A 229,207-nucleotide genomic window follows, 5' to 3' on the forward strand; every position below is an offset into this window, starting at 1 on the left:
AACCGGTTGATATTCCGGTACCCGCTTTGAAACGCCCAATACTGAATCAGGCGATGCTAAGTCCGTGAAGCCGGCCCGATCTCTTCGGAGTTGAGGGTAGTGGTGGAGCCGACGAACCAGACTTGTAGTAGGTAAGCGATGGGGTGACGCAGGAAGGTAGTCCAGCCCGGGCGGTGGTTGTCCCGGGGTAAGGGTGTAGGACGCACGGTAGGCAAATCCGTCGTGCATGTAAGTCTGAGACCTGATGCCGAGCCGATTGTGGTGAAGTGGATGATCCTATGCTGTCGAGAAAAGCCTCTAGCGAGTTTCATGGCGGCCCGTACCCTAAACCGACTCAGGTGGTCAGGTAGAGAATACCGAGGCGTTCGGGTGAACTATGGTTAAGGAACTCGGCAAAATGCCCCCGTAACTTCGGGAGAAGGGGGGCCATCACTGGTGATCCGATTTACTCGGTGAGCTGGGGGTGGCCGCAGAGACCAGCGAGAAGCGACTGTTTACTAAAAACACAGGTCCGTGCGAAGCCGTAAGGCGATGTATACGGACTGACGCCTGCCCGGTGCTGGAACGTTAAGGGGACCGGTTAGCTGCTCTTCGGGGTGGCGAAGCTGAGAACTTAAGCGCCAGTAAACGGCGGTGGTAACTATAACCATCCTAAGGTAGCGAAATTCCTTGTCGGGTAAGTTCCGACCTGCACGAATGGCGTAACGACTTCTCGACTGTCTCAACCATAGGCCCGGTGAAATTGCACTACGAGTAAAGATGCTCGTTTCGCGCAGCAGGACGGAAAGACCCCGGGACCTTTACTATAGTTTGATATTGGTGTTCGGTTCGGCTTGTGTAGGATAGGTGGGAGACTTTGAAGCGGCCACGCCAGTGGTTGTGGAGTCGTCGTTGAAATACCACTCTGGTCGTGCTGGATGTCTAACCTGGGTCCGTGATCCGGATCAGGGACAGTGTCTGATGGGTAGTTTAACTGGGGCGGTTGCCTCCTAAAGAGTAACGGAGGCGCCCAAAGGTTCCCTCAGCCTGGTTGGCAATCAGGTGTTGAGTGTAAGTGCACAAGGGAGCTTGACTGTGAGACCGACGGGTCGAGCAGGGACGAAAGTCGGGACTAGTGATCCGGCAGTGGCTTGTGGAAGCGCTGTCGCTCAACGGATAAAAGGTACCCCGGGGATAACAGGCTGATCTTCCCCAAGAGTCCATATCGACGGGATGGTTTGGCACCTCGATGTCGGCTCGTCGCATCCTGGGGCTGGAGTCGGTCCCAAGGGTTGGGCTGTTCGCCCATTAAAGCGGTACGCGAGCTGGGTTTAGAACGTCGTGAGACAGTTCGGTCCCTATCCGCTGTGCGCGTAGGAATATTGAGAAGGGCTGTCCCTAGTACGAGAGGACCGGGACGGACGAACCTCTGGTGTGCCAGTTGTTCTGCCAAGGGCATGGCTGGTTGGCTACGTTCGGAAAGGATAACCGCTGAAAGCATCTAAGCGGGAAGCCTGCTTCGAGATGAGTATTCCCACCCTCTTGAAGGGTTAAGGCTCCCAGTAGACGACTGGGTTGATAGGCCAGATGTGGAAGCCCGGTAACGGGTGGAGCTGACTGGTACTAATAGGCCGAGGGCTTGTCCTCAGTTGCTCGCGTCCACTGTGTTAGTTCTGAAATAACGAACAGCCGTGTTGTTGCCCGGTGTTCAAATTTCATAGTGTTTCGGTGGTCATTGCGTTAGGGAAACGCCCGGTTACATTTCGAACCCGGAAGCTAAGCCTTTCAGCGCCGATGGTACTGCAGGGGGGACCCTGTGGGAGAGTAGGACGCCGCCGAACTCCTTTTAGGAAGAGCCCCGTGCCCTTGTGGCACGGGGCTCTTTCGCGTTCTCCGGGACCTTTCTGCTGGGCCGGTGCCCAGCAGTTTCGTTCCCTACAGGCGCCCCGCTGCCTTGAGGGCCAGGTAGGCGTCGGCAAGAGCGGGCGCGAGGGTGTCCGGCGGTGCGTCGACGACGACCACGCCGTACCTTTTGAGCTTGTCCGCAGTCCGGCGTCGCTGGGCCTCGGCTTCAGCGCCGGCAGCAGCCTCGTAAATCGCGTCCACTGTGCCCCGCGCGTCGGCCATGCCCGCGACCTGCGGATCGCTCACCGCCGCCAGCAACACTGTGTGTCGCTGAGTCAGTTGGGGGAGTACGGGGAGCAGGCCTTCCTCTACAGGGGCTGCGTCGAGGCTTGTCAGGAGGACGATCAGCGAACGTCGCGGTGCGTGCGCGAGTGCTGCTGCGACGAGCCCTCGTGCGTCGGTCTCCACGAGTTCGGGTTCGAGCGGCGTGAGCGCGTCGACCACGGCAGCCAGGACTTCGCCGGTTGCCCGGCCCTGCACGCGTGCCCTGACACGACGGCTGTACGCGAGCAGGCCAACGCGGTCACCGGCGCGAGCGGCGAGTGCGGTGAGGAGCAAGGTTGCGTCCATCGCGGCGTCGAGGCGGGGGACGTCGCCGAGGCGGCCCGCCGAAGTGCGTCCCGTATCGAGGACGACGAGGACATGCCGATCCCGTTCGGGGCGCCAAGTTCTCACAGCTACTGCGGACTGGCGGGCGGTCGCCCGCCAGTCGATCGAGCGGACGTCGTCCCCGGGGACGTAGGCGCGCAGGCTGTCGAACTCTGTGCCCTCGCCGCGCGTGAGGAGGCTTGTGCGGCCGTCGAGCTCGCGCAGCCTCGCGAGACGCGAGGGGAGGTGCTTGCGGCTCGTGAAGGGCGGGAGTACCCGGACCGTCCACGGCACCCGGTGACTGCCCTGGCGTGCGGCCAGGCCCAGAGGCCCGTACGAACGGACGGTGACTTGTTCAGCCTTGCGGTCACCCCGGCGGGTGGGGCGCAGGACGGTGCTGAGACGCCTTCGCTCGCCGGGCGGGACAGTCAATTCGTGACGGGAGGAGGCGTGTTCGGTTCCAGGCAGCCAACTGCTCGGAGGCCATGCGTCGCGAAGGTGTGCCCGCAGACGCCTGCGGGAAGGATTGACTACGCTGAGTTGCACTTCCGCTTGGTCGCCGAGCCGAACGGTTGTGTCACCGGATCGAGTGAACTGGAGCGAACGCACTGGCGCTGCCAGGGCATAGTCGCACAGAATTGCCAGTGAGAGCGGGGCGTTGACCGCGAGCATTCCCGTCCAGCTCGGGGCCACGATGCCTACGGGGAGTGATCCCAGGGCGGCCAGCAAGGCGGTACGTCCGGTGAGGGCCATAGCTCAACGCCTCACCGTGGAACGGGGACATGGGCGAGCACAGCGGCGATGACGGAGTCGGGGGTGACCCCTTCCATCTGTGCCTCGGGGCGCAGGTGGATGCGGTGCCGGAGTGTCGGTAGGGCCAGGGCTTTCACATCGTCCGGGGTCACGTAGTCGCGGCCGGTGAGCCAAGCCCAGGCACGGGCCGTCGACAGCAGGGCGGTGGCTCCACGGGGGGAGACACCGAGAGAGACCGAGGGGGAATCACGCGTGGCACGACAGATATCCACTACGTAGCCGGCTATCTCGGGGTGCACGGTCGTCGCGGCTACCCCGGTACGGGCGGCTTCGAGATCGGCGGGTCCCGCGACCGGGCGGACGCCGGCGGCCTGCAGGTCGCGGGGATCGAATCCGTCGGCATGGCGGGTCAGGACATTGACCTCCTCCTCCCGAGTGGGCAGCGGGACGGTCAGCTTCAGCAGGAAACGGTCCAGTTGGGCTTCGGGGAGGGGGTACGTGCCCTCGTACTCGACCGGGTTCTGCGTTGCGGCGACGAGGAAGGGGTCAGGCAGGGGGCGTGGTGTGCCGTCGACAGTGACCGTGCGTTCTTCCATCGCCTCCAGGAGGGATGCCTGCGTCTTGGGGGGCGTCCGGTTGATCTCGTCGGCGAGGAGAAGGTTGGTGAAGGCAGGCCCGGGCTGGAACGAGAACTCGGTCGTGCGCGCGTCGTAGACGAGCGAGCCGGTCACATCGCTCGGCATCAAATCAGGGGTGAACTGCACGCGCTTGGTGTCCAGTTCGAGCGATGCGGCAAGAGCCCGGACCAACAGGGTCTTGGCTACGCCCGGAACGCCTTCGAGTAGGACATGGCCTCGGCAGAGCAGTGCCACCACGAGCCCGGTGACGGCCGCGTCCTGGCCGACCACGGCTTTGCCGATCTCGGAGCGCAGTGCTTCCAGGGAAGCACGGGCCGCGTCGGAGGTGACGGGCGGGGTTGATCCTGCTTTCCCGGCGGGCGCGGAGGGTGGGGCGCTCATGAGGTTCGGACCTCTCTTTCGAGGGAGTCGAGTCGGTCTGCCAGAAGTACGAGCGCGCTGTCCTCGGCGGGGGCGGGGCCGAAGAGCAGCACGTCGAGGTCGCCGGGGGCCGGGCCGATACGTGCGGACAGGGCGGGGAGGAGCACTGCGGGGAGGTGCGCTTCCCGGGGGGAGACACCGACGAGCGAGGCCATCCGGGTGCGGGTGGCATGGCGGAGTGAGGCGGCGGCCCTGTCGCGGGCATTGGCCTTGCGGCTGAGCCTGGCCCGGCCCTCGGTGGACTCGGAGGCCCGGATGGCTACGGGCAGGCGTTCGGTGACGAGGGGGCCGAGGCGTCGGGCGCGCCAGACCGCTGCGAGCACTGCGGCGACGGCGAGTTGCTGGGTGCCCCACAGCCAGCCGGACGGGATCAGGCCGATGAAGCTGCTCTCGCCGTTCGCGGTGTTGTTGTCTGCGTTGCCGTCATCGGCGGGGCCGCCGGTGGCAGAGGGATCAGTGAGCGAGGGGAGGTACCAGGTCAGATGCGGGCGGGAACCGAGGAGTTGAAGGGCCAGGGACGCGTTGCCCTGGCGGTCGAGGCGCTCGTTGTACAGGAAGTCTGCGGAGCCGAGCAGGACGGTGTCGCCTCCTGCGGGCTGCCGCAGGAGGAGCACCGAGGGCAGGCCTGCCGCGGGGTAGCAGGCGATGGCGTCGAGGCCGTTCGCGTCGTATCGGACGCCGCCCGTCTCGACGGAGCCGGCTCTGCGGGCTGCGGGAAGGAGGCAGGCCGGTGGGCGTGTGACCACGGAGGCGGGGGGCTTCGCCTGTACGCCCGGGGCCAGCCTGCTCACGGAGGTGGGGTCCGCGCCGAGGAGGACGGTGCGGCCGACTGTGCCGGAGGTCGCCGTGCGAAGGGTGTTCTGTTGGTGGGGGGTCAGCAGGTTGGGAGTGGTGACGAGGAGTGTCGTGTCGGAGCCAGCCGCGGTGGTGGCGTCCCGGAGCGTGGTGACGACGCGGAACGAAATGCCGTGGTCCTTGAGGAGTTCGGCGATGGCCCTGCTGCCGTAGGGGCCCGCCGAGCGGGGGTCGAGGCGGCCGTGCTGGTCCCCGGAACGGGTGGCCGCCAGGGCTATCGCGGCGACGACGAGCAGGAGGACGGCGAGCAGCAGCCCGCGGGTGCGGAGCCAGACCTGGTGAGGTGTGACGGAGGTCGAGGTGGAAGGGGAGGAAGGAGTGGTGACCGCAGTCATTCGCCGGCTCCCTCCCGGGCGCCGGCCAGCTGTGGCCTGGCGGACTCCACGGCCAGGTCGAGGTCGAGAAGCCCCAGGTACGCCGTCCGGTCGGCGACGCGGCCCCCGTATGTGATGTCGTCGAAGACCCGGGCCGCGGCCCGCAGGGGTGCGGCGTGCGCGGGAAGGGCCAGGCCCGCCTCCGCGGCGGCCTCGTCGGCGGTTCGTCCGGGGCGGGGGTCCAGCAGCGCGCGTTCCTCCAGGGCGCGGACGATCGCACGCATCCGTTCCTGGACGGCCTGGTTCCAGCGCTCTTCTGCTGCGTGGGCCTCGGCGGCGGCCCGGTGGTCGGCGGTGCTGCGGGGGCCGTCGGCGAAGAGCGCGTCGGCCGGCCGTGCGGCGGACCGCGGGGTGCCCAGCCGCCACCGGAGCGCGGCGGCCAGGGCGATGACGATCAGAAGGAGAACGGTCAGGCCGGCCACTCCGCCCGGTGCGGTGCCCGAGGCCGCCGCGAGGACATCGCCGAACCAGGTCCACAGGTGGTCCAGCGCGCGCTGGAGGAGGTTCGGATCGTTCTCGTGGTACGCGTCCTTGGACAGCTCGCGTCTCGCTGCTTCCCGGGCCGGGAGGCGGCCGGTGTCCAAGGGAGCTTCGCTGCTCGCCCGTATCAGCAGTCTCACTGCCGCCCCGCCCGCCCCCGGCACGTTGTCAGCCCCTGTCGTCGAAGCCGGGGAGCCCCGCTGCCCTGGCGAGGTCGAGGTCGAGGGCCTCGCGGCGGATGCGCTGGTCCACGTAGAGCAGGGCCATGACGCCGGCGGAGAGCGGATACGTGAGGGTGGCGACGACCACGTCACCGATGGCGGAGACGATCAGGAACGGCCAGCCGAATTCCGAGGTTCCCTCGGTGAGGAAGGAGCTCAGGCTGCCGTCGTCCAGGCCCACCGCGACGATGCCGAAGGGGATGCCCACCACCAGGGCCACGATGACGGTCAGTACCCAGGTCAGGGCGAGAATGCCGAACATCCGCCACCAGGCGCCACGGACCAGCTTCGCGGAGCGGCGCATGGAGGCGATGATCGACTGCCGCTCCAGCATGAGCGCCGGAGCGGCCAGGATGAATCGGACCGTCAGCCAGAGGAAGACGGTGACCGCCGCGAGCAGGCCGAGGAAGGCGAGGCCGACCCCTGCGGTGTCGCCGATCAGGAATCCGGGGAGGATACCGGCGGTCATGATCGCTGCGGCCATGACAGCGAGCAGGAGGGTCAGTCCCAGCAGGGGCAGCAGCCTGGGGCGGGCCTCGGCCCAGGCGTCGGACAGGGTGACGGGGCGGCCCAGCACCGAGCGGCTGATCACCACGGTCAGCACCGCTGTGGTGAAGATTGTGGCGAGCATCGAGACGAGCAGGGGCGGGGCGCTGTCGAGCAGGTTGTAGCGGAGGGACTCGTTGAGCTGGCGCAGGGCCTCCGAGCCGGTCGCGTTGGCGTCGACCGACGGGGGGTCGGGCAGCAGGTAGCGCCGGATGAGCAGGATGGCTGTCTGGGCGATCACGGAGACCGTGAGCGTGATGCCGAGCACCGTGCGCCAGTGGGCGCGCATGGTGGAAACGGCGCCGTCCAGGATCTCGCCGACGCCGAGCGGCCGGAGCGGGATGACACCGGGCTTCGCCGCGGGCGGCGGGCCGCCCCAGCCGGGACCCTGCCACGGGCCGCCCCAGCCCGGTCCCTGGGGCGGGGTGTGCCCGCCCGGGCGGGGATGCGGTGCGGTGGGGCCGGCTCCGCTGGGGCCGGGCGGGGTCCACTGGCCGGCGGGCGGCTGTTCGGCGGCCCAGGTTCCCGAGGGGGCGTCGTCGGCAGGTGCGGAAGGCCGGGGGACTTCCGTTCCCTTGCCGTCGGAGGGGGCGGATCCGGGCGAGGCCCAGCCCGGAGTGTCGTTCATGCTCGCTCCTTCACGGTCCTGTCCGCGCATCGGGGCGTCAGGTTGGCAGCCATCGTGCCACGCGTCGATGACGTGCGGGTCCGGCCTTGTGTCGCGCTCACGCCTTCATGTCCCGGCGGGTCACCGGGCAGACTGGACAGATGGCTGATCAGGACGCGCAATCGCCGGTGGGCAGCAAGCCCGCCGGGCTATCCGTACTTCGCTGGGACGAACCCCCGGAAGGCCCCGTGCTGGTGCTCCTCGACCAGAGGCGGTTGCCGGCCGAGGAAACGGAGATGGTCTGCACGGACGTGCCGGCTCTGGTGGAGGCGATCAGAACACTCGCGGTACGGGGGGCGCCCCTGCTGGGGATCGCCGGCGCCTACGGGGTGGCGCTGGCCGCCGTGCGGGGCTACGACGTGGCGGAGGCCACGGGGCTCTTGGAGCAGGCGCGGCCCACCGCGGTGAACCTCGGGTACGGCGTCCGACGGGCGGCCGCGGCGTACTGGGCGGCGCTCGACAAGGGGGCCGGACAGGAGCGGGCGGGGGCGGCCGCGCTGGCGGAGGCCAAGGCGCTGCACCGGGAGGATGCCGAGGCCAGCGAGCGGATGGCCCGGTACGGGACCGCCCTGCTGGACGAGCTGGTCCCGGGCGGGGGGCATCGGCTGCTGACCCACTGCAACACCGGGGCGCTCGTCTCGGGAGGCGAGGGCACCGCCTTCGCCGTGGCGCTCGGTGCGCACCGGGAGGGCAGGCTGCGGCGGCTGTGGGTGGACGAGACCCGCCCGCTGCTGCAGGGTGCCCGGCTCACCGCGTACGAGGCGGCGCGCAACGGCATGCCGTACAGCCTGCTCACGGACAACGCGGCCGGTTCGCTGTTCGCCGCGGGGGAGGTGGACGCTGTGCTGATCGGGGCTGACCGCATCGCGGCGGACGGGTCGGTGGCCAACAAGGTGGGGAGCTATCCGCTGGCGGTGCTCGCCAAGTACCACCACGTACCGTTCATCGTGGTGGCGCCGACGACGACCGTGGATCTGCTCACGTCGGACGGGGCGTCCATCACCGTCGAGCAGCGTTCCGGGCGGGAAGTGACTGAGGTCACAGTCCCGCCGCGTGGGATGGGGGACGAGGAGACGGGCGGGGTGCTTGTAGCCCCTGTGGGGACCCAGTCGTACAACCCCGCCTTCGATATCACGCCGCCGGAGCTGGTCACGGCGATCGTCACGGAGGAGGGCGTAATCTCGCCGGTCACGGGGGCCGGGCTGGCAGAGCTGTGTGCCAGATCATCGCAGGTAACGATTAGCTAATGGGATGATGTCGTTTATGAAGGGACGCGTCCTTGTCGTCGACGACGACACCGCACTGGCCGAGATGCTCGGGATTGTGCTGCGTGGTGAGGGTTTCGAGCCGTCGTTCGTAGCGGACGGCGACAAGGCACTTGCTGCATTTCGAGAGGCGAAGCCGGACCTGGTCCTGCTCGACCTCATGCTGCCCGGCAGGGACGGCATCGAGGTCTGCAGGCTGATCAGGGCCGAGTCGGGCGTGCCGATCGTCATGCTCACTGCCAAGAGCGACACGGTTGACGTAGTGGTGGGTCTGGAGTCCGGGGCCGACGACTACATCGTCAAGCCGTTCAAACCGAAGGAGTTGGTGGCCCGGATCAGGGCACGTCTGCGCAGGTCCGAAGAGCCGGCCCCGGAGCAGTTGACCATCGGGGACCTGGTGATAGACGTCGCCGGTCACTCGGTGAAGCGGGAGGGGCAGTCCATCGCCCTGACGCCGCTGGAGTTCGACCTGCTGGTCGCGCTCGCCCGCAAGCCGTGGCAGGTCTTCACCCGTGAGGTCCTCCTGGAGCAGGTGTGGGGTTACCGGCACGCGGCGGACACCCGTCTGGTCAACGTGCATGTGCAGCGGCTCCGCTCCAAGGTCGAGAAGGACCCGGAGCGGCCGGAGATCGTGGTGACCGTCCGTGGTGTCGGTTACAAGGCCGGACCGAGCTGATATGTCCCTGGGTAGCACTGCTCCGCAGCCCGGGGAGCCGGGAGTCCGTGCGGAGCGGGCTGCCGGTTCAGGGCATACGTCTTCCACCGTCGAGCGCTTCCTGCAGGGCGGCCGGTTGTTCCAGGACCGGGCGCCCGGCGGGCCGGTGCCTCGGCTGCTGATGCGCTGGGTGCGGCGTCCGCTGCTGCCCGCCGTACGGCTGTGGCGGCGCAATCTCCAGCTGCGGGTCGTCGCCGGCACGTTGCTGATGTCGCTCGGAGTGGTGCTGCTGCTCGGCCTCGTCGTGATCGGGCAGGTGCGCAACGGCCTGCTCGACGCGAAGGGGAAGGCCGCCCAGACACAGGCCGCGGGCGGGTTCGCGGCCGCCCAGGAGAAGGCGAACGCGCCGCTCACCCCGGCTTCGGGCCAGGGCGACGACGCCGCGGACGGTACGACCGCCAACAACTCCTGGCGGACCGAACTCGTCGACCAGCTCGCCAGCGGTGGGAAGAACGCCTTCGACGTGGTGGCGCTCAGCGCCGACGAGGGCTCCCGCGCGCCGCGTGGTTCGGGGAAGGTCGAGACCGTGAGCATCCCGCTGAACCTCCGCGAGGCGGTGAACAAGGGCCCGGGGGCCTTCCAGACGTACTCACTGATCCAGTACTCGAACGGGCGGGAGTCGCAGCCCGGCCTCATCGTGGGCAAGCGCCTCTACGACATCGACCGCAATCCGTACCAGCTGTACTACGTCTTCCCGCTGGCGCAGGAGGAGAAGTCCCTGACGCTGGTCAAGGGCACGCTGGCGACCGCGGGGCTCTTCGTGGTCGTGCTGCTGGGCGCTATCGCCTGGTTCGTGGTGCGCCAGGTCGTCACCCCCGTACGCATGGCCGCGGGCATCGCCGAACGGCTCTCCGCCGGCCGGCTCCAGGAGCGGATGAAGGTCACCGGCGAGGACGACATCGCCCGGCTCGGTGAGGCCTTCAACAAGATGGCGCAGAACCTCCAGCTGAAGATCCAGCAGCTGGAGGAGCTCTCCCGGATGCAGCGGCGGTTCGTTTCGGACGTCTCGCACGAGCTGCGCACCCCACTGACGACGGTGCGGATGGCCGCCGACGTCATCCACGAGGCGCGTGTCGACTTCGACCCCATAACGGCCCGGTCCGCCGAGCTCCTGGGGGACCAGCTCGACCGCTTCGAGTCGCTGCTCTCCGACCTGCTGGAGATCAGTCGCTTCGACGCGGGTGCCGCCGCGCTGGAGGCGGAGCCGATAGACCTGCGGCAGGTCGTGCGCCGGGTGATCGGCGGCGCCGAGCCGCTGGCGGAACGCAAGGGCACCCGGATCCGGGTGACCGGCGACGAACAGCCGGTGATCGCCGAGGCGGACGCGCGGCGAGTCGAGCGGGTGCTGCGCAACCTCGTCGTCAACGCGGTGGAGCACGGCGAAGGACGCGACGTCGTGGTGCGGATGGGCGCCGCGGGCGGAGCGGTCGCCGTCGCCGTCCGGGACTACGGCGTGGGGCTGAAGCCCGGCGAGGCGACCCGGGTTTTCAACCGCTTCTGGCGGGCCGACCCGGCCCGTGCCCGTACCACCGGCGGGACCGGCCTCGGCCTGTCCATCGCGGTGGAGGACGCGCGGCTGCACGGCGGCTGGCTGCAGGCGTGGGGCGAGCCCGGCGGCGGTTCCCAGTTCCGGCTGACGCTGCCGCGTACGGCGGACGAGCCACTGCGGGGCTCGCCGATACCGCTGGAGCCCGAGGACTCGCGGCGCAACCGGAAGAGCCGGGAGCAGGCCGCGGACGCCTCCACCACGGGCAGCGAGCACCGGCTGCTGGCCGTGCCCTCGCAGCACGCCGGTACCGGCCGCGCCCCGCTGCCGGTGCCCGGCCGGGCACCGGGGCGCGCCAGGACCGCACCCGCCTCGGTGCACCCGGCGGCCCTGCCGGGCAACGGGGCGCGGGTGGTGCCGCGTCCCGCCGAGGAGCGGCAGGCCGGGCACAACGACTCTCCGGGGCACGAACAGGGGCGGGAGGACGCGACTCGTGAGGACTGACCGTCGTGAGGGGGGCCTCGGACGGGCGGCGGGGGTGACCGTGCTGATCGTGTGCGGAGCGCTGGTGCTGTCCGCGTGCGGCTCGATGCCGGTCACGGGCGATGTCAAGGCCGTCGACGCCTCGCAGCCCGGGGACTCCCAGGTGCAGGTGTACGCGGTCGCCCCGCGCGACGGTGCGACGCCGAACGAAGTGGTCGACGGCTTCCTGGAGTCGATGACCAGCGACGACTCCGACTTCCGTACGACGCGCAAGTACCTCACCAAGGAGGCGTCGCGCCGGTGGAAGCCGAGCGCGGAGACCACCGTCCTGGCCAAGGCGCCGAACCGCAGCGACCGCCCGGTTCATGAGAACGACCGCACCACCAACGAGGTCACCTACACCCTGACCGGTGAGCAGGTGGCGAGGGTCGACGAGCAGAACGCGTACCAGCCGCTCGTTCCGACGGACTTCTCCCGCACGCTGCGTCTGGTGAAGGAGAAGACGCAGGACGGCAGTGAATGGCGCATCGCCTCCGTCTCGGACGGCCTGGTGCTCGGGCAGTCCGACTTCAAGCGGCTGTACCGCTCGGTCAACAAGTTCTACTTCGCGGCCGGCCGTTCCGACGCACAGGCCACGCTGGTCGCCGACCCCGTCTACCTCCGCAACCGCAGCGATCCCGCGACCGGCATGGACACGGTGACGCAGGCGGTCCGCAGCCTGCTGCGGGGCCCGACCGACTGGCTGCGGCCGGTGGTCACCTCGCGCTTCCCGGCGGGGACGAACCTCAAGAAGGGTGTCGCCTCGCTGACGCCCGACGACCGCAACGTCCTGAAGGTCCCGCTCGACAAGAAGGCCGACGGGACCGGGCAGCGTTCCTGCCGGATGATGGCCTCGCAGGTGCTCTTCACCCTCCGGGACCTGACCTCCGCACGGGTCGAGCAGGTGGAGTTGCAGCGCTCGGACGGTTCGGCGCTGTGCGTGCTCGACGCGGACCAGGCCGAGGAGTACGCCCCCGACGGCTCCTCGGGCGGCCCCGACAGCCAGTACTTCGTCGATGCCAAGGGCCGGGTGGAGCGCATACCGGGCAGCACCAGGGGCAGCGGTGAGCCGGAGCCGGTGGCCGGCCCGTTCGGCAACGGCGCGCTGAAGGTGAGCGCGATCGGCGTGGCCCGGGACGAGCAGTCCGCGGCGGCGCTCTCCCAGCACAACGAATCGCTGTACGTGACGTCCATCGCGGCGGACGGCGAGCTGCCCGTACCGGCCCTGACGAGCAAGGCGGTCGATCCCGAGGACCGGCTGACGGCGCCCAGCTGGGACGGCCGGGGCGACCTCTGGGTGGCCGACCGCGACCCGAAGAACTCCCGGCTCCTGAGGCTGCCCCACGGCACGGGCAAGCCGCAGGAGGTCACTGTGCCGAGCCTGAACGGCAGCCGCATCGCGGGGCTGCGGCTGTCCTCGGACGGGGTGCGCATAGCGCTGCTGGTGACGACGGACGGTCACACGACGCTGAAGATCGGCCGGATCGAACGGCTGGGTACGGGGGACGACGCCCAGGTGTCCGTGGTCGACCTGCGGCAGGCGGCGCCCCAGCTCGCGGACGTCACGGCGATGTCCTGGTCCGGCCGCGGCCGCCTCGTGGTGGTCGGCAAGGAGCAGGGCGGCGTGCAGCAGGTCCGGTACGTGCAGGCGGACGGCTCGACGCCCTCCTCGGGCGTGCTGCCCGGCGTGAACCAGGTGCTCGCCATCGCCGCCGCCGACGACGAGCAGCTGCCGCTGATGGCGGACACCTTCGGCGACGGGATAGTGAAGCTGCTACCGGGGGACAACTGGCAGACGGTCCTCAAGGAGGGCTCGGCGCTGGTCTATCCCGGCTGACACCGGCGATCCCGCGGGCGTTTTCCACAGGGGTGGTCCGCCGGCCGTGGGAGGAGCACAGTTGAAGTGTGCGCGGGTGGTGGCGGGAGATCAGCGGGCTCGTTCTGCCCGTGTCCTGCGGCGGGTGCGGCAGCGACAGGACGGAGCTGTGCGAGGCGTGCGGCGCGCAGCTGTACGGCGGAGCCCCGCGCCGGGTGCGGCCCTCGCCGGAGCCGTCCGGGCTGCCCGCGGTGCATGCCGCGGCCGGATACGAGGGTGCGGTACGGGCGGTGCTGCTGGCCCACAAGGAGCGCGGCGCGCTCGGTATGGCGCGTCCGCTCGGCAGGGCGCTGGCGGGTGCGGTGAGAGCCGGGGCCGGGCAGTTGCCGGACGGCCGGCCGCTGTTGCTCGTACCCGTACCTTCCGCGCGTCGGGCGGTGGCCGCGCGCGGGCACGATCCGGCGCGGCGGATCGCGCTGGCGGCAGCGGCCGAGCTGCGGCGTACGGGCGTTGCGGCGACGGTGGCCGCGGTGCTGTGTCAGCGGCGGGCGGTCGCCGATCAAGCGGGGCTGACCGCGGCGGAGCGCCGGGCGAACCTGGCGGGTGCCCTGGACGTGGCGGCCGGGGGCGGGCGGTTGCTCACCGCCGGACGAGTGGTGCTGGTGGACGACCTGCTGACCACGGGCGCCACGCTGGCCGAGGCGGCACGCGCTGTCGACGCGGCCCGCGGGGGCGTGCGCGCAGGCGCGACGGGGTGCGACGCGGCCGTCGTCGCGGCGTCTCCGCTGGCCTTCGACGCAGCCTGTCCCGCCGTCCGCGAAATAAACCGGAACTGCGACTGAACTTTCATCGTTGCAGGTAGTGAGTGGGTAAAGAGACCTGAACGGAGGTACGTGCGAGTAGCGGGTGCCGACAACCGTCCGGGCAGGCTATGTTCGGTTGTGAGGAATGGTGAATGCCGGCCCTCGACGAATGCACCACCAGGTTTCGGGCAGGCGACCCACCAGTACTTGAGAAACCGGAAATCCGGTGGGGTGGATGCCTTGCCGGCTGGGGAGGAGGAGGTGGAAGTCACCGAGTCCGCGGCTCCGGCCATCACCGGAGCCTGGTGCAAAAGGGAGATGCTCCGCCGCCGAGCGGAGCGATCCGGGAACGGAGTTCTGCGTGGACATCGTCGTCAAGGGCCGCAAGACCGAGGTGCCCGAGCGGTTCCGCAAGCACGTGGCCGAGAAGCTGAAGCTGGACAAGATCCAGAAGTTCGACGGCAAAGTGATCAGCCTCGACGTGGAGGTGTCCAAGGAGCCGAACCCTCGTCAGGCAGACCGTTCCGACCGGGTGGAGATCACGCTCCGCTCGCGTGGACCGGTCATCAGGGCGGAAGCGGCCGCAGGCGACCCGTACGCAGCGCTGGACCTGGCCACCGGAAAGCTGGAGGCGCGGCTGCGCAAGCAGCACGACAAGCGCTACAGCCGCCGGGGTTCAGGACGCATTCCCGCTGCCGAGGTCGGTGAGATGGTGCCGGACGCGGCATCGTTCAACGGTGACGGCGAGCTGATCGTCGACGAGACGGCACAGCCCGCACCCACCACCAGGGTCGGCTCGCTGGAGGTACAGGGCGAGGGACCGCTGGTGATGCGCGAGAAGACGCACGTGGCGGCGCCCATGTCGTTGGACCAGGCGCTCTACGAGATGGAGTTGGTCGGACACGACTTCTATCTGTTCGTGGACAGCGAGTCGAAGGAACCGAGTGTCGTCTACCGGCGGCATGCCTACGACTACGGTGTCATCCACCTGAGGACCGACCCGCTGGCCGCCGATGAGGCGGGCGGCGCTGGCGGTGCGCTCGGCGGCTGACGCCCGCCACCCGGCTGTGCCCCTGCGAGCGTCTGTGCGCCCCCAGGGGCACCCGTGTGTCACCGAGAGATCACCGCATTGACGTTCCGGCATGGAATCATGGCGGCCCAGGCCAATCGGTGTTCTGTGGAACGCCGTTGGCGGAGAGTGCGTGAACTTCAGGCCGTGGCCTTCAGGGGGAGGAACGATGGCGGACACCTTCGGGCCCGTGCGCGACGCGAGTGATCCCGGCGACGCCGTGCGCGTCCTCGACGCGGACCGGGACGGCGGCTACCGCAAGGAGCCGATCCGGGTCCTGGTGGTCGACGACCACGCCCTCTTCCGCAGGGGCCTGGAGATCGTCCTCGCGCACGAGGAGGACATCGAGGTCGTCGGCGAGGCCGGGGACGGGGCGGAGGCGGTCGACAAGGCCGCCGATCTGCTGCCCGACATCGTGCTGATGGACGTCCGGATGCCCAGGCGAGGGGGCATCGAGGCATGTACGGCCATCAAGGAGGTGGCCCCCAGCGCGAAGATCATCATGCTGACGATCAGCGATGAGGAGGCCGACCTCTACGAAGCGATCAAGGCCGGAGCGACGGGCTATCTCCTCAAGGAGATCTCCACCGACGAGGTGTCCACCGCGATCCGAGCGGTCGCCGACGGGCAGTCCCAGATCAGCCCTTCCATGGCGTCCAAACTGCTCACCGAGTTCAAGTCGATGATCCAGCGGACCGACGAACGCCGGCTGGTGCCGGTGCCCCGGCTCACCGACCGTGAACTCGAAGTCCTCAAACTGGTCGCCACCGGCATGAACAATCGAGATATCGCGAAGGAACTGTTCATTTCCGAGAACACCGTGAAGAACCACGTCCGCAACATTCTGGAGAAGCTCCAGCTGCACTCCCGGATGGAAGCGGTCGTCTACGCGATGCGGGAGAAGATCCTCGAAATCCGCTGAACCGGGACGACGACCGGCGTGACCCCGCCCGTCAGGCCAGGAGACGGCCGATCTCCGCAGCGAGCGGCCCGCGCAGCTCCGGCGCCTCCACCCGCTCCAGCCTGATGTCCGTGCAGCCGACCCAGGACGCCGCCTCCACCAGGGCCTGCGCCATCGGCACCACCGCCTTCGCGCCCGCCAGGGACACCTGTCGGCCGATCAGCGTGGTCCCCTCGCGGGCCGGGTCGACCCGGCCCTGAAGCTTCCCGCCCGCCAGCAGCGGCATCGCGAAGTAGCCGTGGATCCGCTTCTGCTTGGGTACGTACGCCTCCAGGCGGTGCGTGAAGCCGAAGATCCGCTCGGTGCGCGCCCGCTCCCAGACCAGCGAATCGAAGGGCGACAGCAGCGTGGTCCGGTGCCGTCCGCGCGGTTCGGACGCCAGCGCCGCCGGGTCCGCCCAGGCCGGCTTCGTCCAGCCCTCCACGGTCACCGGCACCAGCCCGGAATCCGCCACCACGGCGTCGAACTGCTCGGCCTTGAGCCGGTGGTAGTCCGCGATGTCCGCCCGTGTGCCCACCCCCAGCGACTGCCCGGCGAGCGCGACCAGCCGGCGCAGGCACTCGGCGTCGTCGAGGCCGTCGTGCAGCACGGCGTCGGGCAGGGCGCGCTCCGCCAGGTCGTAGACCCGCTTCCAGCCGCGCCGCTCCGTGCACACCACCTCGCCGTACATCAGGGCCCGTTCGACGGCGACCTTCGAGGCGGACCAGTCCCACCACTCCCCGCCGTTCTTCGCGCCGCCCAGCTCCGTCGCCGTCAACGGGCCCTCGGCGGTCAGCTGCTTGATCACGTTCTCGTACGCGCCGTCCGGCAGGTCGTGGGACCACTGCGGCCGGGCGCGGTAGGCGCGGCGGCGGAACGCGAAGTGCGGCCACTCCTCGACGGGCAGGATGCACGCCGCGTGCGACCAGTACTCGAAAGCGCGGCCGCCCGACCAGTACGCCTCCTCGACCGGGCGCCGGCCGATCGCGCCCAGGCGCGCGTACGGGATCAGCTCGTGCGAGCGGGCCAGCACCGAGATCGTGTCCAGCTGGACGGCGCCGAGGTGCCGCAGCACTCCGGGCACCCCCGCCCGGCGGTCCGGGGCGCCCAGGAGGCCCTGCGCGCGCAGGGCGATCCTGCGGGCCTGGTCGGCGGAGAGTTCGACTGCGGGTGGCTGCACAGACGTCATGGTCCGCACTTTAGGGGGCGGCACTGACACCGCCCGCCGGTACGTAGGCGACGGTGCCGGGAAGCCCGAGGTCGGCGGGGATCAGCGCGCCCACCCACGTATCGCGGCGCACGCCCTTGTTGAGCAGGGCCGAGCGCTGCTCACCCTCCATGCGGAAGCCCGCACGCAGCGCGACGGCCCGCGACGGGACGTTGCCGATCTCGGCACGCCACTCCAGTCGGTCGCAGCCCAGCGAGGTGAAGGCCCAGCGGGCGGCGCACAGGACGGCCTCGGTCATGTAGCCGCGGCCGCGCCGCTCCTTCGCGGCCCAGAAGCCGATCTCGTACGTGCCCGAAAGGGTCCGGCGGTTGACGCCGAGCGCGCCCACCAGGGCCCCGTCCTCGCGGGTCCGCACGGCGAAGTTGTACATGGAGCCGTCCCGCCAGCCCTCGGGGCACATCCGCTCGGTGAAGAACTCCGCGTCGGAACGGCCGTACGGCGAGGGGACGACGGTCCAGCGCCGGATCTCCGGGTCCTGGCACTCCTCGTACACCGCGTCGGTGTCGTCCGGGGTGAAGGGGCGCAGCAGCAGGCGGTCGGTGGTGAGGGTGATCGGTTCAATCGCTTCCATGAAGGGATTCTGGTGAGGGACCGGCGGCGAAGCGACTACTTTTCCCGCTCCCCGGCACCTTCGGCGGCCTTCGTCCGTTGACTCGGAAGGGCACCGCGGGGAGAACGCGGTGGCAGCCCTCCCGGCGCGGCGGGGTCCTCGCTTACGATGACCGTTGCGGTGGGGCCCACCTGCCGTGCCCGTGCCCGAGTCCATTACACGACCCAGTGCCCAGGCCCGACCGGCAAGGAGACCAGCCTCAGTGTCCGTCTTCAACAAGCTCATGCGTGCAGGCGAAGGCAAGATCCTGCGCAAACTGCACCGCATCGCGGACCAGGTCAGCTCCATCGAAGAGGACTTCGTCAACCTCTCCGACGCCGAGCTGCGGGCGCTCACCGACGAGTACAAGGAACGGTACGCGGACGGCGAGAGCCTGGACGACCTGCTTCCCGAGGCGTTCGCGACCGTCCGCGAGGCGGCCAAGCGCGTCCTCGGCCAGCGCCACTACGACGTCCAGATCATGGGCGGCGCCGCGCTGCACCTCGGATACGTCGCCGAGATGAAGACCGGTGAGGGCAAGACCCTCGTCGGCACCCTGCCCGCGTATCTGAACGCCCTGTCCGGGGACGGCGTTCACCTGATCACGGTGAACGACTACCTCGCCTCGCGCGACTCCGAGATGATGGGCCGGGTCCACAAGTTCCTCGGCCTCTCCGTCGGCTGCATCATCGCCAACATGACGCCGGCCCAGCGCCGCGAGCAGTACGGCTGCGACATCACGTACGGCACGAACAACGAGTTCGGCTTCGACTACCTCCGCGACAACATGGCGTGGTCCAAGGACGAGCTCGTCCAGCGCGGCCACAACTTCGCGATCGTCGACGAGGTCGACTCGATCCTGGTCGACGAGGCCCGTACGCCGCTGATCATCTCCGGCCCGGCCGACCAGGCCACCAAGTGGTACGGCGACTTCGCCAAGCTGGTCACGCGCCTGTCCAAGGGCGAGGCGGGCAACCCGCTCAAGGGCATCGAGGAGACCGGCGACTACGAGGTCGACGAGAAGAAGCGGACCGTGGCGATCCACGAGCCCGGCGTCTCCAAGGTCGAGGACTGGCTCGGCATCGACAACCTGTACGAGTCGGTGAACACCCCCCTCGTCGGGTACCTCAACAACGCGATCAAGGCCAAGGAACTCTTCAAGAAGGACAAGGACTACGTCGTCATCGACGGCGAAGTCATGATCGTCGACGAGCACACCGGCCGTATCCTCGCCGGCCGCCGTTACAACGAGGGCATGCACCAGGCGATCGAGGCGAAGGAAGGGGTGGACATCAAGGACGAGAACCAGACGCTCGCCACGATCACCCTCCAGAACTTCTTCCGCCTCTACGGCAAGCTCTCCGGCATGACCGGTACGGCGATGACCGAGGCCGCCGAGTTCCACCAGATCTACAAGCTGGGCGTCGTGCCGATCCCGACGAACCGGCCGATGCAGCGCGCCGACCAGTCGGACCTGATCTACCGCACCGAGGTCGCGAAGTTCGCCGCCGTCGTCGACGACATCGCCGAGAAGCACGAGAAGGGCCAGCCGATCCTGGTCGGCACGACCTCCGTCGAGAAGTCCGAGTACCTCTCGCAGCAGCTCTCCAAGCGCGGTGTCCAGCACGAGGTGCTCAACGCCAAGCAGCACGACCGGGAGGCGACGATCGTCGCCCAGGCCGGCCGCAAGGGCGCGGTGACCGTCGCGACGAACATGGCCGGACGAGGCACCGACATCAAGCTCGGCGGCAACCCGGACGACCTCGCCGAGGCGGAGCTGCGCCAGCGCGGTCTCGACCCCGTCGAGCACGTCGAGGAGTGGGCGGCAGCGCTGCCCGCCGCGCTGGAGAAGGCCGAGGAGGCCGTGCGGGCGGAGTTCGAGGAGGTCAAGGACCTCGGCGGGCTGTACGTCCTGGGCACCGAGCGGCACGAGTCGCGCCGTATCGACAACCAGCTGCGCGGTCGTTCCGGCCGTCAGGGCGACCCCGGCGAGTCCCGTTTCTACCTGTCGCTCGGTGACGACCTGATGCGGCTTTTCAAGGCGCAGATGGTCGAGCGCGTGATGTCGATGGCCAACGTGCCGGACGACGTGCCGATCGAGAACAAGATGGTCACGAGGGCGATCGCGTCGGCGCAGTCGCAGGTCGAGCAGCAGAACTTCGAGACGCGCAAGAACGTCCTGAAGTACGACGAGGTGCTCAACCGGCAGCGTGAGGTCATCTACGGCGAGCGGCGCCGGGTCCTGGAGGGCGAGGACCTCCAGGAGCAGATCCGCCACTTCATGGACGACACGATCGACGACTACATCCGCCAGGAGACGGCGGAGGGTTTCGCCGAGGAGTGGGACCTCGACCGGCTGTGGGGCGCGTTCAAGCAGCTCTACCCGGTGAAGGTCACGGTCGCCGAGCTGGAGGACGCCGCGGGGGACCTGGCCGGGGTCACCGCCGAGTTCATCGCCGAGTCGGTCAAGGACGACATCCACGAGCAGTACGACGAGCGGGAGAAGACGCTCGGCTCCGAGATCATGCGTGAGCTGGAGCGGCGCGTGGTGCTGTCCGTCCTGGACCGCAAGTGGCGTGAGCACCTCTACGAGATGGACTACCTCCAGGAGGGCATCGGCCTGCGGGCCATGGCGCAGAAGGACCCGCTGGTCGAGTACCAGCGCGAGGGCTTCGACATGTTCAACGCCATGATGGAGGGCATCAAGGAGGAGTCCGTCGGCTACCTGTTCAACCTGGAGGTCCAGGTCGAGCAGCAGGTCGAGGAGGTGCCGGTGCAGGATGCGGAGACCTCGCTGAGCAAGGAGGACGCGGTGCCGGCCGCGCGGCCGGAGATCCGGGCGAAGGGGCTGGACGCTCCGCAGCGGCCGGACCGGCTGCACTTCTCCGCTCCCACGGTCGACGGGGAGGGCGGGGTCGTCGAGGGCGACTTCGCGAACGGGGACGGTGCGGGGGCCGGCGTCGGTGCCGGTGCCGAGTCGGACGGGCTTACTCGGGCGGAGCGGCGCAAGGCGCAGAAGTCCGGGGGTGGGCGGCGGCGTAAGAAGTAGCCGTTCGCGGGTTTTGGCCGGCCGGGGTCGGGTGCCGTTGGGTGCCCGGGTCCGGCCGGCGTTCTTGTGTGGGGGCGGGTGGGGCGTGCGTGCGCCTGCGGCGGGCCTTGTCCCCTGCCCGCCCCTTCCCGAAACCGGGGCTCCGCCCCGGGCCCCGCTCCTCAAGCGCCGGAAGGGCTGGGAACCTGCCGGAGGGCCGGGAATGCGGGGCTGGGGCGGGCGTGGTGGTGGCCCGGGCCCGTCCGGGTACCCGCTGCTCGGGCGCCGGAGGGGCTGGGAGGTGGGAGAGAGGCTGTACGCGGCCTGTGCGCCTCCTTGGCGGACCCCGGGCTCCCTAGGGGGCCCCCGGGCTCCCTAGGGAGCCGGGTTGCTCCGCAGGCCGCACAGCGGGCCCTGGGGCCGCCCCGGCGGTGGGTCCCGGGCCCTCGTGGGTTGCCGCCTCACCGCGTCCGCACCGGAGTGTTGCCCAGTTCCACCGCTGCGCAGCGCCAGCGGAGGTCCGGGCCCTGTTCCAGGCGGAAGGCCATGGCCCGGACTTCCTCGCCCGCGGCGATGCTCGCGCAGGCCTCCACCACGCCGGGGGCCGGCTGGGCGCCTCGGCACATGCGGATGACCGGGCGCGTGCCGCGGGTCCTGAGGGGGGTGGTGGGGGCCAGTTCGGCGAGTTGGTCGTAGGCCTCGCCGATGGTGTGGCCGAGCATCCAGTGGACCGGGCGCTGGCCGCTCAGGACCGCGAGCAGGCGTTCCGCGAACCAGTGATGGGGGCGCAGGCGCCTGGGGGTGCGGTGGCGTTGGGCGGGTACGGCTTCGGGCCTGCGGGCGTCGTGCCGTCCTGCGGGTCGGGTCCTGTTCGTGGTCATCTGTCGCCCCCGTGCTCCAGAGGCCCGGCGTACCGGGCGGTAACTTCTGTTGGGGATCTTCTACGGGGGAGTCGGATTTGTCGCAACTGTCGGAGGCGGGGAGTGGAGCGGCGCGGGATTCACCTGTCCGGGTGGCGGACGGGCGGGGGAGCGGGGCGCGGGCGGGCCGGGCAGGGTGAGTGGGCGGCGCGAGGTGGACGGGGGACGAGCCATGGGCGTAACCCCAAAGGGGGATGCCGCACGTATCCTGAGGGCGTCCCCGACTACGAAAGCGGCCGAGCCCATGCGCGTGTACGTACCCCTGACCCTCGCCGGTCTCGCAGCCGCGCACCGGACCGGCGAACTGGGCCCCGGCCCCCTTACCGCCTACGCCGTCACCCCGGCGCTGCGCGAGTGGTACGTCTCCGACGACATCGAGGAGCTGGAGTACGCGGCGCTCAACCGGGCCGCGTCCGCCTCGCTGCGGCTGATCGCCGGGGATCCGCAGGCGGCCCGGCGGCGGGTCGTCGTCGCCGTGGACGTCGCGGACGGTGCCGCGGTCGCCGACCCGGACCACATCCTGGACGCCTCCTCGCTCGGCGAGGTCACGATCGCCTCCGCCGTCCCGCTGGCCAAGGCCGCCGCGGTGCACGTCGACTCCGACGACGCGGACGAGGACGTCACCGCCGCGGCGGCCGCGCTCGGGGCCGCGGACCTCGGGGACGACGACGCGCAGTTCACCGTCGACGGGGCCGAGGACCACGAGCTGCTGTGGTTCGGGGTGCAGGAGATCCCCGGCCTGATCGGGTAAGGCCCTGGGGGCCGGTTGTCAGTGGGGGAGAGTACGTTCTTGGGCATGGGGATCGCACCGGGAGACCACCGCACGCATCTGGTCTGGGACTGGAACGGCACGCTGCTCGACGACAACACCGCCGTCGTCGGCGCGACCAACGCCGCCTTCGGCGAGGTCGGCCTGGCCCCGATCACGGTGGAGCAGTACCGGGAGATGTACTGCATCCCGATACCCCGCTTCTACGAGCGGCTGATGGGCCGGCTCCCCACCGACGCCGAGTGGGAGCGGATGGACGGTGTCTTCCACCGCCACTACACCGAGCAGCGTGACGCCTGCGGGCTGACCGCGGGTGCCGCCGAGCTGCTCGCCCAGTGGCAGCTGACGGGGCGCAGCCAGTCGATCATGAGCATGTACCGGCACGAGGAGCTGCTCCCCGTCGTACGGGGGTTCGGCATCGAGCGGCACTTCGTCCGCGTCGATGGGCGCACCGGGCCCTCCGGCGGCAGCAAGTCGGAGTACATGGCGCGGCATCTCGCGGCCATGGAGGCGATATCCCCGCACCGCACGGTCGTCATAGGCGACGCGGTGGACGATGCCGTGGCCGCCGCCCACGCCGGCGCCAAGGCCGTTCTCTACACGGGCGGCTCGCACAGCCGTGCCAGTCTGGAGAAGGCCGGTGTGCCCGTCGTGGACAGCCTGACCGAGGCCATCACGCTCGCCGAGCAGCTCACCCGGTAGTCGAGGGAAGCTCAGCCCGCCGCGGGCACCATGTCCAGAGTGTCAAATTCCGCGGCCTTCTTTTGTACACATCCGGATCGTGACGGTCACCGGTGCGGGCGAGATAGCCTGGACCCCGTGATCAGCGCGATATGCCTCGGGGGCATCGAAGCCCCCGGCCCGCGCCCGGAGCGCCATCGTGCCCGGGCTGCCTCGGCTGATCCCTCCCGCCCGGACCGGCAGCTGAAGTTGGCCGATACGGTCCCGGCGATCTCTCATCACGGCATAGCGTCGACCCAGACCGGAAACCCCGCGTCGTGGCGTTACGCCGACCTTTTCACCTACGTCACGCAACGGCGCGCGACAGGAGCCAGAGGACATGCAGACCAAGCTGGACGAAGCCAAGGCCGAGCTGCTCGCACGGGCCGCCAAGGTAGCTGACAACAGCCCGGGCGGTGGTGTCGGCGGGCCGGGCGGTGCCCCCCGGGTGCACGTCGCGGCCGCCGGGGCCGACGGCTCGACGGGGGCAGGGCAGGAGCGCTCGCGCCAGGACGTCCTGCTCTCCTACCTCCAGCGCTACTACCGGCACACCGCCCCCGAGGACATCGAGGGCCGGGACCCGGTCGACGTGTTCGGCGCCGCCTCCTCGCACTACCGGCTGGCCGAGGAGCGCCCCCAGGGCAAGGCGAACGTCCGGGTGCACACCCCGACCGTCGAGGAGAACGGCTGGACGTGCAGCCACTCCGTGGTCGAGGTCGTCACCGACGACATGCCGTTCCTGGTCGACTCCGTCACCAACGAGCTCTCCCGCCAGGGCCGCGGCATCCACGTCGTGATCCACCCGCAGGTCGTCGTCCGCCGCGACGTGACCGGCAAGCTGGTCGAGGTCCTCACCGACGGCACCGGCCGGGACAGCGGCAAGGGGGGCAGGAACACCCAGGCGGACCTGCCGCACGACGCGCTCGTCGAGTCCTGGATCCACGTCGAGATCGACCGTGAGACCGATCGCGCCGACCTCAAGCAGATCCAGAGCGACCTGCTGCGCGTCCTGTCCGACGTACGGGAGACCGTCGAGGACTGGGAGAAGATGCGCGACGCGGCCCTGCGCATCGCCGACGACCTGCCCGGCGAACCGCTCGACGACCTCGCCGACGACGAGGTCAACGAGGCCAGGGAGCTGCTCCGCTGGCTCGCCGCCGACCACTTCACCTTCCTCGGCTACCGCGAGTACGAGCTGCGGGACAGCGACTCGCTGGCCGCCGTCCCCGGCACCGGCCTCGGCATCCTGCGCTCCGACCCGCACCACACCGAGGACGAGGCGCACCCGGTCAGCCCCTCCTTCGACCGGCTGCCCGCCGACGCCCGCGCCAAGGCCCGCGAGCACAAGCTCCTCGTGCTGACCAAGGCCAACAGCCGGGCCACCGTGCACCGCCCCAGCTACCTCGACTACGTCGGCGTGAAGAAGTTCGACGCCGAGGGCAACGTCATCGGTGAGCGCCGCTTCCTCGGCCTGTTCTCCTCCGCCGCGTACACCGAGTCCGTGCGCCGGGTCCCCGTCATCCGCCGCAAGGTCGCCGAGGTGCTGGAGGGCGCCGGGTTCACGCCCAACAGCCACGACGGCCGCGACCTGCTCCAGATCCTGGAGACCTACCCCCGCGACGAGCTGTTCCAGACGCCCGTCGACCAGCTGCGCTCCGTCGTCACCTCGGTGCTCTACCTCCAGGAGCGCCGCCGGCTGCGGCTCTACCTGCGCCAGGACGAGTACGGCCGCTACTACTCCGCGATCGTCTACCTGCCGCGCGACCGCTACACAACCGGCGTGCGGCTGCGGCTGATCGACATCCTCAAGGAGGAACTGAACGGCACCAGTGTCGACTTCACGGCCTGGAACACCGAGTCGATCCTCTCCCGCCTGCACTTCGTCGTCCGCGTCGCGCCCGGCAGCGAGCTGCCCAGCCTCACCGACGCCGAGGCCGACCGCATCGAGGCCCGCCTCGTCGAGGCCGCCCGTTCCTGGGCCGACGGCTTCCAGGAGGCGCTGAACGCCGAGCTCGGCGAGGAACGCGCCGCCGAACTGCTGCGCAAGTACGGGCACTCCTTCCCCGAGGGCTACAAGGCCGACCACTCCGCGCGCGCCGCCGTGGCCGACCTGGTCCACCTCGAAGCCCTCAAGGAGAACGAGCGGGACTTCTCCCTCAGCCTCTACGAGCCCGTCGGCGCCGCCCCCGGCGAGCGCCGCTTCAAGATCTACCGCACCGGTGAGCAGGTCTCCCTGTCCGCCGTGCTGCCCGCCCTCCAGCGGCTCGGCGTCGAGGTCGTCGACGAGCGCCCGTACGAGCTGCGCTGCGCCGACCGTACGCACGCCTGGATCTACGACTTCGGGCTCCGGATGCCGATGGCCAACGCCGGCGGCGGCTACCTGGCCGACGGCGCGCGCGAGCGCTTCCAGGAGGCCTTCGCCGCGGTGTGGACCGGCGAGGCGGAGAACGACGGCTTCAACGCGCTCGTGCTGAGCGCCGGCCTCGACTGGCGCCAGGCCATGGTGCTGCGCGCCTACGCCAAGTACCTGCGCCAGGCCGGTTCGACGTTCAGCCAGGACTACATGGAGTCCACCCTCCAGAACAACGTCCACACCACCCGGCTGCTCGTCTCGCTCTTCGAGGCCCGGATGTCGCCGGGCCGCCAGAGCGCGGGCACGGAGCTGACCGACGGGCTCCTCGAAGAGCTCGACGGGGCCCTCGACCAGGTCGCCTCGCTGGACGAGGACCGCATCCTGCGCTCCTTCCTCACCGTCATCAAGGCCACCCTGCGCACCAACTTCTTCCAGCACGCGGACGACGGCGAGCCGCACGCGTACGTCTCGATGAAGTTCGACCCGCAGTCCATCCCGGACCTGCCCGCGCCCCGGCCCGCGTTCGAGATCTGGGTCTACTCGCCGCGTGTGGAGGGCGTCCACCTGCGCTTCGGCAAGGTCGCCCGCGGTGGTCTGCGCTGGTCGGACCGGCGCGAGGACTTCCGTACCGAGATCCTCGGCCTGGTCAAGGCGCAGATGGTGAAGAACACCGTCATCGTGCCGGTCGGCGCCAAGGGCGGCTTCGTCGCCAAGCAGCTGCCCGACCCCTCCGTGGACCGGGACGCGTGGATGGCCGAGGGGATCGCCGCCTACCGCACCTTCATCTCGGCGCTGCTCGACATCACCGACAACATGGTGGCCGGCGAGGTCGTGCCGCCCAAGGACGTCGTCCGCCACGACGAGGACGACACCTACCTCGTCGTCGCCGCCGACAAGGGCACCGCGAAGTTCTCCGACATCGCCAACGAGGTGGCCGTCGCGTACGGCTTCTGGCTCGGGGACGCGTTCGCCTCCGGCGGTTCGGCGGGCTACGACCACAAGGGCATGGGCATCACCGCCCGCGGCGCCTGGGAGTCCGTCAAGCGGCACTTCCGCGAGCTGGGCCACGACACCCAGACCGAGGACTTCACGGTCGTCGGCGTCGGCGACATGTCCGGTGACGTCTTCGGCAACGGCATGCTGCTCTCCGAGCACATCCGGCTCGTGGCCGCGTTCGACCACCGGCACATCTTCATCGACCCGAACCCGGACGCGGCCACCTCGTACGCCGAGCGGCGCCGCCTGTACGACCTGCCGCGCAGCTCCTGGGCCGACTACGACAAGGAGCTGATCTCCGCGGGCGGCGGCGTCCACCCGCGCAGCGCCAAGTCGATCCCGGTCAACTCCCACATGCGCGAGGCACTGGGCATCGAGGCCGGCGTCGGCAAGATGACGCCCGCCGAGCTGATGCAGGCCATCCTCAAGGCCCCCGTCGACCTCGTGTGGAACGGCGGCATCGGCACGTACATCAAGTCCACCGCCGAGTCAAACGCGGACGTCGGCGACAAGGCGAACGACGCGATCCGGGTCAACGGCGCGGACCTGCGCGCCAAGGTCGTCGGCGAGGGCGGCAACCTCGGTGCCACCCAGCTCGGCCGGATCGAGTTCGCCCGGGACGGCGGCCGGATCAACACCGACGCGATCGACAACAGCGCCGGTGTGGACACCTCCGACCACGAGGTGAACATCAAGATCCTGCTCAACGGGCTCGTGCGGGACGGCGACATGACCGTCAAGCAGCGCAACAAGCTGCTCGCCGAGATGACCGACGAGATCGGCCACCTGGTGCTGCGCAACAACTACGCGCAGAACACGGCCCTCGCCAACTCGGTCGCCCAGGCGCCCTCCCTGCTCCACGCCCAGCAGCGCTTCATGCGCCGGCTCGGCCGCGACGGGTACCTCGACCGGGCGCTGGAGTTCCTGCCCACCGACCGGCAGGTCCGCGAGCTGCTGAGCGCCGGCAAGGGGCTCACCCAGCCCGAGCTGGCCGTGCTGCTCGCCTACACGAAGATCACGGCGGCGCAGGAGCTGATCGGGACCAGCCTGCCGGACGATCCGCACCTGCAGAAGCTGCTGCACGCCTACTTCCCGGAGCAGCTGCGCACGCGCTACTCCGAAGCGGTCGACGGGCACGCCCTGCGGCGCGAGATCATCACCACGGTGCTGGTCAACGACACGGTCAACAGCGGTGGTTCGACCTTCCTGCACCGGCTCCGGGAGGAGACCGGCGCCTCCATCGAGGAGATCGTGCGCGCGCAGTTCGCGGCCCGCGAGATCTTCGGGCTCGGCGAGGTCTGGGACGCGGTGGAGGCCCTCGACAACGAGGTCGCCGCCGATGTCCAGACCCGGATCCGGCTGCACTCGCGCCGGCTCGTCGAGCGGGGTTCGCGCTGGCTGCTGGGGAACCGGCCGCAGCCGCTGGCGATCTCCGAGACGGTCGACTTCTTCCGCGAGGGCGTCGAGCAGGTCTGGGACGCGCTGCCCAAGATGCTGAAGGGCGCCGACCAGGAGTGGTACCAGGGCATCCTGGACGAGCTGACCGAGGCGGGTGTCCCGGACGAGCTGGCGCAGCGCGTCGCCGGCTTCTCCTCCGTCTTCCCCGCGCTCGACGTCGTGGCGATCGCGGACCGTACGGGCAAGGAGCCGCTGGCCGTCGCCGAGGTGTACTACGACCTCGCGGACCGGCTGGGGATCACGCAGCTCATGGACCGGATCATCGAGCTGCCTCGGGCCGACCGGTGGCAGTCCATGGCCCGGGCGTCCATCCGCGAGGACCTGTACGCGGCGCATGCGGCGCTGACGGGCGACGTGCTGAGTGCGGGCAACGGGTCTTCGTCCCCGCAGGAGCGGTTCGAGGCGTGGGAGGAGAAGAACGCGGCGATTCTGGCTCGGTCGCGGTCGACGCTGGAGGAGATCCGGGGGTCGGACGCGTTTGATCTGGCGAATCTGTCTGTGGCGATGCGGACTATGCGGACGTTGTTGCGTACGCACGTCTAGGCTGCGCCGCGGGTGGGGTGGGCGGCCGCGGGTGCGTTTCCGTGGCCGCCCTTGTCCTCAATCGCCGGACGGGCTTGAACTTGCCGTTCGGGCGTCCTCAAACGCCGGGCGGCGCGGAAGACGCCCTCGAACGCCGGGCGGGCTGGGGTGGCCGGGCGGCGCGGAAGACGCCCTCGAACGCCGGGCGGGCTGGGGTGGCCGGGCGGCGCGGAAGACGCCCTCGAACGCCGGGCGGGCTGGGGTGGCCGGGCGGCGCGGAAGACGCCCTCGAACGCCGGGCGGGCTGGGGTGGCCGGGCAAGTCTGAAGATGCCCCGGGCGCCTGGGGGGTTGGGGTGGCTGGGCGGCGGAAAGACGCCCTCGCGCGTCGGGTGGGCTTGGCGAGTTCGGCCGGCGGTTGAGGGCGAGTTCGCTTAGCGCTTCTTCGTGAAGTGTTCGTACTCTGCCATGACCTCTTTTGCCGGGCCGTCCATGCGGAGCCTTCCCGCTTCGAGCCAGAGGGCCCGGTCGCAGGTTTCGGTGATGGACTTGTTGTTGTGGCTGACCAGGAAGACCGTGCCGGCCTGTTGGCGGAGTTCGAGGATGCGGGCCTTGCTGCGTTGCTGGAAGCGGGCGTCGCCCGTGGAGAGGGCCTCGTCGATGAGCAGGACGTCGTGGTTCTTCGCGGCGGCGATGGAGAAGCGGAGGCGGGCCCCCATGCCGGAGGAGTACGTGCGCATGGGCAGGGTGATGAAGTCGCCCTTCTCGTTGATGCCGGAGAAGTCGACGATCTCGTCGTAGCGTTCGCGGATCTCGGCGCGGCTCATGCCCATCGCGAGGCCGCCGAGCACGACGTTGCGCTCGCCGGTCAGGTCGCTCATCAGTGCGGCGTTGACACCGAGCAGTGAGGGCTGGCCGTGGGTGTGGACGCGTCCCCGGGAGGCGGGGAGCAGTCCGGCGATGGCCTTCAGCAGGGTCGACTTCCCCGAGCCGTTGGAGCCGATCAGCCCGATCGCCTCCCCCTTGTACGCGGCGAAGCTGACGCCCCTGACGGCGTGCACCTCGCGCACGCCCGGGATCTGCCGGCGCGAGGCGATCCGGCTCAGCGCCGAGGTCGCGCTGCCGCGCCCGGTGCGGGCGCCGTTGACCTTGTACGTGATGTGGACGTCGTCGACGACGACCGTGGGTATCCGGGACTCAGCCACGTCCGTAACTCTCCTCGGCCTTCCAGAAGTAGATGAAGCCGCCGGCGCCGCACACCAGCGCCCAGCCCGCGGCGACCGCCCAGACGTGCGGGGGCAGCTGGTCGCCGCCGAAGCTGTCGATGAGGGCGAAGCGCATCAGGTCGATGAAGACGGCCGCCGGGTTGGCCTCCAGGGCGAGCTTCACCCAGTGCGGGACCCGGTCGCCGGCCAGCATCTTGTCCATGCTCCACATCACGCCCGACGCGTACATCCAGGTGCGCAGCACGAACGGGGTGAGCTGGGCGATGTCCGGAGTGCGCGCGGCGAGGCGCGCCATGACCATCGAGACACCGGTGTTGAAGACGGCCTGCAGGGCCAGCGCGGGCACCGCGAGCAGCCAGGACGGCCGCGGGTACTGGCCGAAGGCCAGCAGGATCAGGACCAGCGCGCCCAGGGAGAAGAGCAGCTGCTGGAGCTGTTGCAGGGCGAGCGAGATCGGCAGTGAGGCGCGCGGGAAGTGCAGCGCCCGTACGAGGCCGATGTTGCCGCTGATGGCACGGGTGCCGGCGGTGATCGACGAGCTGGTGAAGGTCCAGATGAAGACGCCGGTGACCAGGAACGGCACGAAGTCCGGCACCCCGTGCTTCGTCTTCATCAGGATGCCGAAGATGAAGTAGTAGACCGTCGCGTTGAGCAACGGGGTCATGATCTGCCAGATCTGGCCGAGCTTCGCCTGGCTGTACTGGGCGGTGAGCTTGGCGGTGGCGAACGCCGTGATGAAGTGCCGCCGCCCCCACAGCTGCCGTACGTACGCGGCCAGGGTGGGGCGCGCCCCGCTCACGGTCAGGCCGTGGCGTGCGGCGAGCGCGGCGAGCTCACCGGAGGCGTACACGGGCGGGGAGAGGTGCGGTGGGGTCTTGGCCGGGGCCGGGGCTGTTGTCTGGCTCACCACGATCGCTTTCGACGGGAGGCGGGCAGGCGGGGGCACGGCATACGGGCGGAACGGACGCGCCCGGCGACGGAACGGGACCGTATCGTCGCAACGCCGAGGGTAGGACGTACCGACGTCGGAACGCAACCGTTTCGTCGTCGCGGACTATGATGCGGACCATGACCACCGACCCCGGAAGCCGCCGCCGAGCCCCGGCGGGAGCCGCCGTCCTGCGCGAGGACGTGACCGACGCCATCCGCAGCGCCGTGTTCGCGGAGCTGGCTGCGGCCGGGTTCGCCCGGATGTCCATCGAGGGCATCGCCCGCCGGGCCGGCGTCGGCAAGACCGCCGTCTACCGGCGCTGGAAGTCCAAGCTGCACTTGGTCCTGGACCTGGTCTCGGCCGTCGCCGCGCAGGGCATGCCCGCCCCCGCCACCGGCTCGCTGCACGGGGACGTGCGCGCGGTGCTCGAACTGGCCGCGTACGCCCTGCGCCACCCGCTGGCCTCCCAGGTCATCCCGGACCTGCTGGTCGAGTCGGCCCGCAACCCGGAGATCTCCGACGCCATCAAGGCCGCCCTGCTCGACCCGCAGCAGGGCGTCGCCGCCGTGGTCGTCCGGGAGGCCGTCGCGCGCGGCGAACTGCCGGCCGGCAGCGACCCCGACCGCGCCCTCGACCTCATCGTCGGACCCCTCTACTGGCGGCTCGCGGTGGTCCGGGGGGAGCTGCCCCCGGGGTACCTGGACGACCTCGCGGCCTCGGCCGTGGCGGCGCTCACGCAGGGCGCGGCGCACGCCTGACAGGGTTTCGTACGGGTGTGCAAATGTGTTGTTAGGGGACAGTCCTCAATCGGTTAATGTGGGCGGACGGGCAGCCCACCAGGCCTCCGGCGCGGGCGCGCGGCGCGAACACGGTGCAGGCGTGGTCACTCGTTCGGGACCTCACCGGTGACCCGCGACCGCCCTCGCGGTTGAGCCCTACGGATAGCCAGTCCCTTGATGAACGGACGTGCTCAACATGCCGCCACGGCTCAGTGTCGTTGTCCCCGTCTACAACGTCGAAGACTTCCTGACGGAGTGTCTGAAGTCCCTCGCGGAGCAGACCCTGACCGACCTCCAGGTGGTGATGGTCGACGACGGGTCCACCGACGGAAGCGCCGCACTGGCCGCCGGGTTCGCGGCGGGCGACGACCGTTTCGAGCTGGTCCGGCAGGAGAACGGCGGCCTCGGCCACGCCCGTAACACCGGTGTCCGCAACTGCGATCCGGGGAGCCGCTACCTGGCCTTCTGCGACAGTGACGACGTCATCCCGCCGAACGCCTACGAGCTGCTCGTCGAGTCGCTGGAGGAGACCGGCTCGGACCTGGCGTCCGGCAACGTGCTGCGGCTGCGCGCCGGCGGCAAGCTCGTGCAGTCGCCGATGTTCCGCAAGCCCATGGCCACCACGCGCAAGCGCACCCACGTCTCCCGCGACCCCGACCTCCTCGGCGACCGCATCGCCTGCAACAAGGTCTTCCGCCGCTCCTTCTGGGACGAGCACGGGTTCGCCTTCCCGGTCGGCGCGCTGTACGAGGACATCCCCGTCGTGCTGCCCGCCCACTTCCTGGCCGGCTCCGTCGACGTCGTCAAGGACCCCGTCTACTACTGGCGCGACCGACCCGGCTCCATCACCACCAGCCGGGCCGTCGTCCGCGGCGTCCACGACCGCGTCGCGCACGTCCGGGGCGTCTCCGAGTTCCTGGCCGAGAAGCGCACCGCCGCGGACAAGAACCACTACGAGGCCCACGCGCTCGCCAACGACCTCTGGTACTTCATGGAGGTACTCCCGGACGGCGACCAGGAGTACCGGGACGCGTTCCTCACGTATGCCAACGGCTTCCTCGACCAGGTCGACCCCGCCGTGCTCGACGGGCTGCCGCTGCGCCTGCGCGTGATGTGGTACCTGGTACGCGAACACCGCATGGACGAGCTGCTCGCGCTGCTCCTCCAGGACAAGCGCGAGCCCGGCGCCTTCGAGGTCAGCGGCGTGCGCCGCCGCCGGGCCCGCTACCCCGTCCTCACCCGGCCCGTGCCCGCCCCGGTGCTGCGCGTCGCCGACCGCGACCTGCCGCTCGCCGCCCGGCTGCGCGACGCCGAGTGGCGCGACGGCAGGCTCTTCCTCAAGGGTTACGCGTACGTCCGCAACCTGCCGGTCACCTCCGGGGCCGGCGAGTTCCGCGTCGGCTGGCTCCGGGCCGGCCGGCGCAACGTCGTGCCGCTGCGCCTGCGCCGCGTCGACGAGCCCGAGGCCACCGCCCGCTCCCGCCAGAGCCTGCACGACTACCACCGCTCCGGCTTCGAGACCTCCGTGGACGCCTCCAGGCTCCGCATCCGGGCCGACGGCGGGCCCAAGCAGCTCACCTGGAAGTTCGAGCTCGGCGTCGCCCGGAGCGGCCTGCTGCGCCGCGCCTTCCCCTCGGTCCGCGAAGCCTCCGTCGCACCGCCCGTCCACCGCCCCGACGGCGACCACCGCATCGTCCCCGCCTTCGACGGCGACAAGCTGGTGCTGCACGCCGAGCGCGTCGACGCCCGCTTCGAAACCCACGGCCCCGGCGAGGAGCCCGGCACCGTCAAGATCTCGGGCGTGGTCCGCGCCCGCCTCGTCAAGGGCGAGCCGACGCTCCGTCTGACGCACGTCGCCACCAGGGCCACCTACGAGGTCCCCGCCACCGTGGGCACCGGCGCCGGTGCCGGCTGGAGCCGTTTCACCGCCGAACTGCCGCTCGCCGCCATCGAGGAGACGCGCCCCACCGGCGAGGAGCCCCCGAAGACCGTGGCGTACAGCGTGCACCTCGTCGGCAAGGGCCTGAAGGCGTCGCTCGACGCGCCCGGCGCCGTGGACCCCGGCCGCTACCCGCTCGCCGACGGAACGGACGGGGCCCGCCGCGAACTGGCGCTCGTCGCCGGCACGCGCGGCAACCTGGTGATCAGCGACCGGCCCGTGCAGCCCGCCGTCGAGCGGGCCGGCTGGACCGACGACGGCCGGCTCGTCCTGGAGGGCACCTTCCCCGAGGACCCGGAGCACCCGGTCGAGCTGGTCGCGCAGAACAGCGGACACCGCGAGGAGCAGCTCTTCCCGGTCGAGTTCACCGGACCCGTATACGCCCGCCGCTTCCGCGCCGAGCTGCGGCCGGACGCCGTCGAGGGCCCGGGCGGCGCGGTGCCGCTGGGCGAGGGCAACTGGTACTTCTTCCTCCGCGACAGGGGCGCCGCCGACGAGAGCGGCGACCGCGCGCTGCGCGTCCCCGCCTCCGCGTTCCACACGCTGCCCGCCACCCGCGAGCTCACCGGCCGCGACTACACCCTGGAGCGCCGCTTCGGCGACCAGCTCCTCGTCGTCTCCGGCCCCGTGCTCACCGCCGCCGAGCGCGGCCCGCGCGCCAAGCGCCTGCTGAGCGAGAGGTACGCCGCCCAGCGCTCCGCACCGCTGCGCGCCGCGGCCCTGTACAGCACCTTCGACGGCCGCCAGTACTCCGACTCGCCGCGCGCGGTCCACGAGGAGCTGGTGCGCCGGGGCACCGAGGTGGAGCACCTGTGGGTCGTCCGCGACCAGCAGGCGGTCATCCCCGAGGGCGCCACCGCCGTCGAGCACGGCTCGGCCGCCTGGTACGAGGCGCTGGCCCGCAGCCGCTACATCGTCACCAACACGCAGCTGCCCGAGTGGTTCGCGCGCCGCGAGGACCAGACGGTCGTCCAGACCTGGCACGGAACCCCCCTCAAGCGCATCGGCCTGGAACTCGCGGGCACGGCCCAGGCGAACGCCGCGTACATCGCGACCCTCGCCGAGCGCGCCCGGCAGTGGAGCTTCCTGGTCTCGCCGAACACGTACTCCACGCCCGTCCTGCGCCGCTCGTTCGGCTTCGAGGGCGAGGTGCTGGAGTGCGGTTACCCGCGCAACGACCTCTTCCACGCCCCCGACCGCGCCAAGGTCGCCGCGGCGGTACGAGAGAGGCTCGGCATCCCGGCCGGCAAGCGCGTCGTCCTCTACGCCCCGACGTGGCGCGAGGACCAGCGTCTGGGCGGCGGGCGCTACTCGCTGGGCCTCCAGCTCGACCTGGCCGCCGCCGAACGCGAACTGGGCGACGGCACCGTGCTCCTGGTACGCCGTCACTACATGGTCACCGACCGGCTCCCGGACAGCGGCACCGGCTTCGTCCGCGACGTCTCGCGCTACCCGGACGTCGGCGAACTCATGCTCATCAGCGATGCCCTGGTCACCGACTACTCGTCGCTGATGTTCGACTTCGCCCAGACCGGGCGCCCCATGCTCTTCCACACCTACGACCTGGAGCACTACCGCGACACGCTGCGCGGGTTCAGCTTCGACTTCGAGTCGCGGGCGCCCGGGCCCCTGATCCCGGAGTCCGACGACTTGATCGCGGCGCTGCGCGACCCGGAGCGCGCCATCGCCGGACATGCCGAGGCGTACGAGCGGTTCCGGCACGACTTCTGCGACCTCGACGACGGCCGGGCCGCCGCCCGCGTGGTCGACCGCATGCTGTAGCCCGACTGCGGGGGAACCGTTCCGTGCCCGGCCGGTGTCCGCACCGGCCGGGCATCGGCGTTTCACGGGCGGTGCACGGCCCAGGGTTTACGCCACGGTGACGATTCGCTGCGTCGCATAGCGTCGCCGCCTTGCTACGTTCTGTTTTCATGGGTATCCGAATGTGGGGCGAAACGGACGTATGGCGGGCCAGGGCCGCCGTGCTCGTCGCGGCGACCGCAGGCCTGGTCACTCGTATGATCATCGCGGCCAACTCGCCCGGCCCCGCCGACGTACGCATCTTCGCGGGGTTCGCCAAGGCCATCACCGGGTACGGCCCGGTCCGCATCTACGCGCACCCGCTTCCCGGTCTGCCCGTCTACAACCACCCCCCGCTGGCCGGGTGGATGCTGCTGGGCCTCGACCGCCTCACCGGCCTCGGCTTCTCCTTCGCCACGCTGATCCGCTTCCCCGCGTCTGCCGCCGACTTCGCCTGCGCGCTCCTCGTGTTCGAGATCGTCCGCCGCCGCGCCACCCTGCGCACGGCGGTGCTCTGCGGCATCGGCGTCGCGGCCAGCCCGGTGCTCGTCGCCACCTCCGGCTACCACGGCAACACCGACGCCGTCGCCGTCGCGTTCGCCCTGGCCGCCGCCCATCTCCTGGCCGACCGCAGGGCGCCGCTCGCGGCCGGTGTGGCCGCGGCGCTGTCCATCAGCGTCAAGTTCATCCCGGTCGTGGTGATCCCGGCCCTGTTCGTGGCCGCGCTGCGCGGCGGGCGGCCGGTCCTGGTCCGGTTCGCCGCCGGCTTCGCGGGCGTCACCGCGCTCGTGTGGGGGCCGGCCCTGCTGACCGTGCCGCTGGACCTCACGCACAACGTCCTGGAGTACGCGGGCGGCAGCTACCGGCTGTGGGGGCTGGTGCGGTTCGCCGACGTCCTCGGCCTGCCCGAGCCGGTCATCGCCTTCATGCAGGGCGGCGGCCACTTCCTCTTCGTCCTGGCCTGCGTGGCGGCCGGGGCCCGGCTCGCCTGGCTGCGGCCCGCCCAGGCCCCCGGGATCGTCGCCGCCACGCTGGGGCTGCTGCTGCTCCTGTCCACCGCGTCCGGACTCCAGTACCTGACCTGGGCGGCCGCCGGGATGTTCGTCCTCGGGCCGGTCGAGGGGATCGCGTACAGCCTGGTCGTCGGCCTGGTCGCCGTGCTCGGCTACAGCGGCCGCTCCGCCGTGCGCTGGAGCGAGCCCGTGCTGTACCTGGGCGCGGCCGGCTGGTTCGTCCTGGCGGCCGGCCTGTTCACCGGCGTACGCCGCCTCCTCGCCACGCCCCCGGACGCGCCCCCGCCCGCCCTTCCCGCCGAGCGGGCGCCCCTCTCAGCACCCCGTACGGAACACCGCTCCTGCTCGTCCGTCGACTGACCCCGACCCCCGTCCCCGACCCCGGCACCGCACCCCGAGCGCAACTGGAGAACTCCCCGTGAAGGAAAGCCCGAGCCCCAGGATCGGCATCCTGGTGGTCGCGTACAACGCGGAGACAACGCTGGAGAAGACCCTCGACCGGATCCCGGAGGACTTCCGGTCGCGGATCGACGAGATCCTCATCCTCGACGACGCGAGTCACGACGCCACCTTCACGGCGGGCTGCCGCTGGTCGCAGGCCGAGGGCATGCCGCGCACCGTGGTGATGCGGCACACCAAGAACCTCGGCTACGGCGGCAACCAGAAGGCCGGTTACGCGCTCGCCGCCGAGCACGGGCTCGACATCATCGTGCTGCTGCACGGCGACGGGCAGTACGCCCCCGAGCTGCTCCCCGAGATGGTCGCGCCAATCGAACGCGGTGAGTGCGAAGCCGTGTTCGGGTCACGGATGATGACGTCCGGCAGCGCGCTCAAGGGCGGCATGCCGGTGTACAAGTGGCTCGGCAACCGCATCCTGACCCGGCTGGAGAACGGCCTGCTCGGCTCGGACCTCACCGAATTCCACTCCGGCTACCGCGCGTACAGCGTCGCCGCCCTCAAGCGGCTGCCGATCGACCGGAACACCGACGCCTTCGACTTCGACACCCAGATCATCGTGCAGCTGCTGAACGCGGGCATGCGGATCAAGGAGATCCCCGTCCCCACGTACTACGGCGACGAGATCTGCTACGTCAACGGCATGAAGTACGCCAAGGACGTGGTCAAGGACGTCCTCGAATACCGGCTGGCGGTCAAGGGGTTCGGGACCTGCCCCTGGATCCCCAAGCCCGTCGAGTACGCCTTCAAGGAGGGCGACGGCTCCTCGCACGCGGTCATCCTGGAGAAGATGCGCACGCTGCCGCCGGGCCGGGTCCTGGACCTCGGCTGTTCCGGCGGGCTGTTCGCCGAACGGCTGGAGGACCTGGGCCACGAGGTGACCGGCGTGGACTACGTCGAGGTGCCAGGCGTCCGCGAGAAGTGCAGCCACTTCCACCTCGCCAACTTGGAGGAGGGGCTGCCCGCCGAGGCCGGCACCGGCTTCGACTACGTGGTCGCCGGAGACGTCATCGAGCACCTCTCCCGCCCCGAACGCATCCTCGCCGAGGCGGCCGGGGTGCTGCGGCCCGGGGGCCGGATGCTGCTCTCCGTCCCCAACTTCAGCCACTGGTACTCCCGGCTGCGGGTCGCCGTCGGCGCCTTCGGGTACGACCGCCGCGGCATCCTCGACGAGACGCATCTGCGCTTCTTCACCCGGGCCAGCCTGCGCCGCACCGTGCGCGCCGCCGGCTACGACGTACTGGAACTCTCCTCCACCGGGGCGCCGTTCTGGTCGCTGCTCGGCAGGGGGCCGCTCTCCGCGGTCCTCGGCGGGGCGTCGAAACTGCTGACCCGGGCCCGGCCGACGATGTTCGGCTATCAGCACGTCGCCCTGCTCACCCCGCACGCGGCCGAGACGATCATCGCTGGAGAGCACGTCGATGTACAGGACATCCTCAACCGACAGTACGTCCCCGCCGACCGGGTCGGTGTCTGAGGCGCCCCGCCCCGGACCCGCGCCCGCCCGGGTGCCCGAGCCCCCCGCCCCCGCAGTCAGGAGCAAGGCCTTGACCCTCCCCAGTGTGCTGCTGCTCCTGTTCGCCGTGTTCTCGTCGGCGGGCGGCCAGATCATGCTCAAGCACGGGATGAAGGGCGCCGCGGCCGTCGCGGGCCGGGACGGCGGCTCCGTCGCGCTGCGCGCCGCGGGCAGCCCGTGGGTCGTGCTCGGGCTGCTGGTCTTCGCGGTCTCCGCGCTCGCCTGGATGACCACGCTGGCCAAGGTGCCGCTGTCCGTCGCGTACCCGTTCAACGCGCTCGGCTACCTGCTGATCGTGCTGGCCGGGGCGACCGTGCTGCACGAGCGGACCTCGCTGTGGACCTGGGGCGGCTCGCTGCTCGTGGTGATCGGCCTGATCACGGTGATGGCCGGCCAGCAGAGCTAGGAGCGCCGAGCCGAGGGGCCCCGCGCCGGAACGTTTTCCGGCGCGGGGCCCCTCGGCGTCCCCCTAGGACTCCTCGCCCAGCAGGACCCGGCGCACCACGCGCTCGGAGGCGCGGCCGTCGTCGTACGGGCAGAACCGCTCCTTGAACGCCTTCAGCAGCGCCTCGTTCTCCGGGCTGTTCCAGCCGCCTCCGGTGAAGATCTCCGCCAGCTCGTCCGTGTCCATGGCCACGGCGCCCGGCGTCTCGCCCGGCTGCCCGGACAGCAGGTCGAAGACGACACCGCGGACCGTGCGGTACGTGTCCCAGTCCGGGGCCAGGATGACGATCGGGCGGTTCAGGTGGGCGTAGTCGAACATCACCGAGGAGTAGTCGGTGACCAGCGCGTCCGCCGCCAGGCACAGGTCCTCGACGCGCGGGTGCGCGGAGACGTCGATGACCGACGCGTTCTCCGGCTCCCCCGACCCTTCGTAGAAGTAGTGGGCGCGCATGAGGACCACGGTGTCCGGGCCGACGGCGGCGCAGAACCGGTCCAGGTCCAGGCGGTTGGTGAACCCGGCCTCGTAGTCGCGGTGCGTCGGCGCGTAGAGCACTGCGCGCTGACCGGGGCGGATGCCCAGGTCCTCGCGGATTTTCGCGATCTGCTCCGCGGTCGCCGTGGCGAAGACGTCGTTGCGCGGGTAGCCCGTCTCCAGCGGGCGTGCCGTGCCCGGGTAGGCGCGGGACCACACCTCCGTGGAATGCGGGTTGGCGGAGACGCTCCAGTCCCAGCGGTCCACGCGCTTGAGGAGCTTGTCGAAGTTGAGCCCCTGGGCGGCGGCCGGGTAGTTCTGCTGGTCCATGCCCATGATCTTCAGCGGGGTGCCGTGGTGGGTCATGACATGGATCTGGCCGGGGCGCTTGACCAGGTGGTCCGGGAAGTTGACGTTGTTGAAGAAGTACGTGGCACGCGCCAGCACCGACCAGTAGCGGCGTGTCCCGGGCACCACGTAGTCGATGCCCTCGGGCACCGAGTCCACGTGGTTCTTCGACACCACCCAGACCCCGCGGATGTGCGGTGCCAGCTCCTCGGCCTTGCGGTAGATCGCCTCCGGGTTGCAGCTCACACCGCGGTTCCAGTACGCGGCGTACACGGCCAGCCCGGGGTCGAGGGGGAGCTTGCGCTGCGCCGCGTAGTACCGCTTGGTGAACTGCTTCTTCGCCTTCGCCCGGGCCGTGGCCGGTGCGGAGCGCAGGGTGCGGCGGGTGGCGAGCGCGGTGTCGAGGGCGCCGAGCGCGGTGTACTTGCCGCCGCCGATCAGCTGCGGGCGCAGGCCCTTGGCGCCGCCGGGGAACCTGAAGCCCGCCGGGCGGTGCGCGTCGTGGAAAGCGGCGACCGCGCTCACGTACTGCCTGCGGCGCCCGGTCACCGTCGGGTAGGCGGACAGCAGCTCCTGGACGGCCCGGTCGAAGAGGAGGCCGCGCACGTCCTTCAGGGCGGGGCGCGCCTCGACGAAGGTCATCAGGGTGTCGTACGCCCCGACCAGCTCCAGCGGCGTCGAGCCGCCCGAGGGCTCGCCGTCGTCCACCAGGCCGGGCAGGTAGCGCTGCTGGCGGTGCTCCACGCAGGCGGTGTCCAGTGTGGCCACGGAGGCCGCGACGGCGACGGTCGCCAGCGCGTACATCCGCTCGCCGTGCGGGCCGGGGCCGAAGCTCACGTTCTCGCGCTCCAGGACCGCGCGGCGCACGGCGCGGTTCCAGGAGACCGGGGCGATGTCCAGGAGGTCGGGGCGCTCCGCGAGGGTGAGCGGGCCGGCGGGCAGGGAGGCCAGCTTCTCCAGCGAGCGCGTCGACCGGGTCCTGCCGCGGAAGGGCCGCTTGCGGTGGCCGAACAGCAGCACGTCCGGGTCGCCGGTGGACTCCAGCCGGTCCGCGACGGCCTGGAGCGCGCCGGGCAGATGGATGTAGTAGCCCTCCAGGAACAGGACGTAGTCACCGGACGCCTTCTCGATCCCGGCGTTGCGGCGGCCGTGCGCGCCGGCGCCCGGGCCCAGGTGCACGGCCCGGACGCGGCTGTCGCGCGCGGCGAACTCGTCCAGTATCAGGCCCGAGCCGTCCGGCGCGTGGTCGTCGACCCCGATGACCTCGACGTCCGTGAACGACTGGGAGAGCACCGACTCCAGGCACTCGCGCAGGCTGCCTCGAGCGCGGCGGACGGGGATGATGACACTCAGCCGGGGCATACGGACTCTTTCTCGGACTGTGCGTACGGGGATGGACACCCAGCGTACTGGGGGCCGGGCACAGGGCGAGGCAAGGCGCGGGACAGGCGTACGAGGGTCGAAGGGGCGAGCGTCTGCGATGCGGTGAACCGGGGCCCCGCACGCGTGCGGGGCGCCCCCGCCCGTAGGCCGGAACGCCCCGCACCGCTACGCGGCCGCTACTTGACGGCCCCCGCCATCACGCCGGAGACGAACTGGCGCTGGAAGGCGAAGAACACCGCGAGCGGAATGACCATCGAGACGAAGGCGCCGGGCGCCAGCACGTCGATGTTGTTGCCGAACTGGCGTACCTGCTGCTGGAGCGCCACCGTGATCGGCGGCGAACCGGAGTCCGCGAAGATCAGCGCGACCAGCATGTCGTTCCAGACCCAGAGGAACTGGAAGATCCCCAGCGAGGCGATCGCCGGGCCGCCCAGCGGCATCACGACCCGGGTGAAGAGACGGATCTCGCCCGCCCCGTCCAGCCGCGCCGCCTCCAGGAGTTCCCGGGGGATCTCCGCGAAGAAGTTCCGCAGCAGGAAGATCGCGAAGGGCAGCCCGAACGCCGTGTGGAACAGGATCACCCCGAGCGTCGTCTCGAAGATCCCGATCTCGCCGAACAGCTTCGACACGGGGATCAGCGCTACCTGCACCGGGACCACCAGCAGCCCCACGACCAGCAGGAACCACCAGTCGCGGCCGGGGAAGTCCATCCAGGCGAACGCGTATCCCGCCAGCGAGCCGATCACCACGACCAGGACCGTGGACGGCACGGTGATCATCACCGTGCTGAACAGCGAGTCGGTGATCGTGGAATTGTCCAGCAGCCGCGAGTAGTTGTCGAAGGTCAGCTCGGAGGGCGCGGTGAAGACCTTCCACCAGCCCGTCGCCGCGATCCGGTCCGGGCTGCGCAGCGAGGACAGCAGCAGCCCGATGGTCGGCATCAGCCAGAACAGGCCGACCAGGACCAGGGCGACCCGCATCACGCCGCCGCCGGCCCGTGCCGCGATCCGAGCGCCCAGCGACCGCCGGGGCTTCACCGCGCCGGCGTCCGAGGCGGTGGTGGCCGAGGGCGTCGTCATCGGCGCCCCTCCTTCCGTATCCGCCTGATGTTGAAGAGCATCACCGGGATCACCAGCAGCAGCAGGAGTACGGCGATGGCGCTGCCGACCCCGAGATCCGCGTCCGTGCCGAACGAGGACCGGTACAGCTGGAGCGCCAGTACGTTCGCGTCGTCCTGGGACGAGCCCGGCGCGATGATGAACACCAGGTCGAAGACCTTGAGTACGTTGATCATCAGAGTGACCAGCACCACCGCGAGGACCGGGGCGAGCATCGGCACGGTGATCCGGCGGAACACCTGCCACTCGTTGGCCCCGTCCACCCGGGCCGCTTCGAGGAGTTCACGCGGCAGACCGGCCAGGCCCGCGGCGATCAGCACCATCGCGAAGCCCGCCCACATCCACACGTAGCTCCCGATGATGCCGGGCGTCACGAGCGTCGGACCGAGCCAGTCCACACCGTTGTACGGCTCCTTGAAGTTGGACGCCGGCAGGCGCAGTTCGGCGCCGTCCGCCGACGCGGGCAGCGCGAACGTGCCGTCCGCCGCGGCCTTGGCGGTCGCGACCACCGCGCCGTCCTTGACGGCCTCCACCTTCAGGCCCTTGAGCCCGAGCTCCTTGGCGTCGATGACATTGGGTTTGCCACCGCCGCCCTTGGTGAAGTCCAGCCACGCGGTGCCGGTGACCGCGCCGTCCCCGCCGGCCGCCGGGGCCTTCGCAGGTTTCGCGTCGCCCGGCATCTTCGCCGGGAGCACTCCGACCAGGGGGAGCTGGACCGGCTGCCCGGCGTGCACCACGGTCCTGGTCACGAACGCCCCGCCGCCGGCCGCCTTCAGCGGGTGCACGGGCAGCGGATGCGCCTTCGGGAAGCCCGAGGACTCGGCGAACGTGTCGTGCACGCCCACCCAGACCGCGTTGGCCACCCCGCGCTCCGGCGCCTGGTCGTACACCAGCCGGAAGATGATGCCCGCGGCGAGCATGGAGATCGCCATCGGCATGAAGACGATCAGCTTGAAGGCCGTGCCCCAGCGGACGCGTTCCGTCAGCACCGCGAAGATCAGCCCGAGCGCGGTGGCGACCGTCGGTGCGAACACCACCCAGATCGCGTTGTTCTTGACCGCCGTACGGATGGTGTCGTCCGAGAACAGCGTCCTGTAGTTGTCGATGCCGGCGAAGCCCGTGCCCGCCTGGTCGAAGAACGACCGGTAGACGGAGTACACGATCGGGTACACCACGAGCGCCCCGAGCAGCACCAGCGCGGGCAGCAGGAAGAGCGCCGCGATGAGCCTGCGGGTGCCGGTGACGCTCCGTCCCGTGCGGCCGGGTGAGCCGGAAGGGGCGGGCCCACCCTTCCTGGGGGCGGGTACCGAAGTCCCGCCGGACCGTTGCCTGTCGGCGGGGAGCGCCTCGTCGGCGCCCCCCGCAGCCGCTGTCGTCATGCCGTCAGCTCTTGTACGCCTTGGCCGCGTCGGACTCCAGCTTCGCTTGAGTCCCCGCGATGTCCTTCGGGTTCTTCAGGAAGTCCTGGAGGGTCTTCCACTCGCCCTTGCCGGGCGTCCCGCCGAACGACTGCGGCGCCTGGTCGGACATGTCGAACCGGACGGCGTCACCGGCAGCGATCAGCGCCTTCGCCATCGTCCGCTGCACGTCGTTGGGGTACGCGGACGGGTCCAGGCTCTTGTTCGGCGAGATGAACCCGCCCTGCTCGGCGGCGATCTTCGCGGCGTCCGCGGAGGCCAGCCAGGTCAGCAGCGCCTGGGCGCCCTTGCCGTCCTTCAGCGCCACCGCCGCGTCGCCACCGGTCACCACGGGCGACTCCGCGCCGACCGCGGGGAACGGGAAGACCTTGGCGTCCGTACCGATCTTCGCCTTCGTCTGCGCGATGTTGACGCCGACGAAGTCGCCCTCGTAGACCATGGCGGCCTTGGGCTGGTCGCCGCCGGTGAAGGTCTGCGTGACCGACGCCGGGAACTCGGTCTGCAGCGCGCCGTCCGCGCCGCCCGCGATCAGGGACGGCTTGCCGAACAGCTGGGCCAGCGTGGTCAGCGCGTCCTTGACGGACGGGTCCGTCCATTTGATCTTGTGCTGCGCGAGCTGGTCGTACTTCTCCGGGCCCGCCTGGGAGAGGTAGACGTTCTCGAACCAGTCGGTGAGCGTCCAGCCGTCCGCGCCGCCGACCGAGACCGGCGTGACACCCGAGGCGGACACCGTCTCCGCGGTCGACAGGAAGTCCGTCCAGGTCTTCGGCTCGCTCGCGCCCGCGTTCTCGAACGCCTTGGTGTTGTACCAGATCAGCGACTTGTTGGCGGCCTTGTAGTAGACGCCGTACTGGGTGCCGTCCACCGCGCCGAGGCCCTGCCAGACCTTCGCGTAGTTCTTGCTCAGCTGGGCCTTCGCCTCCTCGCCGACCGGCTTGGCCCACTTCTTCGCCACGGCCTGCTGGATCGCCCCGACCTGCGGGATCATCGCGACGTCCGGCGGCTGCCCGCCCGCGATCTTCGTACCGAGGAAGTTCACGATCGGGTCCTGCGCCGGGACGAACGTCACCTGGGCGCCGGTCCGCTTCTCGAACTCCTTTAGGACCTTGACGAAGTTGGCCTGTTCGGCACCCGTCCAGACCGCGGCGACGGAAAGCTTCTCACCGTCCAGTTTCGGTAAGGCGACGCTCGGCGTCGAGCCCTTGCCCGTCGTGGAGCCGCCTTCGTCCGTCTTCTTGCCTCCGCCGTCACCGTCGTCGCCGCAACCGGTGAGGGCCAGTGCGCCGATGGCGGTGAACACCACGGCCGCCCTGCGAATCCGAAGGGTTGTGCGCATCCCTGCCCCGTCTCTCTGTGCGCGTGCGCAGGCCGGCACCGGCCCTGAAAGCCGGTACTCCCGGTCGTGCGGCACGTCGTCGTGTGCGCACAGTCCTATGCCCGGCGTCCGGACGCCGCAATACCGCACTCGCCCCCAATTCCTTGATCGTGATGCCCTCGTGACGTCAAGTCAGTGCAGGTATCCGGCCATTGGGGGACGATCGGGCCGCCCGGCTCCGGTGCCGCTCAGGGGTGACTCCGGGGCCGGTCAGGGGCGGCTCCGGCGTGACTCGGGGTCGGTCGGGGGTCCGGTTACGTGAATAGGGGTGCGAGGGGTTGTGCGTTGACCGAGCGCGCCGCCCGTTCCAAGGCGCTGGCGAGCAGTGCGAGGTCCGTCGGGCCGTTGCCGAGCTCGCGGACCGGGCGGCGGGTGGGCGGGTCGCCCATCCGCTCCCACTCCAGCGGGACGACCGTCGGCCGCAGCGTCGCCGTGCGCGGGATGCGGCCCGTCACCCGGCCCCCCTGGAACGGCGTCACCCGCCCGTCCGGATGCCCCAGCCGCCCCCGGCCCGGCGCCGGTTCGTCCGGCGAGGGCGGGACCGCGGGCGGATCGAGCACGATGCGCAGCCGCGCCCCGCGGGCCAGCTCCGTGTCCTCCGTGCGGTCCGGGCGGGCCGAGGTCGCGACCAGGTGCAGGCCCAGCCGGCCTCCCTCCCGGGCCACCGCCTCCAGCGCCCGCACCACCGAACCGGCGGCGGGCCGGCCCGGGCTCCCGAGCGCCGGGGCCATCAGCGCGTCGAAGTCGTCCACGAGTACCACCAGCCGGGGCAGCGGTGAGGGGCCCGGGTCCACGGGGCGGCCCGCGGCCGGGCGCAGCCGGAGGGTGCTGGTGGGCGGCGCCTCCACGTCGCCCCGCTGCTCGGGGATCGGTGCGGTGGCCCCGGCTTCGTGGCGGCTGTGCCACTCGGCGAAGTCCAGCTCGCCGAGCAGCTCGGCCCGCCGCTTCACCTCGCCGCCCAGCGCCTGGGCGAACTCCCGCATCCGGACCGGGTCCGAGGCCACCAGGTGCGTGAACGCGTGCGGCAGCTCCGTGCACGGACGCAGGGACTCGCCGCGCTCGCCGCCCGCCCCGTCGACCAGCACGATGCCCAGCCGGTCCGGCCGGGCGGCGGCCGCCAGCGACGCGGCGACAGCCCGCAGCAGCTCGGTCCGCCCGCTGCCGCCCGGCCCCTCGATGAGCAGGTGCGGCCCCTCGTCCGCGAGGTCGACGCTCACCGGCCCCCGGGGCCCGGCACCGAGCACGACGACCGGGCGCCCGGCGTAGACGGCGGGCGGTGAGGCGGTGCGCGTGGCGGTCTGCGTGCCGCCGGCGGCCTCTGTTCCCCGGGCGCCGGGGTACGGGGTGCGGCCGGAGTCGGCGGTGGTCGCGCGGGGGTACGGGGTGCGCCCCGAGTGGCCCGTCGTGGCATCCGGGTACGCCGTGCGGCCCGAGTCGCCGGTGCCGGGGTAGGCCGTGCGGCCCGAGTCGTCCGTGTGGGAACGCAGCGTGCGGCCGGAGTCGCCGGAACCGGGGTACGGGGTGCGGCCCGAGCCGCCCTCGGTGGCGCGGGGGTACGCCGTGCGGCCCGAGCCCGAGGCCGTCGCGCCCGGGTACGGCGTCCGGCCCGAGCCCACCGCGTCCGGCGCCTCGGCCGCCGTTCGCTGTGCGCCCACGCGCGGGGGCGTCGCGCCCGGCTGGTCGTCCGCCGTCGAGGCCCAGCGGGCCATCAGGGAGGCCGGGGTGGCGCGGGCCAGGCCCAGTTCGTCCAGGAGGCGGGCGGACGGTGGCAGCGCCACCGGTACCTGGTGGCCCGGCAGCGTGGCCGAGCCCTCCGCCCGCAGGGGGGCCAGCGCCCGGCCGAACCGCTGTGCCCAGTGCGCCGACACCGCGTCCACCGCGGCCACCGTGCCGTGGCCCGCCGCGCGGCCGCCCGCCGTGCGGAGCACCCGCAGGGCCGTCGCCACGTCGCCGCTCAGCATCCCCACCGCCCCGCACTCGCGGAAGGCGATCGACGCGTGGCACGCCGCCTCGTACGTCGCGGCGACGGGCGAGGTGGGCGTCGCGGCCGGGGTCTCGGCCAGGCAGATCAGATGGATGCCCGCCGCCGCGCCGGCTGCGGCCAGCCGTGCCGTGTTCTCGCGGAGCACCGCCGCGCCCGGGTCGCCGTCGAGGATCACCACCGTGAACGGACCCTCGTAACGCTTCGCGGCTTCGGCGACCGCCGCCGGGTCCTGGCTCGCCCAGCCGGGGCCGAGCGGGCCGTCGTCCAGCCGGCGGACCAGCTCGGCCGTCCTGGCGAGGGCCTGGTCACGGTCGTACGCGAGGAGCAGCCGGCAGTCCTGGCCGTGCATCGGCCGCAGATGGGGCAGCCAGCCCAGCCAGGCCCACTCGCGCCGCCGCTCCTCGAGGGTGCGCGCCCGGTCCGTGCTGATCAGCACGATCTCCAGGTCGGCGGGTGAGTGCAGCGCGGCCAGCTGCGCCACCGCCGACCGGGCGAGTCCGGACAGCCGCTCGCGGGGTCCGGCGAGCCCCAGCGAACCGGCCTCGCGCAGGCTCACCGTCACCGGCACGGCCGGCAGCTCGGCCCGTTCGGTCGTGCCCAGCCGGACCACCAGCGCCTCCGGGTGCGCGGGGTCGCGCTCCCACAGCCGGGGGCCCGGGCCGAGCGCGGTCAGCAGGACGGCCGCCGGATCGGGCCAGGTGCCTTCCGGTGCGGTGGGCAGCGCGGTGAAGGTGGCGGGGGCGGGCGGCTCCGGCTGCGCGGGGGCGCCCGCGGGCAGGGGCTCGGGCCTGGCGCTCTTGAAGCGGCGGGCCCAGGCCCCTATGCCGCCGCGCCGGGGCGCCTCCTGCTCCGGGAAGCGGCCGGGGTGCCCGGCGGAGGAGCCGGGCCGGGACGCGACCCCGGGTTTGGCGGCCTCGGGGCGGTCATGGTCGTGGTCGTGCCGGTTGGTCTCGGGAGCGGGGGAGGGGGCGGGGGCGGCCGCCGCGGCCTGGATCCGCGCCACCCGCAGATGGCCCTCGCCGTCCGGGGCGGTCGCCAGCACCGGCGTACGCGCGCCGGAGGCGAGCCGGAGCGTCGACTCGCCGAGCCGCAGCAGCGCGCCCGGGGCCAGGCGGACCGGGCGGTCGTGGACCTCGGCCCCGTCCAGCGAGGTGCCGTTGGTGGAGCCCAGGTCGGCCACCGCGACGCGGCCGTCGTCGGAGACGGTCACCTCGCAGTGCAGCCGGGAGACGTCGGGGTCGTCGAGCGGGACGTCGGCCTCGGCCGAGCGGCCGATCCGGATCGTGCCGCCGTGCAGCAGATGGACACCGCCCGCGTCGGGCCCGGCGACCACCTGGAGGCGGGCGGGCACCGCGTCGTCCACGGTCTCGTCCTCGCCCGGCACCTGGAGCGAGAGCACCGCGCCGTCCACGAGGGGCGGTTCACCGAGCGCGCAGCGCTGCGCGTCGAGCCGCTCCCGGCCCGCGAAGAGCACCACCGCACCGCTGCCGAGGGAGCCGTCGGGACCGGCGACGGCCATCGCCAGGCCGGACGCGACGCCGGCCAGTGCCGTCCCGGCGGGGGCGGTGACGAGCACGTCGCAGGCGCGCGCCGGGGTCTGGCCGCTGGGCGGCGCGAGGACGGTCAGCCGGATCTGCATCGCCGTCAGCGGTCCCTTCTGCGCGCGGTGCCGGCCGGAGGGACGCCCTGTGATTCCCCCCACCCGGCACGGACGCGTCGTCCGGTACAGGTTCGTCACGCACCGCGGGGCTCCCGACCCCGCAGTCGTGCTCCAGGCATCCTCGCATCCGCCACCGACAACACGCCCGGGAGTGATCAGTAAGTGATCTTGAAAGGTCGGCTGTGGCCCCAAAAGTGCGGCATGACCGGTTCCCGGACCCCCGCGGCAACCATCCGCCCGGCGCCGGCGTCTTCCCCGGTGGCCCCTGTGCGCGCGAAACCGCGACCTCCGTGCGAGGAGAACGGAGAGCGCACAGCGAGGAGTCAATGCGGTGCAGAGGGTATACATCCGGGGATTGCGGACAAACGGGCAACCTTCCCGACCCGGCCGGCCTCGCCCGTACAGCCTCTAGAGTGGGCCGGAAACTCCGGGGGTACCCGGGCACCACGACCAGCAGGGAGCGCATGACGTGCGGCCGGTAGGCAGCAAGTACCTGCTCGAGGAGCCGCTGGGACGCGGCGCCACGGGCACCGTCTGGCGCGCCAGCCAGCGCGAGGCGGCGGGCGCCGAGGCGGCCGTGGCCGGCCGGCCCGGCGAGACCGTGGCGATCAAGGTCCTCAAGGAGGAACTGGCCAACGACGCGGATGTGGTGATGCGGTTCCTGCGGGAACGCTCCGTCCTGTTGCGGCTGACCCACCCCAACATCGTGCGCACCCGCGACCTCGTCGTCGAGGGCGACCTCCTCGCCCTCGTGATGGACCTGGTCGACGGCCCCGACCTGCACCGCTACCTGCGCGACAACGGCCCGCTCACCCCGGTCGCCGCCGCCCTGCTCACCGCGCAGATCGCGGACGCGCTCGCCGCCAGCCACGCCGACGGGGTGGTCCACCGCGACCTCAAGCCCGCCAACGTGCTGCTCTCCGACCCCGACGGCGCGATGCACCCGATGCTCACCGACTTCGGGATCGCGCGCCTCGCCGACTCGCCGGGCCTGACCAGGACCCACGAGTTCGTCGGCACACCCGCCTACGTGGCACCGGAGTCCGCCGAGGGCCGCCCGCAGACCTCCGCCGTCGACATCTACGGCGCCGGCATCCTGCTGTACGAGCTGGTCACCGGCCGCCCGCCGTTCGCCGGCGGCACCGCGCTCGAAGTCCTGCACCGGCACCTCAGCGAGGAGCCCCGCCGGCCCGGCACCGTCCCCGAGCCCCTGTGGACGGTCATAGAGCGCTGCCTGAGCAAGGACCCCGACCGGCGGCCCAGCGCGGAGAACCTCGCGCGCGGGCTGCGTACCGTCGCCGCCGGCATCGGCGTCCACGCGAACGCCGCTCAGATCGCCGCCGCCGACGGGGTGGGCGCCCTGCTCGCGCCGGACCCGGCGCCCACCGCCGTGCCCGAGGTCCCCGGCGCCGCCGACCCGACCCAGGTGCTGCCGAGCAACGCGGGCTCGTACGACCCCAACGGGGCCACCAGCGTCCTGCCGCACAGCGGGGGCCCCGGCGCCGGACAGGCCGACCCGACCGCCGTCCTGCCGCCCGTGCCGCCGCGCCCCGACAGCGACCCGCGTCCCGAGGACCCGCACCCCTGGCAGTCCCAGCTCCGGGCCGCCCGCGACCGCAACGAGCAGACGCAGGTGCAGTACCTCGACCCGAGCGAGGACCCGCTGCGCCGCCGCCCGCAGCGCCGGCAGCAGCCCCCGCAGCAGCCGCGCGACGCGCAGCAGTACCAGCAGCCCCAGCAGCAGTACCAGCAACGGCCCCAGCGACAGCAGCAGTACCAGCCGCAACCGCAGCAGCAGTACCAGCCGCAGCGCCAGCAGTACCAGCCCCAGCCGCAGCAGCAGGCGTACGCGCCGCCGCAGCAGCCCCAGCAGCCGGCGCAGCGCGCGCCCCGCGAGCCGCGGCGCAGTTCCAACCCGATGAAGATCCCGGGGCTCGGCTGCCTCAAGGGCTGCCTGTTCACGCTGGTTCTGCTCTTCGTGGCCAGCTGGCTGATCTGGGAACTCACCCCGTTGAAGGACTGGATCGGTACGGGCCAGAGCTACTGGCACGCGATCACCGACGCCTTCTCCACCGTGAAGGACTGGATGTCGAAGCTCGGCAGCGGCAACTGACCGAGGCGTCCGCCACGGCCGGCCGGGACCACCGGCCGGCCGGACAACTCTGTAGCTATATCGACTTCCGCGGACCAATTCCGAGGCATTTCGCCCACAGAAGCGAAGGTTGGCGCCAACCGCGGCACGCGGGCCCCCGATCGCCGCGTAACTTTGTCGACCGGGGGGTTGTTGGGTCCATCGCCAGCCGCTGAGGGAGCAGTCTTGGCACGGAAAATCGGCAGCCGGTACACCGCCCACCAGATACTGGGGCGCGGCAGCGCCGGCACGGTGTGGCTCGGGGACGGCCCCGAGGGCCCCGTGGCCATCAAGCTGCTCCGCGAGGACCTGGCGTCCGACCAGGAGCTCGTCGGCCGGTTCGTCCAGGAGCGCACCGCGCTGCTCGGGCTCGACCACCCGCACGTCGTCGCCGTCCGCGACCTCGTGGTGGACGGCAACGACCTCGCCCTCGTCATGGACCTGGTCCGGGGCACCGACCTGCGCACCCGGCTCGACCGCGAACGCCGGCTGGCCCCCGAGGCCGCCGTCGCCGTCGTCGCGGACGTCGCCGACGGGCTCGCCGCCGCGCACGCCGCCGGGATCGTCCACCGCGACGTCAAGCCCGAGAACATCCTGCTCGACATGGAGGGGCCGCTCGGTCCCGGCAACGCCCACCCCGCGCTGCTCACCGACTTCGGCGTCGCCAAGCTCATCGACACCCCGCGCCGGACCCGCACCACCAAGATCATCGGTACGCCGGACTACCTGGCCCCCGAGATCGTCGAGGGCCTGCCGCCCCGCGCCGCCGTCGACATCTACGCCCTGGCCACGGTCCTCTACGAGCTCCTCGCGGGCTTCACGCCCTTCGGCGGCGGGCACCCCGGCGCCGTCCTGCGCCGCCACGTCACCGAGACCGTGGTCCCGCTCCCCGGCATCCCCGACGAGCTGTGGCAGCTGCTCGTCCAGTGCCTGGCCAAGGCCCCCGCCTCCCGGCTGCGCGCCTCCGAGCTGGCCGCCCGGCTGCGCGAGCAGCTGCCGCACCTGGCCGGCATCCCGCCCCTGGACGTGGACGAGCCGGACGAGGAGCCGGAGGCCCCGCAGGGCTACGACGAGCAGCAGTACACCCCGGCCGGCGACGAGCCCCGCAGGCGCGGCGCGGTCCCCCTGGTGCCCGGCTCGTCCCCGGACTCCAACCGCGACACCCACACGAGCATGCGCGTCCCGGCCCCCGACGAGCTGTCCGGCGGCCCCCGAGGCACCGCCCGGGCCCCGCGCGCACCCGGCAAGCCCCGCCCCGGCTCGGCCCGCAACAAGTCGGCGGCCGTCCGCAAGCGCCGGCTGACGCTGGGCGCCGCGGCCCTGGTGCTGGTCGCCGGCATCGGCGTGGGCGGCTGGTTCGCGTTCGGCGGCGACGACGGTGACCCCGGCCCCCAGGACACGCAGAACTCCGCCCCGGCACAGCCCTAGGACTTGTCCGGCGGGAGGCGATCCGGCGGCCCGAGGAACGTACGGGCCGACAGCCGTTACGCTGGACCCGTGGCAGTCGTCGATATTTCCGAAGAGCTGAAGTCCCTCTCCTCGACCATGGGGTCGATCGAGGCCGTCCTGGACCTGGATGCGCTGAGGGGGGACATCGCCGTACTCGAGGAGCAGGCGGCCGCCCCGTCCCTGTGGGACGACCCGGAGGCGGCGCAGAAGATCACCAGCAAGCTTTCCCACCTCCAGGCCGAGGTCCGCAAGGCCGAGGCCCTGCGCGGCCGGATCGACGACCTCGAAGTCCTCTTCGAGCTCGCCGAGGCCGAGGGCGACGCCGACGCGCACGCCGAGGCCGAGGCCGAGCTGGAGTCCGTCCGCAAGGCACTGGACGAGATGGAGGTCCGCACGCTCCTCTCCGGCGAGTACGACGCCCGCGAGGCGCTGGTCACCATCCGCGCCGAGGCCGGCGGCGTCGACGCGGCGGACTTCGCCGAGCGCCTCCAGCGGATGTACTTGCGCTGGGCCGAGCGGCACAACTACAAGACCGAGGTCTACGAGACCGCGTACGCGGAAGAGGCCGGCATCAAGTCGACCACCTTCGCCGTCGAGGTGCCGTACGCCTACGGCACGCTCTCCGTCGAGCAGGGCACCCACCGCCTGGTGCGCGTCTCGCCGTTCGACAACCAGGGCCGCCGCCAGACCTCCTTCGCGGGTGTCGAGGTGCTGCCCGTGGTCGAGCAGACCGACCACGTGGAGATCGACGAGTCCGACCTGCGCGTCGACGTGTACCGCTCCTCGGGCCCCGGCGGCCAGGGCGTCAACACCACGGACTCCGCGGTGCGCCTGACCCACCTGCCGACCGGCATCGTCGTCTCCTGCCAGAACGAGCGCTCGCAGATCCAGAACAAGGCGTCCGCGATGAACGTCCTCCAGGCGAAGCTGCTCGAACGCCGCCGCCAGGAGGAGCAGGCCAGGATGAACGCCCTGAAGGGCGACGGCGGCAACTCCTGGGGCAACCAGATGCGCTCCTACGTCCTGCACCCGTACCAGATGGTCAAGGACCTGCGTACGGAGTTCGAGATGGGCAACCCGGAAGCGGTCTTCAACGGCGAGATCGACGGCTTCATCGAGGCCGGCATCCGCTGGCGCAAGCAGAGCGAGAAGTAGTCCGGACCGCCGCGTCCGGGAGCGGGTCGGTGGCCGACGCGCTCCCGGATGTGGCGGATCCGTCACAGTCGCGGCCCTGAATGGCCGTCAAATCCCCCTGTACTCGGGCACATCGCCCCGCAACGGCCTTGACGTTCTCCTTAACCCGGGCAAGGCTGCTGGTGCAGCGTGTGTCTCCGGGGCGGTTGTGAGTGGGGGCGGGCCGTTCGGCCGCGGTACGACGACGCGGGCCGGGACCCGGAGCGAACCCCGCCGGTCGATCACCCCGTAGGCCGCTGCTCCATCGACGAGAACGGCTACTGGGGGTAGCAGTACATGACGAAGAAGACGCGCGTACGCGTCGCGCGGATAGCGGCCGGCGCGGTCATCGCCGCGGGTGCCTCGCTGACCGCGGCCGGGGTCGCACAGGCGTCCGGGGTCGATGTCAAGGTCGCGGGCGTGGAGATCGGCGCGCAGAGCGTCGGCGAGCAGGGTGACGACGGCGAGCCGTGCAACCCGGCGGACCCGCGCTGCGAAGAGCCGGGTGACCCGGGGACGGATCCGGGTACCGACCCCGGTACGGACCCGGGCACTGACCCCGGGACCGATCCGGGTACGGACCCTGGGACGGACCCGGGCACCGACCCTGGGACGGACCCGGGCACTGACCCTGGGACGGACCCGGGTACCGACCCGGGTACTGACCCTGGGACCGACCCCGGAACGGACCCGGGCACCGACCCCGGCACGGACCCTGGGACCGACCCGGGCACCGACCCCGGAACGGACCCGGGTACCGACCCCGGCACGGACCCTGGGACCGACCCGGGCACCGACCCCGGAACGGACCCGGGTACCGACCCCGGGACCGACCCGTCGAACCCGGCCCCGTCCACCGGCGGCGGTGACGACAGCACTCCCGCCGGCCAGATCGGCGCCTCGGGCGGTGGCGGCAACACCGACACCGACTCGGTCGGCAACCAGCCGGTCGAGCAGGGCAAGGGCAAGGACGAGCTGGCCGAGACCGGTGCGGCCGAGACCACGTTCCTGCTGATCGGCGCCGCGACGATGATCGCCGGAGGCATCGGCTTCCGCATCCTGCCGCGCCTGGTGGGCAACCGCACGGCCGTCTGAGGCCGCTGCGCGCAGTGACGAGAGGGGCCCGGACCGCGATCGGCGGTCCGGGCCCCTCCCCGTGCTCCCGTACGGGCGTGCGGCGGGGTGCTACACGGTCTGGTGGGCCAGCAGGGCCAAGGCGGCCAGGAGGACCACCAGCAGGGCGGCCAGCATGGCAGGGCTCAGCCCGGCGAAGGCGCCCTGCTCCTGCTCCCGCATCCGCTCGCGGCTCGCCCGGCACACGGGGCAGCGGCCCTCGGTGACGGGCGCCGCGCAGTTCGCGCACACCAGTCGGTCGTAGGTCATGCGCCTTCCTCCTCCCGCGCGGCGGAGCCGCACAAGCCATCTCTCCGCACAACGCTCACGGAAACGCGACCGTTCCCCTACCACTGTGCCAGCTCGCCGCCCGTTCGGCCCGCCCCCCCGGTCACGGCCGGGCCCTTTCCCCGCCGCACCGCCCGTGAATCGGGGCCGTTTCACCGTAAATCACCCATCCCGGTACGCGTGCCTGCACGGCTCAGCCCGGTTCGCGTATGGTCACGCTCACCTACTCCCGGCCGACCGTGGTGCATCCGTGATTCGATTCGACAACGTCTCCAAGACCTACCCGAAGCAGAGCCGTCCCGCTCTCCGGGATGTGTCGCTCGACATCGAGAAGGGCGAGTTCGTCTTCCTGGTGGGCTCCTCCGGCTCCGGCAAGTCCACCTTCATGCGGCTCATCCTGCGCGAGGAGCGCGCCAGCACCGGGGCCGTCCACGTCCTGGGCAAGGACCTCGCGCGCATGTCCAACTGGAAGGTGCCGCACATGCGCCGCCAGCTGGGCACCGTCTTCCAGGACTTCCGCCTGCTGCCCAACAAGACCGTCGCGCAGAACGTGGCGTTCGCCCAGGAAGTGATCGGCAAGCCGCGCGGCGAGATCCGCAAGGCCGTGCCCCAGGTCCTCGACCTCGTCGGACTCGGCGGCAAGGAGGACCGGATGCCCGGCGAGCTCTCCGGTGGTGAGCAGCAGCGCGTGGCGATCGCGCGGGCCTTCGTCAACCGGCCCATGCTGCTGATCGCGGACGAGCCGACCGGCAACCTCGACCCGCAGACCTCCGTCGGCATCATGAAGCTGCTGGACCGGATCAACCGGACCGGCACCACCGTGATCATGGCGACCCACGACCAGAACATCGTCGACCAGATGCGCAAGCGCGTCATCGAGCTCGAGAAGGGCCGTCTCGTGCGCGACCAGGCGCGCGGCGTCTACGGCTACCAGCACTGAGCACCCAGCACTGAAAGGACGCCATGCGCGCCCAGTTCGTCCTGTCGGAGATCGGCGTCGGCCTCCGTCGCAACCTCACGATGACCTTCGCCGTCGTCGTCTCCGTCGCCCTCTCGCTCGCCCTGTTCGGCGGCGCGCTGCTCATGCGCGAGCAGGTCAGCACGATGAAGGACTACTGGTACGACAAGGTCAACGTCTCCATCTACCTCTGCGGCAAGGGCGACGCGGAGACGGTGGTCCAGTGCGCCAAGGGTGCGGTCACCGCCCAGCAGAAGAAGGACATCGAGAGCGATCTCGGCAAGATGGACGTCGTGGAGAAGGTGATCTACGAGTCCTCCGACCAGGCGTACAAGCACTACCAGGAGGAGTTCGGCGACTCCCCGATGGCCGGCAACATCACGCCGGACCAGATGCCCGAGTCCTTCCGGGTCAAGCTCAAGGACCCCACCAAGTACAAGGTCGTCGCCACCGCCTTCGCCGGGCGGGACGGGGTGCAGTCGGTCCAGGACCAGAGAAGCATCCTGGACAACCTCTTCGGCCTGATGAACGGCATGAACGTCGCCGCGCTCTTCGTGATGGCGCTGATGCTGATCATCGCGTTGATGCTGATCGTCAACACCGTGCGCGTGTCCGCGTTCAGCCGGCGCCGGGAGACCGGGATCATGCGGCTCGTCGGCGCCTCCGGCTTCTACATCCAGGCGCCGTTCATCATGGAGGCCGCCTTTGCCGGTCTCATCGGCGGTGTGCTCGCCTGCGTCATGCTGCTGGCAGGGCGCTACTTCCTGATCGACGGCGGTCTCGCCCTCAAGGACAAGCTGAACCTGATCGACTTCATCGGCTGGGACGCGGTCCTCACGAAGCTGCCGCTGGTGCTGGCGATCGGCCTGCTGATGCCCGCCGTTGCCGCTCTCTTCGCACTGCGCAAGTACCTGAAGGTGTGATGTGCGCCCCGTGGGGCGCACACTCAACCTTCCCTGCGCCTCCGGGGTGTTGTCCTAGAATCGGCGCCATGTCGGACCCCGAATGTCGCGTCGGTCCCCGCGGTCTGCGCCGCGGGGCGGCCCTGACGCTGGTCTTCGCCGGCGTCCTCGCCACCGGGGCCGCGACGGGCGCGCTGCCGCACGGGCAGAAGCAGCAACCGGTGCACACCCGGTCCGTCGCCGCCACCGCCGACGGCGACGAGGTGGCCGCGGCCGCCGCCGACGCTGTGGCGGACGGCAAGTCCGGTACGGAGGCGGCCGAGGAGGTCGTCAGCCGCAGCGGCGACCGCTGGGGCGCCGTGTACGACGAGCGCGAGTACCAGGAGTTCGAGCAGGCCCTCGACGGCACGTACACCGGTGTCGGCCTCGCCGCCCGCCGGTCCGCCGACGGTCAGGTCGCCGTCTCCCGCGTCCAGCCCGGCAGCCCGGCCGACCGCGCGGGCATCCGCTCCGGCGACCTGCTCCGCACCGTGGACGGCCGACGCGTGGACCGGCTGCCGGTCTCCGACGTGGTGGCCCTGCTCCGCGGCGACCGCACCCGCGCCAAGGCGGGCAGCGCGGTAAGCCTCGGCGTACGGCGGGGGAGCGCGATCCGGACCGAGACGCTGCGCCGTGCCCGGCTCGCCGTCGAGTCGGTGACCGTGCGGCGGATCGGGGCGGAGCGCTCCGGCCCGTCCGGCGCGGTGCTGATCGAGGTCGGCTCGTTCACCAAGGGCTCCGGGGCCGCCGTGCGCGACGCGGTCGAGGGGGCACCGGCGGGCGCCGGGGTGCTCCTGGACCTGCGCGGCAACCCGGGCGGCCTGGTCACCGAGGCGGTCACCGCGGCCTCGGCCTTCCTGGACGGCGGCCTGGTCGCCACGTACGACGTGCACGGCGAGCAGCACGCCCTGTACGCGCGGTCCGGCGGCGACACCGAGCGCCCCGTCGTGGTCCTCGTCGACGGGGGCACGATGAGCGCGGCCGAGCTGGTGACGGGAGCGCTGCAGGACCGGGGCCGGGCGGTCACGGTCGGCTCGCAGACCTTCGGCAAGGGCTCCGTGCAGATGCCCAGCAAGCTCGCGGGCGGTTCGGTGGCCGAGCTCACCGTGGGCCACTACCGCACACCGGCGGGCCACGGGGTCGACGGCAAGGGCATCACCCCGGACCTCGCGGTCAGCTCCGGGGCCGAGGAACGGGCCGAGACGGTATTGAGTGGCCTCGGGGGCGGGTCGTAGTGCGAAAATGGCCGCACTATGGCTAAGGAAAAGGACACCGGGCGCAAGCTCATCGCGCAGAACAAGAAGGCGCGCCACGACTACACCATCCTCGACACCTACGAGTGCGGGCTCGTGCTCATGGGTACCGAGGTCAAATCGCTGCGCATGGGCCGGGCGTCCCTGGTCGACGGCTTCGTCCAGATCGACGGCGGCGAGGCGTGGCTGCACAACATCCACGTCCCGGAGTACGTCCAGGGCACCTGGACCAACCACTCCGCCAAGCGCAAGCGCAAGCTGCTGATGCACCGGGCCGAGATCGACAAGCTGGAGTCGAAGTCACAGGAGACGGGGCACACCATCGTGCCGCTCTCGCTGTACTTCCTGAACGGCCGGGTCAAGGCCGAGATCGCGCTCGCGAAGGGCAAGAAGGAGTACGACAAGCGCCAGACGCTGCGCGAGAAGCAGGACACCAGGGAGACGAACCGCGCCGTCGCGGCGGCCCGCCGCCGCCAGCGGAGCGCCTGATCCGGGGCCCGGCACCCGCCGCCGGGCCCTCCGGCGGGAATACGCTGGCATCGTCGTGCGTTGGTCACGTACGATGGCAACGCACCCCACGGAGGGTGTGGCACCACCTTGAAAAATCAACATGGGGATGATCGGTTTCGACAGCGGATGTCGAAGCAGGGGAAGCGAGTCGAGGAAGCGGCAATGATCTCGTAAACCATATGTCGCAACCAATAATCGCCAATTCCAAGCGCGATTCCTCCGCCTTCGCCCTCGCTGCCTAATTAGCAGCTAAGCGAAGACTCTGCGGAGTGTCAGCCCGGGGGTGATCCCGACCCGGATCCTGGCATCATCAAGGGATCTAAACTTCTGAGTCCGGTCACGGGTCTCAGAAGGAAATCAAACAGTGACTGGGCCTGTCGGAGGCTTGTCCGCGTGACCTCCGAGGCCGAGAAAAGCGTAGCGGACTGCACTCGGAGAAGCCCTGGTTCCGCACCGTTGGACGCGGGTTCGATTCCCGCCATCTCCACAATTCCCATGTGAGCGAGGACCCCGCTGCCACCGGCAGCGGGGTCCTCGCTTTTGTGCGTCCGGTGCCCCGGGGGAGGGCGCGAAGGGGCGCGCGCCCGGCGTGCGCCCCCCGCCCGCGCTCCTGACGCTCACCCCCAGGGGCCAGTAGCCGCAGCACGGTTGAAAAACAGATGTATCTCTCATGAGGAACAACACCTTCCGGTGGGTCCGGACTCCCCCGGCGTGCGCTACATTCATGGCCCGGGTGCACTGTGGTAGGGGGCGCGTGGACAGGGTGGGGGCCCGTCCGGCGGCACACGACCGGTCAGTTGCGCGCACCCGATCCTGAGTGGGGGAAGTGCGTACACCAGTGGAAACTTGGCGTGAAGGTGCCCATGCGGGCCACACACACGAGCCGAACGAAGTCACCATCCAGCTGGACGGAATCGGACGGCAGCTCTCCGAGCTGCTGCCGGAACCAACGGCTCCGGACGGCTCCGACGGCCCCGTCTTCGTCGACGAGAGCGGCCGGCGCGGCAAGACGCTGCGACGGCTCGGCTGGGTCCTGGCCGCGGTCTTCGTCTGCTACGCGGTGACCCTGGTCGTCGCCGTGATGGGCGGCAACTCCAGCGCCCCCTTCCTCCCCCTGACCGGTCAGGAGCAGCAGGAGCCGGCCACCACCGGAAACGACGGCGGCGGCACACCGGCAGGTGCGGCGACCGCCTCCGTGCCGGCCGCCGACGCCGGGGAACCGGATGCCGGCACCGATTCGACGGCTCCGGACGCCGGGCTTCCCGCCGGTGACTCCCCGGACCCCGCGCAAGGACAAGAAGGCGTCAACTAGATGACCACCCCTGCCCCCAGGGGCAGGCGCAACACCCACAGGAAGAAGCAGACCCGCCGGCGCAGACTTCCCATGCGCTACATGCTGCCGCTCCTGTTTCTCGTTGCCCTGCTCGCCATGCTGATGCTGCGTGGCTACGTGCACAGCGAAATCCTGGCCGACCACCGCATCCGGCCCCCCGTCGCCACCGACCGGGTGCCCGAGCAGGTGCTGGACGGCGGGCCGGTCATCGACGCCCGGTCCACCACCGGGCCCGCGAAGACCCTGCGCATCCCGGACCACCGGATCGTGCTGACCTTCGACGACGGCCCGGACCCGGTGTGGACGCCGAAGGTGCTGGACGAGCTCAAGAAGTACGACGCCCACGGAGTCTTCTTCGTCACCGGCACCATGGCCTCGCGCTACCCGGACCTCGTCGAGCGCATGGTGAGGGAGGGGCACGAGGTCGGGCTGCACACCTTCAACCACCCCGATCTCTCCTACCAGTCCACCAGCCGCATCGACTGGGAGCTGTCCCAGAACCAGCTGGTGCTGGCCGGTGCGGCCGGCATCCGCACCTCGCTGTTCCGGCCGCCGTACTCCTCGTTCGCCGACGCCATGGACAACAAGTCCTGGCCGGTCACCCAGTACATCGGCAGCCGCGGCTACCTCACCGTCGTCAACAACACCGACAGCGAGGACTGGAAGCGGCCGGGCGTCCGGGCGATCATCGAGCGGGCCACGCCCAAGCACGGCAAGGGCGCGATCATCCTGATGCACGACTCCGGAGGCGACCGGTCCCAGACCGTCACCGCCCTGGGGAAGTTCCTGCCGAAGATGCAGAAGCAGGGCTACAGCTTCGCCAACCTCACCGACGCCCTCGGCGCCCCCAGCGCGCACACCCCGGTCACCGGATTCGACCTGTGGAAGGGCAAGGCGTTCGTCTACGCCGTCGGCGTCTCGGAGCACATCACCGACGTGATGGTGGCCGGCCTCGCCGTCATCGGGGTACTGGTCTTCGCCCGCTTCGGGCTGATGCTCGTGCTGTCCTTCGTGCACGCCCGCCGGGTGCGCGGGCGCGGCTTCCGCTGGGGCGAGCCCGTCACCCGCACGGTGACCGTCCTGGTTCCCGCGTACAACGAGAAGAAGTGCATCGCGAACACGGTGCGTTCGCTACTGGCAAGTGACTATCCGGTCGAAGTCATCGTGATCGACGACGGCTCCACGGACGGCACCGCGGACATCGTCCAGCGGATGCGGCTGCCCAACGTCCGGGTCGTGCGCCAGCGCAACGCGGGCAAGCCCGCCGCCCTGAACAACGGCATCGCGCACGCCCGCAACGACATCATCGTGATGATGGACGGCGACACGGTCTTCGAGCCGTCCACCGTCCGCGAGCTGGTCCAGGCCTTCGGCGACCCGCGCGTCGGGGCCGTCGCCGGCAACGCCAAGGTCGGCAACCGCGACTCGCTCATCGGCGCCTGGCAGCACATCGAGTACGTGATGGGCTTCAACCTCGACCGCCGCATGTACGACGTGCTGCGCTGCATGCCCACCATCCCCGGCGCGGTCGGGGCCTTCCGGCGCGAGGCGCTGGAGCGGGTCGGCGGCATCAGCGAGGACACCCTCGCCGAGGACACCGACGTCACGATGGCCCTGCACCGGGACGGCTGGCGCGTCGTCTACGCGGAGAACGCCCGCGCCTGGACCGAGGCGCCGGAAACCGTGCAGCAGCTCTGGTCGCAGCGCTACCGGTGGTCGTACGGCACCATGCAGGCCATCTGGAAGCACCGCCGGGCCGTCATCGAGGGCGGGGCGTCGGGCCGGTTCGGGCGCGTCGGGCTGCCGTTCGTCTCGCTGTTCATGGTCGTCGCCCCGCTGCTCGCCCCGCTCATCGACGTCTTCCTGCTGTACGGGCTCGTGTTCGGGCCCACCGAGAAGACCGTCGGTGCTTGGCTCGGCGTCCTCGCGGTGCAGCTCGTGTGCGCGGCGTACGCCTTCCGGCTCGACCGGGAACGCATGACCCATCTGCTCTCGCTGCCGCTCCAGCAGGTCCTGTACCGGCAGCTGATGTACGTGGTGCTGCTCCAGTCGTGGATCACCGCTCTCACCGGCGGCCGGCTGCGCTGGCAGAAGTTGCGCCGCACCGGGGTCGTGGAGGCGCCCGGATCGATGCCCACCCAGCGCGGGCGCGCCCAGGACCGGAGGCCCGTCGCATGACGCACCCACAGCAGTCGTACGGGGAGCCGCACGCGGACGAGCGGACCATGGCGCTGCGCGTGGTGCTGCCCGCCCCCACCGGGCTCGCCCCGGCCGACGAGCCGGCCCTCGCCCCGGCCGACGAGCCGGCCCCCGCCCCGGCCAAGGCGGGCCGGGACCGCTACCTGGACCTGCTGCGCGCCGTCGCGCTGGTCCGGGTCGTCGTCTTCCACCTCTTCGGCTGGGCCTGGCTCACCGTCGTGTTCCCGTCCATGGGCGTCATGTTCGCCCTGGCCGGATCGCTGATGGCCCGGTCGCTGGCCCGGCCCGCGTGGGGCGTCATCCGCTCCCGGGTGCGCAGGCTGCTGCCGCCGATGTGGGCGTTCTGCGCCGTCGTCGTCCCCATGGTCTTCCTGCTCGGCTGGAAGCCGGTGCGCGAGGAGGGCATCTGGTGGTTCCTCAAGCTGGGCTGCTACATCCTGCCGATCGGCACACCGCCCTTCCCGTGGGAGAACGGCTCCGAGGGCGGCTGGCTGGAGACCTCGTGGGCCGAGCAGGGGATCGGACCGCTCTGGTACATCCGCGCCTACCTGTGGTTCGTGCTGGCCTCCCCGCTGCTGCTGAAGGCGTTCCGGAAGCTGCCGTGGGTGACCCTGCTCGCCCCGATCGGGCTCACCGCCGTCATCGGCACCGGCCTGGTCACCGTGGAGGGCTCGGCCGGTGAGGGCCTGGTCGACTTCGCGGTGTTCGGCTCCTGCTGGATCCTCGGCTTCGCCCACAACGACGGGCTGCTGAAGACGGTCCCGCGCTACCTCGCGGTCTCGCTCGCCGCGATGCTGATGGCCTTCGCGCTGTGGTGGGGCGCCCACCACCTCACCGAGGAGGGCTGGAACCTCGACGAGATCCCGCTCGCCCAGGCCACCTGGTCGCTCGGGTTCTGCATGATCCTGCTCCAGTACGCCCCCTCCTGGCGGGAGCTGCCGGGCCGGCTGGCGGGCTGGGACACCCTGGTCACCCTCGCCAACAACCGGGCGGTGACCATCTACCTGTGGCACAACATGCTGCTGATGGCCACCTTCCCGATCATCGACCTGCTGTGGGACGTGCCCTGGGTCGGCGACCACCTCGGCACGTACATCGACCGGGCGGACAACGCCCTGGCGCTGATCATCGTCTGGCCGCTGATCGGGCTGATGATCCTCGCCGTCGGCTGGGTCGAGGACCTCGCCGCCAAGCGGCGCCCGAGGCTCTGGCCCAACGGCGCCGCCCGCGCCCGGGGCTGACCGCGCTGCTCACCGGGCCCGCCCCGGCCCGGTGAGAGCAAGGTTGCCCACAGGTCACCTCGCGGCACGGCGCCGAAACGCGCGCTTCCTAGGTTCGGGACAACACCCCGACCCACCCGTGGAGGCGCGTGATGGCAGGCCGTTGGATCGAGCACTGGGACCCGGAGGACGAGACCTTCTGGCGGGAGACGGGCGAGCGGACCGCCCGCCGCAACCTGTGGTTCTCCGTCCTCTCCGAGCACATCGGCTTCTCCATCTGGACCCTGTGGTCCGTGATGGTGCTCTTCATGGGGCCCGAGTACGGGATCGACCCGGCCGGGAAGTTCTTCCTCATCTCCACCGCGACCCTCGTCGGCGCCGTCGTCCGGGTGCCGTACACCTTCGCGGTGGCCCGGTTCGGTGGCCGGAACTGGACGGTGTTCAGCGCGCTCACCCTGCTCGTGCCGACGATCGCCGCCCTCGTGGTGATGGAGCCCGGCACCTCGTACGGCACCTTCCTCGCGGTGTCCGCGCTGACCGGCATCGGCGGCGGGAACTTCGCCTCGTCGATGACGAACATCAACGCCTTCTTCCCGCTGCGCAGGAAGGGCTGGGCGCTCGGGCTCAACGCGGGCGGCGGCAACATCGGCGTGCCCGTCGTGCAGCTGGCCGGGCTGCTGGTGATCGGGACGGCCGGGGCCACGCACCCCAGGATCGTGCTCGCCGCGTACATCCCGCTGATCCTGCTCGCCGCCGGGTGCGCGGCGCTCTTCATGGACAACCTGGCGCCCGTGCGCAACGACACCGGGGCGGCGAAGGAGGCCGTGCGCGACCGCCACACCTGGATCATGGCCGCCCTCTACGTCGGCACCTTCGGCTCCTTCATCGGCTACAGCTTCGCCTTCGGGCTCGTCCTCCAGACCCAGTTCGGCCGCACCCCGCTCCAGGCCGCCTCGCTCACCTTCATCGGCCCGCTGCTCGGCTCACTGATCCGGCCGGCCGGAGGATGGCTCGCCGACCGGTACGGCGGGGCCCGCATCACCCTCGTCAACTTCGCGGCCATGGCCGCCGCGACCGGTGTCGTCGTCTACGCCTCCCGGATCGCCTCGCTGGGCGTGTTCCTCGTCGGCTTCACCGCCCTGTTCGCCCTGTCGGGCCTCGGCAACGGATCGACGTACAAGATGATCCCGGGCATCTTCCACGCCCAGGCCGTCGCCCGCGGGCTGCGCGGCGAGGAGGCGGCGGCCCGGGGACGGCGGATCTCCGGGGCGGCGATGGGGCTGATCGGCGCGGTCGGGGCGCTCGGCGGGCTCGCCATCAACCTCGCCTTCCGGCAGTCCTTCCAGACCTCCGGCACGGGAACGGCGGCCTTCTGGTCCTTCCTCGCCTACTACGCCGTGTGCTCCGCGCTCACCTGGGCGGTATACCTTCGTCGTGCCGCGGCCGTCCCGGCGAAGCCGCAGCTCAGCTACGCGGAGGTGTGAGCACGTACGGCGCGGGCGGGTGACGTAACGAGCGGGAAATACGGCTGAACCGGGTCTGTCACGCGGCGTTGGCAGGCTCGGTCCTCCGCACCAACGAGCAGCAGCGGGACGAGAGCCGGGTAGACCTCATGCACGACGCACAGCACGACGACGCACAGCACGGGCCCCTCGCGGGCTTCACGGTCGGTGTCACCGCCGCGCGCCGGGCGGAGGAGCTGGGCACCCTGCTGCGGCGCCGGGGCGCCACCGTGGTGCACGCCCCCGCCCTGCGGATCGTGCCGCTCGCCGACGACGGCGAACTGCTCGCCGCGACCGAGCAGCTGATCGCCGAGACGCCCGACGTGGTCGTCGCCACCACCGCGATCGGCTTCCGGGGCTGGATCGAGGCGGCCGACGGCTGGGGCATCGGCGACCGGCTCCTCGCCGCCCTGCGCGGGGTCGAACTCCTGGCGCGCGGCCCCAAGGTGAAGGGCGCCGTGCGCGCCGCCGGCCTCTCCGAAGCCTGGTCCCCGGCCTCCGAGTCCATGGCCGAGGTGCTGGAACGGCTCCTGGAGCAAGGCGTACGGGGCCGCCGCGTCGCACTCCAGCTGCACGGCGAGCCCCTCCCCGGCTTCGTGGAGTCGCTGCGCGAGGCCGGCGCCGAGGTGGTCGCCGTCCCCGTCTACCGCTGGATGCCGCCGGAGGACATCGCGCCCCTCGACCGGATCCTCGACCTGACCGCCGCCCGCGCCCTGGACGCGCTCACCTTCACCAGCGCCCCGGCGGCGGCCTCGCTGCTCGGCCGCGCCGAGGAACGCGGGCTGCTGACCGAGGTCGTCACGGCGCTGCGCGGTGACGTCGTACCGGCCTGCGTCGGCCCGGTCACCGCCGTGCCGTTGCAGGCCCGGGGCATCGACACCGTCCAGCCGGAACGCTTCCGGCTCGGCCCGCTCGTCCAGCTCATCTGCCGCGAACTGCCCGCCCGCGCCCGTACGCTGCCCGTCGCCGGACACCGCGTCGAGATCCGGGGCCACGCCGTCCTGGTCGACGACGAGCTGCGCGCCGTCCCGCCCGCCGGGATGGCCCTGCTGCACACCCTGGCCCGGCGCCCCGGCTGGGTGGTCTCCCGCGCCGACCTGCTGCGCGCCCTGCCCGGCAGCGGTACGGACGAGCACGCGGTCGAGACGGCCATGGCCCGGCTCCGCACCGCCCTCGGAGCCCCCCGGCTCATCCAGACGGTGGTCAAGCGCGGCTACCGGCTGGCGCTGGACCCGTCGGCGGACGAGAAGTACGGGGGCTCCTGAGGAGGGACCGGGTACGCGCCGGGTCCTCCCGTACGCCGGCGCGCGACCACGTACGGGGCGCGCAGCAGCAGTGCCAGGGCGGCGGTGCACAGGACGGCGCGCACCGTGTTCCACGCGTTCCAGGCGTCCTCGAACCGGTCCCGCACGGCGGCCGGGTCCGCGAGGTGCGCGGGATCACCGGCGTCCGCGAGGGCGTTGTTCAGCGGCACGTTGACGCCCGAGGTGAGCAGGAACGCCAGCGTGTACAGGACGAGCGCGGCGACGATCCAGCCGCGCGGCCCCGGCGAGCGGCGGTGCTGCCAGGCGGCGACGGCGGTCAGTATCAGGGCGCCGAAGAAGCCGGCGAAGAAGACCGGGTTCTCGATGACGTCGTTGATGTTCTGCATGACCTCGACGAAGGTCCGGTCGTCGCTGCGTCCGAGCGCGGGCATCACCGCGGACGAGAAGATGAAGAAGGTGCCGGCCATCAGCCCCGTGGTGACGGCGGCGGCGCCGAGAACGAAGCGGTGGGAGGCGGGAGTCGGCCGGTCGTCGGCCCGGTTGGTGGTCATGGATCCAGTGAAGCGGTGCGGCCCGACGGGTTCCATCGTCCAGGCGCGCATCCGCCTACGCGAGCGTCCACGGCCGGGGCGGGCCGGATAGCGTGCGGGCATGATCGATGACCCCCACCCGCTCGGCGCCGGAATACGGCTCCGCCCCACCGTCCCGGCCGACGCGGCCTCCCGGGCCGCCGCCCTGACCCGCAGCCGTGCGTACATGAAGCAGTGGGAGCCCGAGCGCCCCGACTCCTTCTACACCGAGCAGGGCCAGCGCGAGCGCCTGGCCGCGCTGCTCGCGGACCGGGAGGCGGGGCGCGTGATGCCCTGGGTGCTGGCCGATGCCGAGGACCGGGTGGTGGGCGGGTTCGACCTCAACGCCATCGTCCTCGGCCCGTTCCGCAGCGCCGTCCTCGGCTACTGGGTGGACGTGGACTTCGCGGGCCGCGGGCTGGCCACGGCCGCGGTGCGCACGATCTGCGACCTCGCGCGGAACGAGCTGCGGCTGCACCGGATCGAGGCCGGCACGGCCCTGCACAACGCGGCTTCGCAGCGGGTCCTCGCCAAGTGCGGGTTCGAGGAGTTCGGCATGGCGCCGCGCTTCCTCCACATCGACGGTGAGTGGCGTGACCACCGCCTCTTCCAGCGCATCCTGCACGACGGCCCGGTGACCGGCGCCGAGGACTGAGCCCCTGGGGGCCTGCGCCGTAGGCGTGTGACGGCGGCCCGCGCGCGGCTGCAGCGGGGACACGGCAGCACCTCGGTGAGCGGTTGGCCCGCCTCCTCGGCCACCGTCACGCAATCGATACCCCCACACGCGCCGAAGAGGGGGGCTCCAGGTGCGCGCGGGCCCCCCGTCGCATAGGGTTGACGGCTGCCCAGTGCACGTCAGAAGGGGGCCTCGGTGGCCGCGCAGGATGCCGCTGTCGATTCGCTGCGGGACCGGGAAATCGGTGTCGAGCAGGAACATCTCGACCGGGTGTACCACCGCCTCGAGGAGAAGATCCACGAGGCGGAATTTCTCATGGACGACGCCGTCAAGCGCGGCCAGGTCGGAACCCCGGGGGCGCTCGCCGAGCGCGACGCCCAGGTGTTCCGCGCCGGAATCCACCTCAACCGGCTCAACAGCGAGTTCGAGGACTTCCTCTTCGGGAGGATCGACCTCCTGCTCGGCAAGGACGGCGAACGCGGCCCGGACGGCGCGTACACCTCCGTCGAGCCCGCCGACGACGTCGTGCGCGAGGACGACACCGCGGACATCGCCGAGACGCTGCACATCGGCCGGATCGGGGTCCTCGACTCCGACTACGCGCCGCTCGTCATCGACTGGCGGGCCCCGGCCGCGGCGCCGTTCTACCGCTCGACGCCCAAGGAGCCGGGCCGGGTGGTCCGCCGCCGCGTCATCCGCTCCAAGGGCCGCCGGGTCCTCGGCGTCGAGGACGACCTGATGCGCCCCGAGCTGACCGCGTACCTGGACGGCGAGAAGCTCCCGGTCGTCGGCGACGGCGCCCTGATGGCCGCGCTCGGACAGGCCCGCAGCCACACCATGCGGGACATCGTCTCGTCCATCCAGGCCGAGCAGGACCTCGTCATCCGGGCGCCCGCCGCCTCCGTCACCGAGGTCTCCGGCGGCCCCGGCACCGGCAAGACCGCGGTCGCCCTGCACCGCGCCGCGTACCTGCTCTACCAGGACCGGCGGCGGTACGCGGGCGGCATCCTCGTCGTCTCGCCGACGCCGCTGCTGGTCGCGTACACCGAGGGCGTGCTGCCCTCGCTCGGCGAGGAGGGCCAGGTCGCGATCCGCGCGGTCGGCTCGCTTTCCGACGACGCGGCGGGCCCCGAGGGCGCCACCGCTTACGACGAGCCGGCCGTCGCCCGGATCAAGGGCTCCTCGCGGATGCTCCCGGTCCTCCGCAAGGCGGCCCGCGGCGCGCTGGAGCAGCCCGCGCCCCGGACGGCCGCCTCCGCCGGGGGGCAGCTGGAGTTCGGCGAGGCCGATGAGGCGCCGCAGCGGCCGGCCGGCACGCCCACCCGGCTGCGCGTGGTCGCCTTCGGCGCCCGGGTCGAGCTCCTGGAGGACGAGCTGCGGCGCATCCGCAACAACGTCCTCGGCGGGACCGCCCCGGTCAACCTGCTGCGCCCGCGCGCCCGCAGGCTGCTGCTCGACGCGCTGTGGAACCGCTCCTCGGGCCGGGGCCGCTACACGGACCCGGAGCTGGCCGCCGAGCTGCGGTCGTCGTTCGACGAGGACGTGTCGACGGAGACCCCGTTCATCGAGTTCCTGGACGCCTGGTGGCCCGAGCTGACCCCGCGCGGGGTGCTCGCCGCGATGGCCGACGAGAAGCGGCTCGCCCGGTGGGCGCGGCGCACGCTCAACCAGGGCGAGGTGCGCCGGCTCGCGCGCTCCCTCAAGCGCCTGGACGCCGCCGGACAGGGTCCGCTCTCCGTGCACGACGTGGCGATCCTGGACGAGCTCCAGACGCTGCTCGGCACCCCGAGCCGCCCCAGGCGCAAGCGCGAGGCGGACCCGCTGGACCAGCTCACCGGCCTGGAGGAGCTGATGCCCCGGCGCGAGGAGACCCAGTGGGAGCGCGCCGAGCGGCTCGCCGCCGAGCGCACCGAGTACGCCCACGTCATCGTCGACGAGGCGCAGGACCTCACGCCCATGCAGTGGCGGATGGTCGGCCGCCGCGGCCGGCACGCCACCTGGACGATCGTCGGGGACCCGGCGCAGTCCTCCTGGTCCGACCCGGACGAGGCGGCCGCCGCCCGCGACGAGGCCCTGGGCAGCCGTCCCCGCCGCAACTTCACGCTGACCGTCAACTACCGCAACCCGGCCGAGATCGCCGAGCTGGCCGCGAAGGTGCTGGCCCTCGCTATGCCCGGCATGGAGTCCCCGGCAGCCGTCCGCTCCACGGGCGTGGTCCCGCGCTTCGAGACGGTGCGGGACGACGACCTGGCCGGGACCGTGCGCGAGGAGGCGCGGCGGCTGCTCGCCGAGGTGGACGGCACGGTCGGCGTCGTCGTGGCGATGAACCGGCGCGCCCAGGCCCGCGAGTGGCTCGCGGAGCTGGGGGACCGGGTGGTGGCGCTGGGCTCCCTGGAGGCGAAGGGCCTGGAGTACGACGCCACGGTGGTCGTCTCGCCGGCGGAGATCGCGGACGAGTCCCCGGCCGGGCTGCGGGTGCTGTACGTGGCGCTGACCCGGGCGACCCAGCAGCTCACGGTGGTCTCGGGGGAGCGGGACCTGCCGGACGCGGACGGGGTGCCGGACCTGCTCAGGGACTGAGGGGGGAGGGGCGCGCGGGGGTCGTTTTTGGTCAACCCGCGCTGCGGGAATCACTTTTCCAGGTGGTTTGTTAGCCTGGTATCGGCACCGGCTCGATCCAAGCCCCCGGGCCCAACCTTAGTCGCTTCGAGCGACCACTTGCCGCGAGGCGAGCATGGCGGGCCGGTGTCGTGAACTGCAGAGGAGGCCCGCGTCACCACTGGTGGCGCGGGCCTCTTCGCGTTTCCCGGACGGCCGTCGGGGGTTCCGCTGCGCCGCTCTCTCTCGTATGGTGGAAAACAGTTTCCGCGCTGCGACAGTCATTAACGACTACTCGTCAGTAGGTGCGAATATCGGAAGGCGTGTCCGCTGCGGGGCCTGCTCGGCTTCGGACGCGCGTAGCAATGAAGCTAAGGAAAGCGAAGGACTCGGCCATGGCAACGGCGCCCAGCGTCTCGTACTCGATGACGGTCAGGCTGGAGGTGCCCGCGAGCGGCACCGCGGTCTCCCAGCTCACCACCGCCGTGGAGTCCTCCGGCGGTTCGGTCACCGGCCTCGACGTGACCGCTTCCGGCCACGAGAAGCTGCGGATCGACGTCACGATCGCCGCCTCCTCCACCGCGCACGCCGACGAGATCGTCGAGGGGCTGCGGGGCATCGACGGCGTCGTGCTCGGCAAGGTCTCCGACCGTACGTTCCTCATGCACCTCGGCGGCAAGATCGAGATGGCGTCCAAGCACCCCATCCGCAACCGTGACGACCTCTCGATGATCTACACCCCCGGCGTGGCCCGCGTCTGCATGGCCATCGCCGAGAATCCCGAGGACGCACGCCGCCTCACCATCAAGCGCAACTCCGTCGCAGTCGTGACGGACGGCTCCGCGGTGCTCGGCCTCGGCAACATCGGCCCGAAGGCCGCGCTGCCCGTCATGGAGGGCAAGGCGGCCCTCTTCAAGCGCTTCGCCGGCATCGACGCCTGGCCGATCTGCCTGGACACCCAGGACACCGACGCCATCGTCGAGATCGTCAAGGCGATCGCGCCGGGCTTCGCCGGGATCAACCTGGAGGACATCTCCGCGCCGCGCTGCTTCGAGATCGAGGCCCGGCTGCGCGAGGCCCTGGACATCCCCGTCTTCCACGACGACCAGCACGGCACCGCCATCGTCGTCCTGGCCTCGCTGACCAACGCCCTGCGGGTGGTGGGCAAGGCCATCGGCGACGTGCGGGTCGTCATGTCCGGCGCCGGCGCGGCCGGTACGGCCATCCTGAAGCTCCTCATCGCCGCGGGCGTCAAGCACGCCGTCGTCGCCGACATCCACGGCGTCGTGCACTCCGGCCGCGAGGACCTGCGCTCGGCCGACCCGGACTCGCCGCTGTGCTGGATCGCGGACAACACCAACCCGGAGAACATCACCGGCACCCTCAAGGAGGCCGTGGTCGGCGCCGACGTCTTCATCGGCGTCTCCGCCCCCAACGTGCTGGACGGGGACGACGTGGCGGCCATGGCGGACGGCGCGATCGTGTTCGCGCTCGCGAATCCGGACCCCGAGGTGGACCCGGCGATCGCCCGCCGCACCGCCGCGGTCGTCGCCACCGGCCGCTCGGACTTCCCGAACCAGATCAACAACGTGCTGGTCTTCCCCGGCGTCTTCCGCGGCCTGCTCGACGCCCAGTCGCGCACCGTCAACACGGACATGATGCTCGCCGCCGCCCGCGCCCTCGCCGACGTCGTCGCCGAGGACGAGGTGAACGCGAACTACATCATCCCGTCGGTCTTCAACGACAAGGTCGCCGGTGCGGTCGCGGGAGCCGTCCGGGACGCCGCGCGCGCCGCCGGCGCCACTGTGACGGGGCCCACGTCCGCCTGACGTACGGCGCGTCGCGGGTCGCGGCGCCCCAAACGCCCCTTTAGGGTGGGCGGGCGACGCGTCCCGCAGAGCCCCGCACCCGCTGCGGACCGCTTTGGGGGAGCCGACGGGACGTCACCACGAAGAGGCAGTGGTGCTTTCCGCACGGCTCCCTGAGGGTCCCGGATTGGCTTTACCGCCGCAGGTGGGGGCAGGATGCTTCCTCAAGGACTACGTCCAGGGGAGACCCCACAGGGCGCGAGGTCTACCGGACCCTCTCAAGGGCAGACCCGGGTACGGGCACTGTCCGAGGGCCCTGGCAGCATCGCCTTCGATCTCACGCCTCACAGGCAAGAAGAACACGGGAGTAACAACATGAACCGCAGTGAGCTGGTGGCCGCCCTGGCCGACCGTGCCGAGGTGACCCGCAAGGACGCCGACGCCGTGCTGGCCGCTCTCGCCGAGACCGTCGGTGAGATCGTCGCCAAGGGCGACGAGAAGGTCACCATTCCCGGTTTCCTGACCTTCGAGCGCACCCACCGTGCCGCTCGCACCGCTCGTAACCCGCAGACCGGCGACCCGATCAACATCCCGGCCGGCTACAGCGTGAAGGTCTCCGCGGGCTCCAAGCTCAAGGAAGCCGCCAAGGGCAAGTAAGACCCCTGGGCACGGCGAAGGGCGGCCACCCCGACCAAGGGGTGGCCGCCCTTCGGCATTCGGCCCGCCGGAAGCCCTCTGCGGGCCTGTGGCGGGCTGCGGCGTGTCCCGGGGCCCCAGTTGGGCCCGGCGCCCCGGGACGGCGCCGCTCAGACCAGCGAGCCGCCCGGCAGCTCCACCTTCGCGCCGAGCTTCTCCAGCTTGTCCATGAAGTTCTCGTAGCCCCGGTTGATCAGGTCGATGCCGTGCACCCGGGAGGTGCCCTGTGCCGCGAGGGCGGCGATCAGGTACGAGAAGCCGCCGCGCAGGTCCGGGATGACCAGGTCCGCGCCCTGGAGCTTCGTGGGCCCGGAGACGACCGCGGAGTGCAGGAAGTTGCGCTGGCCGAAGCGGCAGTCCGAGCCGCCCAGGCACTCGCGGTACAGCTGGATGTGCGCGCCCATCTGGTTCAGCGCGGAGGTGAAGCCGAGCCGGGACTCGTACACCGTCTCGTGGACGATGGAGAGGCCGGCGGCCTGCGTCAGCGCGACCACCAGCGGCTGCTGCCAGTCAGTCTGGAAGCCGGGATGCACGTCCGTCTCCAGCGCGATGGCGCTGAGCGCGCCGCCGGGGTGCCAGAAGCGGATGCCCTCGTCGTCGATCTCGAACGCGCCGCCGACCTTGCGGTAGGTGTTCAGGAACGTCATCATCGAGCGCTGCTGGGCGCCCCGGACGTAGATGTTGCCCTCGGTGGCCAGCGCCGCGGACGCCCAGGAGGCGGCCTCCAGGCGGTCCGGGAGGGCCCGGTGGGTGTAACCGTCGAGGCGGTCGACACCGGTGATCCGGATGGTCCGGTCGGTGTCCATCGAGATGATCGCGCCCATTTTCTGCAGGACGCAGATCAGGTCCTCGATCTCCGGCTCCACGGCCGCGTTGGACAGCTCCGTGACGCCCTCGGCGAGCACCGCGGTCAGCAGCACCTGCTCGGTGGAGCCCACCGACGGGTACGGCAGCCGGATCTTGGTGCCGCGCAGCCGCTGCGGGGCCTCCAGGTACTGCCCGTCCGCCCGCTTCTCGATGGTCGCGCCGAACTGGCGGAGCACGTCGAAGTGGAAGTCGATCGGCCGGCCGCCGATGTCGCAGCCGCCGAGGCCGGGGATGAACGCGTGGCCCAGCCGGTGCAGCAGCGGGCCGCAGAACAGGATCGGGATGCGCGAGGAGCCGGCGTGCGCGTCGATGTCGGCGACGTTGGCGCTCTCGACGTGGGTGGGGTCCAGGACCAGTTCGCCGGGCTCGTCGCCGGGGCGGACCGTCACACCGTGCAGCTGGAGCAGTCCGCGCACGACCCGGACGTCACGGATGTCGGGCACGTTGCGCAGCCGGCTGGGCCCGCTGCCGAGCAGCGCGGCGACCATCGCCTTGGGCACCAGGTTCTTGGCGCCTCGGACGCGGATCTCGCCCTCCAGCGGGGTTCCGCCGTGGACAAGCAGGACATCGTCTGTGCCGGTCATGAATCTCGCGTTCCGGAGTGGTCGGGCAGGGGGCCAAGACGAAAGGGTAATGGCCCCGCACCCCCCTTCCGTAAGGGAACGGGGGGAGTACGAACGTCATGAATCCGCCACAACACGCTCTGCTGCGCGGGACTCGCGGAGGGTCACCGTCCGGACGGCCCGGCCGGATGTGCGCTCCTCATGCACCCGTGCGCCCTGAGCTGCGCTCGGGCACCGAGCGCGACGACCACGTCACATGGCCCCCGCACCGGGCGAAGATGCGGGATCATTTCTGCCATGACCGAGGTGTCCTCGCTCACAGGGCGGCTGCTCGTGGCCGCGCCCGCCCTGGCGGACCCGAACTTCGACCGCGCGGTCGTGCTGCTCCTCGACCACGACGAGGAGGGCTCCCTCGGCGTGGTCCTCAACCGGCCGACCCCGGTGGGCGTCGTGGACATCCTGACGGCCTGGGCCGGTCTGACCGGTGAGCCGGAGGTCGTCTTCCAGGGCGGTCCGGTCTCGCTGGACTCCGCCCTCGGGGTCGCGGTGATCCCCGGCGGCGAGGGGCCCCTGGGCTGGCGGCGGGTGTACGGGGCGATCGGCCTGGTGGACCTGGAGGCGCCGCCCGAGCTGCTGGCGGCGGCCATGGGCTCGCTGCGGATCTTCGCGGGGTACGCGGGCTGGGGGCCCGGGCAGCTGGAGCGCGAGCTGTCCGAAGGCGCCTGGTACGTCGTGGAATCGGAACCCGGCGACGTGTCCTCGCCGCGCCCGGAGGGCCTGTGGCGTGCGGTCCTGCGCCGGCAGCGCAGCGAACTGGCCATGATCGCCACGTATCCGGACGACCCTTCGCTGAACTGATGTCCCGTTCTTCAGTACGCTTGGCGGTTATGAGCACTCTTGAGCCCGAGCGCGGGGCAGGTACCGGAACCCTCGTGGAGCCGACGCCGCAGGTGTCGAACGGCGACGGCGACCACGAGCGCTACGCCCATTACGTCCAGAAGGACAAGATCATGGCGAGTGCCCTGGAGGGCACCCCCGTGGTCGCACTGTGCGGCAAGGTCTGGGTACCGGGGCGCGACCCCAAGAAGTACCCGGTCTGCCCGATGTGCAAGGAGATCTACGAGTCCATGGGCGCCGGCGGCGGCGACAAGGACAAGGGCGGCAAGGACAAGAAGTAGAGGCGCCCGGTACCACCCCCGGCTGAGGCTTGGGAGACCCCCGGGGCACGCGTCCGCGTGCCCCGGGGGTTTTTCGCGTGCCGTTGCACGGGCTGCTCCGCCAGGTCACGGAGTGGTGCAGACGTGGTGCAGACCACTTGTCGCCGCCCCCGACCCCACCTACTCTCCTGCCTGTTGTGCAGAACGAAACGAGCGTTGCGCATGTTGCAACGCCTACCGGTAGGGGTTCCCGGATGAAGCTTTCTGCCCGAATCGCCGCCCCGGCCGCGGCGCTCGTCCTGGCGGGCCTGACGGCCACCGCCTGCGCGCCGCAGACCTCCGACACCGGAGCCAAGGGGGACGAGAAGACCGGCACGCTACGGGTCTGGCTGTTCCAGGAGGTCGGCAACAAGCCCAAGGAGAAGGTCGTCGACACCGCGGTCGCCGCCTTCCGGAAGGCGCACGACGGCGCGAAGGTCGAGATCGAGTACATCCCCGTCGAGACCCGCGCCCAGCGCGTCAAGGCCGCCTTCAACGACCCGAAGAGCGCCCCCGACCTCATCGAGTACGGCAACACCGACACCGCCGGGTACGTGAAGGACGGCGGACTCGCCGACATCACCTCCGAGTTCGGCGCCTGGGCCGACGCCAAGGACACCGACCCGGCGGCCAGGCAGTCCGTCACGGTCGACGGCAAGGTCTACGGGGCCCCGCTCTTCGTCGGCGTACGCGCGCTCTACTACCGCACCGACGTCTTCGCGGACCTGGGCATCCAGCCGCCCAAGTCCCAGGCCGAACTGATCTCCACCGCCAAGAAGATCCACAAGAGGAAGCCGGACCTGTACGGGCTCGCGGTCGGCGGCGCCTACACCTACGGCGCTATGCCGTTCATCTGGGCCAACGGCGGCGAACTGGCGGACCGGGACGGCTCCTCGTACAAGGCGGCCATCAACAGCGCGAAGGCCCGCAAGGGCATCGAGGCCTACACCTCGCTCTTCGGCGCCGGCAACTGCCCGCCCGCCAAGTGCGCGGCCATGGGCGGCAACGCCACCGTCACCGCCTTCGCCTCCGGCAAGGCCGCCATGGCCATCGGCGGCGACTTCAGCCACACCGCCGTCGAGGACGGCAGCGTCAAGGGCAAGTACGCGGTCGTGCCGCTGCCCGGCGTCACCGAGGGGTCCATCGCCCCCGCGTTCGCGGGCGGCAACAACATCGGCGTGCTCAGGAGCAGCAGCCACCGCACCCTCGCCGTCGACCTGATGAAGAAGCTGACCGGCAAGGCGTCCCAGGCGCGGATGTTCGACGCGATGGGCTTCCTGCCGACCTACAGCGACGTGCGCGCCGACGCCGCGAAGCGCGAGCCGTTCGTCGAACCCTTCGTCAAGACGCTCGGTGCCGGGGCCAAGTTCGTCCCCGCCTCGCCGGCCTGGGGGCAGATCGACTCCTCGCTGATCCTGCCCACGATGTTCCAGGAGATCGTCAGCGGCCGTAAGGACGTGGCGAAGGCCTCGGACGACGCCGCGAAGAAGATGGACGCGGCGTTCGCCGACGCGGGCTGACGATGACCGTGAACAGCACGGCGTACAAAACACGCCCCGCCTCCGCCCCGCGCCGCCGCCCCGCCTCACCGGCCCGGCGGCCGGGCTGGACCCCCTGGCTCTACCTGCTGCCCGCGCTGGTCCTGCTCGGCGGGCTGCTGGTCTACCCGATCTACCAGCTCGGCCTGATCTCCTTCCTGGAGTACACCCAGGCCCAGGTCAGCGGCGGCGAACCGGCCACCTTCCAGGGCTTCGGCAACTACTCCGCCCTCTTCGGCGACAGCCAGTTCTGGCAGGTCCTGTCCGCCACCGTGGTCTTCGCCGCCGCCTGCGTCCTGGCCACCCTGCTCGTCGGCTGCGCGCTCGCCGTCCTGCTGACCCGGATACGGGCGGTGCCCCGGCTCGCCCTGATGCTGGGTGCGCTCGGCGCGTGGGCGACCCCCGCGATCACCGGGTCGACGGTCTGGGTCTTCCTGTTCGACGCCGACTTCGGGCCCGTCAACCGGATCCTCGGGCTCGGCGACCACTCGTGGACGTACGGGCGCTACAGCGCCTTCGCGCTGGTGCTCCTCGAAGTCCTGTGGTGCTCGTTCCCATTCGTGATGGTCACCGTGTACGCGGGCATCCGGGCCATCCCCACCGAAGTCCTTGAGGCGGCCGCGCTGGACGGGGCCTCGCAGTGGCGGATCTGGCGGTCCGTCACGGCACCGATGCTGCGGCCGATCCTCACCGTCGTCACCATCCAGTCGGTCATCTGGGACTTCAAGGTGTTCACCCAGATCTACGTCATGACCAACGGCGGCGGGATCGCCGGACAGAACCTGGTGCTCAACGTGTACGCGTACCAGAAGGCGTTCGCCTCCTCGCAGTACAGCCTCGGCTCCGCGATCGGCGTCGTGATGCTGCTCATCCTGCTCGCCGTCACGCTCGTGTACCTGCGTCTCGTACGCCGCCAGGGGGAGGAACTTTGAGCCTGACCGTACGCCGGCCCGGCCGGCTGGTCGCCGAGGCGGCCGCCCTGCTCATCGCCGCCGCCGTCGCCTTCCCGCTGTACTGGATGGTGCTCTCCGCCCTCAAGCCGTCGGGCGAGATCCAGTCCACGCACCCCAGGCCCTGGACCCTGTCGCCGTCCCTGGACTCGTTCCGCCGGGTCTTCGAGCAGCAGGACTTCGGGCGCTACTTCCTCAACAGCCTGCTCGTCGCCGGGACGGTCGTCGTCGCCTCCGCGCTCATCGCGTTCCTGGCGGCCACCGCCGTCACCCGGTTCCGGTTCCGCTTCCGGACCACGCTGCTGATCATGTTCCTGGTCGCGCAGATGGTGCCGGTCGAGGCGCTGACCATCCCGCTGTTCTTCCTGATGCGGGACTTCGGCCAGCTGAACACCCTCGGCTCGCTGATCCTGCCGCACCTCGCCTTCTCGCTGCCGTTCGCGATCTGGATGCTGCGCGGCTTCGTACGGGCCGTGCCGGAGGCCCTGGAGGAGGCCGCGTACATCGACGGGGCGAGCCGCACCCGCTTCCTGTGGCAGATCCTCTTCCCGCTGGTCCTCCCCGGCCTCGTGGCCACCAGCGTCTTCTCGTTCATCTCCACCTGGAACGACTTCCTCTTCGCGAAGTCGTTCATCATCAGCGACACCTCCCGGTCGACGCTCCCGATGGCGCTGCTGGTCTTCTTCAAACCCGACGAGAACGACTGGGGCGGGATCATGGCAGCCTCGACGGTGATGACCGTGCCCGTGCTGGTCTTCTTCGTACTCGTACAGCGACGCCTTGTCTCCGGACTCGGCGGAGCGGTTAAGGACTGACGTCATGAACATGGATCTGATCCCGGCCCCCGCGCGCGCCGGTGACCGGGGGCACCGCGGATTCGTGCTGGACGAGTCCACCACCGTCGTGGCGGACCCCGGCACCGGGACCACCGAGCGCTGGCTGCGTGCCACCCTGGGCGCCGCGTTCGGCCTGTCCCTCGCCCCCGGCGCCGAGGGCGCCCCGCGCGCCGTCGTGCTGCGCACCGACGACACCCTGCCGCCCGAGGGCTACCGGCTGGCCACCACGCCCGACGAGGCCGTCGTGATCACCGGCGGCAGCCCGGCCGGGGTGTTCTGGGGCGCCCAGACCCTGCGCCAGTTGCTGGGCCCCGAGGCGTTCCGCCGGGCGCCCGTGGGCGGGGCCGCCGTCCACGGCTTCGGGGCCACCGACATCGAGGACGCGCCCCGCTTCGGCTGGCGCGGCCTGATGCTCGACGTGGCACGGCACTTCATGCCCAAGGACGACGTCCTGCGCTACCTCGACCTGCTCGCCGCGCACAAGCTGAACGTCTTCCACTTCCACCTCAGCGACGACCAGGGCTGGCGCGTCGAGATCAAGCGGTACCCCCGCCTCACCGAGGTCGGCGCCTGGCGCCCCCGTACCAAGTACGGACACCGGGCATCCGAGCTCTGGGACGAGACTCCGCACGGCGGTTACTACACCCAGGACGACATCCGCGAGATCGTCGCCTACGCCGCCGCCCGGCACATCCGGGTCGTCCCCGAGATCGACATCCCCGGCCACTCGCAGGCCGCGATCAGCGCCTACCCGGAGCTGGGCAACACCGACGTCGTCGACACCTCGGCGCTCGGCGTCTGGGACAACTGGGGCGTCACACCGAACGTCCTGGCACCCACCGACCACGTCCTGCGGTTCTACGAGGGCGTCTTCGAGGAGCTCCTCGAACTCTTCCCGCCGGAGACCTCGCCGTTCGTCCACGTCGGCGGCGACGAGTGCCCCAAGGACCAGTGGAAGCAGTCGCCCGCCGCGCAGGCCCGCATGAAGGAACTCGGCCTGGCCGACGAGGACGAGCTCCAGTCCTGGTTCATCCGCCACTTCGACACCTGGCTCACCGAGCGCGGCCGCCGCCTCATCGGCTGGGACGAGATCCTGGAGGGCGGCCTCGCGCCCGGCGCCGCCGTCTCCTCCTGGCGCGGTTACGCGGGCGGCATCGCGGCCGCCGAGGCCGGCCACGACGTCGTCATGTGCCCGGAGCAGCAGGTCTATCTGGACCACCGTCAGCACGGCGGCCCCGACGAGCCGATGCCCATCGGGTACGTCCGCACCCTGGAGGACGTCTACCGCTTCGAACCCGTTCCACCGACGCTGAGCGAGGAGGCCGCCCGGCACGTCCTGGGCGCCCAGGCCAACGTGTGGACCGAGGTCATGCAGAACCGCTCCCGCGTCGACTACCAGGTCTTCCCGCGCCTCGCCGCCTTCGCCGAGGTCGCCTGGTCGGCCCTGCCCGCCCCGGCCGAGCGGGACTTCGCCGGTTTCGAACGCCGCATGAGCGTGCACTACGCCCGCCTCGACGCGCTCGGCGTCGGTTACCGGCCGCCGGCCGGACCGCTGCCCTGGCAGCAGCGCCCCGGCATCCTCGGACGCCCGATCGACGGGGCACCCCCGAACGTGTGAGCCCGGCCCCGACCCGCTCTCCCGCCACCACGGCCCCTGGGACCGTGGTGGCGGCGGCGTTTCCCGACTGCCTTTCCTGGCAAGGGAGAAAGCCGTACGGAGATGCGTAAGACCGGCAAAGGGTGCTCACCGCCGAACCGGCGTGAAAACGGGACCATTATCCTGAACGTCGACGGATACACCCTTCGCGGACCTGCGCGTCGGGCCGGTCGGAAGATGTGCCAGAGTTGCCACGTCCGGGCTTCGAGCACGTACCGTACGGCGAAACAGGCGGGAGCGCCGGGACACCGGGAAGGGGCAGCTGGGTTGACCACGCACGCACCGCAGGCGACGCAGTCCGTGACGCTGCCTGCCTCGCTGGACGAGGCGGTGGCGGCACTCGGCGCCATGCCGGCCGCCGTCCCCGTGGCAGGCGGCACGGACCTGATGTCGGCCGTCAACAAGGGGCTCCTGCGCCCCTCCGGTCTGGTCGGACTCGGCCGGATCAGCGAGCTGCGCGGCTGGCACTACCAGGACGGGCACGCCCTGCTGGGCGCCGGTCTGACCCACGCCCGCATGGGGCGGCCCGACTTCGCCGCCCTCATCCCCGCGCTCGCCGCGTCCGCCCGCGCCGCGGGCCCCCCGCAGATCCGCAACGCCGGCACGCTCGGCGGCAACATCGCGTCCGCCGCCCCGACCGGGGACGCGCTGCCCGTGCTCGCCGCGCTGGAGGCCGAACTCGTCATCGCGGGCCCCGGCGGCGCCCGCCGCGAGATCCCCGTCTCCCACCTGCTGGCCGGCCGCGAGATGCTGGAGCCCGCCGAGCTGATCGGCTTCGTCCGCGTCCCGCTGCTGCACGCCCCGCAGGTCTTCCTCAAGGCCACCGGCCGCACCGGACCCGGCCGCGCCACCGCCTCCGTCGCGATCGTCCTGGACCCGGCCCGGCGCGGGGTGCGCTGCGCGGTCGGCGCCATCGCGCCGATGCCGCTGCGCCCGCTGGAGGCCGAGCGCTGGATCGCCTCGCTGATCGACTGGGACGGGGCGCGCGGCCTCGCCCCCGACGCGCTGGCCGCGTTCGGCGAGTACGTCGCCGCCGCCTGCATCCCGGACCAGGAACCACCCGCCGACGGGGGAGAGGCGCCACCGCTGCCCCCCGCCGTACTGCACCTGCGGCGCACCGTCGCCGCGCTCGCCCGACGCGCGCTGGGGAGGGCACTGTCGTGAGCAAGGAGAACCCCGCCGATCAGCACGGCGGCTGGCAGCCGACCCCGCAGGGCGGCGACTACGACGGCGAGGCGACCGCCTTCGTCCACCTGCCGCCGGAGGACCTGGCGGACATCCCGCTGGCCGCGCCCGGGCACGGCTACACGCCGCCGATGATCCTGCCGCTGACCCCGGCCGCCGGTCTCGACCCGGCCGCCACCGGCAACTGGGTCGTCCAGACACCGGAACAGCAGCCGGAACAGCAGCCGGAACAGCGGACCGGGCAGCCCGAGCACTCCGCGCCCGACGAGGTGCACTGGCCCGACCCGAACCAGCAGTCCGGCTACGGCTACCCGCACCCCGCGGCGCAGCCGTACCAGGACCCGTACGCCGGTGACCCGGCCGCCACGGGCCAGTGGTCCACCGACACCACGGCGTCCTGGCCGGCCGCGGCCGCCCCGCTCTCGGACGACTCCGGCGAGCTGTACACCGCCCCGCCCGTGTCCGACTGGTACGCGGACCGTCCGGCCACGCTTCCCGGCGGCGCGCCCGCGCCGTGGGCGGTGGCCGAGCCCGCCCCCGAGCCGGGTCCGGAGGCGTCGGCGGACGTCGCCGAGCCCGCCCCCGAGCCGGGTCCGGAGGCGTCGGCGGACGTCGCCGAGAGCGCTCCCGAGCCGGCACCGCACGACGGCGACCAGCCTGCCCCGGCCGCCGAGTCGGACGCGGAGGCCGCCGGCCAGGAGGTCCCCCGCCAGGAGGCCCCCCTCCCGGAGACCGCCGAGCCCGGCGCCGACCCCGTGGCGGAACCGTCCGAGGACACCGCCGAGCCCGTGGCCGAGCCGCACGAGGCGGCGGAGCCCGGCACGGGGGCCTTCCACCCGGAGCCGGCGCACACCGACGGCCCCCACCCCGGCACCGGGCACGAAGCGGACCCCGGCACGGAGGCCCCCGAGGCCCCCGAGGCATCCGGGGTTCCCGAGGCATCCGTTCCCGACGCGCAGGACGCGCCCCTCGCCGTCATGCCCGAGGGCCCCAGCGAGCACCCCGCCGCCTCGTACGTCCTGCACGTCAACGGCGTCGACCGCCCCGTCACCGACGCGTGGATCGGCGAGTCCCTGCTCTACGTGCTGCGCGAGCGCCTCGGTCTCGCCGGGGCCAAGGACGGCTGCTCGCAGGGCGAGTGCGGCGCGTGCAACGTCCAGGTGGACGGGCGGCTCGTCGCGTCCTGCCTGGTGCCCGCGGCCACGACCGCCGGCAGCGAGGTCCGTACGGTCGAGGGCCTGGCCGTCGACGGCGAACCCTCCGACGTGCAGCGGGCGCTGGCGGACTGCGGTGCCGTGCAGTGCGGCTTCTGCATCCCCGGCATGGCGATGACCGTCCACGACCTCCTGGAGGGCAACCACCGCCCCAGCGAGCTGGAGACCCGTCGGGCCCTGTGCGGCAACCTCTGCCGGTGCTCCGGCTACCGGGGCGTGCTGGACGCCGTCAACGAGGTCATCGCGGGCCGCGAGGCCGCCGCCGAAGCCGCCGCCGAGGCGACCGGTCCGGAGGAGCCGGAGGAGGCCCGCATCCCGCACCAGGCGGGCCCGGGCGCCGGTAGTGTGCAGGCCCAGCAGCAGGACGGAGGCATGGCGTGAGCAACGACGCGGCCGGCGCCACCCACACGGCGATCAGCATCCCGTCGCCGGCCGGTCCGGGCGGACCCGAGACCGAGCAGCCGCGGCTCGGCATCGGTGCCTCGCTCCCGCCGGCCGACGCCCGCGCCAAGACCGAGGGCACCTTCCCGTACGCCGCCGACCTGTGGGCCGAGGGCCTGCTCTGGGCGGCCGTCCTGCGCTCCCCGCACGCGCACGCCCGCATCGTGTCCATCGACACCTCGGCCGCCGCCGAGATGCCCGGCGTACGGGCGGTCGTCACCCACGAGGACGTCCCCGGCGAGAGGATGTACGGCCGCAGGGTCGTCGACCGTCCCGTCTTCGCCTCCGACCTGGTCCGACACCACGGCGAGCCGATCGCCGCCGTCGCCGCCGACCACCCCGACACCGCCCGGCTGGCCGCCGCCGCCATCGCCGTCGAGTACGAGGTGCTGGAAGCGGTCACCGACCCGGAGAAGGCGTTCGCCGCCGAGCCGCTGCACCCCGACGGCAACCTCATCCGCCACATCCCGCTGCGCTACGGCGACCCGGAGGCGGCCGGCGAGGTCGTCGTCGAGGGCCTGTACCGCATCGGCCGCCAGGACCCCGCCCCGATCGGCGCCGAGGCCGGGCTCGCCGTGCCCCGGCCGGACGGCGGCGTCGAGCTGTACACCGCCTCCACGGACCCGCACACCGACCGCGACCTGGCCGCCGCCTGCTTCGGCCTCGAACCGGAGCGGGTCAAGGTCGTCGTCACCGGGGTGCCCGGCGCGACCGGCGACCGCGAGGACCCCGGATTCCAGCTGCCGCTCGGCCTGCTCGCCCTGCGCACCGGCTGCCCGGTCAAGCTGGCCGCCACCCGCGAGGAGTCCTTCCTCGGCCACGCCCACCGCCATCCCACCCTGCTGCGCTACCGTCACCACGCGGACGCGGAGGGCCGCCTGGTCAAGGTGGAGGCCCAGATCCTGCTGGACGCGGGCGCCTACGCGGACTCCTCCTCGGAGTCGCTGGCCGCCGCGGTCGCCTTCGCCTGCGGCCCGTACGTCGTCCCGCACGCCTTCATCGAGGGCTGGGCCGTCCGTACGAACAACCCGCCCTCAGGCCATGTCCGGGGCGAGGGCGCGATGCAGGTCTGCGCCGCATACGAGGGCCAGATGGACAAGCTGGCCGCGAAGCTCGCCATCGACCCGGCCGAGCTGCGCATGCGCAACGTGCTGGCCACCGGTGACATCCTGCCCACCGGCCAGACCGTGACCTGCCCCGCGCCCGTCGCCGAACTGCTCACCGCTGTACGGGACTTCCCGCTGCCCTCGCTGCCCAAGGACGCCCCGGAGGACGACTGGCTGCTGCCGGGCGGCCCCGAGGGCGCGGGCGAACCGGGCGCGGTGCGCAGGGGCGTCGGCTACGCGCTCGGCATGGTCCACATGCTCGGCGCGGAGGGCGCCGACGAGGTGTCCACGGCCACGGTCCGGGTCCACGACTCGGTCGCCACCGTCATCTGCGCGGCCGTCGAGACCGGCCAGGGCTTCTCCACGCTGGCCCGCCAGGTCGTCCAGGAGACCCTGGGCGTCGAGGAGGTGCACGTCGCCTCCGTCGACACCGACCAGCCCCCCGCCGGCCCGGCTACCCACGGCCGCCACACCTGGGTCTCCGCCGGCGCCGTCGAACGGGCCGCGAAGATGGTCCGCACCCAGCTCCTCCAGCCCCTGGCGCACAAGTTCGGCATGTCCACGGAGCTGCTCCAGATCGCCGACGGCAAGATCACCTCGTACGACGGGGTGCTCTCCACGACCGTGTCGGAGGAGCTGGACGGCAAGGAGCTGTGGGCCACCGCGCAGTGCCGCCCGCACCCCACCGAACCGCTGGACGAGTCCGGGCAGGGCGACGCCTTCGTGGGCATGGCGTTCTGCGCGGTCCGCGCGGTGGTGGACGTCGACATCGAGCTGGGCTCGGTCCGCGTCGTCGAGATGGCGGTCGCCCAGGACGTCGGCCGCGTCCTCAACCCGTCCCAGCTGGCGACCCGTATCGAGGCGGGCGTCACCCAGGGCATCGGCGCCGCCCTCACCGAGAACCTCCGCACCGCCCGCGGCCTGGTCCGCCACCCCGACCTCACCGGCTACGCCCTGCCGACCTCGCTGGACGCGCCGGAGATCCGCATCGTGAAGCTCGTCGAGGAGCGCGACGTGGTGGCCCCGTTCGGCGCGAAGCCCGCCTCCGCGGTGCCCGTCGTGACCTCCCCGGCCGCGGTCGCGGCGGCGGTCCGCGCGGCGACGGGCCGCCCGGTCAACCGCCTCCCCATCCGCCCGCAGGCGGCGGTCGCGGCGCCGAAGGGCTGAGACGGCCCGCACACGACACCGCCCGCCCCTCCGAGTGAGGGGCGGGCGGTGGTGTCCGGAGACCGTGACCGGATTCGAACCGGTGTAACTCGAGTTGCAGTCGAGCCCCTGAGCCTCTCGGGCACACGGTCCTGCGTGGTGTCGCTGAACCGACCGTAGGCCCGGCCGCGCGGGCCGCTCAAGGGTTCCGGGGGCCGTGCAACGCGACTGCCATACGCCGTTCACGATCGGGGCGGCGGGCGTAGGACCAACGGACGAGGCCGGGGCCGACCGCCGACAGGGTTCATCAGGCGTTTCGCCCCTTACTCTTGGCTCATGACCGCCCTGGAACCGCGCGACGCCGATGTCCCGCGCCTCATTGAAGACGTCGACGCCCCCGCCGCGGCGGGGCCCGTGCTGCCGGAGGGCATTCTCGGGCGGACCTACCGGGCGCTCAGCATCGGCATCGTCTCCGTGGTGTTCCTGATCGCCTTCGAGGCCACCGCCGTGGGGACCGCGATGCCGGTCGCCGCGCGGGAGCTGGACGGCATCGCGCTGTACGCGTTCGCGTTCTCCGGGTACTTCACCACCAGCCTCTTCGCGATGGTGCTGTCCGGGCAGTGGGCCGACCGGCGGGGCCCGCTCGCTCCGCTGGCCGCCGGGATCAGCGCCTTCGGGGCGGGGCTGCTGCTGTCAGGGACCGCGGGCTCCATGTGGATGTTCATCGCGGGCCGCGCCGTGCAGGGGCTCGGCGGCGGGCTGGTGATCGTCGCGCTGTACGTGGTGATCAGCCGCGCCTACCCGGAGCACCTGCGGCCGGGAATCCTGGCCGCGTTCGCCGCGAGCTGGGTCATCCCCTCGGTCGTCGGGCCGCTGGCCGCCGGAAGCGTCACCGAGCACCTGGGCTGGCGCTGGGTCTTCATCGGCATCCCGGCCCTGATCGTCTTCCCGCTGGCGCTCGCGCTCCCCGAGATTCGGCGCATGGCGTCCGGTCCGGCGGACCCGGAGGCGCCCGTGGAGGCGTACGACCGCCGGCGCATCGTGCTCGCACTCGGCATCTCGCTGGGCGCCGGGCTGCTTCAGTACGCCGGGCAGGAGCGCAACTGGCTCTCCCTGCTGCCGGCCGCCGCCGGGGCCGCCCTGCTGGTCCCGGCGGTCCGGGGTCTGCTGCCCCCGGGCACGGCGCGCGCGGGGCGGGGGCTGCCCGCGGTGGTCCTGCTGCGCGGGGTGGCCGCCGGGTCGTTCATCGCCGCCGAGTCGTTCGTCCCGCTGATGCTGGTCACCGAGCGCGGCATGTCCCCGACGCTGGCGGGCCTCTCGCTGGCCGCGGGCGGCGGCACCTGGGCGCTGGGCTCCTACGTACAGTCCCGGCCCCGCCTTGAACCGCACCGCGAGCCCCTGATGGTCGGGGCCATGGTCCTGGTCGCGCTGTCCATCGCGGCGGCCCCGGCCGTGCTGATCAGCTCCGTGCCGGTGTGGACCGTGGCGGTCGCCTGGGCGTTCGGCTGCTTCGGCATGGGCGTGGTGATCGCCTCCACCAGTGTGCTGCTCATGAAGCTGTCCGCCCCCGAGGAGGCCGGTGCCAACTCGGCCGCGCTCCAGATCTCCGACGGCCTCTCCAACGTCCTCCTGCTGGCCGCCGGCGGTGCCGCGTTCGCGGCCCTCGGCGGCGGCGCGGTGGACGCCACGCACGAGGCGGCGGAGACCGCCGCGTCCACCTCCCACCCCGGCGCCTTCGCGGTGGTCTTCTTCCCGATGGCCGCGGTCGCCCTGGCGGGCGCGTGGGTGGCGGGACGGGTGCGGGAACGGTAAGTGGTACCAGTTTGGCCCCATGTGGTGGTACCGTTTTGGTATGGCTATGAACCTGCGTCTCCGTGACGACCAGACCGAGGCCCTCAAGCAGCGTGCCGAGCAGGAGGGCACGAGCATGCACGCCATACTGCTCAAGGCCGTGGACGACTATCTGGCCCGGACCGCTCAGCAGGCCATCGTCCGTCGCACGGCGCAGGAGCAGGCGGCCAAGTGGAGCGAGCTCATGGAGCGGCTCAAGTGAGCTGTGTCTACCTGAGCTCCGAGGACATCCTCGTCATCGCCGAGCACGCCTGCCCCGACATGCAGATCGTGCTCCGCGACGGCGGCCTCCTGGAGTCGGCGGCCCACCGGCCGTCGGCCGCCATGTTCGGCCAGGAGGCGTACCCGGACGTCCTCGGCAAGGCGGCCGCGCTTCTTCAGTCCCTGGCGGTCAACCACCCGTTCTTCGACGGCAACAAGCGCACCGCCTGGCTGTCCTGTGTCACCTTCCTCGCCATGAACGGGGTCGAGCCGCGCCCCGACATCGACGCGGCGGAACGCCTGGTCATCGCGGTCGCGACGGGTGAGACGGACGACGTGAAGGCCATCGCCCAGGGGCTGCGCGACCTGGTGGCCGCCCCCGTGTGAGAGCCGTCGCAATTCCGTGCGGGGTGGTGCGGTACGCGGCGGTGCGGGGCGGTCGCCCCGGTAGGGTGGCCCGGTTGTCGTATCGCGTGCGGTGCCGGTCCGGCCCGCGCGGGCAGCGCCCACGTACCCGAGAGACCCGAACCGGAGACCGTGACTACTACCGCCTCCCACCACCTCTCACCCGCCTTCCCCGGCCGCGCCCCCTGGGGCACGGCCGGCAAGCTGCGAGCCTGGCAGCAGGGGGCCATGGAGAAGTACATCCAGGAGCAGCCGCGCGACTTCCTCGCCGTCGCCACCCCCGGCGCCGGGAAGACCACCTTCGCGCTGACCCTCGCGTCCTGGCTGCTGCACCACCACGTCGTGCAGCAGGTCACCGTCGTCGCGCCCACCGAGCACCTGAAGAAGCAGTGGGCCGAGGCGGCCGCCCGGATAGGGATCAAGCTCGACCCCGACTACAGCGCCGGTCCGCTGAGCAAGGAGTACCACGGGGTCGCCGTCACCTACGCGGGCGTCGGCGTACGCCCGATGCTGCACCGCAACCGCTGCGAGCAGCGCAAGACCCTCGTCATCCTCGACGAGATCCACCACGCCGGTGACTCCAAGTCCTGGGGCGAGGCCTGCCAGGAGGCGTTCGACCCCGCCACCCGGCGGCTCGCGCTCACCGGTACGCCGTTCCGGTCGGACACCAACCCGATCCCGTTCGTCGTGTACGAGGAGGGCAACGACGGCATCCGCCGCTCCTCCGCCGACTACACCTACGGCTACGGCAATGCCCTGGCCGACGGCGTCGTGCGCCCGGTGATATTCCTCAGCTACAGCGGCAACATGCGCTGGCGCACCAAGGCGGGCGACGAGATCGCGGCCCGGCTCGGCGAGCCGATGACCAAGGACGCCATCGGCCAGGCCTGGCGCACCGCCCTCTCGCCCACCGGCGACTGGATCCCCAACGTGCTCAGCGCCGCCGACAAGCGGCTCACCGAGGTCCGCAAGGGCATCCCGGACGCGGGCGGGCTCGTCATCGCCACGGACCAGGAGTCGGCACGCGCGTACGCCAAGATCCTCAAGAAGGTCACCGGCGAATCGGCCACCGTCGTCCTCTCCGACGAGAAGGCCGCCTCGAAGAAGATCGACAAGTTCAGCGAGGACGACTCGCGCTGGATGGTCGCGGTCCGCATGGTGTCCGAGGGCGTCGACGTGCCGCGCCTGGCCGTCGGCGTGTACGCCACCACCATCTCGACCCCGCTGTTCTTCGCCCAGGCCGTCGGCCGCTTCGTGCGCTCCCGCAGGCGCGGCGAGACCGCGTCCGTCTTCGTGCCCACCATCCCGATGCTCCTCGACTTCGCCAACGAGATGGAGGTCGAGCGGGACCACGTCCTCGACAAGCCCAAGAAGGGCAGCGACGAGGAGAACCCGTTCGCCGAGGAGGACAAGCTCCTCGCCGACGCCGAGAAGCTTGAGGACGAGGAGACCGAGGAGCAGCTGCCCTTCGAGGCGCTGGAGTCCGACGCCGTCTTCGACCGGGTGCTCTACGACGGCGCCGAGTTCGGCATGCAGGCCCACCCCGGCAGCGAGGAGGAGCAGGACTACCTCGGCATCCCCGGGCTCCTCGAACCCGACCAGGTGCAGCTGCTGCTCCAGAAGCGGCAGACCCGGCAGATCGCGCACAGCAGGCAGAAACCCGCCTCGGAGGCCGACCTGCTGGAGAAGCCGGCCCAGGACAGGCCGGTCGTCACCCACAAGCAGCTGCTCGGCCTGCGCAAGCAGCTGAACACCATGGTCTCCGCCTACACCCACCAGAGCGGCAAGCCGCACGGCGTCATCCACACCGAGCTGCGCCGGGTCTGCGGCGGGCCGCCGAGCGCGGAGGCCACCGCCGGGCAGATCGAGCAGCGGATCAAGAAGGTCCAGGAGTGGGCCACCCGTATGCGGTGACCGACCCGACGTACGGCACCACAGGCCCCGGCACCCTCCTCGCGAGGGGGCCGGGGCCTCGTCGATCCGGTGTTCGGACGAAAAAATTTTCACGGTGAGTTAACCGTGGTTCACATACGGACTACGGAGCGTCGCGGACGAGTCGGCCGACATGGACGCGCGTAGATGTGACCGGAACCGTTCGCGCGCCGCTGACCGGCACTTATGCGCGCCCGGCGCAACCCGGTTTCCGGAGGCGACCGGATTCTGGACGAGGTCTTCCGCTGAGCGGACTCGCTCGCTACTGTCCCAAAAATGTGAACGCCCCGTGGCAATGTGGCCGCGGAGCGCAGCCGGTGCCTTGGCCAGGCCGGCGGCCTCTCCGTGCGTCGCCCCGGGACGGGTGGCGCACATCCCACGGGACAGCCGCCGCCGCTCACCCATGGAGGGAGAGGGCGTCGTGACCGCGGAAACCTCCCAGACGCTCGACCGGGGACTTCGCGTCCTCAAACTGCTCGCCGACACCGACCACGGTCTGACGGTCACCGAGTTGTCCAACAAACTCGGCGTCAACCGCACCGTGGTCTACCGTCTGCTCGCCACGCTGGAACAACACACCTTGATCCGGCGCGACTTGGGCGGCCGGGCGAGGGTCGGTCTCGGCGTGCTGCGCCTGGGCCGCCAGGTCCATCCGCTCGTACGGGAGGCCGCGCTGCCGGCACTGCGCTCGCTGGCCGAGGACATCGGGGCCACCGCCCACCTCACGCTGGTCGACGGCTCGGACGCGCTGGCGGTCGCGGTCGTCGAACCGACCTGGACCGACTACCACGTGGCCTACCGCGCGGGCTTCCGCCACCCGCTGGACCGGGGCGCCGCCGGCCGGGCGATTCTCGCCGCCCGCCGGAAGCCGGTCGGTGAGACCGCCTTCACCCTCACCCACGGCGAACTCGAAGCCGGCGCGAGCGGCGCGGCGGCGGCCCTGATGGGCGTGACCGGCGTGGAGGGCAGTGTCGGCGTGGTCATGCTGGCGGACTCCGTCCCGGAACGCGTGGGGCCGCGGGTGATCGATGCGGCCCGTGAGGTCGCTGACGCGCTTCGCTGACGCGGTGCGCCACGGGGGCCGTCCCGCCCGGCCATGCCCAGCCCGGACGGGCTGGACTGCCCGGACGGCCCGGTCCGGGGCGCCGGACGTTAGATTGGGCGCGTGTTCACACCGCCCCGCGCCCTCGCCCTCGCCGCCCTCCCCGTCGTGGCCCTCCTCGGCGTAGCCGCCTTCGCGCCGCTGCCGTTCACGCTCGCGCAGCCGGGGACGACCGCGAACGTGCTGGGGGACGACCACGGCACCCCCGTGATCAGCATCAAGGGCGCCCCGACCCGCCCCACCGAGGGCGAGCTGCGGATGACGACGATCGTGGCGACGGGCCCCAAGGAGGACGTCGGCATCGGGGACGTCGTCGACAGCTGGTTCCGTACGGACCGGGCCGTGCTGCCCCACGACTCCGTCTACCCGACGGGCGGCTCCGAGAAGGAGATCGAGCAGCACAACCTGGACGACATGACGAAGTCCCAGGACGCCGCCGCGGACGCCGCGCTGAACTACCTGGGCCTGGGGCCCGGTTCCGTCGACATCACCCTGCACCTGGCGGACGTGGGCGGTCCCAGCGCCGGACTGTTCTTCGCGCTGGGGATCGTCGACAAGCTGGACGGCGACGGTTCGGGCGGTGACCTCACCGGCGGCCGCACCGTCGCGGGCACGGGCACGATCGACGCGGACGGCGGCGTCGGCGCGGTGGGCGGGGTCTCGCTCAAGACGCAGGCTGCCCGGAGGGACGGGGCGACCGTCTTCCTCGTACCGAAGGCGGAGTGCTCGGAGGCGAAGTCCGAACTGCCGAAGGGGCTGCGCCTGATCCCGGTCACGACGCTGAAGGACGCGGTGAACTCGCTGCGCGCCCTGGACCGGGGCGGCAAGGTCCCCAGCTGCTGAGCTGCTGAGCTGCTGAGCTGCTGAGCTGCGGGCCGTCAGACGGCGCGAGGGGCGCCGGCCGGGCGGCCGGAACCGGCGGGAAGCACGCGCATGCCCACCTCGACGATGGTCCAGCCCAGCCTGTTCCGCAGCTTCCTGCGCAGGGCGGTGCGGCGGGCGAGGCGGAGCTCGCGGACGTGGAGGCGCATCTCGGGGGAGTGGACGCGGTACGGGGCGAGGTGGGTCTCGGGGTTCATGGCGATCGTTCCCTTCAGTCGGTGCGGCGCGGGAAGACGTGCAGGTGGGTGCGGACGACGGCGGAGCCCTCGGTGCCCTCGGGCACGCGTCCGCGGTACGTGTCGATCAGCTCGTGGACCTTCTCGGCGAGTTCGCGGGAGAGCTCGGGCGTGAGCCGGATCTTGAAGTCGCTGAGACTCGAGCCCTCGTACCACTCGCGGGACCACTCGTGCATCGTGCCCAGCCAGGTGCTCAGCTCCTGGGCGTGGATCGTCGCCACCTCGTGGAGGACGACGCCCATGGCGCCGCGTACCTCGGGGTCGGCGTCGTGCATCAGCTCGGAGTCGAAGGCGGTGCCGGCGTGGGAAGCCCGCCACCAGCGCTCGCGGCCCTTGCCGAGCGTCGGGTCGTCCTCGACGAAGCCGTACGAGGCCAGCTGCCGCAGGTGGTAGCTGGTGGCACCGCTGGATTCGCCGAGCCGCTCGGCGACGCCGGACGCGGTGGCGGGGCCGTGCTCCCGCAGGGCGTTGAGCAGGCGGATCCGCAGGGGGTGGGCGAGCCCGCGCAGGGCGCGGGCGTCGATGCGGAGGAAATCGAGCTCGGCTGCCGTCGCGCTGTGGTCGTCGTTGTGCGGTTCGTTCGGTGACATGGCTCCACCGTAGAGTTGCAAAGAGACTTTTGCAACAGGACTTTGCAAAGAATCTTTGTAACTCTCTCCGGCCCGCCCGGCCCTCACCCCTTCCTGATGAACCCCTCCTCGATCAGCCAGTCCTTCGCCACCTCGTGCGGGTCCTGGCCGTCCACGTCCACCCGGGCGTTCAGGTCCTGCGCGACCTCCGTGTTCAGGCGCTTGCTGAGGGGGTCGAGGAGGCCGGCGATCTCCGGGTACTTCTCCAGCGTCGGGGTGTGGACGACGGGCGCCGCGTTGTAGTTGGGGAAGAAGTGCTTGTTGTCCTCCAGCACGTCCAGGTTCATCGCCTTGATCCGGCCGTCCGTGGTGAAGACCTCGCCGAGCAGGCAGGAGCCGGACTTGGAGACCTGGGTGTAGATGATCCCCGCGTCCATCTTGCGGATGCTGGAGGCCGGCAGGGACATCCCGTACGCCTTCTCCATGCCGGGCAGCCCGTCGTCGCGCGAGGCGAACTCGTTCTCGACGCAGACCGTCACCGCCGACGGGTTCTTCTTCGCCAGGGCGGCCACGTCGGAGAGCGTCCGCAGGTGGTACTTGGCGTTGTTCTTTCGGCTGATGGCCAGCGCGTACGTGTTGTTCAGGGTGGACGGCCGCAGCCACGTCACCCCGTTCTTCAGGTCCGCGTCCCGCACCGCCTTCCACTGCTCCATCGGGTCCTTGATCGGCTTCGCGTGCCCGAGGTACGTGATCCAGCCAGTGCCCGTGTATTCGTACTCGGCGTCCGCGTCGCCCTGGATGACCGCCTCGCGGGCGCTGATGGAGCTCGGCAGGTTCGTCCGGTCGAGGACCTCCGCGCCGGCCGCCTTGAAGATCAGTCCGATCATCTGGCCCAGGATGATGTTCTCGCTGAAGTTCTTCGAGGTGACGGTCAGCGAGGCGCCCTCCAGCGGCTGCCCCTGCCCGACCGACCCGGGCACCACGTCGTCCACCATCGGGGACCCGCTCTTCAGCCCGCACCCCGCCAGCGCCAGGGACAGCGCCGCCCCCGCCGCGAGAGCCGCGCGCGTCCGCCGCGTCCTCATCGCCCCACCTCCAGGCCGCGCGGGGTGAGCGCCACCTCGGCCAGCGAGGCCAGCCAGTCCACCAGGAGCGCCAGCACCACCGTCAGGACCGAGCCCAGCACCAGGACCGGCATGCGCTGGGTCTGGATGCCCGAGGTGATCAGGTCGCCCAGCCCGCCGCCGCCCCCGAAGGTCGCCAGGGTCGCCGTGCCCACGTTCAGCACCAGCGCGGTCCTGACCCCGGCCAGGATCAGCGGGACGGCCAGGGGGAGTTCGACCCGGGTCAGGGTGCCCATCGCCGACATCCCGATGCCGCGCGCCGCCTCCACCATGCTCGGCTCGATCGCCTTGAGTCCGGCGACCGTGTTGGAGAGCACCGGCAGCACCGCGTAGATCACCATGCCGGTGATCGCCGTGGACGGGCCGATGCCGAGCCAGATCACCAGCAGGGCCAGCAGACCGATCGCCGGGGTCGCCTGCCCGATGTTGGCGATCGCCGTGACCACCGGGGCGGCCCTGCTCAGACCGCGCCGGGTCAGCGCGATGCCCAGCGGAACGGCGATGATCAGCACCCAGAACGTGGAGATCGCGGTCAGCCTCACGTGCTGCCACCAGCGCACCTCGACCGTGTCCCCGGCCAGCGAGTTCTCCGCGATCGAGTCCAGGTGGACGTTGTTGATCCAGACGTACGTGAGTACCAGCACCACCGCGAGCGACGCCGGGAGCACCACGAGCTTGCGCCAGGTGATCCGGCGCGGCGGCTTCGCCGGCTGCGGGACGGGCTGCTGTTCCTCCTCCGCCTCCTCGTCGCGGAAGGCGTGTCCCTTCACGTCGTGCTCGCCCGGCGGGCGCGCGCGGGAGGACCCTGAGGGGGAGTCGGGGGTCATGCGCCCGCACCGCCCTCCAGCTCCTCGGAGGTCTGGTGGACGCGCAGCTCCTCCAGGTCGTGCTGGTGCTCGATGGCGGCCAGCCGGTCCGCCTCCAGGAGCTCGTGCACCGAGTTCATCAGGGTGTGCATGTCGACGACCCCGGTGAACTCCCCGCGCCGCCCGGTCACCGCGACCCGCCCGCCGCTGTCCGTGAGCACCGCCTCCAGCGCGTCGTGCAGCGTGGCGTCCCTGGTCACCGTGTCGTGGACCAGCTGCCCGGCCCGCGCGAGCGAGCCCCGGGCGCGCATCAGGTCGCCGCGCCGCAGCCACTTGTAGGGGCGGCCCCGGCGGTCCAGCATCAGCAGCTCGTTGTGCGAACCGCTGCGCAGCTTGTTGAAGATCTCCTGGAGCGGGTCGTCCACCGTCACGGTCGGGAAGTCCGCGATCTCCACCTCCCGCACCCGGGTCAGGTTGAGCCGCTTCAGCGCCGCGCCCGCGCCGACGAACCCGGAGACGAAGTCGTCCGTCGGGTTGGTGAGGATGGCCTCCGGGGTGTCGAACTGCGCGATGTGCGACCGCTCCCGCAGCACCGCGATCCGGTCGCCCAGCTTGATCGCCTCGTCGAAGTCGTGGGTGACGAAGACGATCGTCTTGTGCAGCTCGTGCTGGAGCCGGATCAGCTCGTCCTGGAGGTGGTCGCGGGTGATCGGGTCGACCGCGCCGAACGGCTCGTCCATCAGCAGCACCGGCGGGTCGGCGGCCAGTGCCCGGGCCACGCCCACGCGTTGCTGCTGGCCGCCGGAGAGCGCGCGCGGGTAGCGGCCGTGGAACTCGCGCGGGTCCAGGCCGACCAGGTCGAGCATCTCCTCCACCCGGTCCTTCACCCGGGACTTGGACCAGCCCACCATCTTCGGGACCAAGGCGATGTTCTCGGCGACCGTCATGTGCGGGAAGAGGCCGGACGACTGGATCGCGTACCCGATCTTCCGGCGCAGCTTCACCGGGTCGATGTCGGTGACGTCCTCGTCGTCGATCCGGATCCGGCCCGAGGTGGGCTCGATCAGCCGGTTGATCATCTTCAGCGTGGTGGACTTCCCGCAGCCGGACGGGCCCACGAAGATCACGGTCTCGCCGGCCTTGATCTCCATGGAGACGTTCTCCACGGCGGGGTTCGGGTTGCCCGGGTAGCGCTTGGACAGGTTCTCCAGCTGGATGGCGGCGCCGGAGGTGGCCTTCGGCTCCGGCACGGTCTCGCTCGCGGTCTCAGACACGGATCCCCCTGGGGATGGTGAGCCGGCCCAGCAGGACGTACGCGGCGTCGAAGAGCAGGGCGAGGACGACGATGCCGAGCGTGCCCGCGAGGACCTGGTTGATCGCGTTGGCGCTGCCCAGCGAGGCGATGCCCCGGAAGATCTCGTTGCCGAGGCCGGGCCCGGAGGCGTACGCGGCGATGGCGGCGATCCCCATCAGCATCTGCGTGGAGACCCGGATGCCGGTCAGGATCGGCGGCCAGGCCAGCGGCAGCTCCACCTTGAACAGCCGCGCGGTCCGCGACATCCCGATGCCCTTCGCGGCGTCCACCAGGGCGGGGTCGACGCCGCGCAGGCCCACGATCGAGTTGCGGACGACGGGCAGCAGCCCGTACAGCGTCAGGGTGATCACGGTGGGGGCGACCCCGAGGCCGACCAGCGGGATCAGCAGACCGATGGCGGCGAGGGACGGGATGGTCAGCACGGTCGCCGTCGAGGTGATCGCGACGGACGAGCCCCAGCCGCTGCGGTAGCTGACGACCCCGATCAGGACACCGAGCACGGTCGCGATGACCATGCACTGGAAGACCGCGCTGACGTGCTGGAAGGCGTCGGTGAGCAACTGCTGGTGGCGGTTGGCCACGTACTCCCAGAAGCTCACCCGTCACTCCCCGGCTCAGTCGGTGTCCCGCGCCGCCTGTTCCACGAGCGGGATGACGCGCAGCGGCACGGGGTTCTCCATGACGATCGCCGTGGAGGCCCGGACGATGCCATCAAATCCGACAACCCGGTCGATCACCCGCTGGAGATCCGCGTTGGACCGGGCCACGAGCCGGCACAGCATGTCCCCGTGCCCCGTGGTGGTGTGCAGCTCCAGGACCTCCGGCACGCCGCTCAAGTGCGCCCGTACGTCGGCGCCTTGGCCCTGTTTGATCTCCAGCGTCGCGAACGCGGTGACCGGATAGCCGAGGGCCGCCGGATCGACGTCCGGGCCGAATCCGCGGATGGCGCCATTCGACTGAAGGCGGTCCAGACGGGCCTGGACCGTCCCGCGTGCCACGCCCAGCCTGCGCGACGCCTCCAGGACGCCGATCCTGGGTTCACGCGCGAGCAGCACGATGAGCCGTCCGTCGAGTCGGTCGATCGCCATGCCGGCCTCCGGGGGCGGTGTGATGGGCACCATGTACAGATAGCCCGGCCATCATGGCCAGCCGCTGTACAGGTTGACCAGTGATTACGGGAACTGTTGCGCACCTTGCGGAGCGGCGGGAACCTCTGGGCATGACAGAGACGATGCACAACACCCCCGAGACGTCCCGGCAGGCCGACCCCTTCCCCGTCAAGGGGATGGACGCCGTCGTCTTCGCCGTGGGCAACGCCAAGCAGGCCGCGCACTACTACTCGACCGCCTTCGGCATGAAGCTGGTCGCCTACTCCGGCCCGGAGACCGGCAGCCGCGAGACCGCCAGCTACGTGCTCACCAGCGGCTCCGCCCGCTTCGTCCTCACCTCCGTCGTCAAGGCGTCCTCCGACTGGGGCCACTTCCTGGAGGACCACGTCACCGCGCACGGCGACGGCGTCATCGACCTCGCCATCGAGGTCCCGGACGCCCGCGCGGCGTACGCGTACGCCGTCGAGCACGGCGCCACCGGCATCGAGGAGCCCTACGAGACGAAGGACGAGCACGGCACCGTCGTGCGCGCCGCCATCGCCACGTACGGCAAGACCCGCCACACCCTGGTCGAGCGCTCCGGCTACGACGGCCCGTACCTGCCGGGTTACGTCGCCGCGAACCCGATCGTCGAGCCGCCGGCCAAGCGCTTCTTCCAGGCCATCGACCACTGCGTCGGCAACGTCGAGCTCGGCCGGATGAACGAGTGGGTGGCGTTCTACAACAAGGTCATGGGCTTCACGAACATGAAGGAGTTCGTGGGCGACGACATCGCGACCGAGTACAGCGCCCTGATGTCGAAGGTCGTCGCGGACGGCACGCTCAAGGTCAAGTTCCCGATCAACGAGCCGGCCATCGCCAAGAAGAAGTCGCAGATCGACGAGTACCTGGAGTTCTACGGCGCCGCCGGTGTCCAGCACATGGCGCTCGCCACGAACGACATCGTCGCCTCGGTGAAGGCGATGCGCGCCGCCGGTGTCCAGTTCCTCGACACCCCGGACTCGTACTACGACACCCTCGGCGAGTGGGCCGGCGAGACCCGCGTGCCCGTCGAGACCCTGCGCGAGCTGAAGATCCTCGTCGACCGCGACGAGGACGGCTACCTGCTGCAGATCTTCACCAAGCCGGTCCAGGACCGCCCGACCGTCTTCTTCGAGATGATCGAGCGCCACGGCTCGATGGGCTTCGGCAAGGGCAACTTCAAGGCCCTGTTCGAGGCGATCGAGCGCGAGCAGGAGAAGCGCGGCAACCTCTGACCCGCAGCGCACGAGTGAGGGGCGGGCCGGATTCCGGCCCGCCCCTCGTCGTTCCGTACGTCAGCGCCCGGCCGCCGAAGGCGCGGCCGACGGCTGTACGGGGGCCTGCGGGGCGGCCGACGGGGGAGCCGGCACCGCCTGCTGCCTCTGCGGACCCGCAGGCGCGGGCTGCTGCTGAGGCGCCGGGGCCTGCGGTGCGGGCTCCGGCGCCGGTGGCGGCTGCATGTCCGCCGGGCCGCCCGCCGGGGGCTCGCCCAGGCTGTCCAGCGCCTCCCGCGCCAGCGGCGCGTCCAGCGGCGAGAACTTCGGGTTGGTGCGCAGCGCCGCCTCCAACTGGCGGCGGGCCGGCCCGTAGTCGTTCACCGCGCGCTGGACCATGCCCAGGTGATACGCGTACGAGGCGTTCTGCCCGCCCGAGTCCACCGCCCGCTGCGCGTACTCCACCGCCGCGTCCGAGTCGCCCGACCGGTGCAGCGCCCAGCCCAGCGCGTCGGCCACCGCCGCGCTGCGGTGCCCCCGCTCCCACTCCGCCCGCAGCAGCTCCACCGCCGCGTCCGCGTCCCCGTGCGCCGCCTCGAAGCGGCCCAGCGTCAGCGACTCGTCCACCCCGCGCGCCGTGCCCCGCTCCAGCGCGGCGCGGAGCTTCTCGTACTGGCCCACCGAGTCCCCGTCGAGCCCCAGCGACTCGTACAGCTCGCCCAGTTCCAGCAGGTACGCCGGGCGCGGCGACTTGGCCAGGGCGGCCTGGTAGTCCCGCACGGCGTCGTCGGTGCGGCCGAGGGCCGCGAGCGCGCGGGCCCGCCCGGCGAGCGCGGGGTGATGGCCCTTGTCGACGCGCAGCGCCGCCCCGTACTGGGCCACGGCCTCCTTCGGCTCGCCCCGCTCCCAGGCCAGCTCGCCCAGCCGGGTCAGGCAGGCGGCCTTCTCCGCGGGCGTGCCCGCCCGGTTCGCCGCGTCCTGCGCGGTGGCCAGCGCGTCCTCGCGCCAGCCCCGGTCCCGGTACATCTCGGCCGCCCGGCCCAGCGCGGGCACCCCGGCCCGCAGCTCGGTGAACTTCTCCACCGCGGTGATCGCCGACTTTCGGTCGCCTAGGCCGTTGTAGGCGTCGATCAGCTCCGGGTAGACCGTCCACTCCTTCGGCTGCCGCGCCCGGACCGTCTCGCCCCACTTCTTCGCCGTCACGAAGTCGTTGCGGGCGTTGGCGAGCGAGGCCAGCCCGACCCAGGCGGCCGTGTTGCCCTTCTCACCGGGCCGCACGTCCAGCGAGCGCTTCAGGGCCTGCTCGGCCCGGGCGTAGTACGCCGGGTCCGCGGCCCGCCGCCCCCGCTCCACGTACGCCGACCCCAGCACCGCCCAGGCGGGCGCGTCCGAGGGGTGCGTGCCCACCCACTTCTGCCTGTCCGCGATGAGCGCCGTCAGATCGGGGAGCGAGGCGGGGGAGCCGGCGGCCGTCGCGGTCATCGCGCGCGAGACCGGGCCGGGGAGGGGCGGCGCCGCGTCCGTGTCGTCGTCGGGCACCGCGACCACCGCGCCCGTCACCAGGACCGCGCCCGCCACCATGCCGAACGCGGCCCGGCGCAGCGTCGTGCGCATCGTGGGGGGCGGGGGCTCGGCCAGGGACGCGGGGTCCGGCACGGGGGCGTCGGGGGCGGGCCAGTCGGTGTCGAAGGAGTTCTCGGGCCCGGGGGCCCTCGGGGGCTGCTGAGGCGTGAGTTCCATGCCGCTCACTGTGCGTCAGTATGAAGATCGCACCGCGTCTTGGGATCGCCACCGCAGACGGGTTCACACCAATGGGCCCGGGTGCCACGCTTGGATCATGGACGATCTCCTCGAACTCCTGCGGGCGGGCCTCCCGGCCGAGGCCCTGATCACCGACCCGGACGTCACGGCCTCCTACGCCCACGACATGGCGAGCTTCTGCGAGGCGGGCACGCCCGCGGTCGTCGCGCTCCCGCGCACCGTCGAGCAGGTCCAGCACGTCATGCGCACCGCCACCGCGCTGCGCGTCCCGGTCGTCCCCCAGGGCGCCCGCACGGGCCTGTCGGGCGCGGCCAACGCCACCGACGGCTGCATCGTGCTCTCCCTGGTCAAGATGGACCGCATCCTGGAGATCAGCCCCGTCGACCGCATCGCCGTCGTCGAGCCCGGAGTCGTCAACGCCGTACTGTCCCGTGCCGTCGACGAGCACGGGCTCTACTACCCGCCGGACCCCTCCAGCTGGGAGATGTGCACCATCGGCGGCAACATCGGCACCGCCTCCGGCGGCCTGTGCTGCGTGAAGTACGGGGTCACCGCCGAATACGTCCTCGGCCTCGACGTCGTCCTCGCGGACGGGCGCCTGCTCACCACCGGCCGCCGCACCGCCAAGGGCGTCGCCGGATACGACCTCACCCGCCTCTTCGTCGGCTCCGAGGGCAGCCTCGGCATCGTCGTGAAGGCCGTCCTCGCCCTCAAGCCCCGGCCGCCCCGGCAGCTCGTCCTCGCCGCCGAGTTCGCCGACGCGGCGGGCGCCTGCGACGCGGTCTGCCGGATCATGGAGAGCGGCCACACCCCGTCACTCCTCGAACTGATGGACCGCACGACCGTCCAGGCGGTCAACCGCATGGCGAACATGGGCCTCCCCGAGACCACGGAGGCCCTGCTGCTCGCCGCCTTCGACACCCCGGACCCGGCCGCCGACCTCGCCGCCGTCGGCGCCCTGTGCACCGCCGCCGGCGCCACCGCCGTCGTACCGGCCGAGGACGCGGCCGAGTCCGAGATGCTCCTCCAGGCCCGGCGGATGTCGCTGACCGCGCTGGAGACCGTCAAGCCGGCGACGATGATCGACGACGTGTGCGTACCGCGCTCCCGGCTCGGCGCCATGCTGGAGGGCACGGCGGAGATCGCCGGGAAGTACGGCCTCACCATCGGCGTCTGCGCCCACGCGGGCGACGGCAACACCCACCCCGTCGTGTGCTTCGACCCAGCCGACGCCGACGAGTCCCGGCGGGCCCGGGAGTCCTTCGACGAGATCATGGCCCTCGGCCTCGCCCTCGGCGGCACGATCACCGGCGAGCACGGCGTGGGCGTCCTGAAGAAGGAGTGGCTGGCGCGCGAACTCGGCGAGGTGAGCGTGGAGCTGCACCGGGGCATCAAGCAGGCGTTCGACCCGCTCGGGCTCCTCAACCCGGGCAAGGTGTTCTGACCCGGCCGGGCCCACGCCTCTCAACTCTCCCCGTCCTGCGACTCGTCCGACGGCCACGGGTCGCTCATCCACAGGTCGTCGGCCGGCAGCGGCGCGAGGAGTTCGGCCAGCCCCTCGTCGATGCCGAGCCGCCCGGCCTCCGTACCCGGCGGGACCACCCGCAGCGTCCGCTCCACCCACACCGCGACCGCCGCCGACGGCACCTCCAGCAGGGCGTTGCCGTCCGGGGACGTCAGCGCCACGCAGATCACGCTGTTCCCGTCCACCTTGGTCGGCCAGATCCGCACATCGCCCTGCCCGCACGGCCGGAACACCCCCTCCACCAGCAGATCGCGGGCGAACGTCCAGTACACCGGCGAGTCCGAGGTGATGTGGAAGGTGATGTGCACGGCGTACGGGTCCTCCGTGCGGTACGTCAGCCTGGCCGGTACGGGGATGCTGCGCTCGGGCGACAGAACCAGCTTGAGCTCCAGCTCGCGTTCCACGACGGTGTGCATGAGGGCGTCCTTCCGTTGTCCGGAGCCGGTCCCACGACCGGCCCGCACGAGTGAGAGCGCCCTCCACGCCATCCATTACGCGACTTCGGGAAAAAAATTTCGGCGTGACCGGAAAGTGGGCCAAACCCCCGGACACGCCCGGGGATACGTGCCTGTCTGATAGATGTGGACTCCTGTATGAGGCCTCGAAGAGATACGGGACCACGGTGATGAGCGCCCCAACCCCGGCACCCGGTGACGAAAGCCCCCGCGAGGGGTACTACCCCGACCCGTCCATCCCCGGCTACGTCCGCTACTGGAACGGCGCCTCCTGGGTACCCGGCACCAGCCGCCCGGCCCCGCCGCAGGACGGGACGGCCCCGGCCGCGGTCGAGGAGACCGGCCCGGTGTTCCTCGACGACCGGCCGGACGGGGAGGGGCGCCCCGAACCCGCGACCGCCTGGCAGGCCGACGCCACCCGCCAGGCCGGCTTCGGCGGCGACCGCGACCGCCGCGTCTCCTGGGGCGGCCCGGGCGATCGGGCCCGTCCGGAGATCGAGGACGGAACCGGCACGCCGGAGTCAGCCGACCGCGCCCCGGCCGCCACCACGCCCCCAGCCGCCCGGACCCCCGACCCGAGGGTTCCGTCCTCAAACGCCGGACGGGCTGAGAATGACGGGGCCGTCCTGCCACCTCAGGCCCGTCCGGCTGGGGCTGACGAGGTCGTCCAGCCCGATCAAGCCCGTCCGGCGATTGAGGACGGAACCGGCATGCCGGGGTCCGGCGAGCGTGCGGACCGCGGCCCGGCGGACGCCGCACCCGAGAAGACCGTCGCGATCCGCGCCCTGCGTCGGCCGGCCGGTGAAAAGCCCGCCACCGACGGCACCCTGACCATCCGCGCCCTGGACGCGGCCCCGCGCCCAACGGCGCTCCCCGCCGCGCCCACCCCCGTACCGCCCCCGCAGACCGGACCCGCCCCCGGCGCCCCCTGGGGGCAGCAGGGCCCCGTGAGCCAACCGGCCCCCGCGCCGCAGGCGCATCCGCACCCCGTACCGCACCAGGCCCCGGCGCCCGCGCCGCAGGCGCAACCCGCGCACCAGGCCCCGGCGCCCGCGCCGCAGGCGCAACCCGCGCACCAGGCCCCGGCACCCGCGCCGCAGGCGCAACCCGCGCCGTGGAAGCCCCCCGTCGACGACCACTTCCAGCGGCTCGCCGCGGCCCGGGCCTCCGGGCGCCCCGCCCCGCTCGGCAAGCGGTTCGCCGCCCGGCTCATCGACAGCGTGGTGCTCGGCGCGCTCACCGCGGCGGCCGCCGTGCCGCTGGCCGCCCGGGCCGCCGACCACATCGACGACAAGATCGACGCGGCCAAGCTGTCCGGCGAGACGGTCACCGTGTGGCTGCTGGACTCCACCACGACCGCGCTGGGCGGTGCGCTGCTCGGGGTGTTCCTCGTGCTGGGCGTACTGCTCGACGCGCTGCCCACCGCGAAGTGGGGCCGTACGCTCGGCAAGAAGCTGTGCGGGATCGACGTACGGGACATGGAGTCCCACGAGGCGCCCGGCTTCGGGGCCGCGCTGCGCCGGTGGCTGGTGTACGCGGTGCCGGGCATCCTGCTCGTCGGGGTGGCCGGCGTCCTGTGGTGCCTGATCGACCGGCCGTGGCGCCAGTGCTGGCACGACAAGGCGGCGCGCACCTTCGTCGCGGGCTGACACCCCCCGCGCCGTCCCCCGAACGCACCTGAGCCGTTGCGGGGGCCCGGCCCCCGCGATGCACTGCCCCCATGAGCAACGATCAGCCGCCGCCCGGTCAGCCGCCCGAGGACGACCCCTTCCGGAAGCGGCCGCCCGGGGACCAGCCGCCGCCGTCGTCCGGCTCGCCCTACGGCGCACCGCCGCCCCCGCCGCCGTACGACCCGGGGCCCTACGGGGGCGGCGGACCGTACGGCGGGGCGGACCCGCTCGCGGGGATGCCGCCGCTCGCCGAACCGGGCAAGCGCATCCTGGCCCGGCTGATCGACTTCCTGATCATCTCGATCCCGCTGTATCTGATCTCGCTGCCCTGGGGCGGCGCGGTCGAGGTGTCGGACAGCAACGGCAACGACGACGTCAGCGACGTCTTCGCGCAGACCTACAGCGGGCATCAGCTGCTCTGGTCGCTGATCGGCCTCGTCGTCTACGTCGCGTATGACACGTACTTCACGCACAAGGACGGCCGCACGCTCGGCAAGCGGCTGTTCAAGATGCGGGTCGCGATGCTCAACGACGGCCGGGTGCCGGACACCGGGGCGGCGTTCATGCGGGCCGTGGTGCTGTGGCTGCCCGCGCTGCTGTGCTGCCCGTGCCTGTGGTGGCTCATCAACATCGTGCTCATGTTCACGGACAAGCCGTACCGCCAGGGCCTCCAGGACAAGGCGGCCAGGACGGTGGTCGTCATGGTCAACTGACCGCCGTCAGCGCCAGCTCTGCGCGGAGACGGGGGCGCGTTCCCCGGTGCGGGCGGCGGGTGCGGTGCCACGGTGCGAAGACACCGGGGTGCTCGTACGCGCCGCCTTCGCCGTGTGCCGGCGGGGCTTCGTGGGTACGGTCACGGACACCACCAGCCCGAGGACGAGCGCGGCCGTGGAGACGGCGGCGATGCCGATGCCCGAACTGGTACGGAACAGCAGCAACATGGCCAGGGTCGAGAAGACGACGGTGACCGAACCGTAGGAGAGCTGTGCGGCAGTGGGTCGCGGCATGGCTTCTTTTCCGTCCTCGGGACGTCGGATGGGCGGTCTCTCGACACGGTCGCACTGTCAAGCGACTCTACGACGGTGGATGCCCGCGAGGAACGGATAGTAAGCGTAACCTAACCCACAGTACCGGTGCATGGGGGGCGCACGGAGTCATTTCATGCGCCCGGACAGGCATCTGACGCGCCGGTGGATGGGTGGTGCTTCGTCCGGATACCGGAACGACGCTCCTGCATAGTGCACTTGCTGTGTTCAAGTCAAGGTCTGTCTTTTCTTCCGTAACTCCGGTCGAATGTCGTCACTTGTGACGCGTTCCGCGCGCGGCCTCTCCACCTCCCGGGCCGTCGCTGCGGGCGCCGGGGAGGACTGCATCAAGTGATCATTAAGAGACGGGCGCTTCGGACCGGAGCGGTTGTCGTGGCCATGGCCGCGACCGCCGCCACCGCATCCGCCTTCGCCACCGCTCAGGCAGATGACCGGGCGTCAGGCGCCCCTGCTTCCGTCGACCGCCGCGACCCGGGGTCGGCCAAGGGCAACGACCACGACCTGGAGGGCCCCTACAGCGAGCAGCAGGCCGCTCAGCGCCAGGCCGCCCTGGAGCAGGTCATATCCGGCGACAAGAAGGTGACGTCGCGCGGGGGCTCCAAGGTCGTCAAGCTAGACAGCAAGAAGTACGTCGAGCTCGGCCGTGAGAAGACCGACAAGATCTTCACCGTGCTGGTGGAGTTCGGCGACCAGGTCGACGACACGACCATGTACGACCCGGACGGCGCGGGCCCCAAGCCCCCCGTCAAGAAGTACGGCGGCACGCCTGGCCCGCTGCACAACAAGATAGCCAAGCCCGACCCGAAGAAGGACAACAGCACCGCCTGGCAGGCCGACTACAACCAGGCCCACTTCCAGGAGCTGTACTTCGGCACGGGCGCGGGCAAGCACTCGCTGAAGACGTACTACGAGAAGACCTCCTCCGGCCGCTACTCGGTCGACGGCGAGGTCTCCGACTGGGTCAAGGTCCCCTACAACGAGGCGCGCTACGGCTCGAACTACTGCGGTTCGACCAACTGCGGCAACGCCTGGGACATGGTCAGGGACGGCGTCAACGCCTGGGCCGCCGACCAGAAGGCCAAGGGCCGTACGCCCGAGCAGATCAAGACGGACCTCGCCCAGTACGACCAGTGGGACCGTTACGACTACGACAACGACGGCGACTTCAACGAGCCCGACGGCTACATCGATCACTTCCAGATCGTGCACGCGGGCGAGGACGAGTCGGCCGGCGGCGGCGTCGAGGGCACCAACGCCATCTGGGCGCACCGCTGGTACGCGTACGGCACCAACGCCGGCGCCACCGGCCCGGCCAACAACAAGGCCGGCGGCACCCAGATCGGTGACACCGGCATCTGGGTCGGCGACTACACCGCGCAGCCCGAGAACGGCGGCCTGGGTGTCTTCGCCCACGAGTACGGCCACGACCTCGGCCTCCCGGACCTGTACGACACGACCAACACCGCCGAGAACTCGGTCGGCTTCTGGTCGCTGATGTCGGCGGGCTCCTGGCTCGGCACCGGCAAGGACAGCATCGGCGACCTGCCCGGCGACATGACCGCCTGGGACAAGCTCCAGCTGGGCTGGCTCAACTACGCCGAGGCCAAGGCCGCGAAGACCTCCCTCCACAAGCTGGGCGTGTCCGAGTACAACACCAAGAACAAGCAGGCGCTCGTCGTCACGCTGCCCGACAAGCCCGTCACCACCGCCGTCACGACGCCCGCCGAGGGCGCCACGCAGTGGTGGAGCGACATGGGTGACAACCTCAGCAACACGCTGTCCCGCCCGGTCGACCTGACCGGCAGGTCCAAGGCGTCCCTGGACCTCCAGGGCTGGTGGGACATCGAGGCCGACTACGACTACCTCTACACCGAGGTGTCCACCGACGGCGGCAGCAGCTGGACCGCGATCGACGGCACCGCCGACGGTCAGCCGATCCCGCGCGACGCCAGCGACAAGCCGGCCCTGACCGACGTCTCCGGCGCGTACAAGAAGCTCTCGTACCCGCTGGACGCCTACGCGGGCAAGAAGATCGACATCCGCTTCCGCTACGCCACCGACGGCGGCGCGGGCGGCGTGGGCTTCGCGGCCGACACCATCTCGGTGACCGCCGACGGCGCCGCGCTCTTCACCGACAACGCCGAGAGCGGCGACAACGGCTGGACCGTCAAGGGCTTCTCGCGGGTCGGCTCGACGTTCACCAAGGACTACCCGCAGTACTACATCGCGGAGAACCGCCAGTACGTCAGCTACGACCAGACGCTGAAGACCGGCCCGTACAACTTCGGCTTCTCCACGACGCGTCCGGACTGGGTCGAGCACTTCCCGTACCAGAACGGCCTGCTCGTCTGGCTGTGGGACACCTCGCAGACCGACAACAACGTCTCGCAGCACCCCGGCGAGGGTCTGATCCTGCCGGTCGACGCGCACGCCAAGCCGCTGAAGTGGGCGGACGGCACGGTCATCCGCAACAAGATCCAGCCCTTCGACGCCCCGTTCAGCTGGTACCCGACGGACGGCCTCACGCTGCACAAGGCCGATGTGACGACGAAGATCAAGCCGCAGCTCGGCGTCCCGGTCTTCGACGACCACAAGGGCACCTACTGGTACAAGGAGAACCCGACCGGGAGTGTCAAGGTTCCTGACACCAACACCCGGATCACGATCGTGAGCGAGCCGCTCAGCGGCTCCACCATGAGCGTCCTGGTGAGCTCCTCGCACCGGTAGAACCACATCACCGCAGGTCACAACGTGATCGGCCGTCGCCCCCTAGCGGGCGGCGGCCGATCGTGTTTAGGTGCCTCTGTTCACTTTCTTATTGACACGATGTCTCACGGGGGAGCTCGTACGCATGGCAGGCGGAGGATTCAGCAAGTTGCCGAACGGCAGCGTGGTCGTCGCGATCACCCTGCCGAGCCCGGCGGAGGGCCCCGGACCGGGCTCCCCGGTCCGGGTCCTGGTGCACGCGGCCAACCGGCCCCGCGCCCTGACCCGGCTGCGCAACCTGGGCCTGCGCTCCGTCTACCTGCGCGGCAACGCCGAGCCGCCCACCCCGGACGAGATCACCGCCGTCCTGCACCACCCCGACGGCGTCCTGTGGCGCGCGAGACCCGGCTGCGCGCAGGAGCTCTGGCACCCCATCCGCGCTCTGCTCAGGCCCGCCGCACCGGCGGTCCCGGCTCCCTAGGGGCGGCTCTGGGGGCTTCCGGGGCTCAGACGACCGGCTTGCCCGTGAGCGTCACGCCCGCGCCGCGCATCTCGGCCAGCGCCCGCTCCGTCGTCGCCTCGGCGACACCCGCGGTCAGGTCGAGCAGCACCTGCGTGGCGAAGCCCTCGCGGGCGGCGTCCAGCGCGGTCGCCCGCACGCAGTGGTCGGTCGCGATGCCGACCACGTCGACCTCGGTCACGTCGTGCTCGCGCAGCCAGGCGGCGAGCCCGGTGCCGTTCTCGTCGAGCCCCTCGAAGCCGCTGTACGCGGCCGCGTAGGCCCCCTTGTCGAACACGGTGTCGATCGCCCCCGAGGCGACGGCCGGCGCGAAATTGGGGTGGAAGCCCACGCCCTCCGTACCGGCCACGCAGTGCGGCGGCCAGGAGTGCTCGAAGTCCGGGGCCGTCGAGAAGTGGTCCCCGGGATCGAAGTGGTGGTCCCGGGTCGCCACCACGTACCGGTAGGAGGGACGGCTCTCGCCGATCAGGTCCGTGATGGCGGCGGCGACATCGGCACCCCCCGCCACGGCGAGGCTCCCGCCCTCACAGAAGTCGTTCTGAACGTCCACGACGATCAAGGCGCGGTGCATGCGGGGTTCCTTCGGGGAGTGGGGGAGCGGTACGTACGGGGATGGCCCCGAGCCTAGAGATTCCGTGGAGGCAATCAAGCCCGTCCGGCCCTCGGCTCTCTCCTCACACGTACTCCGTGGGGATAACCGCCTCGCCCCGCGAAAGTTGCATCGCCGACAACGGCAGTCCCGCCCGCGCCGCGATGTGGCGCTCGCGCGCCGCGTCCAGCGGCTCCCGCGCGACCACCTCGCCGCCCCGGACGAGCTCCACCAGCAGCTGCCGGCCCGCCAGCTCCTCGGGCACCGGACCGGTGCCGATCACCTCGGCCTCGGCCACGCCCTCCTCGTCCAGCCGGCGCGCGGCCCACTTGCGGCCGCCCTTCGAGGACTTCGCGCCCATCGACTTCTTCGCGACCGGCCGCAGCTCGTCCGCCGGGTCCGACGAGCCGGCGCGGGCGACGAGCTTGTAGACCATCGAGCACGTGGGGTGCCCGCTGCCGGTCACCAGCTGCGTGCCCACTCCGTACGCGTCCACCGGCGCGGCGGCCAGCGAGGCGATGGCGTACTCGTCCAGGTCCGAGGTCACCACGATCCTCGTCTCCGTGGCGCCCAGCTCGTCCAGCTGCTGGCGCACCCGGTGGGCGACCAGCAGCAGGTCCCCGGAGTCGATCCGTACCGCGCCCAGCTCGGGCCCCGCGATCTCGACCGCCGTGCGGACCGCCGTCGCCACGTCGTACGTGTCCACCAGCAGCGTCGTACCGCGCCCCAGCGAGTCCACCTGCGCCCGGAACGCGTCGCTCTCCGAGTCGTGCAGCAGGGTGAAGGCGTGGGCGCTCGTCCCGACCGTCGGGATGTTGTAGCGGAACCCGGCCGCCAGGTCCGACGTGGTGTCGAAGCCGCCGATGTACGCCGCACGGGCCGAGGCGACCGCCGAGAGCTCGTGGGTGCGCCGCGCCCCCATCTCGATCAGCCCGCGCCCGCCCGCCGCCGCCGACATCCGCGAGGCCGCGGCGGCGATGGCCGAGTCGTGGTTGAGGATCGACAGGATCACCGTCTCCAGCAGCACGCACTCGGCGAAGGACCCCTCGACCCGCAGGATCGGCGAGCCCGGGAAGTACACCTCGCCCTCCGGGTAGCCCCAGATGTCCCCGCCGAACCGGTAGTCCGCCAGGTAGTCCAGCGTCGGCCCGTCCACGATCGACTGGTCGCGCAGGAAGCCGAGCATCTCCTCGTCGAAGTGGAAGTTCTCCACCGCGTCCAGGACCCGCCCGATGCCCGCGACGACGCCGTAGCGCCGCCCCTCGGGCAGCCGGCGGGTGAACGCCTCGAAGACCGAGCGCCGGCCGGCCGTGCCGGCCTTCAGCGCGGCCTGCACCATCGTGAGCTCGTACTGGTCGGTGAAGAGCGCTGTCGACGGCACACCGACCCGTCGCCCGAGGTCCGCAGATTTCATGCCGCGGATGCTACCCCTATTTCGTCAAAGTGACGAGATGGGGGTCCGGGGGCGGCGCGGCGAGGGGGCCGTTTGTGCGATGGACCACTACGAGTGGCAGCATGGGGTAGGTGAGCGTCGCCCCTACAGAGATCGAACGTCCCGAATCGGCCGAGGACCACCTCGTCGTCCCCGAGCCCGACGTCCCCTGGGTGACGCTGGTCCACAACGACCCGGTCAACCTCATGAGCTATGTGACCTACGTGTTCCAGGCGTACTTCGGCTACTCCAAGGACAAGGCGCACAAGCTGATGCTCGACGTCCACCAGAAGGGCCGCGCCGTCGTCTCCAGCGGCAGCCGCGAGGAGATGGAACGCGACGTCCAGGCCATGCACGGCTACGGGCTGTGGGCCACGCTCACCCAGGACCGCAACTAGCACCGGCATCCGCACGGCCCTTTTCGCACGCCCCTTCCGGCGCCGCCCGACCATCATCGGAGAGAACCCATGGCCGGCCACTTCGAGGCCACCCCCGGCGGCGGCGCGGCCGTCGCGCTCGACGAGGTGGAGATCGCGATCCTGCGCTCCCTCGCCGTCCAGCTCCTCGAGCTCATCGGCCCCGGCGACGAGCCCGCCGCCGGCGAGGACCCGCTCGCCGCCCTCTTCGCCGAGGGTCCCAGCGAACCGCCCACCGACCCGGCCCTGGCCCGCCTCTTCCCCGAGGCGTACGGCGACGGCGACGACGAACTGCGCGCCGCCTCCTCCGAATTCCGCCGCTTCACCGAGAACGACCTGCGCACCCGCAAGCGCGAGGACGCGCTCGTCGTCGTACGCACGCTCGACGCCCTGACGCCGGCAGGCGATGGCGCGGCCGTGCTCACCCTCACCGCCGACGAGTGCCGCAACTGGCTCGGCTCGCTCAACGACCTCCGGCTGACCATCGGCACCCGCCTGGAGGTCAGCGACGAGGACGAGGGCGAGGAGGGCTCGCTCTACCGGCTCCCCGACAGCGACCCCCGAAAGCCCATGGTCATGGCCTATCTCTGGCTCGGCGCCCTCCAGGAAACCCTGGTCGAGACACTGATGCCGTGACGCACGGTGCCCGCACCGTCACGCTGTTCGCTCAACGGACACTCAAATCCGAATAACGATCGCATCACCTGAACGGTCTTTTTTGCAGCGCCCGTTCCGCCTTGTCCGCTTTTACTTGTGGTGTGCGCCACAGAACGTCCGTCGAACCACCGTTGTGCCCGTGATAAATCTTCACGACCACCCGGGAACGCCACCCATGTTCCCGGGTAGGCGCTATCAGCCGGTAACCACCGGCGGCACTCCATCCGTATCCGGGGGGATCAGGACCTGATCCGCGGCCGCAAGGCGCGGATCGGCGTGGAGAAAGGCGCAACCACATGACATCGGCGCAGATCGACGACAAGGGGCAGAACGGCCCGCACGCCGCAGCCGCGGATGCCACCACCTCCGCCGAGGGCTACCAGAGAGCACTCGGCGCCCGCCAGATCCAGATGATCGCGATCGGCGGGGCCATCGGCACCGGGCTCTTCCTCGGCGCCGGCAAGGCCATCGCCAAGGCCGGACCCAGCCTCATCCTGGCCTACGCCATAGCAGGCCTGGTCATCTTCTTCATCATGCGCGCCCTGGGCGAACTCCTCATGTACCGCCCGGTCTCGGGCTCCTTCTCGGAGTACGCGCGCGAATTCATCGGCCCCTTCGCGGGCTACGTCACCGGCTGGACGTACTGGCTGTTCTGGGTCGTCACCGGAATCACCGAAGTCACCGCGGCCGCCCAGTACATGACGTTCTGGTTCGACATTCCACAATGGGTCTCGGCCCTGGTCTTCACGTTCATTCTCTACGGCGTGAACCTCATCTCCGTAAAGCTCTTCGGAGAGCTGGAGTTCTGGTTCTCGATGGTCAAGGTCACCGCCATCGTCGGCATGATCCTCATCTGCGCCGGAATCCTCACCCTCGGCTTTTCCGACGCCGGTGACACCGCGAGCGTCACCCACCTGTGGTCCGACGGCGGCTTCTTCCCGCACGGCATCAAGGGCACCTTGATGACCCTGCAGATCGTGATGTTCGCCTTCCTCGCCGTCGAACTCGTCGGCGTCACCGCGGGTGAGTCCAAGGACCCCAAGACCGTTCTGCCCAAGGCCATCAACACCGTGCCCTGGCGCATCGCCGTCTTCTACGTCGGCGCGCTGATCATGATCCTCTCGGTGGTGCCCTGGACCGAGTTCTCGCCCGGCGTCTCCCCGTTCGTGGAAGCCTTCAAGAAGATGGGCCTCGGCGTCGGCGCCGGCATCGTCAACTTCGTCGTCCTGACCGCCGCGCTCTCCTCGTGCAACTCCGGCATGTACTCCACCGGCCGCATGCTGCGCGACCTCGCGCTCAACGGCCAGGGCCCGAAGTTCTTCACCCGGCTCACCCGCAGCGGCACCCCGCTCATCGGCACCACGTTCTCCGCCGCGCTCATGCTCGTCGGCGTGTGGGTCAACTACCAGTGGCCCGGCGACGCCTTCACCTACGTCGTCTCCTTCGCCACCATCTCCGGCATGTGGGCCTGGATCATGATCCTCATCAGCCAGATCCGCTACCGCCGCCTCGCCGACCGCGGACTGCTCCCGCAGTCCTCGTTCCGTGCCCCCGGAGCCCCGTACACCAGCGGCTTCGCCCTCGCGTTCATCGCCGTGGTCATCGTCATGATGGGCATCGACAAGGACACCAGGATCTCGCTCTACTGCGCCCCGCTGTGGGCCCTGATCCTCGGCGTCTCCTACCTGGTCCTCAAGTCCAGGAACCCGGAGGGCAAGGCCTTCGCGGAGCGCGTCAAGCGCTGATTCGTACAGCCCCCACCAGCGACGTTTCACGATACGGGCCCCCGCGTACCACTCCTCGGTACGCGGGGGCCCGTCGTCCTATCCTGGGCGCCATGCTGACCATCACCCAGACGCTGTACGACCAGATCGTCGCGCACGCCCGCGCCGACCACCCCGACGAGGCGTGCGGCGTCGTCGCCGGACCCGCCGGCAGTGGCCGCCCCGAGCGCTTCGTCCCCATGCTCAACGCCGCCCGCTCACCCACGTTCTACGAGTTCGACTCGGCCGACCTGCTCAAGCTCTACCGCGAGATGGACGACCGCGACGAGGAGCCCGTGATCGTCTACCACTCGCACACCGCGACCGAGGCCTACCCCTCGCGCACCGACGTCACGTACGCCAACGAGCCCGGCGCCCACTACGTCCTCGTCTCCACCGCGGACACCGACGACGCCGGCCCCTTCCAGTTCCGCTCGTACCGGATCGTGGACGGCGAGATCACCGAGGAGGAGGTCGCGGTCGTCGAGGCGTACCCGGCGGCCTGACCACTCCCGCAGCGGGTGGACGGGGCCGCGCACACCCCGGCCCTGTCCACCCAGCGAACGCCCACCATCCACCAGGTGAGATCACACTCCGAATCCCCGGCCGGGAATCGATACGATGACCGCATGGTTCCCCATGACGTGAGTGACAAGACGCCGGGCTCGCTGCTCGTGGCGCGCCTGCACGTCGACCTGTGCCGCCTCTCCAGCGCGATCTGTACGAACCACCGGCCCGCCGCCGGCCGCGAGGCCTGAGCCGGGCCACGGCCCGGCGCCGCCGACCGGCCGGGCGCCACCGCACCACGTACCGACCCCCGCGCGGGGGCAGAGCCGCACGCCCCACGCCCACCGCCACCACTCAGCTTCGACAGGAGCCCACGCCATGGCCATCGAGGTCCGCATCCCGACCATCCTCCGCACCTACACCGACGGCGCCAAGGCCGTCGAGGGCCAGGGGGACACCCTCGCCGACCTCTTCACGGACCTGGAGAGCCGCCACACCGGCATCCGGGAGCGGATCGTCGACGGCGACCAGCTGCGCCGCTTCGTCAACGTCTACCTGAACGACGAGGACGTCCGCTTCCTGGACGGCATCTCCACCAAGCTCAGCGACGGCGACAGCATCACCATCCTCCCGGCCGTCGCCGGCGGCATGAACTGATGCGCTTCGACAGCCCGCTCGCCGCAGTGGGCAACACCCCGCTCGTCCGCCTGCCGCGGCTGTCACCCTCGGACGACGTCCGCATCTGGGCCAAGCTGGAGGACCGCAACCCCACCGGCTCGATCAAGGACCGCCCCGCGCTCCACATGGTCGAGCAGGCCGAGAAGGACGGCCGGCTCACCCCCGGCTGCACCATCCTCGAACCCACCAGCGGCAACACCGGCATCTCCCTCGCCATGGCGGCCAAGCTCAAGGGCTACCGCATCGTGTGCGTCATGCCCGAGAACACCTCCCAGGAGCGGCGCGACCTGCTCGCCATGTGGGGCGCCGAGATCATCTCCTCCCCGGCTGCCGGCGGCTCCAACACCGCCGTCCGCGTCGCCAAGGAGCTCTCGGCCGAGCACCCGGACTGGGTGATGCTCTACCAGTACGGCAACCCCGACAACGCGGGCGCCCACTACGCCACGACCGGCCCCGAGATCCTGGCGGACCTCCCGTCCGTCACCCACTTCGTGGCCGGCCTCGGCACGACCGGCACCCTCATGGGCGTCGGCCGCTACCTGCGCGAACACGTCGAGGGCATCAAGATCGTCGCCGCCGAGCCGCGCTACGACGACCTCGTCTACGGCCTCCGCAACCTCGACGAGGGCTTCGTCCCAGAGCTCTACGACGCCTCCGTCCTCACCACCCGCTTCTCCGTCGGCTCCGCGGACGCCGTCACCCGCACCCGCGAACTCCTCCAGCAGGAGGGCATCTTCGCGGGCGTCTCCACCGGGGCGGCACTGCACGCCGCGATCGGGGTCGGCAACAAGGCGGTGAAGGCCGGGGAGAGCGCGGACATCGTCTTCGTCGTCGCCGACGGCGGCTGGAAGTACCTGTCCACGGGCGTGTACACGGCGCCGACCACCGAGGCGGCGATCGCCACGCTGCAGGGACAGCTCTGGGCGTGACCCGTTCCGGGGGCGCTGCCCCCGGACCTCCGCTCCTCAATCGCCGGAGGGGCTTGATCTTGCCCCCGTTGCCGCACACCAGCGGCAACGGGGGCTCTGTCATTCGCGCCGCACCATCCAGCCCCTCCGGCGTTTGAGGAGCGGGGTCCGGGGGCAGCGCCCCGGTTCCGGGAAGGGGCGCGGAGGGGGACGCCACCCGAACCGGTGACAGCGCAGGTGAGTTCCCCCACAACGACCCGCCCCGAAGGAGCGACCCGCTCCCCCGCGCCTTACGCTCAACGAACCGCACCGCCAGAACCGCACGAACCCTCCCCGTTCCCACGTCTCGGAGGTTCACGCTCCATGAAGCTCACCGTCGTCGGCTGCTCCGGCTCGTTCCCCTCCGCGGGATCGGCATGCTCGAGCTACCTCGTAGAGGCCGACGGCTTCAGGCTGCTCCTCGACATGGGCAACGGCGCCCTCGGCGAGCTGCAGCGCCACGTCGGTCTCTATGACCTCGACGCCATCTTCCTCAGCCACCTGCACGCCGACCACTGCATCGACATGTGCGCGTACTTCGTCGTCCGGTACTACCCGCACGGCGGCGAGCGCCCCGCCCGCATCCCGGTCTACGGCCCCGACGGCACGGAGCAGCGGCTCACCACCGCACACGCCGACACCCCGTCCGACCACGCGATGAGCGAGGTCTTCGACTTCCACACCCTGAAGCCGGGCTGGTTCGAGATCGGCCCCTTCTCGGTGCGTACGGAGAAGCTCCGCCACCCCGTCGACACGTTCGGCATCCGCATCGAGCACGGCGGCTCCTCGCTCACGTACTCCGGGGACACCGGCACCTGCGAGGCCCTGGACGAGCTGGCCGAGGACACCGACCTCTTCCTCTGCGAGGCGTCGTTCGTGCACGGCAAGGAGGACATCCCGGACCTCCACCTCAACGGCCGCGAGGCCGGCGAGCTGGCCGCCCGCGCGGGCGTCGGCCGCCTCGTGCTCACCCACATCCCGCCGTGGACCGACGCCGAACGCAACCTCGCCGACGCCCGCGAGGTCTTCACCGGCCCGACGGAACTCGCGGCGCCGGGCGCGGTGTACGAGATCTGAGCGGAGCGCCCGTACGCGTACGACGAAGCCCTCACCTTCCGCCGGGAAGGTGAGGGCTTCGAGTGTGTGGGGGAACCGACCGGGGCCTACGCCTTGGTCAGGTCCTCGATCTCCTCCTCGGGCTCACGGCCCGGGGTGGTGAGGTTGAACTTGATGATCGCGAAGCGGAAGGTCACGTAGTAGATAACCGCGAAGACCAGACCGATCGGGATGATCATCCAGGGCTTGGTGGCGTGGGTCCAGTTCAGGGCGTAGTCGATGAACCCGGCCGAGAAGTTGAAGCCCGCGTGGACGCCCAGACCCCAGGTGATGGCCATCGACGCGGCGGTCAGCACCGCGTGCAGCACGTACAGGACCGGCGCGATGAACATGAACGAGAACTCGATCGGTTCGGTCACACCGGTGACGAACGAGGTCAGCGCCAGGGAGACCATCATGCCCATCACGGCCTTGCGGCGCTCGGGGCGGGCACAGTGCGCCATGGCGATCGCGGCTGCGGGCAGGCCGAACATCATGATCGGGAAGAAGCCGGACTGGAACATGCCGGCGGACGGGTCACCGGCCAGGAAGCGTGTGATGTCTCCGTGGACGACCTCGCCGGCCGAGTTGGTGAAGTCACCGAGCTGGAACCAGGCGACCGTGTTCACGAACTGGTGCATGCCGATCGGGATCAGCGCGCGGTTGACGCCACCGAACAGGGCGGCGCCGCCGGAGCCGAGACCGGTCATCCACTCACCGAAGTTGGAGATGCCGTCACCGATCGGCTCCCAGACCAGGCCGAAGAAGACACCGACGACGACGCCGACGAAGGCCATGATGATCGGGACCAGGCGGCGGCCGTTGAAGAAGCCGAGCCAGTCGACCAGCTTGGTGCGGTGGAACTTCTGCCACAGGACCGCGGAGAGCAGACCCATGATGATGCCGCCGAGGACACCGGGGTCGTTGTACGTCGCGGCGACGTCCACACCCTTGTTGGCGGTCGTGTTGACCACCGCTTCGGTGACGGGGAACGCCTGGAGCACCTTGCTGTAGACGAGGAAACCGACGAGCGCGGCGAGCGCCGTCGAGCCATCGGCCTTCTTGGCGAAGCCGATGGCCACGCCTATGCAGAACAGGATCGGGAGGCTGCCGGTGATGGCGCCACCCGCGTTGCCGAAGACGGCGGAGACCTTGTCCCAGCCGAGACCGTCCTTGCCGAAGATGTCGTCCTGGCCGAGGCGCACCATGATGCCCGCCGCCGGCAGCACCGCGATCGGCAGCTGCAGGCTGCGACCCACCTTCTGCAGGCCCTGGAACAGGCCGGAGCCCCGCTTCTTCGCGGGGGCCGCCGTAGCGGTGGCCGTACTCATCAACTTCCTCCAGTAAGCAAGGCGCCGCCGGGGACAGGGGGGTTTGGGTGGGCGACGACTCGAGAAACGTGAAGCGCGAAGCTTCACGTGGTCTGGACCACTGAGTGGTGTAGACCAGTTGTAGCACGGTGAGGGTTAGATAAGGAACCTGCAATTTGCGACTACTTCGCAGCAGCTACCGCGTACGCACCGTGACATGCGAAAAGCCCCCGGACCGCATGGTCCGGGGGCCGCGCTCGCAAGGTCAGTGACCTTGCATAAAGGCTACTTCGTGAGGTTCCTCTCGATGTCCTCCTCCACATCCTCGGGCTCACGACCGGGTGTCGGAAGGTTGAACTTGGTGATCGCGAACCGGAAGATCACGTAGTAGACGACCGCGAAGCAGGCGCCGATGGGCATGATCAGCCACGGCTTCGTATCCAGATGCCAGTTGACGACGTAGTCGATCAGTCCCGCCGAGAAGCTGAACCCCGCGTGCACGCCCAGCGCCCAGGTGACGCCCATCGACACACCGGTCAGGATCGCGTGCACCCCGTACAGCAGCGGCGCGACGAAGAGGAACGAGAACTCCAGCGGCTCCGTCACACCCGTCACGAACGACGTCAGCGCGACGGACAGCATCAGCCCCGCCACCTCCTTGCGCCGCTCCGGCCGCGCCGTGTGGGCGATGGCCAGCGCCGCCGCTGGCAGCCCGAACATCATGATCGGGAAGAAGCCCGAGGTGAACTGCCCGGCCGACGGGTCCCCGGCGAAGAAGCGGGAGATGTCGCCCTGGACCGTGCCTCCGTCGGCCCCGGTGTAGTCGCCCGCCTGGAACCAGAAGAACGTGTTCAGGAACTGGTGCATGCCGATCGGGATCAGCAACCGGTTCGCGAACCCGAAGATCGCCGCGCCCCACGCGCCCAGGTCGATCAGCTGCTTGGCGAACCACGTCAGCGCGTCGCCCACCGGCTGCCACAGCAGCCCGAACAGCACGCCCAGGATCACGCAGAGGAAGGCCATCAGGATCGGGACGAGCCGGCGGCCGTTGAAGAAGCCGAGCCAGTCCACCAGCTTGGTCCGGTGGTAGCGCTGCCAGACCACGGCCGTCAGCAGCCCGATGATGATCCCGCCCAGCACCCCCGGGTTCTGCGGCACCCCGTCCGGGACGTCCTTGGTCACCGAGCCGTCCACCGGGAACGCCGTCAGCACCCCCCGGTAGACCAGGAAGCCGGCGACGGCGGCGAGCGCGGTCGAGCCGTCCGCCTTCTTCGCGAAGCCGATCGCGACCCCGATGCAGAAGAGCAGCGGCAGGCCCAGCTCGCCGTCGAGGATCGCGGTCCCGCCGTTGAGGAGGACCTTCGCGAACTTGTCCCAGAAACGTCCGTGCAGGGAGGAGTCGAAGAGATTGCCGAGGCTGACCAGGAGGCCCGCCGCAGGCAGGACGGCCACCGGCAGCTGCAGGCTGCGGCCGACCTTCTGCAGGCCCTGGACCGGCCCGTTCCACCACTTCCGCTGCGGTAGCGCGGCCGCGTTCGAACTCATCGGCATCCTCCCGGAGCACAGCTGGTTTGGAGGTCGTCGCAAACTGGTGTAGACCAGTTGCGATACGGTGCGGAGCCCGGCCGAGAGGCAGGGCTCCGGTGATCGTCATCATTGAGGACCGTGCGGTCACTCGCCCGCGAAGTTGGGCCAACCGTGCGTTACCGTGACGAAACGGACCCACGGTGGGCCGTCGCACGCACATGAGGAACCAGGGAGAAGGCCATGGCCAGCAAGGCTGAGAAGATCGTCGCCGGGCTCGGCGGAATCGAGAACATCGAAGAGGTCGAAGGCTGCATCACGCGCCTGCGCACCGAGGTCATCGACCCCGGCAAGGTCGACGAAGCCGCGCTCAAGGCCGCCGGCGCCCACGGCGTCGTCAAGATGGGCACCGCGATCCAGGTCGTCATCGGCACCGACGCCGACCCGATCGCGGCCGACATCGAAGACATGATGTGACGACCGCCTGAAACCCCTCCGCAGGCCCCGCCCACCCCGGACGGGGCCTGCGGCGCACCCGGGAAACGAGGCCCCCGCCACCCGATAGGCTCGGCGCCATGTCTCGTATCGACGGCCGCACCCCCGACCAACTCCGCCCCGTCACCATCGAACGCGGATGGAGCAAGCACGCCGAAGGATCCGTACTCATCTCCTTCGGCGACACCAAAGTCTTCTGCACCGCCTCCGTCACCGAAGGCGTACCGCGCTGGCGCAAGGGCAGCGGCGAAGGCTGGGTCACCGCCGAATACTCCATGCTGCCCCGCTCCACCAACACCCGCGGCGACCGCGAATCCGTACGCGGCAAGATCGGCGGCCGCACCCACGAGATCAGCCGGCTCATCGGCCGTTCCCTGCGCGCCGTCATCGACTACAAGGCCCTCGGCGAGAACACCATCGTCCTCGACTGCGACGTCCTCCAGGCCGACGGCGGCACCCGTACCGCCGCCATCACCGGCGCCTACGTCGCCCTCGCCGACGCCGTCGCCTGGGCCCAGGGCAAGAAGATCATCAAGCACGGCCGCAAGCCGCTCACCGGCACCGTCGCCGCCATCAGCGTCGGCATCGTCGACGGCACCCCCCTCCTCGACCTCTGCTACGAGGAGGACGTCCGCGCCGAGACCGACATGAACGTCGTCTGCACCGGCGACGGCCGCTTCGTCGAGGTCCAGGGCACCGCCGAGGCCGAACCCTTCGACCGTACGGAACTCAACGCGCTGCTCGACCTCGCCACCGCCGGCTGCGTCGACCTCGCCAAGCTCCAGAACGAGGCACTCGCCACCACGCTCGGCGCCTGAACCCGCCGCCCGAAAGGCAAAGAAGCAACCAAGTCCCGCCCAGCGGCGTCGATACGCATACGGGCGCACGGGTCGAACCGTGCGCCCGTCCGCGTATCCGCACCCGGGGAGGGACCCACCATGGCCGCGCGCCACCGGCACCACCGCACCGCACTGGCCGTCACCGCCGCACTCATCACCGTCACCGCGGCCGCGGGCTGCGGCGCCCTCGACAAGACACTCGACTGCGTCCGCACCGCCGACGCCATCGCCACCAGCGTCGACAACCTCCGCCAGGCCGTCTCCAACGCCTCCGACGACCCCACCCAGGCGTCCGAGGCCCTCGACGACATCCAGAAGGAACTCGGCAACCTCGGCGACAAGACCGACGACGCCGACCTCAGCAAGGCCGTCGACGACCTCCAGGCCGGCGTCACCAACGTCCGCGACGCCATCGACAACGGCGACGCCACCCCGGACATCACCCCCGTCACCGATGCCGCCGGGGAGATCGCCAAGGTCTGCACCCCGTAACGCGAAGAGTCCCGGCGACACATGGCCGCCGGGACACCGACGGGACCTCAGGACGAGGCGAGCCCCTTCCAGAACGCGTAGTGGTGACCGGCCCCGAAGTCCGTCCGCCCGACGTCCCCGGACGCCAGCCGCTGTACGTACTCCCCGTCGTTCGTGAACCGCTGCCACGCCGGCAGCCCCGGACCGTCCACGCACCCGGTGCTCGCGAACCGGCTCCAGTACCCGACCACCGTCTCCGACAGCTCCTCCTGCGCCGCGTCCAGCGGCTCGAAGAGCTCGTTCTCTAACACGTACGCGAGATCGATCATGTGGCCCGTGCCCAGCGAGAAGCTCGCAGGGCGCGGCACGTTCCGGAAGTACGGGGCCGATACCTCGGCGAACTCGTACGCGTACACCGGGGTGTACCGCGCCAGCGCCCGCTGCGTGTCCAGCGCCGCCGTCGACCACTCCGCATCCGTGAGCACCGCCGACAGCGCCGCCCCCGGAGCCGGATACCGCTCCACCGGATACTCGGCCGGCACCGCCGCGGCGTCCGCCCCGAACCGGTCCGCCACCTTCTCCGCATACCCCTCGGCGGTCAGCGGCCGGCCCGTCATGAGCTCGTCCAGGCCGGCCAGCCCGCTCATCTCGTCACGCGTCGAACCGTGCAGCACCGGCACCCGGGCGAACCGCCCCGCCGCGATCGCCCGCGACGGAGCCTCCGGGACGACCTCGCCGTCCACGACCGGCCGAAATCCGTCGTGACCGGACGAGGAAGCAGCGACCACGCCGGCCGTCGACATGCCCCGCAGGCAGGAGTCGACCGCCCCCGGGTCGTCGCACCCGGCCGCCTCGACGACGGCCTTGCCCTGCTCCTCCGCCTGGGCACGGGTGAACGAACCGTCCGGCCCCACGCCCCCCGCACTCTGCACGACCGCCTTGTGGAACAGACCTCGCGCGCCCGGTGACACCAACTGGGCGCACACGCTGTAACCCCCGCCCGACTGACCCATGAGCGTCACGTTGTCCGGATCCCCGCCGAAGGCACCCGCGTTGCGCGCCACCCACCGCAGCGCGGCCTGCTGGTCCAGCAGCCCCAGGTTGGCCGGGGCCCGCAGACCCGGCGCCGACAGGAACCCGAACACCCCCAGCCGGTAATTGACCGTCACCACCACCGCACCCTGCCGCGCGGCGGCCAGCTTCGCCGCGCCGTAACTCGCCCCGTCCCCGTACGCGGAGCTCCCGCCGTGGATCCACACGATCACCGGCCGGGGCCGCGCGGACCGCCGGACCGGCGTCGTGAGGTTCAGGTACAGGCAGTCCTCGCTCCCCCCGCCCTTGATCGCGATGGGCTGGTCCGTCGGCTGCGCACACGCACTCCGCGGGGCGCGGGCATCCAGCGTGGCGGACCACGGCCGGACCGGCTGCGGCTTCTCCCACCGGTGCGCGCCGGTCGGCGGGGCCGCGTACGGGATGCCCTGGAACGTGCGCACCGCGCCGGTGGCCGCCCCCTGCACGGGGCCTTCGGCGGTCACCACCCGGGTGGGAAGGGCGGACCCCGAGGCGGCGGCGTCCGGCGCGAGGGCCGCGACGGCGAGGCTCGCGGTGACGGCAACGGCGGCGAGGGCGGTGGCAGGGGACTTCGGATGACCCATCAGGACTCCAGGGCTCGCCGTGATCTTCGGATGCGGCAACGGCAGCAACGTAGCCGGGAGTTGGGCGTTTGTGCTATACATTTGTATAGGGCGATCGTGCGATGCGATCGCGTCAGGCGGCGCCTCACCTTCCCGGGCGGCCCTAGGATGCGGCGCATGGGTATGGGAAACCGGGAGAAGCTGCTGGAAGCGGCCAGGAAGTGCCTCTTCGAGAAGGGCTACGAGCGCACCACCGTCCGCGACCTCGCCTCGGCGGCGGGCGTCAGCATGGCGGCCATCGGCTACCACTTCGGCTCCAAGGAGGCCCTGCTCAACCAGGCGCTCCTCGAAGCGCTCGACTCGGGGGGCCAGGCCCTCGGCCCGTCGGCGGAGGACGGCGACCTCGGTGCGCTCTGGACCCGCCTCATCGAGGCCTTCTCGGCCAACCGGACGTTCTGGCTCGCCAGCCTGGAGACGGTCCTGCGCGCCCAGCGCGACCCGGAACTGCGCGAACAGGTGGCCGCCGGGCTACGACAGGGACGCAGCGGCATGGCGCACGAGGTCACGGGGACACCCGAGGACGAACTCTCCGAGGAGACCGTGCGCACCCTCGGCTCCGTACAGCTCGCTCTCCTCAGTGGCCTGATGATGCAGCACATCACCGACCCGGAGTCGGCGCCCACCGCCACCGAGGTGCTGGCCGGCATCCGCGCCCTGGCCGCCCGACTGCCCGACGAGGCGTGAGCCCGGACCCGGCGATACTGGTCCCATGACCCGTCTCATCCTCGCCACCCGCAACGCCGGGAAGATCACCGAACTCCACGCGATCCTCGCCGACGCGGGCCTCACCCACGAACTCGTCGGCGCGGACGCGTATCCGGAGGTCCCCGACGTCAAGGAGACCGGCGTCACCTTCGCCGAGAACGCGCTGCTCAAAGCCCACGCCCTCGCCCAGGCCACCGGCCACCCCGCGATCGCCGACGACTCGGGCCTCTGCGTGGACGTCCTCGGCGGCGCCCCCGGCATCTTCTCGGCCCGCTGGTCCGGCACCCACGGCAACGACCGCGCCAACCTGGACCTGCTCCTCGCCCAGCTCGGTGACATCTCCGACCCCCACCGCGGGGCCCACTTCGCCTGCGCCGCCGCCCTGGCCCTCCCGGACGGCACGGAACGCGTGGTCGAGGGCCGCCTGGGGGGCACCCTCCGCCACGCCCCGGCCGGCGCGTACGGCTTCGGCTACGACCCGGTCCTCCAGCCGGACGGCGAAACGCGCACGTGCGCGGAACTGACCCCGGACGAGAAGAACGCCATCAGCCACCGCGGCAAGGCGTTCCGGGCGCTGGTGCCGGTGGTGCGGGAGCTGGTGGGCTGACGCACTGGTGCCCGGCCCCGCGAACGGGGCCGGGCACCTTGCTGTCGGTACGCCCGGTCGGATTCGAACCGACATACACGGCCACCTAAAGACCGCCGCTCACCGATGGCGTACGGGCGCATACCGTCGCAACCTTACCGCCTCGGGGCGGCTCGGTGGGCGCGTTTGGAGATTGTGGCTGTTCGGCTGTGGTACGAGGGGCGGAGGTTTCGGAGTCGGTCGTCCGACCTGTCGCCCAAGATGCGGAACGGCCCGTACCGCTTCGGGGGGAAGCCGTACGGGCCGCAGGGGTGCGCAGGGGTCAGAACTTCGGGTCCGGGGTCTGGGCGTGGACCAGTTCTTCCGCCTCCGCCGTCGTCTCGACCGACGGCGGAGAGCCCGCCAGGGGCTTGTTGGCGGTTTCCTTCATGCAGGCCACCGCGATCACGCCGACCAGGGCCGCTGCCATCGAGTAGTACGCCGGCATCAGGTTGGAGCCGGAGACGCTGATCAGGGCCGTGATGACCAGCGGGGTCGTGCCGCCGAAGATCGACGCGGAGAGGTTGTAGCCCACCGAGAGCGAGCCGTAACGGACGTTCGTGGGGAACAGGGCCGGGAGCGCCGCCGACATCGTGCCGAGCATGCAGACCAGGGAGAGGCCCAGCATCGCCATGCCGATGATGATCGCGGGGATGCTGCCCTGGCGGATCAGGAGGAAGGCGGGCAGTGACAGGATCAGGAAGCCGAGCATGCCCGTCATCAGGAGCGGCTTGCGGCCGAAGCGGTCGGAGAGCTTGCCGACCTGGCTGATGATCAGCATCAGGAACACCATCACGCCGAGCAGGATCAGCAGGCCATGCGTCTCGCTGTAGCCGAGCTCGTCGGAGAGGTACGTCGGCATGTACGACAGCAGCATGTAGTCGGTGATGTTGTACGCGCCGACGAGGCAGATGCAGAGGATCAGCGTCGGCCAGTAGTCGCGGAAGATCTTGGCGAGGTCGCCCTTGGCGGTGGTCTCGACGCTGTCCGCCGCCTCCGTTGCGTGTGCCGTGCCGCCCTCCAGCTTCTGGAAGGCCGGGGTCTCGTCGAGGCGCAGTCGCAGGTAGAGGCCGACGAGGCCGAGCGGTCCGGCGACGAGGAACGGGACGCGCCAGCCCCACGACTCCATCTGGGCGTCGTTGAGGAGCGCGTACAGCAGGGTCACCAGGCCCGCCGCGCCGACGTAACCGGCGAGGGTGCCGAATTCCAGGAAGCTGCCGAAGAAGCCGCGTCGCTTGTCGGGGGCGTACTCGGCGATGAAGGTCGACGCGCCGCCGTACTCGCCGCCCGTCGAGAAGCCCTGGAGCATGCGGAAGAAGATCAGCAGGACCGCGGCCCAGACGCCGATGGTGGCGTGGGAGGGGATGAGGCCGATCGCGAAGGTGCCGGTCGCCATCAGGATCATGGTGAGGGCGAGGACCTTCTTGCGGCCGATCTTGTCGCCCATCGGTCCGAAGAACATGCCGCCCAGGGGGCGTACGAGGAAGGCGACCGCGAAGGTGGCGAAGGAGGAGAGGAGCTGGGTCGTGTCGTTCCCGGACGGGAAGAACACGTGTCCCAGGGTCGCGGCGAGGTAGGAGTAGATGCCGAAGTCGAACCACTCCATCGCGTTGCCGAGCGAGGCGGCCTTCACCGCGCGCCTGACCGCCTGGTCGTCCGTGATGGTGATGTCCGTACGCCGGAGCTTGGGGTTCTGGCGTTTCCGGATCGCACGGAACAGTGCGGGGTGACGTTTGACCGCTTCAGGGTCGGCCACCTGGTGGGGGTCGGAGGCCGCCATGGCCGGTTCCTTTCCTCGGCAACTGTTACAGGAAAGGCTTCTGCGCGGACATGGCGGCCGCAAACCGGTTCGACGGGCGAATGCGATGTCCGTCACATGTTTTCGGCCATTCGGTCCAGTGAATGGCTCGTTCCGGTCTGTTCCACGGGGCTCTCGGCCGGACTGCCCCCGGTCTCAGATCTTGAGGTCCTTGATGATCTTGGCGACGTGGCCGGTGGCCTTGACGTTGTAGAAGGCGTGGGCGACCTTGCCGTCCTCGTCCACGACGATGGTGGAGCGGATGACGCCCGTCACCGTTTTGCCGTAGAGCTTCTTCTCGCCGAACGCGCCGTACGCCTCAAGAGTCTCCTTGGCCGGATCGCCCACCAGTGTGACCTTGAGGTTCTCCTTCTCGCGGAACTTCGCGAGCTTCTCCGGCTTGTCCGGGGAGACGCCGATGACGTCGTAGCCGGCCTCCGCGAGCAGGTCCAGGTTGTCCGTGAAGTCGCAGGCCTGCTTGGTGCAACCGGGGGTAAGAGCGGCGGGGTAGAAGTAGACGATGACCTTGCGGCCCTTGTGGTCCGCGAGTGAGACGTCGTTGCCGTCCGCGTCGGGCAGGGTGAAGGCGGGGGCGGTGTCGCCGGGCTCGAGACGCTCGCTCATGGTTCTCCTCGTTGGTACGTGGGGTCTACGGGACCGAGCGTAATGGGGGTGCCGCCGGGTGCGGATGCGGCGGAACTGACAGACTGTCGATGAAGGTTTACCGGACGAGGACCACGGAGGCGGCGCGGTGTCGGATGCCAGGACCCCTGCGCAGATCGAGGCGGACATCATCAGCAGGCGCGAGCAGCTTGCGGTGGTACTCGATGAGATCGGGGTGCGGGTGCACCCGAAGACGATCATCGGTGACGCGAAGGCGAAGGTCGCCGGGACCGTGGACCGGACGGCCGGACGCGCGTACGTGGCGGTGAACCGGGCCGTGTCGGACGTGAGGGCCCAGTTCGTGTCGGAGACGGGCAGCCCCCGGCTGGAGCGCGTGATTCCGGCGGCGCTGCTCGCGGTGGGCGTGGTCGGGCTGGTCGTCGCGTCCTCGCGGCGCGGCAGGCGCTGACCCCTCGCGCGTGGGCGCCTCGCCGCCCGGTAGGTTGCGGGGCGTGAGCGAGAACACCGACGACAAGCTGCCCATCCGGATGCTGCACGACCGAGTGCTGGTCCGGTCCGAGTCGCCCGAGGGCGAGCGGCGTTCCGGCGGGGGCATTCTGATTCCCGCGACTGCCGCGGTCGGCCGTCGGCTGGCGTGGGCCGTGGTGGTCGCGGTGGGGCAGAACGTGCGGACGGTCGAGCCGGGTGACCGGGTGCTGTTCGACCCGGAGGACCGGGCGGAGGTCGAGGTGCGGGGTGTGGCGTACGTGCTGATGCGCGAGCGCGACCTGCACGCGGTGGCGGCGGACCGGTTCGAGGGTTCGGAGGACTCGACCGGGCTGTATCTGTAGAGCTGTGGATCTGTGGGCGAGGGGCCCGGTGACCGTTGTCACCGGGCCTTTTGCCTGTCCTTTGCTACGGTGGAAGGACCCCGACGAGACGCGCCGTACCGGGTTCCGCAAAGACGACGCATCCGTGTTGTTGGCGTGTTCTGTCTTGTCGGAGGTGCTGTCGTGGCGTGGGTTCTGCTGGTCGTCGCCGGTCTGCTGGAAGTGGCCTGGTCGATCGGGATGAAGTACACCGAGGGGTTCACCCGGCTGTGGCCGAGTGTGTTCACGGGCCTGGGGATCGTGGCGAGCATGATGCTGCTGTCGCATGCGGCCAGGACGCTGCCGATCGGTACGGCGTACGGGGTGTGGGTCGGGATCGGCGCGGCGGGTGCCGCGGTCCTGGGCATGGTGGTGCTGCACGAGCCGGTGACGGCGGCCCGGATCTTCTTCGTGTGTCTGCTGCTGGTGGCGGTCGTGGGGCTGAAGGCGACCTCGGGGCACTGAGCCCGGTTTCTCAGGGGCGGGTGCTGGGGGTCCTGGTGCTCGGCGCCCTGGTGCTGGGTGCCCTGGTGCCGTGGGGTCCCTGGAAGTAGCCCTCGTCTCCGTCCCCGCCCTCGTCCTCGTCGCCCGTGTCGGTTCCGCCGTCCGTGGTGCCGTCGGGCGGGGTGTCCGTGGTGCCGGGGGTGGTGCGCGGGGCGGACGGGGTCCGGGACGGTGTCGTGGACGGGGTGCGGCGGGGGGTGGCCGTGGGGGTGCGGCGGCCGGTGTCGCCGGGGGCGGTGCCCTCGTCGGTGGGCAGTGCGGTGTCGTCGGTGCCCTCCTCGATGTCGAGGTCGAAGTCCTGGGCGGGGGTGCCGCGCAGGGCGGTGCCGACGTACTTGGCCCAGGTCTCGGCGGGGGCGCCGCCGCCGTTGATGCGGGGGAGTCCGAGGGCGCCGTAGAGGGGTTTCTGGGCGCCGGTGTCGGGGTCCTGGCCCATGACGGCGATGACGGTGGCGAGGTCGGGGGTGTAGCCGGCGAACCAGGCGGCCTTGTCCTCCTCGGCGGTGCCGGTCTTTCCGGCGGCGGGGCGCCCGGCGCCCTGGGCGGCGGTGCCGGTGCCGCCGTCGACGACGCTGCGGAGGATGGAGGTGGTGGTGTCGGCGGCCTCGCGGCTGACGGCCTGCTTGACCGTGCGGCCGGGGAGGGCGACGTTCTCGCCGTCCTTGGTGACCTTGCTGACGAGGACGTGGGCGCCGTGCTTGCCGTGGGCGGCGAGGGTCGCGTAGGCCTCGGTCATGTCGAGGACGCTGGCGGTGGCGACGCCGAGCGCGATGGAGGGGGTGGGGGTGAGGTCGGCGGTGTCCTTGGGGATGCCGAGGGAGACGGCGGTCTGCCGGACCTTCTCGGGGCCGACGTCCTCGGCCATCTGGGCGTAGACGGCGTTGACGGACTTGTCGGTGGCGGTGCGCACGGTGATGGGGCCGTAGCTGCGGTCGTCCTCGTTGGCGGGGTCGTAGCCGGTGGGGCCGTCGGGGCCTTCGACCATGCGCTTGTTGGTGCCGTCGTAGATGGTGCTGGGGGTGATGCGGCGGCCGTCCTGGGTGGTGGAGTCGTTGGCGACGGCCGAGGTGAAGACGAACGGCTTGAAGGTGGAGCCGACCTGGTAGTCGCGGCGGGTGGCGTTGTTGACGTACTGGCGGGTGTAGTCGATGCCGCCGTAGAGGGCGACGACGTGTCCGTTGGCGGGGTCGATGGAGGCGCCGCCGACGCGGACGTCGCGGTCGGCCGGGCGGTCGTCGTCGGTCTTGGACATGACGGTGTCGTCGACGGCTTCGACGAGGGCGTCCTGCTTCTTCTTCTGGAGGGTGGTGGTGATGCGGTAGCCGCGGGTGGCGAGGGTCTTCTCGTCGAGGATGTCGTTGTCGGTGAGGTAGTCCTCGACGGCCTTGACGATGTAGCCGCGCTGGCCGGAGAGGCTGTTGGCGGGCTTGACGGGGCCGGGTACGGGGAAGGTCGTCGCGGCGCGCTGTGCGGGGGTGAGCCACTTCTCCTTGACCATGCCGTCGAGGACGTAGTTCCAGCGGGCGAGGGCGGCGGGCTTGTTCTCGGGGTGGGCGACGACGTCGTAGGCGCTGGGAGCGTTGAGCAGGGAGGCGAGGTAGGCGCCCTGGGCGGTGGTGACGTCGCCGACGTCCTTGCCGTAGTAGGCCTGGGCGGCGGCCTGGATGCCGTAGGCGTTGCGGCCGAAGTAGCTGGTGTTGAGGTAGCCCTCCAGGATCTGGTCCTTGGACTGCTCGCGGTTGAGCTTGATCGAGATGAAGAATTCCTTGATCTTGCGGACGACGGTCTGTTCCTGGCCCAGGTAGTAGTTCTTGACGTACTGCTGGGTGATGGTCGAGCCGCCCTGTTTGCCCTTGCCGGTGAGGGTGTTCCAGCCGGCCCGGAACATGGCCTTGATGTCGACGGCGCGTTCGGAGTAGAAGTCGCGGTCCTCGGCGGCGAGGACGGCGTGCTGGACGTTGCGGGGGACCTGGGCGAGCTTGATGTTCTCGCGATTGACGTCGCCGTCGCGGGCGATGACGCTGCCGTCGGCGTAGAGGTAGACGTTGGACTGGGCGGTGGCGCTGGCGTTGGCCGGGGGGATGTCGACGAGCTGGTAGCCGGCGAAGAAGCCGCCGACGAGGAGCAGGGCGAGGAGGAGGACGCCGCCGAGGACCATGCGCCAGGTGGGGACGAGCCGCCGCCAGCCGGTGCGCTTGGGTCGTTTCGTCTTCGCGGGCTTCTTCGCGCCTGAGGAGCCTGATGCGCCGGAGGCGCCTGCGGAGCCTGAGGCGTCGGTGGCACCGGCGGTGCCTGTGGCGTCGGAGGCGCCGGGGGTCTTCGCGCCCTCGCCTTCGGGGTCCGGTCCCGGGGCGGCGGCGTCGGCAGGCAGGTCCCGGGGGGTCCAGCCCGGGGGGTCGTTGTCCCCGTTCTGCTGCTGTGGCTCGTCGCTCATGTCGGTGCAGACTCCTCGGCCGCGGTCAGTTCCCCCATAGTGCCCTTTTTCATCCCATATCCCTTGGATCGACGGCGGAAAAGCGGTCGCGGCGGCCGTTGCCGCTGGACTAGGGTTCTGCGCTTTGGTGTCCACGCGCGGTGCGGCACCCGTTGACGGGGAGGCGGTTGCTGTGCGGCTGTACGCGGTGGTGGCGGCGGGTGGTTTCCGCCGCTATGCCACCTATCGGATCGAGACGGCGGCGGGGGTGTTCACCAACACCGTCTTCGGTTTCATCCTGGCCTACACCTTTGTGGCGTTGTGGGAGGAGCGGCCCCGGCTCGGCGGTTACGACATGCCCGAGGCGCTCACGTTCGTGTGGCTGGGCCAGGCGCTGCTGATGACGTGCGTGATGATGGGCGGCGGCTTCGAGGACGAGTTGATCGAGCGCATCCGCACGGGCGACATCGCGGTGGACCTCTACCGGCCGGTCGACCTGCAAATGTGGTGGCTGGCACAGGACTTGGGGCGCGCGGCCTTCCATCTGCTGGGGCGCGGGATCGTGCCGATGGTGTGCGGGGCGTTCGCCTTCGACCTGGCGCTGCCGGGTTCGCCGTGGCCGTGGCTGGCGTTCCTGGTGTCGGTGGCGCTGGGTGTGGTGGTGAGCTTCGCGATCCGCTATCTGGTGGCGCTGTCCGCCTTCTGGCTGATGGACGGGGCGGGCGCGGCGCAGATCTCCTTCCTGGCGGGGCTGTTCTTCTCGGGGATGCTGCTGCCTCTGACGCTGTTCCCGGGGCTGCTGGGTGAGGTGGCGCGGCTGTTGCCGTGGTCGACGATGCTCCAGGTGCCGGCCGATGTGTTCCTGGGCAAGCACACGGGCTGGGGTCTGGTGCGGGTGTACGTGTTCCAGGTGTCGTGGGCCGCGGTGTTGCTGCTGGTGGGGCGGATGGTGCAGGGCGTGGCGACGCGGAGGGTGGTGGTCCAGGGTGGCTGAGGTGGTGGAGGCGGCCGTGGCGGAGGCGCCGGGGACGGTGTTCGTCCCGAGGTCGCGGCTGGTGGAGGGGGTGCGGGCGTACGGGCTGATCGTGGCGATGTGGCTGCGCTCGACGATGGCCTACCGGGCGTCGTTCCTGATGACGGCGGTCGGGAACTTCGCGGCGACGGCGTTCGACTTCGTGGCGATCATGCTGATGTTCGCGCACGTGGACGCGCTGGGTGGCTACACGCTCCCGGAGATCGCGTTGCTGTACGGGGCGTCGGGTACGGCGTTCGGCCTGGCGGACCTGTTGATGGGGTCGATGGACCGGCTGGGCCGCCGGGTGCGCGACGGCACGCTGGACACGCTGCTGGTGCGGCCGGTCCCGGTCCTCGCGCAGGTGGCGGCGGACCGTTTCGCGCTGCGCAGGCTGGGGCGGATCACCCAGGGGCTGCTGGTGCTGGGCTACGGGCTGGTGGCCGTGGACATCGACTGGACCGTGGTGAAGGTGGTCGTGCTGCCGCTGATGCTGCTGAGCGGGTCGGTGATCTTCGGTTCGGTGTTCGTGGCGGGCGGGGCGTTCCAGTTCGTGGCGCAGGACGCCTCGCAGGTGCAGAACTCGTTCACGTACGGGGGCAACACGCTGCTCCAGTACCCGCCGACGATCTTCGCGAAGGACCTGGTGCGCGGGGTGACGTTCGTGGTGCCGCTGGCCTTCGTGAACTGGCTGCCGGCGCTGTACGTGCTGGGCCGGCAGCTGCCGCTGGGGCTGCCGGAGTGGGTGGCGTTCCTGCCGCCGGTGGTGGCCGCCGTCTGCGCGGCCGCGGCGGGACTGGCTTGGCGGACGGGGCTGAGGGCGTACCGGAGTACGGGAAGTTGAAGGACGGGAGAGGGAGCGGCATGAGTACGGACACGGAAGCGAGCACGGCGGGGCATACGGGCGCCGGGCCGGCGTTCATCGAGCTGGACCGGCTGGAGAAGGTCTTCGACGTCCGCCGCCGGAAGGGCTTCCTGCGCGGCGAGCGGCGTCAGGTGCGGGCGGTCGACGGGATCAGTTTCCGGGTGGAGCGCGGCGAGATGGTCGGCTACATCGGGCCGAACGGCGCCGGGAAGTCGACGACGATCAAGATGCTGACGGGCATCCTCACCCCGAGCGGTGGTTCGCTGCGGGTCGCGGGCATCGATCCGTCGCGGGAGCGGACGCGGCTGGCGCACCGGATCGGTGTGGTCTTCGGCCAGCGCACGACGCTGTGGTGGGACCTGCCGCTGCGGGACTCGTACCGGCTGATGCACCGGATGTACCGGGTGCCGGACGCGCGGTTCCGGGCGAACCTGGACCGGTGTGTCGAACTCCTGGACCTGGGCGAGCTGTTGGACGTACCGGTGCGGCAGTTGTCGCTGGGGCAGCGGATGCGCGGGGACATCGCGGCGGCGCTGCTGCACGATCCGGAGGTGCTGTACCTGGACGAGCCGACGATCGGCCTGGACGTGGTGTCGAAGGCCAAGGTGCGGCAGTTCCTGCGGGACCTGAACGCGGAGCGCGGGACGACGGTGCTGCTGACGACCCATGACCTCACGGACATCGAGCAGTTGTGCAGCCGGGTGATGGTGATCGACCACGGGCGGCTGATGTACGACGGTGCGCTGGCGGGGCTGCACGAGGTGGGGGAGAGCGAGCGGACGCTCGTGGTCGATCTGGAGCGCGAACTGCCGCCGATCCGGCTGGAGTCGGAGACCTCGGTGCGGACGGTGAAGGTGGAGGGGCCGCGTCAGTGGCTGGCCTTCCCGGCGTCGGCGTCGGCGGCCCCGCTGGTGGCGCGGATCGCCGCGGAGTACCCGTTGGCGGACCTCTCGGTGCGGGAGCCGGACATCGAGGCCGTCATCGCCAAGATGTACGCGCGCGAGCGGCCGGGGGAGCCGGTGACGTGAGTGGACACGTTCAATAGGCTGCGCGGTATGACGAGCGAACTCCCCGAGATGCGGGCCTCCGACGCCGAGCGTGAACGTGTTGCCGAGATCCTCCGGGAGGCGGTGGCCGAGGGCAGGCTGGAGATGGAGGAGTTCGACCAGCGTCTCGACAGCGCGTACAAGGCGCGTACGCACGGGGAGTTGGAGCCGCTCGTCCGCGATCTGCCGGCCGCCGGTTCCGCGTCGTCGTCACCGGCCGTGCGGCCCCGGTCCGGTTCGGCGGCCCGCTGGTCGGAGCGGGTCGGGAAGCCGGCCACGTCGAGCGGTGCCTTCGCGTTCTGGGGCGGGTTCGGCCGCCGGGGGAGCTGGACGGTCGGCCGGGTCTTCACCGCGTTCGCGATGTGGGGCGGCGGCCATATCGACCTGCGCGAGGCGAACTTCGAGGACCGCGAGACCGTCATCCGCTGCTTCACGATCATGGGCGGCATCCATGTGACGGTTCCGCCGGATCTGAACGTGGACGTCCGGGGCATCGGCATCATGGGCGGCTTCGGGGAGGACGCCAGGGACGAGACGGTCCCGGCACCGGACGCGCCCCGGGTGCGGATCACCGGGTTCGCGCTGATGGGCGGTGTCGGGGTGGAGCACAAGCGCAGCAAGGCGGAGAAGCAGCGGCTGCGGGAGGCCCAGCGCGAGCGGGGCCGCCTGGAGAAGGACGACCGGTAGCAGGCCGTCCGGCAGCCCCCGGAGGAAGCCGCCCGTGGGAGGCCGCCCGGGGAGGAGCCCGGCGCCTCCCACCCGGTCGGCGTCAGAGCGCGCCGGTCGTCGCCCTGGTGGTGAGCAGCGGGCGGACGTCGATCTGCGCTGCCAGCCGGGCGTAGCCGGCGTCGTTCAGGTGCAGGTGGTCGCCGGAGTCGTACGCGGGGCTCAGCCGGCGCGGGTCGGCCGGGTCGCGCATCGAGAGGTCGGAGTCGATGACCTCGTCGAAGACGCCGCCTGCCCGGATCTCCGCGTTGACGCGCTCGCGCACCTCGTTCTGCGCGGGCGTCCAGGTCCGGTAGCCCCGGTACGGCATGAGGGTCGCGCCGACGACGTGCAGGCCGCGTGCGTGGGCGCGCTGGGTGAGGCCGCGCAGGGCGCCGGTGATCCGCGCGGGGTCGGTCTCCTTCGGGAACGCCTGCACGTCGTTGATGCCGAGCGCGATGACGACCGTCTTCACGCCGGAGACGCCGAGTACGTCGCGCTCGAAGCGGTCGAGGCCGCGCGGGCCGATGCGGTCGCGCAGCAGGCGGTTGCCGGCGATCCCCTCGTTGACCACCGCGTACCTGCCGTCCAGGCGGTCGGCGAGGACGTCCGGCCAGCGGGTGTTCGCGTCGGTGGTGGAGCCGGTGCCCGCGGTGAGCGAGTCGCCGAACGCGACGAGCGTCGCGGTCGCCCGTGCGTCGCCGCGTACGTCCACGGCGGTGAGGTAGCGCCACTGCGTGGTGGACCAGGTGCCGCGGTCGTCCTCGGTGTACGAGGTCTGGTGGCTGTTGGGGTGCGAGGTGACCGGGCCGTCGGCGGTGGGGGTGCGCAGGGCGACCACCATGTCGGCGTCGGCGCTGACCGGGACGGCGACGGGGTCGCTGACGGTCTGCCCACCGGCCGCGACGGTGACGGAGGGGGCTCCGCGGAACGTCACCGGGCGGGTGTTCACGGTGACGTGGTCGATGAGCAGGGGTGCCGTGCCGAAGAGGTTGGACAGGGTGAGCCGGGCCTCGGCGCCGCCGACGCTGGTGTGGACGACGTTGCGGATGACGCGCCGGCTCTGGTCCTCCGCCTGTGCCGGGTCGGCCATTCCGAGGACGGGGGCCGCAGCCCAGGTGGCGAGCCAGTGGCCGGTGGAGTGTGCCGGGGCGGCCGGGGTCCGGGCAACGCCCTGCGGGGCGGTGGTCGCGGCGGCCGTCGCCCTGGGCCCGGTGAACAGCAGGGAACCGGCGATCGCCACGGCGGCGGCGAGCGCGGCGGTTCCCGTCACGAGGGCGATGAGCAGGGCGTACCCCTGGCGCCTGGGCATGGGCGGTGTGTCTCCTTGCGGAAAAGAGGAAAGAGAGGGGGGGTGGACCGGTTCCCATGATGCGGCAGGGCGCGGGGAACTCGACGTGCGGCCCGGGAGTAGGTCAGGTAGGCACAATGCGTAGCGGTCGCCGGGGGCTGTGCGTACGCGGACGGGTGGAGCGGATGGAACGGATCGATGGGACCGGGCGGACCGAGCGGGGCGAACTGCCCCCGGGGCCCGGTGGGAGTGCGAGGCCTGCGGGCCTCGCCTCGTTCGCGTACACGGCGGCGGACGAGGAGAAGCGTCGTGGCGTACGCCGTATGAAGACCACGGCCACCGGCCTCCTTCTGCTGGTCGCGCTGGTGTACGTCCTCGCCACCTGGGCGAAGAACGAGGGGGTGGGCGGCTGGCCGGGCTTCGTCGCCGCGGCCGCCGAGGCGGGCATGGTGGGTGCGTTGGCCGACTGGTTCGCGGTCACCGCCCTCTTCAAGCGTCCGCTGGGTCTGCCCATTCCGCACACCGCCATCATTCCCACCAAGAAGGACCAGCTGGGGGCCTCCCTCGGTTCCTTCGTCGGCGAGAACTTTCTCTCCGGGGACGTCGTACGTGACCGGATTCACTCCCTGGGCATCGGTCGCCGGGTCGGCGGCTGGCTCGCGGAGCCGGCCCACGCGGACCGGGTGACGGCCGAGCTGGCGACCGCGTTGCGCGGGGCGCTCACCGTCCTGCGGGACGCGGATGTGCAGGCCGTCGTCGGTGAGGCGATCACCCGGCGGGCGAATGCGGCGGAGATCGGTCCCGGGCTCGGCAAGATGCTGGAGAAGATCGTCGCGGACGGCGGCCACCGCAAGCTCGTCGACCTGGTCTGCGCCCGGGCGCACGACTGGCTGGTGCTGCACGGCGACTCGGTGATGGACGCGGTGCAGGGCGGGGCGCCGGGCTGGACGCCCCGGTTCGTGGACAAGCGGGTCGGGGAGCGGGTCTACAAGGAGCTGCTGCGCTTCGTCACCGAGATGCGGGACATGCCGGGCCACCCGGCGCGCGGCTCCATCGACACGTTCCTCGCGGACTTCGCGGCCGACCTCCAGACCGATTCGGAGACCCGGGACCGGGTGGAGCGGCTGAAGTCGGAGGTCCTGGGGCGCGGCGAGGTCCAGGACGTCATCGCCTCGGCCTGGGCGTCGGTGCGGGCGATGGTGATCGCGGCGGCGGAGGACGAGCAGAGCGAGCTGCGGCTGCGCGCCCGGGCCTCCCTGATGTCGCTGGGTGCCCGGCTGGCGACGGACGAGCGGCTCCAGGGGAAGCTGGAGGGGTGGCTGGAGGACGCGGCGGTGTACGTCGTGACGACGTACCGGGCGGAGATCACGTCGCTGATCAGCGACACGGTGGCCGGCTGGGACGCGGACCAGACCTCGCGGAAGATCGAGGCCCACATCGGGCGTGACCTTCAGTTCATCCGGATCAACGGCACGGTGGTGGGGGCGCTGGCGGGGCTGGCGATCTACACGGTGTCGTGGGCGCTCTGGGGGTGAGGGGGCCCCGGGGCGGGGCCGTGTGAGGGGCGGCCGGCGGCCCGCGCCCTCACCGCGCCCGGAGGGCGCCCCGGCTCAGGCCGACCGGCGGGTGACCGCCCAGGACGCGGCGGCGACCGTGCCGGCCACGGTGAAGACGGCGGGCCAGGCGCCGACCTTCTTGGCCAGCGGGTGCGAGCCCGCGAACGCGGCGACGTACGCGGTGGTCAGCGCGACGGCCGCGCGCGGGCCCGCCTGCCGGTTCCACTCGTACGCGGCGACGCCGCCCGCCGCGGCGAGCGCGACCCCGCCCAGCGGCCGCTTGCGGGTCCATCGCGCGACGGCGTAACCGCCGACCAGTCCGCCCGCCGCCACCGCCGCTGCCGGCACCTTCGCCATCGCGGTCACCTCCGTCTACGTCCATGTCAAGGGTGTGCGCCCGGCGTACGCGTACGCGCCGGCCGCCTCGCGCCGCACCGGCGCCCGGATCGAGGCTAACTCGCGCTTCCGCCCTCCCGTCGCCGAGGGGGTGCACAAGCGTTTACCCTGGGGGTGAACAGTCGTGCACCCCCTCATGCGCCGCCGAGCCCGCAACGGAGAGACATGCCCGCGGACATACCCGCCCCGCCGCCTCCACGGCCCCCGCGGTCCAGGCCCCGCACCCGCGCTTCGCGGTGGGGGTGCTGGCCTTCTGCGGGGTCGTCGTCGCGGTCATGCAGACGATCGTCGTCCCGCTGCTCCCGCACATTCCCGAGCTGACCGGCGCCACCCCGGCCGCCGCGAGCTGGCTGGTCACCGTCACGCTGCTCACCGGCGCGGTGTTCACGCCCGTCCTCGGCCGGGTCGGCGACATGTACGGCAAGCGGCGGGTGCTCGTCGCCTCGCTCGCGGTGCTCGTGGTCGGCTCGGTGCTGTGCGGGGCGAGCTCGCACATCGGGGTGCTGATCACCGGCCGCGCGCTCCAGGGCGCCGCCATCGCCGTCGTACCGCTGGGCATCAGCATCCTGCGCGACGAACTGCCGCCCGAGCGCGTGCTGGCCGCCGTCGCGCTGATGAGCTCCACCCTCGGCATCGGCGCCGCCGTCGGCCTGCCGATCGCCGCGCTGGTCGTGGAGAACTTCGACTGGCACACGATGTTCTGGGTCTCCGGCGCGATCGGCCTCCTCGACATCGTGCTCGTCCTGACCTGCGTACCGGAGTCCCCGCTGCGCTCCCGCGGCCGCTTCGACGTGCTCGGCGCCCTCGGCCTGTCGGGTGCGCTCGTCTGCCTGCTGCTCGCGGTGACGCAGGGCGGCGACTGGGGCTGGACCTCGGGCCGGACGCTCGGACTGCTCGTGACGGCCGTCGTGGTGGCGCTGATCTGGGGGGCGTACGAGCTCCGCGTCGCGACGCCCATGGTCGACCTCAGGGTCTCCGCCCGGCCGGCAGTCCTCCTCACCAACATCGCGGCCCTGCTCATCGGTTTCGCCTTCTACGCCAACTCGCTGGTCACCGCCCAGATGGTGCAGGAGCCCAAGGCCACCGGGTACGGGCTCGGCGCCTCGCTCGTCGTCAGCGGCCTGTGCCTGCTGCCGGGCGGTGTCGCCATGGTGGCGCTGTCCCCGGTCTCCGCCCGGATCTCCGCCAAGCACGGCCCCAAGGTCAGCCTCGCGCTGGCGGCCGGGATCATCGCCACCGGATACGGGGTGCGGTACTTCACCAGCCACAGCCTGTGGCTCATCATCGCGGGCGCCACCGTCGTCGCCTCCGGCACCGCCATCGCGTACTCGGCGCTCCCCGCCCTCGTGATGCGCGGCGTCCCCGTCAGCGAGACCGGCGCGGCCAACGGCCTGAACACCCTCATGCGCTCGATCGGCCAGGCGTTCTGCAGCGCGACGGTGGCCGCCGTGCTCGCCAACATCACCTTCCGGGCGGGGGGCAGGACCGCGCCGACGCTCCACGCGTACCAACTGGTCTTCGTGATCGCGGCGGGCGCCGCACTGCTCGCCCTGCTGGTCACGCTCATGCTGCCGGGCGGCAGGCCCGCCGGGGCGGGTACGGTCGAGGAGAGCCGCAAGGCGCCGGGCACCCTGACGGGGGGTGCGCGGCCGGCGGGAATCCAGGAGGGTGCATGACCGGCGGCCAGGCCATCGCGACGACCCCGGCCACGGACAGCGGCACGGGCCGCGACGCCATCCTCCGCGCGGCCCGTCGGGCGTTCACCCAGCGCCCGTACGCGGAGGTGACGATCCGGGGCATCGCGGCGGACGCCGGGGTCAGCCCGTCCCTCGTGGTCAAGCACTTCGGCCGCAAGGAGGAACTGTTCAACACGGTGGCCGACTTCGGGCCGGCCGCCGCGCTCCTCCTCGACGCCCCGCTCGACGTGCTCGGCCGGCACATGGTGGTCACCCTGATCACCCGCCGCCGCGCGCTCCAGTCGGACCCGCTGCTGCGCGTCGTCTTCTCCCTGGGCAACCAGGACGAACGCTCCCTGCTCCGCGACCGCTTCCACGAACAGGTCACCGACGCGCTGACCGCCCGCCTCCCCGGCGAGGACCGCGCCCTGCGCGCGGAGCTCCTGGCCGGCCACCTGCTGGGCCTCGGCGCGACACTGAGCCTCCACCGCGAGGGAGCGGGGGCGTCCGCGACACCGGAACGCATCGCGGACCTGTACGCACCGGCGCTCCAGAGCCTGATCACGGGCTGACCCACACGCGGTATGGTCTGGGCCAACCGATCAGGGGGGTCGCATGTCTGTCCGTACCCGTACCCGTGCCCGCGTACGCGCGAGCCTGGCGGTGACCGCCGTACTCCTGGCGACCGCCACGGCCTGCTCGGAGGCGACGACCTCGCAGGGCCCCGGCGCCGACGTCCCGTACGTCGCCCCGTCGGTGAACGCCGCCGCGGCCGACGCCCAGGAGGAGGCGGAGGACGCGCCGAGGACGGAGCCGCCGAACCCCGGCCCCGAGGCCGTGCGCGACGCGTTCGCCGGCCTCCAGGCCACGTACCACGACAGCTGTGAGCCGGGGCACGACTGCGCGTACTTCCTGGGCCGGATCAGCTCCGAACTGACCGGGCTGGCCGCGTCGATGAAGGCGGACGACCCGGCGCACTTCAGCGAACCGCTGAAGTGGCTCGCCGCCCTGGACAAGGCGGTGGCCGACGACACGACCAGCCTGGAGGACGACCGGGACAAGCTGATCGGTACGCGTGACCGGATCAACCAGTGGATGCAGGGGCATCCGGAGGACTATCGCTGACCCGGGGGACCGGGTTCCGGGGATCGTCGATGTCGACCGCGAGCTCGAACTCGGCGGACGAGTAGGAAATAGCGACGTTCCCCAACACTCGAATCCGGGTGAATGGATTGGACTCCGCGAAGAAAATCGCCCAGATCAGCTTACGGTCGGTAGTCAGACGGACGATGAACCCCTCCGAACCGTACGACCCCTCGCCGCCCCACAGCAGCCCCCTGTCCCCCAGGTCTGCGACGGCGCGCCCGTCGACCGAGGACACCCAGGCCGGGTTCTCCGCCAGCATCGCGTCGAGATCGAAGGGATCGAGCACCGCGAGGCGGGCCGGCGCCCCGGAGATGAGGGCGACCTCGTAGGAACGCCCGTCGGCGAAGTGGAGCGCGTCCGCGATGGGAAGCTGGTAGCCCTCCTCCCACAGCCGTTCGATCGTGGTCATTTCTTCTCGTACTTCCCGTTGCGCACGGGCTGCGGCCTTTCTTTCAGCCCGGCGAGGGGGGTTGGTTCGCCGAATTCGTTCTGGAGCACCGCAAGCGGCTGATCGGCACGCGCGACCGGATCAACCAGTGGATGCAGGGGCATCCGGAGGACTATCGCTGACCCGGGGGACCGGGTTCCGGGGATCGTCGATGTCAACCGCGAGCTCGAACTCCGCGGTCGAGTGGCACGTAGCGACGTTCCCCCGCACCTGGATTTGGTCGAAGGGATTGGAGTCCGCGAAGAAGACCGCCCAGATCAGCTTGCGGTCGGCTGTCAGACGGGCGACGAACCCGTCCGCGCCCATCGTGCCCTCGCCGCCCCACAGCAGCCCCCCGTCTCCCAGTTCCACAACGGCGAGCACGCCCACCGCGGAGACCCAGGACGGGTCCTCCGCCAGCATCGCGTCGACGTCGAAGGGTTCGAGCACCGTGAGGCCCGCAGGCGCTCCAGGAGTGATGTCCACGTCGTAGGAACGCCCGTCGGCGAAGTAGAGCCCGTCCTCGGCGGGAAGCTCGTAGTCCCCCTCCCACAGCCTTTCGATCGTGGTCATTTCTTCTTGCACTTTCCGTTGCGCACGTGCTGTGGCCTTTCCTGGAGTCCGGTGGGGGGAACCGGCTCGCCGAGTTCGTTTCTGTTCCGTCCGGAGTTCATACGCCTTCTGAACTGTTCCGCCCAGGTCCGTCCGGTGGTCGAATCGGGGTGGACTGCGTTGGGGTCGACGCGCTCGATGATGACCGGCCGCCCCACTTCGCGCGCCGCGTCGAGCCGTCGGTTGTCGTACGAGACCAGCTGACCGTCCACTTCCATGACCTTCAACGCCGTGCCGGGACGCTGCCAGTCCCACTCCCCGGAGCGCATCTTCTCCACGTAGTCGTTCGGTGACACCGTACGTTGGGAGAAGTTGATGTCCTCCGGGTTGGCCCATTCCGGGTCGCCGGAGAGCCCCAGGTGGTCGGTCCAGCTGTGGGGGTTGCGGACATAGGCGACCGCGTTGGGCGCCGGGGCCAGCCCGAGCGGGTCCGGTGTGGTGTACCGGGCGGTTTCCGGGTCGTAGTGCCGGAAGTAGTTGTAGTGGAGGCCGGTTTCCTCGTCCGCGTACTGGCCGGGGAAGCGCAGCAGGCAGTCCGCCTCGCCGTCCGCGGCGGGCAGGGGGGTGCCCCAGAGGGTGGTGCGGGCCTGCCGGGCGAGGGTGCCGTCCGGCGTGACCAGCTCGACGGGCGTACCGACCAGGTCCGTGACGATCGCGAAGAAGCGGGCGTCGTACTCGGACTGGGGGATGGTGTCGGTCTCGGCCGTCCGGCGGACGGACTGGGCCATCGGGCGGTGGGTGCCGGGCGCGTAGTCCCAGGTGGTCGTCGTGTCGTCCGGGGCCGACTGCTCGGCCAGGGCCGTGCCGTCCCAGGTGAAGGCCAGGACGGCACCGTCGGGACCCGTCTTGGAGACGCGGCGGCCCAGGGGGTCGTAGGCGTAGGTCCATTCCTCGCCGCTGGGAGTGGTGGCCCGGGTGAGGCGGTTCTCCCCGTTCCACGTGTACGTCCAAGTGCGGACCTGGCCGTTGAGGAGCTTGCGGGTCCTGCGGATCAGCCGGCCGGCGGCGTCGTGTTCGTAGGTGGTGCGACCTGCCCGGCGGATGAGGGCACCGTCGTAGCTTCGTTCACCGGTCGCGGGGTGGTGCGGGGCGTCGGCGTGGGTCTGGTTGCCCGTCCTGTCGTACGAGTATCTCTCGCTCCACCCGTGTGCCTGGACGTCGGTTACCCGGCCTATGGGGTCCAGCGAGAAACGCCTGGTCCCGGTGGTCAGTTCGCGTATCTCGGTGAGGTAACCGTCCGGGCGGTAGGCGTAGGTGCGCTGCTGGAGGAGCCGGTCCTCCTCGCTCCCCTCGTGGGTGGCGAGGGTCTGGGCGATGAGGCGGTTGCCCTTGTCCCACGCATGGGTGAGGGTGGTGGCGTCTCCGATGCGGCGTTCCGTCTCACGACCCGCGGCGTCGTAGGCGAAGGCGAGAGCGCCGTCGCCCCGGCTCAGCCCGGTGGGGCGGCCCGCCGGGTCGTAGGACCAGTCCGAGCGCACGCCCGCGGGGGTGGTGCGCGAGGTGCGGCGGCCCATGGCGTCGTACGTGTACGTGCTGGTGCGGCCGTTGACCGACTCCGATATGACTCGGCCGACCGCGTCGTGCTCCCGGGTCACCGCCGCGTCCGCGTTGTCCGCGTGGAGCAGGGCACCGTTCGCGGCGTACGCGTAGGACGTCACCTCGCCGGTGGACTCGTCGAGCTGGGCGGTCATGCGTCCGAGCGCGTCGAGGGTGAAGCGCAGTGTCTGGCCCACCGCGTTCGTCTGGGCCGTGAGGCGGCCCGCCGGGTCGCGTTCGTAGGTGCGGGTGGCGCCGTCGAAGTCGGTCTCCGCGACCAGGCGTCCCGCCGCGTCGTAGGTGTAACTCCACTGCTTGCCCAGCGGGTTGGTGACCCCGGTCAGGCGCAGCTCGGTGTCGTAGGCGAAGGTGTGGTGCGCCCCGTCGGGGTCGGTCCTCGTGGCGGGCTGGTCGAAGTAGGTGTACGTGTAGGTGGTGGTGTTGCCGGCCTCGTCGGTGTGGAGGACGAGGTTGCCCTCGGTGTCCCACTGCCACTCCTCGCGGGCGCCGTCCGGCCCCTCGCGCCACGCCGGCATGCCCTCGATCGTCCAGCCGTGACGCGTGGTCCGGCCCAGGGCGTCGGTGACGGCGGTGACCTGTCCGTGCGGGCCGCGGCGCATCCGGAGGGTGGAGCCCACCGGGGTCGTCGTCTCGACCGGGAGACCCGCCGCATCCGTGACGAACCGGGTGGTGTGTCCCAGCGCGTCGGTGACGGAGGTGAGGTGGCCCGCGTCGTTGTACCCGTAGTGGGTGACGGCGCCGCCGGGATCGGTGGTGGAGGTGTGGGAGCCGCGCTCGTCGTACGTGTGGCGCCACACCGCGCCGCCCGGCTCCCGGGTCTCCAGCGGCAGGCCGCGGTCGTCGTAGACGGTACCGGCCACCGTTCCGTCCGGCCGTTCGACGGTCACCAGGCGGCCCTCGTCGTCGTAGCCGTAGCGCGTGGTGCGGCCCAGCGGATCGGTCACGGCGACGGGGTGCCGGTTGTCGTCGTCCCACTCCGTGAGCGTGGTGTTCCCCAACGGGTCCGTGTAGGAAACGATCTTGTACGCCTCGTTGCAGACGTACACGGAGGTGTTGCCCTGCGAGTCCGTGTAGCGGGAGGTGCGGGCGGCCTCGTCGTAGTGCATGCGGCCCGACAGGATGCCGTCCGGCCCGATGCCCCGCAGGACACGGCCCTGCCGGTCGTAGACGTAGCCGTACGAGGTGCCGTTGCGGTCCGTCCACGACGTGATGCGGTGCTCCGCGTCGTACCGGTAACGCATCGCCTTGTCGGTCGAGTTGAAGACCTGGGCCAGGTTGCCGGCGGCGTCGTAGGAGTAGGAGACGAGGGTGGTGCTCTGCTCGTGCCGCGCGCCGTGCAGGAGACGCAGGGCGGTGATCCGAGGTATCCCGGCATCGGTGTCGACGGCGATGCGGTAGCCGCCGGAGTGCCTGATCTCCTTCGGCGTGCCCTGGGTGTCGTAGACGACGTCGATGCGGTCGCCGTCGCCGTTCCGGTCGGTGATCGCGGTCAGCGCCAGCTCGCGGCCGCTCACGGGCAGCGGGGCGAAGTGGAACGTGCGGTTGCGGTCCGGGACGACGATGCGCATCGTGCCGGCCGGGTCGCCGTCCCAGTACAGCGGCCAGCGCGGCCCCGAGGTGGGAAGCGTCGCCTCACCGGGCGTCGGGACCGGGTACGTCAGCAGCATGCCGCCGTCCGTGACGTAGACGATCCCCCTCCCGTCGATCTCCAGGCGCTGGTCGAGCGTGCCCGCCCAGGTGGGGCCGAACCAGCCCCCGCACGGGTGCCCCGAGACGTAGTGCCGCTCCAGGACCACCGGAAGGGCGCCGGGCAGCGTGACGTCGGTGGCGGACATGAGCATTTCGCCCGTCGCCACGTCGATCGGCTCACCGGTCGTCGGGCGCTCCTCGTTGGGCGTGGTGTTCCTGTCCGGGTGGCTGTCCGTCCGCGCGCGGGCGCTGCCGTCCCGGCGCAGACCCTCCACCCGGCCGCGCAGGCGCTGCGCGGCGTTCTTGGCGACGGAGGCCCCGCGCCGCGCCGCGCCGGTGCCGCCGGTGGCGAGGGCGAGGAGGACTTCGGGCGTCAGCAGACCGGCCGCCCGGGCCGGGTTCCGCTGCCATTCGTCCCAGTGGACGACGGCCTTGGCGAACTCCTGGGGGTGCTGCACGGCGTAGGACGCCCCGTCCACCATGCCCGCCAGGTGCAGACCGAGGCCGTCCGGGCCGTCGTTCACGAGGTCGTCGAACCCCTCGTACCAGCCGCGCATGGTGTCGCCCGCACCGCCGAAGAAGTCTCCGACCCCCTTCTGGAACTTGTCCCAGCCCTTGCGGGGCGGGGGCTTGTCGGGGGCGTGCTCCGCCGCGTCGTCGAGCTTGCGCCTGGACGCGACGACGACGGTGTCGAGCTCGCTCTCCAGCTTGTCCAGGCGGCCGTAGCAGTCCTGGAGGGCGGCGAGGCCCGGATCGTCGTCCGGCGGCCGCTCGGGTAGCGGATCGTCCTTGCGCTCCACGGCGGCGTTGTAGTCCGTGACACGCTTCCAGTACTTCTTGGAGGTCGCCCGGGCCTCGTCGGCGTCGTCGATGATCGGCCTGACCCGCGTGTGGACCGAGCGCAGCGTGTACGCGTAGGAGTCCAGGGCCTTCCCGGATGCCTCGAAGTACTTCTGGGCCGACTCCAGTTCCCGGGGGAGCGCGCGGGTGGCGTCCTTGAACGCCTCCGACCCGGCCCCGGTCCAGTCCATCAGGGACAGGTCGTCGAGCTTTTCGAGGCCCTCCTTGAACGCCCCCGCGTAGGCGAGGAGCTTCAGAGCGAGGCCGTCGACGTCCTCCGGGTCTCCGTAGATGACGTCGCCGGGCTTGGCGTGCGGCGGTATGCGCTCGCGCTCGCCGCCCTCCATCGCGTCACGGCTCGTCATATCACCGGCCCCTTCCCGTTCGATCCGCCGTCCACTTCCCAGCCGCCGTCCACCCGCAGGCGGGGGTGCTGGGGCACGTCCTGGTAACTGCCGGAGTCGCCGTCGTCCAGCCACGGCTCCTGGTAGATCTGGGGCGGCGGGTCGAACTTCGGGCGCGACCCCTCCTGCCACGCCTTCATGCCCTCCTCCCCGAACGGCAGCTTGGCGATGTTGGCCGCGGTCGGCGAGAAGTTCTCGATGCACAGCAGATCGGCCAGCACATAGGCGGCGAGGACCACCCGCAGCGTCTCCACCACGACGTCCGTGTCCTCGGCCACCCGCCCCATGCCGAAACCCCATTTCTCCAGCATGGTCCGGGTCGGCCCGACGATGTCGAAGTCGGCCGACTCCGTGATCTCCGCGGACAACGTGTTCCAGTCCCGCTTGATCTTGTGCGCGGCGACCACGGACTCCTCCAGGGGGGCGAGCACCTTGCGCACCGAATCGATCTCGATCCGGTACCCGTCCCCCGGGGCCGGCCCCGGCCCCGTCGGCGTGCTCCCGGCGTCAGGATCCGCCATCGTGCGCTCCCCGGGCCTCCGCTGCCTCCAGCGTCCCCGCGTCCAGCACGAGCGGTCTCGGCCCCAGCGGATCCACCAACGCGCGCACCCCCGCGGGCAGTAGCTCCACGAGGTCCTCGACGGTGGTGGACGCCCACGCGCAGGCCCCGGCGAACAGCCCCAGCGCCTCGACGGAGGTGAAGACCGGCACCACCGGTCCCTCCTCGGTCTCACTCACCAAGAAGCCCGGTGATTCCGGGCGTTGGAAGTACAGACGGGCGGAACGTAAGGCGGCCATCTGCTCGGAGCGGGACATCGACGCGAACATTTCCTCGCGCAGCAGGTCACGCAGCGACATGTCTCCCCCTGGTTTGCTCTCGCTATCGCCCAGGAAAAGTTATCGCACACACGTGCTGGTCATCGGTGAATATGGCAGGGGTGTGCGGAACCCCACTTCACGCAGGGTTCCGCCGCCGCATCCGTCCCAACGGGGGCCCTACTGGGCCGCGTTGCGCCACACCGTCACGTCGATCGTGACGTAGTCGCTCGGGGAGTCCTCCGGAGCGTGCCCCTGGTACGTCAGCAGCGCCAGGTGGCCCGTGCCCGAAGTGACGCAGATCTGGCGCCCCTTGGACAGGTCCTCCACCGGGATGTTGTCGGCGTACCGGGTCTCCGCACGGCAGACGTCCAGCGATCCCTGCTGCCCGGGGTCGAGCAGGGTGAGGCGGCCGTCCTCGCTCTCCGCCTCGAAGTAGCCGGACTCGTACGTCAGGTCGTACCCGCTGTCGACGCCGCTCTGCGGCCTGACCTCCGGGTCGCCGAACGTCAGGTGGTACCCCCGCGTGAGGTTGATGCCCGGGAAGTCCTCGGGATCCGGGCTCGACGTGGCGGAGGGCGACGAGCCCGAGTCCTCCGGGGTGGAGCCGTCGTCGTCCGTGACGGTGGGCTCCGGGGTCGGCTTCGTACTCGCCTTGGGGGCAGGCTTGTTGTCCTTGTCGTGGGCGGTCGTGCTCTTGTCGTCCTTGCCGTTGTCCTTCAGCAGGAAGTACGCCGTACCGCCGCCCGCGACGCCGAACAGCAGCGCCGCGACGATCGCGATGGCCGCCACCTTGCCGCGACGGCGCTTGGGCGGGGTCGGCGCACCGGCCTGCGGCGTCGGCTGCGTGACGTGCGGCGGTACGCCCCCGCCGGAGTACGCGGGCGCAGGGCCCGGGTAACCGTAGGACGCCTGCTGCGCCGGGTACCCGTAGGCCGGGGTCTGCCCCGACGGCGGGCCGAACGCCCCCGGGCCGACCGGCGCGGGCCCCTGCCCCGGCGGCGGCGTGACCGGCGGGCCGTATCCCGGCGGCGGGGTGCTCGGCGCCGGCGTCGTGGGCGAGTACGCGGCGGGGGCGGCCGGAGCCGCGGGGGCCGCGGGCGCGGTCTCGGCAGGCGGCGAGGCGGGCGTGGCCGGCGCGGACGACGGGGGTGGCGGCGTCTGCACGGGGGCCGGTGCGGCGGCCCGTACGGTGATGTCGGCCGCGACCGGCTTCGGCAGCCAGTCCTCGGGCCGCCGCAGCACCGTCTCCGCGTTCGCGGTCTGGCACAGCTGGATCACCTCGGCGACCGACGGCCGGTCCTCCGGGTTCTTCGCCAGGCAGCGCCCGACCAGCTCCATCAGCCGCTCCGGCACACCGGTGAGGTCCGGCTCCTCGTGCACGATCCTGTAGAGCACCCCGTGCGAGGTCCCCTCACCGAACGCGGGCGACCCGGTGGAGGCGAACGCCGCGACCTGGCCCAGCGCGAAGATGTCCGTCGCGGCGGTGACCCGGCGCCCGGCGGCCTGCTCCGGCGCCATGAACGACGGGGTGCCGATGGTGACCCCGCTGCCCGTGAGGGACGTCGCGTCGGCCGCGTAGGCGATGCCGAAGTCGATGACGCGCGGTCCGTCCGCCGCGAGCAGCACGTTCGACGGCTTGAGGTCGCGGTGGACGATCCCCGCCCCGTGGATGACGTGCAGCGCCTCGGCCATGCCCGCGATCAGCAGCAGCACGGCCTCGACGGGCAGCGCGCCGTGCTCCACGACCGCGTCTGCGAGCGAGGGGCCCGGCACGTACGCGGTGGCGAGCCACGGCTGCGCGCCCTTGGTGTCGGCGTCGATCACCGGCGCGGTGAACAGCCCCTGCACGCGCTGCGCGGACTGCACCTCCTGCGCGAACCGCCGCCGGAACTCCGCGTCCTCGCCGAACTCGGGCCGGATCACCTTGATGGCGACGGGCCGCCCGCCGGGCGTGTACGAGAGGTACACCTTGCCCATGCCGCCCGCGCCGAGCTTGGCGGCCAGCCGGTAGCCGGCGATGGTGGTCGGGTCGTCGCCCGTGAGGGGCTGGAAGACCTGCGAGTTGCCCCCGCTGCGTGGCTGCTGACCGCTCATGAACTCGTGACTCCCCCGGAGAGCGCTGGCTGTAGTCACGGCACTTTATCCAAATCCCTTGGGCAAGGGGCCCTTGCGGAGCTACCGGAGCCGTAACGTTCAGCGGGCCGCTGAGCGCCTCCAGAGGTGTCGGATGGCCGCACTAGGCTGTAGATCATGCCGGACGACCCCCCTCTCATACAGAGCCTGCGCACCGCGGTCGCCGCCGCTCCCGCCGACGTACCCCTGCGGCTGCACCTCGCCCAGCTCCTGCTGGACGCGGACCGGGCCGACGAGGCCGTCACCGAGGCGGCCGTGGCCCTTCAGCACGCACCGGGTGACGCCCAGGCCCGGGAGCTGATGCTCCGTGCGATGGGCGCGCCGCCCGTATCCGCCTCCGCTCCCGAACCCCCGCCGCCGAACCCGCCCGCCTCCCAGCCACCGGCCCAACCGCCGGGTCCGCACACCGGGTTCGACTGGAAGGCCGCCGCGGAGCAGGTCGGGGACGCCGTACCGCCGCGGTTCGCCGAGACGCCGGCCCGTGCGGACGGGCAGGACGATCCGGCCGGCGCCGACGCGTGGGACGTGGAGAGTCCCGGAACCGTACGACTGTCCGACGTCGGCGGCATGCAGGACGTGAAGGACCGCATGGAGGCCGCGTTCCTCGCCCCGCTCCGCAACCCCGAGCTGCGCAAGCTGTACGGGAAGAGCCTGCGCGGCGGGCTGCTGCTGTACGGGCCTCCCGGTTGCGGCAAGACGTTCATCGCGCGGGCGGTGGCCGGTGAACTCGGCGCCGCCTTCCTGTCGGTCTCCGTGAACGACGTGCTCGACATGTGGATCGGCAACTCCGAGCGCAACATGCACGAGGTCTTCGAGTCCGCCCGCCGCCAGGCGCCCTGCGTGGTCTTCCTGGACGAGCTGGACGCCCTCGGCGCCAAACGCAGCCGGACCGCGCACAGCGGCATGCGCAACGTGGTCAACCAGCTGCTCAGCGAGTTGGACGGCATCGACTCGGCGGCCAACGAGGGTGTCTTCGTGCTGGCCGCCACCAATGTGCCGTGGGACGTGGACAACGCCCTGCGCCGCCCGGGCCGCCTCGACCGGACGATCCTCGTCCTCCCGCCGGACGCACCCGCGCGGGAGGCGATCCTCCGCTACCACCTGCGCGACCGGCCCATCGAGAACGTCGACGTGGGCAAGCTGGTCAGGGCCACCGACGGACTGTCCGGCGCGGACCTGGCCCATGTCTGCGAGGTGGCGGCCGAGCGGGCGCTGCTGGACTCGGTGCGGACCGGGACCGTACGGATGATCAACTCGAAGGACCTGCTGGCCGCCGCGAAGGAGACCGTGCCTTCAGCCGAACCGTGGTTCGCCTCCGCGCGCAACGTGGCGATGTTCGCCAACGAGGGCGGGGCGTACGACGACCTGGTGGCGTACCTGAAGAAGAGGCGCAAGCTGTGACCACCTCCCTGCATCCCGCCGTGGAGCGGGCGAACCTGCTCACCGGCCTCAAGCGATATGCGGAGGCCAGGGAGTTGATGGCCCAGCGGCTCGCGGAGGACCCCGAGGACATCCTGGCCTGGATCGAACTCGCCCGGACCCATCTCGGGGACGAGGAGAACGGCGCCGAGGCCCTGGCGGCGACCGAGCGGGCGCTCGCCCTGAACGCCGAGCACGTCGGGGCGCTCCTCATGCACGCGAGAGCCCTGCGCGTGGGCGGCCGCTTCCCGGAGACCGAGGGCGTGCTGCGCGAGGTGATACGCCTGGCCCCCGACTACTGGTTCGGCTACGCACGGCTCGCCGACTGGCTCTGGCGCATCCGGATGATCAGTTCGGGAAAGGCCAACGGCGGCGAGGTCCGGCGTGAGGACATGAGGGCCGGGCTGCGGGAGGCCGAACGGATCGCCCAGGAGGCCATCCGGCTGGGCCCCGAGGAGGTGTACGCCTACGAGGTGGCCTGGCTCATCGCCGACATGTCCGGCGACCGCGCCGCCGCAGGCCGGATGGACGAGGCGATCCTCCGGCTCGACCCGCAGCACGAGCACGCCCTGGCCCGCCGGACCAGCAAGGCGGCGACCGCCCCCGGCGTCAAGGCGGCCGAGGCCGCCACCCTGTACGCCGACGCCCTCGCCTCCACGCCGGCCTCCGCGCCGATGCGGCAGGGCCTGGACGCGGCCTCGTACCGACTGCTGCGCGGCCTGCGCTGGCTCGCCCTGCTCTGCCTGGCCCTCGCCGCCGCGGGCATCGACCTGTTCCAGACGGACGGCGAGACGCAGCGCGAACTGCCCCTGGTCCTCGGCCAGCGGCTCTGGGACCTCGTCCCCATGGCCGCCGTCTGGGCCCTGGGGGCCGTGCTGCGCTACCGCCGTCTGCGTGCCGGGGTCAAGGTCAACCTTCGCTCGCTGGTCCGGCGGATGACCTGGGCCCGCGTCGTGCTGGGGCAGGCGGCGTGGGCCATGCTCTGCGCGCTGCTCATCACCCAGGTCCCCTGGACGGAACGCACGGTCCCGATCGTGCTCTTCTGGGCGGGGCTGGTGCCGTCGTTGGCGACGATGTGGTTCGACCGGCCGAGGAACGGCTGAACCGGGCCCGGACGTACGGAAGTCCGGATACTCGTTGCACCTGCGGAAAGCCCGTTCGATCATGGCGGACGGCGGCCCCGGGAAGCGGAGGCCGCACCGGACGAAAGGCCGTACGTGCGCAAGCTCGTGTACTTCATCGCCGCGACCCTGGACGGCTTCATCGCCGGACCGGACGGCTCCGATCCCAGCGGCCCCGACGGCTTCTGGCCCATCCCGGAGGACTACCTCGAGCACCTGATCGCCGAGTACCCGGAGACGCTGCCCGGGCCGGCGCGCGCCGCGCTCGGGGTGACGGCGGAGGGCACCCGCTTCGACACGGTCGTGGAAGGCAGGCGCTCGTACGAGATCGGCCTCGACGCGGGCCTCACGGACGCCTACCCGCATCTGCGGCACCTCGTGGTCTCCCGCACCCTGGGCGAGAGCCCGGACCCCGCCGTGGAGCTCGTCGCGGGCGATCCGGTCGCGCGCGTACGGGAGTTGAAGCAGGAGGACGGCAAGGACATCTGGCTCGTCGGCGGCGGTGAGCTGGCCGCGTCCCTCTACGGGGAGATCGACACCCTGATCCTGAAGCTGAGCCCGACGACGATCGGGGCGGGCATCCCGCTGTTCGGGCGGAAGGCGGTGTTTGAGCCGGCCGCCTGGACCCTCACGGACCACACGGTCCTGGCGAGCGGTACGGCGTACCTGACGTACGAGCGCGCCACCGCGACGGTGGCCGTCACCGTCGCCGACTGAGAACCGGGTGCCGGCCGGCCGGGGCGCACGGCCCCCGCCGGCCGGCTCCGTGTCACGCGGCGGCGCAGGCCGCGCCGCTGAGGGTGAACGCGGCCGGGGCGGCGTTCGTACCGCTCTGACTGCCGGTGAAGCCCACGGTCACCGTGGAGTTCGGGGCGATCGTGGAGGTGTACGAGGCCGGCGTGACGCTCACCGAGCCGCCGGTCTGCTTGGGCGTGCCGCCCCACATGTTGGTGATCGTCTGGCCGTTGGCGAAGGCGAAACCGAGCGTCCAGCCGTCGATGGCGGCGGTGCCCGTGTTGCGGATGGTGATCTCGCCCTGGAAGCCGCCCTGCCACTGGCCGACCACCTTGTAGCCGACCGAGCAGCTGCCGGCCGGGGTGGTGGAGCCCTCGTCCGTGGTGACGCCCACCGCGGCCGACCGCGCCGAACGGTTGCCGGCCGCGTCCCGGGCGTAGACCGCGAAGGAGTACGCGGTGTCGGCGCTCAGGCCCGTGACGGTGACGCTCGTCGCCGTCGAGGAGGCGACCTTGGTCTCCGTACCGCCGCTGACGCGGACGACGTCGTAGCCGGCGACGGCAACGTTGTCGGAGGAGGCGGCCCAGGTCAGTGTCGCGGAGGTGTCGGTCACGGCGGAGGCGGCCGGGGTGCCCGGGGCGGTCGGGGCCTCGGTGTCGCCCTCGGAGGCGCCGCCGTAGACCGTGGCCTCCTGGGAGGTCTGGGCGATGCCGTCGGCGCCGTGGAAGATGCGCTCGCCCCAGGAGCTGAGCCGCGCCGGGTCGAAGCCGATGGTCAGGTCGAGGACCGGGTCGGTGTTGCCGCTCCACGACCAGGCGATCCAGCCGAGCCCCAGCCGCTGGGCCTCGGACATCATGGTGTCCTCGTCCGGGTCCCCGTACTGGTCGGCGGGGCCGCCGAACTCACCGATGACCAGGGGCAGTCCGGCGTCCACGAACGCGTTCAGGTAGTCGGTGACCTTCTGGGCGGTGTTGTAGACGCTGTACATGTGGATCGAGAAGAGCAGGTTGCCGGTCGGGTCGGCGTCGTACACCGCCTGGGCGTTGTCCCGCATGACGTTCTGCCAGTCCTGGCCCCAGTTGGGCGCGTCCACCATGATCGTGTGCGCGAACCCGGCGGCGCGCAGCTTCTTGATCGCGGCGGTGGTGGGGGCGGTCCAGCCGGCCGGGTCGGTGTTGCCCCAGGGCTCGTTGCCGATGTTGATGACGACGTAGTCCTCCTGGCCGGCGAGGACGTCCTTCAGGGAGATCCAGTAGTCGGCCGCGTGGTCCAGCGTGCCGGCGGCGGAGTCCTCCCCGTATCCGGTGGTGTCGTGCACCTCCAGGACGCAGATGAGCCGGTTCGCCTTGCAGTCGGCGATGACGGCGGCGACGTCGTCCGGCCCGTTCCTGCTCCAGCGGTAGCCGTCGGACAGCACGACGCGGACGGTGTTGGCGCCGGTCGCCTTGATGTCGGCCAGCGACTGGGTCTCGCCCGGGTACCAGGTGTGCGCGTGGTTGACCCCGCGCATGACGAAGTCGTTGCCGTTGCCCTCGACCAGCCGGCCGTCGCTGATGTGCAGGCCCGTACCGGCCGCGGCCCGCGCCGGGGCGAGGCCGCCGAGCGCGAGGAACCCGAGCAGGGTGGCCAGGACGGTGAGGATGACGGTGGCGGGACGCTCGGCCGTATGTCTCGCTGTACTCACTGCGGCTCCAGATGGGGGAGGAGGAGGGGCGGACGCACCGGTGTGGGAGCGCTCCCACACCGGTGGGAACCCATGAAGCCATTCGGTCAGGGGCACGTCAAGAGATCGGACGAATCGGGTTGGCGGGGACCGACTTCAAATTTTTTTCTCGGCGGAGTGTCGGATTCGGTGGACGCCGTTCGTCGTCTTCATGAAACGTTCGGCACGGCAGCAAGGAGAACGCTCATGAAGTACGTGTTGTTCATCGCCACGGACCCCGCCGCGGAGCACACCGACGAGAACCCGGAGGCATGGGTCGAGAAGTGGAACGGGCGCGGCGTCCGGCTGGAGGGAATGCCGCTCAAGTCCGTCGCGGAGACGACCACGGTCCGCGTCCGGGCCGACGAGGTCCTGGTCACCGACGGCCCGTTCGCCGAGACGGCCGAGTGGATCGCCGGATACGACCTCCTGGAGGCGGCCGACCTGGACGAGGCGATCGAGGTCGCCGCCTCGCACCCGATGGCGACCGGCGGCCGCGTCGAGATCCGCCCCGTCGAACCGGTCGACCACGGCCCGGACACGGACAACGTCCCGCACGAGGGCGACGCCCCCGCCTCCCGCTTCCTCGCGATCATCCGGACGGACCCGGGTGCGCCCCCGCACACCCCGGACCCGGCCGCGGTCGCGGAGTGGGTACGGGACGGACTTGCCTCCGGCCGCTACCTGGGCGGCGAGCACCTGAGCCCGGTCGAGGACGCGACGCTCGTACGCCGTCGCGGCGGCGAACTCCTCATCACGGACGGGGGATACGCGGACGTGCCGGAGTGGGTCACGGGGATCGTCTTCGTCGACGGGGACCGCGAACAGGCGCTGGAGTACGTGGGGCGGTGCCCGATGGCCCGGTCGGGGATCGTGGAACTCCGGGAGTTCTGGACGGACTTCGGGTGAGCGCGGGCGTGGGGGCGGGGGCGGAGGCCGCCGGGGCCCCCGGGACGCCTCCCGGGGACACCGCACCGGCGGCCGTGCGCGCGGCGCTCGCCGCCGCCCACCGGGCCGAGTGGGGCGTCGTGTTCGGCACGCTCGTCCGCCTCACCGGCGACTGGGAACTGGCCGAGGACTGCGCGCAGGACGCCTTCGCCCGCGCCCTGCCGGCCTGGGAGCGCGACGGGGTGCCGCGCAGCCCGGGCGCGTGGCTGGTGACCGCCGCCCGGCGCCGCGCCGTCGACGTACTGCGCCGCCGTACGACGGAACGCGACAAGATCGCGGAGGCGGCGGCGCTGGAGGAGGCGTACGAACCGGCGCCGCCCGGCGACGAGCGGCTGCGGCTCATCTTCACCTGCTGCCACCCGGCGCTCCCGCTCGAAGCCCGGGTGGCGCTCACCCTGCGTGCGGTCGGCGGGCTCACCACGCGCGAGATCGCCCGCGCGTTCCTGGTCGGCGAGGACACCGTCTCGCAGCGCGTCCTGCGTGCCAAGCGGAAGATCGCGGCGGCCGGCATCCCGTACCGCGTCCCGCCCCCCGGCGCCCGCGCGGAACGGCTGGGCGGGGTCCTCGCCGTGCTGTACCTGATCTTCACGGAGGGCTACGCGCCGAGCGACGGCAGCACCACCCGCGACGGCCTCGCCGAGGAGGCCATCCGCCTCGCCCGCCTGGTCACGGCCGAGACATCGGACGAGCCGGAGGCGCGCGGCCTCCTCGCCCTGCTCCTGCTCCAGCACTCCCGCCGAGCCGCACGGCTCGACGCGGACGGCGGCCTGGTCACGCTGGAACACCAGGACCGGTCGCTGTGGGACCGGGGGCTGATCGCGGAGGGGGCGGCCCTGGCCCACCAGGCGCTCCCGGCGGACGGCCCCTACGCCCTCCAGGCCGCGATCGCCGCCCAGCACGCCCTCGCCCCGGACGCCGCCGCGACCGACTGGGCGGCGATCACGGCCCTGTACGACCGCCTTCTCGCCCTGCGTACGAACCCGGTCGTCGCCCTCAACCGGGCCGTCGCCCTCGGCATGCGGGACGGCCCGCAGGCCCAGCTCGACGCCGTCGACGCGCTCGGTACGCCGAAGGAGCTGGCCGGCCACCACGCCCTGGCCGCCGTCCGCGCGGACGCGCTGCGCCGCCTCGGCCGTACGAGGGAGGCGGCGACGGCGTACGAGGAGGCGCGGGCGGCGGCCCCGAACAGGGCGATCGCCGAGGAGTACGCTCGCCGGCTCACCGAGCCCGCACCCGCCGAAGGGAACACCGCACGATGACTGACGCCGACCACGCCGACCACGCCGAGATACGGGCCCGTATCGCCAAGGGGCTCGTTTACACGGAGACCGAGGCGGCGTTCCTGGCCCACCGTCGCCGCGAGGACGAGATCTTCGCGTACAACCACACGCCCCCGGGCGACACGGGGAGACGGCGGTCGCTGCTGACCGAAATCTTCGGCTCGGTCGGCGAACGCACCGTCCTGCAGGCCCCGTTCCACGCGGCGTTCGGCAGCAACGTCCACATCGGCGACGACTTCTTCGGCAACGTGAACCTGACGTTCGTCGACGACGTGGACATCCGGATCGGCAACGACGTCATGATCGCCCCGAGTGTGACCCTGACGACGACAGGACACCCGCTCCACCCCGCGCGCCGGGCGGACTTCGGCCGGTTCTCGGAGCCGATCGTGATCGAGGACAAGGTGTGGATCGGCAGCAACGTCGTGGTCCTGCCCGGTGTACGTATCGGCTACGGCTCGGTCGTCGGCGCGGGCAGTGTGGTCAGCCGCGACATCCCCGCGATGAGCGTCGCACTCGGTACGCCGTGCCGGGTGGTCCGGCCCATCACGGACGCGGACCTCACCACCCGCGCGTAGGAGGCGTCGTCCGGCGGACCGGGGCTGCACGTCACCTGGCGGGCCGCCTACCAGGCCCCGTGGTACTGGACGCCCAGGACCAGGGCCGCGATCGCCGTGGCCAGGAACACGATCCCGCCGACGATGTTGCGGGACCCCACCCGCAGATGGGCGATGATCGCGCCGATGAAGTAGAGGATGAGGCCGCAGGCGGCGAGCGTGCCGAGGGCCGTCACGGCGAGCCCGGCGGCGAGCCCGACAGTGCCTGCGGCCAGCAACAGCCCCAGTATCGGCACGTACTTGCGAGGAATCCCCTTCATGTCGGCCTGGGACTTGGGGTATTCGTGGCCGATCAGATAGGTCACGGCCGCGGCGCCGTTGAAGAAGATGCCGAGGATGGTGACCGTGAGGTATGCGGTGCGCACGTTTTCTCCGCTTCTGAGGAGTGGCTGAGACAGGCCCTGGGAGGCCGCTCCTCAGACTCGACGATCGTCGGCCCCGTTCTGTGAGGTGGCTCGCCGGCAGCCGGGCGTACGCGACGACGGGCGGGCTCCTGCGGACCTCGGCCAGTGGCCCGAGGAGCGGCCGAGCGGGAACGATCGCACACGCGGCAACGATCGCACACGCGGCAACGAGGCAGGCCCTAGCTGTGCCGTCCCATGACATCGGTTCCTCGCGGTCAGGCTTGGCGGGCGTAGGACGCAAGGCGATCGGCGAGCGCCGTGACGAGGTCGCGCAGTTCATCGGGGCGCTCGATGACGAACGGCCGGTCGAGTGAGGCGAGTACCGGAGGCAACCAATCGAGCCGCTCCGCCCGCAGCTCGACGCGCAGCCATCGTTCGGTCGCCCGGTCCTGGCCTGCCGCGGGCTCGTGCTCCTCCAGGCCGGCGACGCTGACGGGAAGGTGGGCGCGGATCTGCTCAACTGTCCCGTGGATCCGCAAGGTCACCTCATGCCGGTACTCGGCCGTGGCGAACCCTGACAACACGCGCTGTGCCGGACCGGTACCTGCGGGCGCTTCGAATGAGCCGGGCAGGGCCCGCGCGTCTGCGATGCGATCGAGCCGGAAGGTTCGGTCCTCGCCGATCCCGGCGTCCTTGCCCGTGACGTACCACCGGCCCGCATGGGCGACGATCCCGTACGCGTGCAGCGTGCGTTCGCTGCGCCGTCCGTCACGGTCGGTGTAGCGGATCGAGACCGGCCGGCGATGGCGCACCGCGTCGGCGATGGTGAGCAGGACCCCAGCGTCCGGGGTGTCGGACTCGCCGGGCCGGTCCGTGAAGGCGAGGGCCTCCAGAAGTGTGTTGAGCCGACTGGCCGTGTGCTTGGGCAGCACCCGCCGGATCTTCGCCGATGCCGTCTCGTTCGCCGTGTGCTGCGTCGTCGTCAGCCCTGCTCGGCGGCCGGCGACCAGGCCGAGCAGCACGGCCAGCGCCTCGTCGTCGCTGAGCATGAGCGGAGGCAAGCGGTACCCGGGGGCGAGCCGATACCCGCCGTAGCGGCCGCGTACCGATTCCACGGGCACATCCAGGTCGATCAGCTGGTCCACATACCGCCGCACGGTGCGCCCTTCGACGCCGAGCCGGTCGGCTAGTTCGGCCACCGTCCGGGTGCCGCCCGACTGCAGCAGCTCCAGCAGTGTCAGCACGCGGGCAGTGGGTCGGGGCATGTTCACAGCCTAACGCGAATACAGGACCGATTCTGTCCACTATTTCTCCTAGCCTGCGCAGTGCACGCCTCCAGCACAGCCAAGGAGATCAGCATGGAATTCGTCTCGATCCGCATCATCACCAGCGACGTAGCGCGTCTCGTCGAGTTCTACGAGCGAGCCACAGGGGCGCGGGCGACGTGGGCCACCGAAGACTTCGCCGAACTCACCACCGCAGGCGCCACCCTCGCGATCGCCGGCACCCGCACCGTCCCGCTGTTCGCCCCGGGCTCAGCCCGCCCTGCCGACAACCACAGCGTGATCACAGAGTTCCTCGTCGACGACGTGGACCGCGTTCACCAGAACCTGACCGGCTTCGTCACCGACTTCGTCACCGAGCCCACCACGATGCCCTGGGGAAACCGGTCGCTGCTGTTCCGCGACCCCGACGGCAACCTCGTCAACTTCTTCACCCCCGTCACCCCAGCGGCCATCAAAAAGTTCGCACGCTGACGCCACCCACAGCCGCTCACGCGGGAGCCCTGAGATCGCCAGGGCTCCCGGTGAACGCGGCCGCCGAGTCCGTGAGCGCCACCGGCAGGGGGCACCGGAGGCAGGGGGCACCGGAACGCACCGCTGACCCCCGAAGGACGTCTGCTCCTGTGCCTGCGGATCGACGCCGGACGCCCGATCGCACACGTCGCTGCGGAAGCCGGGATACGGGCTGGAGGCCGTGCGGGCCCTGGCCGCGGCCGGCGCCCGGGTACCGCCCGTGCAGGTCCCCGTGGACGAGCGTCTCCGGCTGCTCCCGCCCCGCATTCCCTACGGTGGCGAGGGCGGCCTCCGGCACGGGGCGCGGGAGCGCGTGCGTCAGCTCGGCGGCGTCCTCGCGCAGCCCGTCCTCCCACTCCCCGGCGCGGTCGCTCAGCCGGGGCAGCCCGCCCGGCGCGGGCACGGCCGGCGGCCGCCGCCCGAGCCGCGCGGCGACGGCCACCACCTCGTCCCCGTCGGCCACCTCGGCTAGCGTCGCCGGCCCGGTGGGTCAGGACTGCTGCTTCTGCTGACCGGCCTGCTTGACGACCTTGTCCGTCACGTCGACGGTGTCCCCGGCGGCGGGCGCGTCCACGTCGACGTCGGTCCCGAAGTCGCTGAAGTCCATGACGACCTTGGCCTTGCCCTGGTTCGCCGACCCGGAGTCCTTGGCGCCGCCGGTGGGCTGCGCGGTCATCTCGATCTGCTGGCGCCGGGTCAGCCCCTTGCCGTCGATCCACAGGTCCATCGGCACGGTCTCCCCGAGCTGCTCGCGCAGCTTCTTCGCCTGCGCGGCGTCGCCCTTGGCGAGCTTGTCGATGTCGAGGCCGACCTTGTAGTGCGTCGTCTCGACGCCGCCCAGATTCTCCGTACCGACCTTCTTCACGTCCTTCTCGGACACCGCCTTGGAGTACGCGAAGGAGTCGGTCGGGTCGCTGACCTGGCTGTTCCCGGCGGCCCCCGAGGTGCGCAGCTTCTCGATGTCGATCCTCATCCAGCTCTTGCCCCCGGGCAGCCCGCCCTGCCCCTTCGGCGGCTTCTGGTAGATCACCTCATCCACGACCCGCTGCTCCAGCCGCTGCCCCGCCTGCTCCATGGTCAGCTTGCTCTCCCCGTCCTCGAAGTCCATGACCCCGGAGCCGGTGACGGTCCGGCTCTGCCCCTTGGCGCTGACCGAGGTCGTGATCTTCACCTTGGCGGACCCGGCCGCGGTGGTGTTCTTGTTGGCCGCCTGCACGACCTGCGAGGGCGACTTGCCGGCTGCGTCGGAGGGCTTTGCGGCGGTCCCGGACGGCTTCCCGGCCGCCCCGGAGTCGCCTTTGTCATCGGAGCCGCACCCGGCGAGCGCGGCAACGGCCAGCAATCCGGCCAGCCCGTACGCGGACGCCTTCGCTCCCCGGGACTTCACATTCGCCATCACGGCAACCTCCCCATATTGAAACCGTTACGTCGGGTATGCGCCCGGTGCCCGGGGGCCGGTTCCGCATGCGAAGCGGTGGGCGTTCTACGCCAGGCGTAGTAGTGGCGTGTCCATCAGGGGTGCTTGTCCGACGGACGGGCGCCGGCGCGTTGGTTCCACGAGGCGCTGGAGGGGAAGGCGGTACGCCGGACGGGGCGCTGGCCTAGGCTGCGGGGTGTGCCCGACCTCGGCCAGAACCCGACCGCCACCGGGCACCTCGCAGGTCGGGGGGCCTGTTCCCCGTACGCGAGGGGATGGCCCGGTGGGCATCCTCGTGATGGTCACCCTCGCCCTTTGCTCCCCGCACGAGCGGGGATGGTCCCCAGTTCACGGCTTCGAGGCGTGCCTCGCCGCTCTGTTCCCCATATGCGCGGGGGATGGTCCCGAGGTCGACGCGGTCCGCGCCCGCTACGGGCTCTCATCCCCGCACGCGCGGGGATGGTCCCCAGACCGGCTGGGCCTTTGAGGACCGCGTCGTCTGCTCCCCTCACCCGCAGGGGATGGTCCCTTCACGGGCCCGGGTCTGATGATCAAGCACTGCTGCTACCCGCGCGCGCGGGTATGGTCCCCGTTCGAGGGTGCCCTCCTCGATGGGCACGCACTGCTCCCCGCCTGCGCGGGGATCACCCGGAGTGGTGCCGCGCTATCCGCGCCCCGTCGCCCGCCCCAGGGAGGCGGTCCCCGCCCGCAGCCCCGACCCGTAGCCTGGCCGTCATGTCAGCCCACCCGGCCCCCCACCCCCACCCCCTCACCCTCCACCCTCTCGCCTTCACACCCGACGAGATCCACGACGTCGTCGCGCTCTACGCCGGCAACCCCGACTACTGGCGCGCGGCCGGCGATTACGACCCCGACGACATTCAGGCGGCCAAGGTTGAGGCCGACCTCCGCGAGGAGGCCGCCACGGAAGGGAGCGAGGTCCTGCTCGCGCGTGACGGGAGCGGGCGGCTCGCCGGGATCGTCTGTCTGCTCGACCGGCACCCCAAGGACGGGTTCCCCTGGATCGGGCTGCTGATGGTGGACGGCGGCTCCCGCCGTACGGGCGTGGGCCGGTGCCTGGCCGTGCTCGTCGAGGACCGGTTCCGAGCAGAGGGCCGCAGCGGGCTCCGGCTCGCCGTGCTGGAGAACAACCCCGGCGCCCTCGCCTTCTGGGGCGCCCTCGGCTGGCAGGAGACCGACCGCCGCAAGGACACCGCTCACGGCCGGCCGTGCATCGTCATGCACAAGCAGCTGGTCTGACGGAGGGGGCGGCGGCCCGGTCAGGGAACCAGGACCAGCCGTCCGCGTACACCACCCTCGGCCAGCAGTCGGTGCGCCCGCGCCGCCTCCTCCAGCGGCAACGTGTCCGCCACGCGCGTCGTGAGGCGTCCCGTGGCGGCCAGGGACGCGAGCCGCCTCAGGGCGCCCCCGTCGCCGGCCACCCACTGCTCGTGCACCTCGATGCCCCTCAGCGGTACGGGCGCCGCGCCTCCGACGACGGAGACGAAGCCGCCGTAGTTGCGGACGGCCCCGAGCGCGGGCAGCCCCAGCACGGCCGCATCCAGCGCGGCATCCACGCCACCGGGCACCAACTCCCGCACGGCAAGGCTGAGATCAGCCGTACGGGGCACGAACCACCGTGCCCCCGCCTTACGTACGAACGACTCGTCCCTCTCCGCCGCGACCCCCACCACGGCCACCCCGCTCAAGGCCGCCAGCTCCACCGCGTACCCGCCGACCGCCCCCGCCGCACCCGTGACCAGCAGTGAGGCGCCGGCCTCCAATTCAAGGAGATCCAGCGACTGTTGTGCGGTGAGGGCGTTGAGCGGAAGGGTGGCGGCTTCGACGGGGGAGAGCCCCTCAGGGGCGGGCGCGACGGCCCCGACGTCCAGCACGACGTACTCGGCATAGGCACCGAGCGAGACCTCCAGCCGGTCCTGGATGCCGATCACGGGGTCGCCCGGGGCGAACGTCGTGACTCCGGGCCCCACTGCGTCGATGCGCCCGGCAACGTCCCATCCGAGGCCGATGACCTCCCTGGGTTCCATCACCCCGGCCTCGATCAGGGCCCCGGAGCGGGTCGCCAGATCGACGGGGTTGACGGCGGCGGCCTCGACGCGGACGCGCACCTGTGACGAGGCGGGCACCGGGAGCGGTACCTCGATCACCTCAAGGGCATCCGGACCGCCGGGATCCCGTACCACGACAGCGCGCATGAGCGTCTCCTCGCGTTCGCCGGCCACATCGGTCTCCATGACCGATGCGCTCCGGTGTCGGCAACCCTATGGAGAGCTACTCTCCATAGGGAAGTAGGCACTTCGAGGTGCCCACCGCACGGAAAGGTGAGTCATGACGCAGCCCCGAACCGATGCCCGCGCCGCCTACGACGCCTACCTCGCGGAGTGCCCGGCCCGCCAACTCCTGGACCGGATAAGCAACAAGTGGGTCAGCCTGATCATCAACGCCCTGGCCGACGGCCCGCAGCGATACACGGACCTGGCGCGCACCCTGGTGAGCGTCAGCCAGAAGATGCTCACCCAGAGCCTCCGCGCCCTGGAACGCGACGGCCTCCTCACTCGGACGGTCACCCCGACGATGCCGGTCCGCGTCGACTACGCACTGACCCCGCTCGGCGAGAGCCTGGTCCCGGTGATGCGGACGATCAAGGCGTGGGCCGAGCGGAACATGGACGAGGTCCTGGAGGCGCGGTCGGAGTACGACGGGGCGCGGGCAGCGGCCGATCCGGTGTGAGGCCGTCTTTCGGGGGCGTACGAAAGACCCACCGGGTACGGCGCGGCGGGGTGGCGGAACAGGGGAAGATGGGTTCGTTGGCCTCGACTGCGTTGTATGACAACTGTATGAGCATTCAGGCCGCTATGCCGGACTGTGTGAAAGTGGTCAGAATCCGCACCCCCGCAAGCTAATGTCGCAGGTCGCGAAGCCTGCTCCCCGCACGCGCGGGGATGGTCCCAACGTCGACCGCGCCCGCACCGAGCGCCTGGTCTGCTCCCCGCACGCGCGGGGATGGTCCCGGGATCGGCACCGGTCTCGTCGAGAACCCGCACTGCTCCCCGCACGCGCGGGGATGGTCCCAGCACCCAGTCGCAGCTCGACTCGGCGACGACCTGCTCCCCGCACGCGCGGGGATGGTCCCCGGACCCGCGTTCTGGACGCGGTCCGCGACGGCTGCTCCCCGCACGCGCGGGGATGGTCCCCAGATCACGTCCGAGCAGGGAGACCCCTTCTGCTGCTCCCCGCACGCGCGGGGATGGTCCCCCGCTGTTGCACTGGAGCGAGCAGTCGTCGTACTGCTCCCCGTACGCGCGGGGATGGTCCCCTCCTCTTCGCGTCGGCCAGCTTCGCCTGGAGCTGCTCCCCGTACGCGCGGGGATGGTCCCCACTCTCGGGACAGGTCGGCGGACCAGTACAACTGCTCCCCGTACGCGCGGGGATGGTCCCATGACGCTGGAGACAGGCGACGCCGACGGCTCCTGCTCCCCGTACGCGCGGGGATGGTCCCCGGTCGGGCACCCTGTCCGTCTATGGAGCACGCTGCTCCCCGTACGCGCGGGGATGGTCCCCTGGTCCAGGCCGGGCCGGACGGTCTCTTCGTCTGCTCCCCGTACGCGCGGGGATGGTCCCGATGCTGACGGCAAGGAGATGATCGAGTACCTCTGCTCCCGTACGCGCGGGGATGGTCCCTGCAAAGGCGCGGAATTTTGCCCTCCGCGCGCCTGCTCCCCGCACGCGCGGGGATGCCCCAGTGCCCCATCCCTTGTCGGACGTGCCTGGCACGATGTCTGGCATGAGTCCCGGACCGGCGATGACGCAGAGCGCCCTCTCCGCGCGAGGCTTCCGCGGTTTCTTGCCGTTCCAGGAGCTTGTCGGCGCCAACGTTCCCACCGGCCAGGGGATTTACGTGGTGCTTCGCAGGCACGCCTCGCCTCCGTCGTTCCTTGCCGCCAGCCCTGCCGGGCGCTTCAAGGGCCGCGACCCGTCCGTGACCGCCGAGGAGCTCGCAAGCGCATGGGTGGACGGGGCTGCGGTCGTGTACGTAGGCAAGGCTGCAGGCCGGGGCGGACTGAAGCGGCGGCTTGCCACCTACCGCCGCCACGGTGCCGGTCTGCCGGCGGGCCACTGGGGCGGACGTTACATCTGGCAACTGGCCGATTCGGACGCCCTGCTCGTCGCCTGGTGGTCGATGCCGGAGGGGGATTCGGAAGCGGCCGAGCAGGACCTGATCGATGAGTTCAAGCAACTCCACGGAGGGGCACTGCCCTTCGCCAACCTCAGGAACAACACCCGGAAGGCTCAAGCGACCCCGCACACCGTATCGTTGAACACGTTCAACGCTTCGGGTGTGGTTCAGTAGCAGGAGGCATCCGTGGCAAGCAGGCACACCATACGGGCCGGGAACGCCGGGCTCTGCGGCCTCGTCCTGGCGGGCTGTGCCGGCCCGGCCCAGTACTACGGCGGCACCGGTGTGCACGACGCCACCACTGCCCAAGTCGCCGGGCGCTGGGCGAACGTCGAGGGCACCCGCGTCGAACTGCGCGGGGACGGGACGGCGGTGCTCAGGAAGCTGGACGGGCAGGACTTCGACTACGACGAGGGCCGGCGCCTCTCCGGGGCGGGGACCTGGCGACTGGCCGACACCGACGGCGGCCAGGTCGTCCGGCTCGCGTTGAAGACTGCCCGTGCTCGGAATCGGCATCGCCGCTGTGATCGTGCTCGTCACGGCCATCCGCCGCCGGGCCCACCGCAAGCGGCTGCTCGCGGAACGCCCGCGACTCGGGTGCGCAGCCCGGGCCGACACCCGCCCCTGCCCCTTTCCCGGCGCCGGCCGACGGCGAACGCCGCTCCGCGGTCTGAAGAACGAGACTCCACCACGGTCACGGCGACTCAGGGTCGCCGTGACCGCCCCAGTTGCCGCCTGCGCGGTGCAGAGCCGCAGGTCGCGCAGTCTGCTCACCGCACGCCCGGGGATGGCTGCCACCGGCTTCAGCTGTCCCCACCTCGGCCCGCCCCCGCCCGACTACCGTGGCCCGCATGACCCAAGTCCCCGCAGACTTCACCTCCGACCTGATCCGCGACCTCCTCCGCGACCAGCACCCCGACCTCGCCGGCCTCCCGCTGAGCCTCGGGGCGCGCGGCTGGGACAACCAGTTGTGGCGGCTGGGGGACGAGCTCGCCGTGCGGTTGCCGTGGGCGACGGAGTCCGCGGACGAGCTGCTGCTGAAGGAGCACGCCTGGGTGCCCGGGCTTGCCGCGGACCTTCCGTTGCCGGTCCCAGTGCCGCAGCGCCTCGGCGTGCCGTCCGAACGGTTTCCTCGGTCCTGGCTGGTCACCACCTGGGTGCCCGGCGAACCGGCCGACCGTGTTCCGGCGACGCGTGCCGAGGAGGCCGCCGACGCGTTGGCCGGGTTCCTCACGGCCCTGCACCGGCCGGCCCCCGCCGGAGCGCCGGCCGGCCGATGGCGGGGTGGGCCGCTGGCCCCGTACGCCGAACACTTCGAGCACTCCCTCGGACAGGTCACCGAGCGGGGCCTGGCACCTGACCCCGACGGCATCCGTGAGGTGTGGGCGGACGCGGTCGCCGCGCCCGACTGGGAGGGTCCCGCACTGTGGGTGCACGGGGACCTGCATGCCGCCAACGTGCTGACGGCCGACGGCACGTTCTGCGGGGTCATCGACTTCGGAGACCTCTTCGCGGGCGACCCGGCCTGCGACCTCTCCGCCGCCTGGGCGCTGCTGCCGGACGGCGCCGTCGACCGCTTCCACGCCGCCTACCGCCCGGCGCCGGACGTGGCGACTCTGCGCCGGGCCCGAGGCTGGGCGGTCCTGCGCGCGATGGGCGGCCTCCTCGTCGCGGACGACGGCGACCGGGGACTGCCCAACGGGAAGTCGACGTGGGGGCCGCCCGCGCGGAGGGCGCTGGAGCGGATGGTGGCGTCGGCAGGGCGGTGATCGTCCTGCTCGCGGCCGCCGGCGGCGTACGGTGACGGGCCCCGGGAACCACCGCCGCCGCACGCGTACCGGACGGCGGCGACCCTCGGAGTCGTACATCGGTCAGAGCGCCGTGACCGCCGACAGCCCACGGTGACCGGAATACCGGTCCGGCCCGTGGCGGCCGGGCTCAGCCCCCAGCACCGCCGCGATCGAGGATCGCTCCTGTTCAGGAGGGATCGACGGACGCGGCGAACTCCGCGAGCGCGGTGAAGTCGTCGTCCCGCAGGCCGATGCGCGGGTTGACGTGGTGGAGGAGCGCGGCGGCCGGGTGGTGGGCGCTGACGTACGCGTCGTCGGCCTCGCCCTGCTCATCGTCCACCCAGGCGAAGGGCCGGCCTCCGGCGTACGTGACCAGCGCTTCCGTCTTCCAGTGCACACCGTCGGGCCGCTCGCGGAACAACGCCTCACCGAATTCGACGAACGGCAGCGTCGGCAGACCGAGGACGGGGCCGATCCAACGGTTCGCGCTGTCCATCCAGGTGGTGGCCCAGCACAACTCGTAACCGAGCGCCAACAGGGCCGGTCCATGGCCCGGGTCAAGCCAGACCCGTAGAGGCTTCGAGTGGAGCCGGGGTGTCGCGGAGTCCATTCGCGGCACGCGGATCGTGGTGTAGCCCGCGGGGCGGCGTTCGGGCTGCGCGGCATACGGATTCAGGGGGCCGTCGACGTCCAGGAACAGCAAGGGCCTTGCCACGGTGCTCCCCTGGGGCGACGCAGAGTGTTGCCGGGAGCCTATCCCGTACAGCCGCCTCGGCGCGCCCGTAGCTCCTCTTGACCTCAAGTTTGGTCGAGGTCGCACCATCGGGTCATGAACCGCACGAGCACCGCCACCGACCCCCAGGACCACTTCGAGGTCACCGCCCTCATCACCGCCCTCATCAGCGGCTTCTTCCGCGCGCTGGACGAGCGGAGGTTCGACGAGGGCTGGGCAGACGCCTACTTCACCGACGACCTGCGGGCGACGACACCGCTGGGCGTGGCCGAAGGTGCCGAGGCGGTACGGCACATGGAAGAGGCCGTCGGCCGATTCGCCGCCACCCTGCACCTCTCCTCCGACGTCCTCGTCCGCGCCGAGCCGGGAGCCCGGACGGCCGACGTCTCCTGGAACGCCCACATGACCCACGTACACCGCGACTCCACCCTCCGCACGCGCGGCGAGGGTGCCGAACCGCTCTTCACGGTGGGCGGGGTGTACGAGGCCCGGCTCCGGCGCACCGACAGCGGCTGGCGTATCAGCCGCATGGCGGTGCGGGCGGTCTGGACGACGGGACAGCCGCCGGTACTGCCGGTCAGTACGGCCGCGCGAGTACGGGAGTTGACGGGGGCGAAGGCGCCGGTCGGCCCGGTCTGAGGCGCTCAGGTCACCGGCAGACGGGTGACCGCGATGTTGAGCCGCATGCCGGAGGGGACACGCCCGTCGGTGTCCTGGAGAGCCGGGGCGGCGGCAAGGAACTCGGCACGCAGGCGCGCCGTCTCCTCCTCGTCGAGCGCCACCATGTCGTAGAGGCCCCCGGCGTTGGAGGCCCAGACCTCCTCGGGGGTGCCACCCATGTCGAGCACGACGGTGTCCCAGCTCACCGGCGCGAACCCGGCCGGGCCGAGCAGTTCGTCCAGGGTTTCACGCTTGCGAACCTTGGGATTGCCGAGCCGCGGCAGGGAGCGCTCGGGCGGCGCCGCCTTGAAGTAGGGCCGGGCGAGGTCCAGGAACAGGCTCAGCGCCTCACCCTCGACCGGCCCGCCCCCCACCGCGACGGCGAACCGCCCGCCGGGCACCAGCACCCGGGCCGCCTCCGCCGCCACCCGGTCCACGTCGTGCATCAGCATCAGCGCCATGTGCGACACCACGGCGTCGAAGGAGCCGTCGGCGAACGGCAGCTCCTGCGCCCGCCCCTGCCGCAGGTCCGCGCCGCGCAGGGCGGGGCGCGCGCGGGCCAGCTCCAGCTCCTGGTCCGAGAGGTCGATCCCGGCCAACTCCTCGGCTCCGGCGGCCCCCAGCACCTCCAGCAGCGCCCCGTCCGCGCACCCCAGATCGAGCACCCGACGCGCTCCGGCGACCTGTGCGGCGAGGACCTGGTAGCCCGTACGACCGTCGGCGAGCGGGGCGCCCTGCACGCCTACCGACTGCTGCCCGGGACCGTTGTTGTGGAAGTTCCGCAGGAACGCCTCGGCGGCGACGGCGGTGGAGCTGGGCGACGCGGGTGTCGTAGTCATCTGCGGCACCCTACAGACGGCCCCCGGCGGCGCGCGCCTCGACCGGCGGACCTGTCCGCTCTGCGGCGCGCCGGGGCGTTGGTCCCGGACACGCCTGACAGGTTCGGCATTGTGACCGCTGCGGTGGGCCGGTTACGGGGGCAACTGGGCGCGCTGGGCCCGGCGTTCCGGTGTGCGCCTCAGGGCAGGCGGTACGTGACCGCGACGCGGGTGGGAAGCCGGAGCGATTCGGTGTCGACCGGCGAGCACTCGACCATGACGCTGGCGTGGGACCCGTTGGCACTCGTGGCGTCGTAGACCCAGACGGGGCCGCGCAAGGGGGAGCCGCACAAACCGTCGGGCAGCGCGACCTCGTCGCCGGCCTCCGCCTTGGTGCCGTACTTGTCGTCGAACAGGGGCGCGTCCTCCGGGAGGACACCGGCGCGGTGGAGGTAGTCCAGTACCTCGCCGCTGACGAAGGTGACCTCGGCTTTGCCGTTCCGGGTGTAGTAGTGGACGTCGGAGGCCCCGGTGGGTATCGGCGCACCTCCGGCGGATATCGACTGCGGGAGCTTCGTGTCGCTGCCGTCGCAGGCCCGGTCGTCCCCGAAGGGCTGCGACAGGTGGCTCTGGAACAGCCAGAAGAGGCCGCCCGCCCCTGCGGCCAGAACGGCCACCACAACAGCCAGGCAGGAGCGCCGCCGCCGCTCCGGTCTGGAAGCTTCCGCCTCACCGTCCCGCCCGGCGTCTTGCCCCGCCTCGTGTGACGTGGCGCCGTCCCCGGCTTCCCTCGCATCGGGCATGCGCTTCTCTCCTTCGGACGTGTCCGGACGCGGAGGCCGCAGTCTAGGGGGCTGTACGGGGCGCGGCGCGGGGCGTCCATTTCACGGTCGGCGGCAACCGATCGAGGCGCGTTTGACCGCGTACGCGCACAGGCGGGTGCCGTAGAGGTCCAGCGCGTCATCGGGGTCGGCGGCGTAGTGGGCGGCGACCTCCTCCCAGCGGTCCCAGCTGTAGAGGCGGGCGTGGCGGCGGTCGTCGTCGGTGCGTCGGTCCACAGCGAACTCCGTTGCTGCACGGCGCTGTTGGAGCCATGCCTGCCATGTGGGGTTGCTGGTGGGGTCGGCGTTGTGGTCGGCGGTCTGTGGGCGGGCGGTCTGCGAGTGGGCGTATGCCGACAGGTCGTCGTACGGAGAGGCTGACGCCCGGTCGCGGAGGCGCGCGGTGATGTATGCGGCGGGGGCGGCGGGGCGCCAGGTGAGCCACCACGAGGTCAACTCGGCGGCCACATCATGGGTGCTGAGCCCTTCGTCGATCAACGGCCGCAGGGCATGGGCGAGTCGGCGCAGCCCTTCGCCCTGCGTCCACGGGACGAGCGGGCGGACGCGGGCGGCGATCCGGATGTCGGCGGCGACCTGCATCGGACTCCGTGGTGCCGAACTGTTTGCCCGGGCGGTGGTCCGCGTTCTCGCGCGCCTGCGGGGGGTGTCTTTCAACCTCCCCCTCATCTCAACTGCGCCTGTACGGGATCGGGCGTCGAGAGATTGGGGCTCACGCCCACGGCAACCCGGCTCCGCCACCCGTGCGTTGCCCGCAGCCGGCACCGGCACCCCGACCACGCGTGCCCTGAACCCCCGGCCGCCGACGCGGTGGCCGTGTGCCCGGTCGTAGGCGTACGGGATGGTGGCCACGTAGACGGTCGCCGTACCCGCGTACGCCCGCCCGGGCAGCCGGAGATTGCGCCGCGATCCGTGGCGCGCCCAGGCGAGGCACCCCAGCTCCCTGAGGTAGGCGACGTGCCGTTTGACCGTCGCCCTGGACAGCGCGCAGCGGGTGGCCGTTCCGTCGAGGTCGTACAGGACGGTCCCCTCGATGTAGTCCATCCGTCGCGCCAGGTCCCGCGCCACGCGTAAGGTCGCCTCGCCCGCCTTCGGATGGAGCCGAGCCTCCTCCACCAGCCACACCACGGCCCGCAGCCAGGCCCGGGGCTGAGCGTGACGTGCGGCGGTCGTCGAGACCTCCTGTATCGAGGCGGGAACGGGCTGCCAGTGGGGATCGGGGCACGGGCGAGAGACGCGGCTCAGGGCCGCGCCGGGGATACGACGCATCACAGTCCAGGGGTGGGAACGGGGCATGCCGCGGCGGGGCGCGGGGCGTAGACGCCTTCGACACCAGAATGATCCCATGGTAGGGGCAAACGTGTGGCGACTTACGAAGACGCGACAGCGAACAGGCAGCAGCCCGCCGCCTCCCCGATATCGTTGCCTCACGACACGGGCGAAGGAGAGACATGGGCACCCCACCCGAGCGACTTCTCGACACCGGGGGAGTCGCGGAAGCCGCGGGGATCACGGCCGCCACGGTCCGTCTGTATCTCAAGCGCACGCGCAAGCGCGTGGCCGGTGGCCTTGGTGTGCGGCCGGCCGACTTTCCGCTTCCCGACGATCAGTTCGGGCGTTCCCCCGCCTGGCGGGAGGGCACCATCAGGGCGTGGCTCGCTGTCCGGCCGGGGCGCGGGCGCCCGACTCCGAGCGCGTAGGCGATCCGCGTAGCGCCTGTGGCCCGCCCCTGGTGCATGCCGCCTTCAAGGCGGCCCGGGCAGGGGCTCAGCCCAGTTCGTGGGCGCGGACCGACCTGACGAAGTAGGCCCAAGTCTCCGCGCTCACCCGGAACTGCCCCTGGAGGGGCTGCTTGCTGTCGCGCACGGCGGTGCCGTCACCGATGAACGCGGCCTCGACGCATTCCGTCTCGTTCCCTCCGCTGTACGACGACGTGAACCACGCAGGCTCCGGGACTTCAGCATTCATCGGTCTCATTCTTTCAGGTCCTCCTTGGCACGGCTGATCAGCGCACGTGAAGCTTCGATGTCCAAGGCTTCTGCACGCAAGTATTCGAACGCAAGCCTGTAGCGATCAAGTTCCTCCTCCTTCTCCATGAAGACGGATCCGACGTGGAGGTCGACGTACACGACGTCGAGCGACGGCTCTGCACCGCCGAGGACGACGAAACTGCCGAGCGCAGCACAGTGCGCGCCACGTGAGAAGGGAAGGACCTGCAGCGTTACGTTTCCGGAGTTGCATTTGGCGAGCAGGTGGTCGAGCTGCTCGCGCATGATGACCGGAGACCCCACAACCCGGCGCAGAACCGACTCATCGAGGATGGCCCAGAGGTGTGGGGCCGTCGGGCGTTCGAGGATCTCCTGTCGACGCATGCGGATGTCTACCAGGCGCTCGATCTCGTCCGGAGACCGGCGCATTTCGTTAGCCTGCTGGAGCGCGGTGGTGTACTGCCGGGTCTGCAGCAGGCCGGGAACGTAGACGCAGGAGAAGTGGTCTTCGCGCACCGCTTCGTCTTCGAGGGTGAGCATGAGGTTCATCGTCTCGGGGATGTGGTCGGCGAACGAGCTCCACCAGCCCTGTTGTCTGGAGTCCTTCGCCAGCGCCACGATGGCTCCCCGCTCGGGTTCCTTTGCTCCGTACTCGCGGCACAGCGCGTCGATCACGAGCCACTTGACCGGCCCCTCAGTCGTCTCATACCGGCTGATGGTGGCCTTGGATACGCCGACGAGCTCGCCCGCCTCTTCCAGCGTCAGCCCCGCGCGGGCACGCAGCTTCCGCATGGTGGCTCCGAGGTGCCGACGACGGGTGGTGGCCCTGGCTGACATGGGAGAGCTCCTTTCATCTGCCGACGGACCGCGCCGACGGCGTCAACGAGGCTACGTGCGACGGGATTTGCGTCGAAGTGGATTCACTCCAACGAGGGCTGTGAGAAGTTACACAATGAGAAGTCGCGCTGTCATACTCGTGCCCGTGGCGACCATGCGTTGCTGCATACGCACTCTGGGTGTGCGTCTGGGTGGTCAGGAGGGAGAGCGCATGTCAGGGCAGGACAACAGTTCCCGGTCTCGGAGCGTGCTGCAGTTTGAGGCCGTGCCGACGGCTGTCGGAGATCTTCGGAGTGCGGTGAGGGAGCAGCTTGACTGCTGGGGTTTGCCGGCCGTCGCCGCCGAGGCCGAACTAGCCGTTAGTGAGCTGGCCACCAATGTGATCAGGCATGTGGGGAGTGGGTCCGCTGCCACCCTGGTGCTTGAGGCCGCTGGGGACCGGTTGCGAATTGAACTCCACGACAAAAGCTTTCAGGTCCCGGTGTTCAGGTCGGCGGCCTGCGACGCCGAGTGCGGCCGGGGGCTTCGTCTGCTCGCCGGCATGGCGGTCGACTGGGGAACCCTGCTGACGGCCACGGGCAAAGCCGTGTGGTGTGAGCTGCCAGCTGTTCCGGAACTGCGCTGCCGCAAGGTGCTCAGGGCGGAATCGGCTTTGGCGGAGTACTGGCGTGACGCCGGAGCGCAGCCGCTGCTGGATCGCCACACCGGCCGGGTCCTGGAAGAGTCAGCTACCGGCCTGATCGCGGACCTACTGCACTGGGTGGCTGCCCGGGGAGGTGATCCGGACGGCCTGTTGGACAGAGCGCAGATGCATTACGAGGCAGAGGCTGCTCCGCGGTACGTGGCGGAGGCGGTGTAGGGCTGGCCCCTCCGTCTGCGAGGTCACCTGGGGGACCGCGTGGCGGCAGCCAGTATGAACATGACGTCCTTGTGCCGGCCGGCGTCATCCAGTGCCGCCGCGATGTTCAAGACGGCCTGCCTGTCTGTTCGTTCGGCAACATTGATCAGTATTGCCTCGGCGGCCTCGTCCAGGCCAGCGGTACGGCATGAGCCGACGGCCTGGACGATGTCCGGGGCGGAGTAGGAGGCACCGGCCTGCCAAAGCAGGAAGCCAGCGTCGTGTTTCCGGCCGTCGGCGAGGTACCCGGCCACTACTTCAGTCTCCGGCCAGGTGAGCTCAGCGGCGTCTGTGGTGCGCCGGTCCCCCTCCGCGAGGGGGACCGGCGCACCGCCGCGTTTCTGGGGCAAGGCGATCTCGCGCCGCCGGGCCCGGCGGCGGAGCCGTCGCGCGCGTGCCAGCTCAGGATTCGCGACGGCAGGCGAAGCCGGCTGCTGCTCATGCTGCTCCGGTGCCGCCGGATAGCCGACAGTGCAGCACTCGCAGTGCTTCTTCTTGGCGTGGGTACGGAGTTCCAGAAGCGCGTCCAGCGTGTGGGGCAGCGCCCCGTACCCAGATGCGGAGGCGTCCCTTTCCACCACGGCGTAGAAGTCTCGCAGGAGCGTTTCCTCGGGGATGCGTCCTGCGTTGAGGTGGTTTGAGAGGGTCGTTGGCTCCTGATGGGCGTCCCTCGCGATGTCTGCCTGCCTGCGTGGACTGCATTGCCGGACGTCACGCAACGCCGTCACCAGAGACCGGTGGGCGGCGGTGATGTCAGACGGCAGCTCTTTCCAGGTTCTGCGATGGGGAGTCACGCACGCCTTCCGTTCATTTTGTGGTGTCAGACGGATATCAATTCTGGCGGATACGGCAGTTCTCTGGGAGTGCGCAGATGTTTTCCAAAGGGCCTCGAAAGCTTGCAGAGCCTGGCGTGATGGGCCGTCAAGCCTTCAGAGTGATGGTGTTGCGAACGGGGCCAGCTGTCTGGCACCCGGAACTTGCTGTGCACCTGACATAAGAGGGGGCATCTGGATGACTCTGCCGTCGTGGCAGGACGAGAAGCTCGGAACGATGAGGCGTGCCGCGCTCTGGCTGCTGACCGTTGTGGGTGAGGGCGAAGTCTTCACCAAGGAGCAGATCAAGAACGCTTTCCCCGGCAAGAGCCAGGCGGACCGCCGCGTCCGTGAACTGCGCGCCTACGGCTGGAAGATCGACACGCACCGGGAAGACGCCCGGCTGGGGCAGCATGAACAGCGGTTCGTCGCGCAGGGGCAGCCGGTCTGGGAGTCGGGCAAGACCACCAAGGGCACCTCGGCCCTCACGGACACCCAGCGCCGGAGGGTTCTGACCCGTGACGGCAACCGCTGCCGGTCGTGCGGAATCACTCCCGGCCAGCAGTACGCCGATACGTTTGAGACCGCCCAGATCGACATCGCCCGGCGGAAGGTGAAGCTGCCCAACGGCACGTCGACGGTGCAGGCCGTCGCGGAATGTAATCGCTGCCGTGTGGGGGGACGTTCTCTGGAGGCCGACCTGAGCGTCGTACTGGAGGACGTCTCCAAGCTTGGGGGGCTCCACCTGCAGACGCTCACGGGCTGGGTCGCCGCTGACGAGCGCGAGTTCAGCGTCGTGGAACGCATCTGGGCCGACTTCCGTACGCTGCCGGCGGACTCCCGCGACGAGGTCCGCAAGGTCCTCGGGCTCCCGCCCGCCTGAGACCCGCTCTCAGCTCATGGCGGGGCCGCTAGCCTCGGCGGCCCCGCCATGAGCTGAGATGAACCTTTGAGTAAGAGGAGAACGGACCATGACCAACAACCCCGGGAACTTTGGCCTGCCGCCGCATGCCGACAAGAACAAGGGACTCGTTGAGCAGCGTCTCCAGGACGTAGCCGCCGGCAGTGGGCTGCAGGAGACTCTGACCATCGAGTGGCGCACGAAGCCGCAGGTGGTGCAGGTTATCGATATGCCGGTGGATGCGCTCTACTACAACCCCGGAACGCACCGTATCCGGGCGCAGCGCAGCTACGACCCGCAGCTGGACCGCCGGCTGGACGAAGACGCGTGGAGCGAGGAGAGCCAGGATTACCTCGACTTCCTCCTCAAAGCTGAGCCGTCTGACCCGTCGAAGCGGGACAAGGACTTTGATGCGCTGAAGCAGAGCCTTGAAGATTTCCGGCAGAACGAACCGGGGCTGATTACCCGCGAAGGCATTCTGGTCAACGGCAACACCAGGGCCGCTGCGCTCCGCGAGCTTGGCGTGGCCGAGATCCGGGTGGCTGTCCTGCCTGACTCCTGCACCTGGGCCGACATCAACCGTGTCGAGCTCTCTCTGCAGCTGCGCCATGACACCCGTCGGCCCTACTCGTACATCAACCGGCTGCTCACGATCGACGAGCAGGTTGAGGCCGGCCGTCCGCTGAAGGAGGTCGCGCGTGACTTCCGTATCCGGGAGTCGACGGCTGAGCAGGACCTGTGGGTCCTGTCCTGCCTCCGAGACCTGAGCGACAGGTCAGCGGCTGAGGGAGTGCGGCTTCGTCTGCTCGATTTCGAGGACGCGCAGGAGCGGCTCCGCGAGGTGCACCGTGCTTACGCCAAGGAGTCCAAGTCCGATGTGCAGAAGGCGGAACTGCTGAAGGAGAACCGTCTCGCGGCCATCGTGATGAACTTCTCCAAGACCGACCTTCGCCTCATCGAAGCGGACTTTCGTAACCGGTACCTGGAGCAGCGGCTGCCGACAGAGCTGAAGCCTGCTCCCGCAGCAGCCTCTGGGCGCGTGATTCCCGGGATCAACCGCGCGGTCAAGGCTGAAGCGCCCCAGGTCGCTGCGGCCCGTGCCTTTACTGACTCGGTACTCCGGGCGAAGGCTGTGGTCAGGTCACAGGCAAAGGTGCCCCCGGCTCAGGTGGAAGCGGCGTCTTCCGTCTTTGAAGCTGCGCACAGGGCGGTTGAGGACGCGCTTGAACCCGCTGGAAAGGACGCCCGGGTCCGCAAGCGGAAGCAGGCTGCCCCCGACCGTCTCAACGACGCCTGCCAGGACATCGAACAGTGCATCACCGACATGGTGCTGGCCAGCGGGGCCCGCAGTCTCGATGAGGAGGCGCTGGACGAGGCCGTGCTCAAGCTGAAGGCCACGCTGAAGAAGCTGGCCCAGGCCACGGCTCAGACCATCGAGGTGCCCGGTGAGGGTGTCGAGTGGCTGCGTGAGGCTGTAAAGCGGGATCCCTCGTGAGCATGACGACTGACGAATCGTCCCTGCACATCGGTTTCGATGTCACGCGGACCAAGGCGCTCCTGCGCGTCGGTGAGCCCTACCGCAGCGACCTCACGCGGCTCGCGGCCAGGTTCCCGGGCGGCAGCCCCCGTGGCCGTCTCGCCCTGGAGCTGGATCTCGATGACTTCTTGGTAGGCATCGACGTTCTGGCAGACTGGCCGCACCCCGAAACCGTGGTGTGGTCGGACGAACTGAGCGCGCTGGTAGGAGAGGTACTCGACGACGCCGACCGTGCCGAGGAGCAGCTCCAAACTCCCCGTCCGGCTGAGGCGTGGGACGACAGCGCCGTGGAAGCGGCGCTGGGAACCAGCTGGCGCGCTGACCTCACCGAGTTCCAGCGGCGGGACATCGCACGGCTGCTGTCGCTACGGCATGGTGCCAACTTCAGTGTTCCCGGCGCCGGAAAGACCCGCGTCGGACTGGCGGTGTATGCGGCGATGCGCGAGCGCGGCGATGTACGCAGGCTGTTGGTGGTGAGTCCCAAGTCCGCGTACGAGTCGTGGCTCTCGGAGAGTGATCTGTGCTTCAAAGAAGCGCCGTACACGGTCGTCATGGGGAAGAGCCCCGACCACCGGGCTGAGATCATGATCGTCAACTACGAGCGCCTGGACAGGTCGCTGGGAGCACTGGCGGAGTGGCTGCGGGGCACCCCGTCCATGATCATCCTTGATGAAGCGCACCGGATGAAGCTGGGGGCCCGGGGGACCTACGGAAGCGCCTGCATGGCGCTGGGGCCGCTGACCCGCCGACGCCTCATCCTCACCGGGACTCCGGCCCCGAACGGGGCCCGGGACCTGGAGAACCTTCTGTCGTTCGTCTGGCCCGGGCATGGGCGCAGGGTCGTGACCCAGGCTGTTGCCGGCGGCGATCTCGCTTACGCGAGCTCGGTGCTGCGGCCCCTCTTCACCCGGACGACGAAGAAGGAACTGGGACTGCCTCCCTTCGAGACGCGTATCCGGCGGCTGAAGATGCCGGAACTGCACCGGGAGGTGTACGACGCGCTGGTGGGCCGGTTCACGGCGAGGGCTGAGGCGTCGCGCGACGAATTTGATGCGTTGGGCAAGGCGATGCTTCGTCTTCTGATGGCTGCCACCAGCCCCGCGCTGCTCATCGAGAGCGAGAATCGCTACGAACCGCTGATCTACCAGGTGCCCCCGCTCGAGGTACCGGAAGGCGAATCCCTGTACGCGCTCATGCGCAACCTGCCCGCGCACGAGCTGTCTCCGAAGTACAAGGAAGCTCTCAATATCGTTGCGGCGAATGCCGCGATGGGACGCAAAACCCTTGTATGGGCGACCTTTGTCCGCAGCATCACCACCATGGAGAGCCTGTTCAGCGCCTACCAGCCGGCAGTCGTTCACGGTGGCACGCCGGACCGGGAGGAGCAGCTCAGGCGGTTCCGTGAGGATCCCGACTGTCACGTTCTCCTGTCCAATCCGGCCACCCTTGGCGAGGGCATCAGCCTCCATCACGTATGCCATGACGCTGTGTACGTCGACCGCGATTTCATGGCAGGTCGCTTCTTGCAGAGCCTGGACCGCATCCACCGCCTCGGGCTGGCGCCAGATACGCAGACGCGTGTCACCGTTCTCGCGGTGGAAGGCACGATTGACGAGGTGGTCGCCATGCGGCTTGAGGAGAAGCTCGAGTTCATGGGGCGCATCCTGGACGATCCCGCCGTTCAGCAGCTCGCCGATCTGGAAGACGAGCCTTCCGGAGCCGCTGGGATGGACATGGCTGACGTCCGCGCTCTGCTGAACCACGTCAATGCTGTCGCCGCCCACTGAGGCGACGCGCCTGGCGGCGCTCCGCTGGCTGGCTGAGCTGCGCGTGGCTGGAATTCCACGGGTGCGGGTGCTCTTCAGCCACCACCCAGGCTACGCGGATCTCACACCTGCCCAGTACGCCGAGGGCCTTGCGTGGCTCAGGCGGATGGGGATGGTGACCACTGCTGGCCGGCCGGTTGTGGATATTACTGATAGCGAGGCGGGGGACGGCGTGATGCCCGCGTCTGTCCCCGCCGTGCGGTGGAGCCCGGCCGCCGAGGAAGCGAGAAGGGTGGTCGGGGCGGCGGGGGAGCAGGCGTTACTGGGCGTTCTCCGTGAGGGCGGGGTGCCGCACGTCCGGCACGTGGCTGCGGAGTCGGACGCGTATGGGTACGACATAGCGGCTGCCCGGTCTGCTTCGGAGCGGGCGCACATCGAGGTCAAGTCGACTACGGACCCGACCCGTCTGGTGATTCACCTGACGCGTCACGAGTACGAGGTGATGGCGAGGGACGAGAGATGGTGTCTCGCTGCTGTTCTCGTCGGGCGCGACGGTAGTGCGGTGAACGTTGCCACGGTTGACCGGGTCTGGATCCACTCGGCTGTCCCCGTTGACCAGGCGAGGCGCGGGCGCTGGGAGTCAGTCCGGCTGGAGGTTCCCGCTCACGCCCTCGTGCCAGGACTGGCGACGGAAAGCTGTCGGTTGCTGCCGGACGGACTGCTGCCTCAGTGCCAAGTCTGGACGTGCCAACCCGCCCCGCCAGTGCTTGCCTGAGGTGCCGTGCCCAGCGACCGCCAGCCTGTGCGCTCAAATCCGATCCACTCGATGTTAGTTCGCTTGTTCGAATATGCTGAGTCTTGCGCCTGCCGGAGGGGCGTCGGAGTGCTGGGCGTGTCCCTTGTGACTGCCGCAAGGCAGGCCGAGGGGCGATGTCCCGGTAGGCTCTCCGGGTCTTACCTGCCAGCATTGGCCTGAAGTGGTTTCTGGTGAGGCCTGAACACTGAACGTACGAATGAGGAGACCGGAGCCGATGGGTCCCAGTGACGACGTGCTGACCTCGATCGAGATCTGCGCGGGGGCTGGAGGGCAGGCTATTGGCCTCCATCAGGCCGGCTTCAAGCACCTGGCTCTGGTCGAGATCGACCCCCATGCGGCCAAGACCCTCAAGGACAACATCGGTTCCCTGCCGGAGTGGAAGTGGGAGCGCGACTACTGTGACGTGATTTCCGGAGACGTCAACAACTTCGTTCCCATTGCTTCCGAGGGTGGGCGCGAAACGGATCTGGAGAAGTCGCAGAAGTATCTGGGTAAGCAACTTTCTAAGGGTGAACTTCACCTGCTTGCTGGCGGAGTGCCGTGCCCTCCCTTCTCTCACGCTGGAAAGCAACTCGGAAAAGACGACGAGCGTGATCTATTCCCGCGCATTCTAGAACTCACAGATGAACTCCGCCCCGAAGCGGTGATGATCGAGAACGTGCGCGGCATCAAGGATGCGAAGTTCGAAGAATATCGCACCTACATCGAAGCGCGTCTTCAGGGGGGTTGGGCCACGCACCCCGTGACCGGCATTGTCGAGGACTTCGAAGGGCTCGGCTATCGGGTCTGCGAGTGGGAGGTCCTGGAGGCCAGCGACTTCGGCGTGCCGCAGCTGCGCCCCCGGGCCGTCTTGGTGGCCATTCGCACGGATGTGCTGGGAGACCTGAAGTTCGTCTGGCCGACTGCCACGGGAAGCCCTGTGAGTGTCTTCCGCGCGCTTGAGACCTCTATGGAGCTCAGGTACGACCCTTACCTGAAAATGGGCGGAGCTGTCGCAATCCTGGCGGAAAAGCGCCTTAATAAGTGGAAGGAAAAGGCGCAGGCGGCGGAGAGTAAGAAGGACTTCGGGGTCGCTCCCACTCTGGTCGGCGGTTCCAAGAAGCACGGTGGTGCCGATCTCGGGCCAAGTCGCGCGAAGGCTGCCTGGACCGATCTTGGCGTCACGGCTGTGGGGGTCGCTAATTCGCACGAACTCAGTGTGGAGAAGAAGAGTCAGGACCGGGATCTCTTCAGGGAGACAGGTCCCATGCTCACGGTCGAGCAGGCCGCGATCATCCAGGGCTTCCCGTCCAACTGGAAGTTCTCCGGTGGCAAGACCGCGCAGTACCGCCAGGTCGGAAACGCCTTCCCCCCGCCCGTTGCTGCCGCAGTAGGCAAGGCCATCGCGGACGTGCTGCGAGCCGCCCATGAACGTGACCGCCGCAAGGCTGAGGCCGCTGGGGCGCTACCTGTGCAAGTGTCGCCGACGGTCGCGGACAGTGCTGACGATCTCCAGGGCGCACACGTCTGAGTCCTGGTGCTCCCAGAATCGCAGGACCACCCACCCGGCCTCGGCCAGGCGTTTGTCGGTGTCACGGTCCCGGGCCATGTTCCGGGCCACCTTGTCTGACCAGTAGCCCGGATTGGTCTTGGGCGGGACGTAGTGCTCAGGGCAGCCGTGCCAATAGCAGCCGTCGATGAAGACAGCCACCTTCACTGGACGGAAGACCAGATCAGCCGTCCGGCGCAGGTCGGGCAGGGGCCTGGCGGCGACGCGATAGCGCAGGCCGTTCGCGTGCACGAGTCGACGGATGAGCCGTTCCGGCTGAGTGTCCCGGCTGCGGATCGCCTGCATGTTCCGGCGGCGCGCCGCAGACGAAGCCCACGAGCCGTCTGGCGGGGTCCAGTCTGCGGGCTCAGACACCGGGATCACTCCAAGCTCACGTTCATCGGACTTCTATGGTGGCTTCACCAGGACGGGACGAGTCGATCGCCCGGAAGCGAACGTAGGGTACCGGCTTGTCCGACGGGCTGGCCGCTGAGATGAATGCCGCAGCCAGCACCACCTTCCCAGGGTCGATACTGCCGTCCGTCACCAGGTCCGCCGGACTTCCGATGCTCGGGTCGACCACGGGGTAAAGGAGCACAGCCCCACGGCGGGGCCGGTGAAGCTGGGTGGCGAACGGGTCGTCGTCGCTCAGGGAGCGGAGCCCGGCGATGCGCTCAGCGGACTGGCGATGGGCCACGCCGGAGATGCGGTTGAACACGCCGCGGGCGTTCCGTTTGCGCTGGACGAGGGTCAGGGGCTGGCTGCCAAAAATGCTGGCCGGCACACTCGTTGGTCCTGATGTCTGGGGAAGGATCAGTGCCCAGTCGTCAGTGGCGCAGCCGGCGTCGCTCGCATCGCGCAGATACGCCAGGTGAGGGGCGAAGAGGTCTGGGCGTCCCCAGGCGAGGCTGCTCATGACTTCCAGCATCTGAGTGTGGCTGAGAACCGCTGTCCTGGCGGGGTAGCGGGTGTAGCCGCCCCGGTCTTCGTCGGCGAGGGTGACGAAGACGGAGAGGTCCTCACTCAGCATCCCCAACGCCGCCCCCCAAGCCGCCACGTTCCCCCGCAGCTCCTCCGCCCCCACCGGGTAGGCCGTCGGCTCCACCCACTGGCCCGGGGAGCGGATCTCCACGAGCTCCGCGTTGAACATCTTGTTGCGGGCCGAGGGCTTGATCCAGGAGAGGTGCTGGGAGACCAATGGGGGGATCTGGGCCGGGGTGACCTGGGGTTTTCCATCCACCAGGGTGGCGTAGCGGGTCAGCTGGGTGCGGAACGTTTCTTCGTCGCGGCAGATGGCCTCGAAGGCTTCGTAGAGGTCGATCGTCCTCGTCTTGCCGAGGGGCTCCTCGCGGCCGATGTAGAGGCGGACCAGGTCGCGGTAGCCGGGGCGGAAGCCGAACCAGCGGCCCATCTGCATCAGGGTGTCGGCCTGCTGGGTGGTGCGGCGGTAGTACGTGACCGTCAGGCCCTCGACCGTGAAGCCGCGGGAGAGCTTCGTACCGCCGACCAGGATCTTCCACACGTGCGGGGTGCGCTCGAAGTCCAGGTCGGGCTGGTCGTAGTCGCGCTCGGTGTCGCCGTTGACCACGAGCACGGGGGTACCGCCCGCGTTTATGAGCTGACGGGCGCGCGAGACGTAGGCCCTCAGTTCCTCGTACGAGTCCGGCGTGGGCAGGTCCCCGTCCGCGAAGCGGTGGAAGTCGGAGGCGAAGAGGGCGGCCAGGCGGTCGTGGCCCTGGCGGCTCGTATAGGCGGCCTGGTGCCACATGGAGCTGATGCGCAGGGCGAGCGCCGTGTGCTCGGCCATTCGGACCGACTCGTGAACGAGCATCGTGTGGTGGCGGAACGGTCCTTCGGGCACGCCGTGATCGGCGCGGTACAGCTTGAGCGCGCCGGTGAGGACGAAGGCGTCCAGCGCATCCTGGAGGCGGTCGCCCGTGTCCGCGTAGATGCCGCGGATGTGCGTCTCCTCGGCGGTGCCCTCGTCCGTGTCGAGGTCGTGGAAGTCCTGGACGCCCATATAGCCGGTCGGGCGGGGGAGCGACACGAGGAAGTCGCGCGGGAAGATGTCCTCGCCGTCGCCCGGGTCGACGAAGACGTTGGCGAACGGGGTCGCGGTGTAGCCGACGTACTGGGCGCGCGGCAGCAGGCCGAGCAGCTGGGAGATCTGGCCGTTGATGGCCGTACGTGCGACCTTGCCGTCCTCCCACTTCTTCGGGTCCGTCGTGTTGACCGATGCCTGGTCCGACTCGTCGTCGATGATCAGCGCGGGAATCTCGGAGAGGATCGGGCCGATCTTCTTGAGGTCCTTGATCAGCTTGTCCAGCACGGACTTGTTCTTCTTCACCACCATGATCCGGGCCGCCGCACGGTGCAGGTTGGCCGGTGCGTACAGCGGCTCGGTGCGGGACTGCTTCTCGAACTCCAGGGCACGGATGCCGTTGAGCAGGCTCTTGTAGTCGTCGTCGCGCGTCGTGAGGCGCTCAATGTCGAAGGCGCCGAGTGTGGAGGGCCTGCCGCCATGGCCGACGAACTTCTCCGGCCAGTCCGCGTCCTCCTGGTAGTCGATGCCGACGAGGGCGTCCGGGTCCGCCGGGTCGGCACCGCGCAGGATGTTCTCCCGGCCGATCAGCTCCATGTCCAGCCGGCGCTGGGTCTGCCCCCGGAGCAGGTTCAGCGTGCCGCCGAGAACGATGACCAGGCGGTATCCGGCGTCGATGGCTTTCGCGGTGACGCCGGTGAAGTTGGCGGTCTTGCCCGACTGGACGTAGCCCACGACCAGGCCGCGCGCGCCGTACGCCTCGGGGCGGGTGGGGTCGGAGAGGCGCTCGACCACGGCGTGGCTCGCTTCGTCGAGCCCGGAGACGGCCACGTCCGGCCAGCCCTTGGAGCGCAGCAGCCGCTCGTAGGCGTTCCAGTAGAACGACCGCGCGGCGGCCGCGTCCCGCGAGTACCAGGAGACGAATTCCTTGCTGATGACCGTCGGGCCGGGCTCCTTGAACACCGGGACCGCGCTGTCGAGGGCCTTGCGCAGCCCGGCGCCGAAACCCAGCCGGTCGTACGTGTCCGAGCGGCGCGCGTCCGTCCGGGGCGGCGCCGCCGACCAGTCGGCCTGCTCGGCCAGGTCCCAGGCGGTCAGGGTGCGGTGCCACAGCGCGAGCAGCCCGTCGCCCGGGTCCGCGTTCAGGACGCGGTCCTGGAAGTGGGAGAGCGTGGTGTCGGCGGGTTCCTCGTCCTCGGAGAGCACGAAGGCGAGCTTGGCGAAGGACTTGGGCCCCCGTCGCATCGCTGCCAGCACGTCGCCGTGCAGGGTGAACAGGTGATCGGTCATGGCAGCGCCGCTCTCTTGGATCGGTACGGACGGGTGGAGGAGGTGTTCAGCGCTCCAGTTCGCAGCGCGCCGCCGTGACCAGGACGCTGTTCCACAGCGCCACGTTGTCGGTGTGGACGGCCCGGACCCGTTCCTTCTGGAAGATCTCGTTGACCATCAGGTAGAGCATGCTCTTGATCACCGGGGCGTCGTTCAGGCCCCCGCGCCGGCCGCCGTTGAGCACCTGTCGGTACTCCCTGTTGAGCCGGACTTCCCGGTGCTCGCGGTCGAGCTCGAAGAAGACGTCCAGGGGCAGGCTGTCCCAGCGGAACGCGATCGGGTCCTCGCCCTCCAGCTCCGGCAGCTCGTCGCGCAGCGTCCGCCGCAGCTTCGGGTCCATCCCCTTGCCGGCCGGCAGGACCGCCTTGCGCTGCGGTTCGGTGGCGCGGCGGGCGGCCTCCCGGTACGTGAGTGCCGCCTCCTGCACGTACGCGGCGAAGGCACGCCCTGCGGAGTCCACGGCCTGCTCCAGGCCGCGGGCGAACGCGGGGGTGACGGTCACGCCGTCCTTCTTCACCGTGAGGTTGAAGACGTCGTTCGGCGCGGACGGCAGGTCTACGGCGATCCGCGCGAGCGCGAGGTGCCCCTCCGGACTGCGGGTGCCGTTCCAGCCGCCCGCCTGGACGAGGCGGTCGTTGCGGTAGATGTAGAAGCCCTGGCGCTCGGCGAGCGGGCCGATGCCCCGGTAGCTGACCAGCGGGGACTTCGGCGGCCAGATGTGCGCGGTCAGCTCGACCCCGCCGACGCCCTCGACCGGCGCCGCGTACGTACGGGGGTAGCCGGCCCGGCCGGGCACCCGGTAGCCGAACGGGTCGATGGGCTCGACGCCCCGGTGGTCCAGCTCCTCCTTGGTGCGTACGTCCTCGACCACGATGTCGATGTTGAAGCCGTCGCGGGCCAGGAAGCGGTGGAGGTAGAGCCCCAGGTGGGTCTCCAGCTTCTCGATCGCGTCGTTGAGATAGCGGTCGGTCTGCCCGGTGGTGACGGTTTCGAAGGCGCGGACCCGGTCCCAGCGCACGATCGTGCCCTGCCACTGGATGATCCCGTCGTAACGGTCCACGAGGTCCTGGCAGTACCCCGGGTCGACGATGTCGCAGCTGAAGTCGGCCTGGGCGCGGGCCGTCAGCCAGCGGCGGCCGGTGGAGGGGCTGCGCTTAGTGCGGCTGATCACGGTGAGCGAGTCGGCGTGCGACAGGGACGCCGCCTTGAGTCCCGCGCCGAAGTGGCCGAGCGCCGAGTCGTCGTAGCCCTGCCGGCCGCCCACCGTCATCGCGGTGTCCAGGGCGTCGTCGTCCATGCCGCAGCCGTCGTCGATGACGAGCAGACTGACCAGCCGGTCGTCGTCGCGCAGGAGGCTCACGACGACGTTTCGGGCGCCCGCGTCGATGGAGTTGTCGACGAGGTCGGCGATGGCCGCCTCGAATCCGTACCCCTGGTGTGTCAACGACTCGACGTACCGGGCTGTCGGCGGGAGCCGCTTGGCTCCGGTGGTGGGGACCTCGAACTGCCAGTCGGCAGAGGGCTGATACGCCGCCATGGAGCCTTCCTCGCGCGCACGACAGAGCTGAGACCTGCGTGGGGAGGTGCGGCCCTGATGAGTAGATGGAATGTGATGGTATTGCAAAGGTGGGACAGCCGGGAATCCCGGGAAACAATTGCGCTGCTCGCCGCCCCTACGGCCCGGAGGTGGCTTCAGCGGCGGCATCGACCACCGCCCGAGTCGCCCCCCGGGTCAGGGCCGGGGTGCTGAGTACGTCGGTGTTGTCGAGGAACTGGTCCGCGGCGCCCGTCATCGGCAGGGCGCGGACCGTCGGGTCGGTGATGTGGGCGGTCAGGGCCGCGGTGAAGCGTTCGGCGTGCAGGACCTGGAACGGGCGGTCGTGGTACGGCCGGGTCGTGGGGTCGACGGGGGTGGTGAGGCCGAGGCGGTTGTGGGCGGCGGCGACGGTCTCGTAGGCGCGGGCCAGGTGGTGTTCGCGGGTGTGCCAGTCGGTGGCGGCGAGGGCGGCGGTGAGGAGCGGGGTGAGCGCGGGGGCCTCGGGGGTACGGGCGAAGGCGCTGCCGAGCCATTTGCCGTACGGCGGGTAGCGGCGGCCCATGAGCAGGCAGAGCCGCATCAGGTCGCGTACGAGACGGGCGGCGACGACCGCGGAGCCGAGTTCGTCGCCCACCTCGCCGCAGCGGCCGACGAAGGCCTCCTCCTGGGAGACGCGTTGCCACTGGCAGGCGAGGAGGTGGAGCCACAGGTCGTGGGGGTACCAGTCGAGGGCGGCCCGGGCCGGTGCGAGGCGGTCGAGGCCGTCGTGGAAGACGGCACCGGCGGTGACCTCGGCGAGGCGTTGCGTGGGAGCGGCCAGCCAGTCGGTCACGGTGATGTCCCGGCCGGGGTCGAAGCCCAGCCGGGCGGTGAACCAGGCGCCCGGGTCGGTGACTTCGACCCGGTGGGACACCGGCCCTGCGGTCTCCCGCATGACCCCGATGCCAGCGTCGGCGGTGGTGGTGAAGTGCGTGGGGTAGCCGTGGAACGTCTTCGGCAGGCGTTCGGAGAGCAGCGCCGTGATCGCCGCCCCGTGGCGGGCCACGTCCCGCGGGTGCAGGAAGACCTGGAGGCGGGGCCCCCACTCGTGGTCGGCGGAACGGGCGGTGTCGAACCCGAGAACCTCCGAACCGCTGCCGAGGCGCGCGGCGGAGTGCGCGATCCCGGGCACGGCCTCCGCGAGCAGCGGCCGTACGGCTTCGAGGTAGAAGCGACGCGAGAGTTCCAGGCCGGGGACGAAGGGCGACGTGGTCATGCTGTAGAGAGTGCCGGACAGGCGTGTGACCGGCGAAGGCTTTTCAGTCCGCAGCCGGGTACGCGGGCACGCGCCGGTGGTCGAACGACGAACCCGGAGCCATGGTCCTCGGTCCGGGAACGGGTGGGTGTCCGATCAGGGGCGATCCGCGGGTGGACGGTCGCAGACGGCCGTGCGGCCCGTGGCGGCCCGGCGGGAGGTGCCCGGGTAGCCGCCCGCTCGCAAGACCCTGTCGATCCCGGTGTTGACGGTCTCCGCGCAGCGGGCGGCGGCGCGCAGATCGCGCAGGGCTCTCACCAGGGCGGTGTTGTCGCGCGTCTTCACAGCCTGCGTGCAGCCGCGGTTGCCGGTATCCGCCCAGGTGACCATCCGGTGCCAGTCGGCTCGCAGGAGCGGGTCGGCGGGTATCCGGAACCAGACCGTCTCGAACCAGGCGGCCCTGCCCCAGTCGAAGCAGACCGGGGACACCGTCCGGTGCAGCGTGCCCCAGGGGTCCTTGGAGGACTGCGCCGCGCGGAGGACGGCGGTCAGCCGGCTGTCGTACGCCACCGCGAGGTTGATGAGGTCGTCGCCGGTCAGCCGGTACCAGGCCCGGATCTGCCGCACGCGGGCGGCGTCCGACAAGTGCGGCTCGGGGAGCCCCCAGTACAGCACCAGGTTGCGCTGGGAGGTGAGCTGGTTGGTCGTGAAGCCGAGCCGGTACCTTCCCACGGCGCCCTGCGTCGCGGTGCCCGCGAGCGCCACCGCGCACAGCAGGGCCACCGCGACCCGGACGCGGCGCCGTAGGGCGGGCAGGGGTTCCTCCGGCGGCCGTCGACGGCGCCGGAGGACGGCGGCCGACGCGATGAGGACGGCGGCCGACGCGATGAGGACGGCGGCGAGCGCGGACAGGACCAAGGCGTTGTTCAGCGCGAAGTCGTACGGGAACAGCGGCCTTCGCCAGGCCGGCCGCCAGGCGCAGCTGTCCGAGAGGACGGCCAAGGGGGCGACGCATCCGTCCACCGACACGAGAAGGGTCATGCCGGTGAGGCCCAGCAGGGCCGTCGTCTGGGCGGCGATCAGCGCGCCCAGCAGGCGGTATCGGCGGTCCGCGGTGCTCGCCACCGCCGCGGCCGCGGCCGCGGGCAGGCAGAGCGCCGCGAGCAGGAGGAGCAGATAGCGGTACGCGTAGAGCCCGCCCCGTGCGGCCGGCGGGGGTTGCCCGGTGTGTACGTATGCCTGGATACCCGCCACGGCCACGCAGGCCAGCACCCCGCCCAGCAGCCCGGGCCGCAGGACCTCGCGCAGCGGGGCCGCAGAAGCTTCGCCGTAAGCCGCCCGGTCCGGCACCCAGCGGGGGGTGCCGGTCGCCGGACCGCTCGCCCAGGCCAACAGCGGAACCGTCCACAGGACGGTGATCGTGAGCGCGCCCATCGGCGTCTCGGCGATGTTGTCCAGTTGCGGCGCGAACACGGTGAGGCCGGGAATCGCGCTCAGGTCCCCGGCCGGTGCCTGGGACGGCAGCCACTGCGTGATCGCCCGGGCCATCATCTCGGCGCTCGGTGCGTCCCTGTTGAGGCTCGTGGCCCCGGCGAGCAGCCACCAGGTGAGCCACGACATCATGGCGAGAGCGGCGGCGGCCACGCACGAGGCGAGGGCGGGCCGCAGAGTCCGGCCCCTGGCCGTCGCGGCCCACAGGCGCGCGCACTGGGTCACCCACCAGCCGAACGCGGCCCCCGCCGCCACCGGCACGAGCAGAACCGGCGGCCGCTGCGGCAGCCAGCCCCAGCCCGAGCCGAAACCGCTCAGGACCAGGCCGGCCGACATCCCGGCACCCAGCCACGCCCCGGCCCAGGCACCGGAGGGCACCCGGGTACCGGTCAGCAGCGCGTACACCACCGCCCGCCACAGGGCGACCACGACCACGCCGGTCACCAGCACACCTGGGACGATCACCAGGACCGTCATCAGGTTGTTGGTGAAGTTGACGCGGTACTGGGCGATCTGCATAAGCACCTGTGGCACAGCCAGAGCGGGCACGGTACCGATGAGGAAGACCGGCAGGAGCGCGACACGGAACAACGGCGCCGGATCGGCCAGCGCGCCCCGGCGCAGACCCCACCGCGGATGTGTACGCCACAGTTCGGTGAACGAGCCGAGTGCGCCGCGTACCGCGTTGGCGGGCGGTGGGGCGGTGACGGACCAGCCGACCGGGTCCGCGCCCCAGCGCACCGCGGCCAGGTCGGCGTAGATCTCCCGGCTCCGCAGCGCGTCCGAGCGGGCGAGGTACAGCAGCACGACCAGCACGACGGCCAGCACCGCGGGCCGGCCCAGCCGTAGCGAGCCACCACTCGCCACGATGCCGTGGACGACGTAGCCGAGACAGAGCAGGTACGGCAACAGCACCAGCCCGAGGAAGACCCGCCACAGGGCGACCGTGAGGTACGTCAGGGTGACGTCACGGTTGGCGATGTGGGCGAGCTCGTGCAGCAGCACCGCCCGGAAGCGTTCCGGATCGGTGCGCCGGACGGAGAGCAGGCCGCCGTGCAGGCAGACGACCGGGCGGCGGGTACGCCCGAAGACCACGGCGCCGACCGAGGCCGCCGTCGGATCGACCACGAACCGCGGCCTCGGCGACACGCTCGCGGCGGCGCACAAGTCACCCACAAGGGAGCCGATCCCACCGTCCTTGTCGACCGCCCCCAGTGGGACGACACGACTCCTTCGGGCCTTCCACAGGGGCAGTACCGCGAAGAGCAGGCCGGCCGCGACCATCAGTACCAGGGGCCAGCCCGCGATCTGCCACCACGGCGGCGCGGGCGCCCAGAGGGACAGGCAGAAGCGGGTGGCGGTCATCTGGCCGGAGGTACTGAGCGATGTGTTCCAGTAGCTGCTGTCGGTGGGGTCCACACCCGCGGCGAGACCGCAACCGGCCTGGTCCCCGTGGGACATGACCTGGAACACTTCCAGGATCATGGCCCCGGACGCGGTCAGCATCAGAAGCAGCAGGGTGACGAACCGGGGGCCCGTTCCCGCGCCGAGGACTCGCTCGTCGACCCGGAACGGCTCGTCCGGCCCGGGTAAGGCCGCCATCTAGCCCCGCCCGGTGGCCGGTCCGGGGTCATCCGGCTCGTCCGGCGGATCCGGCTCCGCTGCGGCGGGCGCCTCCGGCTCCTCGGCCAGCACCAGCCGGGCCACGACCGCGTCGGCGATCGCCTCGGCCTGTGCGGTCTCCAGCCCTCGCTGCCTGCCCGTCGCCAGGACCTGGGCACGTACCGCTGCCAGCTGTTCCCGCGTCAACGGCGGTATCCCGGCCGCCGGAACCGGCCGCCGCCGCGGCACCAGCCGTCGCATCATGGCCGTCACTCCCTGGGAGATACGCGTCGCCGTCGACTCCGCCGTCCGTTGCGCCACCCCGTCGAGTACCAGCCAGACCACGGGTGCCACCAGCGCGGCGGCCTCGCCGACCCCGAATCCCAACGGTGTGTGGCGTCCGCCGCCGCCGCGGCGCAGCCGCCGCACCACCGTGGCGTCGTCGAACCGGCAGAGCCCCTCCACGAGCGGGAGTTCGTCGGGCGCGAGCTCCGTCACGACCGCACGCACCACATCACGCACCAGCGGACCGGACCGGTCGTCGGCGGTCACATCGGTTCCGGATCCCACTCGTCGCCCCCAGACGTCCCGAGCCGATCCCGGCCCGCAGTGAAACGGCCTCCGACCCAGCACTGTCCCACGTGAGGTGACGGGTCGACAGGGCTTCGGCAGGACCGCGTCACGCAGCCTCAGTCACGAGTGCGATTTCAGGCCGACGGGCACTTTCCTGTCGCGACGTGCAGGGTGACGTTTTCCGAGGGGTCGTACGGTTCGCCAGGTTTCGGGCTCTGGCTGCAGATCTCTCCGTGCACCCGAGAGATTTCCTGCTGGTCGACAATGCCGGGGCCTCCGTAGAAAACATCGATGAAGCGGCTGTTGTATCCCTTCTTCAGGAGCTGGGCGTAGGACTTGTCGAAGTCCTTGCCTATGAGATCGGGCGTCCTGGGGGCGGGGACATGGGCGTTCCAATGAGACGGGCACGTTTCCCCGCGCGGGACAGCACCGAAATCAACGGAGTCCGGACCGTCTCCTTCTCTCGTCAAACAAGCCCTCCACAGTTCCGCGTGCTGCAGATCCACGGTCCGTCCGAGGTCCGTCGCATCTCGGACGGAGTAGCCGAGGTCCTTCTCGACGGCTTCCTTCATTTTTACGGGCAGACTGTCCGGAGGCAGGGGCGTGGACGCGGGTCCACTTCGCGTGGCTGAGGCCGTGCCGTCGGATGAATGGTTCGAACAGGCTGCGCTCAAGGCGGTGACCGCCAAGATCAAAGCCATGCTCCTGCCAAGCGTTTTCGATTTCATGTCCTGCTTTCCCGTTACTGTGCGCTGCGCAGTACAAGCCCGCCGGTTTACCCCACCCGCCCCCCATGGCACTCCCGGTACGACTCTCCCGACCCGCACCAGCACTTCCCGCTCTTCGGCGGCGGCCACGGCACCGCGCGGCCGCGGGCGGCCAGGGTCGTGGCGTACTGGGGGAGCAGGTCCGGGTCCGCCGGGGACGCGGCCTCGGAGGCGGCGAACGCCTCGTACGACGGGACCGTGCCCGTGACGATGCCGAGGTTCGGGGTGCCCGCCGCCTGGAGGTCGCGCAGTGCGGTCTCCAGGCGGGCCAGGTGGTCCGGGTGCGAGGTGTACTCGCTGCCCAGGCCCGGGTACGCGGTGAGCAGTTCGCGCAGTTCGTCCGCCGGCCAGTGCAGCACCGCCACCGGGAACGGGCGGGACAACGCCGTGCGGTACGTGCCCAGTTCGGCGCGCAGGCGGGTGATCTCGGCGCGCAGCTCGCCCGGGTCCGAGGAGCCCAGGGACCACAGGCGCTTCGGGTCGTGGAGCTCGTCCAGCGGGACCGCAGCCGTGTGCAGGGTGTCGGCCAGCTCGTCCCAGGCGTCGTGCGGGGCGCCCATCAGGCGGCGCACCCGGTGGCGGCCGGTCAGCAGCGACTGGGTCTGGTACGGGACCTCCTCGCCCGGCGCGATCAGCAGGCGCAGGGCCGTGGAGAACAGGTCGTGGGCCGCGTTCAGCTCGTCGTGGGCCTCCAGCGTCTCGGCCGCGATCTCCCACGGGGCCGCCTCCTGCGGGGCCGCCACGCGGACGCCGTCGATCAGCGCGCGCGCCTCCGCCTCGTGGCCGTACTCCCAGAGGTTCGCGGCGCTGAGCGCCTTCACCAGGTGGGGGTGCTCGGTGCCGGGGGCGTTGAGCAGTTCGTCGTAGAGCGTCGTGGCGCGGGCGCGGTCACCGGCGAGTTCCAGATGGGCCGCGGCCTGGAGGAGCAGCGGTTCGTGGTCCTCGGGGTACTGCGCCGCGGTGCGGAGCAGACGCTCGGCTTCGGAGATGTGGTCGGCAGGGGTGTCGGGGCGCATGAACCACACCGTACTGCTGTGCGGGGGCGTGGCGGGGGCCGCTCCGCAGGCCCGCGGCGTGAGCCCGGTCGCGGCCCGGGGGTGTTGACGGCCACCGGCCCGCGAGGTCTCGCGACCGTCCGCGACGGACCCGCCGCCGACCCTCTAACGTGTCTCCTCGTGCTCAGACGACGTCCGCAGTTGCTGTGGTTGCTGGTCCCCTATGTCCTCTACCTGGGGGCGCTGCCGTTCGTGAACCGGGTGAGACCCGTCGTGCTCGGGCTGCCGTTCCTCTTCTTCTGGCTGCTCGGGGCGACCGTTCTGACCCCCGTCGCCGTGTGGCTGACCCGGCGGGGTGACCGCCGGTGAACGCCGCCGTCGCGACCTCCGTCTTCGGGGTCTTCATGGTCGCCACCGTCGCACTCGGGCTGCTCGCCGTACGGGGCAGGCGTGGCGGGGGAGGGCTCGCCGAGTGGTCGGTGGGCGGGCGGAGCCTGGGGACCGTGTTCATCTGGGTGCTGATGGCCGGTGAGGGCTACACCAGCTTCAGCTACCTCGGCGCCGCCGGCTGGGGCTACAACTACGGGGCGCCCGTCCTGTATGTCGTCGCGTACATGTCCTGCGGGTACGCCGTCGGCTACGTCGTCGGGCCGATGCTCTGGGCGTACGCGCGCAAGCACGGTCTCGTCGGGATCACCGACATGGTGGCGCACCGCTTCGGGCGGCCCTGGCTCGGCGCGCTCGTCGCCGTGCTGGCGACCGTGTTCCTGCTTCCGTACATCCAGCTCCAGATCACCGGCATGGGCGTCGTCGTCTCGACGATCTCCTACGGGGCCATCAGCCTGAACTGGGCGTACTTCATCGCCTTCGCCGTCACCACCGGCTTCGTCGTCGTCAGCGGGCTGCGCGGCAGCGCCTGGGTGTCCGTGCTGAAGGACCTGCTGGTCATCGTCACGCTCGGGTTCCTGGCGATCTACGTGCCCGTGCACTACTTCGACGGCTACGGGCCCTTCCTGGACCGGCTCGTCACCGAGAAGAGCGAGTGGCTGACCTTCCCCGGGCACGGGGACAGCGGCCTCGGACAGGCGTGGTTCATCACGACCTCGTTCCTGAACTCGCTGACCGTCGTGATCTTCCCGACCACCGTCGCCGGCTACCTCGGCGCGAGGAACGCCGACGTGCTCCGCCGCAACGCGATGTGGCTGCCGGCCTACAACGTCCTGCTCTTCGTCCCGATGCTGCTCGGCATGGCGGCCCTGTTCGTGGTGCCGGGGCTCGTCGGCGCCGAGTCCAACCTCGCCCTCTTCAAGCTGGTCACGGACTCGCTGCCCGCCTGGTCCGTCGGGATCATCGGGGTCGCCGCCGCGCTCTCCTCGATCGTGCCCATGGCGGTGTTCATGCTGGTCATCGGCACGATGTGGGGCCGCAGCGTGCTCTCCCTCGTCCCGCGCTGGGAGCGGCGGCAGAAGGGCGCCGCGCAACTGGTCGTCGTGGTCGCGGGCTCCCTCGCGCTGCTCCTCACGTACACCGCCCCCAACACCCTCGTACGCCTCTCGCTCATCTCGTACGAGGGCATGGCGCAGCTGCTCCCCATGGTGCTGCTGGGGCTGATGTGGCGGCGGCTGACCCTGCTCGGGGCGATGTCCGGGCTCGTCGTCGGAGTCGGCGTGGTGTGCGGGTTCGTGTTCATGGAGAACGACCCGGTGTGGGGCGTGAACGCGGGCATCGTCGCCCTCGCCGCCAACCTGGCCGTCGCGCTGGTGGTGACGTACGCGGGTCCGCGCGAGCGCGACGAACGGCCGGACGACGAGGTGCTGGCCCGGGACGAGTGGGAGGCGGACCGGGAGGTCGTCAACGTACGTTGACACCCGTGCGCGGTCGTGTATAACGGATGGACCGGCGGAGGCGAGTACGGAAGGGAGGCACCGTCCATGGACACCAGCGCCATGAACCGCGTACGCGGCGGTCTCTCCCGCGTGCTGCGCCCCGCGGGCCTGCTGCTGTTCCTCCTCACCGAGGTGCTCCTCGCCGAGGGCGGCAGCCTCTCCGCCGCCGTCGCGCTCGCCGCCACCGCGGCCGCCGGCACCGCGCTCGCCGCCTGCTCGGTCATCAGTGCCCGCTGCGCCACCCCGGTGCCCCGCACCCGGGTGCGCACCGCCATGCGCGACCGGGAGAAGCGCACCGCGTTCCTCCCGCAACGGGACCCGGACGCCCAGGGGCGCCGCCGCCCCCGAGCCCCGGGCCACGCCCTCCCGACGGCCGCGTAAGGGCGTACCGACCCCTTCGCGGACCCGTCACGCCGAATCAACATCCCCGGCACGACGAGACCCTCGGAGGGCTCACCCATGTCCGCCTTCATGTCCGCTTTCGCCAGTCTGGTCGGCGCCCTCGCCGACCTGCTCCACCCGCTCTTCCAGAACGCGTCCACCGCCGCCGCGATCGTCCTGTTCACCGCGCTCGTCCGGCTCGCCGTGCACCCGCTCTCGCGGGCCGCCGCGCGCGGGCAGAAGGCGCAGCGCCGGCTCCAGCCGCAGATCGCGGAGCTCCGCAAGAAGCACGGCAAGGACCGCGAGCGGATGCAGAAGGCGCTCATGGAGCTGCACCGCGAGGAGAAGGTCTCGCCGCTCTCCGGCTGCCTGCCGAGCCTGCTCCAGATGCCCGCGTTCTTCCTGCTGTACCACCTCTTCTCCAGCCAGAGGATCGGCGACAAGGCCAACGCGCTCCTCGGCCACCAGCTCTTCGACGCCCCGCTCGGCGAGCGCTGGCACGACGCCCTGTCGCACGGCGGGATGTTCGGCGCGCAGGGCCTGGTCTACCTGGGCCTCTTCGCGCTCGTGGCGGCCGTCGCCACGTTCAACTACGGGCGTACGAAGCGCCAGATGGCCGCCAACCCGGTCACCCCGGCCACCGGCCCCGACGGGCAGCCGATGCCGGGCATGGGCGCGATGAACCGGCTCATGCCGCTGATGTCCTTCTTCACTCTCTTCACCGTCGCCTTCGTGCCGCTGGCCGCCGCGCTGTACGTGGTCACCAGCACCACCTGGACCGCGATCGAGCGGGCCTTCCTGTACCGCGACATGCCCGCCCCGGGTGCCGCGGTCGCCACGGCCGCGTAACGGCGGCGCCGGGGGCGGCCCGGTCCAGGTTGTGAACAGGGTCTTGCGGAGTGATCGGATGTCTTGGAGGATCGGACAAGCCTGCGATGGCCGCCACCCATCCGACGGGCCTGATCCCGACCGAGGAGAGAAAGACTCGTGAAGCTGCTTCGTGTGGGTACGGCCGGTGCGGAACGACCGGCGCTGCTGGACGAGGGCGGAACCCTGCGTGACCTGTCGGGCGTCGTCCCCGACATCGACAGCGCGCTGCTCGCCGACGAGGACGCGCTCGCCCGGGTACGCGCCGCCGCGGCCGCCCCCGACGGGCTGCCGGTGCTCGACGCCGAGGGGCTCCGGGTGGGCCCGCCGCTCGCCCGGATCGGCAAGATCGTGTGCATCGGGCTGAACTACCACGACCATGCCACGGAGACCGGGGCGGCGATACCGGACGAGCCGATCCTGTTCTTCAAGGCCCCGGACACCGTGGTCGGGCCCGAGGACACCGTGCTCGTCCCGCGCGGCAGCGTGAAGACTGACTGGGAGGTCGAGCTGGCCGTCGTCATCGGGCGCACCGCGCGCTACCTGGAGACCGCCGAGGAGGGCCTCGCCCACGTCGCCGGGTACGCGGTCGCCCACGACGTCTCCGAGCGCGAGTTCCAGATCGAGCGCGGCGGCACCTGGGACAAGGGCAAGAACTGCGAGACGTTCAACCCGCTCGGCCCCTGGCTGGTCACCGCCGACGAGGTCGCCGACCCGCAGGCCCTCCCGCTGAAGCTCTGGGTCAACGGCGAGCTGAAGCAGGACGGCACCACCGCCGACCAGATCTTCCCGGTCGGCGAGGTCGTCCGCTATCTCAGCCGGTTCATGACGCTCTACCCGGGCGACGTGATCAACACCGGCACCCCGGCCGGCGTGGCCATGGGGCAGCCCGAGCCCAAGCCGTACCTGCGGGCCGGTGACGTCGTCGAGCTGGAGATCGACGGCCTCGGCCGGCAGCGGCAGGAGCTGAAGGACGCGTAAGGCACCCCGATACATCGGAGGGGTGGGGTCCGTCGCGTACGGACCCCACCCCTCCGCGTACGTCAGCCGCCGATGCGCGACGCGAACTGCTCCAGCGCCTCCACGACCAGCGCGTGGTCCTCCGCCTGCGGCAGGCCCGAGACCGTCACCGAGCCGATGACGCCCGCGCCCTCGACCGCGATCGGGAACGAACCGCCGTGCGCCGCGTACACGTCCGGGTCGAGCCGGGACGCCTCGTCGAACGTCGTCCCCTTCGCCCGGAACCGCGTCCCCACCAGGTAGGAGCTCTCCCCGTACCGCTCGACGACCCGGCGCTTGCGGTCGATCCACGCGTCGTTGTCCGCGCTCGACCCCGGCAGCGCGGCGTGGAACAGCTGCTGCGCCCCGCGCCGGATGTCGATCGCCACCGGTGCGTGCCGCTCCCGGGCCAGCGCGACGAGCAGCCCGCCCAGCGCGTACGCGTCGTCGTAGCCGAAGTGCGGCAGGGTCAGCCTGCGCTCCTGGGCGATCAGCTCGGAGATGGTCGGAGCGGTGGGGTTCATACGGGCTGCTCCTCGGATACGGGGGCGGAGGCGCCGGTGGGCCGCAGAGTGACGGTGATCCCCTCGCGGGCCGAGCGGCGGGCCGCCTCCAGGACGTCCAGCGTCTCGGCGGCCTGGAGGGCGGTCACCGGATTGTCGCCCGTCCCGCGCAGCGCTTCGTTGACCGCCGCGTAGTACGCCGGGTAGTCGCCCGGGAGCGTGCGGACCGGGGTGCCGCCGCCCGTGAGCGGGGACTCGCCCGCGCCGAGCCGGCCCCAGAGCTCCTCGGGCTCCTCGCCCCACGGCCCGCCGTCGGTCGGCCGGGCGCCCTCGCGCAGGGCCGCCTCCTGGGGGTCGAGTCCGTACTTCACGAAGCCGGCGGCGGACCCGAGCACCCGGAAACGCGGGCCGAGCTGGGCCGTTGTCGCGCTCACGTACAGATGCGAGCGGACGCCCGAGGCGTGCGTGATCGCCACGAACGTGTCGTCGTCGGCCGCCGCGCCCGGACGCCGCAGATCCGACTCGGCGTACACCTGCGCGGCCGGGCCGAACAGGGTCAGCGCCTGGTCGACGACATGGCTGCCGAGGTCGTACAGCAGCCCGCCGATCTCGCGCGGGTCGCCCGACTCGCGCCAGCCGCCCTTCAGCTGCGGGCGCCACCGCTCGTACCGGGACTCGAAGCGCTGGACCTCGCCCAGCGCGCCGTCCGCGAAGAGCGCGCGCAGGGTGAGGAAGTCGTTGTCCCAGCGGCGGTTCTGGAAGACCGAGAGCAGCAGCCCGCGCTCCTCGGCCAGCGCCGCCAGCTCCCGCGCCTCGGCAGCCGTGCCCGCGACCGGCTTGTCCACGACCACCGGAAGCCCGGCTTCGAGGGCGGCCCGCGCGAGCGGTACGTGGGTCCTGTTCGGCGACGCGATGACGATCAGGTCGAGCTCGTCGGCCCGCTGCCACAGCTCGTCGGGGGCGTCGGCGAAGCGGACGTCCGGGTGGGCGGCGCGGGCCTGGGCGCGGCGCTCCTCGTCGCGGGTGACGACCGTGTCCAGGACGAGGCCGTCGGTCGCGGTGATCAGCGGGGCGTGGAAGACGGACCCCGCCAGGCCGTAGCCGACGAGTCCGACGCGCAAAGAGGTCATGACCCCACTTTGGCAACGCTGTTGCCAAAGTGCAAGCGCAGGCCACAATGGGACCGTGAACAGGAGCACTACCGGCGTGAACCTCCCCGCCCTGCGCAGCCACAACGCGGCCCTCGTCCTCGACCTGCTGCGCGTGGCCGGCGAGCCCGGCATCAGCCGGCTCGAACTCGCCGAGCGCACCGGGCTCACCCCGCAGGCCGTCAGCAAGATCACCGCCCGGCTGCGCGCCGAGGGGCTGGCCGCCGACGCGGGCCGCCGCGCCTCCACCGGCGGCAAGCCCAGGACCGTGCTGCGGCTGGTCCCCGAGGCGGGGCACGCGGTGGGGCTGCACCTGGACCGCGACGGGCTGACCGTGGTGCTCGTCGACCTCGCGGGGGCGGTCGCCGCGAGCCGTACGGCCCCGCTGGACTTCGGGGCCCCGGCGGACGAGGTGCTCGCGGCCGCCGCCGGGGCGGTCGAAGCCGTACGCGGGGACGGGACGCCGCCGGTGCTCGGGGTGGGCGTCGCCGTGCCGGGGCCGCTCGACCACCGGGGCGGGGTGCTGCACCGGGTCACCGGATTCCCGCAGTGGGACGGGTACCCGCTGCGCGACGCGTTCGCCGCCCGGACCGGGCTGCCCGTCGTCCTCGACAAGGACACCAACGCCGCCGCCCTCGGCCTCGCCCTCGGGGCGGACGGCCCCGCCGACTTCGCCTACCTCCACCTCGGCACCGGCCTCGGCGCGGGGCTCGTCCTCGGCGGCACGGTCCACCGGGGCGAGCGGACGGGGGCGGGGGAGTTCGGCCACCAGACCGTGCAGCTGGACGGCGTCCGGTGCGACTGCGGGGGCCGCGGCTGCCTGGAGGCGCTGTGCCTGGCCGCCGTCCACCGGGGCGACACCGCCGAGGCCGCGCGGGTGCTCGGGACCGGCGCCGCCAACCTCGTCGGGCTGCTCGACATCGACCGCGTGGTGCTGGGCGGCCGCACGGTCGCCGCCGACCCCGACGCGTACGTACGCGGGGTGCGCGCGGTCCTCGACGAACGCGCCCGCCGCGACGGTGTGCGCGGCACCCCGGTCCCGGTCACCGCCCACCGCGAGGGCGACCGCCCGGTCGCGGAGGGCGCGGCCCAGCTGGTGCTGGCCCCGGTGTTCGGGCGGGTGGGCGCGGCGGGGCCGCCTGCGGCGGGCTGAGCTGGGGTGCCTGCGCCCGGGGGCGGCCGTTCCCGGGGTGCCCGCGCCCGGGGTGCCCGCGCCCGGGACGACCGCGCCGGGATGCCCGCGCCCGGTGCGGCCACGCCGGGATGCCCGCTGGGGGCACCCGCGCGGGGGCAGCGCCGGGGCACCCGCGCCGGGCGCCCCTCCTCCGCCGTCCGGGCGCACCCCCGCCCCCCTCCGGGCGGCCCCCCGGCACGCCTGCGCCAGGTGCTCGCGCGCGCGTGGCAGCGTCGGCCACCCCGAGGAGTCCGGAGCCGCGCCGCACGCGGCGCCCGGCGCCCCGCGCCCCGACCGGCCGTTGCCGTACGAAGTGGAGGCTGCCGCGCCATGCCCCCCGAAACAGCTGAGCCCTCCGAGCCCAACGAACCCCCCGGCGCCGGGCGCACCCGGCACGGGCTCGCGCTCGGGCTCGCCGCCGCCAGCGTCATGCCCGTGGTCCTCGGCGGGGCGACCGCGTCCGCCGTACCGCAGCGGAGTCCGGTCGCCGGTCCCGCCACCCGGCTGAGCCCGGCGGCCGCGCCCGCATCGGCCGCCGCCGACCAGCGGCCCGCCTGCGGGAACCCCGAGTCGGCCGACTTCCCCATCGACACCCGGATTCACGGCGGACCCGACACCTACGCCTCCGGCGGCGGCTACGGCACCTGGTTCCTGGACCTGACGAACACGACTACCGAGTCCTGCCGGGCGATCCACCCCGTGCTCGTCCTCACCGACGAGGACCGGGCGCTGACCTCGGACCAGATCCAGCTGGAGTTCTCCGAGCGCACCCGCCCCGGCGTCGAGCACCGCGTGACCTGGGAGACGACCGACCGGGACGAGCACATCGGCGTCTTCGGGGGCGACGGCGACGACGCCTTCCCCGGCTTCACCGTGCCCGCCGGGCACACCGTCACCGTCCAGGTCCGGCTGGCCTTCACCTCCGACACGAGCCCCGGCCGGATCACCGCGAACGCCGCGATCGTCCAGCGCCGGGGCTCGGGGAGCACGCCGGGCGGCGACGGGGAGTGGGTCGGCGAGTCCGAGGACTACCCGTTCACCGTGGTCGACGAGCACAGCGACGGGGACGGCACGGACACCGGCGGGACCGGCGAGACGGACGGCGACCGCGAGAGCGCGGACGGAACGGGCAGGGAGAACGTGGGCGGCACCGGCGAGGACGAGGAACAGGGGAGCGGCACGGTGAAGGGCAAGGGCGACGAGGGATACGCGGACCCCGGCACCACGAGGCGCCCCGTCCCGCCCGGCACCGACCCGGCGGGAGTCCCGCAGCTCGCCAACACCGGCATCTCTGTCCCCGTACCGCTCCCCGCCCTCACCGTCTCCGGCTTCCTGATCGGCGGCGGCGCGATGGTCCTGACATCCCGCCGGACCCGCCGCACGAAAAGCTGAGCGTCCCGCCGGACCCGCCAAGCCCTCAACTGGTCATCCGCGCCGTTCCGGCAGTACCTCCAGCTCGAACAGTCGGCCTAAACTCAGGGATGTCGGCGCTGCACAACGCGGTGCCGCCGGCGTCCCCGCACCTGGCGTACGGCAACTGGAGTCCCACATGGCAGAGCGCAAGCCGATCTCGTCCTGGCTCACCGACATGGACGGGGTCCTCATCCACGAGGGCACCCCGATCCCCGGTGCCGACGCCTTCATCAAGCGGCTGCGTGATTCGGGACTGCCCTTCCTGGTCCTGACCAACAACTCGATCTACACCGCCCGCGACCTGCACGCCCGGCTGAACCGCATGGGCCTGGACGTGCCGGTCGAGAACATCTGGACCTCCGCGCTGGCCACCGCCCAGTTCCTGGACGACCAGCGCCCGGGCGGCACGGCGTACGTCATCGGCGAGGCCGGGCTCACCACCGCGCTGCACGACATCGGGTACGTCCTCACCGACCACGACCCCGACTACGTGGTGCTCGGCGAGACGCGGACGTACTCCTTCGAGGCGCTCACCAAGGCGATCCGGCTGATCAACGCCGGCGCCCGGTTCATCTGCACCAACCCGGACGAGACCGGCCCCTCCGCCGAGGGCCCGCTGCCCGCGACCGGCTCCGTCGCCGCCCTGATCACCAAGGCGACCGGCAAGGCCCCGTACTTCGCGGGCAAGCCGAACCCGCTGATGATGCGGACCGGGCTCAACGCGATCGGCGCGCACTCCGAGTCCAGCGCCATGATCGGCGACCGGATGGACACCGACGTGCTGGCCGGCCTGGAGGCGGGCATGCAGACGTTCCTGGTGCTCACCGGACTGACCACGGTCCCGGACATCGACAAGTACCCGTTCCGCCCGTCCACGGTCGTCGACTCCATCGCGGACCTCGTCGACCTCGTCGACCTGGGCTGACACCGGATTACGTGGAGGGCGCGGCCCCGTACCGCGGCCGGGCCCTCCACTCCACCGGCCCAGCGCCCCCGCTCTGCGGATGCGAAAAGCCCCGGCGCGCGTGAACCTGCCATCAGGAGGTTCACGATGCGTTCCATACCCCTCACGTTCTGTGCCGCCGCGCTGGCCGCGGCGACCCTGGTGCCGATCCCCGCGGCACTGGCCGAATCCGGCTCCGGCCACGAGGACTCACGGTCCCGCGCCACCCTGTCGGTCTCCCCCTCGTCCGTCGCCCCCGGCCGTGAGGTCGACCTGGAGCTGTCCGGCTGCAAGGCCAAGGAGGCCAAGGGGAACTCCGACGCCTTCGTCTCCGAGGTGCGCTTCTCGGCGGGCAACGACCGGACGCTCTACGCCGAGGCGAGCATCCGCTCGGACGCCGAGCCCGGTGACTACGACGTCGAGGCGATCTGCAAGGACGACAAGCACACCAAGGCGACCGCCACGGTCACCGTCGTCCACCGCGAGCGCCCCATGCCCGTCGCCCCGGTCCACGCGGGCGGCGGCGGCACCGCCGTGCTCGCGAGCGAGACCGCCGAGCAGGACGGCCCCGGCACCACCCACGAGGTGATCGGCCTCGGCCTGGCCGCCGTAGCCGCGGTCGCCGTCGCCTACCGCAGCGTGCGCCGTCGCCGCCCGGCGGCCGACTGACATGACCGCATCGGAGGACTCGGCGGGTCACGGCAGGCTGCTCACCGGAGTGGCCTGGGCCGTGATCCTGCTGGGCCTGTGGCTGTGGGGCCGCGGCATCACCGACGGCTCGGGCATCGGCTCGGCCCCGACCACCGGCGACGTCGCCGCGGTCGGGCGCCCGCTCGGCGTCCCGCTGCCCCCGGCACACGCGCCGATCAAGGGCGTGACACCGCAGAGCGTCGAGATCCCCTCGCTCGGCGTCCGGGCCCCCGTCGTCCCCCGGAGCCTGGACGCGGAGGGCGCCATCGAGCCGCCGTCCTTCGACACGCCCCAGAGGGTCGGCTGGTACGGCAGCGGCACCCGGCCCGGCGCCGAGGGCCCCGCCCTGTTCGTCGGCCACGTCGACACCGAGACCAAGCCGGCCGTCTTCTACGGGCTCAGCGCGGCCCGCCCCGGCGCGAAGGTCGACGTCACCCGCACCGACGGCACGGTCGCCGAGTTCACCATCGACGACGTCCAGGTCCTCACCCGCGCCCGGTTCGACGCCCACAAGGCGTACGGGCCCCGCAAGGACGGCCGGGCCGAGCTGCGGCTGATCACCTGCGGCGGCACCTACGACCGCGAGTCGCACTCGTACACCGCGAACGTGGTCGTCTCCGCCTACCTCACGGCCGAGAAGCCCACGGGCAAGGCCGCCTGAGCCCGCCCCCGGTACCGGGCCCGGCCGCCGCCCGTCCCCGGGTGGCGGCCGGGCCGGTCCTCGACCGCGGTGCGCGGGCCGCGGGAGTGGCCCGGCGCGGACACGGGAGGTCTGCGGACATCGAAGGCCCGGGGCGTCCGGTCCGCCGCACGCCCCACTGTAGGGGGACACGCCCGCCTCGCCCACCGGATTTCTGACGTTACGTCGATAACCGGTCACCCTCCGCACGCGGCGAAGCGCTTGCGGAGGCGCACCCGAGAACGACCAAGGCCCCCTCGCGGAAGCGAGGGGGCCTTGGCTGTCTGTGCGCCGCCAGGGACTCGAACCCCGGACCCGCTGATTAAGAGTCAGCTGCTCTAACCAACTGAGCTAGCGGCGCCTGCTGACCTGGAGAACTCTACCCGATCCCGAGCGGTGCTCCCGACCAATGTGCCGCCCTCCCGGCCTGTCGGATGGTCGTTTTTTCCCTTCTATCCGTCAAACTACGGTATGTCACGACCGTTGCCACACTGACGCCCGAGCAGATGCGCCCGAAGAACTTGACGACTGCGGAGGGGAATCGCATGACTGTGCCGGCCTTCGAGGAGTACGTACCCGCCAGCGACTGCCCCTGTCCGGGCTGCGCCGACCAGCGGCGGACCGCCGCCGGGGGGCTGCCCGTGCGGTACGGGGGACACCCGGCCGCGCACGGCGCGCGGCGCGCGATGGTGCTGGTCACCGCGGCGGGGGTGGTGCTCGGCGGCGGGGTCGCGGAGTCCGCCGGAGCCCCGGCCGACCCCGCCCCGGCCCCCGGAACGGGAGTGCCGGCCGGCATCAACCCGCTCCCGGACAGCCCTCAGGGCGTCCCCGGACCACTGCGCGGGTCCGGCGCGGCCGGGCCGCCGGCGGCCCAGTCGGCGGCGGCGCCGCGGGCGACGACCCGGGCCGACATCATGGACCGCGCCAAGAAATGGGTGACCGCGCAGGTCCCGTACAGCATGACGAAGTACTGGTCGGACGGGTACCGGCAGGACTGCTCCGGCTATGTCTCGATGGCCTGGAACCTGCCGGGCAACGAGTGGACCGGCAGCCTCGCCGCGTACGGCACCCGCATCGCCCGCGAGGACCTCCAACCCGGCGACATCCTGCTCTTCCACAACCTCGCCAACCCCGGGAACGGCTCCCACGTCACGATCTTCGGCGGCTGGACCGACTCCGCGCACACGCAGTACACGGCGTACGAGCAGACCAAGCCGCACACCCGCAGGCAGACGACGCCCATGGCGTACTGGACCAACTCCGCGAGCTATGTCGCCTACCGCTACAAGGGCCTGAGCACGGGGAAGTCCGGCAGCGAGGCCGGCGCGGAGCCGTTCCCCGGCGCCGCGAAGTTCGGCCCCCGGACCAACAACGCCTTCGTCACCCGGCTCGGCACGATGCTCGTCGCGCGGGGCGGGAAGCGCTTCTACAAGATCGGCCCCGATCCGGTCTGGACGAACGCCGACCGCAGGGCCACCCAGGCGTTCCAGCGGGCCCAGGGGTGGAAGGGCAAGGAGGCCGACGGCATCCCCGGCCCCGACACCTGGGAGCTGCTGGTGACCGGAACCGGCCACGACATCCCCGCCGCGAGCGGGCAGAGCGGCTCCAAGGCGGCTCCGGCCTTCCCCGGACGGGGGTATTTCCGGCCGGGTCAGTCCAACAGCCATGTCGACAAGCTCGGAACGCAGTTGGTGAAGAAGGGATACGGCGCGCACTACCGGTCGGGCCCCGACCCCCGGTGGACCGAGGCGGACCGGCGCAATGTCGAGGCCTTCCAGAGGGCCCAGGGCTGGCGGGGCAAGGAGGCCGACGGCTATCCGGGACCGGACACCTGGCGGCGACTCTTCGCGTGACACGACGGACATGACGGAGGCGGAAATGCGATCCACGGTGGACAGCTCCGGGAACCCGGAGCACGGCGGGGAGACGGAGTACGGGACGGTCCCGGTACGGGAATGGGTCGGCCCCGGCGGAGCGGGTAGCGTCATGGATGCCTGGGCCGCGCGGGCCGCGACGGAGCCGGGCGACCCGGTGGCGGAGGCCCGGCCGGGCCGGCACGTGCCGGGAGCGGCCGACCGGGACGCGGTTCCGGTGGCCGACGGGTTGCCGGTGCGGGACGCCGTGCCCGGGCGGGACGGCGGCGCGGGCCGGGAGGCTCCCCCGCTCTTCACACCGGTCTCGGTCTCGGTGCCCGCCGGGGGCGAGGTGGTGGTCGATGTGCCGGGCCCGGGCGAGGGCGAGCGGGCGGAGGCCGGGGCGTCCTCGGACTCCGGTACGGGTCGGGGCGCCGGTCCCGATTCCGTCGTCGACCTGGTGCTCGACCTGGTGCCGGGCGAGGACGACCGCAGAGGGCCGCTCGGTGCCACCTCGGCGTCGGTGTCGGTGCCCCCGGCGGCGGCAGCGGAGGCGGAGGCGGACGTGGAGGCCGACGCGAAGGCCGACGCGAAGGAGCCCGCGGATGCCGTGCCCGTGGACGCCGTGCCTGCGGATGCTGTGCCCGCGGATGCTGTGCCCGTGCCCTTGGACGTGGACGTGGCCCCGGAGCCCGTCGACGCCGTGTCGGCCCCCGCGCCCGAGCGCGAGCCCGTTCTCGCCGGTGTCGGGCCGGCCCTCGTGCCCGGCCCCGACGCGGGGAGCCGGACCGACCCCGGACCACGGACCGACCCGGGCCCCCGCCTCGACCCGCTCCGCGACAGCGGTCGCCACCAGGCCGTCATCGCCAACGAGCGCACCGCCTCCATCCCCGTGCACCTCCTCTTCCGCGAGGACCGCGCCGGTGCCGCCGCCGTGCCGGCCACCGTCGTACGGCCGGGCGGCGGCGAGCCCGGCGCCGGGGTGCGGCGGCCGCCCGTGCCGAGGGGCCCGCAGGTGCGGCCCTCGACGCGGCCCGCGCCCGACGCCGACCCCCGGCTGCACGAGCGGCCGGGCCCCGCGCTGCCCGGCTGGGTCGCGTTGCTCATCGGAGTCGGCGGGACCGCGGCGGCGGCCGGGGTGCTGTGGTGGACCGGTGTGGTGCCGGCCGCCGTGCTCCACCGCTTCGGGCTCGGCCCGCGACCGTACGACGGACTGCCCACCGGCGCCTGGGCGGCGCTCGTGTTCCTGACGGCCCTCGTGCTGTTCGCGCTCGGCGGGCTGACCCGGGGCCGGGTCGGGCACGCCTGGGTGCTCACGCTGTTCGGCCAGTACCGGGGGAGCGTGCGGCGGACCGGGCTGATGTGGATCAGCCCGCTGCTGCTGCGCCGCCGCGTCGACGTACGCCTGCGGCACTGGCGCAGCGAGCCGCTGCCCGCGGTGGACGCGAACGGCACGGCGCTGCGGGTCGTCGTCCAGGTGGTGTGGCGGGTCAAGGACACCGTGCGCGCGGCACTGGGGATCGAGGACCACGAGACGTATCTGCGCGAGCAGGTGGAGGCCGCGATGGCGCGGGTCCTCTCCCAGCTGCCCGCCGACGCCTTCCACGAGGACGCGCACACCCTGCGCAACGCGGAGGCGGTCGGCGACGCGCTGACGCGGATGCTGAAGGCGGACTGCGAGCCCGTCGGCGTCGAGGTGTACTCGGCGCAGCCGACCGGGATCGAGTACGCGCCGGAGGTCGCGGCGGCCATGCAGCGGCGCCGGATCGCGGCGATCGACGCCCAGCACCGGGACAGCGTCCTGACCTCGGTCGTGGACGCGGTGGACGACACCGTCAGCCGGCTGACCGAACGGGGCCTCGTGGAGCTCGACGACTACGAACGCAAGTCCCTGGTCAAGGACTTGACGGTGGCCTTCTACACCGGGCGGACCGGGGGCGACGGGGCCTGAGGATGTGCGGGGGGAGGTTTCGGGGCACCCGGAATCCCACGCTCATTGGTCTGGACATGGTCAAGGCGCGGCAATAATCTAAGCCTTGGTCTAGACCGCAGATCGCGCGTGCGCAGCAGTGCTCATGGAGTCCCCACTCCCCCCACGATCCGAGGAGCGACACCACATGCGTATGAAGGCAAGTGCGGCCCTGGTCGGTCTCGCCGTAGCGGGCGTCTCGATGTTCGCCACCAGCAGCGCCAGCAGCCACGGCTACACGGACAACCCGATCAGCCGTCAGAAGCTCTGTGCCAACGGCACGGTGACAGGCTGCGGCAATATCCAGTGGGAGCCGCAGAGCGTCGAGGGCCCCAAGGGCTTCCCGGCGGCGGGTCCGGCCGACGGCAAGATCTGCTCGGCCGGCCACGGCGAGTTCGCGCAGCTGGACGACCCGCGCGGCGGCAACTGGCCCGCCACCAAGGTGACGGCCGGTCAGGGATTCAGCTTCCGCTGGCAGTTCACCGCCCGCCACGCCACGTCGGACTTCCGCTACTACATCACCAAGGACGGCTGGGACCCCACCAAGCCGCTCACCCGGGCGGACCTCGAGCCGCAGCCCTTCATGACGGTGCCGTACGGCGGCAAGCAGCCTCCGGCGACGCTGACCCAGCAGGGCACCATCCCCACCCAGAAGTCCGGGAAGCACATCATCCTGAGCGTCTGGAACGTCGCGGACACCGCCAACGCGTTCTACGCGTGCTCGGACGTCCAGTTCTGACGTCCGCCGGTGCCCGTGCCGCGTGACTGACGTGCTGCCGGCGGGCAGCACGGCGAGCCCCGGGGAGTCCAGGACTCCCCGGGGCTTCGCTGTGCCGGCGGGACGGGCCGCGGTCAGACCTGCGCCGGGACCGGGGCGGCCGGCGCCTCGACGGCGGTCTGCCCGGCGGCGGTGGCGCCGGCCGGCCGGGTCGCCCGGCGCAGCAGGGTCGCGGCCAGCACCGCACCGGTCAGCAGGATCAGGGACCCGGTCACCGAGGCGTAGTGCATGCTGTGCACGAAGGCGTCCCGGCCGATCGAGATCAGCGAGTCGTCGCCCGTGGTCAGCGCGCCCGGCAGGGTCTTGCGGGCGACCTCGGGCGCGGCGGCGGGCATGTCGGCCCGGTAGACCGCGGTGGCGACGGCGCCCAGCAGGGCCATCCCCAGCGCACCGCCGAACTCCTGTCCGGTCTCCAGCAGCGAGGCGGCCGAGCCGGCCTTCTCCGCCGGGCTGACGGCCATCGCCATGTCCGAGACGAGCGCCATCACGGCGACGATGCCGCTGCTCATCACGGCCGAGCCGATCAGCAGCAGGACCAGCGAGTCGGTCCCGGCCAGGGTGAAGAGGCCGAATCCCGCCGCCCCGACGACGAACCCGCCGCAGACCACGTACGCCCGCTGGGTCCGCTGGGCGATGGCGGTCGCCGCGGGCGCCGCCGCACCGACCGCCAGCGACGGGGCCAGGCTCCACAGCGCGGCCTCCATCGTGCTCATGCCGAGCACCGACTGCAGGTACTGGGTGGTGAAGAAGGCCGAGCCCATCATCGCGAAGGCGGCCAGCGCGTTCAGCCCGATCCCGACGCCGAAGCCGCGGCCCCGGAACAGCTCCCGGCTGATCATCGCGTCGGAGCGGGTGCGCTGCCGGCGGACGAAGACCCAGCCGACGGCCAGCCCGGCGGCGATGATCAGGGCCCGCCCGGCGTCGAGCCCGTGGGCGGCGCTCTCCTTGATGCCGTAGACCACCGGCAGGACCGTACCCATGGACAGCGGGACGCTGAGGAAGTCGAAGCGGCCCGGGTTCGGGTCCTTGAACTCCGGCACCAGCAGGGGCACCAGGACCAGCAGCAGAAGCATCGCGGGCACGTTGATCAGGAAGACCGAGCCCCACCAGAAGTGCTCCAGCATGACGCCGCTGAGCACCGAACCGAGCGCCACACCGCCGGCCATGGCGCCCGACCAGATGCCGATGGCCTTCGCGCGCTGCTGATCGTCGCGGAACATGTTGCGCACGAGCCCGATGGTGGACGGCATCAGCGTCGCCCCGCCGATCCCGAGGACCGCCCGGGCCGCGATGAGCATCTCCGGGCTGTTCGCGTACGCCGCGCAGACGGAGGCGGCGCCGAAGGCGAGGGCCCCGATCAGCAGCAGCTTCCGGCGGCCGATGCGGTCGCCCAGGGAGCCCATCGTGATGAGGAGGCCGGCCAGGGCGAAGGCGTACACGTCGAAGATCCACAGCTGCTGGGTGGCGCTGGGGGCGAGGTCCCGGTCGATGGACGGGATCGCGAAGAAGAGGACGGAGACGTCCATCGAGACGAGCAGGAGGGGGAGGAGCAGGACCAGGAAGGCGGTCCACTCCCGACGGCCGGCGAGTGCGCCGGGGGCGGCGGTGGAGCTCGTGGGGTTCGTCATGCCAAGGAATATACGGCTGTTTAAAACAGCTGTCTAGTACGAGTGTGTAAAACGCTCGTACATGGCTGCGGGCAGCGCAAAACGCACGAGGCGGTCTCCGTGGATACGGAGACCGCCTCGTGCGTTGTCTGTGCGCCGCCAGGGACTCGAACCCCGGACCCGCTGATTAAGAGTCAGCTGCTCTAACCAACTGAGCTAGCGGCGCCTGCTGACGTGAAAATAATACCTGGTCCGGAGGGGTGCTGATGACACACCCGTCCCGGGCGGCCGGACACGGCCTAGAGGGCCAGTGACAGCAGCACCGGCGCCGCGCGCCGGTTCAGCGTGTCCGCCGCGGCCCGCAGCCGGTGCGCGTCCTCCACCGGCATCGACAGGGCCAGGCAGCCCGCCGACGACCCGGCCGTGAGCGGCACCGCGGCGCACACCGTGCCGACCGCGTACTCCTGGAGGTCCAGCACCGGGACCGTGGCCGGCTGGCTGTCCAGCTTGGAGAAGAGGACCTTCTCGCTGGTGATCGTCCGCGAGGTCAGCCGGGCCGTCTTGTGCCGCGAGATGTGGTCGCGCCGGCCGTTCTGGTCGAGCTGGGTCAGCAGGCACTTGCCGATCGCCGAGGCGTGCGCCGCCGACCGGAAGTCCACCCACTCGTTGACGGCAGGGGTGAGCGGGCTGTCGGCGTACTGCGTGACGCGGATCTCGCCGTCCACGTACCGGCTGATGTAGACCGCCGCGCCGACCGAGTCGCGCAGCTGGGCCAGGGTCTGCTGGAGCTTGGACTCCAGGGCCTGCCGGCGGGCCGCGCCCGAGCCGAGCAGCACCAGCGAGGCGCCTATGACGTACGCCCCGTCGGTGATCTGCTCGACGTACCCCTCGCGGCGCAGCGTCAGCAGCAGCGAGGAGAGGTGGCCGACGGGCAGGCCCGTCTCCCGGGAGATCTGGGTGTCCGTGACCCCGCTGCCGTGCTTGGAGACCGTTTCGAGAACGCGCAGGGCGTACTGCACCGAGTGGAACGGTGCGGTCGGTTCGGGCTTCAACGCCACGGCTTCCCCCTGCCAGTTGGAACCGGAGGCCGGCTTGTGGCCGGAGGCTTCGCCCCCACGATAGCCGCCGGGAGCCTGTTCAGGGGGCGGTGCGGCGGACTCGCGGGTGCGCCCCGGCGCTGCTAGCAGGGGCGCACCCGTACGGCATATGCCGGTGTCATGCGCGGCCGACGGATGCCGAGGTCACAGCACTGCGTTGAGGAATTCGCGCGTGCGTTCGTGCGAGGGATCGGTGAAGATTTTTTCCGGCGAACCGGACTCCACGACCCGCCCCGCGTCGAACATCAGCACCTTCTCCGAGACGTCACGGGCGAAATTCATCTCGTGCGTCACACAGAGCATCGTGATGTCGGTGTTCCTGGCGATGTCGCTCAGCAGCTCCAGCACCCCCGCCACCAGCTCCGGGTCCAGCGCGGACGTCACCTCGTCCAGGAGCAGGATCTCCGGCTCCATCGCCAGCGCGCGGGCGATCGCGACCCGCTGCTGCTGGCCGCCGGAGAGCTGCGAGGGGTGCGCGTCGACCTTGCCGGACAGGCCGACCAGCTCCAGCAGCTCACGGGCCCGCGCCTCCGCCTTGTCCCGGTCCATGCCGAGGACGTTGACGGGCGCCTCGGTGATGTTCTGGAGCACCTTCATGTTGGGGAAGAGGTTGAACTGCTGGAAGACCATGCCGATCTTCCGGCGGGCCGCCCGCAGGTGCTTCTCGGACGCCGGCTTCAGCGAGCCGTCCTGCCCCCGGATGTGTGTCAGCGGCTCGCCGTTGATCCAGATCACGCCGTCGCTGACCCGCTCCAGCGTCATCAGGAGGCGCAGGATCGTCGTCTTGCCCGAGCCGCTGGGCCCGATCAGGGTGACGTGCTCGCCGCGCTCGACCGTGAAGTCCAGCTCGTCGAGGACCGTGTGGTCGCCGTAGCGCTTGACGACCTTGTCGAAGCGGACGAGCGGGTGCCCTTCGTCCTTGGACACGGCGACGGGCACGACGTCCTCGGCGGCCGTGGCCGCGTTCTTCTGCAGGGGGAGGGGCTCAGTGGCCAAGGCGCTTCTCCAGCTTCCTCATCAGGAGGGACGTGGGGTAGCTCGCGACCAGGAAGATCAGGCCGGCGAGCGTGAACACCTCGGTGTAGACGAAGTGCTTGGTGCCGTAGTCGCGTGCCTGGAAGACCATCTCGTGCACGGTGATCACGGCGAGGAAGGGCGTCTCCTTGAACATCGAGATCGCGTAGTTGCCCAGCGCGGGCACCACGTTGCGAACGGCCTGCGGCAGGATCACCGCCTGCCAGGTCCGCCGGGGCGTCAGCGACAGCGCCCGGCACGCCTCCCACTGCCCCTTCGGCACGGCGTCGATGCCGGCGCGGTACACCTCGGAGGTGTACGTGGCGTAGTGGACGCCCAGCACCACGATGCCGACGGTCAGCGGCTCCACCGAGGTGAACAGTGCCGCCGCGCCCACGAGTTGCACGATCAGCGGGGTGGAGCGGATGAACTCCATCACCGCCTTCACCGGCACGGTCACCAGCCGCGACGGGGCCCGCCCGGCCACCGCGATGGCCAGCCCGAGCACCGCGGCGACCAGGGTGCCGAACACCGTGGCCAGCAGGGTCGTCCAGAACCCGTCGAGGAGCAGGGGGAACGCGTCGCCGACGGCGCCCCAGTCGAAGTCCTTGGTCACCGGGCACCTCCGGCCTGGGCGGCGGACACGGCGCTACGGCTCTTCAGCAGGCTCTTCCCGCCCGCCGCCAGGCCGAGCCGCCGCTTGGCGGACCGCTCCAGCAGGTTCATGAGCAGGGTCAGGGCGTAGGCCAGGACGAAGTAGCAGACCAGCAGCGTCGCGTACGCGGTGAGGGTCTCGCCCGTACGGCTGCGCAGCTTCTCGATGGCGGTCATCAGGTCCGCCGCCGAGATCAGCCACAGCAGCGGGGTCGCCTTCAGCAGCTGGATCAGCAGGTTGGTGAACGACGGGATCATCTGCACCCACGCCTGCGGCAGGATCACCTTGCGCATCCGGTGCAGCGGCGACATGTTCAGCGCGAGCGCCGCCTCGTACTGCCCGCGCGGTACGGAGTTGACCGCGCCGCGCACCACTTCGGCGCCGTACGCACCGTAGTTGAGGCCGAACGCCAGCACCCCGCAGAGGACCGGCGTCAGTTCGTACCCGGTCAGCTGCGGCATCGCGTAGTACAGCCAGAACAGCTGGACGTACAGCGAGGTGCCGCGGAAGAACTCCACCACCACGCGGGAGACCCCGCGCGACAGCATGAGCCGGCTGAGCGACATCAGGCCCAGGACGAACGACAGGAGCAGCGCCGCCAGGGCGCCGAACACCGTGGCTTCCAGGGTCACCCACAGCCCGGACCGCAGCTGCGGCAGATCGTCGGCGAAGGCCGAGAAGAAATCATTCATGCGGTGGGTACCGTCCCCGTCAGCCCTTGCACAGATCGGCCGTCTTCAGCGTGGCCGGCGGCAGTTCGGTCGCGCCGAAGCCGTAGTCGCGCAGCAGCTCCACATAGCGGGACTTGTCGGCGACGATCTTCTTCAGCTCACGGTTGAAGGCGTCGCGCAGCTCCTCGTTGCCCTTGCGGAAGACCGCCCCGCCGGGGCTGTACTGCTTCTCGCCGTCCAGCTCGGGCAGGAACGCCTCGGTGACCTCGGTGCCCTCGTTGGTCTTGGCGAGCCAGCGCAGCGAGATCCCGGTCAGCAGGAACGCGTCCACCCGGCCGCCCTTGACCGCGTCCGCCCCGTCCTGCGGCTTCTGAAGCGTCTTGATCCTGCCCTCGGGGATGCCGGCGCCCTTGGCGTACGAACCCTCCACCGCGCCCGCCATCACGCCGATGGTGATCCCGGCGGCCTTCGCGGAGGCGAGGTCGGTGACCTTCTTCGGGTTGCCCTTCTTCACCATCATGGCGGTCGGCGAGATGAACTCCGGCTCGGAGAAGAGGGCGTTGGCGCAGCGCTCCGGGGTGATCGCCATGCCGGCGCTGACCACGTCGTACTTGCCGGCCTGGAGACCGGGGATCAGGCTGTCCCACTCGGAGAGGGTGGGCTTCAGCTCGTCGACACCGAGCGCCTTGAAGATCTCGCGGTGCAACGTGGGTGCCTCGCCCTTGAGTTCCTTGCCCTCCATGTAGCCGTACGGCGCCTCGTCGGCGTACGCGACGCGTACGAAACCCTGCTTGCGGAGCTTCTCCAGCGCGCCTTCGCCGTCTGCGGAGCCCTCGCCGGCCTTGCTGCACGCGGCGAGGAGGCCCGGGACGACGAGCAGACCGCCCACCGCTGCCGATCGGTTGAGAAATCCCCGGCGGGACAGGTTCGGGAAGTCAGCCATGGTTCGCAATCTCCTGAAGGGGTCGAACAGTCCGGACAGGCTTGGCGCCTGCCCGATCCGGGGCTTCTATTCAGGAAGAGGGCGCATGTAATCGAACGGTGGCCGGAGGGTGACCTTCCCGTGTCCGGCGGCAGGCCGGTAGGCGGGGTTTCGTAGGGGATGCCCCGTACGCGGCTCCGTACCGCGACGGGTGCCCGTACGGGCGCCGTTCATGCGTGCCGGGCACCCGTCCGCTCGTCCCGGAGCGATATCCGGGGCGGATGGCGGAATACTGGAACACGAGCGGGGAAACCGGTCAGTGCCGCCGCGACCGCGCGCGGCAACAGACGCAGGCGCAGAGAAGCAGGCGCAGAGAAAGGGTGGACATGACGACCGTCGGATTCCTCTACCCGGGCCACTTCGCCGAGGACGACTACCCGCGCATGGAGATCCTCCTCGACAGCACCATCAGACTCGTCGTCCACCACACCGAGAGCCCGGACGCCGCCTACCGCGAGGACGCCCTGAGCGCGCTGGGCACCCCCGGCAGGCTCGCGGCCGGCATCGAGGAGCTGCAGCGCTCCGGGGTCCAGTCCATCGTCTGGGCCTGTGACGGCGGCAGCTTCCTGTACGGGTGGCAGGGCGCCCACGACCAGGTCGCGGCCCTCGCCCGGGCGGCGGGCGTGCCCGCGTCCAGTACCTCAATCGGCTTCGTCCACGCGGTACGGAAGCTGGGCGCCGAACGCGTCGCGGTCGCCGCGACCTACCCCGAGGCCGTCGCCGAGCGGTTCACCGCGTTCCTGCGGGAGACCGGCCTGGAGGTGGCCGGCGTCCACGCGGCGGGCGTCACCGACGCCGCCGAGGCAGCCTCCTGGGACGCGGACCGGCTCCTCGGGCTGGCACGGGCCGCCGACCGCCCCGACGCCGAGGCCGTCCTGATCCCCGACACGGCCCTGCACACCGTCGCCCACCTCCCCGAGCTGGAGGAGGCGCTCGGCAAGCCCGTCCTCACCGCGAACCAGGTGGCGGCCCGCGAGGCCCTGCGCCTGGCCGACCGCCCGGCCTGGGCGCCCCGGCTCGGCGCGCTCTTCGCCAACCGCGAGCAGCCGCCGGCCCCGGTGACCTGGGGGAGCGGACGGGCTTACGCGCACGGCGAGAAGAGCTGAGACGGCAGGCCCGGGAATAAACGGAGTCCCCCTCCTGTTCTGGCCTCCGGACGTACGAGGTACTGAAACGCACCACCGGAGAGGCCAGAACGTGGACGAGATCCGAGGCGAGCAGATCCAGGGCGACGAGATCCGCGGCACGGCCCGGGGCACCGCCCCCGTGCCGCTGTCCGTGCTGGACCTGGTGACCGTGGGCCAGGGCCGCACGGCGAGCCAGGCCCTGCGCACCGGCGTGGAGATCGCCCAGCTCGCCGAGCGCCGCGGCTTCCACCGCTACTGGGTCGCCGAGCACCACTCGATGCCCGGCGTCGCCTCCTCGTCCCCGGCCGTGATCCTGGCGCACACCGCCGCCCGCACCGAGCGCATCCGGCTCGGCTCGGGCGGCGTCATGCTGCCCAACCACGCCCCGCTCGTGATCGCGGAGCAGTTCGGCACGCTGGAAGCGATGGCACCGGGCCGCGTCGACCTGGGCCTGGGCCGCGCCCCCGGCACGGACGGCGCCACGGCCGCCGCCCTGCGCCGCACGGACCGGCTGAACGAGGGCGCGGATGATTTCCCGCAGCAGCTCATGGAGCTGACCCGGTTCCTGGACGACGACTTCCCCGACGGCCACCCCTACGCCCGCATCCACGCGGTTCCCGGACCCGTCCAGGCCACTTCCGAGGGCGGTGTCCAGTCCCCGGCACGCCCGCCCATCTGGCTCCTCGGCTCCTCCGGCTTCAGCGCCCGGCTCGCCGGGGTGCTCGGGCTGCCGTTCGCCTTCGCGCACCACTTCTCGGCCCAGAACACCGTCCCGGCGCTGGAGCTGTACCGCGACTCCTTCAAGCCGTCCACGGTCCTGGACGCCCCCTACGCCCTGATCGGCGTCGCCGCGCTGGCCGCCGACGACGAGCGCGAGGCCCGGCGCCAGGTGCTGACCGGCGCCCTGTCGATGCTCCGGCTGCGCTCCGGGCGGCCCGGCCTCGTCCCGACGCCCGAGGAGGCGGAGGCGTACGCCTTCTCCCCGATGGAGCGCGAGTTCGTCGACAACTGGCTGGTCAACATCGTCCACGGCACCGCCGACGAGGTGCGCTCCGGCCTCGACGACCTGGCCAAGCGCACCGGCGCCGACGAGCTGATGATCACCGCCAACGCCCACAGCGGCGAGGCCCGGCTGCACAGCTACGGCCTGATCGCCGACGCGTACGGCATGCCGCAGTCGTAGGGGTCACGCCCCCGGGGCGCGCGTCCCGATCAGTTCGGCGATGCGCTCCGGGGCGACCGCCCGCGAGTAGAGCCAGCCCTGCCCGGTGTCGCAGCCGATCCGGCGCAGCCGCTCCGCCTGGCCGGCCGTCTCCACGCACTCCGCGGTGACCGTCAGGCCCAGCCGGTGCGCCAGCTCCACCATGGCCTCGACGATCGTCTCGTCGGCGGGGCTGGGATGCGTGCCGTCCTCGTACCGGAAACCGCGCACGAAGGCGCCGTCCAGCTTGAGGACGGATACCGGCAGGCGGCTCAGGTAGGCGAGGTTCGAGTAGCCGGTGCCGAAGTCGTCGATGGCGATGCGCACGCCCATGTCGCTGAGTGCCTGGAGGGCCCGCAGCGGCCGGCCCGCCGAGCCCATCACCGCGGACTCGGTCAGCTCCAGCTGGAGCAGCGCCGGATCGAGCCCGGTCTCCGCCAGGATCTCCGCGACATCGGTGACCAGGTCGGAGTCCCAGACCTGGCGCACCGCGACGTTGACGCTGATGAACAGCGGCGGCTTCGCCGGGTGGTCGAGCTGCCACCGCCTGGCCTGCCGGCAGGCGGAGCGCAGCACCCACCGGCCGAGCTGCACGATCGAGCCGTCCTCCTCGGCGATCGCGACGAACCGATTCGGTGAGAGCACGCCGAACTGCGGGTGGTTCCAGCGCACCAGCGCCTCGACCCCGCGCACCACGCCGTCCGCCATGCCGACGAGCGGCTGGTACTCGATGGTGAACTCGCCGCGCTCCACGGCCGGGCGGAGCGTCGACGACAGCGCCTGGCGGGTCATCCGGTGGGCGTTGCGCTCCGGGTCGAACAGGGTCCAGCGGGCCTTGCCGTCGGCCTTCGCCCAGTACAGCGTGGTGTCGGCGGCCTGCATCAGACCGGTGGCGGACGTCCCCGCGACGGGCCGCTCCACCACCCCGATCGACGCCGAGACGGAGAGCCGCTGCCCGGCCAGGTCGAAGGGCTGCTGGAGCGCCCCCAGCACCGCGCGGGCCAGGTCGGTCAGCTGCTCGGTGCCGGTGGACTCCTCGACCAGGACCGCGAACTCGTCGCCGCCGAGCCGGGCCACCAGCGGGGCGCCGGCCGGGTAGGCGCCCTCCTGCTCGGCGCAGTCCGTCAGCCGGGCGGCGACGGCCGCGAGGAGCCGGTCGCCGATCCGGTGGCCCAGGGTGTCGTTGACCGCCTTGAAGCCGTCCAGGTCCAGGTAGCAGAGCCCGACGCGGGAGCCCCGGCCCTCGGTGTGGGGCGGGGGCCTGAGCGCCGCCGACAGCCGCTCGAAGAACAGCGTCCGGTTCGGCAGCCGGGTCACCGGGTCGTGCATCTGGAGGTGGCGCAGCCGGTTCTGCAGTTCGCGCCGGTCGCTGACGTCCGCGACGGACAGCAGTACCTGGCCCGGTGCGCCGCCGTCCTCCGCCTCCCGACCGCCCGGCATGGGCACGACGGTGATCTCGGCCCACAGCGCGCGCCCGTCGGGGTGCTTGAGGGGGCGGGTGCAGCGGAAACGGGAGCGCCGGCCGTGCAGCACCTCGCGGTAGGCGTGCCAGGTGCGGGCGTCCGCCGCCAGGTCGACCAGGTCGCCGGCCGACTGCGCGGTGAGCGCCGCGGCGCCGGTGCCGGTCAGCGCGCCGAGGGCCTCGTTGGCGGCGACGATCAGGCCCTCGGGGTCGACGACGGCCATCGGCAGGGCGGCGGCCCGGAACGCGGCCCGGTAGTCGTGCGCCGCGGAGGCGGACACGTCGGGCGTCCACTTCTTGTGACTCTCCGTCACCATCGGTGGCTGCGCAGCGGGTGCCGTGGGCCGCGGCCCTTCGGGGGTTGCGTTCACCGTTCGCTCCGCCCTGCAGTTCTGTCCCGGACATCTCCGGTCGGACTGGCCCGCCGCGTGGAGCGCCGTCGTGAGAGGCGGGAACCGCGCAGGAAAGCGAGGTGAAGCATAGAGGGCGGCGCCCCGGCCGTTCCAGCGCCCCGCCCCTCGGGCACCCCGCGTGCGACCCGCACGGCCGATGTGGGCCCGGATCCGGTATGTCCCCAACTGATTGTTTCTGCGCACCTCTGTTCTCTCGCGTTGCGCGAGTGATCGATTGTGACTGTCCGTGAAGGAGGTGGTGAGTGGGGCGGTCGACACGACTGGGGGAGTCCCACGTGACGAAACAGTCATAACCCCACAAAGTAGACGCGAGGGTTCCAGGGTCCGTGCCCCGTGCCGGAGTCGTCCGCGCCCACGCCGGAGGTATCCGCTCCCCGTACCGGAGGTAGATGTGCCGCGTCAGCCCGGGCCCTCAGGGGTGGAGAGGCCGAGCCCGCGCGGCCTGGCGGCCGGGCTGATCTCGCTGGTGGCGCTCGTCGCCACCTCCCTCGTCGCCGGACCCGCGGCCGCCGCCACCGGAGACGCGACCCCCTGCGCCCTGCCCCGCACCCCCGCCCACCACTCGCTCGGCATCGACCGCTGGAACGGCGCCTACCCGCGGCCGGACCGCGCCCTGGACGCCGTGATGGTCTTCCTCTCGTTCCCGGACGCCCGGCCCGCCACCACCCCCGCCGAACTCACCTCGGACTACTTCCCGGCCACCACGCAGTTCTTCCGGCGCGCCTCGTACGGGAAGTTCACCCTGCGCCCGCACCCCCAGCGGCAGTGGATCCGGATGCCGAGGCCCTCGACCTGGTACGGCATACAGCGCGACTGGGCCAGCGACCGGCGCGGCGCCTACCTGCGCGACGCGATCCGGGTGGCCGACGCGAAGATCGACTTCTCGAAGTACGACATCGTCTACCTCGTCGCGGACCCGGACGCCCCCGGCGTCGACTCCGACGCCACCAAGGTCGTCAACTTCGACCGGCCGCTGCACGCCGACGGTACGGACATCAGGCGCGTCGTCACCGTCTTCGAGCAGCACCCGCCGGACCACAACGTGCTGGCCCACGAGACCGGGCACGTCTTCGACCTCCCCGACCTCTACCACCGGCCCTCCGACGGCAAGGGCGACTGGGACACCTACGTCGGCGACTGGGACGTCATGGGCAGCCAGTTCGGGCTGGCGCCGGACCTCTTCGGCTGGCACAAGTGGAAGCTGGGCTGGCTGGACGACCGGCAGGTGGTCTGCGTCCAGAGCGACCGGGTCGTCACCCTCGAACCGATGGCCGACGTCCCCGTGCCAGGCGCCTCCCTCGGCACCCGGCTCGCCGTGATCAGGACCGGCGAGGGCAGCGCGGTGGCCGTGGAGGCCCGGAGCTCCACCGGCAACGACCGCTCGACCTGCGCCGAGGGCGTCCTGCTCTACCGGGTGCGCAACGAGACCCCGTCCGGCGGTGGCCCGGTCGAGGTGCTCGACACGCACCCGGACAGCGACGCCTGCTGGGAGCGGTCGGTCTACCCGCCGCTCGCGGACGCCCCGCTGCGCGTCGGCGAGACGTACTCCGTGCCCGGCGCGCACGCCACGATCGAGGTCGCGGACCGGACGCCGTCGGGCTCGTACACGGTCCGCATCACCACGGGAGCCTGACCCGGCCCGTACCGGACAACGAAGAAGCCCCTCGCTCTCGCGAGGGGCTTCTTCCGTCTGTGCGCCGCCAGGGACTCGAACCCCGGACCCGCTGATTAAGAGTCAGCTGCTCTAACCAACTGAGCTAGCGGCGCCTGCTGACGTCGTAGACCTTAGCACCCTGATCGGCGAGAGGAAAAATCGAAATCCGGGGAGTCGGAGCGGGCACCGACCGGGCCACCCGCACGCACGCCCACAGCAGCACGTCCGGCCCCGGAAGCCAGGGGGTACGCGTGTCCGGCGCCACCAGCCAGCGGGGCCCCGTGTAGCTCTCACCGCAGGTCAGGGGTGGAACCGTCACCGCGTCCCCGGTGCCGTGGCAGAGCAGCGGGGGCACCTTCGTACCGCCGCCCTCCTGGCTCTGCGGGCCGCCGCCCCACTCCTCCCAGTCCAGCAGCGAGGGCAGCCGCTGGGCCGTGCCCGGGGTGGCGAAGAGCAGCATCCGGCCGCGGTGCGAGGCGACCGGTCCTGAGCCGGGGCCGTCCGCCCACAGGTGCTCCAGCATCCGCCGCCCGAACAGCGTGGGCACGTTCACCACGTCGAACGCCGTGCCGCACGGCAGGACCCCGGGGGCCGTCGGGCGCGACTCCCACTGGGACAGGGCGCTGCGCGGGTACGCCGTCGCCCCGGCCAGCCACGCGGCACCGGCCGCGGTCACCTGAGCCGTCTGGTTGCGCGCGGGCTCGCGCAGGGCGGCGAAGAGCTCCGCCTCGTGGCCGGCGGGGAGGCAGGGTCCGTCGCCGTGGTGCAGGGTCGTTTCGTCGGGCAGCCATGCGGTCATGTGCACAGGTCTACCGTTCGTGATCAACCGGATTCCGAGAGTTGCCGAAAAACGGGACGCGATAACCGCACAAGGAGTATGGTTCGCCCGGGCATATGCCGGTGGTGCTACCCGGCCGCCTACGACGGCGGCGCGTTCAGCAGAGTGCGGCCGAACTCGACCATCTTCTTCGCGTAGTCCTCGGTCCATTCCGCACGCCGAGCGATGTCTGCGGTCGTGAGCCGGTCGAACCGGCGCGGATCCGCCAGCTGCGCCGCGGCTATCGCCTGGAACTCCACCGCACGGTCGGTCGCGGCGCGGAACGCCAGGGCCAGTTCCGTCGCCCGGCCCAGCAGCTCCTTCGGATCGTCCATCGACTCCAGGTCGAAGAAGTGCTCCGGGTCCGCGACCGCCGCGGCCGGCTCGAAGAGCAGGGGTGCGGGACGCAGCCGCTGCTGCTCGCTCCGCTCGGGTTGTGCCATGTGTTCTTCCTCCTCGGACGGCCCGACGGCCACCCTCCATTGTCCTGCCGCCCGCAAGGGCGCATACGCCCCGCCGCCGGGGCGCACACCACCCGGCCCACGCCCCCGGCGCAGTCAACAAGCCGCGCGCACGCGGTGTTCCGCCAGATGGGCCAGGACCGCGTGGTTCGCCTCCCAGCCGTCCGGGAACTTCACCGTGACGCCGAGCTGGACCGGTTCCGTCGACGGGTGTTCGTCCAGGAGGTCCGCCACGCCCTCGCGGCAGACCACGATGCACGCGTGACGGTGGCGGGAGGCCAGGACGCAGAGGCGGCCCGTCTCCAGGTGGAACGCGGTGGCGTCCGGGCGGCCCGACAGGGGGTGCAGGACCACCGTCACGTCGAACTCGCGGCCCTGGAGGCGGTTCGCCGTGTCCACCGCGACCCCCGTCACGCCCAGCTCCGCCAGCGCGGCGCGCACCGCCGCGGCCTGGTCGCGGTGGGCCGTGCCGACCGCGACCCGGTCCGCCGTCACCGGGGCCGGGTCGGGGGAGCGCTCACTGACGGCGGCCCCGCCCCGGTCCAGCAGGCGGCGTACCACCAGGGCGACGGCGCGGACCGCCTCCGGGTCGGTGCGCGGGGTGTGCCGGGCCGGCAGTTCGAGGAGGCCCCAGCCCGACTCCGCCGCCTCGTCCAGCACCCGGTCCGCCGCCGACCCGTCCGACGCGACACCGAAGGACAGCCGCCGGTCGCCGTGGTCCGTGCCGCTGCGGAACGGGGTGTACGGGTAGAACGCGTCCGACACCAGCGGCGCGGCCGAGGCCGGGAGCCGCCAGGAGACCGGCAGCCGGTGCTGCGGCAGCTGCGGGTTGTGCGCGAGCAAGGTGCTCACCGCGCCCGCCGAGGGGTCGTAGCTCAGCCCCGCCCACTGGTCCGCGCCGACGATCGAGAACGGGTCCAGCTGGCCCGGGTCGCCCACGAACAGCGCCCGTTCGAAGAGCCCGGCCACGGCGAGCAGCGCGTCCGAGCGCATCTGGTACGCCTCGTCGACGATCGCGTGCCCCCACGGCTCCACGTTCTTCACATGGGCCCACTTCGCCGCCGTCGAGATGACGACGTCGAGGCCCGCCAGGTCCGCCGCCTTCGCGGACTTGCGCACGTTCTCCAGGCCGTCCAGCACCTTGTCGTACGGGTCGGGGTCGTTGCTGTGCAGCCGGCCCACCGGAAGCCCGGGCTCCTTCTCCGCGAGCCGCACCACCAGGTCGTCCACCTGCGCGTTCGTCTGCGCGACCACCATCAGCGGACGGCCCGCCGCGGCCAGCTCCAGCGCGGCGCGCACCACCAGCGTCGACTTGCCCGCGCCCGGCGGGGAGTCCACCACTACGCCCCGGGCCGTGCCCTTCAGAGTGTCGTCCAGAATCCTCGCGGTCGCCAGGCCCGCCGCCGCGCCCGGGTCGAATACGGCCGTCACAGCAGGTCCTCCGGGGTCACGGGGTCGGGCAGCTCGGCCGCTTCGAGGCCGCCCGGCGGGCCGCCGTGGGTCCACGGGGTCTCCTCGGCGTCCGGCAGCTGCGGCCCGCCGCGCTGGTCGTGCTCGAACAGGGTCCAGGCGATCCGGTCGCCCGGCTCCGGGACCGACCCCGGGGCGGGCTCCTTGCCGCGCCCCATCCGGTCGGTGATCCGCAGCACCAGCGAGGGCGCGCCGCCCTCCCCGTCCGCCGGGCCGTACCCGGCGAACTGGGCGGTCTGCGGCTTGCCGTCCAGCGAGCGGTAGACCTTCACCCCCTCGCTCAGCTGCGGCCGCTCGTCGGTGCGGACGGTGACCAGCGGGCGCGGCGAGGGCCGCTTCGACTCGCTGTACGCCATCTCCACCGCGCTCACCTCGCCGATGAAAGCCTCCCCGGCCAGCCGGCGGCCCGCCAGGACCAGCGGATCGTCCAGCGCCTCCTGCGCCTCCAGCTGCGCCTGCGCCGTCTCGCGGGCGGCCAGCTTGCGGGCGGCCGTCACCGCGTCGTCCCGGCGCGGCTGCGGCGGCTCACCGGAGCGGACCCGGTCGCGGTGGGCGGTGAACGACCAGCGGTCCCGGGTCCAGCGGTCCTCGGTCCTGGCCCCCTCGGGCAGCTCGCGCAGCAGGTCCAGGCCCCGCCACACCGCGTCCCAGGTCGGCCGGAGCACCCCGGCGAGCAGCGCCCTGATCTCGCGCTCGGCCCCGGTCAGCTCGGCGAGCCGGGCATCGGCCGCGAGCCCGTCCTCGGCCGCCGCCAGCGAGGCGCGCGCCCGGTCGTACTTCTCGATCGCCGGGGCCAGCAGCCGGTTGTCGAAATCGGGGTCGGTGGCCGGGCCGGCCGGCGGGCACAGCAGCTGCCCCGACGCGTCCCGGGCCAGCTCCGCGCGGAGCGCCGCCTCCGCGCCGGACTCGCCGGCGGGCGGGTCGATCCAGGCGAGCAGGGCCCCCAGGTGCTGGTCCTCCAGATTGGACTGGCCGGTCGCCCAGTGCCGGTTGAGGAGATCGGTGCAGGCGAGCAGGAGCGAGGAGCCGGGGACCCGGGCCCGCTCGCCGTAGTGCGTCAGCCAGCGCCCGAGCAAGGGGACCCGGGCGGGCGCCGGATACGGCGTGTCCGGGTCGTCCTCGGCGGTGCGCCGGAACCGCATGGAGCGGCCCAGCAGCCGGACGAACTCGACGCCCGCCCGGCTCGGCACGACGATCTGCGCCGCGTCCACGCACAGCTCGGTCTCGACCTTGACGCGCTTGCCGGTCGCCGGATCGGTCTCGCCCCGCTCCGCGGGCTCGACGACGTCCGCGTACGACTCGATGTGCGGCAGCACCGCCTCGGCCAGCTCGGCGAGGAACGCGAACCGCAGGTCCCGGTCGCGGGGCTGGGCCACGGCCAGCAGCCGGGGCGCCTCCCGGTCCGTGCCGACGAGCGCGCCGAGCGGGGCGCCCGCCTCGCCCGCCGTGGTCAGCGGCACCAGGACGAGCGGCCGGTCGGTCAGCCGGCGGTGGCGGACGGTGGCCGTCGGCCGGGCGCGGCCGCTCTCCACGGCCTCCAGCCGGGCCAGCGTGGTGATCAGTGACATGCGACGCGCCCCTCCAGTGCCTCGGCGCGCAGGGCCGCCGCGCGGCGCAGGGCGGCGACCGCGGGGTCAGCCGGGTCGCCCTCCTTGCCCGCGGCCGCGGCCAGCACCCCGGCGACCGTGGTCAGACCGCCCAGCTCGCCCCGCACCCCGCGGCCCAGCGCCTCCACGGCGCCCTCGGCGCGGGCCCGGGACCGGCAGTGGAAGGCCAGCTCGCAGGCGGACAGGCACTCCGGCGCATAGGCGGCGGCGACCGACTCGACGGCCGTCTCCAGGTCTTCGGGGGAGCGCTCCGGGTCGAAGGTGGCGCCCTCGGGGAGGGCCGCCGCGATCTCGTCGACGCGGGTGAGCCGGGTCAGCTGGCGGCGGGTGACGGCGCGCTGCTTGCGTACGTCCACGACGGAGGCGGCCGGCAGGTTCGAGAAGTCCTTCGGGCAGACCAGCAGCACCCGGTGGCCCACCCGGGCCCCGTCCGTGACCTCCGCGACCCGCTCCAGCGCCAGCACGTACACCGCGGACTGACGGGCCGCCGCACCCACCTTCGCGGCGTCCGCGGAACCGTCGACCATGGGGAACGACTTGATCTCGACGACCGTCCAGGTGCCGTCGGGGTGCACCACCACCGCGTCCGGCTCCAGATAGGCCGGGGAACCGGCCACCTCCAGGGCGAGCATCGGGTGGTCCAGCAGCGCCCAGCCGTCGGCCCCGGTCGCCTCCCGCAGCGCCAGCGCGGTGCGGGCCGCGCGGCCCTCGGGTCCGGCGGCGGCCAGATCGGGCGTCGCGACCTCGCGCGGCGGTTCACCGGAGCCGCCGAGCCGCTCGTGCAGCAGCCGCATCAGCTCCGTACCGCCGTCGGCCTTGACCCGGGCCTCGAAGGCGTTGCCCCGCATGAAGGCGAACTGGGACTGGCCGAAGGGGGCCGGTGAGCCCAGCGCCGAGGCGAGCGCGCCCTTGTCGACCCCGGCCCCGTCGAGCAGGGCGCGGCGCTTGCAGCCCGGGTTGGCGGCGAGGGCCGCGAGCGCGCGGGCGTCCAGCGGGCGCGGGGCGACCGCCGGGCCTCTCAGCTCAGCGAGCCGCCGTCGCAGGGTCCCCGTCGGGGGACCGTCCTGACCGGCCGGCGCCGTCGGCCCGGGCAGGCGGACCGGCCGCTGCTGCCGCGTCGGATGGTTCTGCGGAGGAGGTCCGCTGGCCGGGGATTCGCTCACCCGCCGAAGTCTTGCATCCGGCACTGACATCCGTGGCCGGTACGGACCCGGAGGTTCCGGAGAAGCGGGGCAGGACCGCCGCCTTGACCCGGTCTGCCAGGCGCATCACGGGCCGGGCCAGCAGGGCCCCGACGCCCATCACGGCGCAGCCGGCGACCGCGTCGAGCAGATAGTGGTTGGCGGTGCCCATCACGACGAACGTGGTGATCAGCGGGTACGCGATGCCCGCGGCGCGCAGCGCGGGGTGCTTGGCGTGGCGCCACAGCAGGATGCCGCACCACAGCGCCCAGCCGACGTGCAGGCTGGGCATCGCCGCGTACTGGTTGGTCATCCCGCCCATGCCGCGCGGCGCGCTCGCCTCCGTACCCCACCAGCCGTACGAGCTGTACTGCGCCATCGTGTCGACGAACCCGTGCTTCGCGTCCAGCAGCCTCGGCGGGCACGTCGGCATCAGCGTGAAGCCGATCAGTCCGAGCATGGTCGAGGTCATCAGCCAGGTGCGGGCCCTGCGGTACGCGGCCGAGTGGCGGCGGAACATCCAGATCAGCACGGCCGGGGTGACCACGTAGTGCAGGGAGGCGTACGCGAAGTCGGAGGGCACGCCTATGGAGGCGTGCGCGGTGAAGAGGCGGTTGAGCGGGTGCTCCGCGTTCAGGAAGAGGGCCTTCTCGACGCGCAGGATGCTCAGGCCGTGGTCCACGGCCGTGGACACGTCACCGCGTGCGAGGAGACGGCCGCCGGAGTACGCCGCGTACACCAGGGCCAGGAGCGGCAGCTCGGTCCACCAGCGGAGCCGGTGGCGCGGAGCGGGCGCGGTGGTGGCGTGCGGCATCCGGAACTTCTCCATCATGTCTTCATGCGGCCGACTGCGGGCGTACAACCGTACGGTGCGCGTCGGGCGCGTGTCCCCCGGGGGTGTGGTCGGCACCCCTCAGCTGTTCGGATTCATCTGTGGTCATTGGGACGCCGCCACGGCCCCCCGGGTTGCCTCATGGGCGGATACGGGATGATGGGAACAAGGTCTCAGATCCCGACATCCCAGGTCCCAGCTTTTCAGGGAGAACCCTTTTATGGCACCGCGCATCCTGCTCGCCCGGCACGGGCAGACGGAATGGTCCCTCAACGGCAGGCACACCGGCAGGACGGACATTCCGCTGCTCGACGCCGGGCGCGAGGGGGCGAAGCTCCTCGGCCGGCGGCTGCACAAGGGGCCGTGGGCGGAGCTGCGCGACCTGGAGGTCCGCACCAGCCCGCTCGTCCGCGCCTCCGAGACCTGCGAGCTCGCCGGCTTCGGCGACCGCGCGGAGGAGTGGGACACGCTGATGGAGTGGGACTACGGGGCGTACGAGGGGATGACCCCGGCCGAGATCAAGGCCGGCCGGCCGGACTGGTTCATCTGGCGCGACGGTGTGCCGGAGGGCGAGAGCACCGCCGAGGTGTCGGCCAGGGCCGACGAGATCGTGGAGTGGGCCCGCTCGGCCGACCGCGACGTCCTGGTCTTCGCCCACGGCCACATCCTGCGGGCGCTCGGCGCGCGCTGGATGGGCGAGGACGTCGCCTTCGGCGCGCGGATCTGGCTGGCGCCGACGTCGCTGTCGGTCCTGGGCTGGACGTATGGATCGCCGGCGATCCACCACTGGAACGACACGGGGCACCTTGAGGGGTGAACCCTTCCAGCCCGTCCGGCGTGCCTGGCGGGGCCGGTGCGGGGGTGAATCCCAGCCCGTCCGGCGCTTGAGGACGGAAGCGTTGCGCACGGGGTGCGGTGCCCTCTTCCGGGCCCCCGGCCGGAGGGCCGATCGGTGTGGCCCGGACCGGGGCGCGGGGTTCCGTCCTCAAACGCCGGACGGGCTGGGGTGGCTGGGCTGAGGGGTGCGTCCTCGGGCATCGGGCGGGCCGGGGTCGGCGCGGTCCAGGAAGTCGCGGACCTCCCGGGACGCGCCCGTCCGGGGCCCCAGGACCGCGACGGAGTCCATCAGCATCGCGCGGATGCGGGAGGACTGGACGTCGTCCAGCAGGTCCAGGACCGCGTGGCCGGCCGACGCCGCCTCCTCGGGGCGGCCCCCGCGGGCCAGGTCCCAGGTCAGCTCGGCGCGGTACAGCGCGAGGTTGCGGGTGAAGTGGGGGTCCTGGAGCCGGACCGCCCGGTCCGCGTGGCGCGCGGCGCGGGACCACTCGCCGAGGGCCGCCCAGCACTGGGCCTCCAGCATCTCCAGCTCCGCCTCGCGGAAGAAGCTCATCCACTCGGGGTCCGCCCCCGACGGCCCCCGCGAGAACGCGGTGTGCGCCCGGCCGAGCGCCCGCTCACAGCCCGTACGGTCCCCGAGCCCCGCCCGGCCCCCCGCTTCCCGGAGCGCGAGCAGCGCCCGCAGCCGGGGCGAGCCCAGCGGCTGCGCGGCGCGCAGGCCCGCCTCCGCCGCCCGCACGGCCTCGCGCGGCCGCCCCGTGTCGCGGGCCAGGAACGACGCGTTGCAGAACGCGTGCGCCTCCAGCGCCGGGTCCCCGGCCACCCGCGCCGTGGCCAGCGCCTCCGCGTAGTGCGAGCGTGCGTCCTCGAAGCGGCCCGAGTCATGGGCCAGCCACCCCACCGAGAGGGCCAGTTCACCGGCGCCCGAGTGCAGCCGGTCCGCCGTGGCGCCCCGGCTCGCGGTCCCGGCGTCGAGCAGGGCGTACGCCGCCTTCAGCGGTTGCGAGGCGCGCCGGTAGAGCCAGTCGCCGCCGTGCCGGTCGTCCAGCAGCCGGATCTGCCGCACGGCCCTTTCGACGGCGCTCACCTCCGTCTCGCCGACCCGGCGTTGCAGGGGCAGGGAGGCGGCCGGGCCGCCGAGGCCCAGCCCCAGGGAGACGGACGCCACCGCGGTGGTGCCGCTCGTCATGAACACGCGACGCAGCACGTCGCTCTCCTCGTCGGTGTGGCTGCCGGGCTCCAGCGGCGGGGCAGTCGGGGGTTGCGGGGCGTCCGCCGCGGGCCTGGCCGCCCGCCCGCGTACGGAGGCGCGGGGCGAGAATCCCAGGTCCTCCAGGGCCGTCCCGGGGAACATGTGCAGGAAGACCCGCTCGTACGCGTAGTTGGGACAGCGGATCTCGCCGGACTCCACGCGTCCGATGTACCGGGCGTCGCAGGCGACCTGCTCGCCGATCTCGCGAGCGGACCTGCGGACCGCGGCAGCGAACTCCCCGGCGGAGCGCGGACCGCGCAGCCGTCGGAAGGCGAGGTTGGGAACTGCCCCTGTCGACACCATGGCGTGGCCCTCTCGGTGCGAGCCGGGCGTTGTTTCCGGTGTCCCGGCGGAGCAAGAACGTACCTGCTGTGACGGTACGCACACGCAGCGTTTCCGGATGAAGCGGGCATCTCGGTCGTGATCCGCCATGAACTGCCACCCTTTGCGGCGGTGTCGCACCGTAGCCCTTGACGCCGTCGGGGCGTTGGTCCCTACGGAGACGGAGTGCGGCTCCGCCCGGCGATGAGAGGAGAGGTCCCTTGTTGCACACCGACATGGCGACCGGCGGTACGGCGTCCGCCGACGAACCCTGTGATCTCGTGACCGTGCCCGCCCGGCAGGGCCTGGAAGCCGTCGACATCCTGCGCCGGGGCGCCGCGCAGGACGTCGTGGGCCCCGTCATCCACGACGGCACCTGCGACACCCTCGGGTTCCTGGTGCCGCCGGGCACCGCGCAGGGCTGGGACGTACCGGGCAGCGCCTGTACGCGGACCGACGGCCGGGGGCTGCGCATTCCCGCCGAGCCGCCGGTCTCCGGCAGCGGCTGGCTGCTGCCGCCCGCCGCGGACACGCCCGTCACCGACCCGGCCGTGCTGCGCGACGCGCTCGACCAGGCGGCCCGGCTGATCGAGGCCGCCGACAACTGCCGCTGAGCCGGACCACACCCGCCGCACCGATAATGGCCGTACGGCGGGCCGCGCGGATCGGCCCGTCCCGTACAAGGTGAGCAGTGGGCAGGGGCGAGAAGCAGTGGCACGTCGAGGAGCGTCCGGCGACCGCAAGGGGCGCGCGGGCCGCGCGGCCCCGGACAGCAACGTCTCCGAGCCCGTGGACGGCGGCCTCGCCGAGCTGGTGCCCGACCGGGAGCGCCGCCGTGCCTGGACGCTGACGATCGACGGGGCCCCGCAGTCCCACGTCGACCTCGACGACCCGGCACACCTCTCCTTCGAGTACCAGCGCCGCATCGGGCACATCGCCGACCTCGCCGCCCCCGCCGGGCAGCCGCTGCACGTGGTGCACCTGGGCGGCGGGGCCTTCACACTCGCCCGGTACATCGCCGCCACCCGGCCCCGGTCCACCCAGCAGGTCATCGAGGTGGACGCGGCCCTCGTGCAGCTGGTGCGCCGCGAACTGCCGCTGGACCCGCAGGCCAGGATCAGGGTCAGGTCCACCGACGCCCGCGCGGGGCTCGGGAAGATCCAGGACGGCTGGGCCGATCTCGTCATCGCGGACGTCTTCAGCGGGGCCCGCACCCCGGCGCACCTGACCACCACCGAGTTCCTCGCCGAGGTGCGCCGGGTCCTGAAGCCCGGCGGGACGTACGTCGCCAACCTCGCGGACGGGCCGCCGCTGGCCCATCTGCGCGGCCAGATCGCCACCGCCGCCACGGTCTTCCCCGAACTCGCCCTCGCCGCCGACCCAACCGTGTGGCGGGGCCGCCGCTTCGGCAACGCGGTCCTGCTGGCCTCCGACACGGCGCCCGGGATAGCGCAGCTCACCCGCCGGGTCGCGACCGACCCGCACCCCGGACGCGTCGAACACGGCCGGGCCCTCGCGGACTTCACCGGCGGCGCGGCCCCCGTGCACGACGCGGACGCCCGCCCGTCACCGCCGCCGCCCCCGAACGCGTTCCGCTGAACCGGGCGCCACGGGTTACGAGTTGACGATGTCCACCTGGGGCGCGTGGTCGTTCCAGGTGCAGAAGACGGAGACCGTCGTGCCGTCGTCCCGGGCGAAGTTCACCCGTATCCAGGTCGTGTTGGACCACACCTGCATCGACCAGCCCGGCTCCGGGGTCGCGGACACCAGGTCGGCGGAGTCCTTCCGCATCTCGAAGACGACCCGGCCGCCGGCCGTCGCGTAACTGCGCGCCTGCCCGGCCGGGGCGGTGGTCCCGGACGCCGGACGCGGGGTGTTGGGCGCCGGGGTGCGGGACGGCGACGGCGTACGGGACGGTGTCGCGGACGGCTTCGGGGTGGTGGCCCGGGGCTTCGGACGGGGGGAGGCCGGCGGGGCGGGGCGGTGCGTCGAGGACACCAGGCTCTCCGTCGACGGCGCCGAGATCGGCACCGCGCGCGGCGGGTCGTACACCGTGCCGGCCAGCACGGAGTGCACACCCCACCACGACACCGTGACCGCCGCGCCGGTGGCGAGCGACCACGCCAGCGCGTGTACGAGACCTCGTTGCATCATCAACATCCTGCACCACGAACCCGGTGGACATGACACCCGGGCAGGTCCGATGGCGTACGGTGCCGCCCATGCCCAGTGTGCTCGTGGTCGAGGACGACCAGTTCGTACGTTCCGCCCTCATCCGGCACCTGACGGAGGCCGGTCACACCGTACGGAGTGTCGGCACCGCTCTGGAAGCGCTGCGCGAAGTCGCCCACTTCCGTTTCGACGTGGTCATCCTCGATCTCGGACTGCCCGATCTCGACGGGTCCGAGGCGCTGAAGATGCTGCGCGGCATCACCGACGTGCCCGTCATCATCGCGACCGCCCGCGACGACGAGAGCGAGATCGTCCGGCTGCTCAACGACGGCGCCGACGACTACCTCACCAAGCCGTTCTCCGTGGAGCACCTCTCGGCCCGGATGGCCGCCGTACTCCGCCGGGCCAGGGCCGCCGGCGGCGAGGCACCGCCGTCGCGCGTCATCCAGGTCGGCGGGCTCTCCATAGACCCGCTGCGCCGGCAGGCCGAACTCGACGGCGCCGCGCTCGACCTCACCCGCCGCGAGTTCGACCTGCTGACCTTCCTGGCCGGGCGGCCCGGCGTCGTCGTCCCCCGCAAGGAGCTCCTCGCCGAG

198 protein-coding genes, 5 tRNA genes, 2 rRNA genes, 1 other RNA gene, 1 pseudogene and 1 riboswitch (2 of these 208 cut by a window edge) are annotated in these 229,207 nt (G+C 71.4%); of the genes and pseudogenes, 119 read left to right on the top strand and 88 right to left on the bottom strand.

From position 1 onward, the window contains the following. Both BLW14_RS19775 and rrf read left to right on the top strand, forming a co-directional pair. Positions 1-1,626, top strand: a 23S ribosomal RNA gene (locus BLW14_RS19775); it begins 1,500 nt to the left of the window's first position. A gap of 77 nt (positions 1,627-1,703) precedes the next feature. Continuing rightward, positions 1,704-1,820 (top strand): 5S ribosomal RNA (rrf, locus tag BLW14_RS19780). A gap of 94 nt (positions 1,821-1,914) precedes the next feature. Here rrf and BLW14_RS19785 read toward each other — a convergent pair. The 5 genes from BLW14_RS19785 to BLW14_RS19805 form a co-directional block, all read right to left on the bottom strand. Then, positions 1,915-3,225 carry a DUF58 domain-containing protein gene (locus BLW14_RS19785; protein WP_093708570.1) on the bottom strand — a complete coding sequence of 437 codons (1,311 nt, stop codon included), beginning with the start codon at positions 3,223-3,225 and terminating at the stop codon, positions 1,915-1,917. An 11-nt stretch (positions 3,226-3,236) separates the two neighbouring features. Further along, positions 3,237-4,244, bottom strand: coding sequence for an AAA family ATPase (locus BLW14_RS19790; RefSeq protein WP_093708571.1), 1,008 nt, complete (start codon positions 4,242-4,244; stop codon positions 3,237-3,239). After that, the gene (locus tag BLW14_RS19795) at positions 4,241-5,473 is read right to left on the bottom strand and encodes a DUF4350 domain-containing protein (RefSeq protein ID WP_093708572.1); all 1,233 of its coding nucleotides are present in this window, start codon (positions 5,471-5,473) and stop codon (positions 4,241-4,243) included. The genes BLW14_RS19790 and BLW14_RS19795 overlap by 4 nt, the downstream gene beginning before the upstream one ends. Beyond that, positions 5,470-6,096, bottom strand: coding sequence for a DUF4129 domain-containing protein (locus BLW14_RS19800; RefSeq protein WP_093708573.1), 627 nt, complete (start codon positions 6,094-6,096; stop codon positions 5,470-5,472). The genes BLW14_RS19795 and BLW14_RS19800 overlap by 4 nt, the downstream gene beginning before the upstream one ends. A 64-nt stretch (positions 6,097-6,160) precedes the next feature. Beyond that, a complete protein-coding gene (locus BLW14_RS19805) occupies positions 6,161-7,387 on the bottom strand; it encodes a glycerophosphoryl diester phosphodiesterase membrane domain-containing protein (RefSeq protein ID WP_093708574.1) in 1,227 nt (408 codons plus the stop codon). A gap of 140 nt (positions 7,388-7,527) precedes the next feature. On the opposite strand from BLW14_RS19805, the gene mtnA reads away from it, so the two are divergent. From mtnA to BLW14_RS19840, 7 genes are all read left to right on the top strand, one after another. After that, positions 7,528-8,673, top strand: a complete 1,146-nt coding sequence (gene mtnA / locus BLW14_RS19810; protein ID WP_093708575.1) for an S-methyl-5-thioribose-1-phosphate isomerase — start codon at positions 7,528-7,530, stop codon at positions 8,671-8,673. 4 nt (positions 8,674-8,677) lie between these two features. After that, positions 8,678-9,367, top strand: coding sequence for a two-component system response regulator MtrA (gene mtrA / locus BLW14_RS19815; RefSeq protein ID WP_187282414.1), 690 nt, complete (start codon positions 8,678-8,680; stop codon positions 9,365-9,367). 1 nt (position 9,368) lies between these two features. After that, the gene (gene mtrB / locus BLW14_RS19820; protein WP_177154035.1) at positions 9,369-11,396 is read left to right on the top strand and encodes an MtrAB system histidine kinase MtrB; all 2,028 of its coding nucleotides are present in this window, start codon (positions 9,369-9,371) and stop codon (positions 11,394-11,396) included. Between the two features lie 85 nt (positions 11,397-11,481). After that, a complete protein-coding gene (locus tag BLW14_RS19825) occupies positions 11,482-13,251 on the top strand; it encodes an LpqB family beta-propeller domain-containing protein (RefSeq protein WP_256333014.1) in 1,770 nt (589 codons plus the stop codon). A gap of 68 nt (positions 13,252-13,319) precedes the next feature. Beyond that, positions 13,320-14,072, top strand: a complete 753-nt coding sequence (locus BLW14_RS19830; protein ID WP_093708578.1) for a ComF family protein — start codon at positions 13,320-13,322, stop codon at positions 14,070-14,072. A 322-nt stretch (positions 14,073-14,394) separates the two neighbouring features. Then, the gene (hpf, locus tag BLW14_RS19835; protein ID WP_093708579.1) at positions 14,395-15,084 is read left to right on the top strand and encodes a ribosome hibernation-promoting factor, HPF/YfiA family; all 690 of its coding nucleotides are present in this window, start codon (positions 14,395-14,397) and stop codon (positions 15,082-15,084) included. 187 nt (positions 15,085-15,271) lie between these two features. Then, positions 15,272-16,024: a response regulator gene (locus BLW14_RS19840; protein WP_093708580.1), complete on the top strand. Its 753-nt coding sequence runs from the start codon at positions 15,272-15,274 to the stop codon at positions 16,022-16,024. A gap of 31 nt (positions 16,025-16,055) precedes the next feature. Here the strand turns inward: BLW14_RS19840 and BLW14_RS19845 are convergent, their stop codons facing one another. Next, positions 16,056-17,231, bottom strand: a complete 1,176-nt coding sequence (locus BLW14_RS19845; RefSeq protein WP_093710788.1) for a winged helix-turn-helix domain-containing protein — start codon at positions 17,229-17,231, stop codon at positions 16,056-16,058. A gap of 10 nt (positions 17,232-17,241) precedes the next feature. After that, positions 17,242-17,832: a GNAT family N-acetyltransferase gene (locus BLW14_RS19850; RefSeq protein WP_093710787.1), complete on the bottom strand. Its 591-nt coding sequence runs from the start codon at positions 17,830-17,832 to the stop codon at positions 17,242-17,244. Between the two features lie 250 nt (positions 17,833-18,082). Between BLW14_RS19850 and secA the strand changes: the two genes are divergently transcribed. Next, positions 18,083-20,908, top strand: coding sequence for a preprotein translocase subunit SecA (secA, locus tag BLW14_RS19855; protein ID WP_093708581.1), 2,826 nt, complete (start codon positions 18,083-18,085; stop codon positions 20,906-20,908). A 440-nt stretch (positions 20,909-21,348) separates the two neighbouring features. On the opposite strand, the gene BLW14_RS19860 is transcribed toward secA, so the two are convergent. Next, positions 21,349-21,768, bottom strand: coding sequence for an Rv3235 family protein (locus BLW14_RS19860; RefSeq protein WP_093708582.1), 420 nt, complete (start codon positions 21,766-21,768; stop codon positions 21,349-21,351). Positions 21,769-22,051: 283 nt separating this feature from the next. Between BLW14_RS19860 and BLW14_RS19865 the strand changes: the two genes are divergently transcribed. The 3 genes from BLW14_RS19865 (at position 22,052) to BLW14_RS19875 (ending at position 28,646) form a co-directional block, all read left to right on the top strand. Continuing rightward, the gene (locus BLW14_RS19865) at positions 22,052-22,558 is read left to right on the top strand and encodes a DUF6912 family protein (protein ID WP_093708583.1); all 507 of its coding nucleotides are present in this window, start codon (positions 22,052-22,054) and stop codon (positions 22,556-22,558) included. 45 nt (positions 22,559-22,603) lie between these two features. Further along, on the top strand, positions 22,604-23,278 hold the full coding sequence (locus BLW14_RS19870) for an HAD family hydrolase (protein ID WP_093708584.1): 675 nt from the start codon (positions 22,604-22,606) through the stop codon (positions 23,276-23,278). Between the two features lie 358 nt (positions 23,279-23,636). Further along, entirely contained in the window at positions 23,637-28,646 is a 5,010-nt protein-coding gene (locus tag BLW14_RS19875; RefSeq protein WP_093708585.1) for an NAD-glutamate dehydrogenase, read from the top strand. A 412-nt stretch (positions 28,647-29,058) separates the two neighbouring features. Here the strand turns inward: BLW14_RS19875 and BLW14_RS19880 are convergent, their stop codons facing one another. After that, a complete protein-coding gene (locus BLW14_RS19880) occupies positions 29,059-29,829 on the bottom strand; it encodes an ABC transporter ATP-binding protein (protein ID WP_093708586.1) in 771 nt (256 codons plus the stop codon). Continuing rightward, a complete protein-coding gene (locus tag BLW14_RS19885; RefSeq protein WP_093708587.1) occupies positions 29,822-30,760 on the bottom strand; it encodes an ABC transporter permease in 939 nt (312 codons plus the stop codon). The genes BLW14_RS19880 and BLW14_RS19885 overlap by 8 nt, the downstream gene beginning before the upstream one ends. A gap of 146 nt (positions 30,761-30,906) precedes the next feature. Between BLW14_RS19885 and BLW14_RS19890 the strand changes: the two genes are divergently transcribed. From BLW14_RS19890 to BLW14_RS19910, 5 genes are all read left to right on the top strand, one after another. Then, positions 30,907-31,539 carry a TetR/AcrR family transcriptional regulator gene (locus BLW14_RS19890; RefSeq protein ID WP_093708588.1) on the top strand — a complete coding sequence of 211 codons (633 nt, stop codon included), beginning with the start codon at positions 30,907-30,909 and terminating at the stop codon, positions 31,537-31,539. Positions 31,540-31,747: 208 nt separating this feature from the next. Continuing rightward, positions 31,748-35,281 carry a bifunctional glycosyltransferase/CDP-glycerol:glycerophosphate glycerophosphotransferase gene (locus BLW14_RS19895; protein WP_093708589.1) on the top strand — a complete coding sequence of 1,178 codons (3,534 nt, stop codon included), beginning with the start codon at positions 31,748-31,750 and terminating at the stop codon, positions 35,279-35,281. 161 nt (positions 35,282-35,442) lie between these two features. Further along, complete coding sequence (locus BLW14_RS19900; RefSeq protein ID WP_093708590.1) at positions 35,443-36,672, top strand: glycosyltransferase family 39 protein; 1,230 nt, start codon at positions 35,443-35,445, stop codon at positions 36,670-36,672. A gap of 58 nt (positions 36,673-36,730) precedes the next feature. Then, positions 36,731-38,245 carry a bifunctional glycosyltransferase/class I SAM-dependent methyltransferase gene (locus tag BLW14_RS19905; RefSeq protein ID WP_093708591.1) on the top strand — a complete coding sequence of 505 codons (1,515 nt, stop codon included), beginning with the start codon at positions 36,731-36,733 and terminating at the stop codon, positions 38,243-38,245. Between the two features lie 70 nt (positions 38,246-38,315). After that, the gene (locus BLW14_RS19910; protein WP_018517877.1) at positions 38,316-38,690 is read left to right on the top strand and encodes a DMT family transporter; all 375 of its coding nucleotides are present in this window, start codon (positions 38,316-38,318) and stop codon (positions 38,688-38,690) included. Between the two features lie 63 nt (positions 38,691-38,753). On the opposite strand, the gene BLW14_RS19915 is transcribed toward BLW14_RS19910, so the two are convergent. From BLW14_RS19915 to BLW14_RS19935, 5 genes are all read right to left on the bottom strand, one after another. After that, complete coding sequence (locus tag BLW14_RS19915) at positions 38,754-40,910, bottom strand: bifunctional glycosyltransferase/CDP-glycerol:glycerophosphate glycerophosphotransferase (RefSeq protein WP_093708592.1); 2,157 nt, start codon at positions 40,908-40,910, stop codon at positions 38,754-38,756. A gap of 197 nt (positions 40,911-41,107) precedes the next feature. Continuing rightward, positions 41,108-42,010 carry a carbohydrate ABC transporter permease gene (locus tag BLW14_RS19920; protein ID WP_018517879.1) on the bottom strand — a complete coding sequence of 301 codons (903 nt, stop codon included), beginning with the start codon at positions 42,008-42,010 and terminating at the stop codon, positions 41,108-41,110. Next, positions 42,007-43,428, bottom strand: coding sequence for a carbohydrate ABC transporter permease (locus BLW14_RS19925; RefSeq protein ID WP_093708593.1), 1,422 nt, complete (start codon positions 43,426-43,428; stop codon positions 42,007-42,009). Before BLW14_RS19925 ends, BLW14_RS19920 begins: the two co-directional genes overlap by 4 nt. 4 nt (positions 43,429-43,432) lie before the next feature. After that, positions 43,433-44,803 carry an ABC transporter substrate-binding protein gene (locus BLW14_RS19930; protein WP_177154036.1) on the bottom strand — a complete coding sequence of 457 codons (1,371 nt, stop codon included), beginning with the start codon at positions 44,801-44,803 and terminating at the stop codon, positions 43,433-43,435. A 293-nt stretch (positions 44,804-45,096) separates the two neighbouring features. After that, positions 45,097-48,465, bottom strand: coding sequence for an FtsK/SpoIIIE domain-containing protein (locus tag BLW14_RS19935; RefSeq protein ID WP_093708595.1), 3,369 nt, complete (start codon positions 48,463-48,465; stop codon positions 45,097-45,099). A gap of 490 nt (positions 48,466-48,955) precedes the next feature. Between BLW14_RS19935 and BLW14_RS19940 the strand changes: the two genes are divergently transcribed. The 4 genes from BLW14_RS19940 (at position 48,956) to BLW14_RS19955 (ending at position 54,334) form a co-directional block, all read left to right on the top strand. Next, entirely contained in the window at positions 48,956-50,599 is a 1,644-nt protein-coding gene (locus BLW14_RS19940) for a serine/threonine-protein kinase (RefSeq protein ID WP_093708596.1), read from the top strand. A 204-nt stretch (positions 50,600-50,803) separates the two neighbouring features. Beyond that, entirely contained in the window at positions 50,804-52,045 is a 1,242-nt protein-coding gene (locus tag BLW14_RS19945; RefSeq protein WP_093708597.1) for a protein kinase domain-containing protein, read from the top strand. A 69-nt stretch (positions 52,046-52,114) separates the two neighbouring features. After that, entirely contained in the window at positions 52,115-53,221 is a 1,107-nt protein-coding gene (gene prfB / locus BLW14_RS19950) for a peptide chain release factor 2 (protein WP_093708598.1), read from the top strand. 315 nt (positions 53,222-53,536) lie between these two features. Next, the gene (locus tag BLW14_RS19955; protein ID WP_093708599.1) at positions 53,537-54,334 is read left to right on the top strand and encodes an LPXTG cell wall anchor domain-containing protein; all 798 of its coding nucleotides are present in this window, start codon (positions 53,537-53,539) and stop codon (positions 54,332-54,334) included. Positions 54,335-54,424: 90 nt separating this feature from the next. Here BLW14_RS19955 and BLW14_RS19960 read toward each other — a convergent pair whose 3' ends face one another. Next, on the bottom strand, positions 54,425-54,622 hold the full coding sequence (locus tag BLW14_RS19960; protein ID WP_018517887.1) for a hypothetical protein: 198 nt from the start codon (positions 54,620-54,622) through the stop codon (positions 54,425-54,427). Between the two features lie 268 nt (positions 54,623-54,890). Between BLW14_RS19960 and ftsE the strand changes: the two genes are divergently transcribed. The 10 genes from ftsE (at position 54,891) to BLW14_RS20010 (ending at position 65,821) form a co-directional block, all read left to right on the top strand. Next, the gene (ftsE, locus tag BLW14_RS19965) at positions 54,891-55,580 is read left to right on the top strand and encodes a cell division ATP-binding protein FtsE (RefSeq protein WP_026242629.1); all 690 of its coding nucleotides are present in this window, start codon (positions 54,891-54,893) and stop codon (positions 55,578-55,580) included. 23 nt (positions 55,581-55,603) lie between these two features. Then, the gene (gene ftsX / locus BLW14_RS19970) at positions 55,604-56,521 is read left to right on the top strand and encodes a permease-like cell division protein FtsX (RefSeq protein ID WP_018517889.1); all 918 of its coding nucleotides are present in this window, start codon (positions 55,604-55,606) and stop codon (positions 56,519-56,521) included. Between the two features lie 68 nt (positions 56,522-56,589). Further along, a complete protein-coding gene (locus BLW14_RS19975) occupies positions 56,590-57,774 on the top strand; it encodes a S41 family peptidase (protein WP_093708600.1) in 1,185 nt (394 codons plus the stop codon). Positions 57,775-57,792: 18 nt separating this feature from the next. Continuing rightward, on the top strand, positions 57,793-58,281 hold the full coding sequence (smpB, locus tag BLW14_RS19980) for an SsrA-binding protein SmpB (protein WP_093708601.1): 489 nt from the start codon (positions 57,793-57,795) through the stop codon (positions 58,279-58,281). A 123-nt stretch (positions 58,282-58,404) separates the two neighbouring features. Continuing rightward, positions 58,405-58,792: a transfer-messenger RNA gene (gene ssrA, locus BLW14_RS19985) on the top strand. Positions 58,793-59,140: 348 nt separating this feature from the next. Beyond that, a complete protein-coding gene (locus tag BLW14_RS35760) occupies positions 59,141-59,614 on the top strand; it encodes a hypothetical protein (RefSeq protein ID WP_093708602.1) in 474 nt (157 codons plus the stop codon). 72 nt (positions 59,615-59,686) lie between these two features. After that, complete coding sequence (locus tag BLW14_RS19995; RefSeq protein ID WP_371128128.1) at positions 59,687-61,813, top strand: bifunctional polysaccharide deacetylase/glycosyltransferase family 2 protein; 2,127 nt, start codon at positions 59,687-59,689, stop codon at positions 61,811-61,813. Then, entirely contained in the window at positions 61,810-63,075 is a 1,266-nt protein-coding gene (locus BLW14_RS20000; protein WP_093708604.1) for an acyltransferase family protein, read from the top strand. Before BLW14_RS19995 ends, BLW14_RS20000 begins: the two co-directional genes overlap by 4 nt. 131 nt (positions 63,076-63,206) lie before the next feature. Then, the gene (locus BLW14_RS20005; RefSeq protein ID WP_093708605.1) at positions 63,207-64,538 is read left to right on the top strand and encodes a nitrate/nitrite transporter; all 1,332 of its coding nucleotides are present in this window, start codon (positions 63,207-63,209) and stop codon (positions 64,536-64,538) included. Positions 64,539-64,666: 128 nt separating this feature from the next. Beyond that, a complete protein-coding gene (locus tag BLW14_RS20010; protein ID WP_093710789.1) occupies positions 64,667-65,821 on the top strand; it encodes a uroporphyrinogen-III synthase in 1,155 nt (384 codons plus the stop codon). On the opposite strand, the gene BLW14_RS20015 is transcribed toward BLW14_RS20010, so the two are convergent. Beyond that, positions 65,770-66,372 (bottom strand): anthrone oxygenase family protein, encoded by a 603-nt coding sequence (locus tag BLW14_RS20015; protein ID WP_093708606.1) that lies wholly within the window; start codon positions 66,370-66,372, stop codon positions 65,770-65,772. The two genes, BLW14_RS20010 and BLW14_RS20015, sit on opposite strands and share 52 nt — an antisense overlap. Before the next feature lie 100 nt (positions 66,373-66,472). On the opposite strand from BLW14_RS20015, the gene BLW14_RS20020 reads away from it, so the two are divergent. From BLW14_RS20020 to BLW14_RS20035, 4 genes are all read left to right on the top strand, one after another. Beyond that, positions 66,473-67,045, top strand: a complete 573-nt coding sequence (locus BLW14_RS20020; protein ID WP_093708607.1) for a GNAT family N-acetyltransferase — start codon at positions 66,473-66,475, stop codon at positions 67,043-67,045. Between the two features lie 216 nt (positions 67,046-67,261). Further along, a complete protein-coding gene (locus BLW14_RS20025) occupies positions 67,262-69,646 on the top strand; it encodes a HelD family protein (RefSeq protein WP_093708608.1) in 2,385 nt (794 codons plus the stop codon). Positions 69,647-70,059: 413 nt separating this feature from the next. Then, positions 70,060-71,493 (top strand): NAD-dependent malic enzyme, encoded by a 1,434-nt coding sequence (locus tag BLW14_RS20030; RefSeq protein ID WP_093708609.1) that lies wholly within the window; start codon positions 70,060-70,062, stop codon positions 71,491-71,493. Positions 71,494-71,847: 354 nt separating this feature from the next. Next, complete coding sequence (locus BLW14_RS20035) at positions 71,848-72,129, top strand: HU family DNA-binding protein (RefSeq protein WP_003968811.1); 282 nt, start codon at positions 71,848-71,850, stop codon at positions 72,127-72,129. A gap of 149 nt (positions 72,130-72,278) precedes the next feature. Here BLW14_RS20035 and murA read toward each other — a convergent pair whose 3' ends face one another. Then, on the bottom strand, positions 72,279-73,619 hold the full coding sequence (gene murA, locus BLW14_RS20040; protein ID WP_093708610.1) for a UDP-N-acetylglucosamine 1-carboxyvinyltransferase: 1,341 nt from the start codon (positions 73,617-73,619) through the stop codon (positions 72,279-72,281). Between the two features lie 276 nt (positions 73,620-73,895). On the opposite strand from murA, the gene BLW14_RS20045 reads away from it, so the two are divergent. The 9 genes from BLW14_RS20045 (at position 73,896) to BLW14_RS20085 (ending at position 84,888) form a co-directional block, all read left to right on the top strand. Then, the gene (locus BLW14_RS20045) at positions 73,896-74,456 is read left to right on the top strand and encodes a YqgE/AlgH family protein (protein ID WP_093708611.1); all 561 of its coding nucleotides are present in this window, start codon (positions 73,896-73,898) and stop codon (positions 74,454-74,456) included. Positions 74,457-74,485: 29 nt separating this feature from the next. Beyond that, a complete protein-coding gene (locus BLW14_RS20050) occupies positions 74,486-74,776 on the top strand; it encodes a DUF3039 domain-containing protein (protein WP_026242631.1) in 291 nt (96 codons plus the stop codon). Positions 74,777-75,009: 233 nt separating this feature from the next. Then, on the top strand, positions 75,010-76,314 hold the full coding sequence (locus BLW14_RS20055; RefSeq protein ID WP_093708612.1) for an extracellular solute-binding protein: 1,305 nt from the start codon (positions 75,010-75,012) through the stop codon (positions 76,312-76,314). A gap of 2 nt (positions 76,315-76,316) precedes the next feature. Continuing rightward, complete coding sequence (locus BLW14_RS20060) at positions 76,317-77,264, top strand: carbohydrate ABC transporter permease (protein WP_093708613.1); 948 nt, start codon at positions 76,317-76,319, stop codon at positions 77,262-77,264. After that, a complete protein-coding gene (locus tag BLW14_RS20065; protein ID WP_093708614.1) occupies positions 77,261-78,097 on the top strand; it encodes a carbohydrate ABC transporter permease in 837 nt (278 codons plus the stop codon). Before BLW14_RS20060 ends, BLW14_RS20065 begins: the two co-directional genes overlap by 4 nt. A gap of 4 nt (positions 78,098-78,101) precedes the next feature. After that, positions 78,102-79,736, top strand: a complete 1,635-nt coding sequence (locus BLW14_RS20070; protein WP_093708615.1) for a beta-N-acetylhexosaminidase — start codon at positions 78,102-78,104, stop codon at positions 79,734-79,736. Between the two features lie 306 nt (positions 79,737-80,042). Then, complete coding sequence (locus tag BLW14_RS20075) at positions 80,043-80,939, top strand: FAD binding domain-containing protein (protein WP_018517908.1); 897 nt, start codon at positions 80,043-80,045, stop codon at positions 80,937-80,939. Continuing rightward, complete coding sequence (locus BLW14_RS20080) at positions 80,936-82,555, top strand: 2Fe-2S iron-sulfur cluster-binding protein (RefSeq protein WP_093708616.1); 1,620 nt, start codon at positions 80,936-80,938, stop codon at positions 82,553-82,555. Before BLW14_RS20075 ends, BLW14_RS20080 begins: the two co-directional genes overlap by 4 nt. Then, positions 82,552-84,888, top strand: coding sequence for a xanthine dehydrogenase family protein molybdopterin-binding subunit (locus tag BLW14_RS20085; protein WP_093708617.1), 2,337 nt, complete (start codon positions 82,552-82,554; stop codon positions 84,886-84,888). Before BLW14_RS20080 ends, BLW14_RS20085 begins: the two co-directional genes overlap by 4 nt. A 59-nt stretch (positions 84,889-84,947) precedes the next feature. On the opposite strand, the gene BLW14_RS20090 is transcribed toward BLW14_RS20085, so the two are convergent. After that, a tRNA-Cys gene (locus tag BLW14_RS20090) sits at positions 84,948-85,019 on the bottom strand. A 184-nt stretch (positions 85,020-85,203) separates the two neighbouring features. Here BLW14_RS20090 and BLW14_RS20095 point away from each other — a divergent pair. From BLW14_RS20095 to BLW14_RS20120, 6 genes are all read left to right on the top strand, one after another. Next, positions 85,204-86,679 carry an MFS transporter gene (locus BLW14_RS20095; protein WP_093708618.1) on the top strand — a complete coding sequence of 492 codons (1,476 nt, stop codon included), beginning with the start codon at positions 85,204-85,206 and terminating at the stop codon, positions 86,677-86,679. A gap of 40 nt (positions 86,680-86,719) precedes the next feature. Continuing rightward, complete coding sequence (locus BLW14_RS20100) at positions 86,720-86,920, top strand: ribbon-helix-helix protein, CopG family (RefSeq protein WP_093710790.1); 201 nt, start codon at positions 86,720-86,722, stop codon at positions 86,918-86,920. Next, on the top strand, positions 86,917-87,306 hold the full coding sequence (locus tag BLW14_RS20105; protein ID WP_093708619.1) for a type II toxin-antitoxin system death-on-curing family toxin: 390 nt from the start codon (positions 86,917-86,919) through the stop codon (positions 87,304-87,306). Before BLW14_RS20100 ends, BLW14_RS20105 begins: the two co-directional genes overlap by 4 nt. 150 nt (positions 87,307-87,456) lie before the next feature. Continuing rightward, positions 87,457-89,238 (top strand): DEAD/DEAH box helicase, encoded by a 1,782-nt coding sequence (locus BLW14_RS20110; RefSeq protein WP_093708620.1) that lies wholly within the window; start codon positions 87,457-87,459, stop codon positions 89,236-89,238. A 439-nt stretch (positions 89,239-89,677) separates the two neighbouring features. Continuing rightward, positions 89,678-90,319 carry an IclR family transcriptional regulator gene (locus BLW14_RS20115; RefSeq protein WP_018517917.1) on the top strand — a complete coding sequence of 214 codons (642 nt, stop codon included), beginning with the start codon at positions 89,678-89,680 and terminating at the stop codon, positions 90,317-90,319. A 102-nt stretch (positions 90,320-90,421) separates the two neighbouring features. Next, positions 90,422-91,201, top strand: a complete 780-nt coding sequence (locus BLW14_RS20120; RefSeq protein WP_093708621.1) for a S16 family serine protease — start codon at positions 90,422-90,424, stop codon at positions 91,199-91,201. Positions 91,202-91,236: 35 nt separating this feature from the next. Here BLW14_RS20120 and BLW14_RS20125 read toward each other — a convergent pair whose 3' ends face one another. From BLW14_RS20125 to BLW14_RS20155, 7 genes are all read right to left on the bottom strand, one after another. Then, entirely contained in the window at positions 91,237-91,437 is a 201-nt protein-coding gene (locus tag BLW14_RS20125; protein WP_018517919.1) for a hypothetical protein, read from the bottom strand. 14 nt (positions 91,438-91,451) lie between these two features. Next, positions 91,452-92,066, bottom strand: a complete 615-nt coding sequence (locus BLW14_RS20130) for a helix-turn-helix domain-containing protein (RefSeq protein WP_093708622.1) — start codon at positions 92,064-92,066, stop codon at positions 91,452-91,454. An 83-nt stretch (positions 92,067-92,149) separates the two neighbouring features. Continuing rightward, the gene (locus tag BLW14_RS20135) at positions 92,150-93,130 is read right to left on the bottom strand and encodes a glycine betaine ABC transporter substrate-binding protein (protein ID WP_093708623.1); all 981 of its coding nucleotides are present in this window, start codon (positions 93,128-93,130) and stop codon (positions 92,150-92,152) included. Continuing rightward, entirely contained in the window at positions 93,127-93,996 is an 870-nt protein-coding gene (locus BLW14_RS20140) for an ABC transporter permease (RefSeq protein ID WP_093708624.1), read from the bottom strand. Before BLW14_RS20140 ends, BLW14_RS20135 begins: the two co-directional genes overlap by 4 nt. Continuing rightward, positions 93,993-95,249, bottom strand: coding sequence for a betaine/proline/choline family ABC transporter ATP-binding protein (locus BLW14_RS20145; protein WP_093708625.1), 1,257 nt, complete (start codon positions 95,247-95,249; stop codon positions 93,993-93,995). The genes BLW14_RS20140 and BLW14_RS20145 overlap by 4 nt, the downstream gene beginning before the upstream one ends. Continuing rightward, positions 95,242-95,889: an ABC transporter permease gene (locus tag BLW14_RS20150; RefSeq protein WP_018517924.1), complete on the bottom strand. Its 648-nt coding sequence runs from the start codon at positions 95,887-95,889 to the stop codon at positions 95,242-95,244. Before BLW14_RS20150 ends, BLW14_RS20145 begins: the two co-directional genes overlap by 8 nt. 15 nt (positions 95,890-95,904) lie before the next feature. Further along, positions 95,905-96,378 (bottom strand): Lrp/AsnC family transcriptional regulator, encoded by a 474-nt coding sequence (locus BLW14_RS20155; protein ID WP_018100765.1) that lies wholly within the window; start codon positions 96,376-96,378, stop codon positions 95,905-95,907. Positions 96,379-96,509: 131 nt separating this feature from the next. On the opposite strand from BLW14_RS20155, the gene hppD reads away from it, so the two are divergent. Next, on the top strand, positions 96,510-97,655 hold the full coding sequence (gene hppD, locus BLW14_RS20160) for a 4-hydroxyphenylpyruvate dioxygenase (protein ID WP_093708626.1): 1,146 nt from the start codon (positions 96,510-96,512) through the stop codon (positions 97,653-97,655). Positions 97,656-97,715: 60 nt separating this feature from the next. On the opposite strand, the gene BLW14_RS20165 is transcribed toward hppD, so the two are convergent. After that, positions 97,716-99,374, bottom strand: a complete 1,659-nt coding sequence (locus tag BLW14_RS20165) for a tetratricopeptide repeat protein (RefSeq protein WP_093708627.1) — start codon at positions 99,372-99,374, stop codon at positions 97,716-97,718. A 97-nt stretch (positions 99,375-99,471) separates the two neighbouring features. On the opposite strand from BLW14_RS20165, the gene BLW14_RS20170 reads away from it, so the two are divergent. Next, on the top strand, positions 99,472-100,839 hold the full coding sequence (locus BLW14_RS20170; RefSeq protein ID WP_093708628.1) for an FAD-binding oxidoreductase: 1,368 nt from the start codon (positions 99,472-99,474) through the stop codon (positions 100,837-100,839). Between the two features lie 20 nt (positions 100,840-100,859). Here the strand turns inward: BLW14_RS20170 and BLW14_RS20175 are convergent, their stop codons facing one another. Next, positions 100,860-101,336, bottom strand: a complete 477-nt coding sequence (locus tag BLW14_RS20175) for an SsgA family sporulation/cell division regulator (protein WP_093708629.1) — start codon at positions 101,334-101,336, stop codon at positions 100,860-100,862. Between the two features lie 209 nt (positions 101,337-101,545). Here BLW14_RS20175 and BLW14_RS20180 point away from each other — a divergent pair, with 209 nt between their 5' ends. Together BLW14_RS20180 and BLW14_RS20185 are read left to right on the top strand one after the other, a co-directional pair. After that, positions 101,546-103,024: an RDD family protein gene (locus BLW14_RS20180; RefSeq protein ID WP_093708630.1), complete on the top strand. Its 1,479-nt coding sequence runs from the start codon at positions 101,546-101,548 to the stop codon at positions 103,022-103,024. Between the two features lie 71 nt (positions 103,025-103,095). Beyond that, the gene (locus BLW14_RS20185; protein WP_093708631.1) at positions 103,096-103,758 is read left to right on the top strand and encodes an RDD family protein; all 663 of its coding nucleotides are present in this window, start codon (positions 103,096-103,098) and stop codon (positions 103,756-103,758) included. A 6-nt stretch (positions 103,759-103,764) separates the two neighbouring features. Here BLW14_RS20185 and BLW14_RS20190 read toward each other — a convergent pair whose 3' ends face one another. Continuing rightward, positions 103,765-104,052: a hypothetical protein gene (locus BLW14_RS20190; protein ID WP_093708632.1), complete on the bottom strand. Its 288-nt coding sequence runs from the start codon at positions 104,050-104,052 to the stop codon at positions 103,765-103,767. Positions 104,053-104,421: 369 nt separating this feature from the next. Here BLW14_RS20190 and BLW14_RS20195 point away from each other — a divergent pair, with 369 nt between their 5' ends. Together BLW14_RS20195 and BLW14_RS20200 are read left to right on the top strand one after the other, a co-directional pair. Then, positions 104,422-106,818: an immune inhibitor A domain-containing protein gene (locus BLW14_RS20195; protein WP_093708633.1), complete on the top strand. Its 2,397-nt coding sequence runs from the start codon at positions 104,422-104,424 to the stop codon at positions 106,816-106,818. A 124-nt stretch (positions 106,819-106,942) separates the two neighbouring features. Continuing rightward, positions 106,943-107,278, top strand: coding sequence for a hypothetical protein (locus BLW14_RS20200; protein ID WP_177154037.1), 336 nt, complete (start codon positions 106,943-106,945; stop codon positions 107,276-107,278). A 25-nt stretch (positions 107,279-107,303) separates the two neighbouring features. Here BLW14_RS20200 and BLW14_RS20205 read toward each other — a convergent pair whose 3' ends face one another. Both BLW14_RS20205 and BLW14_RS20210 read right to left on the bottom strand, forming a co-directional pair. Then, the gene (locus BLW14_RS20205) at positions 107,304-107,888 is read right to left on the bottom strand and encodes an isochorismatase family protein (RefSeq protein WP_093708635.1); all 585 of its coding nucleotides are present in this window, start codon (positions 107,886-107,888) and stop codon (positions 107,304-107,306) included. Positions 107,889-107,991: 103 nt separating this feature from the next. Beyond that, positions 107,992-109,320, bottom strand: coding sequence for a nicotinate phosphoribosyltransferase (locus tag BLW14_RS20210; RefSeq protein WP_093708636.1), 1,329 nt, complete (start codon positions 109,318-109,320; stop codon positions 107,992-107,994). A gap of 110 nt (positions 109,321-109,430) precedes the next feature. On the opposite strand from BLW14_RS20210, the gene clpS reads away from it, so the two are divergent. The 8 genes from clpS to BLW14_RS20250 all read left to right on the top strand — a co-directional run bounded on the left by clpS (position 109,431) and on the right by BLW14_RS20250 (position 115,383). Continuing rightward, on the top strand, positions 109,431-109,736 hold the full coding sequence (gene clpS, locus BLW14_RS20215; RefSeq protein WP_018517937.1) for an ATP-dependent Clp protease adapter ClpS: 306 nt from the start codon (positions 109,431-109,433) through the stop codon (positions 109,734-109,736). Between the two features lie 69 nt (positions 109,737-109,805). Further along, positions 109,806-110,390 carry a DUF2017 domain-containing protein gene (locus tag BLW14_RS20220; protein ID WP_093708637.1) on the top strand — a complete coding sequence of 195 codons (585 nt, stop codon included), beginning with the start codon at positions 109,806-109,808 and terminating at the stop codon, positions 110,388-110,390. Between the two features lie 317 nt (positions 110,391-110,707). Further along, entirely contained in the window at positions 110,708-112,156 is a 1,449-nt protein-coding gene (locus BLW14_RS20225; protein ID WP_093708638.1) for an amino acid permease, read from the top strand. A 92-nt stretch (positions 112,157-112,248) separates the two neighbouring features. Next, complete coding sequence (locus tag BLW14_RS20230) at positions 112,249-112,680, top strand: M67 family metallopeptidase (RefSeq protein WP_093708639.1); 432 nt, start codon at positions 112,249-112,251, stop codon at positions 112,678-112,680. Positions 112,681-112,803: 123 nt separating this feature from the next. Further along, a complete protein-coding gene (locus BLW14_RS35220; RefSeq protein WP_256333043.1) occupies positions 112,804-112,932 on the top strand; it encodes a putative leader peptide in 129 nt (42 codons plus the stop codon). Positions 112,933-113,059: 127 nt separating this feature from the next. Next, positions 113,060-113,338, top strand: coding sequence for a MoaD/ThiS family protein (locus BLW14_RS20240; protein ID WP_018105612.1), 279 nt, complete (start codon positions 113,060-113,062; stop codon positions 113,336-113,338). After that, positions 113,338-114,288 (top strand): PLP-dependent cysteine synthase family protein, encoded by a 951-nt coding sequence (locus BLW14_RS20245; protein WP_018517942.1) that lies wholly within the window; start codon positions 113,338-113,340, stop codon positions 114,286-114,288. Before BLW14_RS20240 ends, BLW14_RS20245 begins: the two co-directional genes overlap by 1 nt. A gap of 342 nt (positions 114,289-114,630) precedes the next feature. Beyond that, on the top strand, positions 114,631-115,383 hold the full coding sequence (locus BLW14_RS20250) for an MBL fold metallo-hydrolase (RefSeq protein ID WP_093708640.1): 753 nt from the start codon (positions 114,631-114,633) through the stop codon (positions 115,381-115,383). A gap of 86 nt (positions 115,384-115,469) precedes the next feature. On the opposite strand, the gene BLW14_RS20255 is transcribed toward BLW14_RS20250, so the two are convergent. Together BLW14_RS20255 and BLW14_RS20260 are read right to left on the bottom strand one after the other, a co-directional pair. Next, the gene (locus BLW14_RS20255) at positions 115,470-116,732 is read right to left on the bottom strand and encodes a PTS transporter subunit EIIC (protein ID WP_093708641.1); all 1,263 of its coding nucleotides are present in this window, start codon (positions 116,730-116,732) and stop codon (positions 115,470-115,472) included. A gap of 264 nt (positions 116,733-116,996) precedes the next feature. Continuing rightward, positions 116,997-118,256 carry a PTS transporter subunit EIIC gene (locus tag BLW14_RS20260; RefSeq protein ID WP_093708642.1) on the bottom strand — a complete coding sequence of 420 codons (1,260 nt, stop codon included), beginning with the start codon at positions 118,254-118,256 and terminating at the stop codon, positions 116,997-116,999. A gap of 222 nt (positions 118,257-118,478) precedes the next feature. Between BLW14_RS20260 and BLW14_RS20265 the strand changes: the two genes are divergently transcribed. The 3 genes from BLW14_RS20265 (at position 118,479) to BLW14_RS20275 (ending at position 120,061) form a co-directional block, all read left to right on the top strand. Further along, positions 118,479-118,712, top strand: coding sequence for a PTS sugar transporter subunit IIB (locus tag BLW14_RS20265; RefSeq protein ID WP_093708643.1), 234 nt, complete (start codon positions 118,479-118,481; stop codon positions 118,710-118,712). 98 nt (positions 118,713-118,810) lie between these two features. After that, positions 118,811-119,548, top strand: coding sequence for a ribonuclease PH (rph, locus tag BLW14_RS20270; RefSeq protein ID WP_093708644.1), 738 nt, complete (start codon positions 118,811-118,813; stop codon positions 119,546-119,548). Between the two features lie 120 nt (positions 119,549-119,668). Continuing rightward, positions 119,669-120,061, top strand: a complete 393-nt coding sequence (locus BLW14_RS20275) for a hypothetical protein (protein WP_093708645.1) — start codon at positions 119,669-119,671, stop codon at positions 120,059-120,061. A 47-nt stretch (positions 120,062-120,108) separates the two neighbouring features. Here BLW14_RS20275 and BLW14_RS20280 read toward each other — a convergent pair whose 3' ends face one another. Next, positions 120,109-121,695, bottom strand: a complete 1,587-nt coding sequence (locus BLW14_RS20280) for a carboxylesterase/lipase family protein (protein WP_093708646.1) — start codon at positions 121,693-121,695, stop codon at positions 120,109-120,111. A 162-nt stretch (positions 121,696-121,857) separates the two neighbouring features. On the opposite strand from BLW14_RS20280, the gene BLW14_RS20285 reads away from it, so the two are divergent. Together BLW14_RS20285 and rdgB are read left to right on the top strand one after the other, a co-directional pair. Beyond that, positions 121,858-122,418, top strand: coding sequence for a TetR/AcrR family transcriptional regulator (locus tag BLW14_RS20285; protein WP_093708647.1), 561 nt, complete (start codon positions 121,858-121,860; stop codon positions 122,416-122,418). A gap of 25 nt (positions 122,419-122,443) precedes the next feature. Next, positions 122,444-123,046 carry an RdgB/HAM1 family non-canonical purine NTP pyrophosphatase gene (gene rdgB, locus BLW14_RS20290; protein ID WP_093708648.1) on the top strand — a complete coding sequence of 201 codons (603 nt, stop codon included), beginning with the start codon at positions 122,444-122,446 and terminating at the stop codon, positions 123,044-123,046. Positions 123,047-123,094: 48 nt separating this feature from the next. Here the strand turns inward: rdgB and BLW14_RS34540 are convergent. From BLW14_RS34540 to bcp, 3 genes are all read right to left on the bottom strand, one after another. Next, positions 123,095-123,166, bottom strand: a tRNA-Leu gene (locus tag BLW14_RS34540). A gap of 181 nt (positions 123,167-123,347) precedes the next feature. Next, positions 123,348-124,844, bottom strand: a complete 1,497-nt coding sequence (proP, locus tag BLW14_RS20295) for a glycine betaine/L-proline transporter ProP (protein ID WP_093708649.1) — start codon at positions 124,842-124,844, stop codon at positions 123,348-123,350. Between the two features lie 174 nt (positions 124,845-125,018). Further along, positions 125,019-125,486 carry a thioredoxin-dependent thiol peroxidase gene (bcp, locus tag BLW14_RS20300; RefSeq protein ID WP_018517952.1) on the bottom strand — a complete coding sequence of 156 codons (468 nt, stop codon included), beginning with the start codon at positions 125,484-125,486 and terminating at the stop codon, positions 125,019-125,021. 127 nt (positions 125,487-125,613) lie between these two features. Here bcp and BLW14_RS20305 point away from each other — a divergent pair, with 127 nt between their 5' ends. The 3 genes from BLW14_RS20305 to BLW14_RS20315 all read left to right on the top strand — a co-directional run bounded on the left by BLW14_RS20305 (position 125,614) and on the right by BLW14_RS20315 (position 126,799). Beyond that, the gene (locus BLW14_RS20305) at positions 125,614-125,934 is read left to right on the top strand and encodes a DUF3618 domain-containing protein (protein ID WP_018517953.1); all 321 of its coding nucleotides are present in this window, start codon (positions 125,614-125,616) and stop codon (positions 125,932-125,934) included. Positions 125,935-125,977: 43 nt separating this feature from the next. Continuing rightward, positions 125,978-126,316, top strand: a complete 339-nt coding sequence (locus BLW14_RS20310) for a GroES family chaperonin (protein ID WP_018105628.1) — start codon at positions 125,978-125,980, stop codon at positions 126,314-126,316. A 53-nt stretch (positions 126,317-126,369) separates the two neighbouring features. Beyond that, positions 126,370-126,439: riboswitch (guanidine-III (ykkC-III) riboswitch) on the top strand. A 39-nt stretch (positions 126,440-126,478) separates the two neighbouring features. After that, positions 126,479-126,799 (top strand): DMT family transporter, encoded by a 321-nt coding sequence (locus BLW14_RS20315; protein WP_018105629.1) that lies wholly within the window; start codon positions 126,479-126,481, stop codon positions 126,797-126,799. A gap of 10 nt (positions 126,800-126,809) precedes the next feature. Here BLW14_RS20315 and BLW14_RS20320 read toward each other — a convergent pair whose 3' ends face one another. Then, complete coding sequence (locus BLW14_RS20320) at positions 126,810-129,272, bottom strand: transglycosylase domain-containing protein (RefSeq protein ID WP_093708650.1); 2,463 nt, start codon at positions 129,270-129,272, stop codon at positions 126,810-126,812. Between the two features lie 172 nt (positions 129,273-129,444). On the opposite strand from BLW14_RS20320, the gene BLW14_RS20325 reads away from it, so the two are divergent. Genes BLW14_RS20325 through BLW14_RS20340 form a run of 4 tightly spaced genes read left to right on the top strand, consistent with a single transcriptional unit; the run spans position 129,445 to position 132,861 of the window. After that, the gene (locus tag BLW14_RS20325) at positions 129,445-130,245 is read left to right on the top strand and encodes an ABC transporter permease (RefSeq protein ID WP_093708651.1); all 801 of its coding nucleotides are present in this window, start codon (positions 129,445-129,447) and stop codon (positions 130,243-130,245) included. Continuing rightward, positions 130,238-131,107 (top strand): ABC transporter permease, encoded by an 870-nt coding sequence (locus tag BLW14_RS20330; protein WP_093708652.1) that lies wholly within the window; start codon positions 130,238-130,240, stop codon positions 131,105-131,107. Before BLW14_RS20325 ends, BLW14_RS20330 begins: the two co-directional genes overlap by 8 nt. Before the next feature lie 20 nt (positions 131,108-131,127). Beyond that, positions 131,128-132,156, top strand: a complete 1,029-nt coding sequence (locus BLW14_RS20335) for an ABC transporter ATP-binding protein (RefSeq protein ID WP_093708653.1) — start codon at positions 131,128-131,130, stop codon at positions 132,154-132,156. Positions 132,157-132,204: 48 nt separating this feature from the next. Beyond that, positions 132,205-132,861, top strand: coding sequence for a DUF1707 SHOCT-like domain-containing protein (locus BLW14_RS20340; protein ID WP_177154230.1), 657 nt, complete (start codon positions 132,205-132,207; stop codon positions 132,859-132,861). Between the two features lie 82 nt (positions 132,862-132,943). Here the strand turns inward: BLW14_RS20340 and BLW14_RS20345 are convergent, their stop codons facing one another. Then, positions 132,944-134,191, bottom strand: coding sequence for an SGNH/GDSL hydrolase family protein (locus BLW14_RS20345; protein ID WP_093708655.1), 1,248 nt, complete (start codon positions 134,189-134,191; stop codon positions 132,944-132,946). Between the two features lie 164 nt (positions 134,192-134,355). Between BLW14_RS20345 and BLW14_RS20350 the strand changes: the two genes are divergently transcribed. Continuing rightward, positions 134,356-135,705 carry a DUF445 domain-containing protein gene (locus BLW14_RS20350; protein WP_256332843.1) on the top strand — a complete coding sequence of 450 codons (1,350 nt, stop codon included), beginning with the start codon at positions 134,356-134,358 and terminating at the stop codon, positions 135,703-135,705. 75 nt (positions 135,706-135,780) lie between these two features. Here BLW14_RS20350 and BLW14_RS20355 read toward each other — a convergent pair whose 3' ends face one another. Next, entirely contained in the window at positions 135,781-136,083 is a 303-nt protein-coding gene (locus tag BLW14_RS20355) for a hypothetical protein (RefSeq protein ID WP_093708657.1), read from the bottom strand. A gap of 281 nt (positions 136,084-136,364) precedes the next feature. On the opposite strand from BLW14_RS20355, the gene BLW14_RS20360 reads away from it, so the two are divergent. Genes BLW14_RS20360 through BLW14_RS20370 form a run of 3 tightly spaced genes read left to right on the top strand, consistent with a single transcriptional unit; the run spans position 136,365 to position 138,923 of the window. After that, entirely contained in the window at positions 136,365-137,798 is a 1,434-nt protein-coding gene (locus BLW14_RS20360; RefSeq protein ID WP_371128082.1) for an MFS transporter, read from the top strand. Further along, a complete protein-coding gene (locus BLW14_RS20365) occupies positions 137,795-138,370 on the top strand; it encodes a TetR/AcrR family transcriptional regulator (protein ID WP_018517964.1) in 576 nt (191 codons plus the stop codon). Before BLW14_RS20360 ends, BLW14_RS20365 begins: the two co-directional genes overlap by 4 nt. A gap of 43 nt (positions 138,371-138,413) precedes the next feature. Then, positions 138,414-138,923, top strand: a complete 510-nt coding sequence (locus BLW14_RS20370; protein WP_256332845.1) for a hypothetical protein — start codon at positions 138,414-138,416, stop codon at positions 138,921-138,923. Here BLW14_RS20370 and BLW14_RS20375 read toward each other — a convergent pair. The 7 genes from BLW14_RS20375 to BLW14_RS20400 form a co-directional block, all read right to left on the bottom strand. Further along, the gene (locus BLW14_RS20375) at positions 138,883-139,353 is read right to left on the bottom strand and encodes a hypothetical protein (protein ID WP_093708659.1); all 471 of its coding nucleotides are present in this window, start codon (positions 139,351-139,353) and stop codon (positions 138,883-138,885) included. The two genes, BLW14_RS20370 and BLW14_RS20375, sit on opposite strands and share 41 nt — an antisense overlap. Then, positions 139,350-139,496 (bottom strand): hypothetical protein, encoded by a 147-nt coding sequence (locus BLW14_RS34545; RefSeq protein WP_177154038.1) that lies wholly within the window; start codon positions 139,494-139,496, stop codon positions 139,350-139,352. Before BLW14_RS34545 ends, BLW14_RS20375 begins: the two co-directional genes overlap by 4 nt. Next, complete coding sequence (locus tag BLW14_RS20380; protein WP_093708660.1) at positions 139,474-139,944, bottom strand: hypothetical protein; 471 nt, start codon at positions 139,942-139,944, stop codon at positions 139,474-139,476. The genes BLW14_RS34545 and BLW14_RS20380 overlap by 23 nt, the downstream gene beginning before the upstream one ends. Beyond that, a complete protein-coding gene (locus BLW14_RS20385) occupies positions 139,941-144,434 on the bottom strand; it encodes a putative T7SS-secreted protein (RefSeq protein ID WP_093708661.1) in 4,494 nt (1,497 codons plus the stop codon). The genes BLW14_RS20380 and BLW14_RS20385 overlap by 4 nt, the downstream gene beginning before the upstream one ends. Next, positions 144,431-144,994 (bottom strand): hypothetical protein, encoded by a 564-nt coding sequence (locus BLW14_RS20390; protein WP_093708662.1) that lies wholly within the window; start codon positions 144,992-144,994, stop codon positions 144,431-144,433. Before BLW14_RS20390 ends, BLW14_RS20385 begins: the two co-directional genes overlap by 4 nt. Then, positions 144,981-145,331 carry an SseB family protein gene (locus BLW14_RS20395; protein WP_093708663.1) on the bottom strand — a complete coding sequence of 117 codons (351 nt, stop codon included), beginning with the start codon at positions 145,329-145,331 and terminating at the stop codon, positions 144,981-144,983. The genes BLW14_RS20390 and BLW14_RS20395 overlap by 14 nt, the downstream gene beginning before the upstream one ends. 138 nt (positions 145,332-145,469) lie before the next feature. Beyond that, a complete protein-coding gene (locus BLW14_RS20400; protein ID WP_093708664.1) occupies positions 145,470-147,386 on the bottom strand; it encodes a serine/threonine-protein kinase in 1,917 nt (638 codons plus the stop codon). A 156-nt stretch (positions 147,387-147,542) separates the two neighbouring features. Between BLW14_RS20400 and BLW14_RS20405 the strand changes: the two genes are divergently transcribed. The 3 genes from BLW14_RS20405 to BLW14_RS20415 all read left to right on the top strand — a co-directional run bounded on the left by BLW14_RS20405 (position 147,543) and on the right by BLW14_RS20415 (position 150,682). After that, on the top strand, positions 147,543-148,826 hold the full coding sequence (locus BLW14_RS20405; RefSeq protein ID WP_093708665.1) for an ATP-binding protein: 1,284 nt from the start codon (positions 147,543-147,545) through the stop codon (positions 148,824-148,826). Then, positions 148,823-149,947, top strand: a complete 1,125-nt coding sequence (locus BLW14_RS20410; RefSeq protein WP_093708666.1) for a tetratricopeptide repeat protein — start codon at positions 148,823-148,825, stop codon at positions 149,945-149,947. The genes BLW14_RS20405 and BLW14_RS20410 overlap by 4 nt, the downstream gene beginning before the upstream one ends. Positions 149,948-150,061: 114 nt before the next feature. Continuing rightward, positions 150,062-150,682: a dihydrofolate reductase family protein gene (locus BLW14_RS20415; protein WP_093708667.1), complete on the top strand. Its 621-nt coding sequence runs from the start codon at positions 150,062-150,064 to the stop codon at positions 150,680-150,682. A gap of 52 nt (positions 150,683-150,734) precedes the next feature. On the opposite strand, the gene BLW14_RS20420 is transcribed toward BLW14_RS20415, so the two are convergent. Then, positions 150,735-152,384: a cellulase family glycosylhydrolase gene (locus BLW14_RS20420; RefSeq protein ID WP_093708668.1), complete on the bottom strand. Its 1,650-nt coding sequence runs from the start codon at positions 152,382-152,384 to the stop codon at positions 150,735-150,737. Between the two features lie 225 nt (positions 152,385-152,609). Here BLW14_RS20420 and BLW14_RS20425 point away from each other — a divergent pair, with 225 nt between their 5' ends. From BLW14_RS20425 to BLW14_RS20435, 3 genes are all read left to right on the top strand, one after another. Next, a complete protein-coding gene (locus tag BLW14_RS20425) occupies positions 152,610-153,311 on the top strand; it encodes a YciI family protein (RefSeq protein WP_093708669.1) in 702 nt (233 codons plus the stop codon). Between the two features lie 74 nt (positions 153,312-153,385). Continuing rightward, entirely contained in the window at positions 153,386-154,609 is a 1,224-nt protein-coding gene (locus BLW14_RS20430) for an RNA polymerase sigma factor (RefSeq protein ID WP_093710793.1), read from the top strand. Further along, positions 154,606-155,208, top strand: a complete 603-nt coding sequence (locus tag BLW14_RS20435) for a sugar O-acetyltransferase (RefSeq protein ID WP_093708670.1) — start codon at positions 154,606-154,608, stop codon at positions 155,206-155,208. The genes BLW14_RS20430 and BLW14_RS20435 overlap by 4 nt, the downstream gene beginning before the upstream one ends. Before the next feature lie 47 nt (positions 155,209-155,255). Here BLW14_RS20435 and BLW14_RS20440 read toward each other — a convergent pair whose 3' ends face one another. Beyond that, positions 155,256-155,612, bottom strand: coding sequence for a DoxX family protein (locus tag BLW14_RS20440; RefSeq protein WP_093708671.1), 357 nt, complete (start codon positions 155,610-155,612; stop codon positions 155,256-155,258). A gap of 254 nt (positions 155,613-155,866) precedes the next feature. Beyond that, a complete protein-coding gene (locus BLW14_RS20445) occupies positions 155,867-156,856 on the bottom strand; it encodes a helix-turn-helix transcriptional regulator (protein WP_093710794.1) in 990 nt (329 codons plus the stop codon). A 93-nt stretch (positions 156,857-156,949) separates the two neighbouring features. Between BLW14_RS20445 and BLW14_RS20450 the strand changes: the two genes are divergently transcribed. Next, positions 156,950-157,348 carry a VOC family protein gene (locus tag BLW14_RS20450; RefSeq protein WP_093710795.1) on the top strand — a complete coding sequence of 133 codons (399 nt, stop codon included), beginning with the start codon at positions 156,950-156,952 and terminating at the stop codon, positions 157,346-157,348. Positions 157,349-157,601: 253 nt separating this feature from the next. On the opposite strand, the pseudogene BLW14_RS35225 reads toward BLW14_RS20450, so the two are convergent. After that, positions 157,602-157,868, bottom strand: a pseudogene (locus BLW14_RS35225) (kinase); the annotation flags it as partial. A 9-nt stretch (positions 157,869-157,877) separates the two neighbouring features. After that, entirely contained in the window at positions 157,878-158,783 is a 906-nt protein-coding gene (locus tag BLW14_RS20460) for an SCO4651 family lipoprotein (protein WP_093708672.1), read from the bottom strand. Between the two features lie 756 nt (positions 158,784-159,539). Here BLW14_RS20460 and BLW14_RS20465 point away from each other — a divergent pair. After that, complete coding sequence (locus BLW14_RS20465; protein WP_093708673.1) at positions 159,540-160,064, top strand: GNAT family N-acetyltransferase; 525 nt, start codon at positions 159,540-159,542, stop codon at positions 160,062-160,064. A 20-nt stretch (positions 160,065-160,084) separates the two neighbouring features. Here BLW14_RS20465 and BLW14_RS20470 read toward each other — a convergent pair whose 3' ends face one another. Beyond that, entirely contained in the window at positions 160,085-161,059 is a 975-nt protein-coding gene (locus tag BLW14_RS20470) for an NADP-dependent oxidoreductase (protein ID WP_093708674.1), read from the bottom strand. A 94-nt stretch (positions 161,060-161,153) separates the two neighbouring features. Here BLW14_RS20470 and BLW14_RS20475 point away from each other — a divergent pair, with 94 nt between their 5' ends. The 3 genes from BLW14_RS20475 to BLW14_RS20490 all read left to right on the top strand — a co-directional run bounded on the left by BLW14_RS20475 (position 161,154) and on the right by BLW14_RS20490 (position 164,771). Next, the gene (locus BLW14_RS20475; RefSeq protein WP_093708675.1) at positions 161,154-161,555 is read left to right on the top strand and encodes a winged helix-turn-helix transcriptional regulator; all 402 of its coding nucleotides are present in this window, start codon (positions 161,154-161,156) and stop codon (positions 161,553-161,555) included. 1,054 nt (positions 161,556-162,609) lie between these two features. Then, complete coding sequence (locus BLW14_RS20480) at positions 162,610-163,176, top strand: hypothetical protein (protein ID WP_256332847.1); 567 nt, start codon at positions 162,610-162,612, stop codon at positions 163,174-163,176. A gap of 677 nt (positions 163,177-163,853) precedes the next feature. After that, a complete protein-coding gene (locus BLW14_RS20490) occupies positions 163,854-164,771 on the top strand; it encodes an aminoglycoside phosphotransferase family protein (protein WP_093710796.1) in 918 nt (305 codons plus the stop codon). Between the two features lie 208 nt (positions 164,772-164,979). Here BLW14_RS20490 and BLW14_RS20495 read toward each other — a convergent pair whose 3' ends face one another. Continuing rightward, positions 164,980-165,507: a hypothetical protein gene (locus tag BLW14_RS20495; RefSeq protein ID WP_093708676.1), complete on the bottom strand. Its 528-nt coding sequence runs from the start codon at positions 165,505-165,507 to the stop codon at positions 164,980-164,982. Positions 165,508-165,621: 114 nt separating this feature from the next. Here BLW14_RS20495 and BLW14_RS20500 point away from each other — a divergent pair, with 114 nt between their 5' ends. After that, positions 165,622-166,164 carry a nuclear transport factor 2 family protein gene (locus tag BLW14_RS20500; RefSeq protein WP_093708677.1) on the top strand — a complete coding sequence of 181 codons (543 nt, stop codon included), beginning with the start codon at positions 165,622-165,624 and terminating at the stop codon, positions 166,162-166,164. A 5-nt stretch (positions 166,165-166,169) separates the two neighbouring features. Here BLW14_RS20500 and BLW14_RS20505 read toward each other — a convergent pair whose 3' ends face one another. The 5 genes from BLW14_RS20505 to BLW14_RS20530 form a co-directional block, all read right to left on the bottom strand. Further along, entirely contained in the window at positions 166,170-167,024 is an 855-nt protein-coding gene (locus tag BLW14_RS20505) for a class I SAM-dependent methyltransferase (RefSeq protein ID WP_093708678.1), read from the bottom strand. 179 nt (positions 167,025-167,203) lie between these two features. Beyond that, positions 167,204-167,806, bottom strand: a complete 603-nt coding sequence (locus BLW14_RS20510; RefSeq protein WP_093708679.1) for a hypothetical protein — start codon at positions 167,804-167,806, stop codon at positions 167,204-167,206. Positions 167,807-167,887: 81 nt separating this feature from the next. Further along, positions 167,888-168,424 (bottom strand): hypothetical protein, encoded by a 537-nt coding sequence (locus BLW14_RS20515; protein WP_093708680.1) that lies wholly within the window; start codon positions 168,422-168,424, stop codon positions 167,888-167,890. A 1,185-nt stretch (positions 168,425-169,609) separates the two neighbouring features. Beyond that, complete coding sequence (locus BLW14_RS20525; protein WP_218137686.1) at positions 169,610-169,810, bottom strand: DUF397 domain-containing protein; 201 nt, start codon at positions 169,808-169,810, stop codon at positions 169,610-169,612. Between the two features lie 5 nt (positions 169,811-169,815). After that, positions 169,816-170,667 carry a helix-turn-helix domain-containing protein gene (locus BLW14_RS20530; RefSeq protein ID WP_093708683.1) on the bottom strand — a complete coding sequence of 284 codons (852 nt, stop codon included), beginning with the start codon at positions 170,665-170,667 and terminating at the stop codon, positions 169,816-169,818. Between the two features lie 211 nt (positions 170,668-170,878). Between BLW14_RS20530 and BLW14_RS20535 the strand changes: the two genes are divergently transcribed. Further along, the gene (locus BLW14_RS20535) at positions 170,879-171,526 is read left to right on the top strand and encodes an ATP-binding protein (RefSeq protein ID WP_093708684.1); all 648 of its coding nucleotides are present in this window, start codon (positions 170,879-170,881) and stop codon (positions 171,524-171,526) included. A 23-nt stretch (positions 171,527-171,549) separates the two neighbouring features. Here the strand turns inward: BLW14_RS20535 and BLW14_RS20540 are convergent, their stop codons facing one another. Continuing rightward, positions 171,550-172,359: a hypothetical protein gene (locus tag BLW14_RS20540; RefSeq protein ID WP_093708685.1), complete on the bottom strand. Its 810-nt coding sequence runs from the start codon at positions 172,357-172,359 to the stop codon at positions 171,550-171,552. A 217-nt stretch (positions 172,360-172,576) separates the two neighbouring features. Here BLW14_RS20540 and BLW14_RS20545 point away from each other — a divergent pair, with 217 nt between their 5' ends. From BLW14_RS20545 to BLW14_RS20565, 5 genes are all read left to right on the top strand, one after another. Beyond that, on the top strand, positions 172,577-173,260 hold the full coding sequence (locus BLW14_RS20545) for a hypothetical protein (RefSeq protein WP_093708686.1): 684 nt from the start codon (positions 172,577-172,579) through the stop codon (positions 173,258-173,260). Between the two features lie 88 nt (positions 173,261-173,348). Continuing rightward, the gene (locus tag BLW14_RS20550; RefSeq protein ID WP_093708687.1) at positions 173,349-174,773 is read left to right on the top strand and encodes a ParB N-terminal domain-containing protein; all 1,425 of its coding nucleotides are present in this window, start codon (positions 173,349-173,351) and stop codon (positions 174,771-174,773) included. Positions 174,774-174,775: 2 nt separating this feature from the next. Next, the gene (locus BLW14_RS20555) at positions 174,776-176,602 is read left to right on the top strand and encodes a DEAD/DEAH box helicase (protein WP_093708688.1); all 1,827 of its coding nucleotides are present in this window, start codon (positions 174,776-174,778) and stop codon (positions 176,600-176,602) included. 214 nt (positions 176,603-176,816) lie between these two features. After that, the gene (locus BLW14_RS35765; RefSeq protein WP_371128129.1) at positions 176,817-177,356 is read left to right on the top strand and encodes a protein NO VEIN domain-containing protein; all 540 of its coding nucleotides are present in this window, start codon (positions 176,817-176,819) and stop codon (positions 177,354-177,356) included. 256 nt (positions 177,357-177,612) lie between these two features. Continuing rightward, the gene (locus BLW14_RS20565) at positions 177,613-178,908 is read left to right on the top strand and encodes a DNA cytosine methyltransferase (protein ID WP_093708690.1); all 1,296 of its coding nucleotides are present in this window, start codon (positions 177,613-177,615) and stop codon (positions 178,906-178,908) included. On the opposite strand, the gene BLW14_RS20570 is transcribed toward BLW14_RS20565, so the two are convergent. The 8 genes from BLW14_RS20570 to BLW14_RS20605 form a co-directional block, all read right to left on the bottom strand. Next, a complete protein-coding gene (locus tag BLW14_RS20570) occupies positions 178,843-179,307 on the bottom strand; it encodes a very short patch repair endonuclease (protein ID WP_371128130.1) in 465 nt (154 codons plus the stop codon). The two genes, BLW14_RS20565 and BLW14_RS20570, sit on opposite strands and share 66 nt — an antisense overlap. A gap of 16 nt (positions 179,308-179,323) precedes the next feature. After that, positions 179,324-182,257: a Z1 domain-containing protein gene (locus tag BLW14_RS20575; protein ID WP_093708691.1), complete on the bottom strand. Its 2,934-nt coding sequence runs from the start codon at positions 182,255-182,257 to the stop codon at positions 179,324-179,326. 46 nt (positions 182,258-182,303) lie between these two features. Next, positions 182,304-183,833: an ATP-binding protein gene (locus tag BLW14_RS20580; protein ID WP_093708692.1), complete on the bottom strand. Its 1,530-nt coding sequence runs from the start codon at positions 183,831-183,833 to the stop codon at positions 182,304-182,306. 136 nt (positions 183,834-183,969) lie between these two features. Next, a complete protein-coding gene (locus BLW14_RS20585) occupies positions 183,970-185,088 on the bottom strand; it encodes a DUF4037 domain-containing protein (protein WP_093708693.1) in 1,119 nt (372 codons plus the stop codon). 135 nt (positions 185,089-185,223) lie between these two features. After that, a complete protein-coding gene (locus tag BLW14_RS20590) occupies positions 185,224-188,160 on the bottom strand; it encodes a M56 family metallopeptidase (protein WP_093708694.1) in 2,937 nt (978 codons plus the stop codon). Then, positions 188,161-188,712 (bottom strand): hypothetical protein, encoded by a 552-nt coding sequence (locus BLW14_RS34555; protein ID WP_177154040.1) that lies wholly within the window; start codon positions 188,710-188,712, stop codon positions 188,161-188,163. It lies immediately after the preceding gene. Between the two features lie 155 nt (positions 188,713-188,867). Continuing rightward, positions 188,868-189,305 (bottom strand): PASTA domain-containing protein, encoded by a 438-nt coding sequence (locus BLW14_RS20600; RefSeq protein ID WP_256332849.1) that lies wholly within the window; start codon positions 189,303-189,305, stop codon positions 188,868-188,870. A gap of 203 nt (positions 189,306-189,508) precedes the next feature. Further along, positions 189,509-190,516, bottom strand: a complete 1,008-nt coding sequence (locus BLW14_RS20605) for an SEC-C domain-containing protein (protein ID WP_093710798.1) — start codon at positions 190,514-190,516, stop codon at positions 189,509-189,511. A gap of 189 nt (positions 190,517-190,705) precedes the next feature. Here BLW14_RS20605 and BLW14_RS20610 point away from each other — a divergent pair, with 189 nt between their 5' ends. The 5 genes from BLW14_RS20610 (at position 190,706) to BLW14_RS20630 (ending at position 194,610) form a co-directional block, all read left to right on the top strand. Continuing rightward, on the top strand, positions 190,706-190,864 hold the full coding sequence (locus tag BLW14_RS20610) for a DUF3311 domain-containing protein (protein WP_078617706.1): 159 nt from the start codon (positions 190,706-190,708) through the stop codon (positions 190,862-190,864). Further along, a complete protein-coding gene (locus BLW14_RS20615; RefSeq protein ID WP_093708696.1) occupies positions 190,861-192,360 on the top strand; it encodes a sodium:solute symporter family protein in 1,500 nt (499 codons plus the stop codon). The genes BLW14_RS20610 and BLW14_RS20615 overlap by 4 nt, the downstream gene beginning before the upstream one ends. A gap of 66 nt (positions 192,361-192,426) precedes the next feature. Continuing rightward, positions 192,427-192,762, top strand: coding sequence for a DUF6412 domain-containing protein (locus BLW14_RS20620; protein ID WP_093708697.1), 336 nt, complete (start codon positions 192,427-192,429; stop codon positions 192,760-192,762). Between the two features lie 78 nt (positions 192,763-192,840). Further along, positions 192,841-193,611 carry a YidC/Oxa1 family membrane protein insertase gene (locus BLW14_RS20625; RefSeq protein WP_093708698.1) on the top strand — a complete coding sequence of 257 codons (771 nt, stop codon included), beginning with the start codon at positions 192,841-192,843 and terminating at the stop codon, positions 193,609-193,611. A gap of 138 nt (positions 193,612-193,749) precedes the next feature. Further along, positions 193,750-194,610, top strand: a complete 861-nt coding sequence (locus tag BLW14_RS20630) for a fumarylacetoacetate hydrolase family protein (RefSeq protein WP_093708699.1) — start codon at positions 193,750-193,752, stop codon at positions 194,608-194,610. Between the two features lie 62 nt (positions 194,611-194,672). Here BLW14_RS20630 and BLW14_RS20635 read toward each other — a convergent pair whose 3' ends face one another. Together BLW14_RS20635 and BLW14_RS20640 are read right to left on the bottom strand one after the other, a co-directional pair. Then, the gene (locus BLW14_RS20635) at positions 194,673-195,152 is read right to left on the bottom strand and encodes a heme-degrading domain-containing protein (RefSeq protein ID WP_018518004.1); all 480 of its coding nucleotides are present in this window, start codon (positions 195,150-195,152) and stop codon (positions 194,673-194,675) included. Further along, on the bottom strand, positions 195,149-196,261 hold the full coding sequence (locus BLW14_RS20640) for a Gfo/Idh/MocA family oxidoreductase (RefSeq protein WP_093708700.1): 1,113 nt from the start codon (positions 196,259-196,261) through the stop codon (positions 195,149-195,151). Before BLW14_RS20640 ends, BLW14_RS20635 begins: the two co-directional genes overlap by 4 nt. 55 nt (positions 196,262-196,316) lie before the next feature. Here BLW14_RS20640 and BLW14_RS20645 point away from each other — a divergent pair, with 55 nt between their 5' ends. From BLW14_RS20645 to BLW14_RS20665, 5 genes are all read left to right on the top strand, one after another. Then, complete coding sequence (locus tag BLW14_RS20645) at positions 196,317-197,432, top strand: ROK family transcriptional regulator (RefSeq protein WP_093708701.1); 1,116 nt, start codon at positions 196,317-196,319, stop codon at positions 197,430-197,432. Positions 197,433-197,783: 351 nt separating this feature from the next. Then, positions 197,784-198,845, top strand: coding sequence for a hypothetical protein (locus tag BLW14_RS20650; RefSeq protein WP_093708702.1), 1,062 nt, complete (start codon positions 197,784-197,786; stop codon positions 198,843-198,845). Positions 198,846-199,002: 157 nt separating this feature from the next. After that, complete coding sequence (locus BLW14_RS20655) at positions 199,003-199,791, top strand: HAD-IIA family hydrolase (RefSeq protein WP_093708703.1); 789 nt, start codon at positions 199,003-199,005, stop codon at positions 199,789-199,791. A gap of 126 nt (positions 199,792-199,917) precedes the next feature. Then, positions 199,918-200,478 (top strand): hypothetical protein, encoded by a 561-nt coding sequence (locus tag BLW14_RS20660; RefSeq protein WP_093708704.1) that lies wholly within the window; start codon positions 199,918-199,920, stop codon positions 200,476-200,478. A 1-nt stretch (position 200,479) separates the two neighbouring features. Then, the gene (locus BLW14_RS20665; RefSeq protein WP_093708705.1) at positions 200,480-201,160 is read left to right on the top strand and encodes a class F sortase; all 681 of its coding nucleotides are present in this window, start codon (positions 200,480-200,482) and stop codon (positions 201,158-201,160) included. Between the two features lie 305 nt (positions 201,161-201,465). Here BLW14_RS20665 and BLW14_RS20670 read toward each other — a convergent pair. Continuing rightward, positions 201,466-201,539, bottom strand: a tRNA-Lys gene (locus tag BLW14_RS20670). Positions 201,540-201,723: 184 nt separating this feature from the next. Between BLW14_RS20670 and BLW14_RS20675 the strand changes: the two genes are divergently transcribed. The 3 genes from BLW14_RS20675 to BLW14_RS20685 all read left to right on the top strand — a co-directional run bounded on the left by BLW14_RS20675 (position 201,724) and on the right by BLW14_RS20685 (position 205,739). Next, positions 201,724-203,031 (top strand): peptidoglycan-binding protein, encoded by a 1,308-nt coding sequence (locus BLW14_RS20675; RefSeq protein ID WP_093708706.1) that lies wholly within the window; start codon positions 201,724-201,726, stop codon positions 203,029-203,031. A gap of 25 nt (positions 203,032-203,056) precedes the next feature. Further along, positions 203,057-204,982, top strand: coding sequence for an SPFH domain-containing protein (locus tag BLW14_RS20680; RefSeq protein ID WP_093708707.1), 1,926 nt, complete (start codon positions 203,057-203,059; stop codon positions 204,980-204,982). Positions 204,983-205,148: 166 nt separating this feature from the next. Continuing rightward, a complete protein-coding gene (locus BLW14_RS20685; RefSeq protein ID WP_093708708.1) occupies positions 205,149-205,739 on the top strand; it encodes a lytic polysaccharide monooxygenase auxiliary activity family 9 protein in 591 nt (196 codons plus the stop codon). A gap of 113 nt (positions 205,740-205,852) precedes the next feature. Here the strand turns inward: BLW14_RS20685 and BLW14_RS20690 are convergent, their stop codons facing one another. The 7 genes from BLW14_RS20690 to ehuB all read right to left on the bottom strand — a co-directional run bounded on the left by BLW14_RS20690 (position 205,853) and on the right by ehuB (position 211,765). Further along, the gene (locus BLW14_RS20690; RefSeq protein WP_093708709.1) at positions 205,853-207,406 is read right to left on the bottom strand and encodes an MFS transporter; all 1,554 of its coding nucleotides are present in this window, start codon (positions 207,404-207,406) and stop codon (positions 205,853-205,855) included. A gap of 131 nt (positions 207,407-207,537) precedes the next feature. Then, positions 207,538-207,611, bottom strand: a tRNA-Lys gene (locus BLW14_RS20695). Positions 207,612-207,684: 73 nt separating this feature from the next. Beyond that, a complete protein-coding gene (locus tag BLW14_RS20700) occupies positions 207,685-208,443 on the bottom strand; it encodes an IclR family transcriptional regulator (protein ID WP_093708710.1) in 759 nt (252 codons plus the stop codon). A 183-nt stretch (positions 208,444-208,626) separates the two neighbouring features. Beyond that, positions 208,627-209,478 carry an ectoine/hydroxyectoine ABC transporter ATP-binding protein EhuA gene (ehuA, locus tag BLW14_RS20705; protein WP_093708711.1) on the bottom strand — a complete coding sequence of 284 codons (852 nt, stop codon included), beginning with the start codon at positions 209,476-209,478 and terminating at the stop codon, positions 208,627-208,629. Further along, positions 209,468-210,112, bottom strand: coding sequence for an ectoine/hydroxyectoine ABC transporter permease subunit EhuD (ehuD, locus tag BLW14_RS20710; protein WP_073965055.1), 645 nt, complete (start codon positions 210,110-210,112; stop codon positions 209,468-209,470). Before ehuD ends, ehuA begins: the two co-directional genes overlap by 11 nt. Then, on the bottom strand, positions 210,109-210,843 hold the full coding sequence (gene ehuC, locus BLW14_RS20715; RefSeq protein WP_093708712.1) for an ectoine/hydroxyectoine ABC transporter permease subunit EhuC: 735 nt from the start codon (positions 210,841-210,843) through the stop codon (positions 210,109-210,111). The genes ehuD and ehuC overlap by 4 nt, the downstream gene beginning before the upstream one ends. 19 nt (positions 210,844-210,862) lie before the next feature. Next, positions 210,863-211,765, bottom strand: coding sequence for an ectoine/hydroxyectoine ABC transporter substrate-binding protein EhuB (gene ehuB, locus BLW14_RS20720; RefSeq protein ID WP_093708713.1), 903 nt, complete (start codon positions 211,763-211,765; stop codon positions 210,863-210,865). A 365-nt stretch (positions 211,766-212,130) separates the two neighbouring features. Between ehuB and BLW14_RS20725 the strand changes: the two genes are divergently transcribed. Both BLW14_RS20725 and BLW14_RS20730 read left to right on the top strand, forming a co-directional pair. Next, positions 212,131-212,910: a maleate cis-trans isomerase family protein gene (locus BLW14_RS20725; protein ID WP_093708714.1), complete on the top strand. Its 780-nt coding sequence runs from the start codon at positions 212,131-212,133 to the stop codon at positions 212,908-212,910. Between the two features lie 91 nt (positions 212,911-213,001). Then, positions 213,002-214,114 (top strand): LLM class flavin-dependent oxidoreductase, encoded by a 1,113-nt coding sequence (locus tag BLW14_RS20730; RefSeq protein ID WP_093708715.1) that lies wholly within the window; start codon positions 213,002-213,004, stop codon positions 214,112-214,114. A 3-nt stretch (positions 214,115-214,117) separates the two neighbouring features. On the opposite strand, the gene BLW14_RS20735 is transcribed toward BLW14_RS20730, so the two are convergent. Next, positions 214,118-215,911, bottom strand: coding sequence for a putative bifunctional diguanylate cyclase/phosphodiesterase (locus BLW14_RS20735; RefSeq protein WP_177154041.1), 1,794 nt, complete (start codon positions 215,909-215,911; stop codon positions 214,118-214,120). Positions 215,912-216,398: 487 nt separating this feature from the next. Here BLW14_RS20735 and BLW14_RS20740 point away from each other — a divergent pair, with 487 nt between their 5' ends. Beyond that, complete coding sequence (locus tag BLW14_RS20740) at positions 216,399-217,640, top strand: M6 family metalloprotease domain-containing protein (RefSeq protein ID WP_256332850.1); 1,242 nt, start codon at positions 216,399-216,401, stop codon at positions 217,638-217,640. 60 nt (positions 217,641-217,700) lie between these two features. On the opposite strand, the gene BLW14_RS20745 is transcribed toward BLW14_RS20740, so the two are convergent. The 7 genes from BLW14_RS20745 to BLW14_RS20775 all read right to left on the bottom strand — a co-directional run bounded on the left by BLW14_RS20745 (position 217,701) and on the right by BLW14_RS20775 (position 224,011). Beyond that, a tRNA-Lys gene (locus tag BLW14_RS20745) sits at positions 217,701-217,774 on the bottom strand. Continuing rightward, complete coding sequence (locus BLW14_RS20750; RefSeq protein ID WP_093708718.1) at positions 217,765-218,460, bottom strand: bifunctional DNA primase/polymerase; 696 nt, start codon at positions 218,458-218,460, stop codon at positions 217,765-217,767. Before BLW14_RS20750 ends, BLW14_RS20745 begins: the two co-directional genes overlap by 10 nt. Before the next feature lie 119 nt (positions 218,461-218,579). Continuing rightward, on the bottom strand, positions 218,580-218,921 hold the full coding sequence (locus BLW14_RS20755) for a hypothetical protein (protein WP_093710799.1): 342 nt from the start codon (positions 218,919-218,921) through the stop codon (positions 218,580-218,582). A 114-nt stretch (positions 218,922-219,035) separates the two neighbouring features. Continuing rightward, positions 219,036-220,370, bottom strand: a complete 1,335-nt coding sequence (locus BLW14_RS20760) for an AAA domain-containing protein (protein WP_093708719.1) — start codon at positions 220,368-220,370, stop codon at positions 219,036-219,038. Then, positions 220,367-221,977: a hypothetical protein gene (locus BLW14_RS20765; protein WP_093708720.1), complete on the bottom strand. Its 1,611-nt coding sequence runs from the start codon at positions 221,975-221,977 to the stop codon at positions 220,367-220,369. Before BLW14_RS20765 ends, BLW14_RS20760 begins: the two co-directional genes overlap by 4 nt. Further along, positions 221,968-223,110 (bottom strand): hypothetical protein, encoded by a 1,143-nt coding sequence (locus BLW14_RS20770; RefSeq protein WP_256333015.1) that lies wholly within the window; start codon positions 223,108-223,110, stop codon positions 221,968-221,970. The genes BLW14_RS20765 and BLW14_RS20770 overlap by 10 nt, the downstream gene beginning before the upstream one ends. After that, the gene (locus BLW14_RS20775; RefSeq protein WP_177154231.1) at positions 223,040-224,011 is read right to left on the bottom strand and encodes a phosphatase PAP2 family protein; all 972 of its coding nucleotides are present in this window, start codon (positions 224,009-224,011) and stop codon (positions 223,040-223,042) included. Before BLW14_RS20775 ends, BLW14_RS20770 begins: the two co-directional genes overlap by 71 nt. Positions 224,012-224,249: 238 nt before the next feature. Between BLW14_RS20775 and BLW14_RS20780 the strand changes: the two genes are divergently transcribed. Then, positions 224,250-224,846 (top strand): histidine phosphatase family protein, encoded by a 597-nt coding sequence (locus BLW14_RS20780; RefSeq protein WP_093708722.1) that lies wholly within the window; start codon positions 224,250-224,252, stop codon positions 224,844-224,846. A 168-nt stretch (positions 224,847-225,014) separates the two neighbouring features. Here the strand turns inward: BLW14_RS20780 and BLW14_RS20785 are convergent, their stop codons facing one another. Further along, a complete protein-coding gene (locus BLW14_RS20785) occupies positions 225,015-226,421 on the bottom strand; it encodes an NsdA family TPR-like regulatory protein (RefSeq protein ID WP_093708723.1) in 1,407 nt (468 codons plus the stop codon). Positions 226,422-226,675: 254 nt separating this feature from the next. On the opposite strand from BLW14_RS20785, the gene BLW14_RS20790 reads away from it, so the two are divergent. Together BLW14_RS20790 and BLW14_RS20795 are read left to right on the top strand one after the other, a co-directional pair. Continuing rightward, a complete protein-coding gene (locus tag BLW14_RS20790; RefSeq protein WP_093710801.1) occupies positions 226,676-227,053 on the top strand; it encodes a hypothetical protein in 378 nt (125 codons plus the stop codon). 97 nt (positions 227,054-227,150) lie between these two features. After that, the gene (locus BLW14_RS20795) at positions 227,151-228,038 is read left to right on the top strand and encodes a spermidine synthase (protein WP_371128083.1); all 888 of its coding nucleotides are present in this window, start codon (positions 227,151-227,153) and stop codon (positions 228,036-228,038) included. 15 nt (positions 228,039-228,053) lie between these two features. Here the strand turns inward: BLW14_RS20795 and BLW14_RS20800 are convergent, their stop codons facing one another. Next, entirely contained in the window at positions 228,054-228,593 is a 540-nt protein-coding gene (locus BLW14_RS20800) for a hypothetical protein (RefSeq protein ID WP_093708724.1), read from the bottom strand. 68 nt (positions 228,594-228,661) lie between these two features. On the opposite strand from BLW14_RS20800, the gene BLW14_RS20805 reads away from it, so the two are divergent. Then, a protein-coding gene (locus BLW14_RS20805; protein ID WP_177154042.1) for a response regulator transcription factor crosses the window boundary here: on the top strand, positions 228,662-229,207 show its 5' portion. Its footprint extends 159 nt past the window's final position; only the first 546 of its 705 coding nucleotides appear in the window; it begins with the start codon at positions 228,662-228,664; the stop codon falls past the right edge of the window.

Origin of the sequence: Streptomyces sp. 2131.1, from assembly GCF_900105515.1 — a bacterium.
Classification (GTDB): Bacteria; Actinomycetota; Actinomycetes; order Streptomycetales; family Streptomycetaceae; genus Streptomyces; species Streptomyces drozdowiczii.

Bases quoted from the DNA above. Each gene is read 5' to 3' on its own strand.
- BLW14_RS19785 (WP_093708570.1), bottom strand. From the start codon at position 3,225: ATGGCCCTCACCGGACGTACCGCCTTGCTGGCCGCCCTGGGATCACTC.
- BLW14_RS19790 (WP_093708571.1), bottom strand. From the start codon at position 4,244: ATGAGCGCCCCACCCTCCGCGCCCGCCGGGAAAGCAGGATCAACCCCG.
- BLW14_RS19795 (WP_093708572.1), bottom strand. From the start codon at position 5,473: ATGACTGCGGTCACCACTCCTTCCTCCCCTTCCACCTCGACCTCCGTC.
- BLW14_RS19805 (WP_093708574.1), bottom strand. From the start codon at position 7,387: ATGAACGACACTCCGGGCTGGGCCTCGCCCGGATCCGCCCCCTCCGAC.
- mtnA (WP_093708575.1), top strand. From the start codon at position 7,528: ATGGCTGATCAGGACGCGCAATCGCCGGTGGGCAGCAAGCCCGCCGGG.
- mtrA (WP_187282414.1), top strand. From the start codon at position 8,678: ATGATGTCGTTTATGAAGGGACGCGTCCTTGTCGTCGACGACGACACC.
- mtrB (WP_177154035.1), top strand. From the start codon at position 9,369: ATGTCCCTGGGTAGCACTGCTCCGCAGCCCGGGGAGCCGGGAGTCCGT.
- BLW14_RS19825 (WP_256333014.1), top strand. From the start codon at position 11,482: ATGCCGGTCACGGGCGATGTCAAGGCCGTCGACGCCTCGCAGCCCGGG.
- BLW14_RS19840 (WP_093708580.1), top strand. From the start codon at position 15,272: ATGGCGGACACCTTCGGGCCCGTGCGCGACGCGAGTGATCCCGGCGAC.
- BLW14_RS19845 (WP_093710788.1), bottom strand. From the start codon at position 17,231: ATGACGTCTGTGCAGCCACCCGCAGTCGAACTCTCCGCCGACCAGGCC.
- BLW14_RS19860 (WP_093708582.1), bottom strand. From the start codon at position 21,768: ATGACCACGAACAGGACCCGACCCGCAGGACGGCACGACGCCCGCAGG.
- BLW14_RS19865 (WP_093708583.1), top strand. From the start codon at position 22,052: ATGCGCGTGTACGTACCCCTGACCCTCGCCGGTCTCGCAGCCGCGCAC.
- BLW14_RS19870 (WP_093708584.1), top strand. From the start codon at position 22,604: ATGGGGATCGCACCGGGAGACCACCGCACGCATCTGGTCTGGGACTGG.
- BLW14_RS19875 (WP_093708585.1), top strand. From the start codon at position 23,637: ATGCAGACCAAGCTGGACGAAGCCAAGGCCGAGCTGCTCGCACGGGCC.
- BLW14_RS19890 (WP_093708588.1), top strand. From the start codon at position 30,907: ATGATGCGGACCATGACCACCGACCCCGGAAGCCGCCGCCGAGCCCCG.
- BLW14_RS19900 (WP_093708590.1), top strand. From the start codon at position 35,443: ATGTGGGGCGAAACGGACGTATGGCGGGCCAGGGCCGCCGTGCTCGTC.
- BLW14_RS19915 (WP_093708592.1), bottom strand. From the start codon at position 40,910: ATGCCCCGGCTGAGTGTCATCATCCCCGTCCGCCGCGCTCGAGGCAGC.
- BLW14_RS19920 (WP_018517879.1), bottom strand. From the start codon at position 42,010: ATGACGACGCCCTCGGCCACCACCGCCTCGGACGCCGGCGCGGTGAAG.
- BLW14_RS19925 (WP_093708593.1), bottom strand. From the start codon at position 43,428: ATGACGACAGCGGCTGCGGGGGGCGCCGACGAGGCGCTCCCCGCCGAC.
- BLW14_RS19930 (WP_177154036.1), bottom strand. From the start codon at position 44,803: ATGCGCACAACCCTTCGGATTCGCAGGGCGGCCGTGGTGTTCACCGCC.
- BLW14_RS19935 (WP_093708595.1), bottom strand. From the start codon at position 48,465: ATGCAGATCCGGCTGACCGTCCTCGCGCCGCCCAGCGGCCAGACCCCG.
- BLW14_RS19955 (WP_093708599.1), top strand. From the start codon at position 53,537: ATGACGAAGAAGACGCGCGTACGCGTCGCGCGGATAGCGGCCGGCGCG.
- BLW14_RS19960 (WP_018517887.1), bottom strand. From the start codon at position 54,622: ATGACCTACGACCGACTGGTGTGCGCGAACTGCGCGGCGCCCGTCACC.
- ftsX (WP_018517889.1), top strand. From the start codon at position 55,604: ATGCGCGCCCAGTTCGTCCTGTCGGAGATCGGCGTCGGCCTCCGTCGC.
- BLW14_RS19975 (WP_093708600.1), top strand. From the start codon at position 56,590: ATGTCGGACCCCGAATGTCGCGTCGGTCCCCGCGGTCTGCGCCGCGGG.
- smpB (WP_093708601.1), top strand. From the start codon at position 57,793: ATGGCTAAGGAAAAGGACACCGGGCGCAAGCTCATCGCGCAGAACAAG.
- BLW14_RS19995 (WP_371128128.1), top strand. From the start codon at position 59,687: ATGCGCTACATGCTGCCGCTCCTGTTTCTCGTTGCCCTGCTCGCCATG.
- BLW14_RS20000 (WP_093708604.1), top strand. From the start codon at position 61,810: ATGACGCACCCACAGCAGTCGTACGGGGAGCCGCACGCGGACGAGCGG.
- BLW14_RS20005 (WP_093708605.1), top strand. From the start codon at position 63,207: ATGGCAGGCCGTTGGATCGAGCACTGGGACCCGGAGGACGAGACCTTC.
- BLW14_RS20010 (WP_093710789.1), top strand. From the start codon at position 64,667: ATGCACGACGCACAGCACGACGACGCACAGCACGGGCCCCTCGCGGGC.
- BLW14_RS20015 (WP_093708606.1), bottom strand. From the start codon at position 66,372: ATGACCACCAACCGGGCCGACGACCGGCCGACTCCCGCCTCCCACCGC.
- BLW14_RS20020 (WP_093708607.1), top strand. From the start codon at position 66,473: ATGATCGATGACCCCCACCCGCTCGGCGCCGGAATACGGCTCCGCCCC.
- BLW14_RS20030 (WP_093708609.1), top strand. From the start codon at position 70,060: ATGGCAACGGCGCCCAGCGTCTCGTACTCGATGACGGTCAGGCTGGAG.
- BLW14_RS20035 (WP_003968811.1), top strand. From the start codon at position 71,848: ATGAACCGCAGTGAGCTGGTGGCCGCCCTGGCCGACCGTGCCGAGGTG.
- murA (WP_093708610.1), bottom strand. From the start codon at position 73,619: ATGACCGGCACAGACGATGTCCTGCTTGTCCACGGCGGAACCCCGCTG.
- BLW14_RS20045 (WP_093708611.1), top strand. From the start codon at position 73,896: ATGACCGAGGTGTCCTCGCTCACAGGGCGGCTGCTCGTGGCCGCGCCC.
- BLW14_RS20050 (WP_026242631.1), top strand. From the start codon at position 74,486: ATGAGCACTCTTGAGCCCGAGCGCGGGGCAGGTACCGGAACCCTCGTG.
- BLW14_RS20055 (WP_093708612.1), top strand. From the start codon at position 75,010: ATGAAGCTTTCTGCCCGAATCGCCGCCCCGGCCGCGGCGCTCGTCCTG.
- BLW14_RS20060 (WP_093708613.1), top strand. From the start codon at position 76,317: ATGACCGTGAACAGCACGGCGTACAAAACACGCCCCGCCTCCGCCCCG.
- BLW14_RS20070 (WP_093708615.1), top strand. From the start codon at position 78,102: ATGAACATGGATCTGATCCCGGCCCCCGCGCGCGCCGGTGACCGGGGG.
- BLW14_RS20095 (WP_093708618.1), top strand. From the start codon at position 85,204: ATGACCGCCCTGGAACCGCGCGACGCCGATGTCCCGCGCCTCATTGAA.
- BLW14_RS20100 (WP_093710790.1), top strand. From the start codon at position 86,720: ATGGCTATGAACCTGCGTCTCCGTGACGACCAGACCGAGGCCCTCAAG.
- BLW14_RS20125 (WP_018517919.1), bottom strand. From the start codon at position 91,437: ATGAACCCCGAGACCCACCTCGCCCCGTACCGCGTCCACTCCCCCGAG.
- BLW14_RS20130 (WP_093708622.1), bottom strand. From the start codon at position 92,066: ATGTCACCGAACGAACCGCACAACGACGACCACAGCGCGACGGCAGCC.
- BLW14_RS20135 (WP_093708623.1), bottom strand. From the start codon at position 93,130: ATGAGGACGCGGCGGACGCGCGCGGCTCTCGCGGCGGGGGCGGCGCTG.
- BLW14_RS20140 (WP_093708624.1), bottom strand. From the start codon at position 93,996: ATGACCCCCGACTCCCCCTCAGGGTCCTCCCGCGCGCGCCCGCCGGGC.
- BLW14_RS20155 (WP_018100765.1), bottom strand. From the start codon at position 96,378: ATGGCGATCGACCGACTCGACGGACGGCTCATCGTGCTGCTCGCGCGT.
- hppD (WP_093708626.1), top strand. From the start codon at position 96,510: ATGACAGAGACGATGCACAACACCCCCGAGACGTCCCGGCAGGCCGAC.
- BLW14_RS20165 (WP_093708627.1), bottom strand. From the start codon at position 99,374: ATGGAACTCACGCCTCAGCAGCCCCCGAGGGCCCCCGGGCCCGAGAAC.
- BLW14_RS20170 (WP_093708628.1), top strand. From the start codon at position 99,472: ATGGACGATCTCCTCGAACTCCTGCGGGCGGGCCTCCCGGCCGAGGCC.
- BLW14_RS20175 (WP_093708629.1), bottom strand. From the start codon at position 101,336: ATGCACACCGTCGTGGAACGCGAGCTGGAGCTCAAGCTGGTTCTGTCG.
- BLW14_RS20180 (WP_093708630.1), top strand. From the start codon at position 101,546: ATGAGCGCCCCAACCCCGGCACCCGGTGACGAAAGCCCCCGCGAGGGG.
- BLW14_RS20185 (WP_093708631.1), top strand. From the start codon at position 103,096: ATGAGCAACGATCAGCCGCCGCCCGGTCAGCCGCCCGAGGACGACCCC.
- BLW14_RS20190 (WP_093708632.1), bottom strand. From the start codon at position 104,052: ATGCCGCGACCCACTGCCGCACAGCTCTCCTACGGTTCGGTCACCGTC.
- BLW14_RS20200 (WP_177154037.1), top strand. From the start codon at position 106,943: ATGGCAGGCGGAGGATTCAGCAAGTTGCCGAACGGCAGCGTGGTCGTC.
- BLW14_RS20205 (WP_093708635.1), bottom strand. From the start codon at position 107,888: ATGCACCGCGCCTTGATCGTCGTGGACGTTCAGAACGACTTCTGTGAG.
- BLW14_RS20210 (WP_093708636.1), bottom strand. From the start codon at position 109,320: ATGAAATCTGCGGACCTCGGGCGACGGGTCGGTGTGCCGTCGACAGCG.
- BLW14_RS20220 (WP_093708637.1), top strand. From the start codon at position 109,806: ATGGCCGGCCACTTCGAGGCCACCCCCGGCGGCGGCGCGGCCGTCGCG.
- BLW14_RS20225 (WP_093708638.1), top strand. From the start codon at position 110,708: ATGACATCGGCGCAGATCGACGACAAGGGGCAGAACGGCCCGCACGCC.
- BLW14_RS20230 (WP_093708639.1), top strand. From the start codon at position 112,249: ATGCTGACCATCACCCAGACGCTGTACGACCAGATCGTCGCGCACGCC.
- BLW14_RS35220 (WP_256333043.1), top strand. From the start codon at position 112,804: ATGGTTCCCCATGACGTGAGTGACAAGACGCCGGGCTCGCTGCTCGTG.
- BLW14_RS20240 (WP_018105612.1), top strand. From the start codon at position 113,060: ATGGCCATCGAGGTCCGCATCCCGACCATCCTCCGCACCTACACCGAC.
- BLW14_RS20245 (WP_018517942.1), top strand. From the start codon at position 113,338: ATGCGCTTCGACAGCCCGCTCGCCGCAGTGGGCAACACCCCGCTCGTC.
- BLW14_RS20250 (WP_093708640.1), top strand. From the start codon at position 114,631: ATGAAGCTCACCGTCGTCGGCTGCTCCGGCTCGTTCCCCTCCGCGGGA.
- BLW14_RS20255 (WP_093708641.1), bottom strand. From the start codon at position 116,732: ATGAGTACGGCCACCGCTACGGCGGCCCCCGCGAAGAAGCGGGGCTCC.
- BLW14_RS20260 (WP_093708642.1), bottom strand. From the start codon at position 118,256: ATGAGTTCGAACGCGGCCGCGCTACCGCAGCGGAAGTGGTGGAACGGG.
- BLW14_RS20265 (WP_093708643.1), top strand. From the start codon at position 118,479: ATGGCCAGCAAGGCTGAGAAGATCGTCGCCGGGCTCGGCGGAATCGAG.
- rph (WP_093708644.1), top strand. From the start codon at position 118,811: ATGTCTCGTATCGACGGCCGCACCCCCGACCAACTCCGCCCCGTCACC.
- BLW14_RS20275 (WP_093708645.1), top strand. From the start codon at position 119,669: ATGGCCGCGCGCCACCGGCACCACCGCACCGCACTGGCCGTCACCGCC.
- BLW14_RS20280 (WP_093708646.1), bottom strand. From the start codon at position 121,695: ATGGGTCATCCGAAGTCCCCTGCCACCGCCCTCGCCGCCGTTGCCGTC.
- BLW14_RS20285 (WP_093708647.1), top strand. From the start codon at position 121,858: ATGGGAAACCGGGAGAAGCTGCTGGAAGCGGCCAGGAAGTGCCTCTTC.
- rdgB (WP_093708648.1), top strand. From the start codon at position 122,444: ATGACCCGTCTCATCCTCGCCACCCGCAACGCCGGGAAGATCACCGAA.
- proP (WP_093708649.1), bottom strand. From the start codon at position 124,844: ATGGCGGCCTCCGACCCCCACCAGGTGGCCGACCCTGAAGCGGTCAAA.
- bcp (WP_018517952.1), bottom strand. From the start codon at position 125,486: ATGAGCGAGCGTCTCGAGCCCGGCGACACCGCCCCCGCCTTCACCCTG.
- BLW14_RS20320 (WP_093708650.1), bottom strand. From the start codon at position 129,272: ATGAGCGACGAGCCACAGCAGCAGAACGGGGACAACGACCCCCCGGGC.
- BLW14_RS20335 (WP_093708653.1), top strand. From the start codon at position 131,128: ATGAGTACGGACACGGAAGCGAGCACGGCGGGGCATACGGGCGCCGGG.
- BLW14_RS20340 (WP_177154230.1), top strand. From the start codon at position 132,205: ATGCGGGCCTCCGACGCCGAGCGTGAACGTGTTGCCGAGATCCTCCGG.
- BLW14_RS20345 (WP_093708655.1), bottom strand. From the start codon at position 134,191: ATGCCCAGGCGCCAGGGGTACGCCCTGCTCATCGCCCTCGTGACGGGA.
- BLW14_RS20350 (WP_256332843.1), top strand. From the start codon at position 134,356: ATGGAACGGATCGATGGGACCGGGCGGACCGAGCGGGGCGAACTGCCC.
- BLW14_RS20355 (WP_093708657.1), bottom strand. From the start codon at position 136,083: ATGGCGAAGGTGCCGGCAGCGGCGGTGGCGGCGGGCGGACTGGTCGGC.
- BLW14_RS20365 (WP_018517964.1), top strand. From the start codon at position 137,795: ATGACCGGCGGCCAGGCCATCGCGACGACCCCGGCCACGGACAGCGGC.
- BLW14_RS20370 (WP_256332845.1), top strand. From the start codon at position 138,414: ATGTCTGTCCGTACCCGTACCCGTGCCCGCGTACGCGCGAGCCTGGCG.
- BLW14_RS20375 (WP_093708659.1), bottom strand. From the start codon at position 139,353: ATGACCACGATCGAACGGCTGTGGGAGGAGGGCTACCAGCTTCCCATC.
- BLW14_RS34545 (WP_177154038.1), bottom strand. From the start codon at position 139,496: ATGCCCCTGCATCCACTGGTTGATCCGGTCGCGCGTGCCGATCAGCCG.
- BLW14_RS20380 (WP_093708660.1), bottom strand. From the start codon at position 139,944: ATGACCACGATCGAAAGGCTGTGGGAGGGGGACTACGAGCTTCCCGCC.
- BLW14_RS20385 (WP_093708661.1), bottom strand. From the start codon at position 144,434: ATGACGAGCCGTGACGCGATGGAGGGCGGCGAGCGCGAGCGCATACCG.
- BLW14_RS20390 (WP_093708662.1), bottom strand. From the start codon at position 144,994: ATGGCGGATCCTGACGCCGGGAGCACGCCGACGGGGCCGGGGCCGGCC.
- BLW14_RS20395 (WP_093708663.1), bottom strand. From the start codon at position 145,331: ATGTCGCTGCGTGACCTGCTGCGCGAGGAAATGTTCGCGTCGATGTCC.
- BLW14_RS20400 (WP_093708664.1), bottom strand. From the start codon at position 147,386: ATGAGCGGTCAGCAGCCACGCAGCGGGGGCAACTCGCAGGTCTTCCAG.
- BLW14_RS20405 (WP_093708665.1), top strand. From the start codon at position 147,543: ATGCCGGACGACCCCCCTCTCATACAGAGCCTGCGCACCGCGGTCGCC.
- BLW14_RS20425 (WP_093708669.1), top strand. From the start codon at position 152,610: ATGAAGTACGTGTTGTTCATCGCCACGGACCCCGCCGCGGAGCACACC.
- BLW14_RS20435 (WP_093708670.1), top strand. From the start codon at position 154,606: ATGACTGACGCCGACCACGCCGACCACGCCGAGATACGGGCCCGTATC.
- BLW14_RS20445 (WP_093710794.1), bottom strand. From the start codon at position 156,856: ATGCCCCGACCCACTGCCCGCGTGCTGACACTGCTGGAGCTGCTGCAG.
- BLW14_RS20450 (WP_093710795.1), top strand. From the start codon at position 156,950: ATGGAATTCGTCTCGATCCGCATCATCACCAGCGACGTAGCGCGTCTC.
- BLW14_RS20460 (WP_093708672.1), bottom strand. From the start codon at position 158,783: ATGGCGAATGTGAAGTCCCGGGGAGCGAAGGCGTCCGCGTACGGGCTG.
- BLW14_RS20465 (WP_093708673.1), top strand. From the start codon at position 159,540: ATGTCAGCCCACCCGGCCCCCCACCCCCACCCCCTCACCCTCCACCCT.
- BLW14_RS20470 (WP_093708674.1), bottom strand. From the start codon at position 161,059: ATGGAGACCGATGTGGCCGGCGAACGCGAGGAGACGCTCATGCGCGCT.
- BLW14_RS20475 (WP_093708675.1), top strand. From the start codon at position 161,154: ATGACGCAGCCCCGAACCGATGCCCGCGCCGCCTACGACGCCTACCTC.
- BLW14_RS20480 (WP_256332847.1), top strand. From the start codon at position 162,610: ATGAGTCCCGGACCGGCGATGACGCAGAGCGCCCTCTCCGCGCGAGGC.
- BLW14_RS20490 (WP_093710796.1), top strand. From the start codon at position 163,854: ATGACCCAAGTCCCCGCAGACTTCACCTCCGACCTGATCCGCGACCTC.
- BLW14_RS20500 (WP_093708677.1), top strand. From the start codon at position 165,622: ATGAACCGCACGAGCACCGCCACCGACCCCCAGGACCACTTCGAGGTC.
- BLW14_RS20505 (WP_093708678.1), bottom strand. From the start codon at position 167,024: ATGACTACGACACCCGCGTCGCCCAGCTCCACCGCCGTCGCCGCCGAG.
- BLW14_RS20510 (WP_093708679.1), bottom strand. From the start codon at position 167,806: ATGCCCGATGCGAGGGAAGCCGGGGACGGCGCCACGTCACACGAGGCG.
- BLW14_RS20515 (WP_093708680.1), bottom strand. From the start codon at position 168,424: ATGCAGGTCGCCGCCGACATCCGGATCGCCGCCCGCGTCCGCCCGCTC.
- BLW14_RS20525 (WP_218137686.1), bottom strand. From the start codon at position 169,810: ATGAATGCTGAAGTCCCGGAGCCTGCGTGGTTCACGTCGTCGTACAGC.
- BLW14_RS20530 (WP_093708683.1), bottom strand. From the start codon at position 170,667: ATGTCAGCCAGGGCCACCACCCGTCGTCGGCACCTCGGAGCCACCATG.
- BLW14_RS20535 (WP_093708684.1), top strand. From the start codon at position 170,879: ATGTCAGGGCAGGACAACAGTTCCCGGTCTCGGAGCGTGCTGCAGTTT.
- BLW14_RS20545 (WP_093708686.1), top strand. From the start codon at position 172,577: ATGACTCTGCCGTCGTGGCAGGACGAGAAGCTCGGAACGATGAGGCGT.
- BLW14_RS20550 (WP_093708687.1), top strand. From the start codon at position 173,349: ATGACCAACAACCCCGGGAACTTTGGCCTGCCGCCGCATGCCGACAAG.
- BLW14_RS20555 (WP_093708688.1), top strand. From the start codon at position 174,776: ATGACGACTGACGAATCGTCCCTGCACATCGGTTTCGATGTCACGCGG.
- BLW14_RS35765 (WP_371128129.1), top strand. From the start codon at position 176,817: ATGCCCGCGTCTGTCCCCGCCGTGCGGTGGAGCCCGGCCGCCGAGGAA.
- BLW14_RS20565 (WP_093708690.1), top strand. From the start codon at position 177,613: ATGGGTCCCAGTGACGACGTGCTGACCTCGATCGAGATCTGCGCGGGG.
- BLW14_RS20575 (WP_093708691.1), bottom strand. From the start codon at position 182,257: ATGACCGATCACCTGTTCACCCTGCACGGCGACGTGCTGGCAGCGATG.
- BLW14_RS20580 (WP_093708692.1), bottom strand. From the start codon at position 183,833: ATGGCGGCGTATCAGCCCTCTGCCGACTGGCAGTTCGAGGTCCCCACC.
- BLW14_RS20585 (WP_093708693.1), bottom strand. From the start codon at position 185,088: ATGACCACGTCGCCCTTCGTCCCCGGCCTGGAACTCTCGCGTCGCTTC.
- BLW14_RS20590 (WP_093708694.1), bottom strand. From the start codon at position 188,160: ATGGCGGCCTTACCCGGGCCGGACGAGCCGTTCCGGGTCGACGAGCGA.
- BLW14_RS20600 (WP_256332849.1), bottom strand. From the start codon at position 189,305: ATGAAGGAAGCCGTCGAGAAGGACCTCGGCTACTCCGTCCGAGATGCG.
- BLW14_RS20605 (WP_093710798.1), bottom strand. From the start codon at position 190,516: ATGCGCCCCGACACCCCTGCCGACCACATCTCCGAAGCCGAGCGTCTG.
- BLW14_RS20620 (WP_093708697.1), top strand. From the start codon at position 192,427: ATGGACACCAGCGCCATGAACCGCGTACGCGGCGGTCTCTCCCGCGTG.
- BLW14_RS20625 (WP_093708698.1), top strand. From the start codon at position 192,841: ATGTCCGCCTTCATGTCCGCTTTCGCCAGTCTGGTCGGCGCCCTCGCC.
- BLW14_RS20635 (WP_018518004.1), bottom strand. From the start codon at position 195,152: ATGAACCCCACCGCTCCGACCATCTCCGAGCTGATCGCCCAGGAGCGC.
- BLW14_RS20640 (WP_093708700.1), bottom strand. From the start codon at position 196,261: ATGACCTCTTTGCGCGTCGGACTCGTCGGCTACGGCCTGGCGGGGTCC.
- BLW14_RS20650 (WP_093708702.1), top strand. From the start codon at position 197,784: ATGCCCCCCGAAACAGCTGAGCCCTCCGAGCCCAACGAACCCCCCGGC.
- BLW14_RS20655 (WP_093708703.1), top strand. From the start codon at position 199,003: ATGGCAGAGCGCAAGCCGATCTCGTCCTGGCTCACCGACATGGACGGG.
- BLW14_RS20660 (WP_093708704.1), top strand. From the start codon at position 199,918: ATGCGTTCCATACCCCTCACGTTCTGTGCCGCCGCGCTGGCCGCGGCG.
- BLW14_RS20665 (WP_093708705.1), top strand. From the start codon at position 200,480: ATGACCGCATCGGAGGACTCGGCGGGTCACGGCAGGCTGCTCACCGGA.
- BLW14_RS20675 (WP_093708706.1), top strand. From the start codon at position 201,724: ATGACTGTGCCGGCCTTCGAGGAGTACGTACCCGCCAGCGACTGCCCC.
- BLW14_RS20680 (WP_093708707.1), top strand. From the start codon at position 203,057: ATGCGATCCACGGTGGACAGCTCCGGGAACCCGGAGCACGGCGGGGAG.
- BLW14_RS20685 (WP_093708708.1), top strand. From the start codon at position 205,149: ATGCGTATGAAGGCAAGTGCGGCCCTGGTCGGTCTCGCCGTAGCGGGC.
- BLW14_RS20690 (WP_093708709.1), bottom strand. From the start codon at position 207,406: ATGACGAACCCCACGAGCTCCACCGCCGCCCCCGGCGCACTCGCCGGC.
- ehuC (WP_093708712.1), bottom strand. From the start codon at position 210,843: ATGAATGATTTCTTCTCGGCCTTCGCCGACGATCTGCCGCAGCTGCGG.
- ehuB (WP_093708713.1), bottom strand. From the start codon at position 211,765: ATGGCTGACTTCCCGAACCTGTCCCGCCGGGGATTTCTCAACCGATCG.
- BLW14_RS20725 (WP_093708714.1), top strand. From the start codon at position 212,131: ATGACGACCGTCGGATTCCTCTACCCGGGCCACTTCGCCGAGGACGAC.
- BLW14_RS20735 (WP_177154041.1), bottom strand. From the start codon at position 215,911: ATGGTGACGGAGAGTCACAAGAAGTGGACGCCCGACGTGTCCGCCTCC.
- BLW14_RS20750 (WP_093708718.1), bottom strand. From the start codon at position 218,460: ATGACCGCATGGCTGCCCGACGAAACGACCCTGCACCACGGCGACGGA.
- BLW14_RS20755 (WP_093710799.1), bottom strand. From the start codon at position 218,921: ATGGCACAACCCGAGCGGAGCGAGCAGCAGCGGCTGCGTCCCGCACCC.
- BLW14_RS20765 (WP_093708720.1), bottom strand. From the start codon at position 221,977: ATGTCACTGATCACCACGCTGGCCCGGCTGGAGGCCGTGGAGAGCGGC.
- BLW14_RS20775 (WP_177154231.1), bottom strand. From the start codon at position 224,011: ATGCCGCACGCCACCACCGCGCCCGCTCCGCGCCACCGGCTCCGCTGG.
- BLW14_RS20780 (WP_093708722.1), top strand. From the start codon at position 224,250: ATGGCACCGCGCATCCTGCTCGCCCGGCACGGGCAGACGGAATGGTCC.
- BLW14_RS20785 (WP_093708723.1), bottom strand. From the start codon at position 226,421: ATGGTGTCGACAGGGGCAGTTCCCAACCTCGCCTTCCGACGGCTGCGC.
- BLW14_RS20790 (WP_093710801.1), top strand. From the start codon at position 226,676: ATGGCGACCGGCGGTACGGCGTCCGCCGACGAACCCTGTGATCTCGTG.
- BLW14_RS20800 (WP_093708724.1), bottom strand. From the start codon at position 228,593: ATGATGCAACGAGGTCTCGTACACGCGCTGGCGTGGTCGCTCGCCACC.